The organism is Pseudomonas nitroreducens NBRC 12694, from assembly GCF_002091755.1.
GTDB classification, from domain to species: Bacteria; Pseudomonadota; Gammaproteobacteria; order Pseudomonadales; family Pseudomonadaceae; genus Pseudomonas; species Pseudomonas nitroreducens.
The window spans coordinates 394,326-619,164 of record NZ_BDAI01000002.1; the positions used below are offsets into that span (position 1 = coordinate 394,326).

Sequence of the window (224,839 nt, forward strand, 5' to 3'; positions counted from 1 at the left end):
AGGGCGGGCGCTCCGGCCACAGGCGGACCAGGCCGCCCGCCTCACCCATTGGCAGCGGCAGTTCGCCCACGCCGAGGCCGCAGGCCAGCGCGCGGCGGACCATGAAGCCGGAGGTGCAGGTCATGGCGATGCGCCCGCGGATGATCGGCTCGGAGGCGAGGAGCAGGTCCTTGCCGGCATCCAGATATGGCTGGTAGACCACCAGGTCGTGCCCGGCAAAGGCGGTTCCCGGCTCGGGTATGCCGCGCTCCTCGATGTACTGCGCGGAGGCGAACAGCCCGCTGCCCCAGCGCGCCAGGCGCCGTACGATCAGGTCGGGGTTCTCCGGCTGGTGGGTGCGCACGGCAATGTCGGCCTCGCGCTTGCTCAGGTTGAGCATCTGCGTGGAAGTCTGCAGCTGCACCTCGATCCCCGGCTCCTCGCGGTGCAGGGCGGCCACGGCGGGGATGATGTAGTCCGTGGCGAAGGAGTCGGTGGTGGTGACCCGCACCACGCCACTCATGCGCTCGTCCATGCCGAGGATCTGCCGTTGCAGGTCGGCGGCGGAGGACTCCATGGCCTGCGCCGCGGCCATGGCGATCTCGCCCGCGGCGGTCAGACTGTAGCCGGCCGAGGTACGCAGGAAGAGCGTTGCCTCCAGCGAGCGTTCCAGCGAGGCCAGGCGCCGGCCCACCGTCGCCTGGTCCACCGCGAGCACACGGGCGGCGCCGCGCAGGGTCTGTTCGCGGCACAGGGCGAGGAACACCCGGGCGTCGTCCCAGTTCATCATGGTGATTTTCCTTTGATGCAGAAATGCAAACCTGGAAAGAAAACTCGCTGCATTATTTCATCTTCTGGCGACTTTATGATCTCCCCATTGTCAAGCAACGGCGCCGCCCCGACGGCGCGATAGGGGTTGTCATGAATACCGATGCTTCCCGCCTCGCCAGCCGAGGCTCCCTCTGGTTGCCGATCTGGGCCGGCCTGTGCGCCAGTCTGGTCGGCATCGGCCTGGCGCGTTTCGCCTACACGCCACTGATTCCGGCGCTGATCGAGGCGCACTGGTTCTCGGCCTCGGCCGTGGTCTACCTGGGGGCCGCCAATCTCGCCGGCTACCTGGTCGGCGCCCTGGCCGGGCGCCCGCTGGCGGCGCGCTGGTCGAGCGCCGCGGTGCTGCGCGGCATGATGCTGCTGGTCACGCTGTCGTTCTTCGCCTGCGCCTGGCCGCTGAACCAGGCGTGGTTCTTCTGTTGGCGACTGGTCTCGGGGATTTCCGGCGGGGTGATCATGGTACTGGCCGCCAGCACCATCCTGCCGCAGGTGGTCGCCAGTCGTCGTGGATTGGCCAGCGGAGCGATCTTCCTCGGCATCGGCCTGGGCATCGCCGCTTCCGGCACGCTGGTGCCTTTGTTGCTGGCGCTGGGGCTGGTGCAGGCCTGGCTGGGCCTCGGCGCGCTGGCCCTGGCGCTCAGCCTGAGCAGTTGGTTCGGTTGGCCACGGGAGCACGCCCACGCCCAGGCGCACAATGTCGCGGCGCCGCGAGCCTCGGCAGGCGTCTACGTGCTGTTCGCCCAGTACGCATTGATGGCGTCTGCGCTGGTGGCGCCGATGATGTTCCTGGTGGACTACGTCGCCCGCGGGCTGGGCGCCGGCACTCACAGCGGCGCACTGATCTGGACACTGTATGGTGTCGGTGCCATCGTCGGGCCGGTGGTCTACGGCTTCCTTGCCGATCATCTCGGGGCGCGGGCAGCGATCCGCCTGGTGCTGGTGGCGCAATTCATCGCCCTCGGCCTGTTGCTGGAAACCGGCGACCTGCGCCTGCTGGGCGTCGCCAGTCTGGTGATCGGTTCGTTCCCGCCGGGCATTGTGCCGCTGGCCCTGGCGCGGGTGCATCAACTGGTGCCTGGCCACGCTGCGCAGAATGCCACCTGGAGCCGTGCGACCGTCTCCTTCGCCAGCTTCCAGGCCATTGCCGGCTACGCCTACTCGGCGCTCTTCACTGCGAGCCACGGGCACTACGCGTTGCTGTTCGCGGTGGCCGCCGGAGCCATCGTCCTGGCGCTGCTGATGGAATTGGCGCTGCTGTTCAAGGCATCGTCCGCAGTGGCTGAAACCGCCCATGGCTGAGTCAGAACGCGCCCTTGAGCGGATACTCGATGATCACGTAGAGGCGGTCGATATCCGCTCCGCCCTGGGCGTCGTTGGCGCGGTGCGAGACTTGCGCGAAGCTCAGGGCCAGGTCTTTGGCCGGACCGGACTGGACCACGTAGCGGAGGTCCAGGTCGCGTTCCCAGTGACGCCCACCGTCGCCGTAGGTCGGCTGGCAGGTGGCGCCCTCCAGGGGGTTGTAGGCACCCCCGCACGGGGCATGGGTGCCGTCGATGCCTCTGCCGCGTACGTAGCGCGCGGACAGAGTCAGGCCGGCAAGCCCGGCGCTGGCGCCGTCCCACTGGTAACGCGCTTGCCAGGAGTGCTCACCGGGGCCGTTGAAGTCGGCGTACTTGATGGAGTTGGCGAGGTAGATGGAGTCGCCGCCGACGAAGTCGAAGGGTGTGTCGCCGTTGACTTTCTGGTAGGCAAGGCTCAGTGCGTGGCTGCCCAGGGCGACCTTGCCTAGCAGGCTCCACGCCAGGGTGTCGATGTTGCCGGCGCGTGCGCTGCCGGTGTCGCCGGTCTTGTACAGGTTGGCGTCCACCGACCAGCGACCGACTCGGCCATTGAGGTTGGCGTAGCCCTGGCGCCAGACGTCGTCCAGTTGGCTGGCATAGAGTGCACCTCCCCAGTTCGCATCGGGTGCGCTCCAGGTGGCGCCGGCCAGGCTCAGGCCGCCGAAGCGGGTACTGGCGCCGTAGCCTTCGAACTCGCCGTGGCTGGAGCTGGAATTCTGGTTCTTGAAGGCGGTGAAGCGCCCGGCTTGCAGGCGCAGGCCCGGCAGGCTCCTGTCGTCGATAAACCAGCCGGTGGCGTACTCGGGTTGCAGGCGCTTGTCGCCGGTGTCGAATACCGGCGTCTCCACTTCCATTTCGCCCCAGGCCAGGCCGGTTTTTTCGTGCACCAGACGCAGCGCGGCACCCGCATCGGAGTAATCGCTCTCGCTGCGGCCGTCGCTGTCCAGCGGTAGCAGGCCGGTGCCGGCGTGACCGCGCCCGCCATCGAGCTTCAGGCCGAGGAAGGCATGGGCATCGACGCCCAGGCCGATGGTGCCGGGCGTGACGTCGCTGCTGAACTTGCCGATGAAACCCTGCGCCCATTCGCGGCGCAGGCTCTGGCCGTTGGGGCCGGGGCTGCGGTAGTCGTTGTCGAGGAAGTAATTGCGCGACAGCAGCGACCAGTCGGCGGCGTGGACCGGAACGCAGGCGAACGCCAGGGCGCAGGGAAGCAGGGCGTTTCTCACGGTCCGGGCTCCGTGTGGAGGGCGCCAGGGCGGGGCAGGACGAGGCGATAGCTTCCCGGCCCGGCAATCGCCAGACCGGCGAAAAGAATCAGCATCCACCAGGCGAACTGGCCTTCCTCCAGCGACCACTGCGGGTGCACGAACACCAGTGCCACCAGCAGCACGGCGATCACCGGCAGGCAGGCGAGGCGGGCGAACACGCCGAGGATCAGCAGGATCGGACAGAGCACTTCGGCGAACACCGCCAGCACCAGGGTTGGCGCAGGGCCGAGGCCGAAGGGGTCTTCGATGTGCTGCAGCTCGCTTTGCCAGTGCAGCAGCTTGGGCAGCCCGTGCACCTGGAGCAGCAGCAGTGCGGCGGCAACGCGCATGAACAGCAGCGCTAGCGCGCCGGAGCGGTCGGGGGTCGGCATGGTGTCGTCAATCCTGCAAATGAAAAAGGGGCGGCAATGCCGCCCCTATCCGGTGCCTGGGCTCAGTGGCCTTCGCTGGCGTTGAACATGGTCTTGGCGTAGATCAGGCCCAGGCCGTAGGCGCCGCCATGCTCGATGGAGGTCTTCACGGTGGCATCGTAGGTCTCGCCGCGGGCCCAGTCGCGTTGCAGCTCCAGCAGGTACTGCAGGGAGGTCATCGGGCGGGCACCCAGCTGGATCATTCGTTGCAGGGCCATTTCGTGGGCCTCGGTGGAGACGTCGCCACAGGCGTCGGCGATGACGTAGACCTCGAAGCCCTGGTCAATGGCCGACAGGGCCGGGCCGACGATGCACACGGAGGTCCAGAGGCCGGCCAGGACGATCTTCTGCTTGCCGAACTTGTTCACTTCCACGGCGATGCGCGGGTCTTCCCAGGTGTTCATGCTGGTGCGGTCGATGACGTTGTGCTCGGGGAAGACCGACTTGATCTCGTCGAAGATCGGGCCGGAGAAGCTCTTCTCGGCGACGGTGGTGAGGATGGTGGAAACGTCGAACTCCTTGGCCGCCTTGGCCACCAGGGCGGCGTTGTTGCGCAGGGTCACGGCGTCGATGGACTTGGTCGCGAAGGACATCTGCGACTGGTGGTCGATCATGATCAGGGTGTGGTCGGTGGGGTTGAGCAGGGTCTTGCCGGGAACGGCTTTGGCGATGGCGGTCATGGCGATGGTCCTTGTGGATGGCGTGGGTGGATGAGGTTCGAGTGGTCGATGGGCCCGGACTGCCGTAGCCGGTGCCGAACCGTGGACGCATCTTTGCCGATCGGCGAAAGGCGCGGAACAGACAGCCTTGCACGGCCACTTTGCAGTTCTGCAAGGCCCGCCCGAGGGCGTTGATGGGCAGACTATGGTTCCGCCGCCCCGCCATTTATTGGACCTGTGTGCTCGGCCCACCTGGCGGAGAATGATGCAAACGTGCGATTCGCCGTCGTGGCGAATGGGTACAGTGGTTTTTTCCATACCGGGGCACGCGAGACCGCCAAGCCCCGCTTGCGTGCGAGTAGAAGAATGAAAACAGTGGCCATGGTGCTGTACGACGATGTGCTGGCGCTGGATGTAACGGGGCCGATGGAGGTGTTCTCCATGGCGAACCGCTACCTGCCGCCGGAGCAGCACTACCGGTTGCTGACGGTGGCGGCGAAGCCCGAGGCCGTGCGCGCCTCCAGCGGCCTGAAGATGAGCGCGGACCTGCCGCTGGAAGCACTGCTGGCGGGCGTCGACCTGCTGCTGGTGCCCGGCGGGCCGGGCGCCTACAACGGCCGCAACGAGGCGCTCACTGCCGGGCTGCCGGCAGCGGCGCGCGCGGCGAAACGCTATGGCGCGGTGTGCACCGGAGCCTTCCTGCTCGGCGCGGCCGGGTTGCTTGACGGCTACCGTTGCACCACCCACTGGAATTACCTGGAGCGCCTGGCACAGCTGTACCCGCGCACCCAGGTGCAGGCCGAGCGTATCTACGTCATCGACCGCAACCTGATCACTTCCGGCGGGGTCACCGCCGGCATCGACATGGCGCTGGCCGTCGTCGCCGAGGACCACGGCAAGGACATCGCGCTGGAAGTCGCCAAGGTGCTGCTGGTGGTGCTCAAGCGCCAGGGCGGGCAGACGCCGTTCGGCCCGCTGCTGGTGTCGGTGGTGCGCGACGGCTCGGTGATCGCCCGCGCACAGGCCTTCGTGGTGGACCACATCGACGAGCCGCTGACGGTGAATCGCCTGGCCGAACAGGTGGCCATGAGCCCGCGCAACTTCGCCCGTGCCTTCCAGCGCGAGACCAGCATGACGCCCATGCAGTACGTACAGAGCGCGCGCATCGACCACGCGCGCAAGCTGCTGGAAAGCAGCGACCTGCCACTCAAGCAGGTGGCTTGTCGCAGCGGCTTCGGCAGCCCCCGGCACATGCGCACGGTATTCGGCGAACGCATCGGCATGACGCCGAGCCAGTACCGCGAGCAGTTCGGCTTCGCCTGATGGTAGTGCGCCGCGTTTCATGCCGGTTGACCGTCCGGCGCACCCTAGTTGGCCGAATCCTTCCCCCTGCGGGAATTGCGCTGTCACACGAGGACGGGAAAATACCCTGACCACCAATCAGGGGCGCGTCACCTCGGTTCTGACCAGATCGCCTGGAGGCCTTGTTGTAGAGCGATCCGTCGGACTAAAGACGTGAGCAGGAAATGAGCGAAAGCACGGAAAACCGCACCGAGACCATCCTGCAGTTCGGTCGCTTCCAGTTTCATCCCTACAAGCGCCAGCTGCTGCAGGGGGACCGCCCGGTGCGCATCGGCAGCCGGGCACTGGACATTCTCCAGGTGCTGATCCGCCAGCCCGGCGAGATCATCGGCAAGGATACGATCATCGCCCAGGTGTGGGGCAACACCGTGGTCGAAGAGATCAACCTGCGCGTACACATCGCCGCCCTGCGTCGCGCCCTCGGCGAAGGCCGCACCGGCGAACGCTACATCGCCAACGTGCCGCTGCGTGGTTATGGCTTCGTCGGTGTGGTGGAAACCGTCACCGCCCCGGTACAGGCTGTCGCACTGCCTTGCGAGGTGCGCGCCAGCAACCTGCCGGTGCTGCTGATGGGCCTGGTCGGCCGCCAGGCGCTGCTGGAACGGGTGGTGAGGCAGCTGCCCGCGACGCGCCTGCTGACCCTGGTCGGCCCTGGGGGCATGGGCAAGACTTCCCTGGCGATCCACTGCGCCGAGTCGCTGCACAAGCATTTCAGCCAGGTGCGCTTCCTCGATCTGTCCATCGACCCGGATGGCATCTCCCTCAGCCAGAACCTCGCCGTCCTCCTGCGCGAGCCGGTGCAGGAGCCGACCCTGCTGTTGCTGGATAACTGCGAGCACCTTGCCGAGCGCTGCGCCGAGGCGGTGGAGTACCTGTTGCGCCTGCATCCGGCGCTGAGCATTCTTGCCACCAGCCGCGAGCCGTTGCGCGCGGAAGGCGAACATGTGCTGCGCCTGCCGCCGCTGGAGGTGCCCGCGCAGGACGACGCGCCCCTGGCACTGGCCATGTGCAGTTCGGCGGTTCAGCTGTTCGTGATGCGTGCGCGGGAAGTCTGCGACCGCTTCGAACTCAAGCCGGGCCAGGTGCGCGCGATCATCGATATCTGCCGGCGCCTGGACGGCATTCCCCTGGCCATCGAGATGGCGGCGCGGCAGGTGGGCATCCTCGGTCTCACCGGGCTGCCGGCCCTGCTGGATACGCCCATGCAACTGCTGATGCCCGGCCGCCGTACCGCGCCGGCGCGGCAGCAGAGCCTGCGGGCGACCTATGACTGGAGCTACGGGTTGCTGGATGTTGCCGAGCAACGCTGCCTTCGCCTGCTCGCGCAACTGGACGAGGACTTCACGCTCGACGCGGCCGTGGCCTCGCTCGATGGCAATTCCCTGTGCCGCGAATGTGCATTCGCGGCGGTGCGCCAACTGGCGGACAAGTCGCTGCTGTGGGTGGAGCAGGGCGAGTGCGAGGTACGCTACCGGTTGCCCCACACGGCGCGGGCGTATATGCGGCAGGTCGATGTAGCCGAATTGGCTATCAGCGCCGCTTAATCGCACCTTCGATTACCCAAGCGCTGGGGCGGACTCGAAAACTCTGTCACCGCAAGGTAACCCGCCCTGTCGGCGATAGCCCGTTCCGGGTTCGTCACCCTGGAAAAGCAAAAGCCCAACCCAGCACATGCGTCCAATAGGCCAGCCGCGACCGCAGCCATAGTGACCGGACCTCAACCCCGAGCCCGGAACACCCATGAGCGCCGAAGCCATCGATCTGAACAGCGTGGTGACGCTGGTGGTCCACCACAAGGTGCGCTGCGAAGCCCTGCCCAGCTATGAAGCCTGGCTGCGCCGCACCGTTGCCGCTGCGCGCCAGCAGCCCGGCCACCTGGGCGTGAACGTGATCCGCCCCGACGGCGAAGGCGCGATGTTCACCACCGTGGTGCGTTTCGCCCGGGCCGGCCAGCTGCAAGCCTGGATCGATTCCCGCGAGCGTGCCGAGCTGGTCGCCGAGGTCCTGCCGCTGCTGGAGGAGGGTGACCACCCGCTGATCCACAACGACGCCGAATTCTGGTTCACCCCCGAGCACGGCAACGTTCGCCAGCCACCGAAATGGAAGCAGGCGCTGCTCACCTACCTGGTGATCAGCCCGCTGACCATGGTCATTCCGCCGCTCTGGGGGCCCGCGTTCGAGCGCTTCCCTGTGCTGGCCGGCGTGGTGCCGAGCAACCTGCTGGTAACCCTGTGCATCGTCCTCCCGGTGGTCTACCTGATCATGCCCTGGGTGACCCGGCATTGCGCCGGCTGGCTCAACGCCGACTGATCTTTCCCCTGACTTTCCCCTCACGGGGCGCCCTGGCGCCCGTCCCCACATCGTCCTGCATGGCAGGCAGAGGAGTTTCCATGAGCACTTTCGTCACCCGCGACGGCACCGAGATCTATTACAAGGATTGGGGCAGCGGCAAACCCGTGCTGTTCAGCCACGGCTGGCCACTGGACGGCGACATGTGGGAATACCAGATGCAGTACCTGAGCAGCCGCGGCTACCGCACCATCGCCTTCGACCGCCGCGGTTTCGGTCGCTCCAGCCAGCCGTGGGACGGCTACGACTACGACACCTTCGCCGACGACATCGCCGGCCTGATCGAGCACCTTGACCTGCGCGAGGTCACGCTGGTGGGCTTCTCCATGGGCGGCGGCGACGTCAGCCGCTACATCGGCCGCCACGGCACCTCGCGCGTCGCCGGCCTGGTGCTGCTGGGCGCGGTTACCCCGATCTTCGGCAAGGCCGCCGACTTCCCACAGGGGGTCGACGGGGCTGTATTCGACGGTATCAAGGCCGGCCTGCTGCAGGATCGCGCGCAGTTCATCGCCGACTTCGCCGCGCCGTTCTACGGCACCAACCATGGCCAGAAAGTCTCCGACGGCGTGCTCGCCCAGACGCTGAACATCGCGCTGCTGGCCTCGCTCAAGGGCACCATCGATTGCGTCGGCGCCTTCTCCGAGACCGACTTCCGTGCCGACCTGGCCAAGGTCGACGTGCCGACCCTGGTGATCCATGGCGATGATGACCAGATCGTGCCGTTCGAGACTACCGGAAAGCTGGCTGCCGAACAGATCCAGGGTGCTGAACTGAAAGTCTACGCCGGTGCTCCCCATGGATTCGCCGTCACTCACACGCAACAACTCAACGAAGACCTGCTGGCCTTCCTGCAACGCTGAGGGTCACGAACATGAGTAACGCAGAGCGCAATGCAGACCTGATCCTGTTCAACGGCAAGCTGCACACCGTCGACCCCGAGCGCCCGCACGCCACCGCCGTGGCCATCGCTGACGGCAAGTTTCTCGTCGTGGGCACCGACGCCCAGGCGATGGCCTATCGCGACGCCTCGACGAAACTGGTCGACCTCAATCGCCGTACCGTCATCCCCGGCCTCAACGACTCGCACCTGCACCTGATCCGCGGCGGCCTGAACTACAACCTGGAGCTGCGCTGGGAAGGCGTGCCGTCGCTGCACGACGCCCTGGAAATGCTGCGCCTGCAGGCACAGCGCACGCCGTCGCCGCAATGGGTGAGGGTGGTCGGCGGCTGGAACGAGTTCCAGTTCGCCGAGAAGCGCATGCCGACTATCGAAGAGCTGAACCAGGCGGCGCCGGACACCCCGGTGTTCGTCCTGCACCTCTATGACCGCGCGCTGCTCAACCGCGCCGCGCTGCGTGTCGTCGGCTATACGAAGGACACGCCGAACCCGCCCGGTGGCGAGATCGTCCGCGACAGCAACGGCGAGCCCACCGGCATGCTGATTGCCCGCCCCAACGCGATGATTCTCTACGCGACCCTGGCCAAGGGGCCGAAGCTGCCGCTGGAGTACCAGGTCAACTCGACCCGCCAGTTCATGCGCGAGCTGAACCGCCTGGGCCTGACCAGCGTGATCGATGCCGGCGGCGGCTTCCAGAACTACCCGGACGACTACCAGGTGATCCAGCAGCTGGCCGACGCCGACCAGCTCACCGTACGCATCGCCTACAACCTGTTCACCCAGAAGCCCAAGGAAGAGCTGGCGGACTTCCGGAACTGGACCTCCAGCGTGACCTACGGCCAGGGCACCGACTTCCTGCGCCATAACGGTGCGGGCGAGATGCTGGTGTTCTCGGCGGCCGACTTCGAGGACTTCCTCGAACCGCGTCCGGACCTGCCCGGCACCATGGAAGCCGAGCTGGAACCGGTGGTGCGCCACCTGGTGGAGCAACGCTGGCCGTTCCGCCTGCATGCCACCTACGACGAGTCCATTTCGCGCATGCTCGACGTGTTCGAGAAGGTCGATCGCGATATCCCGTTCAATGGCCTGCCGTGGTTCTTCGACCATGCCGAGACCATCACGCCGAAGAACATCGAGCGGGTGAGGGTGCTGGGTGGCGGCATCGCCATCCAGGACCGCATGGCCTTCCAGGGCGAGTATTTCGTCGACCGTTATGGCAGGCAGGCCGCCGAGGCCACGCCGCCGATCAAGCGCATGCTCGCCGAAGGCGTTCCCGTCGGCGCCGGCACCGACGCTACCCGTGTCTCCAGCTACAACCCCTGGACCTCGCTGTACTGGATGGTCAGCGGCAAGACCGTGGGCGGTCTGAGCCTGTACCCGGAAGGGCTGTCGCGCGAAGTGGCGATCCAGCTGTTCACCCACGGCAGCGCCTGGTTCTCCAGCGAGCAGGGCAAGAAGGGCATGCTCAAGGCTGGCCAGCTGGCTGACCTGGCGGTGCTGTCGGAGGACTTCTTCAGCGTCGAGGAAGAGGCGATCAAGACCATCGAGTCCGTGCTCACCGTCGTCGGCGGCAAGATCGTCCATGGCGACCGCGAGTTCGACAAGCTGGCTCCGCCGAGCATCCCGGTGGTGCCGGAGTGGTCCCCGGTGGCCATGGTCCCTGGCCACTGGCGCCCGCAGGCCCCGTTGCAGCAGGCCGTGCACCAGTGCGTCGGTTCCTGCGGCGTGCATGGGCACAGCCATGAGCGTGCGCGCACGAAAGACGTGCCGGTGAGCGACTTCGCCGGCTTCTGGGGCGCGTTCGGCTGTTCCTGCTTCGCATTCTGACGGTGTGAGAGTCCGGCCCGCGAGGGCCGGATTGTAATCGTTCATCCAATGGGCGAGGTTCTTTGTAGGAGCGAGCTTGCTCGCGAATCGCCCTGGAGCGTCACGCCTACGTGAAGCGGGTTCGCGAGCAAGCTCGCTCCTGCACCATCGATGACAACTGCGTCCGTTAACGTCTCCCGCGATGAGGCCTTTGGCCACCCTTCATCGATAGCCTTTTACCGCTTCAGCCAATCGAAAACTGCAATAGCAGCCCGCCCCGTTTGATCTATCTTCTGATGGGTTGTGCGAATACAAGGCGCCAACGATAGGCGCCCCCAAGGAGCCTGCAATGAGTGAAGAAAAGAAAGGTAGCTGCCCGTTCCACCAGACCGCTGGTGGTGGTACTTCCAACCGTGACTGGTGGCCCAACCAGCTGAGGCTGGACCTGCTGCACCAGCATTCTTCCAAGTCCAACCCCATGGGCGAGGACTTCAACTATGCCGAGGCCTTCAAGACCCTCGACCTGGAAGCGGTGAAGGCCGACCTGCGCGCCGTGATGACCGACTCCCAGGACTGGTGGCCCGCCGACTTCGGCCACTACGGCCCACTGTTCATCCGCATGGCCTGGCATGCCGCCGGCACCTACCGCATCGGCGATGGCCGTGGCGGCGCCGGTCGTGGCCAGCAACGCTTCGCTCCGCTCAACAGCTGGCCGGACAACGTCAGCCTGGACAAGGCCCGTCGGCTGATCTGGCCGATCAAGCAGAAGTACGGCGCCAAGCTGTCCTGGGCCGACCTGATCGTCCTCACCGGCAACGTCGCCCTGGAGTCCATGGGCTTCAAGACCTTCGGCTTCGCCGGCGGCCGTGAGGACGTCTGGGAACCGGACCAGGACGTGTACTGGGGCGAAGAGACCACCTGGCTGGGTGGCGACAAGCGCTACACCGGCGACCGCGACCTTGAGAACCCGCTGGCCGCGGTGCAGATGGGCCTGATCTACGTAAACCCGGAAGGCCCCAACGGCAACCCCGACCCGGTGGCTGCCGCCCGAGACATCCGCGAGACCTTCGCCCGCATGGCCATGGACGACGAGGAAACCGTCGCCCTGATCGCCGGCGGCCACACTTTCGGCAAGACCCACGGCGCGGGCCCGGCGGATAACGTCGGGGTCGACCCGGAAGCCGGCGGCCTGGAGAACCAGGGTCTGGGCTGGGTCAGCACATTCGGCACCGGCTCCGGCGGCGACGCCATCACCAGCGGCCTGGAAGTCACCTGGACGTCGACGCCGACGCGCTGGAGCAACAACTTCTTCTGGAACCTGTTCGGCTATGAGTGGGAACTGACCAAGAGCCCGGCCGGCGCGCACCAGTGGCAGCCGAAGAACGGCGCCGGTGCCGGCAGCATTCCCGATGCGCACGACAAGTCCAAGCGTCGTGCGCCGTCGATGCTCACCACCGACATCTCCCTGCGCGTGGACCCGGTCTACGAGAAGATTGCCCGGCGCTTCTACGAAGATCCCGAGGCGTTCGCCGACGCTTTCGCCCGCGCCTGGTTCAAGCTGACCCATCGCGACATGGGCCCGCTGGCCCGCTACCTGGGGCCGGAAGTACCGAAAGAGGAACTGATCTGGCAGGATCCGATCCCGCCGGTCGACCATCCGCTGGTAGACGAGAAGGACATCACTGCGCTCAAGGCCAAGGTACTGGCCTCGGGCCTGTCGATTTCCGAGCTGGTCTCCACGGCCTGGGCCTCGGCCTCCACCTTCCGTGGTTCGGACAAGCGCGGCGGCGCCAACGGCGCGCGCATTCGCCTGGCGCCGCAGAAGGACTGGCCGGTGAACCAGCCGGAGCAGCTGGCCAAGGTGCTCGGCGTGCTGGGCGAAATCCAGGCGGAATTCAACGCCTCCGCTACTGGCGGCAAGAAGATCTCCCTGGCCGACCTGATCGTGCTGGCCGGTGATGCCGCCGTGGAAGAGGCCGCGCGCAAAGGGGGGCACTCCGTCAGCGTACCCTTTGCGCCGGGCCGCATGGACGCCAGCCAAGAGCAGACCGACGTGCACTCGGTGGGCATGCTGGAACCGGTGGCCGACGGCTTCCGCAACTTCCTCAAGTCGAAGTTCGCGGTGCCGGCAGAGGCGTTGCTGATCGACAAGGCGCAACTGCTGACCCTGACCGCACCGGAAGTCACCGTACTGATCGGCGGCCTGCGGGTGCTCGGCGCCAACACCGGCGGCTCGCAGAACGGCGTGTTCACCACGCGTCCCGGCACCCTGAGCAATGACTTCTTCGTCAACCTGCTGGACATGGCCACGGTCTGGAAACCGACCTCGGACGCCAATGAGCAGTTCGAAGGCCGTGATCGCAAGACCGGCGAAGCGAAGTGGACCGGCAGCCGCATCGACCTGCTATTGGGATCAAACTCCCAGCTGCGGGCGCTGTCGGAGGTCTATGGTTGCTCGGACGGCGAACGCAAGTTCGTCCATGACTTCGTCAAGGCCTGGACCAAGGTGATGAACCTCGACCGCTTCGACCTGCCGCGCTGATCGGGCAGCAACGAGCACAAGGCCCGCGGACGAGCGATCGTTCGCGGGCCTTGTCGTTGTTGCGGGTGCCGGCCGTCGCAAGAGTTTCACAGGCCGGCGGCAGACTGGGCCGCTAATCCGTTACCCAGCCAATGGGGGTTCGCACATGCGCCGTCGCATCATCGCTGTACTGGGCACCTTCGCGCTGGCTACCGCCAGCTTCACCGCCAGCGCCGCGGAGTCGCCCGGCCGCGCCCTGAGCGAGGCCGCCGGCATTCCGTGGCCGACGGTGATCGCCCACCGCGGCGCCTCCCACGATGCTCCGGAGGAAACCGCACCGGCCTATCTCGCCGCCCGTGATCTGGGCGCGGACTACCTGGAAGCGGACCTGCAGCGCACCAAGGACGGGGTGCTGGTGGCGGTGCACGACGACACCCTGGAACGCACCACCAACATTGCCAAGGTATTCCCTGGCCGCGAGAAGGATCCGGTGAGCCGATTCACCCTGGCCGAACTCAAGCGCCTGGACGCCGGTAGTTGGTTCAACATGGCCTATCCCGAGCGTGCCCGCTCCAAGTACGCGGGTGCGCGCATCCTCACGCTCGATGAATTGATCGATATCGCCGAAGGCGGCGGCGAGACCCCGGGCCTTTACCTGGAAACCAAGGCACCAGGCCAGTTCCCCGGCATCGAGGAGGATCTGCGCAAGGTCCTGGAGAACCGTGGCTGGCTCAATGCTGATGGCGAGCCCCAGGGCAGAATCGTGCTGCAGACCTTCGAGAAGAGCAGCCTGGAACTGCTGCAAAAGAGCATGCCGAAGGTGCCGAAAGTGTTGTTGTTGTGGGTCGGCGACGGCTACATGGCGGCAAAGCAGTCGACCACCTTTGCCCAGTCCGGCGAGAAGATCAAAGCGGACTTCTATGCCAGGCAGGAAGTGAAGTCCAAGGAAGAGCTCTTCGCCTGGCTCGACTGGGCCAAGACCAACGGCGCCCTGGGCAGCGGCCCGTCGGCGACCCTTACCGCTCGCGGCGACCAGAGCTACATGGACCTGGTGCAACCCTGGATGAACCAGGCCGCCCATGAGCGAGGCCTGTTTGTGCATGCCTACGCCGTCGACGACGCAGTGGACTTCGACAAGCTGAGCAAGGCTGGCGTGGATGGCTTCTTCACCAACCGCACCGACCAGTTGCTGATGTTCCTCGGCCGGCCACCGAGCCAGGGCGTGGACGAGGTGCTGAAGTCGGTGGGCTATTGAAAGAGGTATTGCGGGAGGGGGACTACACTCGCAGTGGTCTTTCACTTCGTGTCCTTCGTCAGGAGATTCCCATGACTACCCGCAAACTGATTCCCGCGGTCCTCGCTGTCGCACTGCTGCCCTGGTCGCTGGCCCAGGCCGCGTCCCTGGGCGATGTCGCCGGCAGCCTTGGCGGCCTGGGCAACCTTTCCTCGGTCTCTTCCAGCAGCAGTAGCAACGTCGCCGGGGTCCTGGAATTCTGTGCGAAGAACAATTACCTCAATGCCGATGCAGCGACCCAGGTGAAGGACAAACTGCTCGGCAAGCTGCCCGGCAACACCACCACCAGCGACAGCGGCTACAAGGACGGCGCCAAGGGCATACTCACCGGCAAGGACGGCAAGAGCCTCGACCTGTCCGGCAGCGGTATCAAGGAAAAGGTGACCAGGCAGGTGTGCGACAAGGTGCTCAGCCAGGGCAAGTCGCTGCTTTGAGCCGAGCGCCGAATCAGTGAGTCCGCTTCCTTAGAGGGCGACCCTTTCTAGGAGCGGACGTCGTCCGCGATCGGATCACCGGTCACGCCGCACCTTTGCGCCGAGCGCGTTTTTTCATAACGCACATCGCGCTCATCCAGGCGCGCGGCCAACTGCCAGCCGTGCTTGCGGTAGAAGGCATTGGCGCGAATACCGTCGCCGCCATCGGTCACCAGCCAGATGTTCTCGTGTTCACGGAACAGCTGGTACTCGGCCATGCCCAGCAGTTGGCGGCCTGCGCCGTGGCCCTCGTATTCCGGGCGCACGAACAGCGCGAAGAGTTCTCCTGACGCGATATCCACCATGGCGAAGCCGACGGCCATGCCGTCGATTTCCGCGATCCAAGCACAGGCTGCTGACTGGATGGCCTCGGCCAGCACCGCCGGCGTGATACCCAGCACCGCCATCTGCTCGCGGCTCAAGTGGTTTTCCCGCACGCTGGTGCGAATGTCGAAGAGGCTGTCGATGTCGGCAACGCTGGCGAGGCGGATCGATAGGGGCATGAGGCGCAGTTCCGGATTCAGGAGGCAGAAAAACCGCTGTGGTAGGCGACCTCGCCATTGGCTTTGGAACCGTCCAGCGACAGGGCCATGAAGTACTCCGGCGGCACGCCTTGATAGTGGATCGCCGGGTCCTGACGAAAGCCGAATCGCCGGTAGTAGGCTGGGTCGCCCAGCACCACGCAGCCTTTCGCACCGAGCTTTTCAAGACGCTCCAGTCCGGCGCTGATCAGCGCCGCTCCAAGTCCCAGGCCGTGCAGGTCAGGCCGCACGGAAACCGGCCCGAGCCCGTACCAGCCGATGTCCGCGCCATCCAGGGTGACGGGAGAGAAAGCCACATGGCCTACCACTTGGTCTTCCTCCGTCGCAACCAGGGAAATCCTCAGCGCCCCCGCCGCGCGCAGGGCGTCGACGATGGCGCCTTCGGTGCCGCTGCTGTGCTCGGCCATGGCGAAGGCGGCGGTGGTCACCTCGCGAATGATCGCGACGTCTTCGGGGCGTTCAGGGCGAATGGCGTAATCCATGGGACGTGTTCTCGAGTGTTCGTCGGTGGACACTGTAGCGCGTCTCGCACCACGGGATACGGTAAGCTGCGCAGCTTTCCCCAGCGTTCCATGCGGAGAACGATCCATGGAAGACCTCAACACCCTCTATTACTTCACCCAGGTGGTGGAGCAGGGTGGTTTCGCCGCCGCCGGCCGCGCGCTGGACATTCCCAAGTCCAAGCTCAGCCGGCGCATCGCCCAACTGGAGGAGCGTCTGGGCGTGCGCCTGCTGCACCGCACCAGCCGGCTCTGCTCGCTGACCGAGATCGGCCAGGAGTATTACCAGCGCTGCGTGGCCATGCGCATCGAGGCGGAAGGCGCTTCGGAGGTGATCGAGCGCAACCGTGCGGAGCCGCGCGGGCTCGTTCGGCTGGCCTGTCCGACGACGCTGCTCAACTCCTGGGTTGGCCCGATGCTCACCCGCTATATGCTCAAGTACCCGTTGGTGGAACTGTTCATCGAGAGCACCAACCGCCGCGTCGATCTGCTCCACGAGGGCTTCGACATCGCGTTGCGCGTGCGTTTCCCGCCGCTGGAGAACACCGACATGGTGATGAAGGTACTGGGCAACAGTACCCAGTGCCTGGTGGGGCGTCCGGACTTCCTCGAACGCATGGCCGGTGACAGCTCGCCCCTGGGCTTTGGGCAATTGCCCAGCCTGCACTGGGGCGGCATGCAGCGCGAGTACCAGTGGGAACTGTTCAACGACGAGGGCGAGCGCCTGCTCATCTCGCACAGGCCGCGCATGGTTACCGACGACCTGCCGGCCCTGCGCAACGCCGTCCTCGCGGGTGTCGGCATCGCCCACGTGCCGCGGGTAGCGGTGCGCGAGGACCTGGCTGCCGGCAGGCTGGTTGAACTGCTGCCGGGCTGGTCGCCCAAGTGCGGCATCGTCCATGCGATCTTCCCTTCGCGCCGTGGCCTGTTGCCCTCGGTGCGCACGCTGATCGACTTCCTGGCCGAGGAATTCAGCAACAGCGATATGGCCTGAAGCGCCGCGTCGGTGGACAGCGTTGCGTATTGCGCACCGCTGTGTTGCCGGCCCGACCGATTCTGCCCGGAAGGTTGCCGGCATAGTCTGGGGGCACTGTTTCCCGTTCAAGGATTGCTCATGAACTCCGCTTCGACTTCCCACCCGGCTGACCATGCACAGCCGACCCTCTCCTCGGCGATGGTCGCGCTGCTCGCGTTCTGCTGTGGCGCCGTGGTCGCCAACCTCTACTACGCGCAACCCATCGTCGAGCTGATCGCCCCGGCCATCGGCCTCTCCACCCAGCACGCCAGCCTGATCGTCTCGCTGACCCAGTTCGGCTACGCCATCGGCCTGCTGTTCCTGGTGCCGCTGGCGGACCTGTTGGAGAACCGCAAGCTGGTGATCGGTTTCACCCTGGCGGTGGCGCTGTGCCTGGCCGGCGCCGGGTTGGCAAGTGCGCCGTCGGTGCTGCTGGCCTGCGCCCTGCTGATCGGCCTGACCTCCGTGGCGGTGCAGATTCTCGTACCGTTGGCCGCGCATCTGGCGCCGGAGGAGGCCCGTGGCCGGGTGGTGGGCAACATCATGGGCGGCCTGCTGCTGGGTATCCTGCTGTCGCGGCCGGTGTCGAGCCTGGTGGCGGAGGTCTTCGGCTGGCGCGGGGTATTCCTTGCCGCGTCGCTGCTGATGCTGCTGATCGCCCTGGTGATGGCGATAGCGCTGCCGCGCCGCTTGCCGGCGCACAGCGCCACCTATCCGCAACTGATCGGCTCGGTGTTCTCGCTGGCCCGGCGCTACGCCGTGCTGCGCGAACGCGCGCTCTATCAGGGGCTGCTGTTCGCTGCATTCAGCGCGTTCTGGACCATCGCGCCCATCGAACTGATCCGCCACCACGGATTCAGCCAGACCCAGGTCGCGCTGTTTGCCCTGGTCGGTGCCGTGGGCGCCGTGGCTGCGCCCATCGCCGGGCGGCTGGCGGATGCCGGCCACACGTTCAAGGGCACCCTGGTGGCCTTGCTGCTGGCGCCATTGGCCTTGTTGCTCGGGGCGCTGCCCGGTGCCGGATGCCTCTGGCTGGTGGTCTGTGCTGTGCTGCTGGATTTCGCCGTGCAGTTGAACATGGTGCTCGGCCAGCGCGAGGTGTACGCACTCGACCCGCATAGCCGCGCACGCCTGAATGCGGTGTACATGACCAGCATCTTCGTCGGTGGCGCGCTCGGTTCGCTGGTCGCCAGCCCGCTGTACGAAACCATCAGCTGGACGCCGTTCGCCATTGGCGTGGCAGTCGTTCCGGCCGTCGCCACCTTGCTCTTCCTGCTCCGCGGCGAGCGCCACGCCTGAGAGCACAGGCGTGCAAGGCGAAGGCGGGGGCGATTGGGTAAACTCCGGGATTTCCCGTTTCCGGAGTCCCGCCATGGACAAACTGCAGGCCCTGTCGATGTTCGTCGAGACCGTCCGTTGCGGCGGCTACTCGGCGGCGGCCCGCAAGCTGGGCGTGGCAACATCCTCAGTGACTCGCCAGGTGGCGGCGCTGGAAGCGGAACTGGGTGCCGCGCTGCTCAATCGCACCACCCGTCACAGCAGCCCGACCCTTGCCGGGCAGGCCTATTACGACAAGGCCGTGGCGATCATCGAGGCGCTGGTGGAGGCCGACGGCCTGGTCAGTGACCGCGGCCGCGAGGCGAAAGGGCGACTGCGGGTCAGCGTACCGGTGGAGTTCGGCCGGCGTGTCATTGCACCACACCTGGGGCGCCTGCTGGCGCAGTACCCGGAACTGGAGATCAGCCTGTCGCTGAACGACCAGCTCGTCGATCTCCCCAAACAGCAGATCGACCTGTCCGTGCGCCTGGGGGCGACGCTGATCAGCGACGACATCATCAGCCGGCCCATCGGCCGGTTCGATCGCTGGCTGGTGGCGAGCCCCGACTACCTGCGCGGCGCGGGCATGCCCCGGCATCCGCTGGAACTCATGGAGCATTCGTGCCTGCGCTTCGACTACGGCGGCCCGCACGCGACCTGGTCCTGCAGTGACGGCCGGGAAACCTGGGCACTGAATGTGCAGGGGCGGTTGCAGAGCAACAATGCTGACGTTCTCCGGGAAGCCGCCCTGGCCGGCGGCGGTATCGCATTGCTATCCGACTGGCTGGTCGCCGAGGACGTGCGCAGTGGCCGGCTGACGCGGCTGCTGACGGACTACAAGACCTACCCCGGCAGCACGGTGAGCAGCATCAACGCGCTCTACCCGCCGAGCCTGCGCGACTCCAGCCGCATCCGCGTGTTCGTTGCGTTCCTCGAGGAGATCCTCGCGGCTCAGTGAGCGTCCGCACTGGGCTGCGTGGGCGGGGCGATCTTGCGCATCAGCGGCACCAGCAGCAGCGTCACCGCAAAACAAGCGCCCACCAGCAGGAAGGCATCGGCGAAGGTCAGTGTCTGCGCCTCGCGCCAAGTCAGGTCCCACAGGTGTTTCAGCGCCTGTTGCGAGGGTTCGCCATTGAGGTCCATGGACGGTGCCAGCCACTGGTTGAGCGCCTCGTTGCTGCTGTTCAGGTGCTCCGCCAGGCGCAGGAAGTGCAGGTTGGCGCGGTCGTTGAGCACCGTGGCGCAGGCAGCGATGCCGATGGCGCCACCGAGGTTGCGCATCAGGTTGAACAGCCCGGAAGCGAGCTTCAAGCGTTCCGGGGGCAGCGAACCGAGCGCCAGTGTCACCGTGGGCGCCACGCAGAACTGCTGGGCCATACCGCGCAGGGCCTGCGGGAACATCAGCTGCGCCGCGCCCCAGTCGTGGGTCAGCGGGGCGAATTCGTACATCGATAGCGTGAACATCACCATCCCCAGCAGCAGGATCCAGCGCAGGTCGACGCGCCGCGCAAGGGCGGCGTAGAGCGGGATGCTCATGATCTGGAAGATCCCGGTGGAGAAGATCGCCAGGCCGATGTCCAGCGCGCCGTAGCCGCGCACACGGCCGAGGAACAGCGGCGTGAGGTAGATGGTGGCGAAGATGCCGATGCCAGTGACGAAGCTGAACAGGCAGCCGAGGGCGAAGTTGCGTTCCTTCAGGGCGCGCAGGTCGACGATGGGGTGCGCTGCGGTCAGGCTGCGGTAGATGAAGGCGATGCCGCACAGTGCGGAGATCCAGGCGGTGGCGCGGATGGTGTCGTCGCTGAACCAGTTCCAGCGCGGACCTTCCTCCATGGTGTATTCCAGGCAGCCGAGGAACAGCGCCATCAGCAGGATCGCCGGGTAGTCGGCGCCCTTGAGCAGCGACAGGTCGGGCTTGTCGATGCGCACCATGATCGGCACCATGATGGCGACGAACAACCCTGGCACCAGATTGATGTAGAACAGCCAGGGCCAGGAGGAAATATCAGTGATCCAGCCGCCGACCACCGGGCCGAGGGTCGGCGCGAGGGAGGCGATGGCGCCGATGGTGGCAGCGACAATCACCCGCTGCTTGCCGTCGAAGTAAAGGAAACCGGTGGTGAACACCATGGGGATCATCGAGCCACCGAGGAAGCCCTGCAGTGCGCGGAAGGCGATCATGCTCTGGATATTCCAGGCCATGGCGCAGAGCAGGCTGGTGAGGGTGAAGCCCAGCGCCGACGCGGCGAACAGCCAGCGTGTGGACAGCACCTTGGACAGCCAGCCGGAGAGCGGGATGACGATGATCTCGGCGATCAGGTAGCTGGTCTGCACCCAGGCCAGTTCATCGGCGCCGGCCGATAGTCCGCCACCGATGTCGCGCAGCGAGGCGGAGACGATCTGGATGTCCAGCAGGGCGATGAACATGCCCAGGCACATGCAGGCGAAGGAGATCACCTTGCGCCCGGTGGAAAGACTTTCCACCGGCACCACCTCGTTGCTCCAGAGGCTCACGGCCGGTTGCTCTGGGCGACGCGCTGGTCGGCATCGCCATGGTCATGGGCACGGGTATCCACTTCCACCAGCACGGAAAGGCCGGGGCGCAGGTTGCCGAGGCGACCGTCGGCGTCGTCCAGGTGCACGCGTACCGGCACGCGCTGGACGATCTTGGTGAAGTTGCCGGTGGCGTTCTCCGGCGGCAGGATGCTGAACTGCGCGCCAGTGGCCGGGGCGAGACTGTCCAGGTGGCCATGGAAGACCTTGCCGGGAAGGATGTCGGCCTCGATGGCCACCGCCTGGCCAGGCTGCATGCGGGCCAGTTGGTCCTCCTTGAAATTGGCATCCACCCACAGGCCCTGCGCGGGGACGACGGCCAGCAGTTGCGTACCGGCGGCGACATAGCTGCCGACCCGTGCGCGGCGGTTGCCGATGTAGCCGTCCACCGGGGCGCGCAGCTCGGTGTAGCTCAGGTTCAGGCGTGCCAGGTCGCGGGCGGCGATGGCTTGCTCCAGGGCGGCCTGGGCCTGCTGCCGCTGACTCTGGATCACGTCGAGCTGACGGCGTGCGGCGAGCAGGCTGGCGCGAGCCTTGTCGCTGTTGGCGCGGGCGGATTTGAAGCTGGCGTCGGCGCGCTGCGCGGCTTCCACCGACACGGCATTGGTGCGCACCAGGGTGGCGTAACGGCGCTGGTCGTCGCGGGTGCGCACTTCCTCGGCAGCGGCCGCGTCGATCTCCGCCTGGCTCTGGCGGATCAGCGCGTCCTGCAGCGAGGCCTGGGCATCGACATTGGTCAGCGCCGCTTCCTCGGCATGCACGGCGCCGTCCGCCTTGGCCAGCGCGGCGCGGTAATCGCGATCATCGATGCGCGCCAGCAGATCGCCGGCATGCACCAACTGGTTGTCGCTCACCTTCAGCTCGGCGATGTAGCCGGCGACGCGTGGGCTGATCACCGTTACGTCGCCGCCGACATAGGCATCGTCGGTTTTTTCCAGGAAGCGACCGTCGAGCCACCAGTGCCCGGCGTACGCGCCCGCGCCGAGGATGGCAGCCGCTGCGACAGCGAGCTTGAGGGCCTTGCGCGACTTCGGTCTTGCCGTGTCGACGGCCGGCGTGGTGGGAATTGTGACGGGCTGGTTCATGGCGGCCTCGCTCAGGCGTGATCGGCTTGTGGGACGTGGGCAGGGACGAGTTGGTCGCCCTCGCGGCGATGGATCTGGTGCTGCGGGCCGATGGCTTCGCCGCTGTCGGCGTCCACCAGGGCGATACGCACTGGCCGGCCCGTGCGGGTGTCCACCAGTTCGGCGGCGCTGGCCTTGCCGGCGTGGCGCTTGCCCCACTGCAACAGGGTGAGCAGCACCGGGCGCAGGTCACGGCCGCGATCGGTGAGCAGGTATTCGAAGCGCGGCGGATGGTCGTTGTACTGGCGGCGCTGCAGCAGGCCGCTGTCCACCAGTGCGCGCAGCCGACGGGTGAGGACGTTGCTGGCGATGCCCAATCGTGCGAGGAACTGGTCGAAGCGCGTGGAGCCGTAGAAGGCTTCGCGAAGGATCAGCACGTTCCAACTGTCACCGATCAGGTCCAGCGCCTGGGCCACGGGGCAGGGGAGGTTTTCGAAGCTGGATCTGCGCATGTCGGTCTCTCTTTACATGAATATCGTCATCTAATCGGGCCGCCTTGCTACGGGCCTGGCAGGGCGTCAGGCCAAAGGCGGCTAGAAAGATTATGGTTGTAATCTAATGGGGTCGCTTGCTTTGCGCAAGTGACTCATCGACGGGGAAAGGGGCGCGGGGATGAGCGGTACGCCGAGGAGATATCACCGTTGCGGAAAGAGTTGCCCAATTCTGCGGAAGTTGCCCGGAGAAATCTTGGGAAGTTGCCCTGAAACCATCTTTGGAAGAGTTTGAAATTGGCCAGGAGAATTATCCGGGAATGGCCTGGAACACTTGTTCCATAACTTTCCTGCAGGCAAAAAAAGGCCGCCTGGGGAGGCGGCCAAACCAAAGGATGATGAAGTGGAGCAATCCTCCGGACGCTCTGGAGCGGGCATCCGGGACTCATGTTCTTCATCGGGGCGCAAGCTTAATGGCGATAGCGACAAATGCTTAATCATTCGTCTCGATATCAACTATCGACAAGGCTGGTTGGAGGGCGAGGCGGCGGATTGTTATCTCTTCGCTCGCTCTGCCTATGGCGGGGAAACATAAGAAAGTTATTCAGGATTCAATCGATACGCCTGCCAAGACAAGTCCAACAAAGGGGTAGAAGATGTCTGCTTTCCGTCTTTCCATGCTGGGGGCGATCGTCGCCGGCATTCCGTTCCAGCTGGCGCATGCCGCCGCCGTTGCCGATCAGTCCGAAGCCACCGGCTTCATCGAAGGCAGCGCCGCCTCGCTGCTGATGCGCAACTACTACTACAACAGCGACCGCAAGTCCGGAGACCGGGACCGCAAGGACTGGACCCAGGGCTTCACGCTGAACTACAGCTCGGGATTCACCCAGGGTACCGTCGGTTTCGGCGTGGAAGCCTTCGGCAACTGGGGTATCCGCCTGGATGGCGGCGCCGGCACCTCCGGCACCGGCAACCTGCCAGTGCGTGACGATGATTCGCCGGAAGGCGAATACGGCCGTGCCGGGGGCGCCGTGAAGCTGCGCGTGTCCAAGACCGAGTTGCGCTGGGGCGACTTGCAGCCCACCGCGCCGGTATTCGCCGCCGGCGGCACGCGCCTGTTTCCGCAGACCGCTACCGGTTTCAACGTGCTCAGCAGCGAGATCGAGGGGCTGGACCTGGACGGCGGCCACTTCACCGGCGGCAATGGCCCGGTGACCACCAACGGCGACCATGGCATCTGGGCCTCCTATGCCAACGTCGAGGCCAGCAGCATCGACTACGTGGGCGGCAAGTACGCGGTCAACGACGCGCTGAATTTCTTGCTCTACGCCTCCAAGCTGGAGGATGTGTGGCGTCAGTACTACGGCAACGCCAACTACACGCTGCCGCTGGCGGACGACCAGTCGATGAACTTCGATTTCAACATCTACCGCACCAACGACGACGGTAGCGCCAAGGCCGGCGAGATCAGCAACACCACCTGGTCAGCCGCCGCCGCATATACATTCCTTACCGCACACACCCTGACGCTGGCTTACCAGAAGGTCCACGGCGACACGCCGTTCGACTACGTGGCCTTTGGGGTCAACGGCCCGGGCGACACCGGTGACTCGATCTTCCTCGCCAACTCCATCCAGTACTCGGACTTCAACGGTCCGGAGGAGAAGTCCTGGCAGCTGCGCTATGACCTGGCGATGGCCACCTACGGCATTCCCGGCCTGAGCTTCATGGCCCGTTACGTCAACGGCCACGGTATCGACGGCACGAAAATGGCTGCCGATAGCCAGTACCGCGGTTATGGCTACGGCGAGGATGGCAAGCACCACGAGACCAACCTGGAAGCCAGGTACGTGGTGCAGTCCGGGCCGGCGAAGGACCTGTCCCTGCGCCTGCGCGAGGCGATCCACCGTGGTAATGCCGACCAGGTGGAAGGCGACGTCAATGAGTTCCGCCTGATCGTCGACTACCCGCTGTCGATCCTGTAACGCCAGTGCGCACCTTGGAGGACACCGCGGAACATCCGTAGGGCCGCATAACGCGCCAGCGTTATCCGCCGTTAGCTGGCTGGCGGCGGATAACCTGTTCCAGGTTATGTGCCCTACGGGTGCGGCCCACTGCAAGGCTGTGGTGCTGAAGTGAGCGGGCGGGGCGCTACAATCGGCGCTCCGTTCCCGTCCCGCGAGAAGAGTCGATGTCCGAAGAAGAGCGCCGCACGCAACTGATCGATGGCCCGGTGGGCAAGCTGCAATTGCTGATCGACCGGCCGGGTGTGCCGCCGCAGGGCATCGCGCTGATCAGCCATCCGCAGCCTTTGCTCGGTGGCAGCCCGAGGCACCGCGTGCCGCTGACCCTTTCGCGCAAGCTCTGCGGCGCCGGCTGGCTGACCGTGCGGCCGAGCTTCCGTGGGGTGGATGGCAGTGAAGGCGAGTACGCCGAAGGCATCGGCGAGGCGCAGGACATGCTGGCGGTGATCGCGCACCTGCGTGGCGAATACCCCGGCCTGCCGTTGGCGCTGGTGGGCTTTTCCTTCGGTGCCTATGTGTTCGCCCGCGTTGCCAGCGAACTGTCACCGCCTGCGCAGGCCATCGCGCTGATGGGCTTGCCGGTGGGAACGGTCCCCGGCGGCCGCGACTACGAAGCACAGGCGCTGCCGGCCGACTGCCTGCTGCTGCACGGCGAGGCGGACGAAATGGCGCCGCTGGCCAACCTGCTGGACTGGGCGCGGCCGCAGCAGCGCGAAGTGGTTCTCTATACCGGCGCCGACCATTTCTTCAAGGGCTGCCTGGAGCGCGCTGTGGAGCGGGTACTGGAGCACCTGACCCGAGCCATCAGCTGAGTGCGGACCGCCCCAGTTCACGCAGATACGACCACGGGTAGATCCCGCGGTCATGGCCGTCGTCGAACACCAATTGCACGCCGTAGCCCTGCAGGTTCAGCTGTTGCAGGACAACGCCGGCCTTCACCAGCTCGATGCGACCTTGCAGCCGCGCGGCCCGGCATTGCGAACAGGGGCAGGCGCCGCGCAGGCGGGTGAAGGCAATGCACTGCTCGACGCCGTCGTCCCAGCGGATGCGCAGTTCGCCGTCTGCGCTGGAGCGATGCAGCGCGACCGGCGTGTTCATGTGTTCTGTCCCAGTTGAGCGAGGGCGATGCGCACGGCCTTGCGGACTTCCGGATCGCCGTCCTGCTCGGCGTTGCGCAGTGCCTCGATGGCATCGCCGCTGCCCAGTTCGCCCAGGGCCAGCGCGGCTTCCTTGCGCAGGTTGCTGATGCCGTGGCCGAGCACGACCTTCAACCCTTCCAGCGCCGGCAAGTAGCGCAGCTTGCCCAGCGAACGGGCAGCGCGCAGGCGAACCTGCCAGAAGTCGTCTTCGAGTGCCTGCACCAGCGCTTCGCCGGCTTCGGGCTGGGCGAGTTTGCCGAGGGTGCCGGCGGCTTCCTCGCGCACTTGCCACGCCGGATCGGCCAGGGCGGCCTGCAAGGCCGGCAGCACGCTGGCGTCGATGGCCAGGCCAAGGGCGCCGGCGGCGGCGCGGCGGACCTCGGCGTCCGGGTCGTCGCGGGTCAGCCGGGCCAGGTGCGGCAGGGCGTCGGTGCGTTTGAGCCAGCCGAGGATGCCCACGGCTTCGCGGCGCACGCCGGCATCGCTGTCCTGCAGCGCGGCGCGTGCCGGTTCTGCAGCCGCTTCCAGGCGCAGCTCGCGCAAGGCGCGCAGGGCGCTGCGGCGGACGAAGATTTCGCTGTGCGCTGCCCAGGGCAGCAGGCGTACGCCGGCCTCGGCGGTCTTCAGCTCGCTGAGGCTCTGGGCGGCGGCTTCGCGCACGTCCTCGGCGCGGTCGGCAAGGGCCTGGCAGAGCGCGTCCACCACGTCGGGCTCTTCCCAGGCTTCCAGCAGGCGCGCGGCTTCGGCACGCACGTTGGCGGCGGCGTCATGGGTCAGCGCATGGGCGAGCCAGGGGAGGCCGTCAGGGTCTTCAAGGTCGGCCAGTTCGATCAGGGCAATGCGGCGCACGCCGGCGTCGGCATCCTGGAGACGCGGTTGCAGGTCGAGGATGTCGGGATTATCGGTAGTCAGGCTGAAGTCGGTCATATGGCGAATCGCGGTATCCGTTGTGGAGTGGGCAGCCCCAGCGGCGTCAGGCGCGGCAGCTGGCGGCCGTCTTCGTGGCGCAGCAGTTCCAGGCAGTGACGCTTGAGGCGGGAGAATTCCGGGCTGGTGAGCAGGTCGGCGTGGCGTGGGCGCGGGAAGTCGAGGCGGATGTCTTCGAGGATGCGCCCGGGGCGCGGGCTCATCACCAGGATGCGGTCGGCGAGGAACAGCGCCTCGTCGATGTCGTGGGTGATGAACAGCACGCTGGTGCGCAGGCGCGTCCAGATGTCCAGCAGCAGTTCCTGCATCATCATCCGCGTCTGTGCGTCGAGGGCGCCGAAGGGTTCGTCCATCAGCAGCAGGCGTGGCTGGTTGATCAGCACGCGGGCGATTTCCACACGTTGCTGCATGCCGCCGGAGAGCTGCGACGGCCAGCGATTGGCGAAGCCGTTCAGACCGACCAGCTGGAGCATCTCGTCGGCCTGGCGATGGCGTTCCGCACGGGGCACGCCGCGCATCTTCAGGCCGAAGGCGACGTTGTCGCGCACGCGCCGCCAGGGCAGCAGGGTGTGGTGCTGGAACACCATGCCGCGCTCGGGCGAGGGGCCGGCGACAGGACCACCGTCCACTTCCAGTTTGCCGGCGCTGGGCGCCAGGTGGCCGGCAAGGGCACCGAGCAGGGTGGACTTGCCGCAGCCGGACGGGCCGAGCACGCAGACGAATTCGCCGGGTTCGATGGAGAAGCTCAGGGACTGCACGGCCTCGAAGGCGTCGCGGCCGCTGCCGAGGTGGATCGACAGGCCGTCGACGCGCACGCGCCCCGGTGCGCTGGCGGGCAGGCTCATGGCTTGCCTCCGGCCTGGCGCTGCCAGGGTGTGACGAGGCTGCCGAGCTGGCGCACCAGCAGGCTGCTGGCCATGCCGAGCACGCCGATCAGCAGCATGCCGACGACGATGTCGGGGTAGTTCTGCAAGGTGTAGGACTCCCAGGTGTAGTAGCCGATGCCCCATTGGCCGGAGATCATTTCGGCGGTCACCAGGCAGAACCACGAGGTGCCCATGCCGATGGCAAGACCGGTGACGATGCTCGGCGCGGCACCCGGCAGCACCACCTCGCGCAGCAGCGCCAGGCGTCCGGCACCGAGGCTGCGGGCGGAGGCGAGCAGGCGCGGGTCCACCGCTTCCACGCCGTGGATGGTGTTGAGCAGGACGGGGAACAGTGCGCCGGTGAAGGTGATGAAGATCATCGACAGCTCGGAGCTGGGGAACATCAGGATCGCCAGCGGAATCCACGCCACCGCGGGGATCGGCCGCAGCACTTCCAGCGGCGGCAGCAGGCTGTCGCGCGCCCAGCGGCCACGGCCGATGAGCAACCCCAGGGCGATGCCGGCGAAAGCCGCCAGCAGGTAGCCGGCGAGTACCCGCAGCAGGCTGCTGCCCAGGTGGCGGCCGAGCTTGCTCGATTGCGCCAGGTTCCAGGCCGCTTCCAGCACATCACGCGGGCCGGGCACGTTGGCGAAGGTGACCACGCCGAGGTTCACGTGGCGCGCGCTGAGCACCTGCCACAGCGCCAGGCAGACCAGCAGCGAGGCCAGGCGCAGGCTCCAGCGGGTGAGGGTGGTGGTGTTCATCATCGTTCTCCGTCGAGCCCCGGTGCGCGCGGCACCGGGGCTGCACCTCAGCGGCTGGCGACCGCCTGCTGGCTGGCAGCGGCGAAGTCGGCGACCTCCCCGCCGTGTTGGCGGGCGAAGGCGTCGGCCTGTTCGCGCAGCAGGAAGGCGTCCAGCGCGCCGTCCTTGCCACGCACGAACCAGGCCTGGCTGGCCAGCAGCTTGATGCCGCTGTCGCTGGCCTGGGCGTAGACGGCGCGGATGTCCTTGCCTTGCTGCTTCAGCTCGGCGAGTTGCCCCAGCGCTTCACTGGCGGTCGCGTAGCTGCGCACCTTCGGTTCGCCGCGCACCCAGATCTGCGCGACCTTGCGCGTATCGCTGATCGGCTTGTCGGTCAGAACGTCGTTACCCAGCAACGGCTGCTGCGCGTAGTTCTTCAGCGCGGCGTCGTAGTCGGCGCCGGAGGCCTTGAAGGCGGCGCGGATGTAGCGGTCGTCGACGAACTGCTCGACGTTCAGGCCGCGGTCGGCCTTCTTCAGCAGCTTCAGGGTGTCGATGGCGGTGGTGACGGCCTGGCGGTATTCGGGCTTCCAGGTCAGGTCGCGGGTCTGCAGGCCGAGCGGGCCGTGGAACAGGTAGTTCACTTCGGCGGGAATGCCGGCGACCTTCTCGATCAGTTCGCTGTATTTCTCCGGGTCTTTCGCCAGCAGTTGGTTGGCTTCATAGGTGGCGCGCAGGTAGGCCTCGACGATTTCCGGGTACTGCTGCGCGTAGTCGGCTTCCACCAGCGCACCGTGGAAGGTCGGCGCCTTGGCCTGGGAGCCGTCGTAGATCTTGCGGGCGATGCCCCGGCTCTCGAACAGCTCGGCGAAGGGCACGAAGTCAGCATGGGCGGCGATCTTGTTGGCCTGTAGCGCGGAGCCGGCGACTTCCGGCGGTTGCGCGATGATGGTGACGTCCTTCTCCGGGTCCCAGCCCTGCGCGGCGATGGCGCGCAGCAGCAGGCCGTGGGCGGTGGAGGCGAAGGGCACGGAGATGGTCTGGCCCTTGAGTTCGGCCAGCGACTGCACCTTGGACGAGGCGGGCACGACGATGCCGTTGCCGCTGCCCTCGATGCTCCCCGAGAGCACGCTGATGAACAGGCTGCGCTTGCCGGCCGCCTCGTGGGCGACGCCGTTGAGCGAGCCGGGGAAGTCGGCCATGGCGCCGAAGTCGAGCTTGCCGGCGAGCATCTCGTTGGTCAGCGGCGCGCCGCTGGTGAAGTTCTTCCACTGCACGTCGTACTGCGCGTCCTTGTGCTTGCCGTCGTGCGGCAGGTACTTGTCGAGCAGGCCGAGTTCGCGGATCAACAGGCCGCCGGCGGCGCAGTTGATGGTGGTGTCCTGGGTGCCGATGGCGACGCGGATGGTCTCGCCGTGGGCGGTGATACTGGCAATGGCGAGCGCGAGGCCGGCCAGGGTAGTGCGCAAGGTCATGGGTGTTCCCCTCGAATCATGAGTGTTGGAATCGTCTCCGCCGCAGGCCTTGCGGTGGGAAACGAGGGGCGGTGCATCAGGCGTCCGGCGGTGGGGCCGGATGGCGTTTCTTATGGCTTTTGTGTAGGAGCGAGCTTGCTCGCGAACAGCCCTGCTGCAGGAGTTGGTTCGCGAGCAAGCTCGCTCCTACAGGGGAACTTCGTTGCGGGAGCTCAACGCAGGAGGTACGGGATCTCCACGCGCACCGCACCGGTCGGGCAGTCCTTCTCGCAGGGCATGCAGTACCAGCATTCGTCGAAGGCCATGTAGGCCTTCTGGGTGGCGGGGTTGATCGCCAGCAGGTCCATCGGGCAGACCTCGACGCAGACGGTGCAGCCCTTGTCGGCGATGCACTTGTCCTCGTCCACCGTCACCGGGGCGCTGGAACGGAAGAAGATTTCCTGGGGCTGGTAGGCCATGGCACGCGGTCCTCATCGTGTTGCTTGCCGGCCGTCGTGGCGGCGGGCTGGTTATTCGGTCGAAGGTTCGGCGCGGGGCTCGGGACCCGCTCCCCAGCCCTCCCCCTGAAGGGAGAGGGGGCTTGATCGTGCCGGCGGTTAGCGCTGAGCCCGCCGGGCTGCTCTTTTTCCGTTTGGTGTGGCGCAGGCTCCTGTGCGCGCAGGCTGAATCCCCAGTTGCCGCTCGCGCCGGACAGCTTCCTCTACCGCTTGCGGGAGAGGGCGGGGGGAGAGGGGCTCTGCGAGCAGCCGAAACCCCTCAAGCCGCCTCGCTCTTCACCCGTAGTTTCTCGTAAGCCTGCTGCTCGTCCTCATCGAGCGCGATCACATAGGGCTCGATGGGCTTCTTGAAGCTGGTCATCTCGCCGTCGTCGCCCTTCTTCAGGTGCGCATGGCAGAACCAGTCGGCGTCGTTGCGCAGCGGGTAGTCGACGCGATGGTGGTACAGGCCCCAGCGGCTCTCGGTACGGAACAGCGACGCGCGGGCGGCCATCTCGGCGCAGTCGCGGATCACGCTGACTTCCATGGCGCGCATCAGCTCGTGGGGGGTGTTGGCCTTGAGCTGGTCGAGGTCGCGGGCGATCTCGGCGAAGCGCTGCAGGCCGATCTCCATCTTCCTGGTCACCTTGGGCGGCTGCAGGTAGTCGTTGACCATGCGCCGCAGCTTGTACTCCACCTGTGCTGGCGGCAGGCCGTGCTCGCGCTTCAAAGGGGCGAAGACGCGTTCACGCTCGCGCTCCACCTGGGCGCTATCGACTTCGCTGAACTCGCGGTCGGCCACGTATTGCGCGGCATTGGCCCCGGCGAACCAGCCGTAGGTGAAGGCGCCGAGCATGTAGTTGTGCGGCACGGCAGCCATGTCGCCGGCCGAGTACAGGCCCTTGACGCTGGTCTCGGCCTTCTCGTTGACCCACACGCCCGAGGCCGAATGGCCGGAGCAGAAACCGATCTCGGAGATATGCATCTCCACCATCTGCTGGCGGTAGTCGGTGCCACGGTTGGCGTGGAACTGGCCACGGCTGGGGCGTTCGTTGCTGTGGAGGATTTCCTCGATGGTCTGGATGGTTTCCTCGGCCAGGTGGTCGAGCTTGAGGAATACCGGACCGTTGCCGCCTTCGAGCTCCTGGTGGAACTCCCACATCATCTGGCCGCTCCAGTAGTCGCACTCGATGAAGCGCTCGCCCTTGCTGTTGGCCGTATAGCCACCCAGCGGGCCGGTGACGTAGGCGCAGGCCGGGCCGTTGTAGTCCTTGATCAGCGGGTTGATCTGGAAGCACTCCAGGTTCGAGAGCTCCGCGCCCGCGTGGTAGGCCATGGCGTAGCCGTCGCCGGCATTGGTGGGGTTCTCGTAGGTGCCCATCAGGTAGCCGGACGAGGGCAGGCCCAGGCGGCCGGCGGCGCCGCAGGCGAGGACCACGGCCTTGGCGCGGATCACCTGGAACTGCGCGGTACGGCAGTCGAAGCCGAGCAGGCCGTTGACCGCGCCTTCTTCGTCGGTGAGCAGGCGGGTCACCACCAGGCGGTTGGTGATCTCGATGCGGGCGCGCTTGAGCTGGCGGTACAGCACCTTCTTGATGTCGTGGCCTTCGGGCATGGGCAGCACGTAGGCGCCCATGTGGTGGACCTTCTTCACCGCGTAGTCGCCGACCTCGTCCTTCTCGAACTTCACGCCCCAGCGGTCCAGTTGCTGCAGGGTCTCGAAGCTGTGGGTGGCATAGGCGTAGACCGCCGCCTGGTTGACGATGCCATCGTTGGCGACGGTGATTTCCTTGGTGTACTGCTCAGGCGTGGCGTGGCCGGGAATGATGGCGTTGTTCAGCCCGTCCATGCCCATGCTGATGGCGCCGCTGCGCTTGACGTTGGCCTTGTCCACCAGCAGCACGCGCAGCTCGCGGTTGGCTTCCTTGGCCTTGATCGCCGCCATGGGGCCGGCGGTGCCGCCGCCGATCACCACGATGTCGTAGGCGAGTTCCTTGTCCTCGGGGATCTGGGAGAGATCGAACTGGGTCATTGGTGCGGTCCCTTGTGGCGGTCGATGCGCAGGCGGTACTGGAAGGCGTCGCCGCGGTAGTAAAGGTGTTCGTAGTCCAGCGGTGCGCCGTCGGCGGTGTGGGTCAGGCGTTCGATGCGCATCACCGGCGAGCCTTCTTCCACCTCCAGCGCGCGGGCCAGTTCGGCATCGGCGAGGATGGCGTCGATGGCGAGGTCGGCGTGGCCCAGGGGCAGGGCGCAGTCGTTCTCCAGGATCAGGAAGATGTCGCGGCTGACCAGGTCGGCCTTTTCCAGCCGCTTGCCAACGGCCTCCGGCATCCAGGTGATTTCCAGCGACACCAGCTCGCGGTTGACCAGGCGGGCACGCTTGATCTGCACCACGTTCTCGCCCTCGGCGACTTGCAGACGGGCGGCAACCTGGGCGTTGGCGGGCACGGTCTTGAAGCTGCGCAGGCGGTTGATCACCTCGTAGCCGCGCTGGGTCATGGATTCGCCCAGGCCTTGCAGGGTGCTGACGTTCTGGAAGGCCTTGGGCTTGGCGACGAAGGTGCCCTTGCCGTGAATCTTGAAGATCAGCCCTTCCTTCTGCAGGTCGCCCAGCGCCTGGCGCACGGTAATCCGGCTGACCTCGAAGGCCTTGCCCAACTCGGCCTCGGACGGCATGCGGCTGAGCGGCGGATAGGTGCCGTCGAGGATGCGCGTGCGGAGGATTTCCTTCAGCTGGCTGTACAGGGGAACGGGGGAGAGGGGGAGTAGTTCGGCCATAGTTCATAACTTGTTATGACGAGTTGCCGAAACTATAAAAGGAATAGCTGATTCAGGACAAGAAACGATTTCGCATAAGCATAGAAAGCGCCGTCAGCAGGGGTATCTCAGGTTTTTTTGTAGGAGCGAGCTTGCTCGCGAACTGCCTGAGGCCAGAGCGCCCGGGTAATCCGTTCGCGAGCAAGCTCGCTCCTACAGGGTCAAAAGCCCTTGCGCGGAGATTTCCGCCCCATAGGGCGGACATAACCTCAGAACGGCCGGCTGCCAGACAGGCTGATGCGCTTCAAACGGCGCTTCTCGCTGGCCGGGAAGGCGTTGCGACCATGCAGCACGGCCTGGTTGTCCCACCAGACGATGTCGCCCACCGACCATTTGTGGCTGTAGATCAACTCGGGCTTCTGCAGGTGTTCGCGCAGCCGCTCGACCAGTGCGGCCCCTTGCACGGGATCGGCACCGGGGATTTCAACCTCGGTGTGCACGGAGAGGAACAGCACGCGCTTGCCGTTTTCCGGATGGGTGCGCACCAGTGGATGCTCGGTGCCCTGGATGGGCTCGATGTCCGGGGTGCGGTAGCGCACGAAGGTGCCGTTGTAGCCGCCGCTCTTCAGGCGGATGAACGGGTTGTAGTTGATCAGGCGCAATGGGTCGATCTCGGCGCGGGTCGCCTCATCCAGTGTCTCGTAGGCGCGGGCGAGGTTGGTGAACTGGGTTTCTCCGCCGGTCCTGGGTACCTCCAGGGCGTAGAGGAAGGAGCCGGAGGAGGGCACCGGCGTCCATTGGTGGTCGACGTGGGCCGGCAGGGCGAAGTTGCCCAGTTCACCGTCCTCGGTGTTGGCCACCTTGACGATGTCCGGGGCCTTGCCGTCTGCACCGGAGGACAGCACGGGCACATCTGCCGGCGGCTGGAACACCGCGCCGAACAGCGTGGCGAAGCGCAGGTATTGCTTATCGTCCAGGTCCTGGTTCTTGAAGATCAGGATGTGGTGCTCGCGGTGGGCCTGCTTGATCGCCAGGATCTGTTCCGGGGGCAGCGGCTCGCGGGCGTCTAGACCACGCACTTCGGCGCCCAGCGGGGCGTCGAGGGGGACGATGGCGAAGGGTTCGGGGGTGGGTTGTTGTACGGCGTTGGATTGGGTCATCTCGAGAATCCTGAGTTTGGGGCTTCCCTCACCCCAACCCTCTCCCGGAGGGAGAGGGGGCAGTCCGATGCAGCGGGTCATCCCGTTGCGCCGATCTACTCCCTCTCCCCCTGGGAGAGGGCGGGGGTGAGGGGCTTTGGGGAAAGGCTCAAACCTTCTTGATTGTCCGGCTGCGTTGCCCATCGATACCCACCGGCACTTCGCCGCTGAGCGTCACGCGGCGCACGATGCGCGGCTGGGTGCCGTAGTCGTCGACGGCATAGTGCTGGGTCGCGCGGTTGTCCCAGATGGCCACGTCGCCCGGCTGCCAGCGCCAGCGCACGGTGTTTTCCAGGCGGGTGACGTGGCTCTGCAGCACGGCGAACAGGTGCGCCGAGTCGTGCTGCGACAGGCCCTTCAGGCGCTTGACGAAGTGCCCGAGCAGCAGCGTCTTCTCGCCGCTGATGGGATGCACGCGCACTACCGGGTGCTCGGTCTCGTAGACGGTGGAGGTGAACACCTTGCGGTATTCCTCCAGGCGCGCCGGGTCGACGTTCGGGCGCACGCTGGCATAGTCGTATTCGTTGCTGTGCACGGCCCAGAGCGAGTCGGCCAGCGCCTTCAGCTCCGGCGTCAGGTCGTCGTAGGCGGTGGCGGTATTGGCCCAGACGGTATCGCCGCCAGACTCCGGTGCCACCACGTTGCGCAGGATCGACGCCTTGGGATAAGCGTCGACGAAGGTCACGTCGGTGTGCCAGGAGTTGGCGCGGCGGCCCTGGGCGCCGTCCAGCTCCAGCAGGTAATGGGTGCCTTCCTGTACCGGCACGGTGGGGTGCGCCACCGGCTCGCCGAGCAGCTTGGCGAAGGCTTCCTGGCCCTGGTCGTCGAGCTGGGTCTGGCCACGGAAGAAGATCACCTTGTGCTGCACCAGCGCAGCCTGGATGGCCTCGATGGTGGCGGCGTCGAGATCGCCGGAAAGCGTGACGCCGCGAATTTCCGCGCCGATGCGGCCGGCTACCGGGTGGATGTCCAGGTGTACCAGGTCTTGCTGAATGGCTTGTGCTGCAGTGCTCATCTCATCGTCCTCTTGCTGTGGCAATAGCGCCGCGCCCGGGAGCGCGGCGGATGGGGGTCAGAAGTCGTAACGGACCGACGCGCCCAGGGTCCGCGGCTGCCCCACCGAGGCGGTGTAGGAGCCGTTGATGCTGGCGAAGGCGGCCAGGTAGTAGTCCTTGTCGAAGGCGTTCTTCAGCCAGACCGAGGCGTCCAGCTGGCCGTCGCCGAGGTCCTTGCGCAGGCCGACGGAGAAGTTCGCCAGGCCGTAGCCGTCGATCTTCGAGAGGTCGGAGTTGTCCAGCGTGCCCTCGGCCTCGGAGCGGTAGGAGTAGCTGCCGGTCACGTACGGGCGGATGCCGTCGTCGAGGTTCCAGGCGTATTCGCCATTGAGGTTGGCGATCCATTTCGAGGCGCCGACCACGCGTTGCCCGGTGAGGTCGCAAGTGGCGGGCGCGCCGGGCTGGGTGGAGATTTCCGCCGGGCACGGGGCGTCCTTGAACGACAGGTAGGTGACGTCGTTGTAGGAACCGTTGAAGTTCAGCGTCAGGCCGCGAATGGGCAGTGCGGTGGCCTCGAATTCCAGGCCGCGCGAACGCACGCTGCCGGCGTTGGAGAGCACCGAGACCAGCTGGGTCGAACCCGGCGGCTGGTACAGCGTGGTCGCCTGGTAGCCATGGATGCCGGTCCAGAAGAGGTTGGTGTTGAGTTGCAGGCGGTTGTCGAACAGGGTGGTCTTGATCCCCAGTTCGGCGTCGTTGGCGCGCTCCGGGCCGACCAGCAGGGAGTCGGCGCCGGCCGTTGGCGCACTGGCCACGGCCAGGTTCACGCCCCCGGACTTCTCGCCGTGGGACAGCGAGGCATAACCGAGCAGGTCATCGGTGAACTGGTAGCTCAGGCTCAGCAGGGCCGAGGGCGCGAAGCTGTAGAGGCTGAGGTCGCCCGAGTCGTAGGCGCCCAACTGGTTGCGCCGAACCACTGCGCCGACGCCGGTTACCGGCGCGCCACCGACCGGGTCGAAGCGCTCGACCTTGGCGTCCTTCTCCTCGTAGGTGCCGCGCAGGCCGGCGGTGAAGTCCAGCTTGTCGGTGAGGTGCCAGGTGCCCTGGGCGAACAGCGCAAAGCTGTCGGTCTCGATCTTGCCGTTGGCCTTGGAGTAGGTGTTGTTCAGGGCGTTGAGGTTCGCCCCCAGCAGGTACGGGTCGGCCAGCGGGCCGTAGTCGGTGAAGGTCTTGTTGCCCAGGTTCTGGTTGAAGGCATAGGCGCCCAGCACGTAGTCGAAGAAGCCGCCGGTGGGCGAGGCCAGGCGGATTTCCTGGGAGAACTGGCGGTCGTGGACTTCCACGCCGGTGTTGTTGATCGCCGAGACGTTGAGCTGCTCGTCGTTGGCCGGGGTGAAGTGCCAGTAGCGATAGGCGCTGATGGAGGTCAGCTTGTAGCCGCCGTTGAGGTTCCAGTTGGCCTCCACCGAGCTGCCGCCCTGGTGCACGCTGACGTGCTGGCGGCTGTTGATGTTGACCTTGTGCCGGTCCGGATCGCGGATCGGCGAAGCGCCTACCGCGGCAGCACGCTGCCAGAAGCGGTCGGCGGCGCCATAGACCACCATGCTGCCGTTGCTCGAATCCTCCTCGTTGTAGTCGTTGATCCAGCGCAGGTCGAAGTCCTCGCTGGGCTTGAACAGCAGTTGCCCGCGGATGCCCTGGCGCTCGCCGCCGTTCAGGTAGTTGTCGTCATGGACGTTCTTGATGTAGCCGTCGTCGCGGGTGCGGTAGGCGGACACGCGCCCGGCCAGGGTGTCGGTCAGCGCGCCGGAGACGGTGCCCTTGCCCTGGAAGTAGCCGTCCTGGCCACCGGAGACCTCGACGCTGCGCTCGGGGCTGAAGGTCGGGGCGCGGGTGCTGATGTTCAGCACGCCGGCCGTGGTGTTCTTGCCGAACAGGGTGCCTTGCGGGCCGCGCAGCAGTTCCAGCTGCTCGATGTCCAGCAGGTCGAACACCGCCATGCCTGGGCGGCCCAGGTAGACGTTGTCCAGGTAGACCCCCGCGCTGCCTTCCAGGCCGTCGCTGGCCGGGTTGTTGCCGATGCCGCGCACGGCGATGCTCGACTGCCGCGCGTGGATGAAGGCGACGTTCACACTGGGCAGGATCTGCTGCAGGTCCTGCACCTTGTAGACGCGCTGGGTTTCCAGGGTTTCGCCGCCGACCACGGTGATCGGCGTGGGCACCTTCTGCGAATCCTCCTCGCGGCGGCGGGCGGTGACTGTCACCTTGCCCAGGGTGGCATCGGCCTTGGCCGGCGCGGCGCTGACGGGCTTGCTGGTTTCGCCGGTGGTGCTGCCGTCCTCGGCTTCCTCGGCGAATGCCGGTAGCGCGCCGCCCAGGGCCAGCAGGACGATGGCGTAGCGCAGCCGGTGGAGTTTGAAGGGGAAGGGCAAATGTCTCGAAATCATGCTGTGTCCTTATCTGCCGGCGCCAATCGCGGGCAAAACGGGGCCGCGCCACGCAGCAGTGGCGAACGACGTTTTCGGTGGGGTTGAAGCGGCTTCTGCTGTCAGCGACAGCGGGACAGGCACATTCGCGAAGAAAGGAGGGGCAAGGCTGACATCGGGCGACTCCTGGTCTGAGCTATATTCTTAGTTCATAAAAGAATAGATGTTTGCTTTATTCTTCGTTGACGGAATAAGAGCTTGCATTTAAAACCAGCGCATAACGAGCGGCAAATGCCTTTGCCCACTATTTTCAATGCCGGAAATGCATCATGGATCTGCGCCAACTCCGCTACTTCATCGCCCTCAACGAACACCGCAGCTTCGTTCGCGCGGCCGACGCCATGGGCATTACCCAGCCGGCGTTCAGCCGCAGTATCCAGGGCCTGGAGCAGGAGCTGGGCTGCCGCCTGGTGGACCGAGGCAGCAAGGACCTGCGGCCGACTCCCGAAGGCCAGGTGGTGCTGCAGCACGCGCTGAGCCTGGTGCAGGGCGCGAACAACCTGAGCCATGCGGTCGCGAGGCTGAACAAGCTGGATTCGGGCGAGTTGCGCTTCGGCAGCGGGCCGGCGCCTGCACAGAAGCTGGTGTCCGACGCGGTGTCGCGCTTCGTCCAGCGCTACCCGCGCATCCACATCCAGTTCGGCGTGGACAACTGGGAGCGCCTGGCGCGCAGCCTGAGCCGCGAGGAGATCGAATTCTTCGTCGCCGACATCCGCCATTTCGAAGCCGACCCGCACTTCCAGACCCGCGCACTGAAGCCGCGCAGCGGCCTGTTCTTCTGCCGCCAGGGGCATCCGCTGCTGGCCAAGGAAAGTCTCTCCACCAACGACATGTTTGCCTACCCGCTGGCTGCCACGCTGATCCCCCCCAGCGCGCGGAAGATGCTCGCCAACCTCAGCGGGAAGATCGACATCACCACCAATGTGCAGTGCGAGGACATGGCCTCGCTGGTGCGCATCGTCAGCCAGACCGACGCCATCGGCATCGCCGTGGAGGAGGCGCTGAGCGAGCCCATGGCGCGCGGCGAACTGGTGCGCCTGCACTTCCGCAACCTGCCCAACAATGTCGATATTCTCCAGGCCCGTTGCGGCATCGTCACCCGCAGCGGCGACCGCCTCTCGGCAGCGGCGCGGGCAATGATCGAATTGCTGGTGGACCTCGACGCAGGAGTGGAGAGCGCGGTGGCGTGAGGCGGGCTCCGCCTTAAGCCTGGCTCTCCTGGCGCCGGTTCAGTCCGTTTGGCTTTCGAGACCGGTTTGACTCCCAACGTACAGGCCTGGCGAGGATTTACCGAACCTTTACAGAGCGCTGGAAAACTTGCGGCAACAGTGCATGTCAATCTGATGGCAATCCCAAGGGTCCTGTTCTCAGGCATACCAATGGAGTGGTCAGGAGCATTGCGTCATGCGCTTCCCATTCGTCGTGGTCCTGCTGGCCGCGCTGGGTTTCAACACCGCGCAGGCCGAGATTTACAAGTGCACCGTGGAAGGTCGGCCGGTCTTTGCCCAGACCCCTTGTGGCACCGATGATATTCAGGTCATCCCCAATGCCTGGCAGCCGAGCGAGGAAGACGTCGCCCAGCAGAAACAGGCCAACCGCTCTGTCGTAAACTCGACGCTGCAGATGCAGTACGTCAGTCAGGTGACCCGGATGAGAAATCTCATACGGGAGGTCGATCAGACCATCGAGGATTTGCGCGAGAAGTGCGATGAGCGGCTCAGATGGTTGCGCTACGAGCGTAGTCGCGCCAACAACAACCTGGCCGGGGCGATCTGGGAAAACACCATCGTCACGGAGATGATTAATGTGAAGGCGGATTACGACAGGCGTATTGGGGAACTGCTGGATGCCCGAGCGGAAGCGGTGCGCAAGTTGGAAAATTTCGAGACCCAGGCACGTGAGCAACTGGATGCATCGCTGCCTTCGTCGACGAAGTGAGTCCTCGGCATTGGCCTCGGGTAGCCGTTAGCTTCAATCTTGGCAGCTCACCGGACAAGGACGCCCGCAATGACCCTTACGCTCCGCCCCGCCCGCCTGACAGATGTCCCCTACGTCCAGCGCGGCGAAGAGGCCTATATCCGTCAGTGGGAGCCCGCCCATGAGGCACGCTGGAGGGAAGGCTTCGACCGGCATCTGGCGCGCTGGCTCGAGCACTTCGAGCATCTGACCATTGCCGAGCACGCCGGCGAAAGCGTGGGCTATAGCTTTTGGATGCCGGAAGATGGCAGCGCGGAACTTTGCACCCTGGGCGTCAGCACGGCGTGGCGGGGCAGGGGCGTCGGTGCAGCGTTGTTGCAGCGCTACATCGAGGATGCCCGGCAGGAAGGCTACACGCGACTCAAGCTCAGTGTGCGCCCCGACAACCCGGCGCGGCGCCTGTATGAGTGCGCCGGGTTCCAGCCACGGGGCAGCGACGCCCTGGGCTATCGGCAGTACGAATTGCTGATCGACTGAGGCGTCAGACCCACTCGGTGCTGCGCTTGCGCCGCACGCGCAGCATGGTCGGCAGGATCAGCCCGGCGAGCAGGCCGGCGCCGGCGATGCTGCCGCCGTAGGCCATGTAGCGCATCAGCACCTGCTTGTTCTCGTCGCCCAGTTGCGCCTGGGCATCGCGCAGTTGCGAGCGGGCTTCGTTCAGCTCGCTATCCAGCGCGGTGCGTGCGGCCTGAAGTTCGTCGATGAGCTTCTTGCGCGCATCCAGGGTTTCCTGCATGCCCTGGACACGGTTCTTCCAGCTGTCGTCGATGGTCTGCAATTGCGTGGTCAGCTCGGTGACCTTCTGCTCCAGCGCCGGCAGGCGTTCGGCCTGGCCGGGCTTTTCCTGTAGGTCCTTGCTGGCGATCCACACGCTGTTGCCGCTGTCGCTGCGCACCTGGCTGTAGTCGCCGGAGGTGCTGAGCAATTGGACCTTCTGCCCGGAGGTGAGGGTGCCAACGATGCGATAACCATCGGTGGGGCCGCTGCGCACATAGGTGCTCAGGCTGTCGTTCACCCAGCGCGCGTTGCTGGCGGGCTCCTCGGCCTGGGCCGGAGCACCGGCTGCCAGCAGGCCGGCAAACAGGCAGGCACCGAGGGCGCGGGTCTGGAGGGGAGAAACTCGTGCGGGGAAGCGACGCGATAGGGACATGGGCAATCTTCACATGACTTGGAACGAAACCCGCCTTGCGGGAGCGAAAACGCCGGCCGGGCAATTTATTCAGAACTGGCCGGGTGGCTAATGGCCAGGAAACCCACCCGGGGGGCCGACAGCACACAGACAGTCGTCGGATGCCGAGAGTTCACCGCTGGGAAAATGCACGGATGAGTGGTGGGAAAATGCCTGCACTGCCGGGGCAGTCCGTGCGCCGGATAACCGAATCGTCATCCTTGCCTCAGCTTCCCGTTAGCGGCGGCTTCGTAAGGTGGAGTCACTTTCAACCACCCATGAGGTGACTGCCATGCAACTCTCCCGCTTCTTCCTGACCGCCGCCCTGCTGGGCACTTCCTCCCTGGCGCTGGCCGACGGTGGCGGTGACATCACCTTCGCCCGCATGGAGCAGGCTCGCCAGCAGGCCATGCAGGCTCGCGAGGGCGCCCCGTCGCCGATGCAGATCGCCGAGGCAAAGCAGTACACCTACGGGATGAACCTGGACATCGCCGAAGTCGTGGCGGTGACGCCGATGAGCACCGACTGCGGCGTGGTCCCGGTGCAACTGCGCTACAAGGATTCCTCCGGCGAGGAGCAGGCCATCGAGTACCGCACCGAGCGCGTCGCCTGCCGCGCTACCCGCTGATTCAGTCCGGCGAGGCGGGGAATTTCAGGAGGAAGCGCGTCGGCCCTTCCTCCGAACTCTGCGCGCTGGCCGCGCCCAGGTGCAGCTCCATGATCGAGCGCACGATGGCCAGCCCCAGGCCCGTGCCGCCCTGCGCTCGCGAGCGGCCCTTGTCTACCCGGTAGAAGCGCTCGAACAGGTGCGGCAGGTGCTCGGCGGCAATGCCCGTTCCGGGGTTCTGCACCACCAGTGTCACGGTTGCGCCATCGTCCCGCACTTGCACGCTGATGCATTCGCCCTCGGGCGTGTGGCGGATCGCGTTGGAGAGCAGGTTGGAAATGGCGCGCTGGATCATCAGGCGATCGCCCACGACCTGCCCATGCCCCTCGATGGCGATGCGCAACGACCTTTCCTCCGCGCTGAAATCGAACAGCTCGGCGACCTTCGCCGCTTCCTCCTCCAGCTGCACCGCCTCCTGCGGCAGCAGCGCGCGCGGGTGGCTGACCTGGGCGAGGAACAGCATGTCGCTGACGATCCGGCCGACCCGTTCCAGCTCTTCGGTACTGGCGGCCAGCACCGCTTCGTACTCGTCCTTTTCCCGCGGCCGCGACAGCGTCACCTGTGCCTTGCCCAGCAGGTTGCCGATGGGCGAGCGCAGCTCGTGGGCGATGTCGTCGGAGAACTGGGTGAGCTGCTGCACGCCGCCATCCAGCCGATGCAGCATCAGGTTCAGCGCCCGCGCAGCCTTGCCCAGCTCCCGTGGCAGGTCCTGCACGGGAATGCGGTGGCTGAGGTCCTGGGTGGTGATCAGCGAGGCAACCTGGCCGAACTGCCGCAAGGGCTGCAGGCCGCGCTTGGCCACCAGGCGCGCACCCAGGGCAATGAGCAGCAGCAGCGGTGGTACCGCCAGCCAGGCCGAGCGCAGGAAGGCGCCGAGCAGGGCATCGTCCTCGCGCCGATCCAGGGTCAGGAACACCCGTAGGGTATTGCCGTCGCGCAAGCGGACCAGGCCCCGCTCGGTCAGCAGGCGGCGACCGTCCGCCGAGGTCCAGCCGAAGGCGCGGCCACTGCCGGCGAACTCATCGAGCGCCGCTGCGTCGCGGGGCGGCCCGCTGCTGAATCGCGGCGGCTGCCCGCGTTGCTCGTCGAGCAGCGCGGCGCTCAGGTTGTCGTGGCCCATCAGCTGGTCCTGCAGGGCATGGCCGCGCAAGGGCAGGGCAGCGAGGCCGGGGTCTGCGTCCAGCGCGTGACGCAACTGCCCGAGCTTGTCTTCCAGCTCACGGTGGGCGCGCTGGTCCAATTGGTGGTCGAGGGCGAGGTAGGCCAGGGTGAGCAGCAGGACCATCAGCACCGAACCCAGTACGCCGACCCACAGGCCGATGCGCAGCGACAGGCTGGCCGGCTTCATGCGCGCGCTTCCAGCACGTAGCCGACCCCGCGCAGGGTGTGGATCAGCTTGTCGGCGAAGGGATCGTCGATCTTCGCCCGCAGGCGGCGGATGGTGACTTCCACCACGTTGGTATCGCAGTCGAAGTTCATGTCCCAGACCAGCGAGATGATCTGCGTGCGCGAGAGCACCTCGCCGCTGCGGCTCATCAGCAGGTGCAGCAGGGCGAACTCCTTGCTGGTCAGGTCTATTCGGCGGCTGTCGCGGTAGGCGCGGTGGCGGCCGGGGTCAAGCTCCAGCCCGCCGATCTCCAGCACCTGGGGCTGGTCGATGCGTTCGCTGCGGCGCATCAGCGAGCGCACGCGGGCGAGCAGTTCGGGGAATTCGAAGGGCTTGAGCAGGTAGTCGTCGGCGCCCAGGTCGAAGCCTTTCACCCGTTCGGTGAGGCGGCCGCGGGCGGTGAGCATCATCACGCGGATATCGCTGTGCTGGCGCAGGCTGGCGAGTACGTCCCAGCCATCCATCTGCGGCAGGTTCACATCGAGGATGACCAGGTCGTAGGCGCACTGCCGCGCCAGGTGCAGGCCATCGACGCCGTTATCGGCGCGGTCGACCACATAGCCGCTTTCGCTCAGCCCCTGTTGCAGATAATCGGCCGTCTTGTGGTCGTCCTCGATGAGCAGGATTTTCATCAATAGTTACTCGGTAATTGCGTGAGAAATAATGCCGGGGACACAGGAAAGTTCGCCGAGCCCTGTAAAGCGCGCGCAGTCTAGAAGCTGTAGCGACTTCAGGGTCAATCGCGGCGATGTTGTATTCGGCGTTGTTCAGAAAACCGGGGAAGTTCTGCAGGTGACTGCTCTTGAGGGGTTTTCTGGGGAATGCAGGGCTGCCGGGAATTTCGCGAATTGTTTCCTGAAGTTACCTGGAAGAGGTGCGAGGCCTTTTTAAATACATACAACGAGAACTCCCCGGCTGACCAATTACATGTTTGTAATTATCCAGTCACCTTGTCGCTAGAGAGGCGCCCCTAGATTCGCCGATGGAAATGACGGCATGCCGTCGAAGTTGACTCCATCGTGCGAGGTTCGCCGTGTTTGCAAGACGTACTGGGTTCGTTCCATGGGCGGGGTTGCTCGCCTTGCTGCTCTGGCAGTCGCCTGCCTGGGCGCAAAGCCGAGAGATCGGCATCGAGGAGGCGCTGCAGGCTGCGGCCAATGGCAATCCCGAACTGTCTGCCAGCGCCCGTGAGATCGGCATCGCCCAGGGCTTGCGCGAGCAGGCCGGCCTGCTGCGCAACCCGACGCTGTCCTGGGAGCAGGAAGGCACCGAATCGCGCAATCGCACCACCACGGTGGGCATCAGCCAGCCGCTGGAGCTGGGCGGCAAGCGGGGCGCGCGGGTGGAACTCGCGGAGCGCGGCCAGGCCGTCGCCGCGCTGAGCCTGGAGGCGCGGCGCAACCAGCTGCGCGGCGAGGTGATCGCAGCGTTCTTCACGGCCTTGCGCGCCCAGGAGCGTGAACGGCTGGCACAGCAGTCCGTCGAGCTGGCGCGGCGTGGCGTGGCCGCGGCTGACGGGCGTGTCCGCGCCGGCAAGGCCCCGCCGCTCGAGGCCGATCGCGCGCAGGTACAGCTGGCCGAAGTGCGCCTGGAGCAGGATCGCGCCCGCCGCGACCGCGCCGACGCCAACCAGGCGCTGGCCAGCCTGATGGGGCTTGCCTCGCCGGACTTCACCGGCGTGCGCAGCGAGACAGCCCGTTCACTGCCCGGCCTGCCCTCCAGCGAAGAGCTGTTGCGCCGTCTGGCCGACAGCGCCGAGATGCGCCTGGCGCAGAGTCGCATCGATGAAGGCGAGGCCGCCGTGCGTCTGGCGAAGACCCAGCGGATTCCCGACCTTGATGTCAGCCTGGGCAGCCAGGAGGCAATCGAGGACGGCAACCGCGACCGCATCGCGGTGATCGGCCTGAGCCTGCCCTTGCCGCTGTTCGACCGCAACCAGGGTAACATCCTCGCCGAGTCGCGCCGGGCCGATCAGGCTCGCGACCAGCGCAACGCCGTCGAGCTGCGTCTGCGCCAGGAGACCCAGCAGGCCTGGCAGCAGTGGAGCACCGCCCAGGGCGAGGTGAACGCCTTCCGCCAGACCATCCTGCCCACCGCCCAGACCGCCGTGGAAAGCGCCACTCGCGGTTTCGAGATGGGCAAGTTCGGCTTCCTCGAAGTACTCGACGCCCAACGCACCCTGATCGCCGCGCGCGACCAGTACCTGCGCGCGCTGGCCCAGGTCAGCGATGCCTGGGGCCGCATCGAACGGGTCTACGGCGATGTCGGCGCGGCCCGCTAAGGCTCGCCGCGCCTGGCTCGCCCTGCTGCTGGTGACCCTGACGCCGTCTGCCGCGGCGCCGACTGCGGGCCTGCCGGTGCATTGGTGCGTCCACGACCTCTTCAGCAACCTCCATCACCTTGCGGTGCCAGCGTCACAGCGCGGTGCCGGCGGATACTTTCTGGAGCTTCCATGATCAACAAACCCCCTCTCGCCGCCGCCGTGCTGCTCGCCTCTGCGCTGGGCGTCAGCGCCTATGCCTGGATGGGCAGCGAACAGGCCGGTGGCAACCACCTCGACGATGCGACCCACGCGGACGGCGAGCACCACAACAGCCTGGCGCCGACCCTTCATGCCGAAGCGGCGAGCCATGCCGACGGTGAGCATCACGCCGCCCAGGAAGCCGAAACCGAAGAGCAAGTCCTGCATCTGACCCCGGCACAGATCGAGGCAGCCGGCATCCAACTGGTCACAGCCGGGCCGCAGGCGCTGGATGAGGCATTCAGCCTGCCCGGCGAGATCGGCTTCGACCAGGACCGCACTGCCCACGTCGTACCGCGCACGCCGGGCGTGGTGGAGTCGGTGGCAGTTGAGCTCGGGCAGAACGTGAAGAAGGGCGAGCTGCTGGCCGTGATCGCCAGCCAGCAGGTGTCCGAGTTGCGCAGCGAGCTGGCCGCCGCCCAGCGCCGGGCGAGCCTGGCGAACAAGACCTTCGAACGCGAACGCGAGCTGTGGCAGGAGAAAATCTCCGCCGAGCAGGATTATCTCCAGGCCCGCCAGGACCTGGAGGAAGCCCGCATCGCCCTGGCCAATGCGCAGCAGAAGACCAACGCCCTGAGCGGCGTGTCGGCCAGCGCCGGCGGCAACCGCTACGAGCTGCGGGCGCCGTTCGACGGCGTGGTGGTGGAGAAGCACCTGGTGCCCGGCGAGGTGGTCAGCGAGACCACGGCGGCGTTCACGCTGTCCGACCTGTCGCGGGTCTGGGCCAGTTTCAGTGTCGCACCGCAGGACCTCGCGCGGGTTCAGGTGGGCAAGCCGGCACGGGTTGAAGCGGCGGACCTGGGCATGCAGGTCGACGGTCGCGTGAGTTACGTCGGCAACCTGCTCGGCGAGCAGACCCGCAGCGCGGTGGCCCGCGTGACCCTGGCCAATCCCGATGGCGCCTGGCGCCCGGGCCTGTTCGTCAATGTGCGGGTCAGCAGTTCGGCACGCCAGGTGCCGGTCGCGGTACCGGAGCAGGCCGTCCAGGAGGTGGAGGGCCAGCCGAGCGTATTCGTGCGCAATGCCGAAGGCTTCGACCCGCGCCCGGTCAACCTTGGGCTGCGCAGCGCCGGCCAGGTGGAAGTGCTGGCGGGACTCTCGGCGGGTGATCAGGTGGCGGCCGAAGGCAGCTTCATTCTCAAGTCGGAGCTGGGCAAGAGCTCGGCGTCCCACGCTCACTGACGGGGCGCCAGCATGTTCGAACGCATCATTCGTTTTGCCATCGAGCAGCGCTACCTGGTGCTGCTCGCCGTCCTCGGCATGGCCGGCCTGGGTATCGCCAGCTACCAGAAACTGCCCATCGACGCGGTGCCCGACATAACCAACGTGCAGGTGCAGGTCAACACGTCGGCGCCGGGCTTCACGCCGCTGGAGACCGAGCAGCGCATCACCTACCCGGTGGAAACCGCCATGGCCGGCTTGCCGGGCCTGCAGCAGACGCGCTCGATTTCGCGCTCGGGGCTGTCGCAGGTGACGGTGATCTTCAAGGACGGTACCGACCTGTTCTTCGCCCGCCAACTGGTCAACGAACGCCTGCAGCAGGCGCGCGAGCAGCTCCCAGAGGGTGTCGAGTCGGCCATGGGGCCGATCTCCACCGGCCTGGGCGAGATCTTCCTGTGGACCATCGAGGCCGAGCCGGGCGCGCGCAAGGAGGACGGCAGCGAGTACACGCCGACCGATCTGCGGGTGATCCAGGACTGGGTGATCCAGCCGCAACTGCGCAACGTGCCGGGTGTGGCCGAGGTGAACACCATCGGCGGCTTCGCCAAGCAGTTCCAGGTTGCCCCGGATACCCGCCGGCTGGCGGCCTACCGGCTGACCCTGGCGGACGTGATCGCTGCACTGGAGCGCAACAACGCCAACGTCGGCGCCGGCTACATCGAGCGCAACGGCGAGCAGTTGCTGGTGCGTGCGCCGGGGCAGGTGGGCAGCCTGGAGGACATCGCCAACATCGTCGTGGCCAATGTCGATGGCACACCGATCCGCCTGCGCAATGTCGCCGAGGTCGGCCTGGGGCGCGAGCTGCGCACTGGCGCCGCTACCGAGGACGGCCGCGAAGTGGTGCTCGGCACGGTGTTCATGCTGATCGGCGAGAACAGCCGCACCGTCGCCAAGGCTGCCGCGGCCAAGCTGGACGAGATCAACCGCACGCTGCCGGCCGGGGTCAAGGCGGTGACCGTCTATGACCGTACACAACTGGTCGACAAGGCCATCGCCACGGTCAAGCGCAACCTCACCGAGGGGGCGATCCTGGTGGTGGCAGTACTCTTCCTGTTCCTGGGCAATATCCGCGCGGCGTTGATCACCGCCATGGTGATCCCGCTGGCGATGCTGTTCACCTTCACCGGCATGTTCAGCAACCGCATCAGCGCCAACCTGATGAGCCTCGGCGCGCTGGACTTCGGCATCATCGTCGATGGCGCCGTGGTGATCGTCGAGAATGCCATCCGCCGACTGGCCCACGCACAGCAGCACCACGGCCGCCTGCTGACCCGCCGCGAGCGGATGCACGAGGTCTTCACCGCGTCGAAGGAAGCGCGCCGCGCGCTGATCTACGGGCAGTTGATCATCATGGTGGTGTACCTGCCGATCTTCGCCCTCACCGGCGTCGAGGGGAAAATGTTCCACCCGATGGCCTTCACCGTGGTGCTGGCGTTGCTGGGCGCAATGATCCTCTCGGTGACCTTCGTGCCGGCGGCCATCGCGCTGTTCATCAGCGGCAAGGTGAAGGAAGAGGAAAACCTGCTCATGCGTGGCGCGCGCCGCGCCTATGAACTGGTGCTGGACTGGGTGATGGCGCGGCGCGCGCTGGTGTTCGCCTGCGCCGCGGTGCTGGTGCTGCTCTCCGGCCTGCTGGCCAGCCGCATGGGCAGCGAGTTCGTGCCCAGCCTGGGCGAGGGCGACTTCGCCCTGCAATCGCTGCGCACGCCGGGCACCAGCTTGTCGCAATCGGTGGCCATGCAGGAGGCCCTGGAGCGCCAGGTGCTGGTCAAGGTGCCGGAGGTGCAACGCATGTTCAGCCGCACCGGCACCGCGGAGATCGCCTCGGACCCGATGCCGCCGAATATCTCCGACGCCTACGTGATGTTGAAACCCAAGGAGCAGTGGCCCGATCCGAAGAAGAGCCGCGCGCAGCTGGAAGCGGAAATCCAGGAAGCAGCCAATGGCGTGCCGGGCAGCGCCTATGAGCTGTCGCAACCGATCCAGCTGCGCTTCAACGAGCTGATTTCCGGGGTGCGCAGCGACGTGGCGGTGAAGGTCTTCGGCGACGACATGGCGGTCCTGAACCAGACCGCCGAGCAGATTGCCGGCGTGCTGCGCCAGGTGCAGGGCTCGTCCGAGGTGAAGGTCGAGCAGACCAGCGGCCTGCCGGTGCTCACCGTGAACATCGACCGCCAGCGTGCCGCGCGTTACGGGCTGAATGTCGGCGACATCCAGGACAACGTCTCCGTGGCCATCGGTGGCCGCGAGGCGGGTACGCTGTTCGAGGGCGACCGCCGCTTCGACCTGATCGTGCGCCTGCCGGAAAGCCTGCGCAGCGACATCGACGCCCTGTCGCGCATGCTCATCCCGGTGCCGGCCCCGGCCAATGCCACGGATTCGCGCATCGGCTTCATCACCCTGGGCGAAGTGGCACGCCTGGAACTGGTGCAGGGGCCGAACCAGGTCAGCCGCGAGAACGGCAAGCGCCTGGTGGTCGTGAGCGCCAACGTGCGCGGGCGGGATATCGGTTCGTTCGTCGCCGAGGCGAGCGGCAACATCGAGCGGCAGGTGAAGCTGCAGGCCGGCTACTGGACGACCTGGGGCGGCCAGTTCGAGCAGTTGCAGTCGGCGGCGCAGCGTTTGCAGATCGTGGTGCCGGTGGCGCTACTGCTGGTGTTCACGTTGCTGCTGATGATGTTCAACAACGTGCGCGACGGGCTGGTGGTTTTCACCGGGATTCCCTTTGCCCTCACCGGTGGCGTGGTCGCGCTGTGGCTGCGGGATATCCCGCTGTCGATCTCGGCAGGCGTCGGTTTCATCGCGCTGTCCGGCGTGGCGGTACTCAATGGCCTGGTGATGATCTCCTTCATCCGCAGCCTGCGGGAGGAGGGGCGTGGCCTCGACGCGGCGATCCGCGAGGGGGCGCTGACCCGCTTGCGCCCCGTGCTGATGACCGCGCTGGTGGCCTCGCTGGGCTTCGTGCCCATGGCCCTGGCCACCGGCACAGGTGCGGAAGTGCAGCGGCCGCTGGCGACCGTGGTGATCGGCGGCATCCTCTCGTCGACCACGCTGACACTGCTGGTGCTGCCGGCGTTGTATCGGTGGATGCATCGGCGGGATGAGGATGCCCGGGTGCAGCGGGAGGGAACTGGCCTCGGCCGCTGGCGAGCCGGGCAGATGTACGGTCGGGAAATGCTCTGAACTATCCCGGCCGGGATGTTTCCATCGATGGAGCGTCCGCCACTCCGACGCTCTGTCCGGCACAGGGGTGGCAGCGGCTCTGGCCGCCTGCCTGTGCCCCGAGCCACCAGCGTACAGGGGCAGTACTGTCCCGGGAGATGCAGCGTGAAAGAGGAAATTGTACCCGAGCCGCGGCCGGGGCCGATCGCCGAGCACGACAAGCCGGGCGAAAGACCGCCGAGGACACCGGTGCGCAAGGACGAGCCTGATCCTGCGCGTCCAGGCCCCGTGATCGAAGAGCCCCATGAGAAAAACGACCGCCCGGAGGGCGATTCGAAAGATCGGCGGTAACCGTCGTGGATGCCTGGTGTGGGGCCCTGGAAATGCCCGCCCCAGGCATCGCACGGATCGATCCCCCTGTGTCGCCCCGCCAGCGCTCGGAGGTCATTTGCAGCGCTGCCGCTCGCTCCTGGCCGTAGCAGTCGGAGACGTGCTCTCTGTCGGTTGTCCGCCCGTGCACCCGGCTGCCGAGGTGACTGACAGTCTTCCCGCCTATTCATCGCTCCAAAGGGAACGACGAACTCAGCGCAGCGATTCCGGCCCATTTCTGGGGGATTGCTTCTATTGACCTCAGGCTAGGTTGAGGTTTTAGAGTCCGGCCCGAACCTTTGCGCAGTGGCGAATTCGCCCCTGCGCATAAGCACACTGGACAGGCAGGCGCCGGGGAGACGTTCGATGAACATCATGATTGTGGGCGCGAGCCGGGGGCTGGGCCGCGCGCTGGCCGAGGGCCTGGGACGGGCGGGCGATACCGTGGTGGGCGTATCGCGCAGGCGGCCGGATGCATTGACGGCCGTTGAAGGCGTCCAGCTCGAGTGGATCGAAGCCGACCTGTCGGTCGCCGGAGAGGCCGCGTCAGCCATCGAAGCGCAGGCGCCTGCCGAGCTGGATGTATTGATCTGCAATGTCGGCCTCTGGGAGGAGGAGGCCTTCAGCGAAGGCTATTGCTTCCTCAGCGATTCCGACGAGTCCATCGGCAGGATGGTCGACGTGAACATCACCGCCACGCTGTTCCTGCTCAGGCGCCTGGTTCCCAGGCTGCTGGACTCGTCACGGCCGCAACTGATCCTGACCGGGTCGACATCCGGCTTGCGCCAGAGCGGACGTCCCGAGGTGACCTTCGGTGCTTCCAAGTTTGCTCTCAATGGCATGGCCGATGCGCTGCGCGAGGGCTTCAGGGACAGCAGGCTGGCGGTGAGCGTGCTCCAGCTGGGTTACCTGAACACCGAGGATCCGCTGACCACGCCCCTGGCGGATGCCGCTCGCCGAGGAGGAGGCCATCAGGTTCCAGTGCATGATGTGGTGCGAATGGTCGATGCGTTGTTGCAGCTTTCGGGAGCTTCGTTCGTCCGCGAGCTGGTCCTGCCGGCGATTCGAGACGAGCGCTTCTGACATCGCACCTTCCAGGCTCCACGAAAAAAAGGCGCCCTTGCGGGCGCCGAGGGTTCCTCTTCCTCCAAAGGGGCACGTGGAGCGCCAGGAAGTGGAGCAGTCTTGCGGGGGAAAACATCACCAGAAGCCTTGGGGGGCGGTGATGCCTTCCGTTATACCCAGGGGCGCCTAACGGCAGGCTGATGCGCAGCTGACAATTCCGTCATCCGCCTGCCAGGCGCCGGCCTTACAGCACGGCCAGCGGGTATTCGATGATCAGCCGCACTTCGTCCAGGTCCGATTCGAAGGCGGTGGCGCGAGTCGTCGCCTGGCGCACGCGCAGCGACAGGTCCTTGAGCTGGCCTTCCTGGAATACGTACTTGGCCTCGATGTCGCGCTCCCAGCGCTTCTGGTCGGTCAGCGGGTCGCCGTTGTCGTCGCGGCGCATGTACACGGCGTTGGCATTGGAGTAGTCGGCGTCGGTACCGCGGGCGTAGCGGGTCATGAAGCTCAGGCCGGGCACGCCGTAGGTGGCCATGTCGAGGTCGTAGCGGACCATCCAGGAGCGCTCCTTCGGCGAGTTGAAGTCGCTGTACTGGATGGAGTTGTCGAGGTAGATCGAGTCGGCCTGGCGCAGGTAGTCGAAGTCGTTGTTGCCGTTGTTGCGCTGGTGGCTGACGGCGATGCGGTGCGCGCCGAAATGCACGCCGGCGCTGGCGCTCCAGATGTTGGTGTTGAACTCGCCGAGCAGCTCGCGCCCCTCGTCCTGCGACTTGTAGTAGTTGAACCCGCCGAACAGCTCCACTGCCTCGCTGAGCGGGAAGTTCAACGCAGTGCCGAAGTAGTACTGGTTCCAGGCGTCCTTCAGGCGGCTGCTGTAGAGGCTGACGCTGGCATTGTCATTGATCGCGTAGTCACCGCCGCCGTAGGCAAGCCAGGACGAATCCACCGGGCCGGCGTAGAAGGTGGCGAAGCCGTCGTCCATCTGCCGTGATTGCGGCTGGCTCATGGAGTGCAGGCGGCCACCCTGCAGGGTCAGGCCTTCCAGGCTGGTGTTCTGCAGGGTGAAGCCGCGGAAGGTCTCGGGCAGCAGGCGCGAGTCGCCGTAGTGCACCACGGGTGTCTCCGGGAACACATCGCCGACCTTCAGCACCGTGTCCCACAGGCGCACCTTGGCCGCGCCGCCGGCCTTGGAGTAGTCGCTTTCGGTGCGGCCGTCGTTGTCGGTGGGCAATACGTCCACCGAACTGCCCGCGCCGTTGCGGCCATCGCCGGTATCGAGCTGGAAGCCGAGCATGGCGAAGGCGTCCACCCCGACGCCGAGCGTGCCCTGGGTGAAGCCGGATTCGAACCTGCCGATGATCCCGTGGGCCCAGACTTCCGAGTAGCCGTTGCCGCGCGGCGGTACGGACTGGCCATGGCGGGCGTCGCGGTTGAAGTAGAGGTTGCGGTTGAGGATTTCCAGGCTGGCGCCTTCGATGAAGCCTTCGGGCTTCTCTTCGGTTGTCGCTTCGGCGAAGACGGTCGGCGATGCGATGCCCAGTGCCAGCAGCGAAGCCGCCAGCGGGAATTTGCGTCGGTATTTTCGAGGCGTGCGATACATGAATGTGCTCCTAAGGGCAGGATGGTCGGTTACCGCCTGCTGTTGTTGTTTTCGCCCAGGCGTGGCGAGGGCCACGGGCATCGTGTAGGAGCGTGGATAACGAGCCGGTGAGCGGCGGATGACAAATCTGTCAGGCAGCGGCGGGGCAGCGCTGGCAGGCAAACCGATGTCGGAACCAGGCAATCGTTCCCGGCGGTCGATGCCTAGGGTGGCGAACCCTCACCGAAACGATCTGGAGCCGACATGTCCGATTTCATTACCGTGCTGCGCGACACCTGCCCGACGCCCGTGCTGGATGCCACCAAGTGGCAGCGCATCGGCGGCGACCCGCACACCGTCAACCTCAATGCCTACCTGTCGGCGGACGGCAGCAAGATCATGGGCACCTGGATCTGCACCCCCGGCAAGTTCCAGGTGAACTACGAGAAGTGGGAGTACTGCCATTTCCTCGACGGCTACTGCGTCATCACCCCCGAGGGCGAGCAGCCGATCCATCTGCGCGCCGGCGATGTATTCGTTATCGAGCCGGGCATGAAGGGCACCTGGGAAGTGGTGGAGACGGTGCGCAAGTACTTCGTCTTCGCCTGACCAGGCGGGTATGAAAAAGGGAGCCGACAGGCTCCCTTTCTGCGTTCCGGGCGGCTCACTGCGGGCCGTCGCTGACCGACCAGCTGGCCGCCGATACATAGGGCGCCAGTGCCAGTTCGCCGGCCAGGGCTTCCAGCAGGCTGTCCTTGTCGCTGGGGGCCAATACCAGCGCGGCCACTTCCACTTCGCCGCCGGTCTTGCGCGCGTGGCTCTCCAGGCTTTGCAGGGCCAGGCCGTTGGCACTCAGGCGGCGCAGCAGGGTGGAGCGCACCAGCGCTTCCTGGTGGGCCTCGGTGACGGCCTCGACCGTGTAGTAGCGCTCGCTGCTCGGTTCTATCGGCGCGTGACGCTGGATCCAGCGCGTCACCGAGGGCAGCGTCAGGTTGCACAGCACGATCAGCAATGTGGCGACCAGCGCTGCCGCGAGGAAGCCGCTGCCGGCCAGCACGCCTACCGCCCCGGTGCACCAGACCGTCGCCGCGGTGCTCAGGCCGCGCACGCTGAGGCCGTCGCGCATGATCACGCCGGCACCGAGGAAGCCGATGCCGGTGACCACCTGTGCCGACATGCGCACCACCTGGTCCTCCGCGCCCATGAGGAAGGGCAGGGTGGCGAAGGTAGCGGCGCCGAGGGAGACCAGCCCGTGGGTGGCGACCCCGGTGAAACGCTGGCGCCACTGGCGCTCCATGCCGATCAGCGCGCCGAAGCAGAGCGCTGCGAAGAGGTCGAGGATGATGTCGAAGTACATGCCGTGGTGCTCCGCGCCGGCCTTGCGCCGGCGCCCGTGGGAGGGCGCGTGCCCCGCTATGGTTGAAGATGCGGCCAGTCTAGCGGGCCGCGCAGTGTTGCAGGCGGATGTTGCACAGGGGAGCGCAGCCTGCAGGAGCGAGCAGGCTGCGCTCCCACAAGTTCTGCCTGGCGTGGGGCAAGGCAGGTTTGGGTGTTCCTGCGAGGAATAGGTACAGTGGCGTCCCTTTCACCGGACGAGAGTTGGCAAGATGGTCACCTGTTACCTGCGCTACGTGCTGGACCCCTATAAGCTCAAGGAATTCGAACACTACGGCCGACTGTGGATCCCGCTGGTGGAACGCTTCGGCGGCCAGCACCACGGCTACTTCCTGCCCTCCGAGGGGGCGAACGACATTGCCCTGGCGATGTTCACCTTCCCCAGCCTGGCCGACTACGAGCGCTACCGGCAGCGGTCCATGGACGACCCCGAGTGCCAGGCCGCGTTCCGCTACGCCGAGGAAACCCGCTGCATCCTCAGCTATGAGCGGAGTTTCTTCCGACCGGTGTTCGGCGACTGATCAGCGCTGCGCCGTCGCTTCCCCATTCCAGCCACCGCCGAGGGCTCGGAACAGGTCCACCAGCGCAATCTGCCGCTGGGTGCTGGTCTCGATGTAGGCCGACTCGTTGACGAAGTTGCTGCGCTGCGCGTCGAGGTAGCGCAGGTGGCTGTCCACGCCGCCTTCGTAGCGCGCCTTGGCCAGCTTCAGCGTCTCGTTGGTGGTGTTAGCCAGCGCGCGGCGCGCCGCTTCCTCGCGGCGCAGGGTGTCGGTCGCCGCGAGCGCATCGGCGACTTCGCGGAACGCCGTCTGGATGGTGCCTTCGTAGGCGGCCACGGCGGAGTCCTTGCGCACCTTGGCCAGGTCGAGGTTGGCGCTGTTGCGGCCGGCATCGAAGATCGGCAGCGACAGCGTCGGCACGAAGCTCCACGACCGCGAGCCGCCGTCGAACAACCCGGACATTTCCGCACTGGACGTGCCGAAGCTGCCGGTCAGGCTGATGCGCGGGAAGAACGCCGCGCGGGCCGCGCCGATGTCGGCGTTGCGCGCCTTGAGCACGTGCTCCGCGGCGAGGATGTCCGGGCGCCGCTCGATCAGTTCCGAGGGGGTGCCGGGGGCGATGTCCTGGATCAGCATGGGCTTGTCCTGGGGCAGCTGCGGGATGCGCTTGGCCGCATCGGCGGTACCGAGCAGCAGCACCAGGGCATTGAGCGCCTGCTGCTTCTGCCGGGCATTGCTTTCCAGCTCGGCGCGGGACTGCTCGACCAGCCCCAGCGCTTCCTGGTAGTCCAGCGCGGTGGCCGCACCCGCCGAGCGCCGCTGGCTGATCAGGCCGAGGGAATCCTCGCGGCTGGCCAGGGTCTGCTCGGTGAGCTGCAGGCGGCGCTGTGCGCCGTCATAGGTGAGATAGGCCTGGCTGACCTCGGCGATCAGTGCGATGCGCGCGCTGCGGGCGGCCGCCTCGGTGGAGAGGTATTGCTCCAGCGCGGCGTCGGTCAGGCTCTTCACCCGGCCGAACAGGTCCAGCTCGTACTCGGGCAGCGCGAGGCCGACCTGATAGCTGCTGCTCACCGCCGAGCTGCCGGTGTTGGACAGATCACCCGGCAGCCGCTGGCGATTGCCGTTGGCCGCGGCGTTCAGCCCCGGCACGCGGTCGGCGCGCTGGATGCGGTATTGCGCACGGGCCTGTTCGATGTCCAGCAGGGTCTGGCGCAGCGAGCGGTTGTTGTCCAGGGCGACGCCCACCAGATTGCGCAGCTCGCTGTCGACGATGAAGGTCTGCCAGTCGAGGTTGCTGGCGGCCTGGCCGGTCTTCGCGGCGGGGCTGTTCCAGCTCGACGCCACCGGTGCTTCGGGGCGTTCATAGGTGGGCGCCATCGAGCAGCCGGCCAGGCTCAGCGCCAGCAGCAAGGTGCAGGCGGGTTTATGCAGGGCGGTCATTGCGCGACCTCCGACGGTTGTTGCGCAGGTTTGGGTTGGCGACGCAGCAGCGACAGCAGCCAGACGAAGCAGATGGGCACGAAGATCACCCCCAGCAGCGTGGCGCTGAGCATTCCGCCGATCACCCCGGTGCCGATGGCGCGCTGGCTGGCGGCGCCGGCTCCGCTGGCGAGCACCAGCGGCACCACGCCGAGGATGAAGGCCATGGAGGTCATGATGATCGGGCGGAAGCGCAGGCGCGCGGCCTGGATGGCGGCGTCGCGCAGGCTGTGGCCCTGTTCCCAGAGCTCCTTGGCGAACTCGACGATGAGGATCGCGTTCTTCGCCGCGAGGCCGATAACAGTGATCAGGCCGACCTTGAAGTACACGTCGTTGGGCAACCCGGTGACCGTCACCGCCAATACCGCGCCGAGGGCGCCGATGGGCACGATGAGCATCACCGACAGCGGGATCGCCCAGCTCTCGTAGAGCGCCACCAGCAGCAGGAACACGACGAGGATGGCGAGGGCGAACAGCTGGCTGGCCTGGCCGCTGGCGACCTTCTCCTGATAGGACAGGCCGGTCCACTCGTAGCCGATGCCGGCCGGCAGCTCGGAGGCCAGGCGTTGCATCTCGGCCATGGCTTCGCCGGTACTCACCCCCGGTGCGGCGTCGCCGGCGATACGGATCGACGGGTAACCGTTGTAGCGCGCCAGCTGCACCGGGCCTTCTTCCCAGCGGGTGCTGACGAAGGCGGACAGCGGCACCAGCTCGCCGCTGGTATTGGGCACATAGAGTTTGAGCACGGCTTCCGGGGTCATCCGGTCACCCTGTTCGGCCTGCACCACCACGCGTTGCTGGCGGCCGGCGTTGGCGAAGTCGTTGATCACCGAGGAGCCGAAGGCGGTGGACAGCGCACTGCTGATGGACTCGAAGCTGACGCCCAGGGTGCGTGCCTTCTCGCGGTCGATTTCGACGCGCAGCTGGGGTGCCTCGGCGAGGCCTTCCATCATCGCGTAGAGGATCTTCGGGTTGCCGTTGGCCTGTCCGAGCAACTGGTCGCGGGCCGCCAGCAGTGCCTCGCGGCCGAGGCCGGCGCGGTCCTGCAGGCGCAGCGAGAAGCCACCGGAGTTGCCCAGGCCGTCGATCGGCGGCGGCGTCACGGCCATGATCGCGCCGTCGCTGATACCGGCGAAGCGCTCGTTCACCGCGGCGGTTTCCGCTTCGGCGGACTGCGACTTGTCGCGCACGGACCAGTCCTTCAGAGTCGGGAAGGCCAGCGCGGCGTTCTCGCCCATGCCGGAGAAGCTGAAGCCCATCACCAGGAAGGACGAGGCCACGGCCTCACGCGAAGCGAGGAACTTCTCCAGCTCCTGGCCGGTGACGTCGGCCCGCGCGCGGGTGGCGCCCGGCGGCAGCTGGATGTCGACGATCATGTAGCCCTGGTCTTCCACCGGCACGAAGGATTCCGGCAGGCGCAGGTAGCTGTAGCCGAGCAGGGCGAGGATGCCGGCGTAGATCAGCATGTAGCGCCCGGCGCGTTTCACCAGCGCACTGTTGAGCCGCGTGTAGCGCTCGGTCAGGCGCGTGAAGCCACGGTTGAAGGCGCCGAAGAAGCCGCGCTTCTCATGATGGCCCGCCGGGATCGGCTTGAGCAGCGTGGCGCACAGCGCCGGGGTGAAGGTCAGGGCGAGGAAGCCGGAGAACAGGATCGACACCGCCAGCGACAGGGAGAACTGCTGGTAGATGACGCCCACCGAGCCGCCCATGAAGGCCAGTGGCAGGAACACCGCCGAGAGCACCAGGGTGATGCCGATGATCGCACCGGAGACCTGGCTCATCGCCTTGACCGTGGCCTTCGCCGGGGACAGGCCTTCCTCGGCCATGATCCGCTCGACGTTCTCCACCACGACGATGGCGTCGTCCACCAGGATGCCGATGGCCAGCACCATGCCGAACATGGTCATCATGTTCACCGAGAAGCCCAGCAGGTACATCATCGTCAGCGTGCCCAGCAGGCACACCGGCACGACGATGGCCGGGATCAGCGTATAGCGCACGTTCTGCAGGAACAGGAACATCACCAGGAACACCAGCACCATGGCTTCGAGCAGGGTGTGGATGACCTTCTCGATGGCCACGTCGACGAAGCGCGAGGTGTCGTAGGGCACCGAGTACTCGACGTCGTCGGGGAAGTTCACCGACAGCTCGGCCAGGCGCTCCTTCACCAGGGCGGCGGTCTGCAGGGCGTTGGCGCCGGGGGAGAGCTGGATGGCGCCGGCCACGGTGGGCTTGCCGTCCAGGCGAGCGGTGAAGTTGTAGCTTTCGCTGCCGACTTCCAGGCGCGCCACGTCGGCCAGCTTTACGCTGGAGCCGTCCGGATTGGCGCGCAGGACGATGCGGCCGAACTCCGCCGGGTCGTCCAGGGTGCCTTTCACGGCGAGGGTGGCGGTCAGCTCCTGCTCGGTGCTGCCGGGGGAAGCGCCGAAGCTGCCGGCCGGTACCTGCACGTTCTGCCCGCGAATGGCGTTGCCCACGTCATCGATGGACAGGCCGTAGCCGACCAGCTTCTGCGGGTCGATCCACACGCGCATTGCGGCTTCGGAGGAGAAGAACTGCAGCTTGCCGACGCCTTGTACGCGACGCAGCTCGTTGTTGATGTTGCGCGCGGCGTAGTCGCCCAGGGCGGTGGTATCGGTGCGCTGCGAGCCTTCCTTGTAATTCAGCGCGTAGATCAGCAGGAAGCCGGCGCTGGTCTGCTCGACCTCCAGCCCCTGTGTGAGCACGGCCTGGGGCATGCGTGCCTCGGCCTTCTTCAGGCGGTTCTGCACGTCCACCTGGGCCAGCTCGGGATTAGTGCCGGGCTGGAAGGTGACCACCACTTCGGCCATGCCGTTGGAGTTGCTGGTGGATTCGAAGTAGAGCAGGCCCTTGGCGCCGTTGAGCTCCTCCTCGATCACGCTGGTGACCGAGTCCACCAGCACCTGCGCCGAGGCGCCGGGGTAGGTGGCGGTGACGGTGATTTGCGGCGGCGCCACGCTGGGGTATTGCGCTACCGGCAGCAGCGGAATCGCCAGCAGGCCGGCCAGGGAAATGAACAGCGCCACCACCCACGCGAAGTTGGGGCGCTTGATGAAGAACAGTGACATGGGGAGTTCCTCGGCGCTGCCTTACTGGCGCGACGCCTGCTGTTGCTCAGGGGCGTGACGGGCCTCGACCTTGGCGCCGGGCTGCAGGCCGGTCAGGCCGCCGACTATCACCTGGTCGCCGCTGGCCAGGCCCTGGCTGATCTGCCAGCGCGCGCCCTGCATGGCGCCGGTCTGTACCTGGCGCGTCTCGACACGGTTCTCGGCGCCGATCACCAGCACGTGGGCGGTACCATCGGTGGCGCGCTGCACGGCGCGCTGCGGCACGAGAATGGCCTTGGCGTCGGTACCCTGCGGGGCGGTGACGCGCACGTACATGCCGGGCAGCAGCAGGCCGTCGGCGTTGTCGAACTTGCCGCGCAGCGAAACCTGGCCGGTGCCGCGATCCACCGAGATATCGGTGAACAGCAGTTCGCCCTGGCGCTCGTACGGGGTGCCTTCCACGCGCAGGCTCAGCGCCTGGCTCTGGCCGGCGGGGAGGTTGCCGCTCTTCAGCGCTTCACGCAGGCGCAGGGCGTCGGCCACCGGCTGGGTGAAGTCGGCATAGATCGGGTCGAGTTGCTGGATACGCGCCATCAGCGTGGCGTCACCCTGGCCGACCAGCGCCCCTTCGGTCACCAGCGCGCGGCCGATACGCCCGGAGATCGGCGCCTTGACCGAGGCATAGCCCAGGTTCAAGCGCGCGGTTTCCAGGTCGGCCTGGGCCGAGCGCACGGACGCCTGGGCACTGAGCAGGTCGGCGGTGGCGGTGTCGAAGTCCTGCTGGCTGACCGCTTCGATCTTCACCAGCGGCTCGTAGCGCTTCACCCGTGCCTGGGCTTCCTGCTGCGCGGCCTGGGCTCGCGCCAGTTCGCCTTCGGCGCGGGACGCAGCGGCCTTGAGTGGCGCCGGGTCGATCTGGAACAGCAGGTCACCGGCCTTGACGTCGGCGCCTTCCTCGAAGCGCTTCTGCACCACGATGCCCGCCACCCGCGCCCGCACTTCAGCAACGCGCATCGGCTCGATGCGCCCGGGCAATTCCGCCGTCAGGGTGAGGGCTTCGGGCGCGACTGCCACCACATCCACTGGCCTTGCCGTCTCGGCGGCCGCCTGAGGTTCGCCGGATTGTCCGCAACCCGCCAGCGCTGCCACCAACGCACTGATTGTCCCTACTGCACGCAACCTGCCCATGATTCACCCGGGTCTGTCTATCTGGAAGGGGCGTATGATCCTTTTAAACTCAAAATGAGTCAATAATGTCTCATTTGCTTCTGTGGTGTATAAAATGTGTCATGACCTTTCAAAAGAGAGGCCTTTTTCTGCACAATGAGACGATCCGCCACCTGACACGAGGCCCCGAATGACTCTCTCCGCCCACGATGAACGTCTGCTCAAGGCGCTGGCTGTTGCCATCGTCGACCGCCCCAGGGCGACGCTGAAGGAGCTGGCGGAGTCGGCGGGGGTGAGCAAGGCGACGCTGCATCGCTTCTGCGGCACCCGCGACGGGCTGATGGAAATGCTCGAGGACTATGGGCACGTGGTGATCCGGCAGATTCTCGAGGCTTCGCAGCTGCAACAGGCAGAACCCCTGGAGGCGCTGCGGCAGTTGATCGCCGAGCACCTAAAACATCGCGATATGCTCAACTTCCTGCTGTTCCAGTACCGCGCGGAAAACCTCGACATGCAGGCGACGACCGAACGCTGGAGCTACTACACGGAGGCGGTGGACGCCTTCTTCCTGCGCGGTCAGCAGAGTGGCAGGTTCCGTATCGACATCACTGCGGCGGTGTTCACCGAACTCTTCCTCTCCATGCTCTACGGCATGGTCGACGCCGAGCGCTACGGCCGCGCGGCCAGCTCGAGTTCCGCCCAGGTACTGGAGCAACTGTTCCTCAATGGCGCCTTGGTGAAGCCATGAACTGAGGCCGCACCGCGGCCGGAAGAGCGCTGGAGCGGTGGCCGGGCAGGGCGGTTTTCCGTACCATTGCCGGCCCTTCGAAGTCCCCGTTCCGAGTAGATAAATGAAACCCGCCCGCCTACGTGCCGATGTCCTGGCCGGACTCACCACGTCCTTCGCGCTGGTGCCCGAGTGCATCGCCTTTGCCCTGGTCGCCCACCTCAACCCGCTGATGGGGCTGTACGGCGCCTTCATCCTCTGCACCCTGACCGCGCTGTTCGGCGGCCGTCCCGGCATGGTCTCCGGCGCTGCGGGCTCGATGGCGGTGGTAATCGTTGCGCTGGTAGTGCAGCACGGCGTGCAGTACCTGCTGGCCACGGTGCTGCTGGGCGGGGTGATCATGATCCTGTTCGGAGCGCTGCGCCTGGGCAAGCTGGTGCGCATGGTGCCGCACCCGGTCATGCTCGGCTTCGTCAACGGCCTGGCCATCGTCATCGCCCTGGCGCAGCTGGAACACTTCAAGGACGGCGAGCATTGGCTGAGCGGTAATCCGCTCTACGTGATGCTGGGCCTGGTAGTGCTGACCATGGCGGTGGTCTATCTGCTGCCGAAGCTGACCCGCGCGGTGCCGCCGGCGCTGGTGGCGATCCTCGGCGTGGGCCTGCTGGTCTACCTGCTTGGCCTGCCGACGCGCACCCTGGGCGACATGGCGCACATCGCCGGCGGCCTGCCGACGTTCGCGCTGCCGGACATCCCCTGGAACCTGGAAACCCTCCGGATCATCGCGCCCTATGCCTTCCTGATGGCCATGGTCGGCATCCTGGAAACGCTGCTGACCCTCAACCTCACCGACGAGATCACCGAGAGCCGCGGCTTCCCGGACCGCGAGTGTGTGGCGCTCGGCGGCGCCAATATCGTTTCCGGGCTGTTCGGCGGCATGGGCGGCTGCGCCATGATCGGCCAGACGGTGATCAACCTCAGCTCCGGTGGCCGTGGCCGGCTCTCCGGCGTGGTTGCCGGGGGGATGATCCTGCTCTTCGTGCTGTTCCTCTCGCCGCTGATCGAGCGGATTCCGCTGGCGGCGCTGGTGGGCGTGATGTTCGTGGTGTCCCAGCAGACCTTCGCCTGGGCCTCGCTGCGGGTACTGAACAAGGTGCCGCTGAGCGATGTGCTGGTGATCATCGCGGTGACCGCGATCACCGTGGCAACGGACCTCGCCATGGCGGTGTTCTGCGGCATCATCCTGGCGGCGCTGGACTTCGCCTGGAAGCATGCCCGCGAGCTGTACGCGGATATCCATGACGAATCGGATGGCAGCAAGCTGTACCGCGTCCACGGCACGCTGTTCTTTGCCTCCACCACGCCCTTCCTCAACCAGTTCGACCCGGCGGGCGACCCGCAGCAGGTCACCCTGGACTGCGCGCACCTGAGCTTCGTCGACTACTCGGCCATCGCGGCGCTGATGACCCTGCGCGAGCGCTACGCCAAAGCCGGCAAGCAATTGCGCGTGGTGCACCTGTCCGAGCGCTGCAAGCAACTGCTCAAGCGGGCGGGTCTGCAGGCCGCCTGAGTGCAGGGGGAACAGGCCCTTCGCTGTGCATGTGCTGTGGGGGGATTGCCGTGGAAGGCAGCTTCGCGCTGAATCGGTGATCCAGGAGGTGTAGGACCGCGCTCGCTGCGGCAAGGAGCGTCAGGCGGATCCGCCGCTGAGCTTTTCCCAGACGTATTCGAGCGTGTCGGCATCCAGCATGAGCTGGCGGGCGGCGCACCGGATGCGTCTTGCCTGCTCGTCGCTGACGCTGCAGCTGCTCAATTCGCGGAGCAACTCGGCGGCGACCTCATTGTTGAAGGCGGTGGTGCGTACGGCGCGCAGCACGTCGCAGTTCAGGTTTCGCATGGGGGCTCCGATAGGTGGTGGGTCAGTGTCGGGGAGCGCTTCACCCGCAGGGGGCTCGGTTCAGCGTTTCACCTCGATGACGAGGATGCCTTCGGAGCTGCGGACTTCGCCATCGAAGGATTTCGGACCTGTGACGACTGCTGCGGGGGCTGATCAGCTGCTGCACATGAATGTGGCAAGCAGGCGAGCCGCCAGGTACAGGCCGAGCCCGAAGATCAGGTGAGTCAGCAAACTGTGCAGGCGGGCTTTGACAGGATTGGAACTGTTAGCCGCGGCGATACCCAGGCCGAGTGCTGGCTGCATCAGCAGGAATGGCATGAGCACCGTCACCAGACCGAACAGCAGGGCGGGCATCAATACAGGTTCACAAATCCAGGGGGTGTCGAGGATGACGAGGGCCAGTGCGAAAAGGATGCCGGTCAGGTAGTGGGTGATCCATCCCAGCGCCCGCTCGCCGCGCACGCGGGCCGCCCTGCCGATGGCGGCGTGGCGGAACTGCCCGCGCGGCATATGGCCGACCCAGCGGCCGACCAGCGCATAGTCCAGCGACGGTATGCCCAGCAGGCGCTTGCGCAGGATGCTCCAGCCGTCCATCAGCAGGGTGGCGCCGATGCCGATGGCGGCGATGTGCAGCAGGGTAAAGAGGGAGTAAGGCATGCGGGGCTCCTTGAGCGAGTCGATGGAGCCCAGCATCCCGGTTCAAGTGGACTTGAGGTCAAGGGCCGGCGGTGGGGCGATTGCCCAGCGAAGATCCGATCACGTAGAACACCCCGCCGCCAATGATGAAGGCGCCGAGCATGACGAACACCCAGTGCGGGGCGAACAGTGCCAGGAACCAGCCCACCAGGATCGGCCCTAAGGCGCCGCCGAGGTTGGCCAGGTTCTGCGTACCGTAGTAGATGCCGCGCAGGTGCGGCGGGGCGATGCGGTCGATGAACATGTACTCGGCGGGGATCACGATGATTTCGCCCAGGGTGAACACCACCATCGCCAGCCCCCAGTGCCAGAGGCTGTGGGAAAGACCAAAGCCGATGATGCCGAGCACGAACAATCCCAGGCCGACGATCAGCCAGCGCTGCAGGTGCTCGTTGCCGATGCGCTTGCCCAGCAGGTACTGCAGGGCGATCACCGTCACCGCGTTCACCCCGAGCAGGGTCTGGATCACCTGGTAGGCGTATTCCGCCGTTCCGGTGGCCACCAGGTACTGGGACAGGTAGGCGGAGAACTGGCCGAACACCACGGCGGTGAGCACGCCGCCGATGGTGAAGGACATCAGCCGCTGGTCCTTCGCCAGCACCCCCATCACGGCAATGAAGGACGGCGGCGCCGTCCCTTGCGCCGGGCGCATGCTGCGGTCGCCGTAGCGCAGGAAGGCCAGCAGGAAAAGGCCGCCCAGGGCTGCGGAGACGACGAAGGGAACATGCGTGTGCCACTGCGCCAGTGCCGCGCCGATGAAGGGGCCTATGGCATAGGCGAGGTTGATCAGCGTGTAGCGGACGGAGAAGGCGCGGCCTTGTTCTCCGGCTGGCAGCAGGCGGCCGAAGAGGGTCTTCACCACCACGTCGGTGACCGAGTAGGCGAAGTTGAAGCCCAGCAGGAACAGGAAGAACAGCCACAGCTGGCTGGTCAGCAGCATGCCGGCGAAGGCGGCGACGAAACAGCTGCCGAAGCCGAGGATCAGGCGAAAGCCGGGCATCCGGTCGATCAGGAAGCCGCCATAGAGGCTGAGCAGCGAGCCGCCGAACAATGCGCCACCCATGATCAGGCCGATGCGGCTGACCGGCAGGCCGAACTGGGTGGAGAGATAGATGACCAGGTAGGGCAGGGTGATGGCCCGGCCCATGGTCAGCAGGAAGGTGCCGCCGAGCAGCAGGTTGACCTGTAGCGGGTAACGCTTGAGGGCGACGAGCATTCCATGCCTCGGCTGTCGATAGGGGCGGGTGGGCTCCCGATCCTATCAGCACCAGCTTGGTGCATGGCAAGCGCCGGCGGCTCTGGCGAGCCCCCGGCGTGCCCGCTGGGTCAGCTGCTGCCCTTCTGCCTGGCGCGCAGTGCCTTGACTGTCTCGCCACCCACGCCCCAGCTGTCGGTGGGGATTTCCTGGATCACCACGAAGGTGCTCGCGGCCGGCTTGCGCAGCACGCGTTCCAGCAGTTCGGTGACGCCTTCGATGAGCTGGCGGCGTTCGTCGGCGGTGACGCCTTCGTCGGTTACCTGGATATTCACATAGGGCATGTCGGTTCTCCGTTGTTGTTCGCGACGGGGCTGCTTACCAGACCCCAGTGGTGGAGCCGCCATCGACGTTGAGCACGGCGCCGCTGACGAAGGTCGAGTCGGTGAGGTAGAGCACCGCTTCGACGATATCCTGCGGATTGCCGATCTGGCCACTGGGCGACAGGCTGCGCAGGAAGGCGTGGGTGCCTTCATCGCTGGCGTGCAGCGGCGTCTCGATGATCCCCGGCGCCACGGCGTTGACCTGCACCCGGGACGCCGCCAGCTCAAGAGCCAGGCCGCGCACCGCGCTGTTCAGGCCACCCTTGATCAATACCGGCAGCAAGGCCGGGACCTTCACGTTGGGCTGCATGGCGATGGACGCGGTGATGGTGACGATGTGCCCGGAACCATTGGCCGACATATGCCGGGCGGCCGCCTGGGAAGGGTAGAAGAAGCCCATCAGGTTGGTGCCGACGATGGCGTTGACCTCTTCCTCAGTGTAATCAATGACGGGTTTGGGGATGAAGATGCCGGCGTTGTTGATCAGGATGTCCACCCGGCCGAAGGCTTCGATAGCCTGGGCGAACAGGCGGCTGGCGGTTTCCGGCCGGGCGATGTCGCCGGCCACAGCGAGGAAGTTGTGCGGGTTGCCCAGCTTCGCCGCGGCTTCCTCCAGGCGCGCCTGGGTGCGGGCGTTGCCGACCACGTTGTAGCCGCGTTCCAGGTAGGCGCGGGCGATAGCGAAGCCGAGGCCGCTGGAGGCGCCGGTGACGATGACGGTCTTGCTCATGGGGGAATCTCCGAGAGTGGGGCGGGGCGGAGTGCCCGCGTCTTGGAGGCCAATCTAGGCGGCATTCGCTACTTGAAAAATGAGGCCCATGGCATTTGAATTGATACTTCATGTAATCAATTGGGCAGGCCATGACTCGCCACTTCGACGATCTGCAACTGGGCAGCATCGAGCTGTTCTGCCTCGCCGCGGAAACCGGCAGCTTCACTGCCGCCGCCAACGAGGCGGGAATCACCCCGGCGGCGGTCAGCCGCTCGGTGGCGCGACTGGAGGAACGCCTGGGCGCGCGGCTGTTCGTGCGTACCACGCGGCAGATGCGCCTGACCGATGACGGCCGCAACTACTTCGAGCAATGCCGCCAGGCGCTGACCCAACTGGTGGACGCCGAGCGCGCTGTCAGCGGTGGCCAGAGCGTCGTGTCCGGGCGTCTGCGCATCAGCGTGCCCACGCCCTATGCGCACTACCGGCTGTTTCCGTTGCTGCCCGAGTTCCGCCGACGCTTCCCACAGGTGCAGGTGGATGTGCATGTCAGCAACCGCAACATCGACTTCGCCAACGAGGGCTATGACCTGGCCATCCGTGGTCGCGACCCGGCGGATTCCACCCTGGTGGCGCGGCGCCTGGAGGACGCGGAGAACGTGATCGTCGCTACGCCCGAGTACCTGGCGCACGCCGGTACGCCGCAGACACCGGAGGAACTGGTTCATCACGAGTGCATCCAGTTCGAGTTGCCCAGTACCGGGCGGCGCGTGCCCTGGTCGTTCCGGGTCGACGGCAAGCCGGTCGAGATCGAGACGTCCGGCAGTCTCACGGTGCTGGAGGATTACCTGGCTACCGCCAGCCTGGCCAAGTGCGGGGGAGGGCTGATGCAGGCCTACCGCTTCACCGTGGAGGAGGAGTTGAAGCGGGGCGAGCTGGTGGAAGTGCTGAAGGACTACGGCCGGACCACACGGCCATTCCTGCTGATCTATCCCCACGCGCGCCATGTCCCGTCGCGGGTGCGTGCATTCATCGAGTTCATGCTGGAAACGCGCCGCCGGTGAGCGCTGGAGAAACGGACGATGTGGCCGCGCCAGCGGTTGTAATAGTCGTTTGTGCGACGCATTCGCATTTACAAGTAATTTACATCTGCATACACTTTGGCTCCCCGCTGGCGCTCCACCACGCTGGCATTTGCCAACCCGAGTCATTGCGCCTTCAGAGCGCAAACCTCGCACCGAAGGATCCTTTAGCAGATGAAAGACGTAGCGTCGGGAGCGCTCCTGCTCGGTCTCTCCACCTTTGCTCTCTCCGCGGTCGCCGCCCCCGTGGTCATCGACCTGCCCAAGCAGCCCCTGGCCGCTGCCCTGGAGCAACTGCAGTCCGCAAGCGGAATGCGGATTTCCTATGATCGTGCCCAGGTCGCCAAGGTGGGCGCGCCGGCACTCAAGGGCAACATGGAGGCGGGCGAGGCGCTCGACCGTCTGCTCGCGGACAGCGGCCTGCAAGGCACGGTCGACGGCAACAGCGCCCAGGTCAGCGGCACCGTGCGCAGCAAGGCAGCGGGCAACGACAGCGTTGACCTGGGCGCGACCGAAATCGTCGGCGCCGCCAGTGTGGCGCCCGGCACCACCGAAGGTACCGGCTCCTACACCACCGGTGTGATGCAGACTTCCACCAAGCTGAACATGACCGTCCGCGAGACGCCGCAGTCGGTCAGCGTGGTCACCCGCCAGCAGATGGAAGACCAGAACATGCAGGACCTCGACGACGCGATCCGCGGCGTCACCGGGATGACCGTGCAGCAGTACGGCCCGGCGCGGGTGAGCTACGCCGCACGCGGTTTCGACGTCGACAACATCATGTACGACGGCCTGGCAACCAGCATTTCCACCTACACACAGGACGTGATTTCCGCGGCGGACCTTGCGATGTTCGACCGTGTCGAAGTGGTGCGCGGCGCCACCGGCCTGATGCAGGGCGCCGGCAACCCGGCCGCTGCCGTCAACATGGTGCGCAAGCGCCCGACCCGGGACTTCCACATGAGCCTGGAAGGCAGCGCCGGAACCTGGGACCGCTACCGCAGCCAGGTCGACGTCTCCGGCCCGCTGAACAGCGAAGGCACCCTGCGCGGCCGCGCGGTGGCCGCCTACGAGACCCGCGACAGCTTCCAGGACGTGGTCAGCGGCGAGCGCGGCGTGCTCTACGGCATCACCGAAGCCGACCTGAACCCGGACACCACCCTCACCCTGGGCGCTTCCTACCAGAACGACAACAAGAACGACAACTGGGTGGGCCTGCCGGCGCCGCTCGGCGGCCGCCACCTGGATCTCAAGCGCTCCGATTACTACGGCGCCGACTGGTCCTACTGGGATACCACTACGACCCACCTGTTCGGCGACGTGGTGCACCGCTTCGACAACGGCTGGCAGATGAAGGTCGCCGCCGACAAGTTGTGGGCGCGCATCGACATGCTCGGCCTGTACAACAGCTGCTACTACACCGAAGGCTGCCCGACCATGACCATGGGGCCGGGAAAATACGCCTACACCGACGACCACCAGAGCTACGACGCCTTCGCCAACGGCCCGTTCCAGGCTTTTGGCCGCGAGCACGAACTGGTGTTCGGCGGCAGCTACCGCGAAGAACGCTTCGACGGCCACGGCGGCTGGGGTGACCTGACCTACAACGATGGCTCGCCAGTGACCCCGTTCGACCCGACGAAGTGGGACCCGGGCTCGGTGCAGAAGCCGAACATCGACATGAGCCTCTGGAACATGAAGCTCGACCAGGAGCAGAAGGGCGCCTATGTCACCACCCGCCTGAACGTCGCCGACCCACTGAAGGTCATCCTCGGCGGGCGCCTGGACTGGTACGAGGCGGACCCGCACAACGACACCGGCACCCAGAAGGTCACCCGCAACGTCACCCGCTACGCCGGCGTGGTCTACGACCTGAACGACGTGTACTCGGTCTATGCCAGCTACACCGACATCTTCAAGCCGCAGAGCAACTTCGACGCCAGCGGCAGCCTGCTCGACCCGATCACCGGCAAGAACTACGAGATCGGCCTGAAGGGCGAGCACTTCGGCGGTGCGCTGAATACCCAGCTCGCGATCTTCCAGATCGACCAGGAAAACCGCGCCACCGACGACACCAGCGGCCCCTCGCCGTGCCCCAGTTCGCCAACCTCGATCTACTGCTCGCGCGCCTCCGGCAAGGTGCGCAGCCAGGGCGTGGACATGGAAGTGAGCGGTGCCATCACCGAGAACTGGCAGGCCATGGCCGGCTACACCTACGTCGACGCCAAGTACAAGCACGACAGCAACGAGGACAACGTCGGCAAACAGTTCGACCCGAGCAAGCCGCGCCACCTGTTCAAGCTCGCCACCAGCTACACCCTGCCGGGTGAACTGCACCAATGGCGCGTCGGCGGCAACCTGGTGACCCAGAGCCAGACCGAGGACACCACCACCGGCTTCCAGCAGGGCGGCTACACGGTAACCAACGCCATGCTTGGCTACAAGGTCAACGAGAACATCGACACCCGGGTCAACTTCAACAACATCTTCGACAAGTACTATTACAGCGGGATCAGCTTCGGCAACCTGAACTACGGCGAGCCGCGCAACCTGATGTTCACGGTGAAGTACTCCATGTGATCCGCCTGGCCTGAACGGAAAAGCCCCGCATTGCGGGGCTTTTTCTTGCTTTCGGCTTACAGGCCTTCGGTGCCTTTGCAGGATGGCGTGGAGCGAAGCGATACCCATCGATTGGCCGGCAACTCCGTTGATGGGTATCGCTTCGCTCCACCCATCCTACGATTGCCTTTCCGGCAGCTCCGTAGGGCGCATAACGCGCCAGCGTTATCCGCCGCAAAGTGCCGGCGGATGACCTGTTCCAGGTTATGCGCCCTACCTATCTGCAAGCAGGGGGTCAGGCGCGGCCTTCGGCTTTTTCGAACAGATCGAGCAGGTCGCGCAGCGTGCTCTCCAGATACTCGCCCGCGCGGTAGGCCGGCTTGAGTGCATCGCCACCGGCCACCACTTCCAGCGGCCGTTCGATGAAGCGCCCCACTGGCTGGAAACTGCTATCCAGCACCAGAACGACGGGAATCAGGATACGGTCCAGCGCCATGCGCTCACGCAGATCGTCCTCGGCGCGGCCCTTGGTGATCACGGCCAGTTCCACGCGCGGTTGCAGGCGCTGCAGATGGTCCATCACGGTGACATTGATCTGGCAGTCCGGGCACCACATCTCGCCGGCGATCAGCAGGCGGTAGTGGCCCTCCATGGCCTGGATGCGGCGCAGGGTTTCGGCGCTGATCGAACCGGGCTCGGCCAGTTGCTGCTGGACCTTGCGGACGCCAGCGATCTCGGCGGGCAGGCCGTGGGCGACGAAGGCGTCGAAGCCTTCGCCGATGGCGAACAGTTCCTCATAGGAGGCCATGGGGATTTCCTTGAAACGGGTGATGGGCTCATCCCAGCAGAAATCCCCGTGGCCGGCAATCCGGCCGTCAGGCTTTCGCGGCCTGCGCCTTGGCTGCCGCCAGGTAGGGCGCCAGGCGCCGGCCCATTTCCTCGCCCAGGGCCTGCAGGCCGCTGAGCGGGCGGACCATTACCTCGAACTCGACGATCTTGCCGGCTTCGTCGAAGCGGATCATGTCGATGCCCTTGAGCTCCTTGCCGCTGACGGTAGCGCTGAACTCCAGCACGACGTTCAGGCCGTCGCCGGTGGCGAGTTCGCGGTGGTAGGTGAAGTCCTCGAACACCTGCAGCACGGTGTTGAGGATGGTCGAGACCACCGGGGCGCCGGGGTAGGGCGTGTGCGCCATGGGCGAGCGGAACACCGTGTTGGGCGCCAGCAGTTGCGGCAGGTTGGACAGGTTCTTGGCAGCCACCATCTGGTGCCAGCTGGCCAGGGAAGCGGCGGCCTGGGGATGCAGGTTCAGTGCGGTCACGGGAATACCTCCTGAGGGTTCTTGTTGTTCACTCAGGACGATACGGCCGGGTTGGCGAGTCGCTCAATGATCGGAAATGACAGAAGACTGATCCTGGCGTACAGCCCATCAGTGCGTGGCCGGGTTGATCAGGTAGCTCATCAACTGCGGATCGTCTCCTGGCTCGACGTTCTGCACCGGGCGCGGCAGGTCGGCGAATACGGCCTTCCAGAAAGCTGCCGCGACCTCGTCCTGTGCGTAGAAACGCACCAGCCAGGGCCCCGGATTGCCCAGCAGCACCTGGTTGGCCAGCGCGCGGCCGATACCGAGGCGGCGGTACTTCTTCAGGACGAACAGGTCCGACAGCTCCAGCGCATCGATGCCCGGCAGCTCGCTGCCTTCCACCAGCAGGAAGCCGGCGATGAAGCCGTCGGCGAGGATCAGGTTGGCGCTCCAATCCGGCTCGCTCCAGTAGCGCGCCAGGTGCTCTTCGTGGATGTAGAAGCGGCCGTCGACCTCCACGTCCTCGTCTTCCCAGTCCGATGACTCGTAGGCGTAGTACTGGTAGAGATTGCGGATCAGGTCCTGGTGCTCGGGGCCGGCCTGCACCAGCTGGATGGAAAGATCGTTCATGGTCGGGAGGCTCGCAGCGAGTCGGAGGAGGGCGCGTGGCCGCCATTGTCGCCCATTCCCATCGCAATGCCAGTGGCCGAGGGGTTTGAAGCTTGCAGTGGCGCGATGCGATGATGCTGTCGCATTTCCCTTCGAGATTCCGCAGTGAGAACCGACAGCCGCCTCTCGCGCATGCTCCACGTGCTGCTGCACATGGCCCGTGACGACCAGCCCGTGACCTCCGAGCACATCGCCCGGATGCTCGGCACCAACCCGGCCGTGGTCCGGCGGACCATGGGCGGCCTGCGCGAGGCCGGCTACGTGCGCTCGGAGAAGGGCCACGGCGGCGGCTGGACGCTGGACTGCGACCTGGCCCGGGTCACGCTGCTGGACGTCTACCGCGCGGTGGGCAGCGAGCGCCTGTTCGCCATGGGCTTCGACAACGTCCACCCGGACTGCCTGGTGGAAAAGGTGGTCAACGCCGCGCTGCAGGACGCCATGGAGCAGGCCACGGCGATCCTCCTGGAACGCCTGGGCGCCGTGTCGCTGGCCGATCTCGCCGAGCGTTTCAGCACGCTTTACCCGCAGGACCGCTGACCCTCCCTCGATGAACATCGCTCGATACCGAGCGTTGACCCTGTGTGTTCAATCACGATACTTTAAAAGTAACGAAAGAATCCGAACCCACCAGGAATCCCTTCATGATCGACCTCCTGAACTCGCCGCTGGCCGGTGCGCTGTGGACCTGCCTGGCGCTGGCCATCGCCGCATCCGCCCTGTCCATGACCGTCACCCAGACCGAACTCTTCGCACCCCTGCGCGCGCTGGCCTGGAAGATTCACCCGCAGGTCGGCCACCTGTTCCAGTGCTTCTACTGCTTCAGCCATTGGGTGGTGATCGCCGGCACCCTGGTCTACCGTCCGGTAGTGATCGCCAGCGGCTGGGCGGCGGTCGACTGGCTGGTGGCGACTTTCTTTACCGTCGCCTTGACCGCTCTGTTCTGCGGCCTGCTGTTCAAGGTGTTCCTCACCGCCATGGCCAAGGCCGTCCGCGAGCGGGAACTGAAAAAGCTGTTCGCCTCCGAATGACGTCGAAAGGACTCGCCGTGAACCACTCCGAACTGATGGCCCCGTTCCACGATCCTGATGCCGCCGCGCGCTATGCGGAAAATCCGCCACGTTTCGTCCCCGGCCTGTTTGACCTGCACCGCATGGCCGCCATCCTGCTGGCCGAGAATGCGCCGCCCGACGGCCACCTGCTGGTGCTCGGCGCGGGCGGCGGCATGGAGCTGCGGGCCTTCGCCGAGGCCCAGCCGTCCTGGCGCTTCACTGGCGTCGACCCTTCTGCCGAGATGCTCGCGGTGGCCGCACAGATGCTGGGGCCGCACGCTCGTCGGGCCGACCTGCTGCAGGGCTATATCGATGACGCACCGCCGGGCCCGTTCCAAGGCGGCGCCTGTCTGCTGACGCTGCACTTTCTGCCCGAGGCGGAGCGCCTGCGCACGCTGCGCGAGATCCACTCCCGGCTCAAGCTCGGCTCTGCCTTCGTCATGGCGCATCTGTGCGTACCGCAAGGCGCTGGCGAGCGGGCGCGCTGGCTGTCGCGCTATGCCGATTTCGCCGTCAGCTCGGGGATGGAACCGGCCAACGCCCAGCAGGCTCGCAGCGCCGTGGATGCGCACCTGAACATCCTCACTCCCGAGCAGGACGAAGCGCTGCTCTGGGAAGCCGGCTTCAGCCGCATCGAGGCCTTCTACGTCGGTTTCGCCTTCCGCGGCTGGGTCGCGCTCGCCTGAGCGCCCTTGCAAGAGCTGTGTCTGCTAGATTGGCGTCCCGTTTCGCCGGACGCCAGTCGATGCAGATTCCTTCCTCCCACGTCATCCACCAGACCGGGCACTGGCTGCTCAACCACCATCTGGCGTCCGCCCTGCCGGGTTACCTGATGCTTGGTTCGAAGCAGCCGGTGGGCTCCCTGGCCGACCTGCCGGAAGCCGCGCTGGCTGAAATGGGCGGACTGATGGCGAAGGTCCAGCGCATCCTCGAACAGACGCTGCAACCCAAATGGCTGTACATCGGCCGCTTCGGTCACTCGCCAGGCTTCCCGATCCACTTCCATTTCATCCCGGTGTACGCCTGGGTGGAGGAACTGTTCTGGGCCGATGAGCGCTATCGCACGCTGAGCCGGTTCGCCCATATCGAGGATGCCGCCACCCAGACCGACGGCGCCGAGCTGACCCTTTTCGTCTGGCGCGAGTTCGGCGAGGCGCCCGTCCCCCCAGCGCTGCAGGGGCCGTCGATCGGGCAGGTGATCGAGTTGCTACGCGGTCGCTTCACCCAGGCCCAGTGATGCGAGCAGCCAGTCATGGAACAGCTGCGCGGCCGGCGACAGTTCTCGAGGGCGTAGCGACACCAGGTATTCGCCGCGCTCGGTGACCATGGCCAGGTCGGTCACCCGTTGCATCTCGCCGCTGGCCACCGCTTCGTCGGCCATGAAGCCCCAGGCCAGGCCGATGCCCATGCCCTGCTGCACGGCGCGGTAGGCGAGGGTGAGCTGGTTGAACACCGGGTCGCTTTCCGCCGGCTGGTAATCCTTGCCGAAGTGGCCGAACCAGTCGTGCCAGTCCAGGCAGCTCCAGGCCGAGGTATCCAGTTGCACCAGCGGCGCGGCGGCAAGCTGGTCGAGGTTGATGATGCGCGAAGCGTCGAAGTCCGGGCGGGCGACGGGATAGACCATTTCCGGCAGCACGAAGCGGCTGTCCAGCGTGGTCCAGTCGCCTGCGCCGTAGAGGATGCCGAGGTCGAAATCCACCAGGCTGGCCTCGTCCATCTCGTTGATCGCGTGCACATGCACGGCAATGCCGGGATGCGCCTTGTTGAACTCGATCAGCCTGGGGAACAGCCAGAACTGCGCCATCGCGTGGGTCGCCAGTACCGACACGGCGTTGCTCTGGTGCACGTTGCGGATGCGTCGCACGCTGTGCTGCAGGCGCTCCAGCAGCATGTCCACGGTGCTCAGCAGCTCCGCGCCGGCAGCGGTGAGGGTGACGCCACGCGGTTTGCGCTCGAACAGCGGCACCTTGAGGCTGCTTTCCAGCGCCCGCATCTGCTTGCTCACTGCGCTCTGCGTGAGGAACAGCTCGGTGGCGGCCTGGGTGAAGCTGCCGCAGCGGCCAACGGCCTCGAAGTTGATGAGGGTTTCCAGGGGCGGCAGGGTGCGCAGATATCGGCTGATGACGGGGCTCCAGTAAAAACGTCAGGCATTCCTCAGGGGAATGTCTCGGTGCGGATTTATCCTTGGTCAGAAGCTAGCACAGCCGCTACCGTGGCGGCACTTTCTAGGCATTCATTGCAGTATCGAGGTCGTTGGAGATGAAACGCGGGGTGGTCTACGCAGGCATGGCAGGCGCAATCTGGGGCGGCGTGATCCTGGCGCCGTCGCTGGTGCCGGAATTCAACCCGCTGCTGATCAGCTCCGTGCGTTTCGCGCTGTATGGCGCCCTCTCGTTGCTGATCGCCTTGCCGGTGGCCCTCGGCCTGTTGCGCCGGGTCAGCCGCGAAGACCTTTCGATGCTGGTACGCCTGTCCCTGGCCGGCAACCTGCTGTACTTCGCGTTGCTCTCGGCGGCGGTGCAGTTCGCCGGAGTGGCGGCGGCCTCGCTGATCAACGGCATCATGCCGCTGGCGATCGCCTACCAGAGCCGTTCGGAACATGATTCGCTGCCGCTGTCGCGGATGAAGCTGCCGCTGGCGCTGGTGGCGCTGGGCATCCTCTGCATCAACCTCGACCCCTCGGTCCTGATGGCGTCCGGCAGTACCTCGGGCGAGCGCATTCTCGGCATTGTCTGCGGCTTCTGCGGCGTAGCCTGCTGGTCCTGGTATGCCAGCGCCAACGCGCGTTACCTGAAGGCCAGCCACTTCAACAGTCATGAATGGTCGACGCTGATCGGCGTGGTGACGGGCGTGATGGCCGTGATACTGGCGGGCGTTGGCGTGCTGATTGCGCCGCAGGCAGTGCCGAGTGGCATTTCCACGGAGCGCTGGATGGCGTTCCTCTGGGTGTCGCTGTTCCTCGCCGTGTTTGGTTCCTGGGTCGCCAATGGCCTGTGGAACGCGGCGACGCGCCGCTTGCCGATGAGCCTGGGCGGGCAGTTGATCGTCTTCGAGACGTTGTTCGCCTGCGCCTATGCCTACATCAACGAGCAGCGCTTGCCCAGTCCGGTGGAAGCGCTGGCAATTGTTCTGCTCACCGTTGGCGTGCTCTGGGCCATCGGCCTGCACCGCGCGCCGGCGCAGGTTCCGGCTCGCGCCGTGGAGTCCTGAGTCAGGCTCTCGGCGCGCCTTCCAGGCGCGGGCTCCAGTCTTCCACCGCGCCGTTCTCCAGGCGCCGCGACAGGGTGCGGCGCCAGTTCGGCGGCAGCGGCAGTTCCAGGCATTCGCGCAGGATATCGGCATCCACGCGCTTGTCGAACAGCACGGCGGAGAGCCGTTGCAGCGACCAGTCGGGATACGGACGCTCGACCACTTCCAGCGTCGCACCGGCGGCCACGGTGCCTTCCTCCAGCACCCGGTAGTACCAGCCGGTACGTCCCGACTCCTGCACCCGCAGGGCCATTTGCATCACGTCGAAGCGGTCGTTGAGCTTCCAGCAGGGCATGCGCCCCTGCGACACCTCCAGTAACGCCGTGCCGGCGCGTATGCGGTCGCCCAGGCAGAGATCGCGTTCGGTCCAGCCGGTGCTGCTGAAGTTCTCGCCGAATGCGCCGGGCTGGCTCAGCAGCGGGTGTTCGCCCAGTTCGGCGGACCAGTCGGCGTAGTGCTCGCGGGGGTAGTGGTGAATGGCCTTTTCCACCCCGCCGTGCACACGCAGATCACCTTGCTCGTCGCTTTCCAGGCCCAGCCTGGTCACCCTCAGTGCCGCCTGGCGCGGCAGCTTGGCAATGGCGCTGCGCGAGCCTGGCCGGGTGAAAGGCACGGCGCGGCCAGTGAGCAGGGCATCGAGGCGGGTGGAGGGCAGGTTCATCGCGGAACTCTCCTGGCGAAGCGAGTGGATATGGTATCGATCAAAAACTACATGGACAAAATCGGCCAGATCGGTAAGCTCTGTCAAGGTTTCGATTCGATACCAGGATTCATTCCAGTCCGATTCTTCGTCGAGAGATTTCCATGCAGAAGTACCGTCTGATCATTCAGCGCCATGGCCGGTTGCTCGGCCATTTCGATTCCGACCTGCCGTGGGCGAACGAGGCCGTGAGCAGCATTGCCTGTTGTCTGGGCGAGCTGGGTTATGGCCTGGAACTGCTGGTGGCCGACAGCGAGCGTCGCCTGTTGGAGAGTCTCCCGAGGGCATCAAGGTGCTGAGCAGCGTGCCGCTGTATCGACCCCTGGCGTTGGACAAGCTGTAGGCCAAGAGCCCGGCAGAGCTGGCCCGTCAGCCCAGCTTCTGCGCCAGTTCGCCGATGAACTGCCGCAGCCACTGGTGGTGCGGCTTGTTGTGCCGGGCAATGTCCCAGACCATGAAGCAGCGGAAGGACGGCACCGGGAAGGGCACCGGGCTCACACTCAGGTCGGCCATCGCCGCGTAGCTTTCGGCAGCGAAGCTGGGGATGGTGGCGATCACGTCGCTGCTCATCAGCGTCGTCAGCGCGCCACTGAAGTGCGTGAAGGAGGCGGTGACGCGCCGTGCGTAGCCTGCCGCTTCGAACATGTCGTCGATGAAGCCGCGCCGGCCGTCGTAGGAGACCCGCACGTGATTCGCGGCGAAGTACTCCTCCAGGGCAATCGGCTCGACCGCCGCACGGTCACGGGAGCGGAACAGGCACGAGTAGGACGACGAAAACAACACCTGCGACGAGTAACTGGTGTTGAAGTCCTTGGGCTCGCTGCAGATCACCAGGTCCATGTCCGGGTCCTGCAGGGACTGCTTCCACAGCGAGCTGTTGCTCTGGTGGAAGGCGAAGCTCACACCCAGGCCTTCCGCGGCTGCGGCATTGACGATGCGCGGGGCGAGGTAGGCCTCGATGTCGTCGGACAGGCCGATATTGAACACGTAGCTGGAATCGCGCGGCGAGAAATCCGGCTCGGCGCCCAGCACCCCGGAAATAGACGTCAACGCCTCGGCGATCTTCGGTGCCAGCTCCATCGCCTTGCGCGTGGGCTGCATGCCGGAAGCCGTGCGGATGAACAGCTCATCGCCGAAATGCTCGCGCAGCCGGCGCAGGGCCGAGCTCACCGCGCCCTGGGTTACGTGCAGCATGGCCGAGGCGCGGGTGGCGCTGCGCTCGGTCATCAGGCAGTGGAAAGTGAGCAGCAGGTTCAGGTCGATCCGCGCGATATTACGTACGTTAATCCGGCTCATATTTCCTAATCGTTTGCCCTGCGGTCGTGGGGCTTCCTAGTCTGGCGTCCACACAAACATAACAAGGGATGGAGAGTCCTGTGGACGCGATTTCGCAAAGCGTGGGTGCTAGCAGTATCCATACCAGCAAAGGGCAGTCGGATATCCGCAAGCGGGCCATGGCGGTCGGCATCGGCAACTTCATGGAGTGGTTCGACTTCGCCATCTACGGCTACTTCGCCGCCGTGATCGGTATGCTGTTCTTCCCCTCTAGCGCGCCGGGCGTGTCGCTGCTGTCATCGCTGGCAGTGTTCGCCGTCGGCTTTCTCTCACGGCCCTTCGGCGCGCTGATCCTCGGCCCTGTCGGCGACCGCTTCGGCCGCCGCGCGGTGCTGATCATCACGGTGTTCGGCATGGGCGTGTGCACCACCATCATCGGCCTGTTGCCCTCCTATGAGGCAATCGGCATCGCCGCGCCGATCCTGCTGATCGTCATGCGCTTCATCCAGGGCATGATGGTCGGCGGCGAGTGGTCCAGCGCCGGCATCTACATCGTCGAGAGCGCGCCGTCGAACCGCCGCGCCACCGCCGCCAGCGTGATCACCGGCACGGCGGGGCTGGCCTTCCTGTTCGGCACCTTCACCGCGGCGAGCATTTCCTCGGCGCTGGACGATGCGCAACTGGCGGCCTGGGGTTGGCGCCTGCCGTTCGTGGCGTCCATCGTGATGACCGGCATCGCCGTGTTCATCCGCCGCAAGCTGGGCGATACGCCGGTCTACGAGGAGATGGTACGCCAGCGTGATTCGCACCAGGTCCACGCGCCGAGCAAGGCCGTGCGCCGCCGCGCCTTCATCACCACCTTCGCCTTCTCCGCGCTGTTTGGCGTCTCGCTGTACTACTTCATCACCTACGCCAACAACCACCTGGTCAGCACCGTTGGCCTGCCGCGCAGCAGCGCGCTGTGGCTGTGCAGCATCGCGCTGGTGGTCTACGTCATCGTCAACCCGCTGATCGGCCGCCTCAGCGACAGCATCGGCCGGCGCAAGCTGCTGCTCGGCGCGGCTGCCGCGCTGACGGTTCTCGCCTATCCGATCTTCCTGCTGCTCAACACCGGCAACCCACTGGCGATCCTGGTCGGGCTGACGGTGATGGGCGTGCTGGTGGCGATCACCGCGGTAATGGACGTGGTGTTGCTGGTGGAAGTCTTCCCGGCCTCGATCCGCTCCACCGGGGCTGCGCTGGGCCACAACCTGGCACTGGCGATTCTCGCCGGCCCCGGTCCCTTCATCGCCGCGGCGCTGATCCGCCAGACCGGCGACGCGAATCTGCCTGCGGCTTATCTCGCCGTGGTGTCCCTGGTGTGCCTGCTGGTGCTGTGGAAGACCCTGCCGGAAACCCGCGACAACGACATCAACCGCTTCTAGTTCCTTATCACCCGCAGTCAGGAGTCCCCATGACCCGTGTAGCAATCATCCAGGCCGCCGCCGTTCCCTACGAGCCGATGGCCAGCGTCGAGAAGGCCGGCGGCATCCTGCGCCGCGTGGCGGAGCAGGGCGCCAGGCTGGCGGTCTTTCCCGAGGCATACATCGGCGGCTATCCCAAGGGCGCCAGCTTCGGCAGCGTGATCGGCAACCGCAGCGGCGCCGGGCGCGAGTTGTACCAGCGCTACGTCGAAGGCGCCGTGGCGCTGGACGGCCCCGAGCTGGCCGCGCTGGCCGAGTTCGTCGAACAGACCGGCGTGATCACCGTGGTCGGCATCATCGAGCGCTTCGGCCGCACCCTGTATTGCACCGCCGTTACTTTGGTGCCGGGGCGTGGGATCGCCGGCTACCACCGCAAGCTCATGCCGACGGGTCAGGAGCGGCTGGTGTGGGGCTTCGGCGACGGTTCGACGATCGAACCGGTGAACAGCGAGATCGGCGTGCTGGGCAGCGTCATCTGCTGGGAGAACTACATGCCGGCGCTGCGCCAGGCCATGTTCGCCCAGGGCGTTGAGCTGTATTGCGCGCCGACCGCCGATGATCGGCCGTCCTGGGCCAGTTCCATGCAGCACATTGCCCTTGAGGGGCGGGTGTTCGTGCTCTCCGCGTGCCAGGCCATCCGCCTGGGCGAGTATCCGCAGCAGCACCGCGAGGCGTTCGGCCTGGACTTCAAGGAAGACGATTACGTGATGCGCGGCGGCAGCATGATCGTCAGCCCGCTGGGCGAGGTGCTGGCCGGGCCGGTGTTCGACTGCGAGACGGAGCTCTATGCCGACCTCGACATGGGCCAGCTCAACCAGGGCAACCTCGATTTCGACGTGTGCGGCCACTACGCGCGGCCGGACGTGTTCGAGCTGAAGGTGAATACCGCGCCTTTGCGCCCGGTCACTTTCGAGGGTTGATCGCCAATGCCCGGTGCCATCCGGCACCGGGCTTTCCCTGCCTCAGCGACCCACCCGTTGCTGCAGATGTGCCGGATGGTGCTCGCCGACGCTCTCGATCTGCCGCAGCGCGGCTTCGATGGCAGCCAGGTCGGTGGAGTCCAGTTCCAGCGTTGCCGCGCCGAGGTTTCCTCCAGGCGATGCCTTGGTGGTGCCGGGAACCGGCACGATCCAGAGATGCCGCGCGAACCGCCAGGCGATGGCGATCTACGCGCGCATCACGAGCAGGAAGGACAGAATTGCCCTGCGAAACGTCTGGAATGGGCTTTACTCAAGGACTTTCAACATGATTGGACGGCGGCACGCCGGGCCATTCATGAGAGTCCTTCATGATTCCAAACGCGTTTCCCCCCTTAATCGATGGCGCGCGTCAACCTACTGCATATCCACCTGGCCAAGGCGCTGGACAATGGCCTGGCCCGCGAGGAGCTGATCCATCACTCACCTGGCTTCCTATTCCGGCGGGCTTTCGACCTCTACCGCAGAGGGCTTCGCCCGCCCAGTGTTTGCCGAGCGCGATGCCGCCTGAGGAGTACTGCATGGAATACCGTTACCTGGGCCGCAGCGCCCTGAAAGTCTCGCCCCTGTGCCTGGGCGCCATGATGTTCGGCGGCGAGACCGACGAGCCGACCTCGCGGCGCATCATCGACAAGGCCCGGGAGCAGGGCGTCAACTTCATCGATACCGCCGACGTCTACCACAAGGGCCGTTCCGAAGAGGTGGTCGGCCGCGCGGTCGCCGCCCGCCGGGATGACTGGGTGATCGCCAGCAAGTTCGGCAATGCCCTGGGCGATGGCCCGAACCAGCGCGGCCAGTCGCGCAAGTGGATCTACCAGTCGGTGGAGGACAGCCTGCGCCGCCTGGGCACCGACTACCTGGACATCCTCTACTTCCATCGCACCGACGTCGCCGCGCCGCTGGAAGAGGGCCTGCGCGCGGTGGGCGAGCTGATCCGCCAGGGCAAGGTGCGCTACTACGGCCTGTCCAACTTCCGCGGCTGGCGCATCGCCGAGGTGGTGCGCCTGGCCGACCAGCTGGGGATGGATCGGCCGATCTGCAGCGAGCCGCTGTACAACCTGGTGGACCGCACCGCCGAGGTCGAGCAGCTGCCGGTCGCCGGCCACTTCGGCATCGGCGTGGTGCCCTACAGCCCATTGGCCCGCGGCATACTGACCGGCAAGTACCGGCCCGGCGCCGAACCGCCAGTGGACTCCCGCGTTGGCCGTGGCGATAAACGCATTCACCAGACCGAATGGCGTCCCGAATCCCTGCAGATCGCCCAGCGCATCGCCGAGCACGCGGTGGCCCGCGGTACCACGCCGGCCGCGTTCGCCCTGGCCTGGGTGCTGAACAACCCGTTGGTCAGCTCGATCATCGCCGGCCCGCGTACCGAGGCGCACTGGGACGGCTACCTGCCGGCACTGGACCTGCAACTGACCGCCGAAGACGAGGCCCTGGTGGACAGCCTGGTGCCGCCCGGCCACGCCTCCACTCCCGGCTACAGCGATCCTGCCTATCCCGTGGAAGGCCGCCCGGCCCGTTGAATCACCTTGAGGAGCAATGCCGATGAAGACCCTTGGATATGCTGCGCAGAACCCGCAGGACCCGCTCGCTCCCTTCACTTTCGAACGCCGCTCGCTGCGCGACAATGACGTGGCGATGGACGTCCTCTACTGCGGCGTCTGCCACTCCGACCTGCACCAGGCGCGCAACGACTGGGGCTTCAGCCGCTACCCGATGGTGCCGGGCCACGAGATCGTCGGCCGGGTCAGCGCCGTCGGCTCGAAGGTCACCCGCTACCGGGTCGGCGACGCCGTGGCGGTGGGCTGCATGGTGGATTCCTGTCAGGTGTGCGATCAGTGCCGCAAGGGCGAGGAACAGCTGTGCCGCGAAGGTAACACCCAAACCTACAACGACCGTGACCGCGTGACCCGCGAGGCGACCCAGGGCGGCTACTCCAAGCAGCTTGTGGTGCGCGAGGAATTTGTCCTGCGCGTGCCGGACGGCCTGGACCTCAGCAGGGCCGCGCCGTTGCTGTGTGCCGGTATCACCACCTATTCGCCGCTGCGCACCTGGCGCGTCGGGCCGGGCAGTCGTGTCGGCGTGGTCGGTCTCGGCGGGCTGGGACACATGGCGGTGAAGCTGGCGGTCGGCCTGGGCGCCAGCGTCACCGTGGTCAGCCGCACCGCGAACAAGCGCCAGGATGCCCTGGAGCTGGGCGCGGATGCGCTGCTGGCGTCCTCCGACGCCGCTGCGATGAAGGCCGCCGCCAACGGCTTCGACCTGATCATCGATACCGTGCCGGTAAAGCATGACCTCAAGCCCTACCTGCCGCTGCTGGACGTGGATGGCACCCTGGTGCTGGTCGGCCAGGTCGGCCCGCTGGACGAGATCAGCACCGTACCGCTGCTGCTCGGCCGGCGGCGCATCGCCGGCTCGCCCATCGGCGGCATTGCCGAAACCCAGGAGATGCTCGATTTATGCGCCAGGAAGAACATCCTGCCGGAGTGCGAGATGATCCGCATGGACGAGATCAATCAGGCCTACCAGCGCATGGAGCGCTCCGACGTGCGCTACCGCTTCGTCATCGATCTCGCGACGTTGGCCTGAGGCGCCGCGCCGGGCGTTTTCGGTGAGCATGTCGACGGGGAGATAGGCAGGCCGAAACCTCCAGGGCGGCGCGTAGAATGTGCGGGCCGCTGTTGAGGGGCAGTTGCCCCTCGACGCGGGCCTTGCCCGTGACCGTCGTTGCTGAATCCCAGGCCGTCAGCCCGCCGTAGGCCGGTAGCCGCAGGTTCAGTCAATCATGCCCGGCGAGCGACGGCACATCGGCTGGCCGCCTGCTGCGCCTACAGCGTGACCACCACCTTGCCGAACTGCTGGTTGGATTCCAGGTAGCGGTAGGCCTCGACGATCTCGTCGAAGGCGAAGGTGCGGGCGATCACCGGGCGCAGCGAGCCATCGGCCAGGCCGGCGAGAATGTAATCCTCGGCCTCCTGCAGGCGCAGCGGATCTTCGAGTACCTCGTAGACCCGGTAGCCGCGCAGGACCAGCGAGCGACTGAGTACCTCGAAGAGGGGGAAGGGCGTGGGCTCGGGGCTCAGGCCGCCGTACTCGATGAGGATACCGCCTTCGGCCATGGCCGCGGTCAGCGGTTCGAAGATGGGGCCGCCCACCGGGTCGAACACCACCCGTACGCCGGCCTTGCCGGAAATATCGAGCAGGCGTGAGCGCAGGTTCTCCTCCTCGCTGGCGATGACCTCGGCGGCGCCGGCCTGCAGCAGGGCTTCGCGTTTGGCCGACGTGCGGGTCACCGCAATGGGCACCGCGCCTGCGCGACGGGCGATCTGGATGGCGGCCAGGCCGACGCTGCTCGACGCGGCGGTGATGACGACGAAATCTCCCTCGCGCAGCCCGGCTACCTGGATCAGCGCGCCATAGGCGGTGAGGTACTGCATCCAGGTGGCCGCGGCGTCGCTCCAGGCCTGCCCCGGCGGGTTCTTCACCAGGCGGGCTTGCGGGACCACCAGGCGCTCGGCGTGGGTCGGGTCCTGCTGCATCGAGGTCGGCGGCAGAACACTCACCGCGTCGCCCGGCGCGAACCCGCGCACCGCGCTGCCCACCGCCTCGACCACGCCCGTGGCTTCCAGCCCTAGCCCGGAGGGGAACTGCGGGCTCTCGATGTAGCGATCAGTGCGCAGCAGCGCTTCGGCGCGGTTCAGTCCCAGGGCTTTGACCCGGATGCTGACTTCGTTCACGCCGGGTTGGCGACCCTCCACCGGCTCGATGCGCAGGACCTCCGGGCCGCCGAACTGGTGGAAACGCACGGCGCGGGTCTTGATGCTTTCCATGTGATGCTCCCATACGAAATTGATTTGACGTAAAGCGACTATCAGCCATGGGTTTCGCCCGATAAATGGCGTATAGAAACACTCAGCCGAAATCAGGAGTTTCGAATGGATCGACTGACTAGCATGGAAGTCTTCGTTCGCGCGGTGGACCTCGGGTCCTTCGCTGCGGCGGCGGATGCCCTGGAAATGTCCGCGCCCATGGTGGGCAAGCATGTGCGCTTTCTCGAAGAGCGCCTGGGTGCCCAGTTGCTGCTGCGCAGCACGCGCCGGCAGAGCCTGACCGAGGCCGGGCGGATCTACTACGAACGCTGTCGCGCGCTGCTGGCCGATGCCGAGGCGGCGGACATCCTTGCCTCCGGTGAGGTGGCCGAGCCGCGCGGCAGGCTGCGGGTGGCCATGCCGGTGCATTTCGGCCGGCGCTGCGTGGCGCCGGTCCTGCTGGAGCTGGCGCAGCGCTACCCGCAACTGGAGCTGGACCTGCGTTTCAGCGACCGTCTGACGGACCTGGCGGAAGAGCAGATCGACCTGGCGATCCGCACCGGCGAGCCGCAGCCCAGGGATGGCATCATCGCACGCCGCATCGGCCGGCAGCGCATGGTGGTCTGCGCGGCGCCAGCGTATCTGGCGGTCCATGGACGGCCGGAAGGCATCGCCGAGCTGGCGGCTCACCGCCTGCTGGTCTACCACCGCTCCGGGCGGATCAACCCCTGGCTGTTTCCTCGCGAGGGGCAGGCGCCGGAAGAGTTCGCGCCGAGCTCCCGGTTGCGCTTCGACGACCTGGCCGCCATAGCCGATGCGGCCGCACGCGGCATGGGGCTGGCGTGGCTGCCTTACTGGCTAGTGCGGGAAGTCATCGCGCAGGGCGCGCTGGAGGAGTTGCTGCCAGGGCAGCCGGGTTTTCTCTACGACGTGCACGCGACGTGGCTGCAGACTACTCAGCTGCCGCGCAAGGTGCGCCTGGCGATCGATGCGCTGGTCGACGTGATACCCGGCCTGGTCATGCCGGCGGGGCAGGAATAGGGCGGCCCTGGAGACCGCCCGGCGGCGTCATCTGCCCGGCGTGAGTTGCAGGACGCGGTCGCGGCCGCCTTCGGCGAGCAGGTAGCCGCCCTTGCCGTCCGGCACGATGGATTGCGGGGCCTTGAGGAACGACAGGATGGTGCGCGGTTCCCCCTTGCCGTCCCATAGCAGCAGGCGGGCACGGTGGGTGGAGTCTTCGCTGATCCACAGGCCGCGGGCATCGCACATCAGAAAGGTCGGTTGGTTCAGGCCCGAGAGCAGGATGGGGTCCTTGCCGTCATCGCTGAACTGGTGCACCACACCTTTCTTCTTCTCGGTGTAGAGCAGTTTGCCGTCGGTGCAGCGGGTGACGGATTCGGTCTCCTGCAGCTTGTCGCGCAGCACGGTCAGCTCGCCGTCGCTCCAGCGGTAGCGCAGCAGACGGCCATCCTCGCGGCGGTCCTCGATGGCGTAGAGATTCTCGCCGTCGTCCCACAGGCCCTGTACCGACTGGCCCATGAACAGGTCGGTGATCTTGCCATCCTTGAGTAGTTGCACCGGCCTGCCGTTGGACTCCTGGCTGAACACCCAGCCGCCCTGCGCGGCGATCATGCCGTCAGGCTTGGATAGCCCGTCGACCATGATCCGGCGCTGGCCATCGGCGGCGATGCGCAGGATGTTGCCCTTGTCCTTCTTCAGCTCCTGGCTGACCAGCAGGCCGCCATCGGCAAGCGGCACCAGGGATGCGGCCTTCTGCACGTTCTGGTGCAGAACCGCGACGGACCAGCCATTGGCTGCCTGCACAGGGTAGAAGTCCTGCCAGGCGAAGAACGCCAGGGCGGCGGCGATGACGAAACTGGTACCGGTCAGCGCCAGGCGGAATAGCGGTCGACGGGACGGGCGCGCGGAGGTCTGGGACATGTATCGGCTGCCAATACAGAGGTGGGCGACACTGGGGCGTTCCTTGTGGTTTTGTGCCTTCCTGGCGTCCAGTGTGCGGGCCGGCATGGTAACCAGACAGTTCATCGGCGGGCTAGGGCGAAAGGCAGTGATGCTCGTCACGCCGTTGAAGATGCGGACACAGAAGCAATTGTGGTCCGGCCGGCCCTATTGGGACGAATGTGCCGCGAATGGGTGGCTATCGCTGGGGTAATTGCGGCTGTTTGCCGCGTTTGTGGCTATTTGCCGGCCATGCGGGAGAACTGGGAAGACGGCTTGATGGCCAATGGCCTACAATTCCTCCGTCCTTTGCTGAGGACAATCCAGACGGCTGTTGCGGACAGGAAGTCCGCAACAGCCGTTTTCTTTTCTGCGCTTCACTGCGCCGGACGCATCGCCGGCACCGCTTCCAGCTTCTGCAGCCGCAGCGGCGCGCCGCGCAGGAAGGTGCTGATCTGGCTGGCATCCATCGGCTTGCCGAACAGATGGCCCTGCGCACAATCGCATTCCAGCTGCTGCAACTGGCGAAGCTGGACGGCGTTCTCGACGCCCTCGGCGATTACCTTCAGCCCCAGTTCGCGGCCCAGCGCCAGCGCATTGCGCAGTACGATCAGGCGGCGCGGGTCGCCATTGTTCACATCGGCCACCAGGTGGCGGTCGAGTTTCATCTCGGTGAAGGGCAGCTCCATCAGGCGCTGCAGGGTGGAGTGTCCGCAACCGAAGTCATCGATGGCCAGGCCGCAACCCAGCAGGCGCAGGCGCAGCACGTTCTCCAGGCTCAGCGGCGGAGCATGCAGTGGCGAGGATTCGGTCAGCTCGAAGGTGATCCGCTGGGGCTCGATGTCCAGCCCGCGCAGATTCCTCTCGACGGTGGCGGCAAAGTCGATCTGGGCGATCTGCTCGGCTTCCAGGTTGAAGGACAGCTTCAGCTCGTTGCTGCCCTGTGCGCGCAGCGCTTCGACGGCCTGGGTCATCAGCTCGAAGAGCATGCCATCGAGCTTGCCAGCGCGGCGCAGGGAGGGCAGGAATTCAGCGGGCAGCAGGACGGCGCCGTCTTCCAGCTGCCAGCGCGCGAGCACTTCGAATCCATAGACCTGGGCAGTAGCGACATTGACCTTGGGTTGCAGGTAGGCGCGCAATTTTCCCCGCGCCGGCAGGCCTGATGGTTCGCCATCGTCCGTCGTGCCGTTCTCCGCCAGCGGCAGGCCGAGCTGGCCACTGCCTGGCTGGAAGTCGCTGAGCAACGCCCGCAGGCGCTCCAGAGTGGCGGCGTCGTTGCCCAGCCAGAAGACCTTCATGCCCTGCAATTGCAGGAGGTGCGAGAGGGCGCTCCAGGTGCCAGGGGCCATTTCCCCGCTGACCACCACGCCATGGGCCAGTCGCTCGCGGGCAACCGTCTGAAGGAATTCCAGACGGGCCACCGGATCGATGCGCACATCGCAGATCAGCAGGTGGACGCCCCCTTGGCTGCGCAGCCGATCCAGTGCGAATGCGTTGCTGGAAACTTCGGACAGGAAGCTGTAGCCCAGATGATGCAGAGCGGTAACGGCGGTCGAACGGTGCAGGCCGGAAGCCTGGAGTACCAGCGCAGAGAGCGGAGGCATGGATTTTTCTCATGGAAGATTGGCCCTGTGCATTCTCACGAACGTCGCCATCGATGTGAGGCGGAGGATTCCAGTTCTTCTGTCAGGGAAATCTCATCGGAACTGCTACCGGTTTGTCAGCTCCTTCCATGGTCCTCGCGGAAGAGGTTCGCTGCCACGTTCGCCGGGCGTGGTCATGCAGCACCGACTTCGAGGGGGCGAATGCCCGCTGGCACATCCTCGTCTCCCGATCATCGAGGCCAGCCCCTGACCGAGCCCGCCCAGCAGCTTCGGCAAGGCCGGCCGCGATTGGATGTGGCGCAGGTGCCGCCAGTTCTGGCCTGAGCCTTCCCGACAGGGACTCCAGGGGAAAATCCGAGGTCGACCCTCGTGGCCTCCCATGTTAGGGTCCCTGTGCTCCCTTTCACGTCCGCACCGGCCGCCCACGGCTGCGCGGCACGCCCTGAACAAGGAGAAATGGCTCATGTCACGTCCCGCATCGAGGGGACCTGTCGACACGGCCATGGCCCCGCAGAGCGAGGCCTCAGCCACTGCGCTGCTGAACCTGTGGCTCAGCCGACCTCAGCAGACCGCAGTGTTCCTGGATGTCGACGGAACCCTTCTGGACATCGCCGAATCACCCGGCGCGGTCGTCGTACCGCCCGGGCTGCTCGATGCGCTCACGCACCTGCAGCGCCGACTCGATGGTGCCCTGGCCCTGATCAGCGGCCGCCCGGTCGAAGAACTCGACCGGCTCTTCCAACCCCTGCGCCTCGCCGCCAGCGGCGGTCATGGCGCCCACTGGCGCGAGAGCGGCGACAGCCCGTTGCGTCGTACCACCAGGGACCTGCCCGCCAGCGTGCGAGTGCAATTGAACGCCCTGGCGAACCGGCATGTCGGAATCCATGTCGAGGACAAGGGCAGCAGCTTTGCACTGCACTACCGCTCCGTACCCTCGCTGGCCACCGATCTGCGCGTCGAGTTGCAGTCGTTGTTGCGCTTGCCGGCAGGTAGCGGATTGCGGCTGCTCAATGGCAAGCAGGTTTACGAAGTCGTCAGCGAGGGCGTCGACAAGGCCCGTGCCGTCCAGCGGCTGCTGGAAGTGCCGGGCTTCGCCGGCCGCCTGCCGCTGTATATCGGCGACGACGTCACCGACGAGCCCGCCATCGCGCTGATGCCGACGCTGGGCGGCCTCGGGCTGTCCGTCGGGCGCGCGTTGCCCGGCGCCAGCGCCGTATTCAGCGATGCGCAGCAAGTCCGTCACGCACTGATGCAAGCAGGAGGAAACCACCGATGACGAACCGGCACGAAGGCGCTCTGGAACTGGGCCTGATCGGCAACTGCCGGGTGGCCGCCCTGGTCAACCCGCAGGCGCGGCTGGTCTGGTGGTGCTACCCGAATTTCGACAGCGACCCGGTCTTTTCCCGGCTGCTGGCCGGGGACGACGAAAAGGGTTTCGCCGATGTGGTGCTGGATAATCAGATCAGCAGCACGTCCGATTACCAGCGCAACACGGCGATCATCACCACCGTGCTGCGCGATGACAGCGGTGGTGCGGTACGCATTACCGATTTCGCCCCACGCTTCCTCGAGCACGGCCACGTCTATCGCCCGGCACAGCTGTGCCGGCTGATCGAACCCATCGAAGGCGTGCCGAAAGTCACCCTGCGCGTGCGTCCGACCCACGGCTACGGCAAGCCCAGCCAGGGCGTCACAGGCTCCAGCCATATCCGCTACCTGGACGGCGAAGAGCCGCTGCGCCTGACCACCGATGCACCGCTGGCCTACATCCAGCACGAAACACCGTTCGCCCTGCGTCACCCGGTGAGCCTGGTGATCGGCCTCGACGAGCCGCTGGACAATGCTCCCGGCGAAGTCGTCCGCGACTACCTCAAGCGCACCCAGAACCACTGGCATGACTGGGTACGTGGCCTGGCGATCTGCTTCGAGTGGCAGGCCGTGGTGATCCGCTCGGCGATCACCCTGAAACTGTGCAACTTCGAGGACACCGGCGCGATCATCGCGGCCGCCACCACCTCCATCCCGGAGGCACCGGACTCCCAGCGCAACTGGGACTACCGCTACTGCTGGCTGCGCGACGCCTACTTCGTGATCCTCGCCCTCAACCGCCTGGGCGCGACGCGGACCATGGAGGGCTACATCGACTTCATCACCACTGTGGCCAGCGGCAACGCCGAACTCAAGCCGCTGTACGGGATCATTCCCAACCAGGACACCACCGAACGCGTCGAGCCGGACCTTGCCGGTTTCCTCAATCACGCGCCAGTGCGTGTCGGCAACCAGGCGGTGGAACAGAACCAGCATGACGTGTTCGGCTCGGTTGCCCTGGCGGTCCTGCAGAGCTTCGTCGACGAGCGCCTGCCCAATCCGAGCAGCGAGGGCATGCTGCAACTGCTGGAAAACCTCGCCGCCAAGGCAGTGCACGCCGCCTTCGAGCCGGATGCCGGCATCTGGGAGTACCGCGGCCGCCAGCGCGTCCATACGCATTCCGCGCTGCTCTGCTGGGTCGCCTGCGACCGCGTCGGGCGCATCGCCAGGCGCCTGGGCCGCAGCGAGGAAGCCGGTGGCTGGATGGACAAGGCGGCCAACCTGCGCGAACAGGTCCTCGCCAAGGCCTGGAGCGAGACGAAACAGTGCTTCACCGGCGCCTTCGGCCACGACGACCTCGACGCCAGCGTGCTGCTGATGAACGAGCTGGGGATCATCGAAGCCGACGATCCGCGCTTTGTCGCGACCGTCGAGTGCATCGGCCGCGAGCTCAACGTCAACGGCCAGATGCTGCGCTACGCCGCGGCGGACGATTTCGGCGTGCCGGAAACCGCCTTCCTCGTGGTGAAGTTCTGGTACCTCGACGCGCTGGCCGCCATCGGCCGTACCGAGGAGGCGCGCCAGCTGTTCGAACAGCTCATCGCCGCGCGCAACCGCTACGGGCTGCTCTCCGAAGACCTGCACCCGCATACCGGCGAACTCTGGGGGAACATTCCGCAGACCTATTCCATGGCGGGGCTGATCAACTCGGCCATGCGTCTTTCCATGGGCTGGGAGGAAGGCCTATGCCGCGCCTCGTGGTGATATCCAACCGGGTCGCGATCCCCGATGAGAACGGCCCGGCGCCGGGCGGGCTGGCCGTGGCGGTGGAGGCCGCCATGCGCAACCGCGAGGGCATCTGGTTCGGTTGGAGCGGCGAGAAGGCCGAGGAGCCGGGCCCGGCGACCGTGGTCCAGCGCGACAACCTGCAGTACATCCTCACCGACCTGCATCCGCAGGATTTCGACGAGTACTACAACGGCTTCGCCAATCGCGTGCTCTGGCCGATCCTGCATTACCGGGTGGACCTCGCCGAGTTCAACGAGGCCGAATTCGGCGGTTATCAGCGCGTCAACGAATTCTTCGCCGAACGGCTGAGCCCGCTGCTGGAGGAGGACGACGTCCTCTGGGTCCACGACTACCACCTGATCCCCCTGGCCTCGGCCCTGAGGCAGCGCGGGCACGGCAACCGCATCGGCTTCTTCCTGCACATCCCGATGCCGCCGGCCGACCTCATCACCGCGTTGCCGCACCACGACGAACTGCTCCGCGCGCTCACCGAATACAACCTGATCGGCTTCCAGACCGAGAACGACGCCAGCAACTTCGCCCGTTACCTCACGCGCGTGGTCGGCGCGGCGACCCCCGATGGCCGGCGCTACCACCTGGAGGACCAGCATTTTCGCGTCGGCGTGTTCCCGGTGGGCGTGGATGCCGCCGGTTTCCGCCGCATCGCCGAGGAAGCATCGCAGAGCCAGGCCGCCGAAGACCTGCGCGAGAGCCTGGGCGGTCGTGCGCTGATGGTGGGGGTGGACCGGCTCGACTATTCCAAGGGCATCGTCAACCGGCTGGATGGCTACGAGCGCTTCCTCGAACTCAATCCGGACTGGCACAACCGCGTGACCTGCCTGCAGATATCACCCGGCAGCCGCCAGGACATTCCCGAGTACGCCGATATCGACGCCGCCGTCAGCGCGCGGGTAGGGCATATCAACGGGCGATTCGGCGCGGTGTCCTGGGTGCCGCTTCGCTATGTGGCGCGCAACCACCAGCGAGCGGACATCGCCATGGTCATGCGCCACGCGCGGATCGGCCTGGTGACGCCGCTGCGCGATGGAATGAACCTGGTGGCCAAGGAATTTGTCGCCGCCCAGGACCCGGACGATCCTGGCGTGCTGATTCTTTCCCAGTTCGCCGGCGCAGCCGCCGAACTGGGAGGCGCGCTGATCATCAATCCCCATGATCGCGGCGCCCTGGCCGATGCCATGGCGCAGGCACTGCGCATGCCGTTGAAGGAGCGCCAGGCGCGCCACCGCGACATGTACGCGGTGCTGGAAGCCAACGACATCCGCTTCTGGGGGCCCAGCTTCATCGATGCGCTGACCCGGCCGGGAAGGGCGCTGAACTGGCTGTCCAATCACTACCTGAGTCACTGACGCAAACAACAAGCCCCGCTTCGGCGGGGCTTTCTTCGAGCGGGCGCTTGCGCTCAGGCGGCTGGTTTCTTGCTGTCGGACTTCGCCCACTGCGACTTCTTCTCGACCTTCACCGCCAGTTGGCCAACGGGGATTTCCTGGATTTCACCGCCCTGGGAGAGGAAGGCAGCAATCTTTTCATCAAGCTCCGAACGTTCGCGAATCAGCTGTGAATCAGTCATGAAGTCACCTATGCGTTGGGGCGCCAAACCGGCACCGGCAGACTACACCTGTTTTGTCGAAAGCGCCGTGTTAGCTCGACCATTTGTCAAAATCACCACTGGTCGTGAAAAAAAGCTATGAATTAGCGCCAAACCTTGTATTCTGCATGGGCTGCCTGCCCAGTAACGAGTTCCGCGACTTGATGTTCTTCTACAAGATGCTCCATCTCCTCGGCACCTCTTCACTACGCATTCAGCTCATCGCCGGTCGGCTTTCGGCCGGCCTTTAGCATTTTTTTAGGAGACAACATCATGTCCGATCGTCAAAATGGCATCGTCAAGTGGTTCAACGCTGAGAAGGGCTTCGGCTTCATCACCCCGGAAAGCGGCCCGGACGTATTCGTTCACTTCCGTCAGATCGAAGGCAACGGCTACAAGTCCCTCGACGAAGGCCAGAAGGTCAGCTTCGTTGTGACTGCCGGCCAGAAAGGCCCGCAAGCTGAACAAGTTCGCGCTGTCTAATCGACATCGCTGACGAAGAAAGCCCCGCTTAGGCGGGGCTTTTTTTTGCCTGTTCGATTTGCTCCGCGCCATTCGACAGCGCAATAAAAAACGCCCGGTGCAGTGCACCGGGCGTTTTTGTTTTGAAGGGGGGGTGAGCCGGCCGAAGCGGGCTCACTGGTTCCCGATCATTCCTGTTGCGGGTCGAACTGCTTGTCGCGGATCAGCAGGGCGGGGATCACCCCGCAGATGAAGTAGGCCGCGCCCATCACCAGGAAGCCCACGCCGATGGACATCTGCGTGGCGAGGAAGCCGATCACCGCCGGCGCAATGGCCGCGCCGATGCGACCGATGTTGTAGGCGCCGCCCACGGCCGTACCGCGGAACGCCGCAGCGAAGCTTTCGGTCATGTAGGTCGCGTTCACGCCATACGGAATACCGTAGAGGAAGCCGAACACCACCAGCATCCACAGAATGTTCTCGGGGCTGTGGAACAGCACGATCACCGGCAGGAACACCGCAGTGCCCAGGGCGCCGAAGGAGAACACGGTGCGGCGGCCGAACCAGTCGGCGGCGACGCCGGCCAGTACCTTGCCGAGGATCATCGCGGCATAGGTGCCGACCAGGTAGGCGGTCATGGCCTTGAAGTTCATGCCCATCTCGGTTTCCAGGTACGACGGCATCCAGTTGTTCACGCCGTAGTAGCCGAACTGCAGGAAGCCGGCGGTCAGCGCCCAGAACAGGAACATGCGGCTGGCCTTCGGGTCGGCGAAGATCTGGCGGAAGGCGTTCTGCCGTGGAGCGGCAACCGTTCCGGCAGGAGCGTTGGCCTTGCGCTGCTGGCGTTCGGCCTGCGCCTGGACCCAGGCGGCGGGCTCGGGGATCAGCTTGCGCATGGCGATGGCCAGTACCACCGGGATGATGGCGATATAGAACAGGTAGCGCCAACCGTGGTCCGGCAGGATCCAACCGGCCAGCAGGGTGGCGACGATGTAGCCGACCGACCAGCCTGCCTGCAGGGTGCCCAGCACGGTGGTGCGGTATTTGGTGGGCACGTACTCGGCCATCAGCGTATTGCAGGCCACGTAAAGGGCGCCGAGGCCGAGCGACGCGACGAAGCGTGCCGCGGCGAACTGCCAGTAGTTGTGGGTCAGACCAAGGACAGCGGTGCCGACGGAGAACAGCACAATGGTCCAGACCACCGTCTTGACCCGGCCGAAGCGATCGCACGCCCAGCCGCCGTAGATTCCACCGAAGGCCATGCCGGCCAGGGTGACGCTGCCCAGGCTGCCGGCCTGGAGGTTGCTCAGGCCGAACTCGGCCTTGAGGCTGGTGAGGCTGTAGGAGAGCAGCATCAGGTCCGCGCCATCGATCAGCAGGCCGATGAAGCAGAAGGCGAAGACGAGCACCCAGGTCTTGTCCTGGGTGGCGGCGGTTGCCGCCGGAGCGGAAGCAGTGTTTTCCATGAACGAATTACCTGTTGTAGTTGTTGGCGGACCGGCGTGCCGGTCCTCGGTAAGCGTGTGGCAGGTGCTTTGGGGTTGGCAGGCGCGGGGGCGTGGCCCCGCGCCGCCTGAGGGGTCAGGCCTGGGCTTCGCGGATCATGTTGCGGGCGATGATCACCTGCTGGATCTGCGTGGTGCCCTCGTAGAGCCGGAACAGGCGGACGTCGCGGTAGAAACGCTCGATGGCGTACTCGCTGACGTAGCCGGCGCCGCCGTGGATCTGCACGCAGCGATCGGCAACGCGGCCGCACATCTCGGTGGCGAACATCTTGGCGCAGGAGGCCTCGGTGCTGACGTTGCGGCCCTCGTCGCGCTTGCGCGCGGCGTCCAGCACCATGCAGCGGGCGGCGTAGATCTCGGCCTTGCTGTCGGCGAGCATCGCCTGGATCAGCTGGAACTCGGCAATCGGCTGGCCGAACTGCTTGCGCTCCAGGGCGTACTGCAACGCATCGGCGAGCATGCGCTCGGCGGCGCCGATGCTCAGCGCGGCGATGTGCAGGCGGCCCTTGTCGAGCACCTTCATGGCGGTCTTGAAGCCGACGCCCTCGACGCCGCCGATCAGCTGGCCGGCCGGGATGCGCACGTTGTCGAAGATCACGTCGCTGGTGTGCGCGCCTTTCTGGCCCATCTTGTGGTCCGGCTTGCCGAGGGAAATGCCCGGCGTGCCGCGCTCGACGATGAACGCGCTGATGCCGCCGGAACCCTTGATCGCCGGGTTGGTGCGGGCCATCACGGTATAGATGCCGGCGTGCGGGGCGTTGGTGATGAAGCGCTTGGTGCCGTTGAGCACGTAGAAGTCGCCATCGCGCACGGCGGTGGTCTTCAGCGAGGCAGCGTCGGAGCCCGAGTCCGGCTCGGTCAGGCAGAAGGCACTGAGCAGTTCACCACTGGCGAGCCTGGGCAGGTAGTGGGCTTTCTGCTCCGGCGTGCCGTCGATCAGAATGCCGATGGAGCCGATGCCGTTGTTGGTGCCGATGTAGGAGCGGAAGGCGGGGGAGGTGCGGCCGAGTTCGAAGGTGATGTTCACCTCTTCTTCCATGGTCACGCCCAGGCCGCCGAACTCTTCGGGGATGGTCAGGCCGAACAGGCCCATCTCGCGCATCTGCTGGATGATGTCCTGCGGGATCGCGTCGGTTTCGGCAACCTCGTTTTCCCGCGGGATCAGCACTTCGCCGACGAACTGGTGGATGGAGTCCAGAAGTATCTGCAGCGTTTCTGGGTCTCGGATCATGTGCACTCCTCACAAGGCCCGCGAGCGGGCCAGTCTGGCGAGGCACCGTCACCCGAGATTCAGCGAGCGGCGGCACCTATGTTGTTGACCATGTTGATCAGGCGGGGCCCGATGTCGTCCTCGAGCTTCTCGCGGGTCAGCTGGAAGCTCGGTCCGCCGCAGTTGAAGGCCAGCAGGCCGTACTGCGGGTGTACCAAGGGCACGGCGACGGAGTTGACGTCGCGGTGCCATTCACCGATCGACAGGCAGTAGCCGTAGTCGGTGTAGTCCCTGAAGGCGCGGTCCAGACCCTTGCGGATGGCCGGCCAGTTGTCCGGTTCGCGTTCGCGAACGTGGTCGAGCAGGAATTCCCGTTCGTTTTCCGGCATCGCCGCGAGGCACGCGCGGCCTACCGAACTCACCGCCAGCGGCAGGTAACTGCCGATCTGCCGGCGCATCGTCATGTTTCCCTGTCCCTGGACCACATCCAGGTAGACCATCTGCAGGCGGTCGCGGGCGGCCATGGCCACCGCCGCCTGGGCGTGGTTGGCCAGTTCCTCCATCAGCGGATGGGCCACCGCGCGGATCGACAGGTTCGACAGCATCGCGTAGCCGAAACCCAGCACGCCGACATCCAGCTGGTACTTGCCCGAATGCACCTCGCGCTTGAGGCAACCCAGGCGCATCAGGGTGTTGGTCAGGCGCGTCACCGTCGGCTTGGGCAGGTCGGTCTTGCGGGCCAGGTCCTGGTTGCTCAGCACGTTTTCCCGTGGCGTGAAGCAACGCAGGATCTCCAGGCCGCGCGCCAGCGCCGTGACGAACTGGCCGCTGTTTTCCTCTTCGCTCAGTGCCGTGGCCGGGTCGTACAGGCCGCGTTCCAGCAGGCCGATTTCACCTTCGTTTTTCGTCGGCGTAGCCGAGTCCATCTCCGTCTTGTTGCGGCGCATGGTAGAACCCCTATTCACGGAAAATCAATAAAATAAAATTCAGTTTCGTCAGACGAAATTGTAATGGGTCTGAATTGGTTAGTACAGGCGTGCCGCTAAAAATATATCGGGCTCAGGTTTTAAAGGGCTTCCAAGGCTATTTGGCTCAGCACCGTTTACAGCGCCGATCCAGGATCACTATGATGAAATCGAAATACGGAATTTAGTTTCGGCAGACGAAACAAAGTGAGGTCACAGCTTTCATGAGTACCAGCGTGGTTCATCTCGATATCCAGGCCAACGGCGTGGCGGTTGTCCGCATCGACCGCCCGGAAGCCAAAAACGCCCTCAATGCTGCGGTGCGCCAGCAACTGGCCGAGCACTTCCGCGCCCTGAGCGATAACCCTGAGGTTCGCGCGGTGGTGCTGACCGGGGGAGAGGAGTGCTTCGTCGCCGGCGCTGACATCCGTGAATTCGCCCAGGCCAGCCCCATCGAGATGTACCGTCGCCACACCGAACTGCTGTGGGAAGCGATTTCCCGTTGCCCCAAGCCGGTGATCGCTGCGGTGAACGGTTTTGCCCTGGGCGGCGGCTGCGAGCTGGCAATGCACTGCGACATCATCGTCGCCGGCGAGTCGGCACGCTTTGGTCAGCCGGAAGTGAAACTCGGCCTGATGCCCGGTGCCGGCGGCACCCAGCGGTTGATCCGCGCCGTGGGCAAGTTCCAGGCAATGCGCATCGCCCTGACCGGCTGCCTGGTCAAGGCGCCCGAGGCCCTGGCCATCGGCATGCTCAGTGAAGTGGTGGAAGACTCGCGCACGCTGCCCCGCGCGCTGGAACTGGCCGCTGAGATCGCCGCGCTGCCGCCGCTGGCCGTGGCACAGATCAAGGAAGTGATGCTCGCCGGTGCCGATCTGCCGCTGGACAGTGCGTTGACGCTTGAGCGCAAGGCCTTCCAGTTGCTGTTCGACTCGAAAGACCAGAAAGAGGGCGCCGCCGCCTTCCTCGAAAAACGCAAAGCCAATTTCCTGGGGGAATGAGCATGACCCTTTCTTTCGGTATTGAGCGCATGGCCATCGTCGGTACGGGAGTCATGGGCAGCGGTATCGCCCAGATCGCCGCCCAGGCCGGCATCCAGGTGAAACTCTTCGATGCCCGTGACGGTGCGGCCCAAACCGCGCGTGAAAACCTCGGTCGCACCCTCGCCAAGCTGGCGGAGAAGGGCAAGATCACTTCTGCCGAAGCCGACGCCACCCTGGCTCGTTTGCTGGTTGCCGGTTCCCTGGGCGAGCTGGCCGATTCTGATCTGGTGGTCGAGGCGATCATCGAGCGTCTCGATGCCAAGCAGGCGCTGCTGGCCGATCTGGAAGCCGTGGTCAGCGCCGACTGCATCCTCGCCACCAACACCTCGTCGCTGTCGGTCACCAGCATCGCCCGTGGTTGCCAGCATCCGGAGCGGGTGGCAGGCTTCCACTTCTTCAACCCGGTGCCGCTGATGAAGGTGGTCGAGGTGATCGACGGCCTGGCCAGCGACCCGCTGGTCGGCGACAGACTGGTGGCGCTGGCCGCGCGCATGGGCCATCGCGGCATCCGCGCCAAGGACACTCCTGGCTTCATCATCAACCACGCCGGCCGGGCCTATAGCACCGAAGCCCTGCAGATGCTCAAGGAAGCCATCGCCGAACCGGCCGATATCGACCGCATCCTGCGCGAAGGCCTGGGCTTCCGCATGGGGCCGCTGGAGCTGTTCGACCTCACCGCGCTGGACGTTTCCCACCCGGTGATCGAGTCCATCTACAACCAGTTCTACCAGGAGCCGCGCTATCGCCCGGCGGCGCTGACCCGGCAGATGCTCGAGGCCGGCTTCGTCGGTCGCAAGGTCGGCCGCGGCTTCTATCGCTATGCAGACGGCAAGATGATCGACCCGCCGGCACCGCAACCGGTGCCGAGCGTGGCCGCGCTGCCGCCGGTGTGGATCGGTGCGGAGAACGACCAGGACCGCGAGTTGCTCGGCGAACTGCTGAAGAAACTCGGTGCGACCCTGGAGCAGGGCGGCCACCCCAGTAGCGAGGCGCTGTGCCTGCTCGCCCCTTATGGTGTGGACGCAACCACGGCCTGCCAGAACTTCGGCACCGACCCGGCACGCACCGTCTGCATCGACCTGCTGCTGGACCTGCAGCGCCACCGCTGCCTGATGCAGAACCCGGCGACTGCCCCGGCCATGCGCGATGCCGCCCATGCGCTGCTGGCGGCGGACGGTGCAGGTGTCACGCTCATCAATGACAGCGTCGGCTTCGTCGCCCAGCGCGTACTGGCGCTGATCGTCAACCTGGCCGGCGATATCGTCCAGCAGCGCATCGCCAGCCTCGACGACCTCGACGAAGGCGTGCGCCGTGGCCTGGGCTACCCGCAAGGTCCGCTGGCCTGGGGCGACAGCGTCGGCCCGGCGCGCCTGCTGACCATTCTCGAACGCATGACCGACCTGACCGGCGATGCCCGCTACCGCCCCGGTCCGTGGCTGCGCCGCCGCGCTGCGCTGGGACTGTCGCTGCGCCACGCTGAGCCTGCGCTGGGCTGAAGCCCGGCGCCTACCGATTCAAGGAGATACCGATGCTCAATGCTTATATCTACGCCGGCCTGCGCACGCCCTTCGGTCGCCATGGCGGCGCCCTGGCGCCGGTGCGCCCGGACGATCTGATCGCCCAGGTGATCCGCGAGCTGCTGGCCAGCACCAAGGTGCCGGGCGAAGCCATCGAGGACGTGATCCTCGGCAACACCAACCAGGCCGGTGAAGACAGCCGCAACATCGCCCGCCATGCCGCACTGCTCGCCGGCCTGCCGGTGACCGTGCCGGGCCAGACGGTGAACCGCCTGTGCGCCAGTGGTCTGGCGGCGGTAATCGATGCAGCGCGCGCCGTGACCTGTGGTGAAGGCGCGCTGTTCGTCGCTGGCGGTGTGGAAAGCATGTCCCGCGCGCCCTTCGTCATGGCCAAGGCCGAGGCGGCGTACAGCCGTGACCTGACAGTATTCGACAGCACCATCGGTGCGCGCTTCCCCAACCCGAAGATCGTTGCCGGGTTCGGCAACGACAGCATGCCGGAGACTGGCGACAACGTAGCCCGTGAATTCGGCATCAGCCGCGAGCAGGCCGACCGCTTCGCTGCCCGTTCCCAGGCCAACTTTGAAGCCGCCCGCCAGGCCGGTTTCTTTGCCGGGGAAATCCTTCCGGTCAGCGTGCCGACCGGGCGCAAGACGCCGCCGAATGTGGTCGAGCAGGACGAGCATCCGCGTCCATCTTCCGATGAATCCGCGTTGGCGCGCCTCAAGCCGCTGTCCGAGGGCGGGGTGGTCACCGCGGGCAACGCTTCCGGCGTCAACGACGGCGCCGCCGCATTGCTGATCGGCTCGGCAGAGGCGGGCGAACGCCACGGCCTCAAGCCGCTGGCGCGGATTCTTTCGGCGGCGGCGGTCGGCGTCGAGCCGCGCATCATGGGTGTCGGCCCGGTCGAGGCGATCAACAAGGCGCTGGCCCGCGCCAACCTGACCCTGGCCGACATGGACATCATCGAGATCAACGAGGCTTTCGCTTCCCAGGTGCTCGGTTGCCTGCACGGTCTGGGTGTCGACTTCGACGATGCGCGGGTCAACCCCAATGGCGGCGCCATCGCCGTCGGCCACCCGCTGGGCGCCTCCGGCGCGCGGCTGGCGCTGAGCGTGGCGCGCCAACTGCAGCGCAGCGGTCAACGCTATGCGGTGATCAGCCTGTGCATCGGCGTGGGCCAGGGGCTCGCCATGGTTATCGAGCGCGCCTGAGCGCCAGAGAGGAGTTGAAGATGGGTGCTTTGAGCGGATACCGCGTACTCGACCTCAGCCGCGTGCTGGCCGGGCCCTGGTGCGGCCAGGTGCTGGCCGACCTGGGCGCGGAAGTGATCAAGATCGAACGGCCCGGCGTGGGGGACGACACCCGCGGCTGGGGCCCGCCCTACATGAAAGCCGCCGACGGCTCGGACAGCTCCGAGGCGGCGTACTACCAGTCCACCAACCGCAACAAGCTGTCGGTGGCGCTGAACCTGGCCACCGAAGAAGGGCAGGCGCTGGTGCGCGCCCTGGCCTGCGAGTGCGACGTGCTGATCGAGAACTACAAGGCCGGTTCGCTGGCCAAGTACGGGCTTGACTACGAGAGCCTGTCGAAAGTGAATCCGCGCCTGGTCTACTGCTCCATCACCGGTTTCGGCCAGACCGGCCCGCGCGCCGAGGAGCCCGGCTACGACTTCATCATCCAGGGCATGGGCGGCTTGATGAGCATCACCGGCGAGAAGGACGGCGTGCCCGGCGCGGGCCCGCAGAAAGTCGGTGTCGCCGTATCCGACGTGATGACCGGCCTGTACTCGGTGGTCGCCATCCAGGCCGCGCTGCTGGCCCGCGAGAAGACCGGCCGCGGCCAGCACTGCGACATGGCGCTGCTGGACGTGCAGGTCGCCATGCTCGGCAACCAGAGCCAGAACTACCTCGCCACCGGGCGCTCGCCGGGCCGCCAGGGCAATGCCCACGTCAACATCGTGCCGTACCAGGTGTTCAGCGCGAAGGACATGGACTTCATCATCGCCTGCGGCAACGACAGCCAGTTCGTCTCTCTGTGCGACGCCATCGGCCTGCCGGAATTGCCGAAAGACCCGCGCTTCACCCGCAATGCCGACCGCGTGCGCAACCGCGACATCATCGTCGGCAAGCTCGCCGAGCACTTCCAGGGCGACACCGCCGATAACTGGGTGAAACGCATCCACGCGATGAAGGTGCCGGTCGGCGTGATCAACGACATCGGCCGCGCGCTGGACGAGCCGCAGGTGGTCGCCCGCGACATGCTGGTGGAGATTCCCCACGCGCAGAACCCGGCGTTCCGCATGGTCGGCAGCCCGCTGAAATTGTCCGAGACGCCGGTGGAATACCAGCGCCCGGCGCCCATGCTCGGCGAGCACACCGACGAGGTGCTCAAGCGCCGCCTGGGGATCGATGACGCACGCCTGGCGCAGTTGAAGGCCGAGGGTGTGATCGAGCAGTTGGGATAATCCTGAGGCCTTCACCCGAACCACCCCCAACCGCAGCGCCGATACAAACCGGCGTCAGCCAAGGAAACAACTGATGAAAGTACTGGTCGCGGTAAAACGCGTGGTTGATTACAACGTCAAGGTCCGCGTCAAGGCGGACAACTCCGGCGTCGATCTCGCCAACGTCAAGATGTCCATGAACCCCTTCTGCGAAATCGCCGTGGAAGAGGCCGTACGCCTGAAAGAGAAGGGCGTCGCCAGCGAGATCGTGGTGGTCTCGGTCGGCCCGAGTGGCGCGCAGGAACAATTGCGCACTGCTCTGGCGCTGGGTGCCGACCGTGCGGTGCTGGTCGAGAGCAACGAAGAACTGAACTCCCTGGCTGTCGCCAAGGCCCTTAAAGCTCTGGTCGACAAAGAGCAGCCGCAGCTGGTCATCCTCGGCAAGCAGGCCATCGACAGCGACAACAACCAGACCGGCCAGATGCTGGCCGCGCTGACCGGCTACGCGCAAGGCACCTTCGCCTCCAAGGTCGAAGTCGCTGGCGACAAGGTCAACGTCACCCGTGAAATCGACGGCGGCCTGCAGACCGTTGCCCTGAACCTGCCGGCCATCGTCACCACCGACCTGCGCCTGAACGAGCCGCGCTACGCGTCGCTGCCGAATATCATGAAGGCGAAGAAGAAGCCGCTGGAATTCCTCCCCCCTGACGCGCTGGGTGTCTCCACGGCCTCGACCGTGAAGACTCTCAAGGTCGAAGCGCCTGCCGCGCGCAGCGCCGGCATCAAGGTGAAATCGGTGGCCGAACTGGTCGAGAAACTGAAGAACGAAGCGAAGGTGATCTGATGACTGTGCTGGTTGTTGCAGAACATTCGAATGGCGCGCTGGGCGCCGCGACGCTGAATACCGTTGCCGCCGCGCAGAAGATCGGGGGCGATATCGCCGTCCTGGTCGCAGGCCATAACGTCGGTGGCGTGGCTGAAGCCGCTGCCAGGATCGCTGGTGTTGCCAAGGTGCTGGTCGCCGACAACGCAGCCTACGCTCACCAACTGCCGGAGAATGTGGCTCCGCTGATCGCCGCTCTTGTGAACGGAGAGGGGGGCAAGGGCTACAGCCACGTGCTGGCCGCCGCCACCACCAACGGCAAGAACTTCCTGCCGCGCGTTGCCGCCCTGCTGGACGTCGACCAGATCTCCGAGATCATCGAAGTCGTCAGCGCCGATACCTTCAAGCGCCCGATCTACGCCGGTAACGCCATCGCTACCGTGCAGTCCTCGGCTGCCGTCAAGGTCATCACCGTGCGTGGCACCGGCTTCGACGCCGTTGCTGCCGAAGGTGGCTCCGCCGCTGTTGAAGCCGTTTCCGGCCCGGCCGATGCCGGCAAGTCCGCCTTCGTTGGCGAAGAACTGGCCAAGTCCGACCGTCCGGAACTGACCGCTGCCAGGATCGTCGTATCCGGCGGCCGTGGCATGGGCAATGGCGACAACTTCAAGATCCTCTACTCCCTGGCTGACAAGCTGGGCGCTGCCGTCGGCGCTTCCCGCGCCGCGGTCGACGCCGGCTTCGTGCCGAACGACATGCAGGTCGGCCAGACCGGCAAGATCGTCGCTCCGCAGCTGTACGTGGCCGTCGGCATTTCCGGCGCCATCCAGCACCTGGCGGGCATGAAGGATTCGAAAGTGATCGTGGCGATCAACAAGGACGAAGAGGCACCGATCTTCCAGGTCGCCGACTACGGCCTGGTTGCCGACCTGTTCGAAGCCGTACCGGAGCTGGAAAAGACCCTCTGATCCTGCTCATTCCCCTGGCCGGGCCAGCTGTCATCGGCCCGGCGTTTTGCCAACTCCCCAGTAGAAAGAAACAAGAACAATGAAAAATCGTCGTACCCCTGTGCTGGTCTCCGGACTGGCGCTGCTGCCCTCGTTCGCCCATGCGGATTTCCTCGCCGACAGCAAGGCCAGCATCGAAGCACGCAACTTCTACTTCAACCGCGACTACCGCCAGAGCGGTGCCGCGCAGTCCAAATCCGAAGAGTGGGCCCAGGGCTTCCTGCTGCGCTACGAGTCGGGCTACACCGAGGGCAACGTCGGCGTGGGCGTCGATGCCCTCGGCCTGCTGGGCCTGAAACTGGATTCCAGCCCGGACCGTTCCGGCTCCGGCCTGCTGCCGTACTCGGCCAGCGACAAGCGCGCCGCCGACGACTACAGCGACCTCGGCCTGACCGCCAAGCTGCGCGTGTCCAAGAGCACGCTGAAGGTCGGCACGCTGCTGCCCAAACTGCCGGTGGTGCAGTACAACGACACCCGCCTGCTGCCGCAGACCTTCCAGGGCGCGCTGGTGGAGTCGAAGGAACTCGACGACCTCGACCTGCAACTCGGCCAGCTGCGCGAGGTGAAGCAGCGCGATTCGTCCAACAACGAAGACCTGTCGATGACCCGCGGCAACAAGCGCAACATCGTCGCCGGCAGCCACCTGACCAGCGACCGCTTCAACATCGCCGGCGGCACCTATCGCTGGAGCAGCCAGCTGAGCACCAGCTACCACTATGCCAACCTAGAAGACCTCTATCGTCAGCACTACGTGAGCCTTGTGCACACGCTGCCGATTGCCGAGGGCCAATCGCTGAAGTCCGACATCCGCTGGGCACGTTCCACCGACGATGGCGGCAGCAACGTCGACAATCGCGCGCTCAACGCCATGTTCACCTACAAGCTGGGCAACCAGGCGTTCGGCCTGGGCCTGCAGCGCATGTCCGGCGACACCGGCTTCGCCTACCTGTCGGGCACCGATCCGTACCTGGTCAACTACGTGCAGATCGGCGACTTCGCCAACAAGGACGAACGCTCCTGGCAGCTGCGCTACGACTTCAACTTCGCCTCCTACGGGCTGCCCGGCCTGAGCCTGATGACCCGCTACCTGCGCGGCGACAACATCGACCTGCTGAACGGCCAGGGCAACGGCAAGGAATGGGAGCGCGACACCGACGTCGGCTACCTCGTGCAGAGCGGCCCGCTGAAGAACGTCGGCTTCAAGCTGCGCAACAGCACCTTCCGCAGCAGTTTCGGCAATGACATGGACGAGACCCGCTTCATCGTCAGCTATACCTTGCCGATCTGGTAACGCGCCAGGCAGCACCGAAAAGCCCCGCTCAGGCGGGGCTTTTTTATGCGTTCGAGCTGGGCCTTACCACGTGCTGACGTCGACGACGGCCTTGGCGAATGCCGCCGGTGCTTCCTGCGGCAGGTTGTGGCCGATGCCTCCGGTCAGCGTGCGATGCTCGTAGTGGCCGGTGAATTTGGCCGCGTAGGCCTTGGGTGGCGGATGGAACGCGCCGTTGGCGTCGCCTTCCAGGGTGATGGTCGGCACGCTGATCGGCGGGGCCTTGGCGAGCTTCTGTTCCAGCTCGTCATACTGCGCTTCGCCTGCCGCCAGGTTCTGCCGCCAGCGGTAATTGTGGAGGGTGATGGCGACGTGGTCGGGGTTTTCGAACGCCTTGGCGCTGCGCTCGAAGGTAGCTTCATCGAAGTCCCACTTGGGGGAGGCCTGCTTCCAGATCAGCCGGGTGAAGTCGCGGGTGTTCTTCGCGTAGCCGGCGGCGCCGCGCTCGGTGGCGAAGTAGAACTGGTACCACCAGAGAAACTCGGCTTCCGGCGGTAGCGGTTGCTGGCCGGCCGCCTGGTTGCCGATCAGGTAGCCGCTGACTGCTACCAGCGCCTTGCAGCGTTCGGGCCAGAGGGCGGCGATGATATCGGCGGTGCGCGCGCCCCAGTCGAAGCCGGCGAGCACGGCCTTGTCGATCTTCAGCGCATCCATCAGCGCGATGATGTCGCTGGCTACCGCGGCGGGTTGGCCGTTGCGCATCGTCTGCTCCGAGAGGAAATGCGTGCTGCCATAGCCGCGCAGCCACGGAACGATCACCCGCAAGCCTTGTGCGGCCAGCGCCGGCGCTACGTCGACGAAGCTGTAGATGTCGTACGGCCAGCCATGCAGCAGGATCACCGCCGGGCCATCCGCCGGGCCATCTTCGGCATAGCCGACATTGAGCAGGCCTGCATCGATCTGCTTGAGCGCCTTGAAGGTGGTGTGTGTGCCGGCCTTCAGCGACGCGGTGGTCTTGCTCTTCTCGCTGGCAGCCAGGGCGACGGCTGGCAATTGGGTGGCGGCGAGTGCCACCGCTGCCAGGCGCATCAGGTCGCGGCGGCTGCTATCGAAATACTCCGACATGTCTTTTCCTTGTTGGGGTGGGCCGAACAAAGCGTAGGCGAGGATGAATCGACTGCTGGGAAAACTCCGGGACGAATGGTGCGAAAGTGCGTGCTTGAGCGTGTTATTGGCGATTCTTCCCGTGTCGAACCTCTCACCGAGCAAGGAAAAGTCTGGTCAGGGTGCGGGCCCTCGGCTTATAAAACCCCTTCGCCGCTGTAGACCCGCAGGGATGGCGGCCCCACGAGATCAAGGAACGATGATGCGACGAATCACGATGATTCTGCTCGCCGCCACCCTGTTGCAGGGCTGCGCGCACCAGAAGACCGGCAAGCAGTGCGAAGACAACTTCAACACCGAGGGCGGCTTCATCGCCGGCAAGACCTTCACGTCCAACGTCCAGCTCGACATGCCCTACGCCAAGGTGTTCGACCGGGCGCAGAAGACCCTGGTGAAGGAGGGCTTCACCATCCAGACCGCCGACGAGAAGAGCGGCACCATCTCCGCCTACCAGGGCGTCATCCTGAGCAGCCGGAACGCACCGTTGAACATCGTGGTGGAAAAGGCGGGCTCCGGCTCCAAGGTAAGCTACGTCTTCGTCACCCTGGGGGGGATGTACACCACCGAAGGCGCGGTGCGTGACGGCTTCTGCCGGTTCACTGACGGGATTCGGCAGTAAGCCGGCAGGGATTCCTGGCTGGACTTCTGCGGGCGGATGTCGAGCACAGACGGAGTCCGCCCCTAAGCGCGAACCAGCTTCTCCACGAGGCGGCGCGTCAGCGGGGCGATGACCAACACCAGCGGGAAGGCAATGCTCCAACTGGTGAGCCAGGCGCCGAGCCAGAGATGGGCGAAGCCTGGTGCGAGGCCGACGGCGCGCCCGGTGGCAAGGCCGGAGACCAGCAGGCTCATCACCCCGGACAGAATCAGCGCGAACAGCAGCGGAGCGTATCGGCGCGCGATCATGCTTGAGCCTCCTGTTCGAGCTGGGGCTGGTGAAGACGGCTGAGGGTTTCGGCAAAGTGTTGGCCGAACAAGCGCGCGGTCTTCAGATCGCCGGGGCAGAAGTCCGGCGCGGTCTTGTCGGCCTGGACCATCAGGCCGGACCAGGAACCCAGGCGGTTGGCCGCCTCTTCCGGAGGCACGCCCAGATGCTGTTCGGGGAGGATCGGGTTGCCGGCCCAGAGCATCCCGTGCTGCATGCAGAAGGTGAACAGCGAGATCAGCGTGGACTGCTTGTCGCCCGCCGGCAGCGCGGAAACGGTGAAGCCGGCGGCGAGGCGGCCGCGCAGCTTCTGTTGGCGCCACAACGGTCCGGTGGCGTCCATCAGAGCTTTCAGCGCTGCCGAGACGCCGCCCAGATAGGTGGGGGAGCCAAAGATCAGGCCGTGGTAGGCGAGGAGGGCGTCCGGGCGTCCGATCAGCTCCTGGGCCCTGAGCAGCTGCACGTCGCAGCGGGAGACAAGGCGCGCTCCGCTGGCGATGGTCTGGGCGATGCGCTCGGTACGGCCGCTGGCGCTGTGGTAGACGATGGCAATGGTTTTCATGGCTTCTCCGTGGGTGCACGCAAGGTGAAAGCCCAATCCTGGGTTGACCGGGATGGGCTTTGGCGTGACCCTACAAGTTCAAGTGAACTTGAAGTCAAGAGGTGATCCATGGACATCGCCGATGTGGCGAAACGCTCCGGCGTGCCGGCATCTACCCTGCGTTTCTACGAGGAGAAGGGGTTGATCGTCTCCCTGGCGAAGCCCGGCGCGCGCCGCCAGTTCGCCTCGCAGATTCTCGACCAGCTGGCGCTGATCACCCTGGGGCAGACAGCGGGTTTCAGCCTGGACGATATCCGCTCGATGTTTTCCGGCGGCGGCGGAACGAACATCGACCGGACTATGCTGGCGGCCAAGGCGGACGAGCTGGATGCCACGATCAGGCGCCTGCAAGCGATGAGCCGGGGATTGCGCCACGCCGCGGCCTGTCCGGCGCCCAGCCACGCCGAGTGCCCGACCTTCCAGCGCCTGGTGAAGGCGGCGGCGAAGAGTGCGCTGGAGGGGAAGAAGGCGCGGGGGCGGTTGAGGAAGGGGAAGGGTGCTGTCTGATGGGGCTGGAGAGAGGGTGGTATCGGTTGGCACAGAGCTAGGGGGCGTCTGATTCTTGCTTGAGTCCCGTCCGGCGCCGGCCCTGCCAGCGGATCGCGGACATGGCCCGCCCCTACAAGGAAACGCCAAGTGCGGCCGACAGCCACTCGCAGAACCCCTGCGCCTGCGCATTCCGCTCGCTCTGCTGATGCACCAGCAGCGACCAGTTCGGCCCGCGCACAGTCTGCTCGCTGAGTGGGGCCAGCAAGCCATTCTGCCGTGCATCCCCCGCCAGCAACTGGCTCACCAGCGCGATGCCCAGGCCCTGGCTCGCCGCATCCAGCAGCAATCCGGGATCGGAGAAGTTCAGCCCCTCGCTGCGCTGGCCGACATCCGCGCCGCCCTGCACCTGCCAGTGCGCCCAGTCCATCTCCCGTTCACCGTGCAGGGTGGTGCGCGACGGCTCCGCCTGTGCCAGTACGGATGGATGGCAGGCCGGGTAGAGACGATCCTCCAGCAGCACGCGGAAGCGGCATTCGGCCTGGGCGGTGAGGTCGTCGCGCACCGCGATGTCGATGGTCTGGGAGGCCATGTCCGGGGTTTCGTCGGTGGTCAGCAGCCACAGGTCGATCTGCGGATGGCGCGCGTGGAAGTCGCCCAGGCGCGGCACCAGCCAGTGGCGGGCGAAGGCCGGGGTGGTGTTGACCACCAGCTGGTTGGGCTTGCGGTACTGGTCCAGGCGGCGGATGCCCACGGCCAGTTGCTGCAGCATGGATTGCGTGGTGCTGAGCAGGTCGGCGCCGGCGTCGGTCAGCGCCACCTTGCGCCCGGAGCGGTAGAACAGCGGCTGCTCGACGAAGCTTTCCAGGCTGCGGATCTGCTGGCTGATGGCCGACTGGGTGAGGTGCAGCTCCTCGGCGGCCTTGTGGAAGCTGCCCAGGCGCGCGGCGGCTTCAAAGCCGCGCAGGGCATTCAGGGGTGGCCAGTGCTTGAGCATGATCGATAAGTTCGCCTAATCAGATTTGCGCAAAATCTATCGTTTGTTGTCGCGTTTTTACAGGCCTAGCATGGTCATCAGGCGCCGCTTAATCCTTTTCTTCCGATAAAAATTCCTTACCAAAGGTTTGAATATGCATCGCAATGACGATAGGCAGAACGGCTGGCGCATGCCTGCCGAATGGGTCAACCACGCGGCGACCTGGATGGCTTTCCCGCACAATCGTCCGCTCTGGGAGGGCGGCTGGCGCGTCACCCTGGAACAGGTGCAGGAAGACTTCGCCCGAGTGGCCAATGCCATTGCCCGCTTCGAGCCGGTGAAGCTGGTGGTGGACCCGTCCGCCGTCGCCCGCGCCGCCGAACTCTGCGGGCCGAACGTCGAGCTGGTGCCGCTGCCCATCGACGACAGCTGGTGCCGCGACTCCGGGCCGACCTTCGTCTGCCATCCGCAGCATGGCGTGGCCGGTGTGAGCTGGCGCTTCAACGCCTGGGGCGGCAAGTCCGAGCATACCCTGGACGAAGGCCTGGGCCGGCGCATCCTCAACCACCTCGGCCTGGACTGCTTCGGCACGCCACTGGCCAACGAGGGCGGGGCGATTCATGTGGACGGCGAGGGCACGCTGATCACCACCGAGTCGGTGCTGCTCAACCCCAACCGCAACGCCGGCGTGAGCAAGCGCGAGATGGAGGAAATCTTCTCCCGCCTGCTGGGCGTGACCAAGACCATCTGGCTGCCGGGCGACCCGCAGTACGTTACCGGGGACATGACCGACGGCCACGTCGACGGTGTGTGCGCCTTCGCCCGCCCCGGCGTGCTGCTGGTGGATGCTACCCACGACGCTTTCGGCACCTACGCCGAAGTCGCCCGCGAGAACCGCCGCGCGCTGGAACTGGCCAGCGACGCCAAGGGTCGTTCCTTCGAGCTGATCGAGCTGTTCGAGGCCAGCGCGGCGGTGGACCCGGAGGCCGAGGTGTTCTGCGCGTCCTACACCAACTTCTACCTGGCCAACGGCGCGGTGATCATGCCGGCCTATGGCATCGCTGCCGACGACGAAGCCGCTGCCGTGCTGGCCCGCGCCTTCCCCGGTCGCGAAGTGGTGCCGGTGCGCATCAATAACCTGGCCCACGGTGGCGGCGGCGTGCACTGCATTACCCAGCAGCAGCCGGCCTGGCCGCTGGGAGGCCTGTGATGAGCAAGCTGACCGTCGCCGTGCTGCAGTTCTCCTGCAGTTGGGACCTGCCGCGTAACCTTGCCGAAGCTGAGCGCCACGTGCGCGCGGCGGCGGCGGCCGGGGCAAGGTTGATCCTCCTGCCCGAGCTGTTCGCCACCCCGTACTTCTGCATCGAGCAGGACCACGCCCACCTCGCGCTGGCCCAGCCCTACGACGACAGCCCGCTGCTGCAACGCTTCGCCAGCCTGGCGGCGGAGTTGAACGTGGTGCTGCCGATCAGCTGGTTCGAGCGCGCCGGCAACGCCTACTTCAACTCGCTGACCGTGGCCGATGCCGACGGCAGCCTGCTCGGCGTGTACCGCAAGACGCACATCCCCAACGCCATCGGCTACCAGGAGAAGGAGTACTTCAGCCCCGGCGATACCGGTTTCCGCGTCTGGGGCACCGCCGTTGGGCGCATCGGCGTGGGCATCTGCTGGGACCAGTGGTTCCCCGAGACCGCCCGCTGCCTGGCACTGCAGGGCGCGGAGCTGCTGCTGTTCCCCACCGCCATCGGCTCCGAGCCGGGCGCGGAACAACTGGATTCTCGCGATCACTGGCAGACCGCCCAGCGCGGCCACGCCGCCGCCAACCTGCTGCCGGTGCTGGCCGCCAATCGTATCGGCGAGGAAGTGGCGCCCAGCGATGACGCGCTGCGCATGCGCTTCTACGGTTCGTCCTTCATCACTGACCACAAAGGCGCGCTGCTGGCCGAGGCCGGGCTCAACGAGGCCGCCGTTCTGGTGCAGGAGCTGGACCTGGACCTGGCCCGCGAAGAGCGCCTGACCTGGGGCGTGTACCGCGACCGCCGCCCGGAAATGTACGGCCCTCTGCTCGGCCTCGATGGCCGCCACCTGCACCCACGCTGGCAAGGAGTCTGACCATGAACAAGCACCTGCTGATCGGCGCGTTGGGGTTGTCCCTGGCGTGCGTCCTGCAACCGGCCGTGGCGGAGGAGGAGAAGGTCCTGCGCCTGTTCAACTGGGCGGACTACTTCGCCCCTGACACGCTGGCGAATTTCACCAGGGAAACCGGCATCCGCGTCATCTACGACGTGATGGACAGCAGCGAGACGCTGGAAGCCAAGATGATGGCCGGGCACAGCGGCTACGACCTGGTCTTCCCCGGCGACACCGTGGCCGAGCGGCTGATGCGTGCCGGCGCCCTGCAGAAGCTCGACGACAGCAAGCTGACGCAGCTGGCCGATATCGAGCCGGGCCTGCAGACGCTGCAGACCCAGTACCCGTACTCGCGCCACGCGGTGGTGCCCTATACCTGGGGCAGCATCGGCCTGACCTACAACCAGGCGAAGATCGAACAGCGCATGCCCGGCGCGCCGGTGAACAGCCTGGACATGCTGTTCAAGCCGGAAGTGGCCAAGCGCTTCGCCGATTGCGGCATCTCCATGATCGACTCGCCGGACGAAGTGCTGGCCGTGGTGCTCAACTACCTCGGCCGCGACCCGCGCAGCTGCAAGCCGCAGGACCTGGCGGACGCCCTGGCGCTGCTCAACGGCATCCGCCCGTACATCCGCAAGTTCCAGTCGCAGCCGGTCACCCAGCTGGTCAATGGCGACCTGTGCCTGTCGCTGGGCTACAGCGGCGACGTCACCCAGTCGCAACGGGCGGCCATTGATGCGAAGAAGCCCGAGCGCTTCGAGTACCGCGTCCCGCGCGAAGGCACCTCGGTGTGGATGGACACCATGGCCATTCCCGTCGACGCGCCGCACCCGGAATACGCCTATGCGCTGATCAACTACCTGATGCGCCCGGAGGTGATGGCCGCGATCAGCAACGCCACCGGTTATCCGACCTCCAACGCCAAGGCGCGGCCGATGGTCGAGGCGAGCATGCGCGACAACCCGGACATCTATCTTGATGAGAAGGCCTACGCGCGGCTGTTCCCCGGCAAGGACATCCCCCAGCGCGACATGCGCGCGCGGATGCGTACCTGGACCAGTTTCAAGACCGGCACCGGCGGTTGAGGAGGCGAGGATGATGACACGCAGAAACCTGCTCGGCACCGGCATCACGCTGGCCGCCGGGCTCGGCCTGGGGTTGGGGCGCGTCGCCCTGGCCGCGGGCAAATGGACCATGCCCGACGAACACCGCAAGCAGGAGCGGGTGTACGTCGCTTACGCGGCGAGCGCCGACGTCTGGGAAGACATCGCCGCGGACGTCAACGCCACCGTGGCGCGGCTGGCCCGCGCCATTGCCGAGTTCCAGCCGGTGACGGTGCTCTGCCGGCCGGAGCAGCAGGCCGAGGCCAAGCGTGCCTGCGGTGGGCAGAATGTCGACTTCCTGCCGGTGCCGGTGGATGACATCTGGGTGCGCGACTACGGCGGTTGCTTCCTTGTCGACGGCACCTCGGGCGGCCTGGCGCTGGCCGACTTCAACTTCAACGGCTGGGGCGGCAAGCAGCACGCCGAGCGCGACCGTGAAGTGTCGGCGGCACTGGCCGAAGACCTGGAGGCCAAGGCCATCGTCAGCGAGCTGTGCGGGGAGGGCGGCGGCATCGAGGTGGATGGCCACGGCACGGCGATCTTCACCGAAAGCTGCTGGGTCAACGACAACCGCAATCCTGGCTGGTCGCGCCCTCGAATCGAGGCGGAACTCAAGCGCATGCTGGGGCTGCGCAAGGTGATCTGGCTGCCGGGCATCCGTGGCAAGGACATCACCGATGCGCACGTGGACTTCTACGCGCGCTTCGTCGAGCCGGGCGTGGTGGTGGTCAACCTGGACAACGATCCGCAGTCCTATGACCACGCTGTCACCCGCCGCCACCTGGACATCCTCAAGACCGCTACGGATGCCGATGGCCGTCCGCTGAAGCTGCACACGCTGCCGCCGCCGATGAAGCCCAAGCCCAGCGCCTACAGCCGCGACAACCCGGATTTCGCAGCCGGTTACATCAACTACCTGCCGGTGAATGGCGGGGTGATTGCGCCGAAGTTTGGCGATGCGGCGGCGGACGAGCATTGCCATGCCTTGCTCAGCGAGCTGTACCCGGACCGGGAGATCGTGCAGCTGAACATCGACCCGATCGCCGCCGGTGGCGGCGGCATCCATTGCGTGACGTTGCAGATGCCGGCGGTGTAAGCCGCGTCGTGCTGCCGGGCTCTTCGTCGCGCGATCAGCGCTCGGCGAAAGCCTCGTTGAGCAAAGCTGGCAGGGCCGTGCCCGCCGCGCTGGCGAGGGCGAAGTCGCGTTCGCCATGCAGCGGGCCCGGTGCGGGGTTGATGTGCAGGACGGTGGCCCCGGCGCGCCAGGCGATCTGCGGGACTTCGGCCGCCGGGTAGACCACGCCGGAGGTGCCCACGGAGATCAGCAGGTCGCAGTCTTCGGCGGCCTGGAAGGCGTGGTTGAGGGCATTCATCGGCAGGCCTTCGCCGAACCACACCACGCCGGGGCGCAGCGGGCCGCCGCAATGGGCGCAGGCCGGCGGCGGTACGCGGCGCCCTGCCTCAGGCTCATCCGGAACCGGCAGCGCTGCGTCGGGTTCGCGCTGGCAGTCGAAACAGCGAGGGCGTTCCAATTGGCCGTGCAGGTGGGTGACGTCGTGGCTGCCGGCGCGCTCGTGGAGATCGTCGACGTTCTGGGTGATCAGCGTGAACTTCGGCACCTTGCCCGCCAGCGCTGCGATGGCCAGGTGAGCGGGATTGGGCTGCGCGCGATGGACGACGCTGCGTCGCCATTCATACCAGCCCCAGACCAGCGGCGGGTCGGCACGGAACGCCTGGGCGGTGGCCAGGGATGCGGCGTCGAAACGCTGCCACAGCCCGCTGAGGCGGTCGCGGAAGGTGGGGACACCACTCTCGGCGGAAACACCGGCACCGGTGAATACCACCACGTGATGGGCGTTGCGCAGGGCGTCGAGCAGGGCGGGTTCGAATATCACGGTGCGGCTCCCGGCAGCGTGGGGGCATTTTCCAGGCGATTGCGGCCAGCGGCCTTGGCACGGTACAACGCGCGGTCGGCGGCTTCGATTAGCGCCTGCGGGCTACTGTCGCTGCCGCCGGGCAGGGTGGCGATGCCGATGCTGGCGGTGATTCGGCCCAGCGGGCTGCCGGCGTGGGTGAGGTTGGCCGTCTGCAGGCGCTGCATGAACTGCTCGGCCACGGCCTGGGCGCCATCGGGGCCGGTATGGGGCAGGATCACGGCGAGTTCCTCGCCGCCATAGCGCGCCGCAAGATCAGCGGGGCGGCGGACGCTGTCGGCGAGGACGCGACCGATGCGACGCAAACAGTCGTCGCCGGCGGGGTGACCGTAGGTGTCGTTGAAGCGCTTGAAGTGGTCGACGTCGATCAGCAGCAGTCCCAGCGGCGTGCGCTCCCGGTGGGCGCGGCGCAGTTCGGCGATCAGGTGGTCGTCGAAGCTGCGGCGGTTCTCCAGGCCGGTCAGGGGGTCGCGGGAGGCGAGGACTTCCAGCTGGCGGTTGGCCTTGATCAGGTCTTCGCGGGCGTCGCGCAGCAGGCGTTCGGTGCCGATGCGGCGCTGGATGGCGAGGATCAGCAGGCTGCCGATCACCACGATGACCATCAGCAGGCCGAAGGCGATGGCGACCGTGCGCCAGGCGTCGGCGCGCCAGGCGGCCAGGGCTTCGTCCTTGCCCAGGGCGACGGAAGTCACCAGTGGGTAGCGCTCGTTCTTGCGGAAGGCATAGATGCGCTCGACGCCATCGAGGGAGGACGCGAAGGTGGCGCTGCCGACCGTGGTTTCATCCAGGTACTGGGTGAAGATCGGCGAGCGCGAGAGCACGCGGCCCATGTCGCTCTCGCGGAAGGGATAGCGCACCAGCACCTGGCCGCTGCTGGTGGCAACACCGATGGCGCCGGTCCTGCCGATATCGATCTTGCCGAACAGGCGCAGGAAGTCCTGCACGCCGAGCGCCGCCACTATCACCCCGGCAAAGTTGCCCTGGGCGTCGTTGTAGCGGCGGCTGACGGTGATTACCCAGACGCCGGTGGAGCGGCTGTGGATCGGTCCGTCGATGTAGGCCTCCAGCGAAGGGTTGTCGCGATGGTGGATGAAGTACGCACGGTCGGCGCTGTTGGAGCCGCGCGGGAAGGGGCCGGTGGAGGTCATCAGCCAGTTGCCCTGGGCGTCGTAGATGCCGACGCCATTGAGCTGCACGAGCAGGTGCTGCTGGCGCTGCACCAGTTCGTTGAGGCGTTGCAGCTGCGGAGCGTCGAGGCCTTCGTGTTCCAGGCGTTCGGCAATGCCGAGCAGCAGCATGGAGCTCTGCGTGACAATACCCTCGACGTAGGTGTCCAGCGCCTGGGTGAGGTTGAGGTTGTGCGTGGTGGTTTCCGCCAGCGTGCGCTCGCGGGCCGACCACAGCTCCCAGGCCGTGGCGATGGCGACGGCCAGGCTGATGATCGACAGCAGGAGGATGGCAAGGCGGATGTCGCGTTTCACACTGGCCTCGTAGGGACGTTCCCTGTGGTGGTCGTCACGCAGGGCGGACATCGCCCGGCGCAGTCCTGGGAGACGCCGGCAGCACGTGCCGGGTTGGCTATGGTGGTCAGACGCCTGGCATGCCGCTGAGTTGCACACGGTTGCGACCTTTCTGCTTGGCGATATACAGATGCCGGTCGCAGCGGGCGAGCAGCTCGCGCGGTTCGTGCAGTCCGCCCTCGTTGGCCATTGCCGCACCGAGGCTGATCGTCAACTGACGCAGGCTGTCGGGCCGGTGCAGGTGCTCGATGCCCAGGCTCGCCACCTGTTCGCGCAATCGTTCGGCGATGCAGCGCAGGTCTTCGGCACTGGTCGCTTCCAGCACGATGGCGAATTCCTCACCGCCATAACGATAGACGTTGGCCTGCCCGCCGCGCAGAGTGCCGGCGAGATTCTCGGCCACCTGGCACAAGCAGCGGTCACCGGCCTGGTGCCCGTAATGGTCGTTGTACGGCTTGAAGTAGTCGATGTCGGCCATCAGCAGGGCGAAGGGGCGTCCGTGGGCGCGCATGCCGTGCCAGCTTTCATTGAGTTGCAGGTCCAGCGCACGGCGGTTGCCCACGCCGGTGAGACCGTCGGTGGTGGCCAGCTCCTGCAGGCGCAGGTTGAGGGCGGCGAGCTCCGTGCGCTGGCGGCGCTCCTCCAGATCGGCGAGGAATGCCTGGCGCACGCCCTTGATGTTGGTCCAGCTGATGAACAGGCTGAACAGCGCGATGGGCAGGTACACCAGGGTGAAGATCAGCAGCGGCTTGGTCGCCCCGTCATGGATCAGCCAGACGTTGTAGAGAATGATCGCCGAAATGATCGCCGACACCACGGCGATGCCCTTGAACGAATAACGCACGCCGAGGTTGCCCAACAAGATGAACACCACCGAGGCATAGAGGAAGAACGGCACGTCCGGCGAGGCACTGCGCTTGAGCAGCTCGAACCAGGCGACGGTGGAGATGATGTCGTGCACCGGCATCAGCATGTCCATCACCAGCACGCTGCGGCTGAAGCGGAACACCAGGAAGATATTGAGCAGGCCGATCAGGCTCAGGCCACTGCGCAGAAGCAGGGACTCCTTGGCCATGTCCGGGATCAGCAGCGCGTCGGCCAGCACGTAGGAGTCGTAGGCGGCCATGGCGATGAAGTTGATCGCCAGCAGGAAACGCCGGTAATGCTGGACCACGTACGCCTTGTAGGCATCGTGCAGGCGCGGCGGAATTCTCCCCTGGGATTGCCGGGGAGGAGCGGCGGGAAACTCGGGTGCGGTCATGGAGAGTGGGAGCCTGTGTCTGCCGTCCGGGGCGAATGCTGGCCAAGGGCTAGAGTAGGGGGCGGCACCATTGCCGTCCAGCGGGGTGATGCATAGGGTGTACCAAATCTTCGGCCGCCGGGGATTGGCTCTGTCGCCAGGGTCGGCAATGGATCTTTATAAGGTGCCAATACCGCGGCATGATGATCGCTGTCACCTGCTGTCGAGGCCTTTCATGTACGTACCCGCGCATTTCGAGGAAACCCGGACGGACGAGTTGCACCGGCTGATCCGCGAGTATCCCCTGGGCATCCTGGTCACCGGTCATGGCGGCCTGCTGGACGCCAATCATCTGCCCTTCGAACTGGAACTCTCCACCGAGCGGCCGCTGCTGCGCGCCCACGTCGCCCGCAACAACCCCGTGTGGCAGGAATCCGACGGTGAGGAAGTGCTGGTGATTTTCCGTGGCGAGCACGCCTATGTGTCGCCCAACTGGTACCCGAGCAAGCACGAAGCACACCGCCAGGTGCCGACCTGGAACTACCAGGTGGTGCACGTGCGCGGTCGCCTCAAGGTCATGGACGAGGAGCGCTTCGTGCGCGGCGTGGTCGGCCGCCTGACCCGCACCCACGAGGCCAGTGAAGCGAAGCCCTGGAAGATGAGCGATTCCACCCCGGAGTTCATCAGTGGCATGCTGGCCAACATCGTCGGCATCGAGGTGGAAATCAGCGAGATCGTCGGCAAGTCCAAACTCAGCCAGAACAAGGAAGAACGTGATCGCCTGGGCGCCGCCGAGCGGTTGGAACAGCTTGGCAGCAGCGAACTTTCCGCCGCGATGCAGCGCGCCATGGAATGAGGCCCGCGGGTGCGGATGGCCGTCGTAGACATGTCTGCATGTTTTAAGGGGTTGGCAGGTCGGCTGCCTGAAATGTAATAATATTACAATTCAATCGCAGTCGATTCCCTCAATGACCTCCGCCATCACGCCTCCCTCAGCTGTCATCACCAAAGCCACTACCCGACTCCACTCCATCGATGCCCTGCGCGGGCTGGTGATTCTCTTCATGCTGCTGGACCACGTCCGTGAGACGTTTTACCTGCACCTGCAGGTGAGTGATCCGATGGACGTGACCCAGACCGACCCCGTGCTGTTCTTCAGTCGCACCCTGGCGCACCTCTGCGCGCCGGTTTTCGTCTTCCTCACCGGGCTTTCCGCCTTCCTCTATGGCGAGAGGCACGAGGGCCGCGTGGCGGTTTCGGCCTTCCTGCTCAAGCGCGGGCTGTTCCTGGTGCTGCTGGAAGTGACCCTGGTGAACTTCGCCTGGACTTTCCAGTTGCCGCCCAAGGTGATCTACCTGCAGGTAATCTGGGCCATCGGCCTGAGCATGCTGGCGCTCTCCGCGCTGGTCTGGCTGCCGCGTGCTGCCCTGGTGGGGCTTGGGCTGGTGCTGGTGGCGGGACACAACCTGCTGGATGGGGTGCACTTTGCACCCGAGCACTGGGCCCATGTGCCCTGGGCGGTGTTGCACGATCGCGGCTGGATCGGACTGGGCGATGCGCTGCGCCTGCGTACGTCCTATCCGCTGCTGCCGTGGATCGGCGTGATTGCCTTGGGTTATGCAGCCGGGCCCTGGTTCGGACGTTCGGCCAATGCCGCCCGGCGCACGCGCAACCTGCTGCTGACGGCGGCCATCGCACTGGGCGGTTTCATCGTCCTGCGCCTGAACAACGGCTACGGCGAGAAGCCTTGGGGCGACGGCGACAACGGCCTGCAACTGCTGATGAGCTTCTTCAACATCACCAAGTACCCGCCGTCGCTGCTGTTCCTTGTCCTGACCCTGGGGATCGGCCTGCTCCTGCTGGTGTTCTTCGAGCGCCGCGGGCAGGGCGCTCTGGCCCGCCGGCTGGCGGTGTTCGGCGCGGCGCCGATGTTCTTCTACCTGCTGCACCTCTATGTGCTGAAGCTGCTTTATCTGGTCGCGGTGGCAATCTGGGGGCTGAACCACGGGCAGTACTTCGGCTTCGATTCGGTGTGGGCGGTCTGGGGTGGCGCGCTGTTGCTGATCGTCGTGCTTTATCCGCCGGTGCACTGGTTCGCCCGCCTCAAGGCCCGCCGCCGCGATATCGCCTGGCTGAAGTACCTGTGAGGCTGCGCAGCTCCGCCGTGTTGCTGGCGTTGTCCGTACCGGCATTTGGTGCGGGGCAGGAGGAATCCAATGGTTTTGTTGAGGACAGCCGCTGGAGCCTGCTAAACCGCACGCTGTTCGACCAGCGCGAATACCGCCACGGTGATCGCAACAGCGCCGCGCGCAACGCCTACAAGCCCCGCAATGAACGCAATGGCTATGCGCAGGAATGGGCCTACGGGCTGATGGGCAGCCTGCAGTCCGGATTTACTCGAGGCAGCGTCGGGCTGGGGCTGGACGCGCATCTGTATCAGGGCGTGCTGCTGGACAGTGGCGGCGGTCGCGCCGGTAAGGCACGGTTGGTCGGCCTGGACAATGACGGTCATCCCAAGGATAGCTTTGCCCGTGGCGGTGCGGCGCTGAAGGCGCGGGTGTCTTCGACGACACTGTGGTGGGGCGAACAGCGGGTGAAAACCCCGGTATTCAGCTCCTCCGACAGTCGCCTGCTGCCGGAAACGGCCAGCGGTTTCTTTCTCTCCAGCGAGGAGCTTTCCGCGCTGCGGCTGGTGGCTGGGCACTTCACCGAAAGCACCGACCGCAACGCTTCCAGCCATGATCGCGGCTTCGTGGTGAATTATTCCAATGGTCGCCAGGGCACTGCTTTCGACCTGGCGGGCTTCACCTATTCGCCCACAAAGGGCACAAATCTCAGCCTGTTCACCTCGCGCTACGAGGATACCTGGCGCCAGGATTACCTGGGCGGCACCTTCAGCCAGCCGTTGGGCGAGGGACAGGACCTGTCGCTGAACCTCAATCTCTATCGCAGTCGAGATACCGGGCGAGCGTTCTCCGGGCGGATCGACAACACCACCTGGAGCCTGCTTGGCGTCTACGGCTTCGGCGCGCACCGACTGAGCGTCGGTTACCAGCAGGTCGACGGTGATACGCCGTTCGACTACGTGACACGCGGTGCGATCTTCCTCACCAACGCAGTGCAACTGTCGGACTTCAATGCGCCCAACGAGCGTTCCTGGCAACTGCGCTATGACCTGGACCTGGCGGCGCTCGGAGTGCCGGGGCTGTCGATGGCGGCGGCCTACGTGCGCGGCACCGGCATCGATGGCAGCCACGTCGACCCGCGTGGCGGTTACGCGTACCTGGGTTATGGCGAGGGTGGCCAGCACTGGGAGCGCGACCTGATGCTGCAATACCGTGTGCCGGAAGGCCCGGTCAAGGGGCTGCGGCTGGTACTGATGCACAACAGCCATCGCGCCAACGCCGCGCAGACGGAACTCAATACCGACCAGTTGCGGGTTGCCGTGGAATACCCGCTGGAAGGCGGCTTCTGATCAGAGCCCGCCGAGCAGGTCGTGGGCGTCCAGCAGCCGCCAGGCGATTTCCGGGTTCTTCTCCAGGCCCCGGCGGATCGCGGCGGGAATGGCCTGGCGGGTCTTGCGGCAGAGGCCAGGCTGCTCCTCGAAGGCAAACTCGATGCCGCGCATGGTGCGCACTTCGTTGAAGCCGGGGGCGATGTGCAGGCGAATGCCGAGTTGATCGAAGAGCCTGTGCAGCAGGTGCTCCAGGTCCGCCAGGTCCTTGAGATTTTCCAGGCGCTCGAGCAGGCGCTGCTCCTCGTGCCGGGTCAGCAGCAGGATTCGCAGGTCGGCGTTGGGTGTCTCCAATAGCCGTTCCCGGTCGCAGTTGCAGGCGCCGGGTGGGCATTGCTGGCGGAGCGGGGGCGTGGTGGGCATGCCCCGATCATAGCGGGGGATCGGGGAGTTGCGCAGGGGGGAGATCTGCAGGAGCGAGCGAATGCGCCCCTGCAGGTTCAGGTCTGCCTCAGTGCGCCGGCTTGCGAATGGTCTTGAGCAGGTCTTCCGGGCTGATCTGCCCGACGATGGTGTTCACGCCTTCGCTGCCCGGCTGCGGCAGGCCGAGGATGTGGCCCTTGATCTTGCCGATCACGTGCATCTCGCACGGCTTGCAGTCGAACTTCAGGGTCAGCACCTCGTCGCCGTGGATCAGTTGCATCGGCTGCACCTTGGTGCGCACGCCGGTGACGCCCTTGGCCTGTTTCGGGCACAGGTTGAAGGAGAAGCGCAGGCAGTGCTTGGTGATCATCACCGGCACTTCGCCGGTTTCCTCGTGGGCTTCGTACGCGGCATCGATCAGTTGCACGCCGTGGCGATGGTAAAACGCGCGGGCCTTCTCGTTGTACACGTTGTACAGGAACGACAGATGCGACTCCGGGTACACCGGCGGCGGGTTGGTCTCGGCCTTGCGGCCGCCACGCGGGTGGGCCTGCACGCGGGCTTCGGTGAGCGCCTCGATGGCCTCGCGGCGCAGCGACTTGAGCTGGGAGTTGGGGATGAAGAACGCCTGCGGGGCGTCCAGTTCGATGGCGTCGGCGTGATACTGGGTGGTGCCCAGCTGGCCGAGCAGGTCGTGCAACTGGTCCAGCGCCTGTTCGGGCTTGTTGGCGATACCGAACGGGCCGTCCAGGGCGACGCTGGCGCTGACGCCTTCTTCGCTGGTGGCGGTCAGTTCCAGGCGCTCGTCACGCAGCTTGGCGACCCACGACAGGCCGACGCGGCGCTCGGCGGACGTCTTCTGCAGCGCCTGCTGCCAGTTGTGGTCGAGGTTGCGCGACAACGGGTGGTTCGGCCGCAGGCGGTAGAGGCCTTCGGGCATCTCGTTGGGCTCGACGCGGTAGCGGTAGCGCTTCTCGCCGTCTTCCTCGAACTCGCCCTTCGGCTCGGCAATGTTGGCGCGGAAACCGACCACTTCGCGCTTGACCAGCACGTTGAGGCCGTCGCCGTTGGACAGCGGGTCCTTGGTCACCACCAGCAGGTCGCGCTTGCCGACCTTTTCCACGGTGCCCACCGGCAGGCCGGTGAAGGTCGGCGAGTCGAAGGCGCCGATGTCGATCTTGCGGTCGCTGACGAAGTAATCGGTGCTGCCGCGGTGGAAGGTCTTGTCCGGGTCCGGCACGAAGAAGTGGTCGGTGCGGCCGCTGGAGGCGCGGGCCAGGTCCGGGCGCTCGGCGAGGATGCCGTCCAGGCGCTGGCGGTAGTAGGCAGTGATGTTCTTCACGTAGCCCATGTCCTTGTAGCGCCCTTCGATCTTGAAGGAGCGCACGCCGGCGTCCACCAGGGCGCTGAGGTTGGCGCTCTGGTTGTTGTCCTTCATCGACAGCAGGTGCTTCTCGAAGGCCACCACGCGGCCCTGGTCATCCTTCAGGGTGTAGGGCAGGCGGCAGGCCTGGGAGCAGTCGCCGCGGTTGGCGCTGCGGCCGGTCTGGGCGTGGGAGATGTTGCACTGGCCGGAGAAGGCAACGCAGAGCGCGCCGTGGATGAAGAACTCGATGGCCGCGTCGGTCTCGTCGGCGATGGCGCGGATTTCCTGCAGGTTCAGCTCGCGGGCCAGTACCAGCTGGGAGAAGCCGGCCTGGTCGAGGAACTTCGCCCGGCCCAGGGTGCGGATGTCGGTCTGGGTGCTGGCGTGCAGCTCGATCGGCGGGATGTCCAGTTCCATGATGCCCAGGTCCTGCACGATCAGCGCGTCGACACCGGCGTCGTAGAGCTGGTGGATCAGCGCGCGCGCCGGCTCCAGCTCGTTGTCGTGGAGGATGGTGTTGATCGTGGTGAACACCCGCGCGTGGTAGCGATGGGCGAACTCCACCAGCTGGGCGATATCGCTCACCTCGTTGCAGGCATTGTGCCGCGCGCCGAAGCTCGGGCCGCCGATGTAGACGGCGTCGGCGCCATGCAGGATGGCCTCGCGGGCGATGTGGACATCGCGGGCAGGGCTGAGCAGTTCCAGATGGTGTTTGGGCAAGGACATGGTTTCTTCTTTATCAGGCGTGCTTATCAGGTATGGAACGGGCAATCGCGCATTGTACCGGTCAAACGCCGCGCCGGCATCCGTGGCGTGCCGGACGGTGCGCAGGGGTCGCCTGTAAAGAACGGGGCGGCCGTTACCAGCCGCCCCGGGTGGCTCAGTATTCGAACCGGTAGCCGACGTTGGCGTGGTTCTGGTCGAAGTTGTCGCCGTCGCGGTAACCCACTTCCATGAACAGGCTATGGCCGTCGGTCAGGCGCGTGGAGACGCCCACGGCCGCCTCGCGCCAGCCGCCACTGAAGTCCGAACTCTGCTTGGGCGTGCCGTTGATCCGGTAGCCGATGTCGTCGGCCATCAGCTCGCGAACGTAACCGCCCTTCAGGTACACCTCGGACTTGTGTTTAGCGTTGCTCAGCTCGTAGCCGACGATGCCGCCGGCGCGAGCCAGCAGTGAGTCGTAGTCGTCGTAGTGGATCTTCAGGCCGTTGCTGGCGCGCGAAGAGAAGCCGCCCTGGTCGGTGTAGACCAGTTGCGCCTGGGGCTCGACGAACCACTGGCTGTCCTTCTCGCGGTGCAGGGTGAAGCGTTTGCCGGTTTCCACCGAGGCGGAGTAGCCGTTGCTGCTGCCGGAGCTCTTCACGCGATTGCCCTGGGTGTCGTTGACGCTGAAGTTGTTCTTCAGGTGCGCAGCCTTGAGCACGGTGTCGATGTAGAAGCCGTTCTCGTGCAGCCAGGTGCCGTAGATGCCGACGTGGGTGTTGCGCGCGCCGCCGCTGCCTTCGTCGAAGCTCTGGTCGGCCTCGGTATGGCCGATCATGGCGCCGACGAACAGGTCGCCGCTGGACACCGGCACGCGGCGGTCCACGCCCAGCTGGATGCCTTGGTAGCTCAGGCGGTAGCCGTCGAAGTTGCTGCCGGCGAAGGAGTGCAGGCGGCCGCCGTTGGTGCGCAACCAGACGTTGCCGTCGGTATCGCGCTCGGTGTAGCGCAGCTCACCCATGCGTTGCAGCAGGGTCTGCATGTCCAGGTAGGACAGCAGGTAGTTGGTGTGCACCTGGGCGTGGAAGGCACGGGTAGTCGAGGTGCCAGGGCCCGGGGCCGGGCCGGGCGGCGTCGGCGCTACAGGGTCGCCGGGTTCGACCGGGCCAGGCGGTGTGGGGTCGACAGGCGGTGTCGGGTCTACTGGCGGTATAGGGTCAACCGGAGGCTGTGGATCGACCGGGTCGGTCGGGCCCGGGTCAACCGGCGGCGCGGTATAGCCATATAGTTCCCAGTTATCGTCCTCGTTCTTGCGCAGGGCATAGGTGTTGCCGCCCAGCTCCACCAGCGCGCCCTCGTAGAGGCCGAACTGGCCGCTGCCGCCGTTGGTTTCGATAATCTCGATGCGCTCGTCACCCAGGGTGCTCTGCGAGCCGTCGTTGGCCACCAGGACTGAATGGTTGCCGGTGCTGCCGTCGGTACCCGTGATGGTCAGCTTGTCGGTCAGCTGGTTGACGATGTCGGTGTAGAAGTGGAACGCCCCGGCGCCGCTCAGCGAGCCCAGTTGCAGGCTGCCGTAGTGCTCCGGCTGGTGGGCGGCAAAGCCGTTCTGCCAGGACTCGCGGCTGTTGATGTAGACCTGCGAGTCGTCCTGCAGGTCCAGCGCCGTGAGGCTAGAGGTGGCGTAGTGGCTGGCCTCGCTGCTGTTCTTGTCCAGCAGGAACCAGCGCGAGCCCTTGAGGTTGAGCGTGGCGCTACTGACGCTGCCATCGCCGGCAACGGTGCTGTCGGTCATCGAGCGGCCCACCAGTTCGCTGCTCTCGGCGTTGAGCGTGAAGCTGCTGGCGAACACGCCGTCGGCGCTGTTCTGGCTGGCGTTGACATTGAGCAGGCTGCGCCCGTCCTGGGCGGTGGCGCTGCTGTTGGCGAGGTTCAGGGTGGCGTCCTTCACCGCATCGGCGACATTCATGATGCCGCTGTTCTGCCCGTCACTGGTGCGCCCGGCGAGGCCGCCGACTTCGATCAGTCCGGCGGTGCCGGTGGCGCCATCGAGGTGCGCCATGTCGGTGTCGGTGAGGTCGATCACCTGGCCGCCTTCGAGGCGGTCGCCGTTGCTGGCGAGGCTGTAGCCGTTGGCGAAGGAGTAGCGGATCGCGCTGGCGGCGGAGGTGATGCTGTTGCGCACGCCAGCCACCAGCGGTGTGAGCGTGATCTTCGCGCCGTCACCCATCACCCGCAGGCCGGCGGAGTCCTTGCCTTCGGTAGTGATATCGGTCTTGCCGTACACCGTGACTTCGGAGTTGCCGTACTGCGCGCCGGCGTGGCCGCTGTCGACGGGGGCGCTGGCACTGCCGCCGCCCAGCGAGCCTGCGGCCAGACCATGGGATTGCCCGGTGCCGGTGGTATGGATCACCGTCTGGAAGTCCTGATGCTTCTCGCTGTTGATGGTCACCTGAGAGTTGCCGGTGGCCCAGGCGCCGATTTCGTTGAGGCCGCCGGTCTTGATCCGCAGGTGGCCGCCGTCATAGCCGGTGGCGGTGACGCTCGAATGGTTGAGGGCAAACAGCGCGTTGGCGCCCGGGCGGCTGGTGGTCTGGTTGAAGTCGCCACCCATGAAGCTGATGGAAGAGTTCTTGGTGGCGTACAGGCCCACGCCGTTGCTCAGGTAGGAGGTACCGTTCATGTCCACCAGGTCGAGGGTCACGGTGCCGCCATTGTTGGCCTCCACCGAACGCTGGCTGGACTTGTTGGTGACCGTCAGCACATAGGGCGTGCCGTCTTTCGAGGTCATGTCGATGGTCCCGCCATTGGCGGCGAACAGACCCTTGCCGCCGGCGATGGTCAGGTTGGCGTTGCCGTTGATTTCCGCGCTGGATGTCGTGCCATCCACATACATCGCGCTTTTCGGGCTGCTGTAGCCGGAGTTGGTCGAGGTGGCAGTGAGGTTGCCGTTGATCACGAAGCGGCCGCCGCCGGTGACGGCGATGCCGTTGTAGACGTACTTGCCGGCGGGGTTGGTGTTGCTGCCGTAGTTATAAGTCAGGTCGCCGTTGACGGTGACCAGGCTGCCAGCGCCCTTGATGTCGAGGGTGTTGCCGGCGTCGATTCTGACGGTCTGCCCGGTGAGCACCAGGGGCGAGCCGCTCGGCCCGGTCATGGTGATGATGGCGCCGCCGCTGACGTTGAACGTCTTGATGGTGCCAACCTGAGTGAAATCCTCGTAAAGGCCGCTCTGGTTGGCGGTGTAGCTCTGGTTGCTTTCGGTGACGCTATTGGCCGCCATCGCGGTGGCCATGGCCAGCGGGCTGGCCAGGAAGAGCATCAATGGGGTGTTCTTCATCACGGTTTCCTACCGCCTCTCGGCGGGATGGGTGAAGAGAACCCGGTTGCGCAGTTTCCGTGTGCCGCACCAGGGGTTGCCTGGCGTGAAGGGGTGGGGCGGTGGGTTTCAGTGGTGGTGTCCTGGCACTGTGAGTCACTCACGGGAGTTGGTAGCGGCGGTGATTGTCGGCTACACGGCCTGGGCACGCCCTTGAGTTATGTCAGAAGGTTTTCGAATCCGGCATGGGTATTGAGAAACGTCATGGCCAGGCGGATTTGCGCCTGACCTGAATCAATACGCACCCGCACTGGAGCTGAGCAATGCGGCGTCCATGCGGCATTGCAGAGGGCAGGGCGGTGCCCTTGCAAAACTGCAAAGCGACCCTGCAAGCCTGTCTATTCCGCGCTTTGCGGGCATGGATCAAGATTCGTTCGTCCTCTCGGAACACCTCCCCCACTTTCAAGGAACCGAATCATGAACTTCAAGCAATCCCTGCTCGCCGCCTCTCTCGCCCTGGCCATCGGCAACGTCTTCGCCGCCGGCAACCCGACTGTCGAACACAACACCCAGGCCTTCCTCGAAGCCCTGGAAGCCGGCAAGGGCCAGCCGCTGGAAACCCTGTCGCCCAAGGATGCCCGCGCCGTGCTGACCGGAGCCCAGGCCTCGGTGAAGGTCGACCTCTCCGGCACCCAGGTCAGCGAGAAGACCGTGCAGACCGAGGTCGGTCCGGTGAAGCTGACCATCGTCCGCCCGGCCGGCGTGAAAGGAACGCTGCCGGCGTTCATGTACTTCCATGGCGGCGGCTGGGTGCTGGGCGACTACCCGACCCACGCCCGCCTGATCCGCGACCTGGTGGTGAACTCCGGCGCGGTGGCGGTCTACGTCGACTACACCCCGTCCCCCGAGGCGCATTACCCGGTGGCGATCAATCAGGCCTACGCCGCGACGAAGTGGGTCGCCGAACACGGCACGGAGATCAACGTCGACGGCAAGCGCCTGGCCGTGGCCGGTAACAGCGTTGGCGGCAACATGGCGGCGGTGGTCGCTCTGATGGCCAAGGACAAGGGCGCACCCAAGCTGCGCTTCCAGGCGCTGCTGTGGCCGGTGACCGATGCCAGCTTCGAGACCGGCTCGTACAACCAGTTCGCCCAGGGGCACTTCCTCACCAAGCCGATGATGCAGTGGTTCTGGGACAGCTACACCACCGACCCGAAACAGCGCGCCGAGATCTACGCTTCTCCGTTACGCGCGACCACCGACCAGCTCAAGGGCCTGCCGCCCACGCTGATCCAGACCGCCGAATCCGACGTACTGCGTGACGAGGGCGAAGCCTACGGTCGCAAACTCGACGCCGCCGGTGTGGCGGTCACTTCGGTGCGCTACAACGGAATGATCCACGACTACGGTCTGCTCAACGTGATCAGCCAGGTCCCGGCGGTACAGTCCGCCATGCGCCAGGCCGGTGAAGAGCTGAAAGTTCATCTGCAGTAAGCCGTCTGTCGAACGAGCCGCTTGCCTCCCCCCCCAAGGAGGAGGCCACTTTTCCGGAGGGAACCTGCATGAACCAGCCGACCCAGCAAGAGTCCGTCACTCTGATCATCCGCCACCGCGCCCGCCCCGACAGCGTCGCCGCCTATGAAACCATCCTGCGCGAGCTGACCCGCGCTGCCAGCGAGTTCCCCGGCCATCTGGGCGTGGACGTGATGCGCCAGGGCGACCACTTCACCTCGGTCCTGCGCTTCGCCAGCGCCGATGAACTGCAGGCCTGGCTCGACTCGCCGCAGCGCCGCGAGCTGATCGAACGTGCCGACCCGCACCTGATCGACGGCGAGCAGAAGGAACTGCACCGCGCCCACGAGTTCTGGTTCACCGCCCCGGACAACCCGCAGAAGCAGCCGCCGCGCTGGAAACAGGCGGCCGTCTCCTATCTGGTGATCCTGCCGCTGGTGATGCTGGTGCCGCAGCTCTGGCGTCCGCTGTTTACGCAAATCCCGCTGCTGGGTGGCTTCGTGCCGGCCAACATGCTCATCGTCGCGACCATCGTCCTGCTTGTGGTCTACGTTTTCATGCCACGGGCCACGCGCCTGTTCTCCGCCTGGCTCAACGCCCGCTGATTGAAAGAGGAACATAGCCATGTACGCCGATCTGATCCTGACCAACGGCCGCTTCCACACCGTCGACCGCGAGAAACCCGAGGCCACCGCCGTGGCCATCGCCGACGGCAAATTCATCGCCGTGGGTACCGAGGCGGAGGCCATGGCCTTGCGCGCCGGCGCGACCCGCGTCATCGACCTCAAGGGACGCACCGCGATTCCCGGCCTCAACGACTCGCACCTGCACCTGATCCGCGGCGGGCTGAACTACAACCTCGAACTGCGCTGGGAAGGCGTGCCGTCCCTGGCCGACGCCCTGCGCATGCTCAAGGAGCAGGCCCTGCGCACGCCGTCGCCGCAGTGGGTGCGCGTCGTCGGCGGCTGGAACGAATTTCAGTTCGCCGAGAAGCGCATGCCGACTATCGAAGAGCTGAACCAGGCGGCGCCGGACACCCCGGTGTTCGTCCTGCACCTGTACGACCGCGCGTTGCTCAACCGCGCCGCGCTGCGCGTCGTCGGCTACACCAAGGACACCCCGAACCCGCCCGGCGGCGAGATCGTCCGCGACAGCAAGGGCGAGCCCACCGGCATGCTGGTGGCCCGGCCGAACGCGATGATCCTCTACGCAACCCTGGCGAAGGGGCCGAAGCTGCCCTTCGAGTACCAGGTCAACTCCACCCGCCAGTTCATGCGCGAGCTGAACCGCCTGGGCGTGACCAGCGCCATCGATGCCGGCGGCGGCTTCCAGAATTACCCGGACGACTACCAGGTGATCGAGCAACTGGAAAAAGAAAACCAGCTCACCGTGCGCATCGCCTACAACCTGTTCACCCAGAAACCCAAGGAAGAGCTGGCCGATTTCAAGAACTGGACCAGCAGCGTGAAATACGGGCAGGGCAGCGACTTCCTGCGGCACAACGGTGCCGGTGAGATGCTGGTGTTCTCCGCCGCCGACTTCGAGGACTTCCTTGAACCGCGTCCGGACCTGCCCGGCAGCATGGAAGCCGAGCTGGAACCGGTGGTGCGCCATCTCGTCGAACAGCGCTGGCCGTTCCGTCTGCACGCCACCTACGATGAATCCATCTCGCGCATGCTCGACGTGTTCGAGAAGGTCAACCTGGACATTCCGTTCAACGGCCTGCACTGGTTCTTCGACCATTGCGAGACCATCTCGCCGAAGAACATCGAGCGGGTGAGGGCGCTGGGCGGCGGCATCGCCATTCAGGACCGCATGGCCTTCCAGGGCGAATACTTCGTCGACCGCTACGGCAAGCAGGCCGCAGAGGCGACCCCGCCGATCAAGCGCATGCTGGCCGAAGGCGTCCCCGTCGGCGCCGGTACCGACGCCACCCGTGTGTCCAGCTACAACCCCTGGACCTCGCTGTACTGGATGGTCAGCGGCAAGACCGTCGGCGGCATGGAGCTGTACCCCGAGGGCCTGTCCCGTGCCACCGCGCTGCAGCTGTACACCCACGGCAGCGCCTGGTTCTCCAACGAGCAGGGCAAGAAAGGGATGATCAAGGTCGGACAGATGGCCGATGTGGCCGTGCTTTCGGCGGACTACTTCAACGTGCCGGAGGAGGAAATCAAGACCATCGAATCGGTGCTGACCGTGGTGGACGGCCGCGTGGTGTTCGGCAGCGGCGACTTCGAGCGCCAGGCGCCGACGGCCATTCCGGTACTGCCGGACTGGTCTCCCGTGGCCAAGGTCCCCGGCCACTGGCGTCCGCAGGGCCCACTGCAGCAGGCCGTGCACCAGTGCGCCGGCTCCTGCGGCGTGCATGGCCACAGCCACGAGCGCGCCCGCCAGTCGAGCGTGCCGGTGAGTGACTTCCAGGGCTTCTGGGGCGCTTTCGGTTGTTCGTGCTTCGCGTTCTGACGCTGGCGCTGCGGCCTCCGACCTCAATGGCCGGAGGCCGCTCTTAAGCCCTTCTGTAGGTGCCTCGGTGCGCTCCTTGCTCGTGAATCACGGAGCGCGCCTTAACCTTGTCTCTTCCGCTAGAACCCCACCAACTGCCCCACGGCCTGCGCCTGCGGATCATCGCTGCGGCTGACCAGCGCGTAGTTGTAGCCACCCTGGCTCCAGTAACGTGCCAGCAGGTCTCCATCCGTACGCTGCCCCTGCGGCAACATCTCATGGCGCGGGCCCGGCGGACGGATGAAGAAGGTCAGCCGGCGGCCCTGGCCATCTTCGTAGATCACCAACGCTGCCGCCCCCTGTTCCGTCGCCAGCAGACGCGCCCCGACGGTCTTCAAGCCAACCTGCTCCAGCGCCGGCGGCGGCACCGCGTTCTTCAGGTAACGCGCCAGCCAGCCGTTCAGGTCGCCGCCATCGCGCAGGTCGAGCCCGCTCTGGCCGGCATCGGCGAACAACCGGTAAGCCTGCACGGCGTCCTGCATCGGCACCATGCCGCGCATCATCGCGTCGCCGCGCATCTGCCAGCCGCCCATGCCGCCCACGCCCAGCGCCACCAGCAGCGCCGCCGCCGTGGCCAACCGGGTTCGCCGGCGTTGCTGGAGCTGACGGCGAATCCGCGCCGGGTCCAGTTGTTCGGAAATTGCACTACGCGCCTGCCCGGCAAAGGCCGCGCGCAGTTGCTGCGCATCCTGTCGCCAGCCTTCGACGCGACGGGCGTCGTCCGGGTGCGTGGCGAGCCAGGCTTCCACCCACTGGCGGCGCGCCGGGTCGAGCTGGTCGTCGATGTAGGCGTGCAGATCGTGCTCATCGGGAATGCGTTCGTTCATTTCAGTACCCGCAGAGAAGGTGTCGCCGCCTGTCCTTCGCTCAGCGCGCGCAGCGCCGTGCGGGCGCGCGACAGGCGGGACATGACGGTGCCCATGGGAATGTCCAGTGCCTCGGCTACTTCGCGGTAGCTCAGGCCTTCCACGCTGACCAGCGTCAGCAGCGCGCGCTGCTCGGCGGGTAGGCGCTCAAAGGCCTCCAGGGTCGAGCGTGCGCTGACGATGTCCTCGGGTGATGCGCTGACCGCGCTGTCCGCGCCGAACAGGCTGAGCAGGCGCGCGTAGCGCTTCGCGCGGCGCTGCCCGTCGATGAAGTGCCGGTAAAGGATCGAGAACAGCCAGGCGCGCAGGTCGCCGTCGTCGCGGCGGCCGGTCCAGGCCGACAGCGCCTTCTCCAGGGTGGCCTGCACCAGGTCGTCGGCGCTGCTCGCGCTGCGGGTCAGCGACAGGGCGAAGCGCCGCAGCCGGGGCAGCAGTTCGCGCAGTGAATGGTCGTCCAGTGAATGCATCGGGGCGCCGGGAGTGGGTGGGTTCGAGCGAGAAAGACGAACGCGGCGGCGATCTATTCCCGGCCTGCAAAAAAATAATTCTTTGGCAGTGGTCGGGAATAACCCGGCGCACGGTGCGTCGTACCGGCTCAACGCATTCAGCCTAAGCCTGAGGAGCTGGAAATGACAGAAACACCCACACCCAACGTGCCCCTGCGCCTGGCCGCCATCGGCGCCGTGGTGCTCGGCGTGGCCGCCGTCTTCGCCTATGTCGCCGGCTGGCTCGACCCGCAGCGCCTCACCCCGGACAAGGTCATCAACACCCTGGAGCACAACGGCGGCGTCTATCCCGGCTATCGGCGCAACCACGCCAAGGGCCTGTGCGTGATCGGCCACTTCGACAGCAACGGCGGGCTCGCCGATCTGTCCCGCGCCAGCCTGTTCTCGGTCGGCCGCGTGCCGGTGGTGGGGCGCCTGGCCATTCCCGGCGGCAACCCCAAGGCCAGCGACGGTGCGGCGCCGATCCGCAGCCTGGCGCTGCGCTTCCTGCCCAAGGATGGCCAGGAATGGCGGACCGGCATGAACGCCATGCCGGTCTTCGTCGTCCGCGACGTCGCCAGCTTCTTTGCCCTGCAACAGGCCACTGCGCCGCAACCGGGCACCGGCAAGCCCGACCCGGAAAAAGCCGGTGCCTTCTTCAAGGCGCACCCCGAGACCGGCCCCTTCCTGCAATGGGTGAAATCCTCCACGCCATCCTCCAGCTACGCCAACAGCGCCTACTACGGCCTCAACGCCTTCTACCTGGTGAACAAGGACGGCCAGGAGCAGCCCGTGCGCTGGTCCGTGCAGCCTGAAGCGCCGGTCGAGCCGCTGGCCGCCGACAAGCGCGGCGACGCCGACTTCCTCGCCGACGAACTGGCCCAGCGTATTTCCGCCGGCCCGTTGCGCTGGCGCCTGCAGTTCACCCTTGGCGAGCCCGGCGACAGCACCAGCGACGCCACCCAGGCCTGGCCTGCCAGCCGTCGCACGGTGGATGCCGGCGAACTGGTGATCGAGCGCCTGCAGCCGGAGATCGGCGGCGACTGCCGCGACGTCAACTACGACCCGCTGATCCTCCCCGACGGCATCCGCGCGTCCGACGACCCGCTGCTCAGCGCGCGCTCGGCCGCCTACTCGGAATCCTTCAACCGCCGCACCCGTGAGCAGGCCCAGGAGACCCACTGATGAAACCGACCTACTTCCCGCTCTCCCTGCGCGTGCTGCACTGGCTCATGGCGGTGCTGGTACTCGCCATGCTGCTGATCGGCCTGGGTATGGTCGCCAGCGTCTCCCCGCGCCACGCCGCGCTGGTCGCCATCCACAAACCCCTGGGCGCCGCGCTGCTGGTACTGGTGCTGCTGCGTATTCTGGTGCGCCTGACCCATCGCATCCCCGCGCTGCCCAGCGACATGCCCGGCTGGCAACGCAGCGCCGCACACCTCTCGCACCTCGCGCTCTATGGCCTGCTGTTGGCCCAGCCGCTGGTGGGCTGGACCATGCAATCGGCCGGTGGTTACCCAGTGCTGCTGTGGGGTGGCTTCGAACTGCCCGCGCTGGTCTCGCCTTCGGTGCAGCTCCACGCCATCCTGCGCAGCGCGCACACCGTCATCGCCTACGCCTTGCTGGCGACCATCCTCCTGCACCTGGCCGCCGCGCTGTTCCACGGGCTCATTCGTCGCGATGAAGTGCTCCCGAGCATGACTGGCGCCCCCATGCCGCGTACCACTTCCTCGGGAGAACGGCCATGAAGCGATTGCTCGCCGTGGCTTGCCTCTTCACCTCCTGCGCGGCTCTCGCCGCGCAGGACGCACCACCCGCCGAGGACTATCACTTCGGCCAGAAGCTCGACATCAAGCGCGTGGTGCAGGCACCGGAGCTGGATTTCTGCGGGATTCGCGAGGTGGAGATGATCTACGAGGACAGCACCGGGCAACGGCATACGCTGCGGTATCCGGTGTGGGGGCAGGGGTGTGGGAATGAAAATTGAGGCGTAGTGGCTCGGTTACACGGGGCATGTGGCGCAACAGGCAGCCATTGCTTTCTGGAGTGACAATGTCGCTCCCTCTCGGCTAACGTCCCTGAACAGTCATCTTGCAGGCTGTTTGAAGTGTCCAGTATTGTTTCAGGCTTCATTCAATGTTTTCGCGGCGAATATGAGGCAGAGCTGCTCAATCGACAGGTAATTGAAGAACTGCACGACAGAGGAACGCTGATAGTTCGGCCTATGTTCAATGTGATTCCGAATGCGAGTGGGCATTGTTATTACGGCCCGCTGATCAGCTTTGCTGCGTATTACGACGAGCTCCAGTGCTTCGACGAAGACGGGCGCCTACAGTACGAAAACCTGCTCAAGCGTTTCGTCCGGGATAGTTCCGAAGTAATCCACGGCTATTCCGGGGAGCGCTGCGTGTGGACTTGCCGCAGGTCACCCGTGGAGACAGAGTGCCGCGCATCGGTAGTTGCGGCTCGGCGCGTATTCTCCAGCCATCATGGCCTCCCAGCGATACAGGAATAGATCCAAGTGCCTGCAACCTTGCTGGTGTTCGATTTGTATCGAGAGCCTACGGACCGGCTCGACATGTCACCATTGGCTTCTGCGTAACTAGTGATGGCGTCGCTCAAATCAAACTCATGCTGCGCAGTACATTGGATCGGGCCTGCTGCCAGGTTCTTTAGTAGGAGGGAAATACTTTGCGGGACTTCCAGTAAATGCTTGTGCCAAGCAATTATCCGGAGAATATCGGTAGTGGAGTGTTCTTCCATCCGCTACGGTTAAGCGGACGAATCCACTGGCTGCTTTATTGAATTTAGCCTTGACCAATTCCTGCCGAGTGATTGGAAGCCTTGGCCCCCTGGCCTCTCGCCATCCGTACTTTGCGCACCGTCTCGACGAACGGCGTCACGATCAGGCTCCACAGCGAAGAATACTTGGCATCGTCCTGCTCTCCCGCGCCGAACTGGATCGGCTCCGGCGCGCGCTGGGTGACGTAGAGCGTGCCGAACATCCAGTCCCACAGCGAGAGGTTGATGCCGAAGTTCCGGTTGAAGTGGCGGGGCGCGTCGCTGTGGTGGATCTGGTGCTGGGCGGGGCTGTTCACCACATGTTCGATCACCGGCCCGAACGATAGCCACACATGGCTGTGGCGCAGGTTGGTTGCCAGCACGTTGAACAGCAGGATCATCCAGGTCACGCCGAACAGCGTATAGGCGCTGACCTGTCCACCACAGACGTACCAGAAGATGCCGGCGTAGGCGCCCAGCAGCACGGTCCCAGCCAGGTTCGCCGCCAGCTTCTCGACGAAGTGCACGCGGCTCGCCGTGATCGGCGTCAGCACCGCCGCCGAGTGATGAACCTTGTGGAATGCCCACAGCCAGCGCGAGTGGAAGGCGCGGTGCACCCAGTAGTTCTTGAAGTCGCTGACCAGGAACACGCCCAGCCCATAGAGCAGCGACAGACCAAGATTCTGGCCCACCTGCGGTCGCGCGCCCCAGAGCTTGGTAAAGAAGGCGATGTAATCGCCCGAGCGCAGGATGTAAGGATCGACCAGCCCAATGATGGGTACCAACACCACCACATTGAGGATGCCGCGTACCAGGTAGTAGCGGTAATCCAGCAACGCCGAACGATGGAAATTCACCCGCGCCCCACCGATGAACTGCCAGAACGAGGCTGCCTGCGTCAGTCCGCGCTGCTGGCGGAAACGAAACAGGGCGTAAGCGACCGCATAGGACAGCAGCAGGAACAACACACCCACACGCCCACTCAGGTCGAAGAGGCCGGAGACCTGGTGAGCCACCGGCTCGATGAGGAGGGTGGTCAGGTGCTGGTGGAGATGCGAGAGATCAGGCATGGAGAGTTACGCATCGTTAGCTCGGCAACCAGCATAATTCGTGCTGTGGCAGTTGCAAAAGGGGCAGGGCAGCTTGATTGGACAGGAAGGCTGCGGGCGCTCGCCGAAAATCCCTGTTGAGGCTCATGCAATCGGCCACTGGCAGCCCCTGGGCCAGGAGCGTTTGATGACGCTTGGCTGAATCCGGTCGCCTCGATTCGGTAGCCTTTCAGAAGGATAAAGCGGTGCAATGGAAGACCTTTGCCCTCTGGATATTCGCTGGCATGCTTGTTCCAACGGTGGTTTGCATTCAGGCGAGATACCCCGTAACCCCATCCCACAACAGCTTCCCGGCTGTCACCACCAGCAGCCCATAACAAGCGCGGTACATCTGGCGCTGATCCAGCCGCTCATGCAGCCGCCATCCCAGCCAGACCCCGCTGGGCACCGCCATCAGACAAATCCCCATCAGGCCGAGCACGCTCCCCGTCGGTTTGGCCAGCAGCAACCAGGGTACGGCCTTTATCAAATTTCCCACCGTGAAGAACATGCTGGTGGTACCGGCATAGAGTTGTTTGCTCAAGCCCAGCGGCAGCAGGTAAATCGCCAGGGGCGGTCCACCCGAGTGCGCAACCATTGTCGTGATACCCGAGGTAAAGCCCGCCGCCACTGCCTTGGGCGATGAGCGCGGTCTAACCTTGACTTCCCCGCCAGCCTTGAACCAAAGGCCGACAAACACCAGGGTGATCGCTGCCATGACGATGGCGACCATGCGATGGTCCACCACGCGGAAGAACAGGTAGCCGATGCCGATGCCGACCAGCAGTCCGGGAATCAGCAACTTCAGATCCGCTGTCGACCAGGTGGAGGGCTTCCAGTAGCGCAGGCCGAACAGGTCCATGGCGATGAACAGGGGCGCGAGCAGGCCGCCGGCAGTGATCGGGTCCATCACCAGCGACAGCAGCGGAATGCCGACGATGGCGAAACCGCCGCCGAACGCACCTTTCATGAAGCAGATCAGAAAGACTCCGGCGAAGGTCACGAGGATCGTGGTGGGGGTCAGGTCCAAAACGCAGTTTCCTGTGACGAGGGATTTCATTCCCCATGGCTGGGTACCCATAATGTCGGTCACAACCTGCACCACAAAAAGTGCCAGTTTCGAGGTTTTTTCATGGGCCAGTTTTCCAGCCAGTCCGAACCATCCGGGCGCGGGGCCGAACGCCGGATCTACGCTAGGCTGCGGGCGCAGATAGAACAGGGCACGTTGGCTGCCGGCACGAAATTGGTGTCGACGCGGGTCCTGGCGGCCGAGCTGGGCGTATCGCGAACCACCGTGACTGCGGCCTACGAACAACTGGCTGCCGAAGGTTTTGTAGTCACCACCAAGGGCAAGGTCGCCACCGTAGCCAGCGTCATCAATGGCCCAGCGGAACGTGCCAGGGAGAACCCGGCACTGCTGCCGCCGGTGCTTTCCGACTATGGCCAGCGCGTTGCGGCGATGAAGCCCTACAGCATGGCCACGCCCCATGCGCGTATCGACTTCCGCTACGGTTCGGTGGCTACCAAGGATTTCCCGGCCCTGGGCTGGCAGCGCGCTTATCGTGCTGAACTGGTCAGGCGCCAGCCCACACTTTCCTACGGCCAGCCCGAAGGAGAGTCGCGCCTGCGCACGGCGCTGCAGGGCTATCTGCGCCGGGCGCGCGGCCTGACCTGCGACGCCGAGCAGATTCTCGTGGTGCATGGTTCGCAGCAGGGGCTGGACCTGTGCGCTCGGCTTCTTCTGAACCCGAACGATGGGTTCGTCTTCGAAGACCCCGGCTATCGCATGGCCCGATACAGCTTCGAAGCTACGGGTGCGACAGCGCTGCCGATCAATGTCGACAGTTCGGGATTGGATACTGGCGCGTTGCCCGAAGATGGTCGTGCGCGCCTGGCCTACGTGACGCCTTCGCACCAGTTCCCCATGGGGGCGGTGCTTCCCGTCGCGCGTCGCCTGGAACTGCTGGAATGGGCGCGTCGTCATCGTGCCTGGGTCATCGAAGACGATTACGGCGGCGAGTTTCGTTACGGCCAACGCCCCATCGATGCGCTGCAATCGATGGATACCCAGGCGCGGGTCATTTATGTGGGGACGTTTTCCAAGGCACTTTCACCGCAGCTCAGGCTGGGTTATCTAGTGCTCCCGAAGGAACTGGTCCACGTGTTCCGCGAAGCCAAGCGCCTGACGGATCGCCACTCGCCGCGCTGGGAGCAGAACGTCCTCGCATCGTTGATCGAAAGTGGCACATACGAGCGGCACGTTCGCCGCCTGCGCCGGGATAATGAGCAACGGCGAAAGGCGATGCTGGAGGCTTTCGAGCAGCATCTGGCGGGGTACGGGGAACTGGTCGGAATGGCGGCGGGGCTGCACGGCGTACTGCTATTGCCAAGGCTTCGCGCCGAAGAGGAAACAAGAGTGCAGGCAATGGCACTTGAGCGCGGCATAGGGGTATATCCCTTGTCCCCGCTGTATGCAGGTCTTACATCGGCGAAAATGGAAAGATCCGCAGCCCTGATCCTGGGCTATGCGGGCCTGTCGGCTAAAGAAATTCATGAGGGCATAGCCGTTCTTGGAGGAATCATTCGTTTCCTGACGCCTGCCCTCCCTCGATAGTTTCGGGACACCTTGCGAGTAATCCTGACCTAGTGGCGTTGACGTCAGCCATGTGCTGCACCAGTTTCGCGACCCGGAGCATCGGGAGTTGCGCCGGTGGATCACCGGCATCTGTTGCCGGTATTGAGGGACCAGGAGCTTGGCAGGGCGGGATACCCCTAGCGCATGCAGGCAAAAGGGGACGGCCGGGCACTGGCTGTGCTGGATTGGCAGGGAACGTTGTGAGTGCCGATGGGGGAGGTGCTGCGGGTGATGCGGGAGGACCGGCGTGGGAAGTGCTGCAGTCGGAAGCGATTGTCGGCGCGGTGCGGGAGCCTTTCGCGAGCGAGCCTGCTTCGGCAGGATCAAGAGCCCCCTATCCCTCTCCCGCCAGCGGGAGAGGGGATCGTTTGCTGTGAGTCATGCCTCGGCGTTAGCCGGACAGGGCATGACTCGTTGTACGCCAATCAAGCAGCCGGCGGCGTACCTTCTGCGTTGGCGACCACGGCGTCGATCTGGATCGAGGCGCCTTTGGGCAGGGCCGAGACACCCACGGTGCGGCGTGCCGGCGTGCCGCCAGGGAAGTAGCTGGCGTACACCTCATCCACTGCGGCGATATCGTCGATGTTGGTCAGGAAGAGGTTGACCTTCACCACATCCGCCAGGGCGTGATCGATGCTTTCGACGATGGCCTTGAGGTGCTTGAAGCACTGGGCGGCCTGTTCCTTCACGCCGCCTGCCACCAGTTCGCCGGTCCGGACGTCCAGCGGCAGCTGGGCGGAGATGTGGTTGTAGTGGGAGAAGGCGACAGTCTGGGTGGAGTAGGGGCAACGCGGCGCGGCGTCGGTGTTGTGGGCCTTGATGACGATGCCGTGGCGGTCTTCCACCGCTTGCGGCGGGGTGCCGTCACCGTGGGAGACCACGGCTTCGATCTGCACCAGGGCGTCCAGCGGCAGGGCTTTTGCCGCTACCACGGTGCGCGCGGGGAAGTAGCCGACGGCACGGGCGATGGCTGAATCGGGGAAGAAGGTGGTGTAGACCTGGTTCACTGCTTCGGCATCGGCGAGGTTCTTGACGAAGACGGTGATCCGCACGATGTCGTCGAAGGGCACGTCGATGCCTTCGAGGATGTTCTTGATGTTGCGCAGGCACTGCGCGGTCTGTTCCTTGATGCCGCCGGAGACCAGCTTGCCGGTGCGCGGGTCGATGGGCAGCTGCGCGGACAGGTTGTTGTAGTGGGAGAAGGCAACCGACTGGGTCGAGAGCGGGTTCAGCGGCGCATTTTCGGTGCTGCCTTCGACCTTGATCAGGTCGCCGGCCTGCGGGGCGTTGGGGATGGTGCCTTCACCGCAGGTGATGAGGGCTTCGACCTGCACCTGGGCGCCCAGCGGCAGCGCTGCCACGCCAACGGTGGTCAGGGTCGGGACGTAGTCCGGGAAGAAGCTGGCGTGGACTTTGCCGACGGCTTCGGCGTCCGCGATGTTGGTCAGGAAGATCGAGATGCGGACGCTGTCGTCCAGTTTGTGGCCGATGCTTTCCACCACGGCCTTGAGGTTCCTGTAGCACTGCTCGGCCTGCTCTTTCACGCCGCCGGCGACCAGCTTGCCGCTGGCTGGGTCGATGGGCAGTTGCGCCGACAGGTTGTTGTAGTGGGAGAAGGCGACGGTTTGCGAGTAAGGGCCGGTGCCCTGGGGTGCCTTGTCGGTATTTCTCGCCAGTACTGCGTTGTAGCCACTCATAGGGTGCTCCCTGGTTTGCTGGGAATCCGTGGGTTTCGTGGCAAAGGCTCAGTCCGGTTCGTTATCGGTCGTTGCCACTGTTCATTCAGACGACGGATATCGAACTCGTCGAGAGGCGCGCAGACTATCGAGTCTCCAGGGGGGACCCCTTTGACTTAAGGCAAGCGTAGTGGGGTCTTCTTACCGGGTTGTTTCAATTGGCGATGAGCGTTAGTCGGGATGGTTTGCAGGGGGCTGGGAGGGCTTGAAGCGGAGTCAATGCATTTCATGGGAATGCCGTGCCGGGGCGCTTCCCTCTCCCCAACCAGGGTCAGGGAGAGGGGCTCTGCGCAACCGAGTGTCAGAAGATGTAATCCGTTGTCAGGAAGCTGGAATCGCGGTCACGGATGATCTGGCTGATCAGTTCCTTGTTGGCGTCGGTGAACCGCGTGGCCACCAGGGTGCGGATGGAGAAGGTGCGCAGGGCGTCATGGACGGAAAGGGTGCCTTCGGCGGAGTTCTTGCGGCCGTTGAAGGGATAACTGTCCGGGCCGCGCTGGCACTGGGCGTTGATGTTGATACGGCCCACCTGGTTGACGAAGGCATCCACCAGCGGGCCGATCTGCGCCGGGTCGTTGCCGAACAGGCTGAGCTGCTGGCCATAGTCGGATTGCAGGACGTAGTCGATCACTTCGTCCAACTCGCGGTAGGGGACCACGGGCACCAGCGGACCGAACTGTTCCTCGTTGTACAGGCGCATGTCGGCGCGCACCGGGCTGAGCAGCGCGGGGTAGAAGAAGCTTTCACGGCTCTCGCCACCGCCGGCGTTGATGATCTTGGCGCCCTTGGCCTGCGCGTCCTGCAGCAGGCCGTTGAGGTAATCGACCTTGCCCGGCTCGGGCAGCGGCGTCAGCGCCACGCTGGGCTCCCAGGGCATGCCGGGCTTGAGTTCGGCGAGCTTGGCGCTGAACTTGTCGAGGAAAGTCTCCAGCACGTCTTCGTGGACGAAGAGGATCTTCAGCGCGGTGCAGCGCTGGCCGTTGAAGGAGAGGGCGCCGGTGATGGCTTCGCTGACGGCGTTGTCGAGGTCGACGCTGGGCAGGACGATGCCGGGGTTCTTGGCGTCCAGCCCGAGGGCGGCGCGCAGGCGGTGCGGGCGCGGGTGGAGCTTCTTCAGGTCGGCGGCGCCGGAGTGAGTGCCGATGAAGGCGAAGACGTCGACCTTGCCGCTGGCCATGAGCGCGCTGACGGTCTCGCGGCCGCGCCCGTAGATGACGTTGATGACGCCTGGCGGGAAGCTGTCGCGGAAGGCTTCGAGCAGCGGGCGGATCAGCAGCACACCGAACTTGGCGGGCTTGAAGACCACGGTGTTGCCCATGATCAGCGCCGGGATCAGGGTGGTGAAGGTTTCATTCAGCGGATAGTTGTACGGGCCCATGCACAGCGCCACGCCTAGCGGTACACGGCGGATCTGCCCGAGGGTGCCCTGTTCCAGCTCGAAGCGGCTGGAGCGGCGATCCAGCGCCTTGAGCGCCTCGATGGTGTCGACGATGTAGTCGCAGGTGCGGTCGAACTCCTTCTCCGAGTCCTTGAGGTTCTTGCCGATCTCCCACATCAGCAGCTTGACCACGGCGGTGCGCTGCTCGCGCATGCGGGCAAGGAAGCGTTCGACGTGGGCAATCCGTTCGGCCACGCGCAGGTTGGGCCATTCGCCCTGTCCGTTGTCATAGGCGGCCACGGCGGCGTCCAGCGCGGCGAGGGCGGCGTCGGCATCCAGCAGCGGGGTGCTGCCGAGGATGACCTGTTCATCGCCCTGCTCGGTGGCGAGGAAGATCGGGCTGCGCACCGGCGCGAGCGGGCCGTTCCAGCGGCGCAGTTCGCCGTTGACCAGGTACTCGCGCTGCTCGACGGGCAAGTCGGGGCGCCAGGCGTCGGGGATGTCGGTGAGGCGGGGGAACAGATGGTCGAGCTTGTTGTTGTCGGGCATGACTCATCCCTCGGGGAAGGTGGGCGACTGGTCTGTTTTAGATCGTAGCTGTATTTAGCTAAAACGATTCAGCCAATGATCCAATACTCGGTGCGCAGGCGCGCCATGCGAGCGATAGCCAGCATCGCGCGCTCCTGTGGGTGGATCAGACAAACAGTGACAGCAGCAGGATGAAGCCCAGGCCGACCACCGAGAGGATGGTTTCCATCGCCGTCCAGGTCTTGAAGGTCTCCATCACGCTCATGTTGAAGTACTGCTTCACCAGCCAGAAACCTGCGTCGTTGACGTGGGAGAGGATCAGCGATCCGGCGCCGGTGGCCAGCACCAGCAGTTCGCGATTCACGCCGGGGATCAGGTCGATCACCGGCACCACGATGCCTGCGCCGGTGATGGTGGCGACGGTGGCGGAGCCGGTGGCGATGCGGATCACCGCGGCGACCAGCCAGGCGAGGAGGATCGGCGAGATCTGCGCGTGCACCGCCATGTGGCCGATCACGTCGCCTACGCCGCTGGCCACCAGCATCTGTTTGAAGCCGCCGCCGGCGCCGATGATCATCACGATGGCGGCGGTGGGCGCGAGGCTCTGGTCGAGCAGCTTGAGGATCTTCTTCGAGTCGAAGCCGCGGGCGTGGCCGAAGGTGTAGAGCGACAGCAGCAGGGCCAGGAGCAGGGCGGTGATCGGGTGGCCGATCATGTCCAGCCAGGCGCGGACGACGTGGCCGTCGGCGAGCATGACGTCGGCGAAGGTCTTCAGCAGCATCAGGAACACCGGCAGCAGCACGGTAAACAGGGTGACGCCGAAGCTGGGCAGGTTGCTGGTGTCCGGCTCGTGGGCAATCTGCGCCACCAGCTCTTCATTGGGCTGGCCGGGGATCATTTTCGAGATCCAGGCACCGAAGATCGGCCCGGCAATGGCGGCGGTGGGCAGGGCGACCAGCAGGCCATAGAAAATGGTCTTGCCGATATCCGCGCCGAACACGCCGATGGCCAGCAGCGGACCCGGGTGCGGCGGCACCAGGCCGTGCACGGCGGAGAGGCCGGCGAGTAGCGGGATGCCGATCTTGATCAGCGAGACACCGCTGCGCCGGGCGACGATGAACACCAGCGGCACCAGCAGGATGAAGCCGATCTCGAAGAACAGCGGGATGCCGACCAGGAAGGCGGCGAACATCATCGCCCAGTGCACGCGCTGCTTGCCGAAGGCCTGGATCAGCGTGCGGGCGATCTGATCGGCACCGCCGGACTCGGCCATCATCTTGCCGAGCATGGTGCCCAGCGCAAGGATGATGCCGACGAAGCCGAGCACGCCGCCAAAACCGTCCTGGAAGGATTTGACGATGGTCGCCACGGGCATGCCGGAGGTCAGGCCGAGGAAGCCGGCGGCGATGATCAGGGCGACGAAGGGATGGATCTTGAAGCGGGTGATCAGCAGGATCAGGCCGATGATGGTGACCACCGCGTCCAGCAGCAGATAGGTCTCGTGGGACATGCCGAGCATGGGGCTCTCCTGTTGTTGTCGTTGTGTGCCGGAGCGGCTCTTCTCTGGGTGCAGAGAGTTTGGTGAGTTGAGATAGCGCTATCTTTAGCGGGCAGGCGCTATCAAGGTCAGTCGCTGGAATGCTGTCGCCACCACAGGTGCGCGGCTTCGGCCAGGTCGTCGACCGGGCGGGTGGCATCCAGGTGCAGGGTCAGCGGTTCGCTCAGCGGCGGTTCGAGGGCGGCGAACTGGCTGTCGATCAGGCTGGCCGGCATGAAGTGACCGGGCCGGGTGGCGACGCGTTCGGCGGCGGCGTCACGGGTCAGTTCCAGGAACACCACGCCCAGGCCGGGCACCGCGCGACGCAGGCGTTCGCGGTAGATCAGCTTGAGTGCGGAGCAGGTGAGCACCGGGCGCTGGCCGGCGGCGATGGCCTTCTGCAGTTCGGCGGCGAGGGTATCGAGCCAGCCGGCGCGGTCTTCGTCAGTGAGCGGGATGCCGGCGCTCATCTTCTCGATGTTGGCGGCGGGGTGGAAGGAATCGCCTTCGATGGCGAACGCGCCGTTGCGCAGGCAAAGCGCCTCACCGACGCTGGATTTGCCGCATCCGGAGACGCCCATGATGAGGACGGCATCGATGGAAGGGGTCATGGAAAGCCTCATTGCTGAGACAGCGCTGTCTTTATTGGGCGTAACGAAAAGCATCGGCTGCCTCCGTATTCTTGTCATTCTAGTCGGTCTGTCCTGGCGACTTCGACAGCGGTGCTCTGATGACGAGCAAGGGGCCGGCGGGCGAGGGGCCAGCGGGAGCTGGTCTCAGGCAATTGCCCTGGTCGCAAGACAGCGCTACCTTAGTGCCTCGATTTTTGTTTGGCAATACGCCCGATGACCGCCAAGAAGAATGACAAGAAGAACGACAAAAGCTCCCGAACCACCGGCCGACCGACACTGGATGAAGTAGCGCGCCGCGCCGGAGTGAGCCCGATCACCGCTTCGCGGGCCTTGCGAGGGGTGAGCACGGTGGCCGAGGAGCTAGCGGAAAAAGTCCGACAGGCGGCCAGCGAACTGGGCTACGTCGCCAACCCGGCCGCCCGCGCGCTGGCCTCCAAGCAGAGCCACAACATCGTGGTGCTGGTGCCGTCGCTGGCGAACCAGCTGTTCATCGAAACCCTCGAAGCCATCCATGCGGTGATGCACCCGCGCGGCCTCGAAGTGCTGATCGGCAACTACCACTATTCCCGTGACGAAGAAGAGAACCTGCTGCGCAACTACCTCTCCTATCAGCCGCGCGGCCTCCTGCTGACCGGCTTCGATCGCACGGAAAGCGCACGACGGATGATCGAGGCGAGCGGCGTGCCGAGCGTCTACATGATGGACCTCGACCCTGGCGCCGGCCTGCACTGCGTGGGCTTCTCGCAGATTCGTGCGGGGGAGGCGGCGGCCAAACATCTGCTCAAGAGCGGCCGCAAGCGCCTGGCCTACATCGGCGCGCAGCTGGACCAGCGTACGCTGCTGCGCGGCGAGGGCTATCGCCGCGCGCTGCAGCAGGCTGGCTGCTACGACCCCGCGCTGGAATTCCTTACGCCGCGCCCATCTTCGGTGGGCCTTGGCGGTGAGCTGTTCCGGCAGTTGCTGGCCAGCCAGCCGCAGGTGGAAGGCATCTTCTTCGGCAACGACGACCTGGCCCACGGCGCCTTGCTGGAAGCCATGCGCCACGGCATCCGCATTCCCGAGCAGGTGGCGGTGCTGGGCTTCAACGACCTGCCCAGCTCGGAGTTCATGGTGCCGCGCCTCTCCAGCATCCGCACCCCGCGCAAGGCCATAGGCACCCATGCGGCGGAACGGTTGCTCGACTTGATCAACGACAAGCCGGTGAGTGAGCCCGTGATGGACCTGGGGTTCGAGTTGATGGTGCGCGAGAGCAGTTGACTCCAGCGCTTTCGTAGGGCGCATAACGCGCCAGCGTTATCCGCCGTGAGGCATCCGGCGGATAACCTGTTCCAGGTTATTCGCCCTACGGAAAATGGCGGCGCGCGGGTGCTTTGTAGGAGCAAGCTCGCTCCTGCAAAAAGCGGGTCTCTGCGTGAACATGCCGGGCATAAAAAAGCCCGCTGGAGCGGCGGGCTGAATGCGGAGGCAAAACAATCCGGCGGGCAAGCCGCCGGAGCAATCACTCAATACGCATCGCTCATCCCATCGGTGATGGTGATGCCCTGCTTGCGCATTTCCTGGATCAGCCCGGCACGGGTGCCGGGCAGGTTCATCAGGGCCTGGTAGCGCGTGGCTTTGACTTCTTCGGCGGTGTAGGGCTTGAACTCGGCGGGCATGCTGTCGCCCGCCATGCCGTCCTTGCGCAGCAGCCAGTTGAGCAGGTCGGCCAGTTGCGCGTCGTTGAGCGCGGACTGCGACATGCCCGGCACGCGCACGAGGAATTGCCGGCCACCGTCCACCTTCAGGAAGTTGCCGACGAAGCCGTGCAGGCGCGGCGTGTCGTTGGCCTTGCTGCCGCTGCCTTCGGTGAGATGGCAGCCGGCGCATTGCAACTGGTAGTTGGTGGCTGGGGTATAGCTGAGCTGGGAGATCGGCTTCTGCACCGCCTCGTTGCCGGGCGCCGGGCGCTGGTGCGGATCGGGGATCGCACGGGCCTGGGCGAGGGGAGCGACCAGGCTGCAGAGCAGGGCGCCGACAACGAGACTACGCATGGGACTTCTCCGGACTCAGACCGCGACGCCGCGGATGATGGTGACGGTGCAGTTGTAGATGCGCGATTCCGCGCCCAGGCACCAGTTGACGTCGTTGTTGTTGAACGGACGGTACAGCGGTTCTTCGCTCTCGTTGCGGGTACAGGCGCACTGGGAGCAGCTGTGCTTACCGCAGCAGTCGTTGTAGGAAATGATGTAGTCCTTGCCGTCCGCCGGGTTGCGGCAGGTGCCGATCCAGGTCACCTGGGAAGCATCGGTGCCGGGCGGGCAGGAGGTGGTGGTACCGCCGCAGCAGGAGCAGAGGAAGCCGTCGATGGAGCAGTAGCGCCAGTAGTCGCAGCTGTTCGGATCACCCGGGTCGCCGGCCTTCGGCGCCTCGGCGGCCAGGGCCTTGGAGGTGCGGTCGATCGGCAGGATGATCGGCAGCGCCGCGCCGGCCACCAGCAGCGAGCCGAAGCGGCCCAGCAGCTTGCGCCGCGAAGTGACGTTGGCCACCTGGCGGGAGGAGCGCTCGAACAGGTTGTCGAGGAATTTCATTCTTGTTCTCTCCGTGATCAGTGGCTGTGGCCGTGGCTGGCGTCGTGGGTGTGCACGCCGTTGTGGCTGTGGCCATTCATGTACTGCTGCAGGGTGGCGCTGCCCAGGTGCTCGACCTCGAACAGGCTGTCCAGGTGCTCGCGGGAGTTCACCAGGCCCTTGGCGCGCAGCACGCCCTTGCGGTCGATCAGCGCGGCGTAGGGCAGCTTGCCGATCTGGTAGGTCATGCCGACTTCCGGGCCGACCACGTAGGCGGCTTTCTCCAGGCCGTGCTCGGCGATCAGCGCCTGCTGGGCGGCCATGTCGCCGTCGCTGACGTAGATCACTTCCAGCTCGCCGGCCTTGTCCTTGGCGATGGATTTGATCGCCGGCAGCAGCGATTTGCAGATCGGGCAGGTCGGCGAGAGGAAGAACAGCAGCTGGCCGCGCTCGCCTTCATAGCCGAAGTTGACCGGGCGACCGTGGCGGTCGGCGGCGGTGACTTTCGGCGCGGGCTCGTTGACGGCCACGCCCTTGTCGACCATCAGCGCGCCGGCCGGGGCGATACGGCCGTGGAGGACGCCGATCTGGCGCACCAGCGCCATCACGGTAAAGGCGAGGGCGATGAGCAGCACCCAGAGAAGAATGTTGGAAACGATCAGGCCTTCCATTTGTTCACCTTCCGATGAGTTTGAGCAGACGGGGATGGTTCGCCAGCAGGCTGTCGGCCGCGGCGTACAAGAGCAGGGTGACGGCGCTGGCCGCGAGGATCACGAAGGCGTCGAACACGCCCAGCTCGCGAGCCTGCGGAGCGCTGGCGGCGAGCAGGGCGAGCGCCGCGATGATCGCGTTGCGCAGCAGCAGCACCGGGCGCAGCGGTTGCATCTGGCCGGGGCCGGAGCAGCCGCAGTCGATGTCACGACGACCGCGCCAGAGGTTGATGCCGATGGCGCCGGCATAGAACAGGATCAGCGCCGTGGCGGCCAGGGCCGCCACATGACGGCTCGCCGGCACCAGCAGGGCGAAGGCAATGACGCCCTCGACCAGCGGCAGCACGCGGGCCACCGGGCCGACCAGCGAGGCCGGCAGCAGGCCGTAGTCTTCGACCTGGCGGGCGAAGCGCATCGGCGCGCGCAGCTTGTGGCTGGCGGCGCTGGCGAGCAGCACCGCAACGGCCACCGCACTGGCGATGATCAGGATCGGATCGGAAAACATATCCGCACCTCTCAGGGATGACTTGCTAAAAAGGCTTAGTGGCTCAGGACCAGGATCGGGGTCTTGGCGATCTTGTCCATGGCGCCGTTGTACTTGCCGGTCTTCAGGTCGAAGATCTGCAGGCCGCCTTCGATGTCGGTGCCCAGCAGCAGCGGCTTGTCGTCGGTGGTGGCGTGCAGGCTCCACACCGGCTTGGGCGCTTCCAGGGTGCCGATCTTCTTCTGCGTCTTCAGGTCGTAGACCCAGATGAACGGGCTTGGGTCTTCCCATTTGCCGGCGCTGTGCTCTTCATGCATCAGCACGTACATGCGATTCAGCTTGGGCGCTACGGCCATCAACTGCCAGCCGCCGGTACCCCAGCCTTTCTTGCGCTCTTCGTCGGTGGTCAGCGACCAGCTTGGCAGCATCTTCGGCTTGTCGCCGGAGACGTCCACCGGCTTGACCATGCCGTCGGTGGTCACGAAGAAGTAGGTTTCGCCCACGGCCAGGCCGCGTTCGTTGAGCTTCTCCTTGTTCGGGTCGAAGAACGGCGTCTGGCTGCGGCCGACTTCCTTGCCGTCGTCGCCGATCTTGGTGATCTGCAGCTGGCCGTCACCGCACAGCGAGGCGAAGGCGCGCTTGCCCACCGGGTAGTTGAGCACGCAGCCGCTGATGGCGATTTCGCTGGCGACCTTTTTCTCTTGCGTGTCGACCACGGTGACCGAGGTGGACGGGGTGAAGTTGTAGATGTAGACGAAGCGATCGTCGGAGCTGGTGCCCAGGGCGTACTTCTGGGTCAGGATCGAGGCGCGCTTGGCCGGGATTTCCACTTCCCACTTCGGACGCAGGTTCGAGGTGTCCCAGGCGGTCAGCACATCGGTGCGCACGCCGCGGGTGCCGCGGGAGTAGAAGGTGTCGGCGGAGTACAGGGTCTTTTCGTCGTGGCTCAGGGTGGACGGAGCGACGAAGCCGGTGCTGACCATGCCGAGCATCTTCTTCTGCTCGGGGTCGACCACGGTGACGCGGCCGGCGATGAAGTTCTCGAACTCCACGTCGACGATGTACGCACGGTGTGGCGAGGGCGGGAACGGCAAGACGGTCTCACCGATGCTCTCGGTCGGCAGCTCGGCGTGGGCTGCGCTCATCGCGAGGCAAGTTGCCAGCGCGAGGACCGATGGAGCGAGGAACCTGGCGACGCTCATTGGGTTACTCCCTATTCTTGTGTTGGCGGGCTTTTCGTGGCTTGTCCGCCATCTGCGGGGAGCGGATGACGGACGGAGGATTGAGGAGAGTCTGCCTGTGTCGGTGTGCGCCGGACTTGTTGTCCGTGCCATTTCCTTGTCTGGGGGTGACAGGGTGTCGCAGGGAGAAAGTGCAGACTGCCGTGGCGTTTGGAAGGAGAAAATCCGCCGAACGGCACAGACATGGATCAAGGCTTTCGTCAGTTTTGGTGCGAAAAAGCTGCATCGTGCCCCGAAAATCCGCACAATGCACATTTGAGCTATCTTGAAACGCCGTTACACCCACCGGAAGTGTGCATTGTGAACAGTTCACAATGTTCGACATGCTCAAAATTTCCGCGTCGTTCCTGATTGGCTTTTCCGGCCCGCTATTTGCGTTGTGCCGGGAGTCCTCAACCAATCCTCGCGGAGACCCCTCTCGATGAGTTCCCCCAGTGAGTTCCCCCTGAGCGCCACGCCCAGGGAAGGGCGCAAAGGCCTGCTGCCCATCGCCATGGTCCTGTTCAGCTTTACCTTCTTCACCGGCACCATGTTCGCCGGCGGCAAGATCGGCATGGCCTTCGACTTCGTCGACATGCTCTGGGTCGCCTTCATCGGTAACGTGCTGCTCGCCATCTACGCCGCCTCCCTGGGCCTGATCGCCTCGCGCAGCGGCCTGAACACCGTGCTGATGGGGCGCTTCTGCTTCGGCGAGCGTGGCAGCAAGCTGTCCGACTTTCTCCTCGGCTTCGCCGAACTGGGCTGGTACGCCTGGGGCACTGCCACCGTGGCCATCGTGCTGGTGAGGATGCTGGGCCTGCCGCCTGAGCTGCAGACTCCGCTGATGGTGGTGTTCGGCCTGCTGTTCTCGATCACCGCGATCATTGGCTTCAAGGGCCTGGACATCATGTCCCGCGTTTCGGTGCCGCTGATGTTCATCCTGCTGGTGGCGTCCATGGTCATCGCCACCGACAAGGCCGGCGGCTGGAGTGGCCTGCTGAGTGTGGAACCGAGCCAGACCCTGACCTTCTCCGCCGCCGTGACCATGGTCTTCGGCACTTTCGCCAGCGGTGCGACCCAGGCCACCAACTGGACCCGCATGGCCCGCAGCGGGCGCATCGCGGTGATCGCCAGCGTGGTCGCCTTCCTCATCGGCAACGGCCTGATGATCGTCGCCGGCGCCTGGTGCGCCATCGTCTACCAGAACGCCGACATCGTCGAAGTGATGGTGCTGCAGGGCCTGTCCTTCGCCGCGGTGATCATGCTCTGCCTGAACCTGTGGACCATCCAGGGCCCGACCATCTACAACGTTTCCGCCGCCGCCTGCCACCTGGTGCGCAGCGAGCGCCGCCGCAGCATGACCCTGCTGGCCGCCGGTATCGGCATCATCCTCGCCATCGGCGGCATGTACGAATGGCTGATCCCGTTCCTGGTGCTGCTGGGCTCGATCATCCCGCCGCTGGGCGGCGTGATCATGGCGGACTACTGGTACCGCAACCGCGGTGAGTACCCGGCACTGGTGGGCACCCACATCCCGGCGTTCAACGTCTCGGGTCTGGTGTCCTACGCGGCCGGTGCGGGGCTGGCCTACGCCTCGCCGTGGATCGCACCGCTGGTGGGCATCGCCGCTGCGGCCATCTGCTACATCGTCCTCACCGAAGTCACCCGCGCCCGCGCGCCGGTGGCCGAGCCGCGCGCTTGAGCCTGAGCGTCGAGGAAATCCTCCGTCTGCCGGGGCTGGAAAGCCTCGCGCTGCGGGCCGGCGCGCGTAACCTGCATCGCAGCGTGCGCTGGTCCTACGTGGCGGAAAACGTCGGCATTGCCGACTGGGTGATGGGCGGTGAGCTGGTGTTCGTTACCGGCATCAACCACAGCCGTGACGAAGCCAACCTGCTGCAACTGGTGCGCGAAGGCGTCGCCAGCGGCATCGCCGGCATCGTCATTCTTACCGGTGACGAGTTCATCCAGCGCATTCCCGAGTCCGTGGTGCATCTGGCCGAGGTGGAAGGGTTGCCGCTGATCGAGCAGCCCTACGCGCTGAAGATGGTCATCGTCACCCACCTGATCGGCACGGCGCTGGTGCAGATGACCCAGGTGAAGACTTCGCGCCGGGACATCCTCGGCCAGCTGCTGAGCGGCGACTTCCCCAGCCTGGAGATCGTCCGTCGCCGCGCGCAACACCTGGAGTTGCCGCTGGAAGCCCCGCGGCGCCTGGTGGCGCTCCGGCTGTCCGGCGTCGACAGACTATTCCAGCAGCACGAACCGGAAGAGGCCGAGCGCGCATTGCAGCTCACCCGCCAGCGCCTGCTCGACCATCTGGAAAGCTGGCAGCAGGAGCGCCCCGAGCGCCTGCCGGTGGTGATCCAGGGCGACCTGTTCGTCCTGCTGCTGGCCGACATTGAGCGCGCCGAACTGCACGCGCTGGCCGCCGAGCTGCAGCAGGAGCTGGCTCCGCTGCGTGCCTACCTCGGGCTTTCTGCCTGCGCCGATTCCTGCGCGGAATATCCCCGCGCGCTGCTCGAAGCGCGCCAGGCGCTGGATGTCGCCGAAGGCATGCAGGCGCCGGGCGGCGTCTGCGACTACCGTGAGCTGGGCGTGCTGCGCCTGCTGCGGGCGATCCCCGATCGTGCGGTGATCGAGCAGTTCATGAAGGACACTCTCGGCCCGCTCAACGAGGCGGGCCGCAAACAGCCGCACCTGCTGATCGAGACGCTCGACGCGCTGGTCCAGGAAGGCGGCAACGCGCTCAAGGCGGCACAGCGCCTGGGCATCCATCGCAACACCCTGAACCAGCGGATCGCGCGCATCGAGGCCCTCAGCGGCCAGTCCCTGGACGACGCGCAATTCCGCCTGAATACCTCCGTGGCGCTGCTCATCTGGCGCATGTCCAGCGCGCCGCGCCACGAATAGCCTGAAGAGGACCTTTGATCCCATGAAAATCATCAACGCCTCCCTGCGCAAGCAGACCGGCCTGTTCACCATCCGCTGCGACGGCGACGTCATCGCCGATGTCGTCCAGCAAGCCGGCACCCTGGCCGCCAGCGGCGACGACATCGACGCCCGTGGCAACCTGGCTATCGCCCCGCTGGTGGAGCCGCACATCCACCTCGACGCCACCCTGACCGCCGGCGAGCCGGAGTGGAACATGAGCGGCACGCTGTTCGAGGGCATCGAGCGCTGGGCCCAGCGCAAGGAAACCATTACGCACGAGGACACCAAGTCCCGCGCCCACACCACCCTCCGCATGCTGGCCGCCCATGGCATCCAGCACGTGCGCACCCACGTCGACGTGACCGATCCGACCCTGGCCGCGCTCAAGGCCATGGTGGAGGTCCGCGAAGAGGCGCGGCACCTGGTGGACCTGCAGATCGTCGCTTTCCCGCAGGAAGGCATCGAGTCCTACGAGGGCGGCCGCGAGCTGATGGAAGAGGCGATCCGCCTCGGCGCCGACGTGGTCGGTGGCATCCCGCACTTCGAAAACACCCGCGAGCAGGGCGTCAGCTCGATCAAGTTCCTCATGGACCTGGCCGAGCGCACCGGTTGCCTGGTGGACGTGCATTGCGACGAGACCGATGACCCGAACTCGCGCTTCCTCGAAGTGCTTGCCGAAGAAGCCCGCGTGCGCGGCATCGGCGGCCGCGTCACCGCCAGCCACACCACGGCCATGGGTTCCTACGACAACGCCTACTGCTCCAAGCTGTTCCGCCTGCTCAAGCGCTCGGGCATCAACTTCGTCTCCTGCCCGACCGAGAGCATCCACCTGCAGGGCCGCTTCGACACCTTCCCGAAACGTCGCGGCGTGACGCGCGTGGCCGAGATCGACCGCGCCGGCATGAATGTCTGCTTCGGCCAGGATTCGATCAAGGACCCGTGGTACCCGCTGGGCAACGGCAACATCCTGCGCGTTCTGGATGCCGGCCTGCACATCTGCCACATGATGGGCTTCGATGACCTGCAGCGCGCGCTCGACCTGGTCACCGACAACAGCGCCCGCGCGCTGAACCTGGGGGCGCGCTACGGCATTGCCGCCGGCCGTCCGGCCAACCTGCTGGTGCTGGGCGTGGACAGTGATTACGAGGCGGTGCGCCAGCAGACCAAGGCGCTGTACTCGATCCGCAATGGCCGCGTGCTGATGAAGCGCGAGCCGGAGCAGGTTGAGCTGATCGAAGGCTGAAACCGGCGTAGGGCGCATAACGCCGGAGGCGTTATGCGCCATTTGGCGGATAACCCGTGCCGGGTTATGCGCCCTACGGGAGTCACAGATGCAATTCGCAGGATGGCGTGGAGCAGATCGCTCTGCTCAGGGCACCATCGCCATACCCACGCCGAAGCGGTTCCAGGCGTTGATGGTGGCGATGGCCAGGGTCAGGTTGGCGATCTCGGCGTCGCTGAAGTGCTCGCGCAGGGCGTCGAACTGGTGCTGCGGGGCGTGCTTCTCCGGCAGGCGGGTGAGGCTTTCCACCCAGGCCAGCGCGGCGCGTTCGCGCTCGCTGAAGAAGCGGGTTTCCTCCCACACGCTCAGGGTCTGCAGCCGCGCCTCGGTCTCGCCGGCCTTGCGGGCGTCGTTGGCGTGCATGTTCACGCAGTAGGCGCAGCCGTTGATCTGCGAGGCGCGCAGGCGGATCAGTTCCAGCAGCGAGGTTTCCAGGCCGGATTTGGCCAGTGCCTGTTCCAGGCCGAGCATGGCCTTGTAGGCGTCGGGGGCGGCCTTGGCCCATTCGAGTCGTGCGCTCATGGTGATCTCCAGTGGGGCCCGCGGTAGCGCGGGAATGGAGCTAAGGTAACGCCGGTGCCCCGGCGTTCGAATAGCCAATTCCCGGCAATACCGGCAGACCAATGGGACCAATTCGAGGCTCCATGCCGGGAGTCAGTCCCAACCCCCCGGGCACCCCTTGCAGCCCACCATGTTGCTGCCCTGGAAGTTGCCGAAGCGCTGGCGGCTGCCACGCAGGTCGGCATCTTCCAGATTCGCTTCGGCCAGCTTCACTTCCTGCAGGTTGGCGTCGCGCAGGTCGGCGCCCTTGAGGTCGGCGCGGGACAGCCAGGTCATTTCCAGGTCGGCAGCACGCAAATTGGCCTGGTGCAGCTTGCCGCCGCTCAGGCGGGCGAATTCCAGGTAGGCGGCGGTGAGGTCGGCGCCTTGCCACTGCGCGCCCTGGGCGAACAGGCCCCAGGCCTGGATGGCGACCAGCTTGGCGCCACTCAGGTCGGCGCCGCGCAGGTTGGCCTGCTGCAGGCTGGCGCGGGTGAGATCTGCACCGTTCAGCTGCGCCTGTTGCAGGTTCGCCAGGTCCAGCTTGGCGTGGCGCAGGTCGGCTCCGGCAAGGTTGGCGCCGGAGAGGTTCATCCGCGTCAGGTCCTGGTTACGGAGGTCGGCACCGCGCAGGTCGGCGTTGGGACATTGGCTGTCCGGCTCGATGCGGCAGCCGGCGATGACGGTGGCCGCATCGTCGTCCACTTCCGGCGCAGGCTGGCTGGTGGCGAAGGCGAGGGCGGAGAGGGGGAAGAGCAGGCAGGCGAGCAGGCGCATGGTGATCTCCTGGCAAAAAGAAAAAGGCCCGCACCGGGTTCGGCGCGGGCCTGTGCATCAACGGCTGGCGGTCTTGTTGTCCCAGCTGGGCAGCTTGAACACCCAGAAGGAGCCGCCCTGGGCCACCGGCTTGGTCAGCTCGGCCATGTCGCCGCCCCACAGCGGCACCGCGCCGCCATAGCCGACGGTCACACCGATGTACTGCTCGCCGTCCTGTTCCCAGGTGATGGGCGGGGAGACGATGCCGCTGCCGGTCTGGAACTGCCACAGCTCCTTGCCGGTCTTGGCGTCGAAGGCCTTGAGGAAGCCCTCGCCGGTGCCGGTGAACACCAGGTTGCCGGCGGTGGCCAGCACGCCGGCCCAGAGCGGCAGGTGGTCCTTGTATTCCCATTCCACCTTGCCGGTGGTGGGGTTCATCGCGCGCAGCGTGCCGACGTGGTCGTCATACATGCGCTTGATGCGGAAGCCCATGCCCAGGTAGGCGCTGCCCTTGGCGTAGTTCACTTCCTCGGTCCAGTAGTCCTCCTTCCAGTGGTTGGCCGGGACGTAGAACAGCCCGGTGTCCTGGCTGTAGGCCATGGGGTTCCAGTTCTTGCCGCCGAGGAACGGTGGCGAGACTTCCACAGCCTTGCCGTGCTTCTGCCCAGGCTCCGGCAGCGGCGGGCGCTGGCCTTCATTCTCCACCGGGCGGCCGGTCTTCAGGTCGATGTGGCTGGCCCAGGTGATGTTGTCGACGAAGGGGAAGGCGTTCTGCAGCTTGCCGTTGGTCCGGTCGACCACATAGAAGAAGCCGTTGCGGTCGGCGTGGGCGGTGGCCTTGACGATCTTGCCGTCCTGGGCCTTGTAGTCGAACAGCACCAGTTCGTTGTTGCCGGAGAAGTCCCAGGCGTCGTTGGGCGTGTGCTGGTAGAACCACTTAACCTCGCCGGTGCTCGGGTCGACGCCGACCTGGCCGGAGGTGTAGAGGCTGTCGTAATCGTGCGGGTTGCCGCCCTTGGCGGTGCGCGCCCAGGTATTCCACGGGCCGGGGTTGCCGGCGCCGACGATGATGGTGTTGGTCTCGGCATCGAAGCTCGCGCTCTGCCACGGGGCGCCGCCGCCGTGGCTCCAGGCCTCGACCTTGCCGGTGGGGGAGTTCTTGTCCTCCGGCCAGGAGGGTGCCTTCACGTCGCCCGTGGGAGTGCTGTCCTTGCCATTGAGGCGGCCCATGTGGCCCTCGACGAAGGGCCGCATCCACACCTCTTCGCCGGTGTCCGGGTCGCGGGCGAACAGGCGGCCGACCACGCCGAACTCGTCGCCCGAGCTGCCGTGGATCAGCAGCACCTTGCCGGTCTTGCCGTCCTTCACGATGGTCGGCGCGCCGGTCATGGTGTAGCCGGCGCCGTGGTCGCCGAACTTCTTCTTCCAGACCACCTTGCCGGTCTTCTTGTTCAGCGCTACGACCGAGGCGTCGAGGGTGCCGAAGTAGATCTTGTCGCCATAGATGGCAGCGCCGCGGTTGACCACGTCGCAGCACGGGCGGATGTCGTCGGGCAGGCGGTGGTTGTAGGTCCACAGGCGCTTGCCGGTCTTCGCGTCGAGGGCGAACAGCCGCGAGTAGGAGGCGGTCACGTAGACCACGCCGTCGCTGACGATGGCCTGGGATTCCTGGCCGCGCTGCTTCTCGTCGCCGAAGGAGTAGGACCAGGCCGGGGTCAGCTTGAACACGTTGTCGGCATTGACCTGCTTGAGCGGGCTCCAGCGCTGGGCATTGGTGCCCATGCCGTACTGCAGCACGTCGCCTGTGGTCTTGTGGTCGTTGGCGATGTCGTCCCAGGTCACATCCTTGGCCAGGGCGGAGCCGCCGGCGGTGAGGGCGATGGCGCAGGCAAGGCTGCTGAGGACGAGGTGCAGGGGGGCTGTTGTTGTTCTCATGGTGGGTTTCCCGTGATGGATGGCGGCAGGCCGCTGCACGTGCCGCGGCGAATCCATGGTGGGAGGAGGGCGTGGCGGCGGGGAACGGAAAAGCTCCCGGCGATGCCGGGACTATTTCCCGGTCCGGGCATGACTTGGGCTTGCTGCCAAAGCGCCGGCAGTGGCCGACCGGCGTTCTAGTACGAAGGGAGTAGACGGGAGCATCCAAAGCAGGATTCGGCCGTCGGTCGCGCGTTCTTACCATCGTCGTCACTGGCGTCTTTCCGGGCGCCGTGCCTTGCCAAGCATCTCGATGAGAGGATGAAGTGATGAACAACAAGAACGTGCTGTGCGGCCTGCTGTTGCTGGCCGGCCTGGGTGTCTCGGGCCTGGCCCTGTCCCACGGCAATGTGACGCCCCAGGCAGTGGATACCACGGGGCTGGAACCATTGGGCAAGGAATGGCGCGACACCAACCCCTACCGCGAGCCCTACGCCAACCACGCCAAGGCGGTGGAGATCGGTGCTTCGGCCTACAACCAGAACTGCGCGCGCTGCCATGGCCTGGAGGCCAAGTCCGGCGGCATCGCCCCCGACCTGCGCATGCTCGACGTGGGCGCCGAGGGTGACGAGTGGTTCAAGGAGCGGGTGATCAACGGCGCGGTACGCGACGGTGCGGTGTACATGCCGAAGATGGCGGACTTCATCAGCCAGGAAGGCCTCTGGGCAATCCGCACCTACCTGGACAGCGTGCACGTGGACGAGTGATCGCCATGCGCCTGTTCGCCTGGTTGTTCGGCCTCTGCCTGCTATTTGGGCAAGCGCAGGCTGGGGTACGCCCCTATGAGGACATGGTCGCCAGCGGCGTGCTGCGGGTGGCGGTGTACGAGAACTTCCCGCCCTACAGCTTCATGCAGGACGGGCAGCCGCGCGGGGTCGATATCGATCTCGCGCAGCACCTGGCCAGCGGCCTGGGCATGCGCGCGGAGTTCCTCTGGGTAACCCCCGGCGAACGTCTGGACGACGACCTGCGCAACTTCATCTGGAAAGGCCACTACCTGCGCCCCGGCGTGGTTGCCGACGTGATGCTGCGCGTGCCCTACGACCGCCAGTACGCCAACCGGCGCAACGATGTCGGCGAGTTCGCCAACGAGCAGGTGGTGATGTTCGGCCCCTACCAGCGCGAGCGCTGGCAGGTGGTCAGCGATGACCGTCGGCTGGCGGAAGTGGACACCATCGCGGCGTTCCGCGAACACCCCATCGGCGTCGAGCTGGACAGCGTGCCGTCGTTCTACCTGACCTCGGTGCTGGGCGGCCAGCTCAGCCGCATGACCATCCACTTCCCCAGCACCCAGGCGGCCTTCGACGGCATGCGCGCGGGCAAGGTGGACGCGGTGATGGCCCTGCGTGGCGAGTTGGACTGGATGCGCGGGCAAGCCGCCGACGAGCACCTGAAGAACGCCGAGAACACCTATCCCAACCTCGGCCAGCCCGAGTGGGACATCGGCATGGCGGTGCATGAAAGCAATCGCCAGCTCTCCAATGCCCTGGACGGCGAACTGGAGGAACTGGTGCGCAGCGGCGAGATGGAGAAGCTCTATGCGGCCTACGGCGTGCGTTACGAGCTGCCGGGGCTCTACCAGGACGTGCAATGAGGGAGACATGATGCGCAGGCGCCAGATGTTGCTCGGGCTGTGCGGCTTGCCGCTGCTGGCCGCGGCGGTGGAGGGCGATCCGATGCCCTCGGTGATGTGGGAGTACCACCACAAGCGCCTGCTCAATGGCGAGCCCTACGTCTTCGACGAGCGGGTCAGGCTGGGTGTGCCGCCGTTCGCCGAGGACTCCCGCCAGGTCCCGGTGGAGGTGGACGCCCGCGCCTTGCCGGGGCGCTTCGACCGACTGCTGCTATGGGCCGAGCTGAACCCGATTCCCCATGTGCTGACGCTTTACCCCGGCGTGCACCTGGAGCCGCTGCTGGCGGTGCGCATCCGTATCGAACAGGCCACACCGATCCGTGCTGCGCTGCGGGACGAGCAGGGAGTCTGGCATGTCGGCTCGGCGTGGATCGATGCGGCCGGTGGCGGCTGCACAGCGCCCAGCGTGGTACGTGCGCAACCGGGCTGGGAGGACCGGCTCGGCCAGGTCCATGGCGAGTCCTACCCCAAAGGAGAGTACAGCCGCGTGCGCCTGTCGGTCTCGCACCCGATGGACAACGGCCTGGTCGGCGGCATCCCCGAGTTCTACCTCGACCACGCCGAATTGCGTGGGCCGGAAGGCGAGGTCTTCGCCCGACTGGACCTGTTCCCCGCGGTCAGCGAGAACCCGACCTTCACCTTCGAAGTGCGCGGCCACCCGCATACCGAGCTCTGGCTGCACGACAACAACGGCAACGAATTCCAGGCCGCTCTGCGCTGACGCCGCACTGCGCCAACGAGGTGCCCATGCGTTTCCTCCTGATCGCCCTCGCGTGCCTGTGCCTGCCGGCACTGGCCGACCTGCAGTACCACCTTCAGCCCCGGCAGATCGCCGAGGGCACCTGGGTGGTGGAAGGCAGCACTGACAACTTTGCCAAGGACAACGGTGGCGCCATCGTCAACGTCGCCTTCATCGACACCGGCGACGGCGTGCTGGTGATCGACAGCGGTCCTTCAAGGCGCTATGGCGAAGCCCTGCGTGCGCTGATCCAGCAGACCACCGGCAAGCCGGTGAAACGCGTCCTGCTGACCCACCATCACCCTGACCACGTGCTGGGCAACCAGGCCTTCACCGACCTGCCCATCGGCGCGCTGGCCGGCACCAGCAAATTGCTGAAAGAGCAGGGCAACGCCATGGCGGAGAACATGTACCGCCTGATCGGCGACTGGATGCGTGGCACCGAGGTCGTGCTGCCCACCGAGGCGGTGGAGCCCGGTGAATGGCAGATGGGCAGCCACCGCTTCCGCCTGCTGGGCTTGCGCGGGCACACTGGCGCGGACCTGGCGATTCTCGACGAAACCACCGGCGTGCTGTTCGCCGGGGATATCGTCTTCTACCAGCGCGCACTGACCACGCCGAACAGTCCCGGCCTGGATGTGTGGCTGGGTGACCTCGATACCCTGCAGCAGCTGCCGTGGAAACAGATCGTCCCCGGCCATGGCCCCATCGCCGCGGATGCCGCGCCGTTTGCGCAGATGCGCGACTACCTCGGCTGGCTCGACACTGTGATGCGTGACGGCATCGCCCAGGGCGCGGACATGAACGACCTGCTGCGCACGCCGATTCCGGACCGTTTCGCCGGCATCAGCCTGACGCGCTATGAGCTGATCCGCAGCGTCAGCCACCTGTATCCGCGCTATGAGCAGAAGGCTCTGCCGCGCGTCGATGAGCAATAGCCATTTCTGCGGAGGTTTCGGTGCGCGGACAGGCCCTCACCCCAGCCCTCTCCCGGAGGGAGAGGGGGCTGTCTGGAGCGGCTTTGCTGCTCGCCGCTCCGATCTGCTCTTCCTGTAGGAGCGAGCTTGCTCGCGAACCTTCCAGCAGGATGCATTCCTGTTTTCGCCCCTCGCGCCGAACGGCTCCCTCTCCCCCTGGGAGAGGGCTGGGGTGAGGGGCTCGGAACCCCGTTCAGACAACGCAGTGGCCGGGGAATCCGCTTCGCGAGCAAGCTCGCTCCTACAGGGGCAAGGCTCTCCCATCCAGCCCGTAAATGCCTCGAATTTCGCGGCTCGGCAGCCCGGTATTGCTACCAAGGAACTAGGAAATTCGGCACTGCGTTCAATTGTTGGCCTGCCGTGCCAAACCAAGAATCTGCGACAGACCGGGAAATTTTCCCGGGTACAACAACAATCGCAGAGGCGCACCGCCATGAGACAGCTTCAACCTTTCGCCCGCACCGTGCTGTTCACCGCCATCGGCCTGGCCAGCCTGGGCGCCCACGCCGGCGTCACCGACCAGGACATCAGTGATGCCGCCAAGCGCACCGACCAGGTCGTGGTCAACGGCATCAACCAGCAGGGCCAGCGCTTCAGTCCGTTGAACACGCTGAACAGCGATAACGTGAAGGAGCTGCGGCCGGTGTGGGCGCTGTCCTTCGGCGGCGAGAAGCAGCGCGGCCAGCAGGCGCAACCGCTGATCAAGGACGGCGTGATGTACGTCACCGCCTCCTACTCGCGGGTGTTCGCCGCCGATGCGCGCACCGGTCGCAAGCTCTGGCAGTACGACGCGCGCCTGCCTGACGGCATCATGCCCTGCTGCGACGTGATCAACCGTGGCGTGGCGCTGTATGGCGACCTGGTGATCTTCGGCACCCTCGACGCCAAGCTGGTCGCCCTGAACAAGGACACTGGCAAGGTGGTGTGGAAGAAGACCGTGGCCGACTACAAGGCCGGCTACTCCATCTCCGCCGCACCGCTGATCGCCAAGGGCAAGCTGATTACCGGCGTGGCCGGCGGCGAGTTCGGCGTGGTCGGCAAGATCGAGGCCTACAACCCCACCAACGGCGAGCTGCTGTGGAGCCGCCCGACCGTGGAAGGCCACATGGGCTACGTCTACAAGGACGGCAAGGCCGTGGAGAACGGCATCTCCGGCGGCGAGGCGGGCAAGACCTGGCCGGGTGACCTGTGGAAGACCGGCGGCGCGGCGCCGTGGCTGGGCGGCTACTACGACCCGAGCACCGACTCGCTGTTCATCGGCACCGGCAACCCGTCGCCGTGGAACTCGCACCTGCGCCCTGGTGACAACCTGTACTCCTCCTCGCGCCTGGCGCTGAACCCCGAAGACGGCTCGATCAAGTGGCACTTCCAGACCACCCCGCACGACGGCTGGGACTTCGACGGTGTGAACGAGCTGGTGTCCTTCGACTACAAGGACGGCAGCAAGACCGTGCAGGCGGCTGCCACCGCCGACCGTAACGGCTTCTTCTACGTGCTCGATCGCACCAACGGCAAGTTCATCCGTGGCTTCCCCTTCGTCGACAAGGTGACCTGGGCCAAGGGCCTGGATAAGGACGGCCGGCCGATCTACGACGACGCCCACCGTCCGGGTGCGCCGGGTGAGGGCGGCGAGAAGGGCAGCTCGGTGTTCGTTGCGCCGTCCTTCCTCGGCGGCAAGAACTGGATGCCCATGGCCTACAGCCAGGACACCGGGCTGTTCTACGTGCCGTCCAACGAATGGGGCATGGACATGTGGAACGAGAACATCGCCTACAAGAAGGGCGCGGCTTACCTCGGCGCGGGCTTCACCATCAAGCCGTTGAACGAGAAGTACATCGGCGTGCTGCGTGCCATCGATCCGAAGACCGGCAAGCAGGTCTGGCGCTACGAGAACTACGCGCCGCTGTGGGGCGGCGTGCTGGCGACCCACGGCAACCTGGTGTTCACCGGCAACCCCGAGGGCTATCTGATGGCCTTCGACGCCAAGACCGGCAAGAAACTTTACGAGTTCAACACCGGCTCGGGCGTGATCGCCTCGCCGATCACCTGGGAAATGGACGGCGAGCAGTACGTCACCGTGCTCTCCGGCTGGGGCGGCGCGGTGCCGCTGTGGGGCGGCGAGGTGGCCAAGCGCATCAAGGACCTGGACCAGGGCGGGATGATCTGGACCTTCAAGCTGCCCAAGGATCTCGTCGCCAAGAAGTGATGGTGCTGTGAGGTGATCAGAGGGCCGGCCGTTGAGTCGGCCCTTTGTTTTTGTGGTGTCTAACGACGCCGTTCGCGAGCATGGTCCGCTCCTGCATTCGATCGCCGAAGTCAGCTCTAGCTCTGGCTCTTCAACATTTCCAGAGAAACATCCGCACGCTCCGGAGTGCCCCTTTCAGGAGGCCGAAGGTGATCGGAGTTTCAGGGGTTGAGCGACATGGATGTCGCGAGAGCTGCGATGGGCCAGGGATGGCCCTTCGCAGCGGGCCCCTGGAACTCCGAAGAACCGGGGGTACTTTTCGCGAAGCGAAAAGCCGGATGGAGGGGCGAGACTTTTTGGTCCCTTTTGTGAGGGCGGCTATCCGACGTTTGACAAAAGGGACTCGCCCGAGGGAGCGAAACAAGAGATCCGTGCGCACGCTGAGGCGGTGCCGAACCCCCAAAGCCAAAGCGGCATAGAGCATTCAGCTCCTTGCCTAACGGTTCGCGAGCAAGCTCGCTCCTACAGTTCTGCGTATGCCGAAGCGACGCTGAAGCAATCAAGCACCAACAAAAGCATCGCGTAGAAGCCCCACTCCTGCGAGAGCCAAGCGTCCGAGTAAACCTGTAGGCACGCCCCATGGGTCCGCTACTACGAACTTCCATGCCCCGGCATCTACTACCAAATGAGGAACCCATCCCTCCCATGGGTGCATTCCGGGCCGGGAAGGGCGCTGCCTAAGATCGCTCCATGACCTGGCCGATGGAGGCCGGGACCCGACAGGAGAGCATCCCCATGATCTACGCCGCACCCGGAACCCCCGGCGCCGTCGTCACCCTCAAACCGCGCTACGGCAACTACATCGGCGGCGAGTTCGTTGCGCCGGTGCTGGGCCAGTACTTCAGCAACACCTCGCCGGTGAACGGCGAAATCATCGCCGAATTCCCGCGCTCCACCGCCGAGGACATCGAACTCGCCCTGGATGCCGCCCATGCCGTCGCCGATAGCTGGGGTCGCACATCGGTGCAGGACCGCGCGCTGATCCTGCTGAAGATCGCCGACCGTATCGAACAGAACCTCGAGCAACTGGCCGTCGCCGAAACCTGGGACAACGGCAAGGCCGTGCGCGAGACCCTGAACGCCGACGTGCCGCTGGCCGCCGACCACTTCCGTTACTACGCCGGCTGCATCCGGGCGCAGGAAGGTGGTGCCGCCGAGATCAACGAGAACACCGTCGCCTACCACATCCACGAGCCGCTGGGCGTGGTCGGGCAGATCATCCCGTGGAACTTCCCGTTGCTGATGGCTGCCTGGAAACTCGCGCCGGCCCTGGCCGCCGGCAACTGCGTGGTGATCAAGCCGGCCGAGCAGACGCCGCTGTCGATCATGCTGCTGGCCGAGATCATCGGCGACCTGCTGCCGCCGGGCGTGCTGAACATCGTCCAGGGCTTCGGCAAGGAAGCCGGCCAGGCGCTGGCCACCAGCAAGCGCATCGCCAAGATCGCCTTCACCGGCTCGACCCCGGTCGGCTCGCACATCCTCCACTGCGCGGCGGAGAACATCATCCCGTCCACCGTGGAACTGGGCGGCAAGAGCCCGAACATCTTCTTCGAGGACATCATGAACGCCGAGCCGGCGTTCATCGAGAAGGCCGCCGAGGGCCTGGTGCTGGCGTTCTTCAACCAGGGCGAGGTCTGCACCTGCCCGTCACGGGCGCTGGTGCAGGAGTCGATCTTCGAGCCGTTCATGGCCGAGGTGCTGAAGAAGATCAAGGTAATCAAGCGCGGCAACCCGCTGGACACCGACACCATGGTCGGCGCCCAGGCTTCGCAGCAACAGTACGAGAAGATCCTCTCTTACCTCGACATCGCCCAAAGCGAAGGCGCCGAGCTGCTCACCGGCGGCTCCAGCGAGCGGCTGGAGGGCGACCTGGCCAGCGGTTACTACATCCAGCCGACCCTGCTCAAGGGGCACAACGGCATGCGCGTGTTCCAGGAGGAAATCTTCGGCCCGGTGGTGGGCGTGACTACCTTCAAGGACGAGGCGGAAGCCCTGGCGATCGCCAACGATACCGAGTTCGGCCTTGGCGCCGGCGTCTGGACCCGCGACATCAACCGCGCCTGGCGCATGGGGCGTGGCATCCAGTCCGGCCGCGTGTGGACCAACTGCTACCACCTGTACCCGGCCCACGCCGCGTTCGGCGGCTACAAGAAGTCCGGCGTCGGCCGCGAAACCCACAAGATGATGCTCGACCACTACCAGCAGACCAAGAACCTGCTGGTGAGCTACGACATCAATCCGCTGGGCTTCTTCTAACCCTTGCAATAACCCGGCGGACCTTCCCCCATCAGGTCCGCCGGCCCTTTGCGCTGTACCCCGCCTGGCACTCCACCGGGCATCCCTTGTGTCGACGCGCCCGATCGGGCGGCCGTCCGCTTCCGTACCCATTCCACGGGTGACGGCCTTCGTCGAACGCGGCTCCGGCCGCGTTTTCTTTTTTTCTCTGGCCGCGGCCCGCTACCAAATCAGGGGGGAATCTCCTTCGAAAGTATCATTCGGGGAGCCTGACCCTGGTGTTTAACTCGACCTTGCCGGTTCTTCCGGTGCCTTCCAACAAGAAAGAGGACAGACCCATGTGGACCAAGCCTAGCTTCACCGACCTGCGCCTTGGCTTCGAAGTGACCCTGTACTTCGCCAACCGCTGATCCACTGCGCCCCGGTCCGCCGGGGCCCCTGCCCACGGGGCACTGTCATGCACATCCGAATTCTCGGGTCGGCCGCCGGTGGCGGCTTTCCCCAGTGGAACTGCAATTGCCGCAACTGTCGCGGTGTACGCGACGGCAGCGTGATCGCGCAGCCACGCACGCAATCCTCCATCGCGCTATCCGACGACGGCGAGAGCTGGATTCTCTGCAACGCATCCCCCGATATCCGCGCCCAGCTGGCGTCCTTCCCGGCCCTGCAGCCGGCGCGGCGCCTGCGCGATTCGGCGATTGCCGCCATCGTCCTGCTGGACAGCCAGATCGACCACACCACCGGCCTGCTCAGCCTGCGCGAAGGCTGCCCGCACGAGGTGTGGTGTACGGAGATGGTCCACCAGGACCTGTCCACCGGCTTCCCGCTGTTCCCCATGCTGTCGCACTGGAACGGCGGGCTGAAGCACAACCTCATCGAGCTGGATGCCGAGCCCTTCGTCATCCCGGCCTGCCCGGGCCTGCGCATCACCGCCATCGCCCTGCGCAGCAGCGCACCGCCGTACTCGCCGCACCGGGGCAACCCGCATCCGGGCGACAACATCGGCCTGTTCGTCGAAGACACCGCTACCGGCGGCAAGCTGTTCTACGCGCCCGGTCTGGGCCAGGTGGACGACGGCTTGCTGGCCTGGATGCGCCGTGCCGACTGCCTGCTGGTGGACGGCACGCTCTGGCGCGACGACGAAATGCGCGTCTGCGAGGTGGGCGACAAGCTCGGCAGCGAGATGGGCCACCTGGCCCAGAGCGGCCCTGGCGGCATGATCGAGGTGCTGGATAGCATCGACGGCCCGCGCAAGGTGCTCATCCATATCAACAACACCAATCCCATCCTCGACATCGCCTCGCCCGAACGCGCCGAACTGGACGCGCGCGGCATCGAGGTGGCATTCGACGGGATGGGGATTTTCCTTTGATGGCTCTTTTTCCAGAAGGAACCTCGCGATGACCCGCGAAGCCATGAGCCCCGCCGAATTCGAGCAGGCACTGCGCGCCAGGGGCGCCTGCTACCACATCTTCCACCCGTACCACGTGGCCATGTACGAAGGCCGCGCGACCCGTGAGCAGATCCAGGGCTGGGTGGCGAACCGCTTCTACTACCAGGTGAACATCCCGCTCAAGGATGCGGCGATCCTCGCCAACTGCCCGGACCGCGACGTACGCCGCGAATGGCTGCAGCGCATCCTCGACCACGACGGCGCGCCCGGCGAAGAGGGTGGCATCGAGGCCTGGCTGCGCCTGGCCGAATCCGTGGGGCTGGACCGCCAGCAGGTGCTGTCCCAGGAACTGGTGCTGCCCGGCGTGCGCTTCGCCGTGGACGCCTACGTCAACTTCGCCCGCCGCGCCAGCTGGCAGGAAGCGGCCAGCAGTTCGCTGACCGAACTGTTCGCCCCGCAGATCCACCAGTCGCGCCTGGACAGCTGGCCGCAGCACTACCCGTGGATCGATGCCTGCGGCTACGACTACTTCCGCAAGCGCCTGTCGCAGGCGCGCCGCGACGTCGAGCACGGCCTGCGCATCACCCTGGAGCACTACCGCACCCGCGAGGCCCAGGAGCGCATGCTGGAAATCCTGCAATTCAAGCTCGATGTGCTCTGGAGCATGCTCGACGCCATGAGCATGGCCTATGAACTGCAGCGCCCGCCGTACCACACGGTAACGGCCGAGCGCGTATGGCACAGGGGGTTGCTGTGATGAGTCTGCCTTCGCTGGACAGCATCCCGGCGCTGCGCCGGGGTTTCCGCCTGCAGTTCGAGCCGGCCCAGGGTTGCCACGTGCTGCTCTATCCTGAAGGGATGGTGAAGCTCAACGACAGCGCCGGGGCGATTCTCGGTCGGGTCGACGGGCAGGCCGACGTCGCCGGCATCATCGATGGTCTGCGTGCCGATTTCCCCGGCGTGCCGGGCATCGACGAAGACATCCTGGCATTCCTCGAGGTGGCCCATGCGCAATTCTGGATCGAACTGCGCTGAGGCGCCGGTAGGGCCACCGCTCTGGCTGCTGGCCGAGCTGACCTACCGTTGCCCGCTGCAGTGCCCGTACTGTTCCAACCCGCTGGACTTCGCCAGGGGCGGCGAAGAGCTGAGCACCGCGCAGTGGATCGAGGTGTTCCGCCAGGCCCGCGAGATGGGCGCGGCGCAGCTGGGCTTTTCCGGCGGCGAGCCGCTGGTGCGCCAGGACCTCGCCGAGCTGATCGCCGCTGCGCGTGGGCTGGGTTTCTACACCAACCTGATCACCTCCGGCATCGGCCTCAACGAGAAGCGCCTGAAGGAGTTCGCCGACGCCGGGCTCGACCATATCCAGATCAGCTTCCAGGCCGCCGACGAGGAGGTGAACAACCTGCTCGCCGGCTCGCGCAAGGCGTTCGCCCAGAAGCTCGCCATGGCCCGCGCGGTAAAGGCCCACGGCTACCCGATGGTGCTGAACTTCGTCACCCACCGGCACAACATCGACAGCATCGACCGCATCATCGAGCTGTGCATCGAGCTGGAGGCGGACTTCGTCGAGCTCGCCACCTGCCAGTTCTACGGCTGGGCCGAGCTGAACCGCGCCGGCCTGCTGCCGACCCGCGAACAGCTGCAGCGGGCCGAACGCGTCACCGCCGAATACCGCGAGCGCCTGGCCGCCGCCGGCAACCCGTGCAAGCTGATCTTCGTGGTGCCGGACTACTACGAGGAGCGCCCCAAGGCCTGCATGGGCGGCTGGGGCAGCGTGTTCCTCGACGTCACTCCGGACGGCACCGCGCTGCCGTGCCACAGCGCGCGACAACTGCCGGTCAAGTTCCCCAACGTGCGCGAGCACAGCCTGCAGCACATCTGGTACGAGTCATTCGGCTTCAACCGCTTCCGCGGTGATGCGTGGATGCCCGAGCCGTGCCGGTCCTGCGACGAGAAGGAACGCGACTTCGGTGGCTGCCGCTGCCAGGCCTTCCTGCTTACCGGCGATGCCGAAGCCACCGATCCGGTGTGCGCCAAGTCTGCCCGCCACGGGATCATCCTCGATGCCCGCCGCGAGGCGGAAACCGCCGCCATGCCACTCAGCGCGCTGACCCTGCGCAACGAGCGGGCCTCGCAGCTGATCTGCAAGGCCTGAGGATGCACGACAGCGACTGGAGCGCCGAGCGCGCGGTAGCCGCCGCGGGGGACTTTGCCGAGCTGCACGTGGCCCACGGCGGATTGCTGTGGGCCGCGTTCGACCCTGTCAGTGCGCGTTGCCGCCTGTTCCTGCGCCGCGAAGGACAGAGCCGCGAACTGACGCCACCGGGCGCTTCGGTACGCAGTCGCGTCTACGAGTACGGCGGCGGCTCCTGCTGCCCAACTGCCGACGGCGTAGCCTGGGTGGAGGAGGGCGACCAGCAGGTGTACTGGTTGCGCCTGGGCGGCACGCCAAGGCCGATTACCCACCGCGAAGATTGCCGCTACGGCGACCTCCACTTCGTTCCGGCATGGAATGCACTCCTGGCGGTGGAAGAGGAGAACGGTAGCGCCGGGGTGAGCCATCGTATTGTTCGTCTCGACGCCGATGGCCGGCGCCGGGTGATGGCCTTCGGCGCGGACTTCTACGCATCGCCGGTGGCGGAGCGCAATGGCGAGCGTATCGCCTGGGTGGAGTGGGATCGCCCGCACCAGCCCTGGACGCGCACCCGCCTGTGCGAGTCCTTCGCCGGCGAAGAGCGCTGCCTGGCCGGGCAGGCCCGCCACGAGTCCATCCAGCAGCCGCGCTTTGCCGAGGATGGGCGCCTGCACTGGCTGAGCGACTGTGCCGGCTACTGGCAGCCGTACCACGAGGTACTGGGTGCCTTGCCGTGCGCCGCCGCCGATCACGCCGGCGCGCCCTGGCAACTGGGCGGGCACACCTTCCTGCCGTTGTCGCGTGGGCAACTGCTGGCGACGCGCTACGAAGAAGGACGCGGCGTGCTGGTGCTTTACGACGCACGCGGTGGCGAGCGCCGGCTCGCGCCGGAGTACAGCCGTTTTCGCGCGCTGGCGGCGGATGAGCTCCACTTCTATTGCATCGCCGCCGCACCGGATCGCTTGCCGACGCTGCTGGCCATCCGCCGGGTGGATGGCTCCACCCAGGTGTTATCCGGTGGTGAGAAGCCGCTACCCGAGGCAGAGCTGTCCCGTGGCGAGGCCTTCCATTACCCGGTGGGCGAAGACGAATGTGGTCACGGTTTCTTCTATCCAGCCCACGGCAACCCGGAAACGCCTCCGCTGGTGGTCTTCTTGCATGGCGGGCCGACCTCGGCCAGCTACCCGGTGTTCGACGGGCGCATCCAGTTCTGGACACGCCGCGGCTTTGCCGTCGCGGATATCAACTATCGCGGCAGCAGCGGCTACGGCCGTGCCTATCGCGAACGCCTGCACCTGGGCTGGGGCCGGGTGGAAGTGGAAGACATTGGCGCAGCATTGGATTACCTCGGCAACGCCGGGCGCATCGATCGCCAGCGTGTCTTCGTGCGTGGCGCCAGTGCCGGCGGCTATAGCGCACTGATGGCGCTGGCGCGGCTGGAGGGACTGCGCGGGGGCGCCAGCCTGTATGGCGTCAGCGATCCGCAGGCACTGGCGCGGGTGACCCACAAGTTCGAGGCGGACTACCTGGACTGGCTGATCGGCGATCCGCAGCAGGACGCCGGGCGTTACCGCGAGCGCACCCCGGTGCTGCTGGCCGGGCAGATCAAGGCACCGGTGATCTTCTTCCAGGGTGAACTGGACGCGGTGGTGGTGCCGGCGCAGACCGATGCCATGGTCGAGTCGCTGCGTCGGCGCGGCCTGCCGGTGGCGGTGCACCGCTATGCCGGAGAACGTCATGGGTTCCGCCAGGCCGCCAACCTCGCCCACGCGCTGGAGGCCGAGTGGCGCTTTTACCAGGCGCTACTGGACGTCTGAATCGTCTGCCAAGGTCGCATTGCAATACCTGACGGATACAGTAGGCTGCCGGAAATATCCCATAACAATAACGACAGAGCCCCCGATGTCCCACGAGCTCAGCCAGCTGCGCAAATTCGTCTCGCCAGAGATCATTTTCGGTGCCGGATGCCGGCACAATGTCGCCAATTACGTGAAAACCTTCGGCGCCCGCAAGGTGCTGGTGGTGTCAGACCCGGGCGTGGTTGCCGCCGGCTGGGTCGCCGATATCGAAGCCAGCCTGGCCGCCCAGGACATTCCCTTCTGCCGCTACACCGAGGTCTCGCCCAATCCGCGTGTCGAAGAAGTGATGCGCGGCGCCGAGGTCTACCGCAGCGAAGGCTGCAACGTGATAGTCGCGGTCGGCGGCGGCAGCCCGATGGACTGCGCCAAGGGCATTGGCATCGTCGCCGCCCACGGCCGCAATATCCTCGAGTTCGAGGGCGTGGACACCCTGCGTGTGCCCAGCCCGCCGCTGATCCTGATTCCCACTACCGCCGGCACCTCGGCGGACGTCTCGCAGTTCGTGATCATCTCCAACCAGGACGAGCGGATGAAGTTCTCCATCGTCAGCAAGGCAGTGGTGCCCGACGTGTCGCTGATCGACCCGGAAACCACCCTGACCATGGACCCGTTCCTCTCTGCCTGTACCGGCATCGACGCCCTGGTGCATGCCATCGAGGCCTTCGTCTCCACCGGCCATGGCCCCCTCACCGACCCCCACGCGCTGGAGGCGATGCGGCTGATCAACGGTAATCTGGTGCAGATGATCGCCAATCCGGCGGACATCGTCCTGCGCGAGAAGATCATGCTGGGCAGCATGCAGGCCGGGCTGGCGTTCTCCAACGCGATCCTCGGCGCGGTGCACGCCATGTCCCATAGCCTGGGCGGCTACCTCGACCTGCCGCACGGGCTGTGCAATGCCGTGCTGGTGGAACACGTGGTGGCCTTCAACTACAGCGCCGCTCCCGAGCGCTTCAAGGTGATTGCCGAGACCTTCGGCATCGACTGCCGCGGCATGAACCACGCACAGATCCGCCAGCGCCTGGTGGAACACCTGATCGCCCTGAAGAACGCCGTGGGCTTCCACGAAAGCCTCGGCCTGCATGGCGTTGGCAGTTCGGATATTCCGTTCCTCTCGCGCCATGCCATGCAGGACCCGTGCATCCTCACCAATCCTCGCGAATCCAGCCTGCGCGATGTCGAGGTGGTATATGGCGAGGCCCTCTGACGAGCAGCAACAACAAGCCCTGGCCGGGTTGCTCGGGCTGGGCAGCCATTCCGCACGCAAGAGCCATTACCCGGAACTGGTGGCGCGCCTGGACGAGCTGGAAACCGAGCGCAACCGCTACAAATGGCTGTTCGAGCACGCCGTCCACGGCATCTTCCAGGCCAGCCTGAGCCAGGGCCTGCGCGCCGCCAACCCGGCGCTGGCGCGGATGCTCGGCTACGACGATCCGCAGCAGGTGTTGTGGAGCCTCCCGGACATGGCCAGCCAGCTGTTCGTCGAGGGCGAAGCGGAGATGCGCCGCATCCTGACGCTGTTGCGCGAGCGCGATGGCCTGTTCGGTTATGAGACGCGCCTGCGTCGCCGCGATGGTAGCCACGTCATCGTGCTGATGAACCTGCTGATCAAGCCCGATGAAGAAGGACTGGTGGAAGGCTTCGTCGCCGACATCACCGAACGCGTCCAGGCCCAGCAGCGCCTGCAGAGCCTCAACGAGGAACTGGAGCAGCGCGTCGCCGCACGCACCCGCGAGCTGGAAGGCCTGAACCAGCAGTTGCGCGAGGCGCGCGACGCCGCCGAGGCGGCCAACAACAGCAAGGACAAGTACCTGGCCGCCGCCAGCCACGATCTGCTGCAACCGCTCAATGCCGCGCGTCTGCTGGTCTCCACTCTGCGCGAACGCAAGCTGCCAAACGCCGAGCAGGTGCTGGTGGAGCGCACGCACCAGGCGCTGGAAGGTGCCGAGGATCTGCTCACTGATCTGCTGGAGATTGCCCGGCTGGACCAGAGCGCGATCCGCCCGGACCTGGACGTTTACCCGCTGGGCGAGCTGCTCGGCCCATTGGTTTCCGAATTCGACGAGGTGGCGCGAGCCGCCGGCCTGCGCCTGCGCTCACGGATTCCCGTGGTGGCCGTGCGCACTGATCACCGCCTGCTGTCACGTATCCTGCGCAACCTTCTCAGCAACGCCTGCCGCTACACCGAGCGGGGCAGCGTGATGCTGGCGGCGCGTCGACGCGGCGATAACCTGCGTCTGGAAGTCTGGGACACCGGGCGCGGGATTCCGGCGGACCAGCTGCAAGCGATCTTCCTCGAATTCAACCAGCTCGATGCCGGCCGCGCGGCGAACCGCAGGGGGGTCGGGCTGGGGCTGGCCATTGTCGATCGCATCGCCGGCATCCTTGGTTGTCGCGTGCAGGTACGCTCGGTGCCTGGGCGTGGTTCGGTGTTTGCCATCGAAGTGCCGCTCGCGCGCGACCTGCAGCACCCGGGCCGGGTCGAGAGCGGCCCGCGTCCGGTCACCGGCGACCCGCTGCCGGGACGGCGCCTGCTGGTCATCGACAACGAAGAGGCAATCCTCGCCAGCATGGCCGCGTTGCTTGGGCAGTGGGGGTGCCAGGTGCTGTCGGCGACGAACTACGAGGAAGCGCTGAAGGCGCTGGATGGCAAGGCGCCGGAGGTGATCCTGGCCGACTACCACCTCGACCATGGAGGCACCGGCTGCGAGGCGGTACGCGGGTTGCGCGAGTATTTCCAGCGTGAACTGCCGGCGGTGATGATCACCGCCGACCGCAGCGACGACTGCCGCCGCGCCCTGCAAAGGCTGGGCATGCCGCTGCTGAACAAACCGGTGAAGCCGGGCAAGCTCCGCGCGGCGCTGAGCCTTTTGCTCAGCAACTGAACTCAACCGTCCTTGCGCCCCAGCATGCCGTTGACCTTGTCGCGCAGCGCGTCGATGGAGAAGGGTTTGGCGATCATCGACATGCGCGTGGCCAGCTCGCTGCCGTCGATGTGGACGATCTCGGCGAAGCCGGTGGCGAACAGGATCGGTAGCTCCGGTCGGGCCTCCCGCGCGGCGGCGGCCAGCTCTTCGCCATTCATGCCCGGCAGGCCGACATCGGTGAGCAGCAGGTCGATGGCAGTGTCGCCCTGCAGGACCGGCAGCGCCTCTTCGGCATCCTCGGCCTGCAGCACCTGATAGCCGATTTCCTCCAGTACCTCCACGGTGAGCATGCGTACCAGGTCGTTGTCTTCGACGACCAGGACACAGAGTTGCTGGTTGGCGGTTGCGGCGGGAGTTGCAGGAATCTGGGGGATGTCGACCACGGTGGAGCCTCTCGGGAAATAGAGTGTGACGCAGGTGCCCTGGCCGGGCTCGCTGCGCAGGCGGATATGCCCGCCGGACTGTTTGATGAAGCCGTAGACCATCGACAGGCCCAGGCCACTGTTGGGGCCGATGCCCTTGGTGGTGAAGAAGGGGTCGAAAACGTGGGTGCGGGTCGCTTCGCTCATGCCCAGGCCATTGTCCTGCAGGGCGAGGGCGAGGTAGTCGCCGGCCGGCAGGTCATGGTCGCCACTGCTGAACGTGTGCCGCTGCAGGACGATGTCCAGGCGTCCGCCGCCCGGCATGGCGTCGCGGGCATTGTCCACGAGGTGGAGCATGGCCTTGTGCAACTGGTCGCGGTCGGTCAGCACGCTGTGCGTCTCTTTCAGGCTCAGCTCCACTGCGACATCCGGGCCGGCGCGCTCGCTCAGTTCGTCCTGCCACTGGCGCAACTGCTGGCCGAGGTCCACCGGGTGCATGGCCAGCGCCTGGCGGCGCGCGAAGGCGAGCAGGTTGTGGGTCAGCTCGGCGGCGCGCTCGGTGGCCTGGGTGGCGGCATGCAGGATGTGGTCAAGCTCGGGTTGAGCGCTGGCCGGCGCGCGGCGGGTGATCAGGTCGAGGCTGAAGCGGATGCTCGCCAGCAGGTTGTTGAAGTCGTGGGCGATGCCGCCGGTGAGCTGGCCGACCGCCTCCATGCGCTGGGCATTGGCCAGGGCGGACTGCGCCTGTTCGAGCAGTTCAGCGGCGCGACGTTGTTCGGTGACGTCGCGGCCGCAGCCGTAGATCAGACCGTTGTCTTCGCTGGCATGCCAGGAAATCCAGCGGTAGCTGCCATCGGCGTGGCGCATGCGGTTCTCGAAGTGCTGCAGGCGCTCGCCGCGGGCGAGGGTGGCGCGGGTGCCGATGCTGGACGCCAGGTCGTCGGGATGCACGAGCTCCTCGCTGTTGCGGCCGCTGAGCTGCTCTTCACTCCAGCCCAGCAGGCTGCTCCACGCCGGGTTGACACTGCGCAGCACGCCCCGGTGATCGAGCACGCAGAGCAGGTCCTGGCTCATGGCCCACACGCGGTCGCGCTCCTGGGTGCGTTGGCGCGCTTCCTCCTGCACCGCTTCCTTGATCCGCCGCTCCTCGGCGCGCTGGCGGGCAGCGGCCAGGGCATGGCCGAGCAGGGCGGCCAGATCGTTGAAGAAGCTGGCGTAGCTTTCGTCCAGCCGCCGGCGCGGGCTGATGCCGAACACCGCAAGGCTGTCGGCATGGCCGTCCAAGGGGGTGGCGTAGGTGCTGTCGAGCACTTCCGGCCAGGGCGCGAACGCGCGCGCGTACTGACTGCCCAGCGGCGACTGGTGCGGCTGCTGCAGGCCGTTGAACAGGTGCAGCGGGTCATCGTCGGCCGTCAGCCGCGCCGGGACGAAGCGGTCGCTGGCATCGGTGCCGCAGGCGCCGAGCAGAGTGCCGGCGTGGTAGAGCAGGCAGAACGGCACGTCATGGGCGGCTTCGGCGAGCAGGGCAAGGGCCTGGGCGCAGACCTGGGTGATCTCATCGGCCTGGCCAAGACGCTCGGCGAGGCGGGTCAACAGGCGCTGACGGCGTTGCTGGATGACGTTGCCGGTGGTCTCCACGGCGGTATTGAACAGGCCGACGGGCTTGCCGTCCGGCCCGAAGATAGGGCTGACGTTGTAGGTGAAGTAGGCTTCTTCGACATAGCCGAAACGCACCATGGGCAGCAGGCGGTCTTCCTCATGGGCGGCGACACCGGTCTGCAGGATGCCGTTGTACATGGGGTCGAGGATCGACCAGATGTCCGACCAGGCGACCCGCGCCGGCTGCCCCAGGCAGGCGGGGTGCTTGTCGCCGGGTATGACGCTCCAGGCGTCGTTGTACAGCAGGACGAATTCCGGGCCCCAGTAGATGCACACCGGCAGGCGCGAGTTGAGGCCTACCTCGAGGATGCCCTTGAGCGTGGCCGGCCACTGGTCCATCGGGCCGAGCGGCGTTGCCGCCCAGTCGTGCTGGCGGATCAGCGGCGCCATGGCGCTGCTGTTGAGGAGGTCACCGGTGAACGGCGCGGGTGACCTTGAGGTTTCCCCGGGAGAGCTTGGCATCGAGCAGACCCTGCGTCTGATCCTTCGTACAGTGTTGATCAACAATTCCCTATCAGGGGTTGGAAACGCCCGGCGGAAGAAAATTCCACTTTTTTGCGCTCCGGCGGCGAGCCCTGTCGAAAATAGATCGAACGTCCCACAAGAACGCGTGTCAATTCGCCAGCTGGGTAGGTAGCCTACAACTCTTCGCGTTATTATTTCTGCTGTTTTACGAATGTTCTTACAATAACTTCAAGTACTTACCTGGCCTCTGTCGCAGGCGCCACCCCGGTGGCGGACCGCATCCAGGAAGGGCAGCCAACAGGGAATTCGTCTGTATGAACCAGAAACCCGTCGCCGACGAAAGCGCCTTCCGCCGCATCCTTGCGCGCAACATGGCCCTGCCGTTGGGCATCTGCCTGTTGGGCGCGGTGCTGTTCATCGGGCTGATCCTGTACATGCTGAATGTGCTCGGTTGGGTCGAGCACACCGACCGGGTGATCTCCAGCGCCAACGAGATGCAGCGGCTGAGCGTCGACCAGGAGAGCGGCCTGCGCGGCTTCCTGATCACGGGCGATCCGCGCTTCCTCGAACCGCTGGAACAGGCACGGCCACGGATCAACGCCGGGCTGAAGAGCCTCTCGGAGCTGGTCGCCGACAACCCGCCACAGGTCGAGCGGGTCTCGCGCCTGACCTCGATGCAGGGCGAGTGGATGACCTTCGCCCAGCAGATGATCGAGCAGCGCCGCCAGGGCGAGGATACCTCCGACGCGATCAAGGCCGGGCGCGGCAAGAGCATGATGGACGCGATCCGCGCCCAGTACGCCTCGTTGATCAACACCGAGCAGCAACTGCGCCACGACCGCAACCAGTTCGCCACCAGCCTGTCGACCGGGGTGGTTGTACTGTACCTGGTGTTCAGCATCGTGGTCGGCACGCTGCTGGCGTACTTCGGGCGCCGGCAGTTGGTCAGCCTGTCCGATTCCTACGCCGAATCCCTGCGTCGCCAGGTGCTGCACAACGAACAACTGCAGCGTCAAGCCTGGCTGCGCGACGGTCAGAGTCGTCTGGGCGAGCAACTGATCGGTCAGCAGTCGCTGCCGAATCTGGGACGCAGTCTGATGGACTTCCTGGGTGAATTCGTCGCGTCCCCGGTGGGGGCGCTGTACGTGCGTGATGATCACGGCGGGCTGCGCTTGACCGGCACCTTCGGGTTCGCCGCCCATGCGCTGGGCGAGGACTATTTCGCCCCGGGCGAAAGCCTGATCGCCCAAACCGCTCGTCAGCGCAAGCTGCGTATGGTAGACGGCCTGCCGCCGGATTACCTGAAGGTCAATTCGGCATTGGGCAATGGCCAGCCGGTGAGCGTGGCGATGCTGCCGCTGCTTAACGATGGCGGCGTTGTCGGTGTATTGGAGCTGGGTTTTCTGCGCCAGTTGGAGGAGCGCGACCAGGCCTTCCTGCAGAACGTCGCCGAGCCCCTGGGGAGCGCCATCGCCTCGGCTCAGTACCGCCAGCGCCAGCAGGATCTACTGGCGGAGACCCAGCAGCTCAATGAAGAGCTGCAAGTCCAGCAGGAAGAGCTGAAGACGGCTAACGAGGAGCTGGAAGAACAGTCGCGGGTGCTCAAGGAGTCCCAGGCGCACCTCGAGGCGCAACAGGCCGAGCTGGAGCAGACCAACGAGCGCCTCGCCGAGCAGGCCCAGGAGCTGGCCGCGCAGCGCGATGACCTCGATGGCAAGAACACCGAGCTGAACCAGGCACGCCTGGACCTGCAGCGGCGTGCCGACGAATTGCAGCGCGCCAGCCGCTACAAGTCAGAGTTCCTCGCCAACATGTCCCACGAGCTGCGCACCCCGCTCAACAGCTCGCTGATCCTGGCGCGCCTGCTGGCGGACAATGAGGACGGCAATCTCAACGACGAGCAGGTGAAGTTCGCCGAGTCGATCTATGGCGCCGGCAATGACCTGCTCAACCTGATCAATGACATCCTCGACATCTCCAAGGTCGAGGCCGGCAAGCTGGAGGTGCGCCCGGAGAATGCCAGCGTGCGACGCCTGGTCGAAGCGGTGGAGGGGCTGTTCCGCCCGCAGGCCGACGACAAGGGCCTGCGCTTCGTCGCCGAAGTCGCCGAAGATACTCCGGCACTGCTGTTCAGCGACCGTCAGCGGGTCGAGCAGATCCTCAAGAACCTGCTGTCCAACGCCTTCAAGTTCACCGATGCCGGCGAAGTCTCGCTGCGTGTCAGCGCCGCGCCCGAGGGGCTGCGCTTCGACGTGCGCGATAGCGGCATTGGCATCGCCGAAGACCAGCTGCAGCGCATCTTCGAGGCCTTCCAGCAGGCGGACGGCGCCACCACCCGCCGTTACGGCGGCACCGGCCTGGGCCTGTCGATTTCCCGCGACCTGGCGCACCTGCTGGGCGGCAGCATCATCGTCAGCAGCCAACCGGGCGAAGGCAGCGTGTTCAGCCTGTTGCTGCCGTTGAACTACGAGGCGCCGGTCGAAACCGATGTGGCCAGCACACCCGCGCCGGTCGTCCCCGCAGCGCCAGTCCCGATGACCCCGCCGGTGGTCCATGCGCCCGTCGCCGCTGCCTTTGCCGATGACCGCGAGCAGCTCAATATCGGTCAGCGCTGCGTGCTGGTGGTGGAGGACGAACCGAAATTCGCCCGCATCCTCTACGACCTGGCCCACGAGCTGGGCTATCGCTGCCTGGTGGCGATGGGCGCCGAGGAGGGCCTGCGCCTGGCCGACGAGCACGGTCCCGACGCCATCCTGCTGGACATGCACCTGCCCGACGAATCCGGCCTCGCCGTGCTGCAACGCCTGAAGGCCAACCCGCGTACCCGCCATGTGCCGGTGCACGTGGTGTCCGTGGAGGATCGCAGCGAAGCGGCCCTGCACCTGGGCGCCATCGGCTATGCCCTCAAACCCACCACCCGCGAGCAACTGCGCGAGGTGTTCGGCAAGCTGGAGGCGAAGCTGACCCAGGAGGTCAAGCGCATCCTGCTGGTGGAGGACGACCCGCTGCAGCGCGACAGCGTCTCGCGACTGATCGGCGACGACGACATCGAGATCACCGCGGTGGAGCAGGGCGAGCAGGCCCTGGAGCTGCTGCGCAGGAACATCTACGACTGCATGATCATCGACCTGAAGCTGCCGGACATGCAGGGCAACGAGTTGCTGCGGCGCATGGGCGAGGAGGACATCTGCTCCTTCCCGCCGGTGATCGTCTACACCGGGCGCAACCTGACCCGCGACGAGGAGGCCGAGCTGCTCAAGTACTCGCGCTCGATCATCATCAAGGGCGCGCGCTCGCCAGAGCGCCTGCTGGACGAGGTGACGCTGTTCCTGCACAAGGTCGAGTCGCAACTCTCCAGCGAGCGCCAGCGCATGCTGCGCACCTCGCGCAATCGCGACCGGGCCTTCGAGGAGCGGCGCATCCTGTTGGTGGACGACGACGTGCGCAATATCTTCGCCCTCACCAGTGCCCTGGAGCACAAGGGCGCCCGCGTGGAAGTGGCGCGCAACGGCCGCGAGGCCATCGAGAAACTCGCTGAGGTCGGCGACATCGACCTGGTGCTGATGGACGTGATGATGCCGGAGATGGACGGCTACGAAGCGACGCGCCTGATCCGCCAGGACGCGCGCTGGAAGAAGCTGCCGATCCTCGCCGTGACCGCCAAGGCGATGAAGGACGACCACGAGCTGTGCCTGCGCGCCGGCGCCAACGACTACCTGGCCAAGCCCATCGACCTCGACCGTCTGTTCTCCCTGATCCGTGTCTGGTTACCGAAGCTGGAGCGCATCTGACATGCCTGATCGCAGCCAGGACATCGAGCTGCGCCTCCTCATCGAGGCGATCTACCTGAAGTACAGCTACGACTTCCGGGACTACTCCGGCACCTCGCTCAAGCGCCGGGTGCTGCATGCCACCCAACTGTTCGAGTGCCGCAGTATCTCGGCGTTGCAGGAGCGCATCCTGCACGACCCGCATGCATTCCACGAGCTGCTGCAGTACCTCACCATCTCGGTGAGCGAGATGTTCCGCGACCCCAGCTACTTCCTCGCGCTGCGCCAGGAGGTGGTGCCGGTGCTGCGCACCTATCCGTCGCTGCGCCTGTGGGTGGCCGGTTGCAGCACGGGTGAGGAGGTCCATTCGCTGGCCATCCTCCTGCATGAAGAGGGGCTGCTGGAGCGCACGCTGATCTACGCCACCGACATCAATCCGCGCTCGCTGGAGCAGGCGCGGCGGGGTATCTACTCAGTGGACGACCTGGCGCAGGCCAGCGCGAACTATCGCGCCGCCGGCGGCAAGGGCTCGCTCTCGGACTACTACACGGCGGCCTACGACGGCGCGCTGTTCGACAAGATGCTGCGGGCCAACGTGACCTTCGCCGACCACAGCCTGGCGACCGACAGCGTGTTCTCCGAGACGCACCTGATTTCCTGCCGCAACGTGCTGATCTATTTCAACCGGCAGTTGCAGAACCGCGCCATCGGCCTGTTCCACGAATCGCTGTGCCACCGCGGCTTCCTCGGCCTGGGCAGCAAGGAAAGCCTGGACTTCACCGACTTCGCCTCGGAGTTCGAGGTGGTGAACCGCCGCGAACGGGTGTTCCGCAAGCGATGAACACGCAACGAGCTGTGCGGGCCGTGGTCATCGGTGCCTCCGCGGGCGGCGTGGATGCCTTGTTCCAGTTGTTTGACGGGTTGCCGGCGGACTTTGCCCTACCCATGGTGGTGGTTCTGCACTTGCCCGAGAGCCACGAGAGCCAATTGGTCGAGCTGTTCGCCCGGCGCCTGGAGATTCCGGTGCGCGAGGCACACGACAAGGCACCGATTGAGGCGGGCACGCTGTACTTCGCCGCGGCGGGTTACCACCTGTCCATCGAGCGGGATTTCACCTTTGCCCTGAGCCGCGAGGCGCCGCGGAACTTCTCCCGGCCCTCGATCGACATCCTCTTCGACTCGGCGGCGGATGCCTACCGCGGCGCGCTGGCCGGCATCCTGCTGACCGGCGCCAACCAGGATGGCGCCGAAGGCCTTGCGCACATCCACCGCGAGGGCGGTCTCAGCATCGTCCAGGACCCGGCCGAAGCCGCCGTGTCCACCATGCCGGAAGCGGCCATTGCACTGCACGCCCCGGACTACATTCTCCCTTTGCGCGAGATTCACGCGCTCCTGCTCCGAATGGGCCCCCGACATGCTGCGTAACCAGGGAAGCAAACTGCTGATCGTCGACGACCTGCCGGAGAATCTGCTGGCACTGGAAGCGTTGATCAAGGGCGAGGGCCGTGAGGTGTTCAAGGCCTCCTCGGCGGACGAGGCGCTGTCGCTGCTGCTGGAACATGAGTTCGCCCTGGCGCTGCTGGACGTGCAGATGCCCGGCATGGACGGCTTCGCCCTGGCCGAGCTGATGCGGGGCACCGAGCGCACCAAGAACATTCCCATCGTCTTCGTCACTGCCGCCGGGCGCGAGCTGAATTACGCGTTCAAGGGCTATGAAAGCGGCGCGGTGGACTTCCTCTACAAGCCGCTGGACAACCACGCGGTGCGCAGCAAGGTGAACGTCTTCGTCGACCTCTACCGCCAGCGCAAAGTACTGGAGCAGGCACGTGCCGAACAGGACGCGCTGCTTGCGGAGCTGCGCGAGACCCAGGTGGAGCTGCAGCGCGCGGTGAAGATGCGCGATGACTTCATGTCCATCGTCTCCCACGAGCTGCGCACGCCGCTCAATGGTCTGATGCTGGATACCCAGCTGCGCCGGTTGCAGCTGGCCAAGGGCAAGCTGGAGCACTTCGCCCAGGATCGCCTGGGTGTGCTCTTCGAGCGCGACGAGCGACAACTGGTCGGCCTGACCCGGCTGATCGAGGACATGCTCGACGTCTCGCGCATTCGCACCGGCAAGCTGTCGATCCGCCCGGAAGCGGCTGATCTCGCCGACATTGCCCGCCGCGTGCTGGGCAATTTTGCCATCCAGGCCCAGGCTGTCGGCTGCGATTTGAGCCTGAGCGCGCTGGAGCGGGTAGAGGGTGTGTGGGACACGTACCGTATCGAGCAGGTGATCAGCAATCTGGTCAGCAATGCCCTGCGTTATGGCCCCGGCCAGCCGGTCGAGGTGACGGTTGCGGTATACGAGGGCCAGGCACAGCTTTGCGTACGCGACCACGGCGATGGCATCAGCGCCGAGGAGCAGCGTCGCATCTTCCAGCAGTTCGAGCGCGGCGCCGGCGCAACCCGCGTCGCCGGATTGGGGCTTGGGCTCTTCATTTCCGAACAGATCGTCCAGGCCCACGGCGGCCGCATCGAGGTGCGCAGCGAGCCGGGGCAGGGGGCGGAGTTCTGCGTCTACCTGCCGTTGGATTGAGCGCCGTCCGGCGGCATTCGAAGTGACGTGCCTGAGCCTATGCTTTGCTCCAATGAGCCAAGAGAGCAGATTTCATGCCCGAAAAGACTGCCAGCACCGCCCAACTCGTCGAAGACGCACGCTACCGCCTACTGGTCGAGGCGGTAACCGACTATGCCATCTATATGCTCGACCCCGATGGTCGGGTCAGTAGCTGGAGCTCCGGTGCTCAGCGGCTGAAGGGCTACGCCGCCGATGAAATCCTCGGCGAGCATTTCTCGCGGTTCTATACGCCCACTGATCGCGAGGCCGGCCTGCCCGAGCGGGCACTGGGCGAAGCGGCGCGGGTCGGCCGTTACGAGAGCGAAGGTTGGCGCCTGCACCGCGATGGCAGTTCGTTCTGGGCCCACGTCGTGATCGACGCCATCCGCAGCAGCGAAGGCGAGTTGCTGGGCTTTGCCAAGATCACCCGTGACCGCACCGAACAGCATGAGACGGAGCTGGCCCTGCGGCGCAGCGAGCAGCAGTTCCGCCTGCTGGTCAATGGCGTGACCGACTATGCCCTGTACATGCTCGATGCCGAGGGCAATGTCACCAGCTGGAACTCCGGAGCCGAACGAATCAAGGGCTACCATCCGGAGGAAATCATCGGCCGCCGCTTCGATTGTTTCTACTGCGACGAGGACCGCCAGGCCGGCGTCCCGCGGGCCAGCCTGGATACTGCACTGGCCGAGGGGCGCTACGAGGAAGAGCGCTTGCAGATGCGCAAGGACGGCTCGCGCTTCTGGGCCAATATCGTCATTGATCCGGTGTTCGACGACACCGGCAAGCTGCTGGGGTATGCCAAGATCACCCGCGACATCACCGACAAGCGCCGCGCCCAGGAAGAGCTGGAGCGCGCTCGCGATGAGCTGATCCAGTCGCAGAAGATGGAGTCCCTGGGCCAGCTTACCGGTGGCGTCGCCCACGACTTTAATAACCTGCTGACGGTGATCCTCGGCGGTCTTCAACTGCTCGAACGGCAGTTACCGAAGGATAATGAGAAGATCCAGACCATCTGGCGCAATGCCCTGGAGGCGACTCGCCGTGGCGCCCAGCTGACGCAGCGGATGCTGGCGTTCGCCCGCAAGCAGCGGCTGTTCCCGCAGCCGATCGAACTGCCGGCGCTGCTGCAGGACATGAGCGAACTGCTGGTCAGCTCCCTGGGCCCGACCATCAGCCTGGAGACCCGCTTTCCGCTTCAGCTGGACTGCGTGATGAGCGACCAGAACCAGCTGGAGCTGGCGATCATCAACCTGGCCACCAACGCTCGGGACGCCATGCCAGGCGGTGGCCGCATCACCTTTTCGGCACGCAACGCCCTCGTCGGGCCGCAGCAGAGCGGCAAGCTGGCGCCGGGGGAGTACGTGTGCCTGGCTGTGACCGACTCGGGACAGGGCATGGACGAGGATACCCTGCGTCGCGCCGCCGAGCCTTTCTTCACCACCAAGCCCACCGGCAAGGGCACCGGGCTGGGGTTGTCCATCGTCCACGGCCTGGCGCAGCAGCAGGGTGGAGCGCTGCTGCTGCGCAGTACGCCGGGGCAGGGCACTACGGCGGAAATCTGGTTGCCGGCGGTGAAGCCGAAGGCGGGGCTGGAGGTGGCGGAGGACCCGCAAACGGTCGTGCGGGCCGAACCGAACGAACCATTGGCGCTGCGAGTGCTGGTGGTGGATGACGATGCGCTGGTCCTGGCCGGCACCAGCGCGTTATTGGCCGACCTCGGCTGCATGGCGGCGCGAACCGACTCGGCGCGAGCGGCCCTGCAGTTGCTGGAGCAATCGGCGTTCGATTTGATGATCACCGACTTCGCCATGCCGGACATGGACGGCATGCTGCTGATACAGCAGGCGCGCCAGTCCTATCCAGAGCTGACCTGCGTGCTTACCACTGGCTACGCCGGACGGGTGGATACCCTGGCCGACTCGTTGCTGAGCCTGCCCAAGCCGTTCGATCGCGATCAGTTGCTGGCACTGCTGTTGCGAGTGAAAAGCGGCGGGTAGAAAAAGCGAACCTCCCAGTCCCGGGCGCAGCCCAATAGGGACTGCCAATGCTCAGGAGGTTCTGTCATGCACGCCCACTCGTATGCCCAGCGACCGGAGCCACAGGAAGCTCCGCCCGACCGTGAGAGCCAGATTCCCGAGGACTTTCCCGAGGAGGTGCCGATGCAGCAGCCTCCGGAGGAGCCGGTACCCCGGCCGGAGCAATAGCCGCCTGCTGCGCCCCTACGGGAGCGCGCCATACCTGTGCGCATGGCGCGCCTCTTCTGCTCAGGTGCTCAGGACGATAGCTGTGTGCGTAATCGAGGTCAGTGCCGTGTCGGCCGGCGTTTCGGACGCAGGCCTTCGGCGACCTCCACCTCGATCAGCGAGCCGGGGTCTTCATTGCCCGGGTCATTGATGCCGGGCTCGGCCATGGCAGAGTCCAGGCTGCCCTGGGGCATCAGGCCTTCGCTGCGGTCGCGGAGGTCGAGCAGCGGCAGCAGATCGTCGTGGAATTCCTGCTGCTGCGTCTCGGAAAGCGCGGCGAAACCGTGGTTGAGGATATAGCGGGCGAGGACTTCCTGACGGCTGTCAGCCACCAGCGCGCCTTCGTCGAGCAGGCGACGAAGGCCCTCTGTGCGCTCAAGATCGCGGTGTTCGTTGCAGCCCATCGTTCGCACCTCCCAGATCGGTTCCAGCGCGAGTGGTTAAGCGTGTGCGGCTCGGTATGAGCACTGGCAGTCGGCGATATCTTTGTGGCTGCCTGATCGGAAGACCGGCGCCGGGCGCGGCCGTTCGCGGCGAGGGACGAACGGTCCCGGTCCTGCACGCCAGGCTGCCATCGCATTCCGGCATGGCCGGCATCGACCTATGGTATTGGCCGGACGCGGCGCGCGGCTCTTAGCATCTCGGATGTCTTCCCCGACAACGAGAACAACAAGTGGATCTGGGTAAAATCCTGCGCCGTAGCGCGCTTTACTGGCCTGACCGCGAAGCCGTGGTCGATTCCCGCCAACGCATCACCTTCGCCGACCTCGAACGCCGCACCAACCGACTGGCCTCGGGCCTGCTGGCGCTGGGGCTGGAGTCGGGCGCCCATGTGGCGATCCTGGCGCTCAACCGTGTCGAACTGGTGGAGGCGGAGATCGCCTTCTACAAGACCGCCATGGTCAAGGTGCCGATCAATGCGCGCCTGGCTGCCGATGAAGTCCTCAGCGTGCTGAAGGATTCGCGCAGCCAGGCGGTGATCGCCGATGCGACCTTCGCCCGGCTGATCGACCAGCGACGCGCCGAGCTGCCGGACCTGCAGCTGATAGTTCCGCTGGCGGACGAGGGGGGCGACGTGCCCTACGAGCAGGTCCTCGAGCGAGGCTCGGAGGCTCCCATCAGCTGCGACCCCGCCGACGACGCCCTGGCCGTGCTGCACTACACCTCCGGCAGCTCCGGCGTGCTCAAGGCCGCCATGCTCAGCGTCGGCAACCGCAAGGCGCTGGTGCGCAAGAGCATCGCCAGCCCCACCGGTCGCTCCGGCCCTGGTGACGTGATGGCCCACGTCGGCCCGATCACCCACGCCAGCGGCATGCAGATCCTGCCGCTGCTGGCCGCCGGTGCCTGCAACCTGCTGGTGGAGCGTTACGACGACCGCCTGCTGCTGGAGACCATTGAGCGCGAACGGGTTACCCGTCTGTTCCTGGTGCCGGCAATGATCAACCGCCTGGTGAACTTCCCTGCTGTGGAAACCTACGACCTGAGCAGCCTGCGCCTGGTGATGTACGGCGCTGCTCCTATGGCACCGGCGTTGGTGCGACGTGCCATGCAGGTGTTCGGACCGATCCTCGCCCAGGGCTACGGCGCTGGCGAGACCTGCTCACTGGTTACCGTGCTCACCGAACAGGACCACATCGCCGCGCTGGATGACCCCAAACGTCTGGCTTCCTGCGGACGCTGTTACTTCGACACCGACCTGCGGGTGGTCAACGAGGACTTCGAGGACGTGAAGGCCGGCGAGATCGGCGAGATCGTCGTGCGCGGGCCGGACATCATGCAGGGCTACTGGCAGGCGCCGGAGCTGACCGCCGAGGTCATGCGCGACGGCTACTACCTCACCGGCGATCTCGCCACGGTGGATGAGCACGGCTACGTGTTCATCGTCGACCGCAAGAAGGAAATGATCATCTCCGGCGGCTTCAACATCTACCCGACCGAAGTGGAGCAGGTGCTCTACAGCCTGCCGGAAATCTTCGAGGCGGCGGTGGTTGGCGTACCTGATGAGCAATGGGGCGAGGCGATCAAGGCGGTGGTGGTGCTCAAGCCTGGCATGCAGCTGGACGAGGCACGGATCATCGAGCTGTGCGCCGCGCAGCTGGCCGGCTTCAAGAAGCCGCGCAGCGTGGACTTCGTCGGCGAACTGCCGAAGAACCCCAACGGCAAGATCGTGCGCCGCCTGGTGCGCGAGCCCTACTGGCAGAACCAGGATCGGCGGATCTGAGGAAAATGACCATGCAAGCTGACTCTCTGCAAACGAGCTCCGTGCACGCGAGCTATCCGGGTATTCAGCCCAGCGCCAAAGCGCAGGCGATCATCGACGATCTGCGCGGCTTCCTGCGCGAAGAGCTGCAGCCGCTGGAGCAGCGCGAAGGCATCCGCTTTGGCGAAAAGCACTCCCGCGAGCTGCTGCGCAATCTGTGGAAGCGCTCCTGCGAGCGCGGCTTTTACAACATCATGCTGCCCGAAGAGCTTGGCGGCGCCGGCCTGGGTATCGCCGACCTGTGCGCAGTGAAGGAAGCCGCTGCCAGCAGCGGCGCGGTGCTGGCCGCCCATGTGCTGGGCGAGCTGAGCGGCCCGCCGCGAGTCGGCCACCTGTTCCGCGTGGCCAGCGAGGAGCAGATCGAGCACTTCCTGCGCCCGGTGTGCCGTGCCGAGAAGGCCGTGTGTTTCGCCCTGACCGAGGCTGAGGCTGGCTCCGACGCCACGGCGATCAGGACCAGCGCGCGTCTGGAGGGTGATCACTACGTACTGGACGGCGCCAAGCGCTACATCTCCGGCGCGCCCTACGCGGACTTCGCCGTGCTGCTGGCGGTGACCGGGCCGGGCAAAGGCGCGGAAGGCATCTCGGCATTCTTTGTCGATCTGTCGGCGCCGGGGGCGAAGGTGGTTTCCGACTATCAGGCGATGTCCGGCCCCGGTACCCACGGTGACATCCTCCTCGAAGGGGTGAAGGTGCCGGTGGCGCACCGCATCGGCGCGGAAGGCAAGGGATTCAAGCTGGCCATGGGGCGCATCACCCTGAACCGCCTGCTGCATTGCGCGACCATGCTCGGCATGGCCGAGCTGGCGCTGAACCTGTCGGTGGATTACGCGCGCTCGCGGGTGCAGTTCGGCCGACCGATCGGCATGTTCCAGGCGGTCAGCCACATGATCGCTGACATGGCCACAGAGCTGTATGCCGCGCGCAGCATGATGTACGCCACGGCGGCCAGCTACGACGGGGGCGGTGACATCCGCACCCAGTCGTCGATGTGCAAGGTGTTCAGCTCGGAAACCGCCTTCCGCATTGCCGACCGCGCAGTGCAGGTGCATGGCGGAGCCGGGTTGATCAATGGCCATCCGGTGGAGTGGCTGTTCCGCGCGACCCGTATGATGCGCATCCTCACCGGCACCAGTGAAATCCAGCGCAACACCATCGCCAAGGGCATCCTGATGCCCGACTGATCGGCGGGACACTCAGGCACTGCACCCGACAAGAACAAGAGAGATAAGCGACATGCAAGATTCTTCTGCTAAAGAGCATGCCTACCAGCCCCGCCGGGCCTGGACGGTCGCCTTCCTGCTGGCGGCAATGATGCTGGTGAACTTTCTCGACAAGGTGGTCACCGGCCTGGTGGCGGTGCCGATGATGAAGGAGCTGGACCTGACGCCAGCGGAGTTCGGCCTGGTCGGCGGCAGCCTGCACTGGCTGTTCTCCCTCTCCGCGGTGGTCGGTGGCTTCCTCGCCAACCGCCGCTCCACCCGCTGGCTGTTGCTGGGCATGGGCGCCTTCTGGGCGCTGGTGCAGTTGCCGATGCTCTATGCCACTTCGCTATGGACGCTGGTGGCCTGCCGGGTGCTGCTCGGTGTGGGCGAGGGGCCGGCTTCGCCGGTCGCCACCCATGCGCTGTACAAGTGGTTCCCGGACGAGCGCCGCAGCCTGCCGGTCGCGCTGCTGCACTCGGGCAGCGCAATGGGCCTGCTGATCGCCGGGCTGATGATCCCGTGGGTCAGCACCCATTACGGCTGGCGCAGCAACTTCGCCGTGCTGGCGGTGCTCGGGCTGGCGTGGTGCGTGGCCTGGCTCCTGCTCGGTAGCGAAGGCCAATTGGCCGATGGGAAACGCAGCGGGCAGGGCGCCGAACGCTTGCCTTACCGCCGTCTGCTGGGCGACAGCACGGTGCTGGCCAACTATTTCTGCCACTTCGCCGCCAACTGGTCGCTGGCGCTGACACTGACCTGGGTGCCGGCCTACCTGGAGAGCGGCCTGGGCCTGAGCGCGATGAACGCCGGGCGGCTGTTTGGCCTGTTCGTGCTGGTGACCATGCCGCTGAGCCTGTTCATGGCGTGGCTGTCGCAGCGCCTGTTGCGCGCCGGGTTGTCGTCGCGGGTGGCCAGGGGCGTATTCGTCTCGGCTTGCCTGATGGCCAGCGGCGTGCTGTCCATCAGCCTGCTGGCGGACCTGCCGGTGGCGCTGCGCATGACCTACATGACCCTCAGCGGCGGCCTGGCGCTGGTAATGTACTCCGTGGGCCCGGCGATGCTTGCCGAAGTCACGCCCACCGCGCAGCGCGGCAGCATCCTGGCTATCGGCAATGCCTTCGCCTCGCTGGCGGGGCTGAGCGCGCCCATCGTCACCGGCTTCCTGGTACAACGCTCCGGTGGCCTGGATGGAGCAGGTTACGCCCACGGTTTTGCGGTCAGCGGAGTGCTGCTGGTGGTGGCGGGACTGGTCGGCCTGGCCTGGCTGCGCCCGCAGCGTTCGCGGGCGCAGTTGTCGATGGCGTTGCTCAGCCCCAGCTGAGCTTCCCCGCGTATCGCGGTCAATCGAGGAGATTGACCGCCGGCAGAGGCGAGCGCGCGATCAGCTCGCCTTTCCACGCTCCGCTGGCCACCGCTTCCACCAGCAGCTCGCGCACCAGGTCATGCACGCAGGACGCCGCGAAGCTCAGCGGCTTGTGCGCCGAGTGGGCGATGGAAACGGTGCGCTCGATCTGCGGCTCGACGATGCGCCGAGCCAGCGGCTGCGAAGCCACCTCGATGGGCGGCCAGTTGCTGATGGTCGCCGCCAGCCCGCTGACCACCAGGCCGGTGATTCCCACGGCGGACTGCTGCTCGTACTTCACATTCAGCTCGACCCCGGCTGACATCGCCGCCTGCTCGATACGCCGGCGCAGGTGCATGCTGCGCGGCGGCATCACCAGCGGCTGGCTGAGCGCCTCGGCCAGGGTCACGGTGTCGCCTTCGCTGGCCAGCGGCAGGCGTCCGACCCAGTAGAGCTGCTCGACGAAGATCGGCTCGGCAATGACGCCCTCCAGCTCCTCGGCGTTGGGCACGATGCCGAAATCCACCTTGCCCAGCTCGATGGCTTCACCACCTTCCTTGCTCAGGCCGTCGCGCACCACAAGGTCGATGCCGGCGAACTTCTCCTGCACACGGCGGATGATCGTCGGCAGCAGCAGGGCAGAGGTGGTCACTGGAATCGCCACCGACACCCTCCCGCGCGGATCGCCGCGGCTGGACATCAGCTCGTCCTTCACCGAATCGATCTTCTGCACCACCGAGCGGGCCACCTCATAGAGGCGCCGGCCGGCATCGGTGAGATCAACGCCGTCGTGCTGGCGCAGCAGCAACTGCACTTCCAGCTCACTCTCCAGCATGCCGATCTGCCGGCTCAGCGCCGGCTGGGCGATATACGCCTTGCGGGCGGCGGCGGAGAAGCTGCCGGCTTCGGCGATGGCGATCAGGTAACGCAACTGCTTGAGGGTCATCGTCGTGCCTTTCCGGCCATGCCGGTTTGTTATGGGGCCCATCTGAAGACGATATTTGTTCGTCGTCCGGCGGCTATTTAGTATCGACTCATCCGCGCAGATCAAGGGACGGTAACGATAAGAAAACAATTTCGGAAGTATCCTGAAAGTTCATTCGAAGAATAATTCTTCTCTTCAAAATATCCAGATAATTCAATCATCTGAGATCGATAGTTCATGTTGCCTCATGTGCTTTCGAGGATGAATTTGTATTGCCTGCAGATCGCTCGAACAAGAATAAAGAGGATAAGAGTGATGACGCCGAAAGTTCGCATCATGGTGCGAGGTTCATGGCTATTGGTCGCAACTTGCGCCTGCCATCCCGCCTGGGGTTTCACCTTCGACATCGGGGAAATCCAGGGCCAGCTCGACTCCGCGCTGTCGCTGGGCGCGAGCCTGTCCACCCACAACCCGGAACAGCGCCTGATGCGCAGCGCCTCGGGCGATGACGGCCGTCGCAACTATCGCGCAGGCGACGTGTTCTCGAAGATCTTCAAGGGCCGCCATGACCTGGAGCTGAAATACGGCGACAGCGGTGTGTTCCTGCGCGGCAGCTACTGGTACGACTACGCCTTGCGTGACGAGAGCCAGCGCTTCAAGGACGTCGAGGACAACGGACGCAAGAACGCCAACAAATCCGCCGGCTTCGAGTTGCTCGATGCCTTCGTCTACCACAACTTCCAGATCGCCGATGAGCCGGGTTCGGTGCGCCTGGGCAAGCAGGTGGTGAACTGGGGTGAAAGCACTTTCATCCAGGGCGGCCTGAACGTGGTCAACCCGACCAACCTGTCGGCTATCCGCCGGCCAGGCTCGGAGGTGAAGGACGCACTGGTGCCGGTGAACCTGTTCTACGTGACGCAGAACCTCAGCGAGAACCTCTCCGCCGACTTTTTCTACCAGTTGGACTGGGAACAGACCAACCTGGACAACTGCGGCACCTTCTTCTCCAACAATGACTACATCCCCGACGGCTGCTCCGGTCTGGACGTGGGCAGGAATCTCAGCGGCAACGCCGCCGCGGTGCGTGCGCTGACGCCGTTCGGCGTGGACCTGACCAGCGAAGGCATCCGCCTGCAGCGTGCCGCCGACCAGGATGCGCGCAACAGCGGGCAGTGGGGCCTGTCGCTGCACTGGTTCGTACCGGCGCTGGACACCGAATTCGGCGTCTACGCCGCCAACTACCATAGCCGCCTGCCATACACCGGCTCGATCAGCAGCCCGTACCTGACCAACACCGACTTCGTGCCGCAGCTCTGCGGCAACCTCGGTCTGTCCGGAGCGGCCTGCAACGGCCTGATGAACAGCAGCGCCGGCAAGACGCTGACCGATGCACTGCGCATGGGCACTTCCAGCTACTTCGTCGAGTACCCCGAAGACATCCGCCTGTACGGCCTGACCTTCGCCACCACGTTGTCCAGTGGGACTGCACTGCAGGGCGAGTTGAGCTACCGGCCGAACCTGCCCCTGCAGTTCAACGGCCCTGACCTGATCCAGTCCGGCCTCGGCGATCCGTCGCGCACGCCGTTGTACAACAGCGGTGTCGTGGCTTACGCCGACAGCAACGCCACCGACGGCTACCGCCGCAAGGAAGTGACCCAGGCGCAGATGACCGCCACCCAGAGCGTCAGCCAGGTCATGGGCGCCGATCAGCTGGTGCTGGTGGGCGAGGTGGGCGCCACCTTCGTCGGCGGCCTGGAAGGCAACGGCGGCCCGCGCTATGGGCGCAACAGCACCTTCGGCTCCGGCGAACTGGCCAACAACGCGGTGTGCATCGCCAACTCGGCTACACCAGAGAACTGCAACAACGACGGCTTCGTCACGTCCTTCTCCTGGGGCTACCGCGCCCGCGCGATCTGGAACTACGCCAATGCCATCGCCGGCATCGACCTCAAGCCGGGGATTTCCTGGTCCCACGATGTGAAGGGCTACGCGCCGGCGGAAGTCTCGGGCTTCAACGAGGGCGCCAAAGCCATCGGCCTGTCGCTGGATGCGGACTTCAACAGCACCTACAACGCCGGCATTTCCTACACCAACTACATCGATGGCGACTACGGCATTCGCGGTGACCGCGACTTCGTCTCGCTGTCGGTCGGCATCAACTTCTAAGCGGAGCCTGCCTCTTGAAACGCTTCCATTGTGTGTTATCCGCCATCCTCCTGGCCCAGGGCTCGGCCCTCGTGCTCCAGGAGGCCTGTGCCGCCGTCTCGGCCGGAGACGCCGCCAAGCTGCAAGTCTCCCTGACCCCCATCGGCGCCGAGCGTGCCGCCAGTACCGACGGCAGGATTCCGGCCTGGCAGGGCGGGCTATCCGGCGACGGCCTGAAGATCCAGGGCAACGGTACGCCGGCCGACCCTTATGCCGCGGACAGGCCGCTGTTCACCATCGATGCGAGCAACTACGAGCAGTACCAGGCCAACCTCAGCGCCGGGCAGATTGCACTGCTCAAGCGCTATCCCGGCCAGTACAAGCTGCCGGTGTACCCCAGCCGCCGCAGCGCGGGCGTCTCCGGGCAGGTGAAAGGCTGGGCTGCGCACAACGCCACTGGCGCCAGACTGGTGAACGACGGCAATGGCATCGAAGGTTTCCACGGTGCGGTGGCCTTTCCGATCCCGCAGAACGGCCTGGAAGCGATCTGGAACCACATCACCCGCTATCGCGGCGGAAGCCTGTTGTCCGTCAACGACAGCGCAGCGCCCCAGGCGAGCGGCGACTATGTAATCACCACCACCGAGCAGCGCTTCACCATGGCCGATCAGGTCAGCAACTACGAGCCGGGCAAGGTGGACAACATGTTGTTCTACTACAGCCACCGCATCACCGCGCCCTCGCGCCAGGTGGGCGAGGTGGTGCTGGTCCACGAGACTCTGGACCAAGTGAAGCAGCCGCGCCTGTCCTGGGTCTACAGCTCCGGCCAGCGCCGCGTGCGCCGCGCACCGGACAACGCCTACGACGCCGCCGGACCGACCACCGCCGGCCTGCGCACCGCCGACAGCCGCGACATGTACAACGGCGCGCCGGATCGCTACGACTGGAAGCTGATCGGCAAGAAGGAGCTTTTCATTCCCTACAACAGCTACCGCCTGGCCTCGCCGAGCCTGAAGTATGCAGACTTTCTCAAGCCCGGCGTGATCGACTCCGCGCCGACCCGCTACGAGCTGCACCGTGTCTGGGAAGTGGAGGCGACGCTGAAACCGGGCGCGCGGCACATCTACTCCAAGCGCCGCTTCTACCTCGACGAGGACAGCTGGACCGTGGTGGAGAACGATCAGTATGACAGCCGTGGCGAGCTCTGGCGGATCGGCGAGAACCACACCTTCTACCGCCCGGACGCGCAGGTGCTGTTGTCCGCCGCGCAGGTGTTCTACGACCTGCAGGCCGGGCGCTACATCGCTTCGAACATGAGCAACGAGCAGCCGCGGGGCTATGACTTCGGTTTCCGCGCCACCACCTCGGATTACTCGCCCGGCGCCTTGCGCGGACTGGGTATCCGCTGATGGGCGAACACCAATGAGCCTTCATCCATGAAGGGCGACCGCAGCCGCCTGGCCGACCGCCTGCTGGGCGGCGGCCAGGAACCGGACCCGCGTTTCAGCCTGGCCAACGAGCGCACCTTCCTGGCCTGGATTCGCACCTCCCTGGCGCTGCTGGCGGGCGCCGTCGCGGTGGACGCATTCATCGGCCCCGCTCTGACGGGATCCTCGCGAACCTTCCTGGCGCTGCTGCTGGCTTGTCTCGGCCTACTGACCGCCGGGGCCGCCGGATTGCGCTGGTTGGGCGTTGAGCGCGCACTGCGCCATGGACGGCCCTTGCCGGTGCCGCTGCTGGTGCCGCTGCTGGCACTGACCTGTGTCGTACTGGCTGCCGGGCTGATCGGCTTCCGGCAATGAGCCGCGATAACGGATTGCAGGCCGAGCGCACCACGCTGGCCTGGATGCGAACCTTGTTGCTTATGCTGGTGCTGGCGGCGATGGTGCTGCGGCGCATCGCCGAGCTGTCCGTGCTGGCGCTGATACCCGCGGCGTTGCTGGTGGGCTGCGTGCTGGTCTGCCTGGTCGGGCAGGGCGGCCACTACCGGCGCAGTTGTCGAATGCTCGCCGGAGATCACCAGGGCGGCACCGGCTACGCCGTGGCCTGCCTGTGTCTGGCGCTAATACTCATCGCCGGCTTGCTGCTCGGCCTGATCCTGCTGCACGACGAAACCTGACCATGCACGACCTGTACGATCTTGACCTGAACCTGCTGTCGGTCTTCGACGCAATCTACCAGCAGCGCAGCATCACCCGTGCGGCTCGACTCATGGGCCTGAGCCAGCCTGCGGTGAGCAACGCCCTGAGTCGCCTGCGCAAGCATTGCGGCGACCCGCTGTTCCTCAAGAGCCATCTGGGTGTGACGCCCACCGTGGCGGCGCACCGGCTGGCCGATCACGTGCGCCTGGCCTTCGAGAGCCTGCGCGAAGGCTGGCGTCAGGTGCCGGGGCGCGAGCCTTCCACGCCCGAACTGCGGGTCAGCTGCATCGACTGCCTGCAGCCGCTGTTCCTCGACACGGCACTGGCGCGGCTTGGCGAGAGCTGGCGGGTAACCTTCTACCAGCCGCAACGCCGCGCAGCCTTCGACGAACTGCGTGGTGGCCAGCTGGACATTCTGCTGGACATCGATCAGGTGGTGCCCTTCGGCTACGGCATCGAGCGCATCACGGTGCTGACGGACTACTACGTCTTCGCCCACGGCGCGGCGCTGGAGCAACCGCCGCAATCCCTGGTCGACTACCTGCGCCTGCCGCAGGTTCAGGTATCCGCCCGGCGCTCGGGCTTGTGTCCGGTGGACCTGCAGCTAGGCTTGCGCGGGCTGCGCCGGAACATTGCCTGCCGGGTGCAGAGCGTGCTGGCCGCGCGCGTGATGCTCGACCGGCATCCGCTGGGAGTGACTTTACCGGCGCGCATGGCCGGCATATTGGGCCTGAGCAGCCAGCCACTGCCCCTGGACGGAGCCGTGGCATTCCCCGTGGCCATCTACATCGCCCCCGGCCTGGACGATGGCGGGCGAATCGCCGGCCTGGCGCGGGCACTGGCGTCACGCCTGGCAGCGCTGGTCGTGGCAGCTTAGGTATCGTCGTTGCTGACGACGCGGTTGCGGCCGGTCTGCTTGGCGCTATACAGGCGCTGGTCGGCCTGCTTGAGCACGGCATCGGAGGAAAGCGACGTGCGGCCGCCCACGGCCACGCCGATGGACACCGTGACCTTGCCGACCTGGGGAATCAGTGTGCCGGCGACCGTTTCGCGGATACGCTCGGCGATGCTGCGGGCCGCTTCCAGGTTGGTTCCCGGCAACAGCAGGACGAATTCCTCGCCTCCGGAGCGACACGCCAGGTCTTCGCTGCGGGAGGAGTCGCGCAGTACGCCGGCGACCCGCCGCAGAGCCTCGTCGCCAGCGTCATGGCCCCAACTGTCGTTGACTCGCTTGAAGTGGTCGATATCCAGCAGCAGCACCGCGTAGGACAGCCCGGACTGCTCCAGTGCTGCCAGGGCTGCGCCGAGGGCGCGGCGATTGGCCAGACCGGTGAGCGCGTCGCTCTGGGCTTCCTGGCTGAGCCGGCCGAGCTTCTGCTGCATGAGCCCTACGCCCGTCAACAGCGCCTGGCGAATGGCCGCGGCCTCGCGGTACCAGGTCCTGATGGCGCGCAGCTCGCCCGGTGTTTCCGGTGCCGACAGGCGCTCGGCGCTGTAGGCCAGTTGCCGCAGCGGTCGGGTGATCAACAGCGCGCCGCCCCAGATCAGCAGCACGCCGAGCAGGCTGGCGGGGATCAGTCCGAAGAACATGTCCTTCATCAGCAGGCCCAGCGGCGCAAGGCTCAGGTCGCGGGGCTGCTGCGCCACCACGGCCCAGTTGGCCTCAGGCACCTGGGCGTAGCCGGCGAGCATTTCCACGCCTTGGGTGTTGGGCACCTCCATTGCGCCGGTTTCCCCGCGCAACGCGGCTTCCACCGTCGGGCTTCCCTTGAGCAGCTCGCCGACGCGCTGGGCCTCGGGATGGTGCAGCAGGCGGCGGTTGGCGTCGGCGACGAAGGCATAGGTGCCCTCGTGGTGGAAGTGGCTGCCGATGATGGTGTGCAGTACGCTTTGCTTGAGGATGTAGACCGAGCCGCCGACCAGCCCGAGGTATTCGCCGGAAGGGCTGACGATGGGCTGGGAGATGAACACCACCAGGTTGCCGGCGATGGACACATACGCCTGGCTGACCACTGGCTGCTTGAGTTGCAGGGCCTGCTGCACACCCACCGAGCGCAGCGTGGTGCCGACTATCTGCAGCGAGTCAGGGTAGGCCTCCAGGACCTTGCCGTGAGCATCGACGATGGCGATGGAGTTGAAGTAAGTGTCCTGGGATTGCAGGCGCATCGCTTCGGCGCGCAACACCCCGCGATCCCCCTGATGCGTTGCGAGGATATTGGCGCTGAAGGCCAGGTTGCGCTGCGCCGAATCGATAAACTCGCTGATGCTGGAGGCGACCTTGGCGGCATAGGCGCGGTTGGCCTCCAGGGTGGTATGGATCAGCGCCGAACGTTGCACGGTATAGGCCACGACCAGGCTGTTGCCGAGGGTCGCCAGGGCGGCGAGCAGGACGAAGAGCAGGATCAGCAGCCGCAGGGTCAGCGGCTTGCGGCTCCAGCGCTTCATGCGGCCACCGCAGGTGGGCGAGGCGCACCGGGAGCTTCGACGAGGGGGCAGTTCTCTGCGCCGGGGCGCGATTTCAGGTGGCTGTCCATGGGGCCGGGCTCTGTACTGGGGCGGGCTGCCTGGTTCGTCTGTCTTCGACGGGTCGAAGTTCAGGATAGGCAGGGATGAGCCGCCAGTCACCTGTGCCGGGGCGGTTCAGCCGCCCGGGAGGGCAGCACGCCCGGCAGACAGCGCGTCACGATTGTTGGCGCAGGCGTGCGGCGTGCCTCCAAGCCTGGCTCCCATGCCCTCGACGGCAACTCTGCAGGAAGCCGCAGGGTGAGCTCAACCGGAGGTTGCGTACCGGGGTTTCCTGGCGGCGCGATTGGGGGAGTGCTGACACAGGGGAACACCTCAGCAAATTCGCCGCCCATGAAAAAGCCCCGCACAGGCGGGGCTTCTTCTTCAGCTGCGGCGCGATCAGTTGCCGGCGGCGGCAGCGGCCATGTCCGACACGCTCTCGCCACGGTGCTGGCTGAACTGCGGGGCCAGCGAGCCGACGATCATGCCGACGGCGCTGCAGATCAGACCCACCAGCTGCGGCGGCCAGAAGTCGCCTTCCTGGTGGCCAAGTTCCAGCGAGACCCAGCCGATCAGGCCGCAGGCGATGGCGGTCAGGGCGCCCTGGGTGGTGGCGCGCTTCCAGAACAGGCCGAAGAACAGCGGCACCACGGCGGCGACCAGGGTCACCTTGTAGGCGTTGCCGACCATCTCGTAGATGCTGGCGTTGGACAGCAGGGCGAACAGGCAGGTGGCGACGGTCATCGCCAGTACGCTGCAACGCATGGCCAGCAGGGCCTGGCGGTCATTCATGTTGGGCAGGAAGTGCTTGACGATGTTCTCGGTCAGGGTCACCGACGGAGCCAGCAGGGCGCCGGAAGCGGAGGACATGATGGCCGAGAGCAGGGCGCCGAAGAACATGATCTGGGCGAACAGCGGGGTACGTTCCAGGATCAGGTGCGGCAGGATCTGCTGGGAGTCTTCGGCCAGCCAGTGCTTGACCATCTCCGGTTCGATCATCGAGGCGGCGTAGATCAGGAAGATCGGCAGCATGCAGAAGACCAGGTAGCAGCAGGCACCGGTCATGGTGGCGCGCTGGGCGATCTTCTCGGTCTTGGCCGACATCACGCGGGCATAGACGTCCTGCTGCGGGATCGAGCCGAACATCATGGTCACCGCCGCACCGAGGAAGGCTACGATGTCCTTCGCCGAGGTACCGTGCAGGAAGGTGAACTTGCCTTCGCTGGCGGCGTGGCTGATCACGTTGACCGGGCCGCCGGCCATGTCACCGATCAGCCAGACGAGGTAGAACAGGCCGCAGACGATGATGATCATCTGCAGGAAGTCAGTCAGCGCCACCGACCACATGCCGCCGAACAGGGTGTGCAGCAGGACGATGATGGTGCCGATGATCATGCCCTGGGTGGTGGTCAGGCCGCCGTCGGAGAGCACGCTGAAGACCACGCCCAGCGCGGTGATCTGCGCAGCGACCCAGCCCATGTAGGAAATGATGATCACCAGGCTGGTGAAGATTTCCACGTGTTGGCCGAAGCGCTTGCGGAAGAAGTCACCGATGGTGAGCAGGTTGAGGCGGTACAGCGGGCGGGCGAAGACCACGCCGACCAGCATCAGGCAACCGAAGGAGCCGAAGGGGTCTTCGATGATCCCGGCGAAGCCTTCTTCGAGGAAGGTGGCCGGAATGCCCAGCACGGCTTCGGAGCCGAACCAGGTGGCGAACACCATGGTCACGACGAGGGGGAAGGACATGCTACGACCGGCGGCCGCGTAGTCCGAGGAGTTGTGCACGCGGGTGGTGGCGTAGAAACCGACAGCTACGGTGATCACCAGATACACCGCTACAAACCAGATCAGCATTTGTTCGTTCCGTTGGCTCGCCGGGAACCGTACCGCCGAGACGAAACTCGGGCAGGTGGGCCACGACTGACAAAGTTGTTTTTGTTGTGTTGCGCGGCCGAGGTCATCCGGTGCACCAGGCAGGGGAGCCGGAAAAACGTAACCAGTTGCGACAACGGGCCGCAGTCTGCCAAATCCGTTAAATATGTCAAACACTTGAATCGCCAATGAGCGAAAAAAATTACATTGCTGGACGAATGGTTGCGCTAAAGGATTGATTTGATTGGTTGCTAACGATCAAAAGTGACTGTTTAGTCTTTTATTTTTTACAGTCCATGTTCGATAAGCAGAACAGCTTGGGAGCCGCTAGGCTCTTGGCACGGCACGCTTTCAAGGACTTTCATGTTTGAGCATTTCGACCTGGCGCAATTGCTTTCCCAATACGGCTACCTGGCGCTGTTCATCGGTTGCCTGCTGGAGGGCGAGACGATCCTCATCCTGGCCGGCCTGGCGGCCCACCAGGGCCTGCTGGCCTACGTGCCGGTGGTGTTCTGGGCGACCCTGGCCGGCACCCTGGGTGACCAGTTGCTCTACTGGACCGGCCGGCGCGCCGGCGACCGCGCGCTGCCCTGGCTGCAGCGGCGTGGGTTGGCCGTGGAGCGGGTCACCGGGCTGATCGAGCGACATCCGCTGCTGGCGATCTTCTCCGTGCGTTTCCTTTACGGCATGCGCCTGGCCGGGCCGTTGCTGATCGGCGCGAGCCGGGTAGGGCCGCTGCGCTTCCTGCTGATCAACCTGCTCGGTGCCTTCTGCTGGGCGCTGCTGTTCGCCAGCGCCGGCTACTGGGCGGGGGAGGTGCTGGAGCGCTGGCTGGGCAACCTGCGGCCGTATCGGCTGCCGATCTTCCTTGCGGTGCTGGTGCTGGTGGGTGGATTGGAGCTGTGGCGGCGCCATCGGCAGCGGCGCAAGGCGCATTCCGGGGCAACCCGGGAAAGTTTGCACAAGCCTTGATACAGAGCGGTTTGGATTCGTGCGCGGCGCGATTAGAATCGCCGCTCTTTCGATCAAGGACGCTGTCATGAGCCTTTACCAGCCCGGCATTCTCGCCACCCCGGTTCCCGCCCACGCCCGCCATCTGTTCTTCGATGTGAAATCGCTGCAGGACCTGCCCGCCGCGCTGGATCGCCTGCTGCAGTTCGCCGATGGCGAGGGCGCGGTGGTCGGTTTCGGTGAGTCGCTGGTGCGCGCGCTGGGGCGCCGCATCGAGGGGCTGCGCGAGTTCCCGGCCATTTCCGGCGTGGGCGTGGACAACCCGTCCACCCCGCATGCGCTGTGGATCTGGCTGCGCGGCGAAGAGCGCGGCGACCTGCTGCTGCGTACGCAGGAAGTCCAGGTGCTGCTGGCCCCGGCGCTGGAACTGACCTGCCTCACCGAAGCGTTTCGCCACGGTACTGGCCACGACCTGACCGGTTACGAGGACGGCACCGAGAACCCGCACGACGACGACGCCATTGCCGCCGCCATCGTCGATGGCGACGCAGCGGGCCTGGTCGGCGGCAGCTTCGCCGCGATCCAGCAGTGGCGTCACCAACTGCAGGACTTCGCCGCGCTGCCGCAGCACGAGCGCGACGACATCATGGGTCGCCGCCTGAGCGACAACGAGGAACTGGACGACGCGCCTGAGTCCGCCCACGTCAAGCGCACCGCCCAGGAGAGCTTCGAGCCCGAAGCCTTCATCGTGCGCCGCTCCATGCCCTGGACCCAGGGCCAGGACGCGGGGCTGATGTTCCTCGCCTTCGGCCGCACCCTGGACGCCTTCGAGGTGCAACTGCGCCGCATGAGCGGCCTGGAAGACGGCATCACTGACGCGTTGTACCGCTTCAGCCGTCCGCTCACCGGCGGCTACTACTGGTGCCCGCCGCGCAAGGACGGGCTGCTGGACCTGAGCGCGCTGCTCGGCTGAGCCGCCGCCGTCCCCGAGAGCCCCGCCAGTGTGCGGGGCTTTTTGTGGGCGCCGCCGCGCGGGGTCCGCGAGCACAGCACTGCACTGAAAGGGCGCCGCAATGGCACCCCGATCTTCGGCGGAATTGGCTGTTGGTCCGATGCACCCCGAGGCGTAGCGTGAACCCCACGTTCCCACTGCCCGAGGTACCCACCATGCACGCATCCGCATCCCTGAAACTGTTGTCCGCCGGCCTCGGCCTGGCGCTGAGCCTGCCGGTATTCGCCCATGGTGATGCGGCCAACCCGGAGAAAATCGACGTCCAGCAGGAGCAGAAGCTCCCCGATGCCGCCGGCAAGAAGGGTCTGATGATCACGGTTGCCTACGAGCCGGGCCAGGCGTCCGGTGCACACGTGCACAGCGGCTCGGTGTTTGCCTACGTACTCGAGGGCGCGGTGATCTCCCAGCTCGAAGGGCAGAAGCCGGTGACCTACCGGGCCGGCCAGTCCTGGTACGAAGCACCGAACACGCCGCACCTGGTCTCGCGCAACGCCAGCGACAAGAAGCCGGCCAAGTTGCTGGTGTGGATGCTGCTGGACGAAGGCGCACCGGTGCTCACGCCGTTGAAGAAGTGAATGCCCGAATGCAGAACCCCGCCAACTGGCGGGGTTCTTCGTCGTGGCTTGCGGATCACTCCGGCGCGCCGGGCACCTGGCGCGGGGCCATGAAGAACATCCAGGCCAGGGCCAGGAAGTACATGGTCGGGATCAGGGTGAATAGGATCGCGTAGTTGTTGTGGGTGACGGTGAGGATGTAGCCGACGATCTGGGTCATGAACATGCCGCCAATCGCCGCGCACATGCCGCCGAAGCCGAACACCGTGCTCATCATGTGCTTGGGCGTGTAGTCCATCACCAGGCTCCAGATGTTCGCCGTCCAGGCCTGGTGCGCACCCACCCCCAGGGCGATGGCGGCCACGGCGATCCACAGGCCGCTGGCCTTGGCGGCGAAGACCACGCCGATGATGCAGCAGGCGCAGATGAACATCGACAGCAGGCGCGCATGGATGGGCTTCATGCCGCGACCGATCAGCCAGGACGACAGGATGCCGCCGCCGATGCTGCCGAAGTCTGCGGTCAACCAGATCAGCATCAGCGGGATACCCATCTGGGTGACGCTGATCCCCAGGCCGTATTGCTGGTTGAGGAAGGGCGGCAGCCAGTAGAGGTAGAACCAGAACACCGGCGCGGTCAGCGAAAGGGCCACGGCGAAGGCCCAGGTGCCGCGCATGCGCAGGATGGCGGAGAAGGGCACGCGCTCGGCCGGCGGCTCGTCGGCTGCCTGGATGTAGTCCAACTCGCTCTGCTTCACCGTCGGGTGTTCGTCGGGATTGAAGTACTTCAGGCCCCACAGGATCACCCAGACGAAGCCCAACGCACTCATGCACAGGAACGCCGCCTGCCAGCCCCAGGCCGCGAGGATCAGCGGCAGCAGGGCGGGCGTGACCATGGCGCCGACGTTGGTGCCGGCATTGAAGATACCGGTGGCCATGGCGCGTTCGCCGGCGGGGAACCAGAGACGCGTGGTCTTCACGCAGGCGGGGTAGTTGGCCGCTTCGGTCAGGCCGAGGATGAAGCGGCAGACCATGAAGCCGGCCGCCGAGCTGGCCAGGCCGTGGGCGCCAGTGGCGAAGCTCCACAGCAGCACGGCGAAGAAGAATGCGCGCTTCACGCCGATGCGGTCGATCAGCCGACCCTGCAGCACGAAACCAATGGCATAGCCGACCTGGAACCAGAAGTTGATGTTGGCGTAGTCCATGGCCGTCCAAGCCATCTTCTCGGCGAGGATCGGCTGCATCACGCCCAGGGCGGCGCGGTCGATGTAGTTCAGGGTAGTGGCAAAGAACACCAGGGCGAGCATGCCCCAGCGCACCTTGCCGACGGCCATGGCGCCACGCACCTTGCCGAAGAGGGAAGAACCGTGCGGAGCGACCGCGGCGAGGGGAGCGGATTGCGTATGGATCATGATCGGGCCATCCGTTATCGGGCTGACGCGCAGCCTCGGGAATTATTGTCGTGCCGCAAGCGTTCCGCGTACTCCACCGCCGATCGGCGAGGGTTGCAGGAATGACGTGCGGTGGCTGGCGAAAATCAGTGCGCGCGGCGGTGGCCGGACGGCGTGCACAAACCCGGCATCGGGCGGGCCAGGATGGTTTGGCGATGCGCAAGGGGGGCAGCGAGGCGGGGGGGAGTGATGTACATGAGCAAGTACCCGTTCTTGAAATTGTTATGGATGACACGCAGTCATCTCGCAGCGGCTGTCGTTGTTCCAGGGATTGAGGCAGGTCCCCGGCAGCCGGTTTGCGTCGACGTGGCCAAATCTTGAGCAGCGGCCGGAACAGCGTCAATTCGATAAACGGCCTTTGGTTCGGTAATCGAACACAAAACTAACCAGTTAGTACACTTTAAATTGCTGCCGGCCCGGACCGCCAGAATAATCGGACTCAGCCGGAGACCGATTCCAACAAGCCCCTCACCCCGCCCGGCAGGAGTTCAGAGATGCAACGTTCGATCGCCACCGTTTCCCTGAGCGGGACCCTGCCGGACAAGCTCGAAGCCATCGCCGCCGCCGGTTTCGACGGCGTGGAAATCTTCGAGAACGATCTTCTCTACCATGGCGGCAGCCCGCGCGACGTGCGCCGCCTGTGTGCCGATCTGGGGCTGGCAATCACCCTGTTCCAGCCGTTCCGCGACTTCGAGGGCTGCCGCCGCGACCGCCTGCCACGTAACCTCGACCGCCTGGAACGCAAGTTCGACCTGATGCAGGAACTGGGCACCGACCTGGTGCTGATGTGCAGCAACGTTGCGGCGGACTGCCTGGGCGAGCGCGAATTCCTCCTCGAGGACCTCGGCCTTGCCGCCGAGCGCGCCGGCGCCCGTGGCCTGCGCGTGGGCTACGAAGCCCTGGCCTGGGGGCGTCATGTGAACACCTGGCAGCAGGTCTGGGACCTGGTGCGCGCGGTGGACCACCCGTCGCTGGGTGTGATCCTCGACAGCTTCCATACCCTTTCGCTGAAGGGTGACCCTGCCGGCATCGCCCAGATTCCGGGGGAGAAGATCTTCTTCGTGCAGATGGCCGATGCGCCGATCCTGGCCATGGATGTGCTCGAGTGGAGCCGGCACTTCCGCAATTTCCCCGGCCAGGGTGAGTTCGATCTGCCGGGCTTCCTTGCGCCGATCCTCCAGAGTGGCTATCGCGGCCCGCTGTCGCTGGAAATCTTCAACGACGGCTTCCGCGCCGCGCCGCCGCGGGCCAACGCCGCCGATGGCCTGCGTTCGCTGCTGTATCTGGAAGAGAAGACCCGCGAGCGCCTGCTCGGCGAAGGCATGCCGCAGGAACAACTGGACTGCCTGTTCGCGCCGCCACCGGCCAGCCAGCTTGATGGTGTGGAGTTCCTCGAATTCGCCGTGGACGAAGCCCTTGGCGCGCGCCTGGGCAACTGGCTGGAGCGCCTGGGCTTCGCCCGCGCCGGCGAACATTGCTCCAAGGCGGTCAGCCTGCTGCGCCAGGGCGACATCAATATCGTGCTCAACGCCGAACCCTATTCCTTCGGCCACAGCTTCTTCGAGGCCCATGGCCCGTCGTTATGCGCCACCGCATTGCGCGTGCGTGGCGCCGCCAGCGCTCTGGAGCGTGCACAGGACTACAAGGGCCAGCCGTATCGCGGGTTGGTCGGCCCCAACGAGCGAGAGATTCCCGCTGTGCGTGCGCCGGACGGCAGCCTTATCTACTTGGTTGAAGAGCGTGCCAGCGGGCAGACCATCTATGACGTGGACTTTCGTCTCGATCCCGAGGCCCGGCCCAGTGGCCGGCTGCAGCGTATCGACCACATGGCCCTGGCCCTGCCGGCGGATGGGTTGGACAGCTGGGTGCTGTTCTACAAGGGGCTGTTCGACTTCGAGGCCGACGACGAAGTGGTGCTGCCCGACCCCTACGGCCTGGTGAAGAGCCGCGCCCTGCGCAGCGCCAACGGCAGCGTGCGGTTGCCGCTGAACATCTCGGAGAACCGCAACACCGCCATCTCCCACGCGTTGTCCAGTTATCGCGGCTCCGGCGTGCACCACATCGCCTTCGCCTGCGAGGACATCTTCGCCGAGGTGGCGCGGGCCAAGGATGCCGGCGTGCCTCTGCTGGAAATTCCGCTCAACTACTATGACGATCTCGCCGCTCGCTTCGACTTCGACGACGAATTCCTCAGCGAGCTGGCCTACTTCAATGTGCTCTACGACCGCGATGCCAACGGCGGCGAGCTGTTCCACGTCTATACCGAACCGTTCGAGGGGCGCTTCTTCTTCGAAGTCATCCAGCGGCGCGGCGGTTACGCCGGTTATGGTGCGGCCAACGTCGCCGTGCGCCTGGCGGCCATGGCCCAGGCACGCAACGGCACCACGCGCCGGCCGAAGGTCTGAGCCCGCTGCGCTTTGCCTGAAGGGCGCTGGGGCGCGCATAATCCGCGGATTCTTTCACCGCACAGCCGGCGCACTGGCGCCGGCGGACCGATGCCCGAGCCCATGACTGCCGACAGCGCCACCCAGCCTATTCCTGCCGAAACCGCCCGCCGGGGCCGCAAGAACAACCCGGAGAAGACCCGCGAGGATATTCTCCAGGCGGCCATCGTCGAGTTCGTCCAGCAGGGTCTTTCCGGGGCGCGGGTGGATGCCATCGCCGAGCGCATGAATACCTCGAAGCGGATGATCTACTACTACTTCGGCAGCAAGGAACAGCTCTACCAGGCCGTACTGGAGAAGCTCTACGGCGACATCCGCGGCACCGAGCAGACGCTGCACCTGGCTGAGCTGGAGCCGCTGGAAGCCATGCGCCGGCTGGTGGATTTCACCTTCGACCACCACGACCGCAACGTGGATTTCGTGCGCATCGTCAGCATCGAGAACATCCACTACGGCCAGTTTGCCTCCGGCTCCGAGGCAATCCGTTCGATGAACAGCAACATCCTGCGTACCATCGAGGACATCCTCCAGCGTGGCGCCGCCAGCGGCGCGTTCCGTGGCGGCCTGCAGGCCATTGACGTGCATATGCTGATCAGCGGGTTCTGCTTCTATCGCGTGTCCAACCGCCACACGGTCGGATCGCTGTTCCAGATCGAGCTGGAGGACCCGGCGATCAAGGCGCGGCACAAGGACATGATCGTCGAGGCGGTGTTGCGCTACGTCCAGCCCTAGGCCGGCAGGATTTGGAGCGTGGAGGGTTCGCGAGCGAGCTCGCTCCTGCCGAAACCGCTCGATCTGGATCCTGGCGCAGGAGCGAGAGCGGAATCACACCGTCGCGAAATGCGCCAGCATCCGCTCAGCGTTCGCCTTCACACCACTGAACAACTCGAACGCCTTCACCGCCTGGAACACCGCCATGTTGCCGCCATCCAGCGTGCGACAGCCCAGGCGGCGGGCGTGGCTGAGCAGTTCGGTCTCCAGCGGGAAGTAGATGATCTCCGCCACCCACAGGCGTGTGTGCAGCAATTCCAGCGGCAGCGGCGCACCGGGTAGCTTGGCCATGCCGACTGGCGTGGTGTTGACCAGCCCGTCGGCTTCGGCGAGCGCGCTGGCCAGGTCGTGACCGATCCGCGCGCGCTGTCCGCCAAAGTGGGCGTTGAGGTTGTCCACCAGCATCTGGGCACGGGCCGAATCCACTTCAAAGATCGTCAGTTGCTCCACGCCTTCGCTGAGCAGGGCATGGGCTACCGCAGCGCCCGCGCCACCGGCCCCCAGTTGCACCACACGTTCGCGCGGCGCATCACTGAGGTTGCGGCGGAATCCCTCGGCAAACCCCAGACAGTCCGTGTTATGCCCGATCCGTCTGCCGTCACGCAGCACCACGGTGTTTACCGCACCGATGCCGCGCGCTTCATCGGAGAGTTCGTGCAACAGCGGAATCACCGCCTGCTTGCACGGAAAGGTGATGTTCAGCCCGGTGTAGCCCATGCGCTCGGCGGCAGCCAGCAGGTCGGGCAGGGCGGCTGAATCGACGCCCAGGGTGTCCAGGTCGATCAAGCGGTAGAGGTAGCGAAAACCCTGGGCGTCGCCTTCCCGCTCGTGCAGCGCCGGGGTGCGCGAAGCCTGGATGCCGGCGCCGATCAGGCCGGCCAGGACGGTACGGTGCTCACTCATCGGGCTCACTCCTGCAGCAGCTTGGCGAAGTGCTGGATGCCGGCGCGGTAACCGTCGCTACCCAGCCCCGCGATCACGCCCACGGCGATAGCGGAGACGAACGACTGGTGCCGGAATTCCTCGCGCTTGTGCACGTTGGACAGGTGCACTTCGATCACCGGCAATTCCACGGCGGCCAGTGCATCGCGGATCGCCACCGAGGTGTGGGTCCAGGCAGCGGGATTGATCAGGATACCGGCGCAGCGGCCGCGCGCCTGGTGAATCCAGTCGATCAGCTCGCCTTCGTGGTTGGTCTGGCGGAATTCGATTTCCAGGCCACTCTCGGCGCCGGTGCGTTGGCAGAGCGCGGCGATGTCGTCGAGGGTTTCGTGGCCGTAGGTGGCGGGCTCCCGGGTACCGAGCAGATTGAGATTCGGCCCGTTGAGCACGAGCAGGATGTGAGGCATGGGGAATGGCTCCGTTGTTCTTGTATGGCCGCAGAGGAAAGGCCTGTAGAAGCAAAATGTACCAAATGGTTAATTTGGTCAATGCGGGGCGGTGAAGCGGAGATGGTGAGGAAAATTCCCTATAAATCGTCAAAACGCCGGAAACGTCGATGATTCACCAGATTAGGTAATCCCCTGTGCACAGGTGTGCAGAATCATATTCCGTGCGGTGATCGACCATCGGTAGGGGCGGGCTCCGCCCGTGACGGGTTCAAGCCCGCCGAGGACGTCCAAGGAGCACTCCCGCAGCAGGGCCACAGATTCGCGAGCAAGGACCAGACGTCCTCCTCGGCCCTGCAAAAAAAGACCCGCCAATCGGCGGGTCAGGAGGGGGAAGCCAGTTGGAGAGTGCAGGCTTCAGACGTGCAAGGCATGTCCCAGCGCGCGCAGCGCAGCTTCCTGCACGGCTTCGCCAAGGGTTGGGTGGGCGTGGATGGTGCCGGCGATGTCTTCCAGGCAGGCGCCCATTTCCAAGGACTGCACGAACGCCGTGGACAGCTCGGAGACCGCCTTGCCTACCGCCTGCCAGCCGAGGATCAGGTGGTTGTCCTTGCGTGCCACCACGCGGACGAAGCCATCGCTGGACTCCAGGGTCATGGCGCGACCGTTGGCGGCGAACGGGAAATTCGCCGTCAGCACCTCGTAGCCTGCGGCCTGGGCCTGCTCGGGCGACAGGCCGACCACCACCAGTTCCGGATCGGTGAAGCACACTGCCGGGATTGCCGTGGGCGTGAAGGCGCGGCGCTTGCCGGCGATGATCTCGGCGACCATCTCGCCCTGGGCCATGGCGCGGTGGGCCAGCATGGGCTCGCCAGCGATATCGCCGATGGCCCAGACGTCGCGCATCGAGGTGCGGCACTGCTCGTCGATGCGCACGGCGCGGCCGTTCATGTCCAGGCGCAGGGTGTCGAGGTTCCAGCCGGCGGTGTTGGGATGGCGGCCAACGGCAACCAAAACCTGGTCGGTCTCGATCACCCGTTGCGAGCCGGCGCCATCCTGCACGCGCAGGCCTTTGCCGTCCGGCTCCAGGCCCATGACGCTGTGGCCCAGGTACAACTCGATGCCGAGCTTGCGCAGGGCGTTGGCCACCGGCTTGGTCAGTTCCTCGTCGTAGGTCGGCAGGATGCGCGGCTGCGCTTCCACCACCGTGACTTCGACGCCCAGCTTGCGGTAGGCGGTGCCCAGTTCCAGGCCGATATAGCCGCCGCCCACCACCGCCAGGCGTTTGGGCAGGGCCTTGGGCGCCAGGGCTTCGGTGGAGGAGATGACGTTGCCACCCACCGGCAGGAAGGGTAGCTCGACGGATTTCGAACCGGCCGCCAGCAGCAGGTGTTCGGTGTGGATGTGCTGGGTGCCACCTTCGCTGAGCTCGACTTCGACGGTCTTGCCGTCGACGATCCTGGCCCAGCCGTTGACCACGGTGACTCCATGCTTCTTCAGCAGCGCGGCGACGCCGGTGGTCAGGCGGTCGACGATGCCGTCCTTCCATTCCACGGTGCGCTGGATGTCGATGCTCGGCGCCTGCACGCTGATGCCCAGCGGCGAGGTGCCGGCGAACTCGCGGGCCTTGAGGTATTCCTCGGCGGCGTGGATCAGGGCTTTCGAGGGGATGCAGCCGATGTTCAGGCAGGTGCCGCCCAGGGCTGCGCCCTCCACCAGCACGGTGCGGATGCCCAGTTGGCCGGCGCGGATCGCCGCGACATAGCCGCCGGGGCCGCCACCGATCACCAGCAGGGTGGTTTCGAGAGTCTGGTTCTGTTTCATGAATCGGCTCTCCGTCAGTCGATGAACAGAGTGGCGGGATGTTCGAGCAGGGCGCGCACGGCCTGGATGAAGGCCGCCGCATCCATGCCGTCGACCACCCGGTGATCGAACGAGGAGGACAGGTTCATCATCTTGCGCACGATGATCTGCCCGTTGATCACCATGGGCCGCTCGACCATGCGGTTGACGCCGACGATGGCCACTTCCGGGTAGTTGATCACCGGTGTGCTGACGATCCCGCCCAGGGCGCCGAGGCTGCTCAGGGTGATGGTCGAGCCGGACAGTTCCTCGCGGCTGGCCTTGCCGTGGCGCGCGGCTTCGGCCAGCCGCGCCACTTCCGCGGCGTTGCCCCACAGGTCGCGGGATTCGGCGTTGCGCAATACCGGCACCATCAGGCCGTTGTCGCTCTGGGTGGCGACGCCCAGGTGCACCGCGCCGTAGCGGGTGATCACGTCGGCTTCGTCGTCATAGCGCGCGTTGAGCTGCGGGAAGTCGCGCAGGGCGACGACCATGGCGCGGGCGATGAAGGGCAGCAGCGTGAGCTTGCCGCGCGCCGCGCTGTGCTTGGCGTTGAGGTGGACGCGCAGGGACTCCAGGTCAGTGACGTCGATTTCCTCGACGTAGCTGAAGTGCGGGATACGTCGCTTGGCCTCGGCCATCTTCTGCGCGATCTTGCGGCGCAGGCCGATCACCGGGATCTGCTGTTCGTCGTGACGCGCGGCGTAGCCGGAGGCGATGGTGGCGCCGCCATGTTCGAGGAAGTGTTCCAGGTCCTCCTGGAGAATGCGCCCGGCCGGGCCGCTGCCCTGGACGAACTGCAGTTCCACGCCCAGGTCGCGAGCCCGCTGGCGTACCGCCGGCGAGGCCAGCGGTTTTTCGCCCGGCGCGCGGCGCGGAGCCGGAGAGGGCGCAGGGCGCACGGCCGGGGCGACGGGTTTGCTTTCGACGCGTGGAGCCGGCTTCGCTGCTTCGGCTACCGGCGCAGGTTTCTCCGCCGGTTGGGTTGGAGCTTCTTCATGAGCCTTCTGCTGCGCGGCTTCGCGGTGATTGCCCTGGCCTTCCACTTCCAGGCGGATCAGTTCGCCGCCCACGGCCATGACCTGGCCGGGCACGCCGCCTAAGGCGAGAATCTTGCCGGCCACCGGCGAAGGAATTTCCACGGTGGCCTTGTCGGTCATGACTTCCGCCAGCAACTGGTCCTCATGGACCTCATCGCCGACCTGGACATGCCACTCCACCAGCTCGACCTCGGCGATGCCTTCGCCGATGTCCGGCATCTTGATGACATGAGTGCCCATTCAGACCTCCATGGCGCGCTTGAAGGCCGCGCCGACGCGGGCGGGGCCGGGGAAGTAGTCCCATTCCTGGGCGTGCGGGTAGGGCGTGTCCCAACCGGTGACGCGGGCAATCGGCGCTTCGAGGTGGTGGAAGCAGTTCTCCTGCACCAGCGACATCAGCTCGGCGCCGTAGCCGCAAGTGCGGGTGGCTTCGTGGACGATGACGCAGCGGCCGGTCTTCTTCACCGACTGGACTATGGTGTCCAGGTCCAGCGGCCAGAGGCTGCGCAGGTCGATGATCTCGGCGTCGATGCCGGTTTCCTCGGCGGCGGTCTGCGCCACGTAGACGGTGGTGCCATAGGTCAGCACGGTCAGTTCCGAGCCGGGGCGGGCGATGGCGGCCTTGTCCAGCGGCACGCTGTAGTAGCCCTCGGGCACCTGGCTGGCCGGGTGCTTGGACCACGGGGTCACCGGGCGGTCGTGGTGGCCGTCGAACGGGCCGTTATACAGGCGCTTGGGTTCGAGGAAGATCACCGGGTCGTCGTTCTCGATGCAGGCGATCAGCAGGCCCTTGGCGTCGTACGGGTTGGACGGCATGACGGTACGCAGGCCGCAGACCTGGGTGAACATCGCCTCCGGGCTCTGGCTGTGCGTCTGCCCGCCGTAGATGCCGCCGCCGCAGGGCATGCGCACCACCATCGGCACGGTGAAGTCGTTCACCGAGCGGTAGCGGATGCGCGCGGCTTCCGATACCAACTGGTCGGTGGCCGGGTAGACGTAGTCGGCGAACTGGATTTCCACCACCGGGCGCAGGCCGTAGGCGCCCATGCCGACGGCGGCGCCGATGATGCCGCTCTCGGAGATCGGCGCATCGAACACCCGCGAGGTGCCGTACTTCTTCTGCAGGCCTTCGGTGCAGCGGAACACGCCGCCGAAGTAGCCGACGTCCTGGCCGAACACCACGACGTTGTCGTCGCGCTCGAGCATCACGTCCATGGCCGAGCGCAGCGCCTGGATCATGGTCATGCTGGTGACGGCCTGGGCGTTCTCGTGTTGCGGGTTCATGGCATTCATACCCCAAGCTCCTGGCGCTGCCGGCGCAGGTGTTCCGGCAGGTCCTTGTAGACGTCGTCGAACAGGTTGGCGGCGCTGAACACATGGCCGTCCACCAGGGAGCCGTGGCGTTCGGCTTCTTTCTGCGCGGCGATCACTTCGGCTTCCAGTTCCTTCTTCAGCGCTTCGTGCTGGTCGTCGGACCAGATGCCGAGGCCGACCAGGTGCTGCTTCAGGCGGGCAATGGGGTCGCCCAGGGGGAAGTTGGTCCAGTCGTCGGCGGGGCGGTACTTGGACGGGTCGTCCGAAGTGGAGTGCGGGCCCGCACGGTAGGTGACCCACTCGATCAGGCTCGGGCCGTGGCCGCGGCGGGCGCGCTCGGCGGCCCATTGCGAGGCGGCGTAGACCGCGAGGAAGTCGTTGCCGTCCACCCGCAGGGAGGCGATGCCGCAACCCACGCCCCGGTTGGCGAAGGTGGTGCCTTCGCCGCCGGCGATGGCCTGGAAGGTGGAGATCGCCCACTGGTTGTTGACCACGTTGAGGATCACCGGCGCGCGGTAGACGTGGGCGAAGGTGAGGGCGGTGTGGAAGTCGGATTCGGCGGTGGCGCCGTCACCGATCCAGGCCGACGAGATCTTGGTGTCGCCCTTGATCGCCGAGGCCATGCCCCAGCCGACAGCCTGGATGAACTGGGTGGCGAGGTTGCCGGAGATGGAGAAGAAACCCTTCTCGCGGCTGGAGTACATGATCGGCAACTGGCGGCCCTTGAGCGGGTCCTGCTCGTTGGAGAGCAGCTGGCAGATCATGTCTTTGAGCGGGTAGTCGCGGGTGATCAGGATGCCCTGCTGACGGTAGGTCGGGAAGGTCATGTCGCCGTCCCGCAGGGCCATGGTGTGGGCGGTGGCGATGGCCTCTTCGCCGAGGCACTGCATGTAGAAGGACATCTTCTTCTGGCGCTGGGCGGTGAGCATGCGCGCGTCGAAGATGCGCGTCTTGAGCATCAGGCGCATGCCGCGCAGCAGTTGCTCGTGGCTCAGTTCCGGGGCCCAGGGGCCGACGGCGTTGCCGTCGTCATCGAGCACGCGTACCAGGCTGGAGGCCAGGTCGGTGGTTTGCGCGGGTTCCACGTCGATGGCGGGCTTGCGCACCTCGCCGGCGGGCGAGAGATGGAGGTAGGAGAAGTCGGTCTTGCAGCCCGGGCGTCCGGTGGGTTCGGGGACGTGCAGGCGGAGTGGGGCGTAGTCGGTCATGGCGGTCTCCAGTTGTGATCGTGGGTGTGGATCAGCGAACGGAAGAAGCCATGCCTGGCGGGCGCACCCGGCCGGGTCGGGCTACGGTGCAGGTGCCGCGCGGGGTCGCGTGGCGGGTGGTGACATCACTCATGGTGAGGTCCTCGGTTGTTGTAGTTGTGGTTTCAGTATAGGTGTGACCGATTGGTTTTTTGCTCCAAATTGACTAGCTCAGAGTTTAAGGATTAGTGTGTTTGCACTATAAAAACAGCACTGAGTAGTACGATCGAAAATGGCTGATCTCGACCGCACCGACCTGAAAATCCTCCGCGCCCTGGCCGACGATGGCCGCCTGTCCTGGCGCGATCTGGCGCAGAACATCGGCCTGTCGCTGACCCCGACGCTGCGCCGGGTCCGCCGCCTGGAAGAGGAGCACTACATCCAGGGCTATTTCGCCCGCCTCGACGAGGAGCGCCTGTCCGGCGGCATGAGCGTGTTCGTCTCGGTGTCCCTGGAAAAACAGACCGGCGACTACCTCGCCCGGTTCGAAGAACGCATCGTCCAGGCGCCGCAGGTGATGAGCTGCTTCCAGATGACCGGCGACGCCGACTACATGCTGCGCGTGGTGGTGAAGGACCTGTCGGCCTACCAGCTGTTCCTGACCAATACCCTGACGCAGATTCCCGGCGTGGCGGGGATCAAGTCGGCCTTCGCCTTGAAGTCGGTGATGCTGCGCTCGGCGCCGCCGATCTGAGCCGGACAGGCTCATCGCAGGAGCGAGCCTGCTGTCTGCCGAGGTTTCCGTGTGGACGGACAGCAATCGCTGACGAAGTCCGCTCCCACGCTCGAGCGGAATAGGTACGGGCTGTTGTGGGAGAGGGTTTATCCGCGGTCGGGTGGGCACCGCAGGCCACAGCTTCGCGAGCAAGCTTTCTCCTACAAAAAGCAGGTCAGCCCTCGCGGCGGAACTGCTCCCGATACTGCGTCGGGGTCACGCCCAGGCGTTGCACGAACACCAGGCGCATGCGCGCCGGGCTGCCGAAGCCGCAGCGCCAGGCGATCACTTTCAGTGCCAGGTCACCGCCTTCGAGCAGCCCGCGTGCGGCGTCGATGCGGGCGCGCTGGACGAATTCCGCAGGGGTTACGCCTGCCTCGCGGACGAACACACGAGCGAAGCTGCGCGGGCTCATCGCCACTTCGGCGGCCAGTTGCGGTACGCCCAGCGGTTGGTCGAGGTTTTCCTGAACGTAGCGCTGGATACGCGCCACGGGCGAGGTTTCGTCGGCCGGCGCCTGAAGGAAGGGGCTGAACTGCGATTGTCCGCCCTGGCGCTGGGCGACCACCAGCAAGCGTTTCGCCACGGACAAGGCCACCGCCGCGCCGTGGTCTTCCGCCACCAGCGCCAACGCGAGGTCGATCCCTGCCGTGACGCCCGCCGAGGTCACCAGCGCGCCATCGCGCACATGAATGCGGTCCGGTTCCACCTGCGCCTGCGGGAACAAGTCGGCCAGGCGCCGTGCATCGCTCCAGTGGGTGGTCACGCGTTTGCCGTCCAGCAGCCCGGCGTGACCAAGCAGAAAGGCGCCGGTGCAGATCGAGCCATAGCGCGGCGCCAGCGCACAGGCTGCACGCAGCCAAGCGCGCAACGCCGGCGCGGGCGCCTCGTCGGGTAATCGCGGCCCGCCCGGCACCAGCAGGATATCGGCCGCGCAATCGCCCTGGTCGAGGCTGAAATCGGCACTGAGCAGTTGACCGTTGGACGCGCGCAAAGGCAGCGGCGGGGCGGCCAGGGTAATTACCTGATAACCCCGGCCGGCAGGAACGAAGGCATTGGCCTCGGCGAACACATCCAGCGGCCCGGAAACGTCCAGCGCCTGCACGCCGGGGAACAGCAGCATGGCCACGCGTTTCATGGCGCCTCCCGATCCGATCGATGGCGATCATTCTTGCGGCGGAACGCCCTGGCTGCAATCGGCGGGCGGGAACGAATGCTGCCATTCTGACAGCGGGAAGCGTCACAATCACAGGCCATGGCACACCCGCAAGGCATTATTGTTGCGCTAACTGAAGAAATGCATTGTCGAAGTCGATCTGTGTAGGAAAGGTCTCATCGGCTAGATTTATGGCAGTGGGCCACGATCGACGCGACCCGCGTGATCCCTGAGGTTCCCGCCATGAAATCCGCTCTACATGCACTCTTTGCCATCCCCGCCTTGCTGTTGTCCTTCAGCGCCTTCGCCGACGATGCTGCCGTTTACCACTACGGCATGCCGCTGGACGTCGCCAAGGTGCTGAGCATCAGCCAACCCAACGAGCGCTGCGAAGTCAGCCAGGCCACCATGGTCTACCTGGATTCCCAGGGCCAGCAGCACACCGTCAAGTATCTGCGCCAGACCCCGCGCTGCAGCGACATCTGAATCAGGCGCGGAACTGCTCCACCAATCCCTGCTGCCGGCTGGCCAGTTCGTTCAATGAGCGGCTGGCGCCGGCGGCCTGTTGTGCGTGTTCGGAAATGGTCTGGGTGACATCGCGGATACCGGCGATATTGCGGTTGATCTCCTCGGCGACGCTGCTCTGTTCCTCCGCCGCGCTGGCGATCTGCAGGTTCATTTCGCTGATCAGGTTCACCGCCTCGCCGATCCGGCGTAGTGCATCGATGGCCTGCCGCGCTTGATCGACGTTGCCCTGGGCCTGGCTGAAACTGCCCTGCATGGCCTGAGTTACCGAGTGACCCCGGGCTTGCAGGTTTTCGATCACCTGGCGAATTTCCTCTACCGATTCCTGAGTGCGCCGGGCCAGCCCGCGCACTTCGTCCGCGACCACGGCAAAACCACGCCCTGCGTCCCCTGCGCGCGCCGCTTCGATGGCGGCGTTGAGGGCCAGCAGGTTGGTCTGCGCGGCGATGCCGCAGATGACTTCGAGGATCGAGCCGATCTGCTCGTTGCTCGCCGCCAGTTGCTGCAGTTCCGCCATGGCCTGGTGCATGCCGGCGGCCAGCAGGTCGATGCCGCTGTTGGTCGCGTCGAGGGTGCGGAAGCCGTCATCGCAGGCCTGCTCCGCGGTGCGCGCAGCTTCGGCGGCGCGAGCGGCGCTGCGTGCCGAATCCTGCGCGGTGGCGGACATCTCGTGCAGCGCGGTGGCGACCTGGTCGATCTCGCGGAACTGCTGCTGCATGCCGTCGCTGGTCTGCCGGGCGATCTGCGCGGAGCGGTCGGCGGTGGCATGGGCTTCGCGGGTGGCTGACTGCACGGCGGCGATGCTCGGTTGCAGCTTGTCGAGGAAGCGGTTGAAGGCGGTGGCGAGGCGGCCCAGTTCGTCGCGGCGCGGGTAGTCGAGGCGGCGGGTGAGGTCGCCTTCGCCATCGGCGATGTCTTCGAGCATGCGCGCCAGGCGCAGGATCGGCCGGCTGATGCCCAGCGCGGTGAGCGCCACCAGCAGCATGCCGAGCAGGCCGGCGGCGACACCGATGCCGATCTCCAGTGCAGTACTGCGCCAGCGCAGGTCGTCCAGCGTGCCCTTGAGACGTTCCGCCGGGGCTAGCATCACCGCGCGCGGCACGCTGAGCAGGATTCCCCACGGGGCAGCATCCGGCACCGGGGCGAGACTGTGCAGCACGTTGATGGAATCGCCGTCGTCGCTGGACTGCGAGCGCCCGGCGGCAATCTCGGCGAGCACGGTCTTGTCGCCGAACTTCTGCCCCAGCTTCGAGGCATCGCCGCTGTCGCTGGCGACCAGCCCGTTTGGGCTGAGGATACGGATGCGGCCCTGGCCGTCGAACAGGCTGCGGCTGCCTTCCACGCTGCTCTGCTGGAGGGTGGCGAGGTCGATGTCGAAGCCGAGGGTGGCAATTGCCTTGCCGTTTTCCAGCACGGGCAGGGTGACGCTGGTGACCAGCCGGCGCTGGCCGGAGGCTTCGTCGAAATACGGGTCGAGCACGCAGGGGCGGGCGTGAGTGGTGGAGCAGGTGAAGAAGGCGTTGTAGGGCTGGCCGCTGGGACCGGGCGTGGCGTCGCCGAGGACTTGCTCGGTGCCGATCACCCGCTGGGTCTCCTTGCCGTTCTGCAGCAGGTAGAGGGCAAAGCGCCCGGTTTCGTTGCTGCCCAGGTCTTCACGGGCGGCGAACTGGGCGTCTGCGGCGTCCAGCGCATCGGGCTGGAATACCAGGAACAGGCCGAGCAGTTCCGGGTGCGCGCCGAGGGTTTCTGCCATCGCCTGGTTAAGTGCGTTGCGCAATGCGGCGGGATCGAGAATGCCCTGACGTTGCTGTGCGCGAAGGGTCTGCACGGTGCGCGACAGGCCTTCGCCGAGCAGCAGGTTGTTTTGCAAACGCGCGCGGATCAGCAGGGCCTGAACCTGGCCCTGGGTTTCCAGGTTGTGCCGCGCGGAGGCGGCGAAGAGTTCGCCGCTGTCGTGCCCGATGGTCTGGCTGTCCTGTCGCGCCTGGTACAGCGACAGGCCGATCAGCACGCTGGAGACCAGCAGCAGGCAGAGGCCCGCCAGCCAGGTGATGCGGCCCTGGATCGAAGTCAGGAGGCTGGGCATGGCGGGCTCGCTTTCGTTGGATCAGAAGGTGGTGGAGAACAGCAGCTGGCTGTAGAGGTTGCTGTCGTCGTTGCCGATCTGCGTGCCGCCTTCGGCCGCGCTCTTCTTCGGCTGGTAGAGGCCCACCAGCGGGATGATCACCAGGTGTTCGTTGATCGCCCACTCGGCGTAGAGGTCCAGCTCGCGGCCGTCGGTGTTGCCCAGGTCGGTGTCGAGGGTGTGGAAGTCGAAGAACTGCGCGCCGATGGACAGGTTTTCCAGCGGGGTGACCTTGGCGCCGATGTTGTGCACGCGGGTGTTGTTGTTGAACGGGCCGGAATAGTTGCCTGCCACTTCGCCCTGGAACCAGGTGCCGAAGCCACGGCTGAAGCCGTAGAAGAGCGTGTCGTAGCCTTCCGAGAAGCGGCTGAAGCGGTAGCTGACGTAGGGCTTCCAGGCGATGTCGGAGAAGGTCCAGCCGGCTTCGAGGTACCAGGCGTTCGCGGTGTCGTCGCTGTACTGGGCGTCGCGCTTGTCCTGCCAGGCGTATTCGCCGGAAAGGAACAGGTTCTCCACGCCGGCGTTACCGGTGCCGCGCAGGCTGTAGGTCTTCATGTCCTTACGGTCGAGTTGGATGGGCGAGGCGTAGCGTTCGTCGATGTCGGTGACATCGATGTAGGTCAGACCGAAAGTCGCTTCCGGGGCGACGTGTTCCAGGGTGGCGACGTATAGCTCGGAGTTGGCCTGGGCGCGGTTGTCGGATTTCAAACGCATCAGGTCGCCACGCCAGCCTTCCTTGCCGCCGATGCGCAACACGGCGGTCTCGTCGAAGTCACGGCGCGCTGCCAGGTAGTAGCCACCGCCACGGTTGTATTCGCCATCGGCCAGGCCCTTGCCCATGTTCAGGGCGTCGCCATCGATCAGGAAGCCATCGCCGACCACGATGTTCTGGCGGCCGAAGGACAGGTCTATGCCGTCCTCGCCCAGCATCGGGAACAGCCCGGCCGAGCGCCAGCCGGCGTAGGCGTCTTCGATCTTGGTGGTGCGCTCGGAGCCGTCGCTGAAGCCGGCGGCGTCGCCGTCGCCCCAGGTGCCGGAGCTGAGCAGGTTGAACGCGCCGTAGGCGGTGCCAGCGCCGCCGAGTTTCTGGTCACCGCTCAGGCCGTACTTGATGAAGCCTTCCTGCCAGGAGGACGAGCCCTCGTCCAGCGTGCCGGTCATGTTGTAGCGTTCCTGGCTGTGGAACAGCCCGAAGGTCGCCGAGAGATCGGCGTTCAGGTGCGTGTCGTCGGTGGCGTACAGCTGGTAGGCGCTGGCGGAGCTGCTGGCGCCGGCGATGAGCAGGGCGAGCAGGGTGGGGCGCAGCACGGCGGCGTGGGTCATGGCGAAGGCATCCGTTTCGTTATTGTCGATTGGGGGATGAGACTTCTGCCGATGCTAAGTAAGGGCTGGCGTTGTGCCGTTGCGTGTGTCTGCCAAGTGATTGGGTGTGGTTGCCAGATCGGCTGGGAGTGTCTTTTGCAGGGCCGAGGGGACGCCCAGTCCTGGCTCGCGAACCCGATTGACTCGGGAACTGCCGGTGAATTTGTTCGCGAGCAAGCTCGTTCCTACAGATAAAGCCGATCAGCGTGTACGGGAGATTACGGAGGGTTGTTCGGCGTACAGGCGCTTATACAAGGCCGAAAAATGGCTGGAGCTGGCAAACCCCAGGTCCAGCGCCAGGTGCGTGATGCTTTGCTGCGGCTCCTGCTTGAGCCGTCGCCGCGCCTCGGCCAGGCGCAGGCTGAGGAAGAACTGCTGCGGCGTGCTCTGGCAGATCTGCCGGAAGCAGTACTGCAGGGTGCGCTGGCTGGTGTTCAGGTTCTGGCTCAGCTCCAGCAGCGACAAGGGGTGCGAGAGATCCGTCTGCATCCGTTCGATGGCGGCCAGCACCAGGCGGCGATGCTGCGGCAGGGAGCGCGGTGTGCCCTCGCGCGCCGTGTTCGGGAGGATTTCCTCCAGCGCCTGCAGGACATGACTGAGCACCAGCGCAACGGCATGGCCGGCCTGTTGTGGGTCGCCGGTGCGCCACGGCTCGTCTTCGAAGGAGGCGATGGCGTCGCACAGACTGGACCGCAGCGCGCCCGCGCCGATGGACGAGAGCTGCAGGCGGCCCTGGGACAATGCGCGCTCGAACAGCTCGCGCTCCTCGGCGCCGAGCAGGCGTTCCAGCTGCGGTTGGCTGAAGGTCAGGCCGAGCATGTGGATCTCGCCGGCGGCGCAGATTTCCAGCTCGCGCCCGCCTTCGAGCACCAGCAGGGTGTCGTCGTGTAGCGCCTGGCCGTTGAAGCGGGAATCGCGACCGGCGCGCAGAGGAAGGCCGATCACCAGATGGTCGTCCGGCGGCGCCATGTTTTCGTGCAGGTGCAGATTGGAGTGTTCGTAGATCAGCGAGGCGTCGGGCAACTGCACGTGCAGCAGTTCCGCCTGCAAGCGGCCGTGGCCGAGCTGGGTGTAGTCCTGGCTCCAGCCCGCGAGGGCGCAGGCCAGTTCATCGGAGTCGGTTGCCTGGTGGCGGGCTATGCCGGTCATGACGGTTCACCTCGGTTGTGCGCCGAGTATCGGTCAGCGCTGGCGTGCAGGATTGTGCCTGCACGCCAGGGGCTTGTGGCGCTCTGCCAGATTCAGCGGCTCGCCAGGTAGGCGCGGGCCAGGGTGCAGGCGCGTTCGATCAGCATCGGTGCCAGTTCCTTGGCCGTCTGGCTGTTGCGTCGGGTGTGCACCCAGCCCAGGTACGTCGTGCCGCGCAGGGCGAGGAACAGCGGCAGGGCGGCGCGGTCCGCGGCGGAGAGCGGCTTGACCGAGTGGTAGCCGGCCAGCAGCGCGGCTTCGATCTGCGCCAGGCGCGGGTCGTCCTGGCAGAAGTACAGCGCCGTGGCCAGTTCGAACATGTGCCAACCGAAGCCGGCGTCGTCGAAGTCGATCAGCTGCAACTCGCCCGCCTCCAGCAGCAGGTTCTCGGGCACCAGGTCGGCGTGGATCATGCCGAAGTTGCCCAGGCTGCGGCCGTAGCGGCGCAAATCCATGCGCGCCTCCTGGCGGGCGCGCTGGAGCAGCTCGCGCTCATCGTCGGCGAGCAGGTCCAGTTCCCAGAAGCGGCCCCAGAACGGATTGGCGCCGACCAACCCCTCTTCGTCCCAGGCGTGGCGGGTGAACTCGTTGGGCTGTCGCCACTGGGCCGAATTCAGGTGGATGCGCGCGGCCACGGCGCCAGCCTTGTGGAACAGCGCCTCGATGTCACCGTCGGCGCTCAGGCCCTGTTCCGCCGAACCCAATGTGCTGCCGGACAGCCAGCCAAGCATGTCGACATAGCGCGGCTCATCGAGCGCGGCGCTGCGCACTTCGGCCAGGTGCTCGCCGTCGCGGGTGCGGATGATGGTCGGCACGCCAATGCCGCCGGCGGCCAGTTGCTCCATCCAGGTCAGCTCGGAGCGCAGCGCCGCTTCGCTGTGGTAGCCGTCGCGGTGCACGCGCAGGGCGCTGCGCGTGCCGTCGCTGCGGGTGGCGCAGAACACGGCGTTCTCGCGGTACTTGAGCAGTTCCAGGCCGACGAAGTCGCCGTCCCAGTGGCGCAGGGCATCCAGCGCCAGGTCGCGCAGGCAGGCGATCTGCTGGTCGTGGTCGAGTGAAGAGAAGTCAGTCATGTCAGATTCCCTCAAAGCTCGCCCAGGACCTGGTCCAGGGTGTCGATGAACAGCTCGCCGTGTTCGGCCTGGAAGGGCAGCGGCGGGCGGATCTTGAGGATGTTGTCGGCGCCACCGATCTTGCTGATCAGCACGCCGCGCTGGCGCATGGCGTTGACGATACGTCGCGCTTCGAGCCCGGCCGGCTCGCGGCTGGTGCGGTCGCGTACCAGTTCCACGGCGAAGAACAGGCCCTTGCCGCGCACGTCGCCGATGATCGAATGGCGCTCGGCCAGGCGATGCAGTTCTGCGCTGAGCTTCGCGCCCTGGCGCAGGGCGTTGCCTTGCAGGTCTTCCTCGGCGATCACGTCGAGTACTGCCTGGCCGACTGCGGCGGCCACTGGCGAGCCGCCGAAGGTGTTGAAGTACAGGTTGGCGCGGCCGAAGGTCTCGACGCGCTCGCGCGAGGTCACCAGCCCGGCCAGGGGGAATCCGTTGCCCATGGGTTTGCCGAGGGTGACGATGTCCGGCACGAACGGGTGTGCCTGATGGCCCCACAGGTGCTCGCCGGTACGGGCGAAGCCCGATTGCACCTCGTCGGCGATCAGCAGGCCGCCTGCATCGCGCACCAGCTTGGCCACGCGCTCCAGGTAGCCGGCCGGCAGGCGCGGGATGCCTTCGTTGGCGAACAGGGTGTCGATCAGCATGGCGGCCAGACCGACGCCGGCGGCCTGCAGCTCGGCGATGGCTTCGGCGACCTTGGCCACGTAGCGATCGGCGACTTGCTCGGGCGTACCGTCTGCCTGATACAGGCAGGGAATCGGCACCGCCCGCGCATGGGCCGAGAACGGTTCGGAGCTGGGCAATGCCGTGGTTACCGCCGCCAGCGAGGTGGTGTTGCCGTGGTAGTTGTAGTCGCTGACGATCACGCCCTGGTTGCCGGTGACGAAGCGCGCCATGCGCAGGGCCAGCTCGTTGGCCTCGCTGCCGGTGCAGGTGAACATCAGGCTGTCCAGTGGCTCGGCGAAGGTCGCGGTGAGGTTCTCGGCGTAGCGCACCACACGCTCGTTGAGGTAGCGGGTATGAATGTTCAATGTCGCCGCCTGTTCGGCCATGGCCGCGACCACTTTCGGGTGGCAATGGCCGACGCAGGGCACGTTGTTGTAGCAGTCCAGGTAACGCTTGCCGTTGGCGTCGATGAGCCAGACGCCTTCGCCTTTCACCAGCTCCAGCGGCTCGTCGTAGAACAGCGGCGAGGCATCGCCCATGACCTGGTGGCGGCGTTGCAGCAGGGTTGGTTCAGACATTCTCGACATTCTCCAGGGGCTTGCCGGCGCGGGTGGCAGCGCGCAGCAGGTAGTTGAGGATCAGTGCGGCGACCACCAGCGCCAGGGCGCTGAGCATGGCCACTTCCAGCTGGAAGCAGGCGGCGATGACCACGAGGGTCAGCAGCATGCCGACGCTGGCGATCACAGGGCCGCCGCGCAGGCGGAACGGGCGCGCCAGGCCGGGCTGGCTGCGGTGCAGGCGCAGGTACGCGGCGAACAGCACCAGGTGGCAACTGCCCAGCAGCAGGACGATGCACAGCAGGAGTTTTTCCGGCGGCACCAGGGTCAGCGGCAGGCCGATCACGGTCAGCACCAGCAGGGCGACGTAGGGCGCGCCTCGGCGGTTGGTGCGGGCCAGCGCTGCAGGGAAGAAACCGTCGCGGGACAGGGCGAACAACTGGCGGGAAGCCGAGAACACCACCGAGAAGAAGGTCGCCAGCAGCCCGCACACGGCGCCGGAGCCGACCAGCAGCGGCAGCCAGTCGCGCTCGCCGTACAGCCCGCCGTGGGTCATGGCGGCGTACAGCGGATCGCCGGCGTTGCCGACCACTTCCACGCCGGCTGCGCCCGGCGCGCTGATCACCACGGTCAGGGCCGTCAGCAGGAGGGTACCGACAGCGGCGATGATCCCACGCGGCATGCTGCGGCCGGGGTCTGCAGCTTCCTCGGCAGCGGAGGCGACCTGCTCCAGGCAGATGAACATCCAGATGGCGAACGGTACGCAGGCGAACACGCCGGCGACGCTTATGCCCGGCAGTGCGCTGCCAGCCGTGGGCAGCAGGTTTTCCCAGTGCACGTGGGGCAGCATGGCGCCGCCGAAGGCCAGCAGGGCGATGGCGGCCACGGCGCCGGCCAGCAGGGTCAGGCCCAGGGCCTCGCCGACGCCGATGATGTGGATACCGATGATCACGGCGAACAGGTCGATGCGCACCGGCCAGCCGCCGAAGCCGAATACCGACTCCATGTAGGCGGCGAGGAAGTTGGCCGCCGCGCCCGTGCCGATGGTCAGCGCCAGCGCGCAGGCGGCGCCGACCAGGTAGCCGACGAAGGGGCCGAAGGCCAGCTGCGCGTAGGCGAACACGCCGCCGGCATGGGGCCGAGCAGTGGAGAGTTCGCACACGCACAGCGCCAGGCCGCCGCAGAGTACGGCCATCAGCAGGGTGGCGACGAGCATGTTGGCCCAGCCGCTACTGGCCAGGCCGTAGTTCCAGCCGGAGAACTGCCCGGCGATGACCAGTGAAATGCCGAGCCCGGCGATCTGGGGCCAGCGGAGTACGCCTTGTTTGAGCATGGTGGTTGTCCCTTGCCTGTAATTGATCGAGAGAGTGGACGGCAGTCAGCCACGAGCGCCGGGGCGCAGCGGGCAAGGGAGGGCATCGGCGTGCGCCGACGGATGAATGCGTGGAGTCATGGGGCGGGCCCTTCTTGTTGTTTTGTGGGTTGCACGCTCCCGGCGTCGGATGCGCCGGGCAGGCAGAAGGTACGAAGGGGGCGGGGTGGGGCGATATCAGAATTCCGCAAAGACGCGGACGCTGGCATTGCCGGTGCGTTAGGGGCCGATTCGGCACCGCGGGGGATGGCTGTTCGGAAAACCAATCACCCACAAAAAAGCCCCGCATTGCGCGGGGCTCTTTCATTCACTCGTCACTCAGGCGTGCGCACGCAGCTCCGAGCTGAGGCCGGCCTGGGCGATCGTTGCGATCGCCTGGTCACGTGCGGCCTCGGAGTCGTACAGCTTGCTGGTCAGCAGTTCTGCACCGGTGTTATCGCGGATCACGAAGAAATTCTTGCCGCCGGGGGACATCTGGCGCTTGTAGCGCTCGACGGCCGCACAGGAGCTGCGGAGGCTGTTGATGGCCTGCTCGGCTGCCTCCTGTGTCGGGTAGGCCGGAGTTTCCAGCAGAGTACCGTGGGCAGTGTTCTTGAGCAGAACGCGACGGTTGCCGCTGCTGAGTTCCTTGATTTCATACCAACCGGGCATGAGTAGCTCCCTATAACCGGTGTCAACGTCCCGCGGGTGTTCCCGCAGGGTGACAGGCCAGTTTAGGAGTACAGGCGTGCTATTTGTATAAGAAAAGTCCTATGAATCATGGGGTTACTGTATCAATTTGTCTCAGGATCGCGTTTCTCAGAAGCTGGCTTTCACCTGCAGGCCGAGCAGCAGGGCGTTGTCGATGTCCTGGCCGGAGAAGGCCCCCGGTTCGATGACGTACTGCAGGTCAGGGCGCAGGGTCAGCCAGGGCGTGGCCTGGTAGCCGTAGCTCAGCTCGATGAGCTGTTCGCCGCTGTCCAGGTTCGGGTAGTCCTGGCCATTGGCGAGGACGTTGTTCTCCTGCACTTCGCGGCTGCGCGGGTTGGGTACGGCGCGGCCGTAACCCAGCGCGAGACTGTCTTTCGGGCGGCCTTCGAAGGGCTTGTAGAGCACTACACCTGCGCCGTACCACTTGGTGAAGGGCGAGGCGGCGCTGCTGGCGGCCGAAGCCTGGCCGAACAGGTGCAGGCTGCGCCCCTTCGAGGCCAGGTCGTTCCACACGGTCTGGTCCACCAGCAGGTAGTGGCCGCTGCGGCCGGAAACCTGCTTGTCGCTGCCGATGCGCTGTACGTCGGAGCTGTCGTAGTACCAGCCCAGTTTGTACTCGCCGGGCAATTCGCCCTGAGGCTTGTAGACCAGTTCGATGGGCACCACGGTGCCGGTGGTGTGCTTGGGCGTGAGGTGCCAGGCGCGGCTGGAGTTGCCGTTGCTTTCCGGGTCGACGTTGAACGCGGCGATGCGCAGTTGCCAGTCCGGAGCGAAGCTGTACTTCACCCGTGCGCCCAGGTGCGCGTTGGGGTAGTTGGTCCAGCCGCTGCCGCCGGACATGTTCAGCGGGTGGCCGCAGAAGCCGGCGTTCATGAAGTTGCAGAGGATGCCGCTGTCGAGCCCGCCGACGTCATTGCCCATGGCCATGTAGCCGAGCTTGAGGTTCACCGCCTGGCCCAGGTCGCGCTCGTAGCTCAGCTCGGTCAGGCGGGTATAGAGGCCGCCGTAGTTTTCCTGGATCGGCAGGCGGTTGCCCACCAGGTCTTCCGAGGCGCTGTTGCCGCGGCGGTCGTTGATGGTCAGCTGGACCTTGCCGCCATTCTCCAGGCCGTAGAGTTTCGACAGGTCGAACTGCACGCCCAGCTTGATGTTCTGCGAATAGCGCGCGGAACGGTGCAGGCCGCCGTGGGCGTTGTAGGCGGTCTCGCCGCTGTAGTCGCCGGTGAACTTGACGCCATCTTCTTCCAACTGGTGGCGCAGGCCGCCCCAGTCGCCGGTCATCGTGGATCGTTCGAGCAGGCCTTCTGCGGCCAGCGCAGGCAGCGAGGCGACGCACAGCAGCAGGCCGGGCGTGAGGCGAAGGGAAGTGCGCATGGAATTTCCTGAGCTTGAAGCGAATAAAAAAGGCGCGGTGGGAGTGCCGCGCCGGAAGGAGGCGCCCGCACAAGACGGGCGCGATGGGAGGGTTACTGGCTGGCTGTCGGGGTGTCGGGCAGCGCGTAGGCCATCACGTAGTCGCCACGGTCGGTGGACTGACGCGCACCGCCGGCGGTAACGACGATGAATTGCTTGCCGGT

Annotated in this window: 198 protein-coding genes and 2 pseudogenes (2 of these 200 only partly in view); 104 read left to right on the top strand and 96 right to left on the bottom strand. The window is 65.9% G+C overall.

The genetic code is table 11. From position 1 onward, the window contains the following. Positions 1 to 766 carry the 5' portion of a LysR family transcriptional regulator gene (locus PNI01S_RS07660; RefSeq protein ID WP_084357954.1) on the bottom strand. It extends 110 nt beyond the left edge of the window, so the window shows 766 of its 876 coding nt (coding positions 1-766); it begins with the start codon at positions 764 to 766; the stop codon falls past the left edge of the window. Positions 767 to 900: 134 nt separating this feature from the next. Between PNI01S_RS07660 and PNI01S_RS07665 the strand changes: the two genes are divergently transcribed. Further along, positions 901 to 2,109, top strand: coding sequence for a YbfB/YjiJ family MFS transporter (locus PNI01S_RS07665; protein ID WP_084357743.1), 1,209 nt, complete (start codon positions 901 to 903; stop codon positions 2,107 to 2,109). 1 nt (position 2,110) lies between these two features. Here the strand turns inward: PNI01S_RS07665 and PNI01S_RS07670 are convergent, their stop codons facing one another. The 3 genes from PNI01S_RS07670 to PNI01S_RS07680 all read right to left on the bottom strand — a co-directional run bounded on the left by PNI01S_RS07670 (position 2,111) and on the right by PNI01S_RS07680 (position 4,508). Continuing rightward, complete coding sequence (locus PNI01S_RS07670; RefSeq protein WP_084357744.1) at positions 2,111 to 3,376, bottom strand: OprD family porin; 1,266 nt, start codon at positions 3,374 to 3,376, stop codon at positions 2,111 to 2,113. Beyond that, entirely contained in the window at positions 3,373 to 3,789 is a 417-nt protein-coding gene (locus PNI01S_RS07675) for a DoxX family protein (protein ID WP_084357745.1), read from the bottom strand. Before PNI01S_RS07675 ends, PNI01S_RS07670 begins: the two co-directional genes overlap by 4 nt. 62 nt (positions 3,790 to 3,851) lie before the next feature. Then, on the bottom strand, positions 3,852 to 4,508 hold the full coding sequence (locus tag PNI01S_RS07680) for a hydrolase (protein WP_024762844.1): 657 nt from the start codon (positions 4,506 to 4,508) through the stop codon (positions 3,852 to 3,854). Positions 4,509 to 4,853: 345 nt separating this feature from the next. Between PNI01S_RS07680 and PNI01S_RS07685 the strand changes: the two genes are divergently transcribed. The 8 genes from PNI01S_RS07685 (at position 4,854) to PNI01S_RS07720 (ending at position 15,151) form a co-directional block, all read left to right on the top strand. After that, positions 4,854 to 5,810 carry a GlxA family transcriptional regulator gene (locus tag PNI01S_RS07685; protein ID WP_164488255.1) on the top strand — a complete coding sequence of 319 codons (957 nt, stop codon included), beginning with the start codon at positions 4,854 to 4,856 and terminating at the stop codon, positions 5,808 to 5,810. Between the two features lie 203 nt (positions 5,811 to 6,013). Beyond that, positions 6,014 to 7,393 (top strand): ATP-binding protein, encoded by a 1,380-nt coding sequence (locus tag PNI01S_RS07690; RefSeq protein ID WP_084357746.1) that lies wholly within the window; start codon positions 6,014 to 6,016, stop codon positions 7,391 to 7,393. Between the two features lie 196 nt (positions 7,394 to 7,589). Continuing rightward, entirely contained in the window at positions 7,590 to 8,159 is a 570-nt protein-coding gene (locus tag PNI01S_RS07695; RefSeq protein WP_024762847.1) for a putative antibiotic biosynthesis monooxygenase, read from the top strand. A gap of 80 nt (positions 8,160 to 8,239) precedes the next feature. After that, entirely contained in the window at positions 8,240 to 9,058 is an 819-nt protein-coding gene (locus PNI01S_RS07700) for an alpha/beta fold hydrolase (RefSeq protein ID WP_037009685.1), read from the top strand. A gap of 11 nt (positions 9,059 to 9,069) precedes the next feature. Next, complete coding sequence (locus PNI01S_RS07705; protein ID WP_084357747.1) at positions 9,070 to 10,923, top strand: amidohydrolase; 1,854 nt, start codon at positions 9,070 to 9,072, stop codon at positions 10,921 to 10,923. Between the two features lie 328 nt (positions 10,924 to 11,251). Further along, on the top strand, positions 11,252 to 13,444 hold the full coding sequence (katG, locus tag PNI01S_RS07710) for a catalase/peroxidase HPI (protein ID WP_065084812.1): 2,193 nt from the start codon (positions 11,252 to 11,254) through the stop codon (positions 13,442 to 13,444). Positions 13,445 to 13,589: 145 nt separating this feature from the next. Continuing rightward, complete coding sequence (locus tag PNI01S_RS07715) at positions 13,590 to 14,678, top strand: glycerophosphodiester phosphodiesterase (RefSeq protein WP_084357748.1); 1,089 nt, start codon at positions 13,590 to 13,592, stop codon at positions 14,676 to 14,678. 71 nt (positions 14,679 to 14,749) lie between these two features. Beyond that, the gene (locus PNI01S_RS07720; RefSeq protein WP_024762852.1) at positions 14,750 to 15,151 is read left to right on the top strand and encodes a YjjA family protein; all 402 of its coding nucleotides are present in this window, start codon (positions 14,750 to 14,752) and stop codon (positions 15,149 to 15,151) included. Between the two features lie 47 nt (positions 15,152 to 15,198). On the opposite strand, the gene PNI01S_RS07725 is transcribed toward PNI01S_RS07720, so the two are convergent. Continuing rightward, positions 15,199 to 15,693: a GNAT family N-acetyltransferase gene (locus PNI01S_RS07725; protein ID WP_065084814.1), complete on the bottom strand. Its 495-nt coding sequence runs from the start codon at positions 15,691 to 15,693 to the stop codon at positions 15,199 to 15,201. Between the two features lie 17 nt (positions 15,694 to 15,710). Next, the gene (locus PNI01S_RS07730) at positions 15,711 to 16,214 is read right to left on the bottom strand and encodes a GNAT family N-acetyltransferase (RefSeq protein ID WP_037010155.1); all 504 of its coding nucleotides are present in this window, start codon (positions 16,212 to 16,214) and stop codon (positions 15,711 to 15,713) included. Positions 16,215 to 16,320: 106 nt separating this feature from the next. On the opposite strand from PNI01S_RS07730, the gene PNI01S_RS07735 reads away from it, so the two are divergent. From PNI01S_RS07735 to PNI01S_RS07745, 3 genes are all read left to right on the top strand, one after another. Next, a complete protein-coding gene (locus tag PNI01S_RS07735; protein ID WP_024762853.1) occupies positions 16,321 to 17,226 on the top strand; it encodes a LysR substrate-binding domain-containing protein in 906 nt (301 codons plus the stop codon). Positions 17,227 to 17,346: 120 nt separating this feature from the next. Continuing rightward, positions 17,347 to 18,546, top strand: a complete 1,200-nt coding sequence (locus PNI01S_RS07740) for an MFS transporter (protein ID WP_084357749.1) — start codon at positions 17,347 to 17,349, stop codon at positions 18,544 to 18,546. Between the two features lie 73 nt (positions 18,547 to 18,619). After that, positions 18,620 to 19,522, top strand: coding sequence for a LysR family transcriptional regulator (locus PNI01S_RS07745; protein ID WP_037010157.1), 903 nt, complete (start codon positions 18,620 to 18,622; stop codon positions 19,520 to 19,522). Here PNI01S_RS07745 and PNI01S_RS07750 read toward each other — a convergent pair. From PNI01S_RS07750 to PNI01S_RS07760, 3 genes are all read right to left on the bottom strand, one after another. Continuing rightward, complete coding sequence (locus PNI01S_RS07750; protein ID WP_223186874.1) at positions 19,516 to 21,003, bottom strand: DHA2 family efflux MFS transporter permease subunit; 1,488 nt, start codon at positions 21,001 to 21,003, stop codon at positions 19,516 to 19,518. The genes PNI01S_RS07745 and PNI01S_RS07750 overlap by 7 nt on opposite strands. 71 nt (positions 21,004 to 21,074) lie before the next feature. Continuing rightward, positions 21,075 to 22,202, bottom strand: a complete 1,128-nt coding sequence (locus tag PNI01S_RS07755; protein ID WP_084357751.1) for an HlyD family secretion protein — start codon at positions 22,200 to 22,202, stop codon at positions 21,075 to 21,077. 11 nt (positions 22,203 to 22,213) lie between these two features. Next, positions 22,214 to 22,693, bottom strand: a complete 480-nt coding sequence (locus PNI01S_RS07760; protein WP_037010161.1) for a winged helix-turn-helix transcriptional regulator — start codon at positions 22,691 to 22,693, stop codon at positions 22,214 to 22,216. A gap of 635 nt (positions 22,694 to 23,328) precedes the next feature. On the opposite strand from PNI01S_RS07760, the gene PNI01S_RS07765 reads away from it, so the two are divergent. Together PNI01S_RS07765 and PNI01S_RS07770 are read left to right on the top strand one after the other, a co-directional pair. Beyond that, positions 23,329 to 24,657, top strand: a complete 1,329-nt coding sequence (locus PNI01S_RS07765) for an OprD family porin (protein ID WP_084357752.1) — start codon at positions 23,329 to 23,331, stop codon at positions 24,655 to 24,657. Between the two features lie 206 nt (positions 24,658 to 24,863). After that, positions 24,864 to 25,508 (top strand): alpha/beta hydrolase, encoded by a 645-nt coding sequence (locus tag PNI01S_RS07770; RefSeq protein ID WP_084357753.1) that lies wholly within the window; start codon positions 24,864 to 24,866, stop codon positions 25,506 to 25,508. Here the strand turns inward: PNI01S_RS07770 and PNI01S_RS07775 are convergent. The 11 genes from PNI01S_RS07775 to PNI01S_RS07825 form a co-directional block, all read right to left on the bottom strand. Next, positions 25,501 to 25,794 (bottom strand): gamma-butyrobetaine hydroxylase-like domain-containing protein, encoded by a 294-nt coding sequence (locus PNI01S_RS07775; RefSeq protein ID WP_037010165.1) that lies wholly within the window; start codon positions 25,792 to 25,794, stop codon positions 25,501 to 25,503. The genes PNI01S_RS07770 and PNI01S_RS07775 overlap by 8 nt on opposite strands. Beyond that, the gene (locus tag PNI01S_RS07780) at positions 25,791 to 26,762 is read right to left on the bottom strand and encodes a HEAT repeat domain-containing protein (RefSeq protein WP_084357754.1); all 972 of its coding nucleotides are present in this window, start codon (positions 26,760 to 26,762) and stop codon (positions 25,791 to 25,793) included. The genes PNI01S_RS07775 and PNI01S_RS07780 overlap by 4 nt, the downstream gene beginning before the upstream one ends. Continuing rightward, positions 26,759 to 27,607, bottom strand: coding sequence for an ABC transporter ATP-binding protein (locus PNI01S_RS07785; RefSeq protein ID WP_054909277.1), 849 nt, complete (start codon positions 27,605 to 27,607; stop codon positions 26,759 to 26,761). The genes PNI01S_RS07780 and PNI01S_RS07785 overlap by 4 nt, the downstream gene beginning before the upstream one ends. Then, positions 27,604 to 28,392: an ABC transporter permease gene (locus tag PNI01S_RS07790; RefSeq protein ID WP_084357755.1), complete on the bottom strand. Its 789-nt coding sequence runs from the start codon at positions 28,390 to 28,392 to the stop codon at positions 27,604 to 27,606. Before PNI01S_RS07790 ends, PNI01S_RS07785 begins: the two co-directional genes overlap by 4 nt. A 47-nt stretch (positions 28,393 to 28,439) precedes the next feature. Continuing rightward, positions 28,440 to 29,846 (bottom strand): ABC transporter substrate-binding protein, encoded by a 1,407-nt coding sequence (locus PNI01S_RS07795; protein WP_084357756.1) that lies wholly within the window; start codon positions 29,844 to 29,846, stop codon positions 28,440 to 28,442. Between the two features lie 212 nt (positions 29,847 to 30,058). Beyond that, a complete protein-coding gene (locus PNI01S_RS07800) occupies positions 30,059 to 30,304 on the bottom strand; it encodes a 4Fe-4S dicluster domain-containing protein (RefSeq protein WP_024767017.1) in 246 nt (81 codons plus the stop codon). 298 nt (positions 30,305 to 30,602) lie between these two features. After that, on the bottom strand, positions 30,603 to 32,354 hold the full coding sequence (locus PNI01S_RS07805) for a fumarate reductase/succinate dehydrogenase flavoprotein subunit (protein ID WP_084357757.1): 1,752 nt from the start codon (positions 32,352 to 32,354) through the stop codon (positions 30,603 to 30,605). Then, positions 32,351 to 33,100: a GntR family transcriptional regulator gene (locus tag PNI01S_RS07810; RefSeq protein ID WP_084357758.1), complete on the bottom strand. Its 750-nt coding sequence runs from the start codon at positions 33,098 to 33,100 to the stop codon at positions 32,351 to 32,353. The genes PNI01S_RS07805 and PNI01S_RS07810 overlap by 4 nt, the downstream gene beginning before the upstream one ends. Positions 33,101 to 33,348: 248 nt before the next feature. Next, a complete protein-coding gene (locus PNI01S_RS07815; RefSeq protein ID WP_084357759.1) occupies positions 33,349 to 34,239 on the bottom strand; it encodes a TauD/TfdA dioxygenase family protein in 891 nt (296 codons plus the stop codon). Positions 34,240 to 34,387: 148 nt separating this feature from the next. After that, positions 34,388 to 35,293 (bottom strand): TauD/TfdA dioxygenase family protein, encoded by a 906-nt coding sequence (locus PNI01S_RS07820; protein ID WP_024767020.1) that lies wholly within the window; start codon positions 35,291 to 35,293, stop codon positions 34,388 to 34,390. A 57-nt stretch (positions 35,294 to 35,350) separates the two neighbouring features. Further along, positions 35,351 to 37,720, bottom strand: coding sequence for a TonB-dependent receptor (locus PNI01S_RS07825; RefSeq protein WP_024767021.1), 2,370 nt, complete (start codon positions 37,718 to 37,720; stop codon positions 35,351 to 35,353). A 308-nt stretch (positions 37,721 to 38,028) separates the two neighbouring features. On the opposite strand from PNI01S_RS07825, the gene PNI01S_RS07830 reads away from it, so the two are divergent. The 3 genes from PNI01S_RS07830 to PNI01S_RS07840 all read left to right on the top strand — a co-directional run bounded on the left by PNI01S_RS07830 (position 38,029) and on the right by PNI01S_RS07840 (position 40,213). Further along, the gene (locus PNI01S_RS07830) at positions 38,029 to 38,949 is read left to right on the top strand and encodes a LysR family transcriptional regulator (RefSeq protein WP_024767022.1); all 921 of its coding nucleotides are present in this window, start codon (positions 38,029 to 38,031) and stop codon (positions 38,947 to 38,949) included. A gap of 214 nt (positions 38,950 to 39,163) precedes the next feature. Then, complete coding sequence (locus tag PNI01S_RS07835; protein WP_024767023.1) at positions 39,164 to 39,697, top strand: DUF4124 domain-containing protein; 534 nt, start codon at positions 39,164 to 39,166, stop codon at positions 39,695 to 39,697. A gap of 69 nt (positions 39,698 to 39,766) precedes the next feature. Continuing rightward, a complete protein-coding gene (locus PNI01S_RS07840) occupies positions 39,767 to 40,213 on the top strand; it encodes a GNAT family N-acetyltransferase (protein WP_084357760.1) in 447 nt (148 codons plus the stop codon). A 4-nt stretch (positions 40,214 to 40,217) separates the two neighbouring features. On the opposite strand, the gene PNI01S_RS07845 is transcribed toward PNI01S_RS07840, so the two are convergent. Further along, positions 40,218 to 40,886 (bottom strand): TIGR04211 family SH3 domain-containing protein, encoded by a 669-nt coding sequence (locus PNI01S_RS07845; protein ID WP_084357761.1) that lies wholly within the window; start codon positions 40,884 to 40,886, stop codon positions 40,218 to 40,220. Between the two features lie 310 nt (positions 40,887 to 41,196). Here PNI01S_RS07845 and PNI01S_RS07850 point away from each other — a divergent pair, with 310 nt between their 5' ends. Next, positions 41,197 to 41,532 (top strand): DUF2790 domain-containing protein, encoded by a 336-nt coding sequence (locus tag PNI01S_RS07850; RefSeq protein WP_024767026.1) that lies wholly within the window; start codon positions 41,197 to 41,199, stop codon positions 41,530 to 41,532. A 1-nt stretch (position 41,533) separates the two neighbouring features. Here the strand turns inward: PNI01S_RS07850 and PNI01S_RS07855 are convergent, their stop codons facing one another. After that, entirely contained in the window at positions 41,534 to 42,919 is a 1,386-nt protein-coding gene (locus PNI01S_RS07855; RefSeq protein WP_084357762.1) for a heavy metal sensor histidine kinase, read from the bottom strand. Beyond that, a complete protein-coding gene (locus PNI01S_RS07860) occupies positions 42,916 to 43,590 on the bottom strand; it encodes a heavy metal response regulator transcription factor (RefSeq protein WP_054909263.1) in 675 nt (224 codons plus the stop codon). Before PNI01S_RS07860 ends, PNI01S_RS07855 begins: the two co-directional genes overlap by 4 nt. Before the next feature lie 440 nt (positions 43,591 to 44,030). Here PNI01S_RS07860 and PNI01S_RS07865 point away from each other — a divergent pair, with 440 nt between their 5' ends. The 4 genes from PNI01S_RS07865 to PNI01S_RS07885 all read left to right on the top strand — a co-directional run bounded on the left by PNI01S_RS07865 (position 44,031) and on the right by PNI01S_RS07885 (position 51,314). Next, positions 44,031 to 45,239, top strand: coding sequence for a TolC family protein (locus PNI01S_RS07865; protein ID WP_038803189.1), 1,209 nt, complete (start codon positions 44,031 to 44,033; stop codon positions 45,237 to 45,239). Between the two features lie 171 nt (positions 45,240 to 45,410). Further along, the gene (locus PNI01S_RS07875) at positions 45,411 to 46,661 is read left to right on the top strand and encodes an efflux RND transporter periplasmic adaptor subunit (RefSeq protein WP_084357764.1); all 1,251 of its coding nucleotides are present in this window, start codon (positions 45,411 to 45,413) and stop codon (positions 46,659 to 46,661) included. A 12-nt stretch (positions 46,662 to 46,673) separates the two neighbouring features. Then, positions 46,674 to 49,883: a CusA/CzcA family heavy metal efflux RND transporter gene (locus tag PNI01S_RS07880; protein ID WP_084357765.1), complete on the top strand. Its 3,210-nt coding sequence runs from the start codon at positions 46,674 to 46,676 to the stop codon at positions 49,881 to 49,883. Between the two features lie 714 nt (positions 49,884 to 50,597). Further along, positions 50,598 to 51,314, top strand: coding sequence for an SDR family NAD(P)-dependent oxidoreductase (locus tag PNI01S_RS07885; protein WP_084357766.1), 717 nt, complete (start codon positions 50,598 to 50,600; stop codon positions 51,312 to 51,314). 226 nt (positions 51,315 to 51,540) lie between these two features. On the opposite strand, the gene PNI01S_RS07890 is transcribed toward PNI01S_RS07885, so the two are convergent. Then, positions 51,541 to 52,896, bottom strand: coding sequence for an OprD family porin (locus PNI01S_RS07890; protein ID WP_084357767.1), 1,356 nt, complete (start codon positions 52,894 to 52,896; stop codon positions 51,541 to 51,543). 243 nt (positions 52,897 to 53,139) lie between these two features. Here PNI01S_RS07890 and PNI01S_RS07895 point away from each other — a divergent pair, with 243 nt between their 5' ends. After that, complete coding sequence (locus PNI01S_RS07895) at positions 53,140 to 53,484, top strand: cupin domain-containing protein (protein ID WP_037014773.1); 345 nt, start codon at positions 53,140 to 53,142, stop codon at positions 53,482 to 53,484. 55 nt (positions 53,485 to 53,539) lie between these two features. On the opposite strand, the gene PNI01S_RS07900 is transcribed toward PNI01S_RS07895, so the two are convergent. Next, positions 53,540 to 54,232, bottom strand: coding sequence for an MgtC/SapB family protein (locus PNI01S_RS07900; protein WP_084357768.1), 693 nt, complete (start codon positions 54,230 to 54,232; stop codon positions 53,540 to 53,542). Positions 54,233 to 54,482: 250 nt separating this feature from the next. Between PNI01S_RS07900 and PNI01S_RS07905 the strand changes: the two genes are divergently transcribed. Then, positions 54,483 to 54,791, top strand: a complete 309-nt coding sequence (locus tag PNI01S_RS07905) for an NIPSNAP family protein (RefSeq protein ID WP_024765778.1) — start codon at positions 54,483 to 54,485, stop codon at positions 54,789 to 54,791. Here the strand turns inward: PNI01S_RS07905 and PNI01S_RS07910 are convergent, their stop codons facing one another. Genes PNI01S_RS07910 through PNI01S_RS07920 form a run of 3 tightly spaced genes read right to left on the bottom strand, consistent with a single transcriptional unit; the run spans position 54,792 to position 60,505 of the window. After that, complete coding sequence (locus tag PNI01S_RS07910) at positions 54,792 to 56,210, bottom strand: efflux transporter outer membrane subunit (protein ID WP_084357769.1); 1,419 nt, start codon at positions 56,208 to 56,210, stop codon at positions 54,792 to 54,794. After that, a complete protein-coding gene (locus PNI01S_RS07915) occupies positions 56,207 to 59,338 on the bottom strand; it encodes a multidrug efflux RND transporter permease subunit (protein WP_084357770.1) in 3,132 nt (1,043 codons plus the stop codon). Before PNI01S_RS07915 ends, PNI01S_RS07910 begins: the two co-directional genes overlap by 4 nt. A 21-nt stretch (positions 59,339 to 59,359) precedes the next feature. Then, positions 59,360 to 60,505 (bottom strand): MexC family multidrug efflux RND transporter periplasmic adaptor subunit, encoded by a 1,146-nt coding sequence (locus tag PNI01S_RS07920; RefSeq protein WP_084357771.1) that lies wholly within the window; start codon positions 60,503 to 60,505, stop codon positions 59,360 to 59,362. A gap of 169 nt (positions 60,506 to 60,674) precedes the next feature. On the opposite strand from PNI01S_RS07920, the gene PNI01S_RS07925 reads away from it, so the two are divergent. Next, a complete protein-coding gene (locus PNI01S_RS07925) occupies positions 60,675 to 61,232 on the top strand; it encodes a TetR/AcrR family transcriptional regulator (RefSeq protein ID WP_084357772.1) in 558 nt (185 codons plus the stop codon). Between the two features lie 103 nt (positions 61,233 to 61,335). Next, complete coding sequence (locus PNI01S_RS07930) at positions 61,336 to 62,781, top strand: SulP family inorganic anion transporter (protein WP_084357773.1); 1,446 nt, start codon at positions 61,336 to 61,338, stop codon at positions 62,779 to 62,781. Between the two features lie 120 nt (positions 62,782 to 62,901). Here PNI01S_RS07930 and PNI01S_RS07935 read toward each other — a convergent pair whose 3' ends face one another. The 5 genes from PNI01S_RS07935 to PNI01S_RS07955 all read right to left on the bottom strand — a co-directional run bounded on the left by PNI01S_RS07935 (position 62,902) and on the right by PNI01S_RS07955 (position 66,112). After that, on the bottom strand, positions 62,902 to 63,108 hold the full coding sequence (locus tag PNI01S_RS07935) for a hypothetical protein (protein ID WP_084357774.1): 207 nt from the start codon (positions 63,106 to 63,108) through the stop codon (positions 62,902 to 62,904). Between the two features lie 153 nt (positions 63,109 to 63,261). After that, positions 63,262 to 63,765: a DUF2938 domain-containing protein gene (locus PNI01S_RS07940; RefSeq protein ID WP_084357956.1), complete on the bottom strand. Its 504-nt coding sequence runs from the start codon at positions 63,763 to 63,765 to the stop codon at positions 63,262 to 63,264. 58 nt (positions 63,766 to 63,823) lie between these two features. Further along, entirely contained in the window at positions 63,824 to 65,020 is a 1,197-nt protein-coding gene (locus PNI01S_RS07945; protein ID WP_084357775.1) for an MFS transporter, read from the bottom strand. Positions 65,021 to 65,130: 110 nt separating this feature from the next. Further along, complete coding sequence (locus PNI01S_RS07950) at positions 65,131 to 65,343, bottom strand: tautomerase family protein (RefSeq protein ID WP_024765787.1); 213 nt, start codon at positions 65,341 to 65,343, stop codon at positions 65,131 to 65,133. Between the two features lie 34 nt (positions 65,344 to 65,377). Next, complete coding sequence (locus tag PNI01S_RS07955) at positions 65,378 to 66,112, bottom strand: SDR family NAD(P)-dependent oxidoreductase (protein ID WP_024765788.1); 735 nt, start codon at positions 66,110 to 66,112, stop codon at positions 65,378 to 65,380. Between the two features lie 131 nt (positions 66,113 to 66,243). Between PNI01S_RS07955 and PNI01S_RS07960 the strand changes: the two genes are divergently transcribed. Together PNI01S_RS07960 and PNI01S_RS07965 are read left to right on the top strand one after the other, a co-directional pair. Further along, a complete protein-coding gene (locus tag PNI01S_RS07960; protein WP_084357776.1) occupies positions 66,244 to 67,155 on the top strand; it encodes a LysR family transcriptional regulator in 912 nt (303 codons plus the stop codon). 192 nt (positions 67,156 to 67,347) lie between these two features. After that, complete coding sequence (locus tag PNI01S_RS07965; protein ID WP_084357777.1) at positions 67,348 to 69,753, top strand: TonB-dependent siderophore receptor; 2,406 nt, start codon at positions 67,348 to 67,350, stop codon at positions 69,751 to 69,753. A gap of 274 nt (positions 69,754 to 70,027) precedes the next feature. Here PNI01S_RS07965 and PNI01S_RS07970 read toward each other — a convergent pair whose 3' ends face one another. The 3 genes from PNI01S_RS07970 to PNI01S_RS07980 form a co-directional block, all read right to left on the bottom strand. Next, positions 70,028 to 70,540, bottom strand: coding sequence for a thioredoxin family protein (locus PNI01S_RS07970; RefSeq protein ID WP_084357778.1), 513 nt, complete (start codon positions 70,538 to 70,540; stop codon positions 70,028 to 70,030). A gap of 67 nt (positions 70,541 to 70,607) precedes the next feature. Further along, positions 70,608 to 71,051 carry a nuclear transport factor 2 family protein gene (locus PNI01S_RS07975; RefSeq protein ID WP_084357779.1) on the bottom strand — a complete coding sequence of 148 codons (444 nt, stop codon included), beginning with the start codon at positions 71,049 to 71,051 and terminating at the stop codon, positions 70,608 to 70,610. A gap of 108 nt (positions 71,052 to 71,159) precedes the next feature. Continuing rightward, positions 71,160 to 71,663, bottom strand: a complete 504-nt coding sequence (locus PNI01S_RS07980) for a GNAT family N-acetyltransferase (protein WP_024765793.1) — start codon at positions 71,661 to 71,663, stop codon at positions 71,160 to 71,162. Between the two features lie 144 nt (positions 71,664 to 71,807). Here PNI01S_RS07980 and PNI01S_RS07985 point away from each other — a divergent pair, with 144 nt between their 5' ends. From PNI01S_RS07985 to PNI01S_RS08000, 4 genes are all read left to right on the top strand, one after another. Further along, positions 71,808 to 72,239 carry an Rrf2 family transcriptional regulator gene (locus PNI01S_RS07985; RefSeq protein WP_065084057.1) on the top strand — a complete coding sequence of 144 codons (432 nt, stop codon included), beginning with the start codon at positions 71,808 to 71,810 and terminating at the stop codon, positions 72,237 to 72,239. A gap of 104 nt (positions 72,240 to 72,343) precedes the next feature. Further along, positions 72,344 to 72,730 carry a hypothetical protein gene (locus PNI01S_RS07990; RefSeq protein ID WP_024765795.1) on the top strand — a complete coding sequence of 129 codons (387 nt, stop codon included), beginning with the start codon at positions 72,344 to 72,346 and terminating at the stop codon, positions 72,728 to 72,730. A 17-nt stretch (positions 72,731 to 72,747) separates the two neighbouring features. Beyond that, positions 72,748 to 73,437, top strand: a complete 690-nt coding sequence (locus PNI01S_RS07995; protein ID WP_084357780.1) for a class I SAM-dependent methyltransferase — start codon at positions 72,748 to 72,750, stop codon at positions 73,435 to 73,437. Positions 73,438 to 73,496: 59 nt separating this feature from the next. Further along, positions 73,497 to 73,988, top strand: a complete 492-nt coding sequence (locus PNI01S_RS08000) for an HIT family protein (RefSeq protein WP_065084056.1) — start codon at positions 73,497 to 73,499, stop codon at positions 73,986 to 73,988. Here the strand turns inward: PNI01S_RS08000 and PNI01S_RS08005 are convergent. Continuing rightward, a complete protein-coding gene (locus PNI01S_RS08005) occupies positions 73,959 to 74,873 on the bottom strand; it encodes a LysR substrate-binding domain-containing protein (RefSeq protein ID WP_084357781.1) in 915 nt (304 codons plus the stop codon). The genes PNI01S_RS08000 and PNI01S_RS08005 overlap by 30 nt on opposite strands. A gap of 137 nt (positions 74,874 to 75,010) precedes the next feature. Here PNI01S_RS08005 and PNI01S_RS08010 point away from each other — a divergent pair, with 137 nt between their 5' ends. Next, positions 75,011 to 75,961, top strand: a complete 951-nt coding sequence (locus PNI01S_RS08010; RefSeq protein WP_084357782.1) for a DMT family transporter — start codon at positions 75,011 to 75,013, stop codon at positions 75,959 to 75,961. Position 75,962: 1 nt separating this feature from the next. Here PNI01S_RS08010 and PNI01S_RS08015 read toward each other — a convergent pair whose 3' ends face one another. Then, positions 75,963 to 76,661, bottom strand: a complete 699-nt coding sequence (locus PNI01S_RS08015) for an MOSC domain-containing protein (RefSeq protein ID WP_084357783.1) — start codon at positions 76,659 to 76,661, stop codon at positions 75,963 to 75,965. A gap of 143 nt (positions 76,662 to 76,804) precedes the next feature. Here PNI01S_RS08015 and PNI01S_RS08020 point away from each other — a divergent pair, with 143 nt between their 5' ends. Then, complete coding sequence (locus tag PNI01S_RS08020; protein WP_256576569.1) at positions 76,805 to 76,999, top strand: cytoplasmic protein; 195 nt, start codon at positions 76,805 to 76,807, stop codon at positions 76,997 to 76,999. Between the two features lie 70 nt (positions 77,000 to 77,069). On the opposite strand, the gene PNI01S_RS08025 is transcribed toward PNI01S_RS08020, so the two are convergent. Further along, entirely contained in the window at positions 77,070 to 77,996 is a 927-nt protein-coding gene (locus tag PNI01S_RS08025) for a LysR family transcriptional regulator (protein ID WP_024765801.1), read from the bottom strand. A gap of 80 nt (positions 77,997 to 78,076) precedes the next feature. On the opposite strand from PNI01S_RS08025, the gene PNI01S_RS08030 reads away from it, so the two are divergent. Both PNI01S_RS08030 and PNI01S_RS08035 read left to right on the top strand, forming a co-directional pair. After that, entirely contained in the window at positions 78,077 to 79,399 is a 1,323-nt protein-coding gene (locus PNI01S_RS08030; RefSeq protein WP_024765802.1) for an MFS transporter, read from the top strand. Between the two features lie 29 nt (positions 79,400 to 79,428). Then, complete coding sequence (locus tag PNI01S_RS08035; protein ID WP_084357784.1) at positions 79,429 to 80,358, top strand: carbon-nitrogen hydrolase family protein; 930 nt, start codon at positions 79,429 to 79,431, stop codon at positions 80,356 to 80,358. Positions 80,359 to 80,400: 42 nt separating this feature from the next. Here the strand turns inward: PNI01S_RS08035 and PNI01S_RS28300 are convergent, their stop codons facing one another. After that, the gene (locus PNI01S_RS28300) at positions 80,401 to 80,565 is read right to left on the bottom strand and encodes an aldo-keto reductase family protein (RefSeq protein ID WP_159457343.1); all 165 of its coding nucleotides are present in this window, start codon (positions 80,563 to 80,565) and stop codon (positions 80,401 to 80,403) included. 371 nt (positions 80,566 to 80,936) lie between these two features. Between PNI01S_RS28300 and PNI01S_RS08040 the strand changes: the two genes are divergently transcribed. Together PNI01S_RS08040 and PNI01S_RS08045 are read left to right on the top strand one after the other, a co-directional pair. Next, positions 80,937 to 81,941 (top strand): aldo/keto reductase, encoded by a 1,005-nt coding sequence (locus PNI01S_RS08040; RefSeq protein WP_037017645.1) that lies wholly within the window; start codon positions 80,937 to 80,939, stop codon positions 81,939 to 81,941. A 22-nt stretch (positions 81,942 to 81,963) separates the two neighbouring features. Beyond that, positions 81,964 to 83,007: an NAD(P)-dependent alcohol dehydrogenase gene (locus tag PNI01S_RS08045; protein ID WP_084357785.1), complete on the top strand. Its 1,044-nt coding sequence runs from the start codon at positions 81,964 to 81,966 to the stop codon at positions 83,005 to 83,007. Positions 83,008 to 83,246: 239 nt separating this feature from the next. On the opposite strand, the gene PNI01S_RS08055 is transcribed toward PNI01S_RS08045, so the two are convergent. Beyond that, positions 83,247 to 84,248 (bottom strand): zinc-dependent alcohol dehydrogenase family protein, encoded by a 1,002-nt coding sequence (locus PNI01S_RS08055; protein WP_084357786.1) that lies wholly within the window; start codon positions 84,246 to 84,248, stop codon positions 83,247 to 83,249. 105 nt (positions 84,249 to 84,353) lie between these two features. Between PNI01S_RS08055 and PNI01S_RS08060 the strand changes: the two genes are divergently transcribed. After that, positions 84,354 to 85,268 (top strand): LysR family transcriptional regulator, encoded by a 915-nt coding sequence (locus PNI01S_RS08060; protein ID WP_084357787.1) that lies wholly within the window; start codon positions 84,354 to 84,356, stop codon positions 85,266 to 85,268. A 27-nt stretch (positions 85,269 to 85,295) separates the two neighbouring features. Here the strand turns inward: PNI01S_RS08060 and PNI01S_RS08065 are convergent, their stop codons facing one another. Both PNI01S_RS08065 and PNI01S_RS08075 read right to left on the bottom strand, forming a co-directional pair. Next, entirely contained in the window at positions 85,296 to 86,168 is an 873-nt protein-coding gene (locus PNI01S_RS08065; RefSeq protein ID WP_084357788.1) for an SMP-30/gluconolactonase/LRE family protein, read from the bottom strand. A 395-nt stretch (positions 86,169 to 86,563) separates the two neighbouring features. Then, entirely contained in the window at positions 86,564 to 87,790 is a 1,227-nt protein-coding gene (locus PNI01S_RS08075; RefSeq protein ID WP_037016558.1) for an EAL domain-containing response regulator, read from the bottom strand. Between the two features lie 463 nt (positions 87,791 to 88,253). On the opposite strand from PNI01S_RS08075, the gene otsB reads away from it, so the two are divergent. Genes otsB through otsA form a run of 3 tightly spaced genes read left to right on the top strand, consistent with a single transcriptional unit; the run spans position 88,254 to position 92,253 of the window. Continuing rightward, a complete protein-coding gene (otsB, locus tag PNI01S_RS08080) occupies positions 88,254 to 89,066 on the top strand; it encodes a trehalose-phosphatase (RefSeq protein WP_255302813.1) in 813 nt (270 codons plus the stop codon). After that, a complete protein-coding gene (locus PNI01S_RS08085; protein ID WP_065084045.1) occupies positions 89,063 to 90,862 on the top strand; it encodes a glycoside hydrolase family 15 protein in 1,800 nt (599 codons plus the stop codon). Before otsB ends, PNI01S_RS08085 begins: the two co-directional genes overlap by 4 nt. Then, entirely contained in the window at positions 90,844 to 92,253 is a 1,410-nt protein-coding gene (otsA, locus tag PNI01S_RS08090; protein ID WP_065084044.1) for an alpha,alpha-trehalose-phosphate synthase (UDP-forming), read from the top strand. Before PNI01S_RS08085 ends, otsA begins: the two co-directional genes overlap by 19 nt. 53 nt (positions 92,254 to 92,306) lie before the next feature. Here otsA and PNI01S_RS28500 read toward each other — a convergent pair whose 3' ends face one another. Beyond that, on the bottom strand, positions 92,307 to 92,474 hold the full coding sequence (locus PNI01S_RS28500; protein WP_164488257.1) for a hypothetical protein: 168 nt from the start codon (positions 92,472 to 92,474) through the stop codon (positions 92,307 to 92,309). Positions 92,475 to 92,765: 291 nt separating this feature from the next. On the opposite strand from PNI01S_RS28500, the gene PNI01S_RS08095 reads away from it, so the two are divergent. Continuing rightward, positions 92,766 to 92,975, top strand: coding sequence for a cold-shock protein (locus tag PNI01S_RS08095; RefSeq protein ID WP_017518411.1), 210 nt, complete (start codon positions 92,766 to 92,768; stop codon positions 92,973 to 92,975). Between the two features lie 167 nt (positions 92,976 to 93,142). On the opposite strand, the gene PNI01S_RS08100 is transcribed toward PNI01S_RS08095, so the two are convergent. The 3 genes from PNI01S_RS08100 to PNI01S_RS08110 form a co-directional block, all read right to left on the bottom strand. Then, a complete protein-coding gene (locus tag PNI01S_RS08100; protein WP_023102387.1) occupies positions 93,143 to 94,420 on the bottom strand; it encodes an MFS transporter in 1,278 nt (425 codons plus the stop codon). 115 nt (positions 94,421 to 94,535) lie between these two features. Then, positions 94,536 to 95,690 (bottom strand): acyl-CoA dehydrogenase family protein, encoded by a 1,155-nt coding sequence (locus tag PNI01S_RS08105; RefSeq protein WP_023102388.1) that lies wholly within the window; start codon positions 95,688 to 95,690, stop codon positions 94,536 to 94,538. Positions 95,691 to 95,749: 59 nt separating this feature from the next. Continuing rightward, positions 95,750 to 96,616 carry an IclR family transcriptional regulator gene (locus PNI01S_RS08110; RefSeq protein WP_084357789.1) on the bottom strand — a complete coding sequence of 289 codons (867 nt, stop codon included), beginning with the start codon at positions 96,614 to 96,616 and terminating at the stop codon, positions 95,750 to 95,752. A gap of 242 nt (positions 96,617 to 96,858) precedes the next feature. On the opposite strand from PNI01S_RS08110, the gene PNI01S_RS08115 reads away from it, so the two are divergent. The 7 genes from PNI01S_RS08115 to PNI01S_RS08145 all read left to right on the top strand — a co-directional run bounded on the left by PNI01S_RS08115 (position 96,859) and on the right by PNI01S_RS08145 (position 104,758). After that, positions 96,859 to 97,635, top strand: coding sequence for an enoyl-CoA hydratase (locus tag PNI01S_RS08115; protein ID WP_084357790.1), 777 nt, complete (start codon positions 96,859 to 96,861; stop codon positions 97,633 to 97,635). Beyond that, positions 97,632 to 99,173, top strand: a complete 1,542-nt coding sequence (locus PNI01S_RS08120) for a 3-hydroxyacyl-CoA dehydrogenase (protein ID WP_084357791.1) — start codon at positions 97,632 to 97,634, stop codon at positions 99,171 to 99,173. The genes PNI01S_RS08115 and PNI01S_RS08120 overlap by 4 nt, the downstream gene beginning before the upstream one ends. Positions 99,174 to 99,205: 32 nt before the next feature. Continuing rightward, positions 99,206 to 100,408, top strand: a complete 1,203-nt coding sequence (locus PNI01S_RS08125; protein WP_084357792.1) for a 3-oxoadipyl-CoA thiolase — start codon at positions 99,206 to 99,208, stop codon at positions 100,406 to 100,408. 20 nt (positions 100,409 to 100,428) lie between these two features. Continuing rightward, positions 100,429 to 101,661: a CaiB/BaiF CoA transferase family protein gene (locus PNI01S_RS08130; RefSeq protein WP_023102393.1), complete on the top strand. Its 1,233-nt coding sequence runs from the start codon at positions 100,429 to 100,431 to the stop codon at positions 101,659 to 101,661. 73 nt (positions 101,662 to 101,734) lie between these two features. Continuing rightward, on the top strand, positions 101,735 to 102,484 hold the full coding sequence (locus PNI01S_RS08135) for an electron transfer flavoprotein subunit beta/FixA family protein (protein WP_023102394.1): 750 nt from the start codon (positions 101,735 to 101,737) through the stop codon (positions 102,482 to 102,484). Continuing rightward, complete coding sequence (locus PNI01S_RS08140; RefSeq protein WP_084357793.1) at positions 102,484 to 103,428, top strand: electron transfer flavoprotein subunit alpha/FixB family protein; 945 nt, start codon at positions 102,484 to 102,486, stop codon at positions 103,426 to 103,428. Before PNI01S_RS08135 ends, PNI01S_RS08140 begins: the two co-directional genes overlap by 1 nt. 79 nt (positions 103,429 to 103,507) lie before the next feature. Next, the gene (locus tag PNI01S_RS08145) at positions 103,508 to 104,758 is read left to right on the top strand and encodes an OprD family porin (RefSeq protein ID WP_023102396.1); all 1,251 of its coding nucleotides are present in this window, start codon (positions 103,508 to 103,510) and stop codon (positions 104,756 to 104,758) included. 63 nt (positions 104,759 to 104,821) lie between these two features. Here PNI01S_RS08145 and PNI01S_RS08150 read toward each other — a convergent pair whose 3' ends face one another. Then, on the bottom strand, positions 104,822 to 105,862 hold the full coding sequence (locus PNI01S_RS08150; protein WP_023102397.1) for an alpha/beta fold hydrolase: 1,041 nt from the start codon (positions 105,860 to 105,862) through the stop codon (positions 104,822 to 104,824). Between the two features lie 241 nt (positions 105,863 to 106,103). Here PNI01S_RS08150 and PNI01S_RS08155 point away from each other — a divergent pair, with 241 nt between their 5' ends. Beyond that, complete coding sequence (locus PNI01S_RS08155) at positions 106,104 to 106,520, top strand: hypothetical protein (RefSeq protein WP_023102398.1); 417 nt, start codon at positions 106,104 to 106,106, stop codon at positions 106,518 to 106,520. Between the two features lie 62 nt (positions 106,521 to 106,582). Here the strand turns inward: PNI01S_RS08155 and PNI01S_RS08160 are convergent, their stop codons facing one another. Next, positions 106,583 to 106,807 carry a DUF2798 domain-containing protein gene (locus PNI01S_RS08160; protein ID WP_023102399.1) on the bottom strand — a complete coding sequence of 75 codons (225 nt, stop codon included), beginning with the start codon at positions 106,805 to 106,807 and terminating at the stop codon, positions 106,583 to 106,585. Further along, on the bottom strand, positions 106,804 to 107,388 hold the full coding sequence (locus PNI01S_RS08165; RefSeq protein WP_084357794.1) for a flavodoxin family protein: 585 nt from the start codon (positions 107,386 to 107,388) through the stop codon (positions 106,804 to 106,806). The genes PNI01S_RS08160 and PNI01S_RS08165 overlap by 4 nt, the downstream gene beginning before the upstream one ends. Before the next feature lie 108 nt (positions 107,389 to 107,496). Here PNI01S_RS08165 and PNI01S_RS08170 point away from each other — a divergent pair, with 108 nt between their 5' ends. After that, positions 107,497 to 107,934, top strand: a complete 438-nt coding sequence (locus PNI01S_RS08170; RefSeq protein WP_084357795.1) for a helix-turn-helix domain-containing protein — start codon at positions 107,497 to 107,499, stop codon at positions 107,932 to 107,934. 112 nt (positions 107,935 to 108,046) lie between these two features. On the opposite strand, the gene PNI01S_RS08175 is transcribed toward PNI01S_RS08170, so the two are convergent. After that, positions 108,047 to 108,910: a LysR substrate-binding domain-containing protein gene (locus PNI01S_RS08175; RefSeq protein WP_024762450.1), complete on the bottom strand. Its 864-nt coding sequence runs from the start codon at positions 108,908 to 108,910 to the stop codon at positions 108,047 to 108,049. Between the two features lie 133 nt (positions 108,911 to 109,043). Between PNI01S_RS08175 and PNI01S_RS08180 the strand changes: the two genes are divergently transcribed. From PNI01S_RS08180 to PNI01S_RS08195, 4 genes are read left to right on the top strand one after another with little or no spacing between them, the layout of a single operon-like run. Continuing rightward, positions 109,044 to 110,099, top strand: a complete 1,056-nt coding sequence (locus PNI01S_RS08180) for an agmatine deiminase family protein (RefSeq protein WP_084357796.1) — start codon at positions 109,044 to 109,046, stop codon at positions 110,097 to 110,099. After that, positions 110,099 to 111,001, top strand: coding sequence for an N-carbamoylputrescine amidase (aguB, locus tag PNI01S_RS08185; RefSeq protein WP_084357797.1), 903 nt, complete (start codon positions 110,099 to 110,101; stop codon positions 110,999 to 111,001). Before PNI01S_RS08180 ends, aguB begins: the two co-directional genes overlap by 1 nt. Positions 111,002 to 111,003: 2 nt before the next feature. Beyond that, a complete protein-coding gene (locus tag PNI01S_RS08190) occupies positions 111,004 to 112,104 on the top strand; it encodes an extracellular solute-binding protein (RefSeq protein ID WP_089285756.1) in 1,101 nt (366 codons plus the stop codon). 10 nt (positions 112,105 to 112,114) lie between these two features. Continuing rightward, positions 112,115 to 113,218: an agmatine deiminase family protein gene (locus tag PNI01S_RS08195; protein ID WP_084357799.1), complete on the top strand. Its 1,104-nt coding sequence runs from the start codon at positions 112,115 to 112,117 to the stop codon at positions 113,216 to 113,218. A gap of 34 nt (positions 113,219 to 113,252) precedes the next feature. On the opposite strand, the gene PNI01S_RS08200 is transcribed toward PNI01S_RS08195, so the two are convergent. The 3 genes from PNI01S_RS08200 to PNI01S_RS08210 form a co-directional block, all read right to left on the bottom strand. Then, a complete protein-coding gene (locus PNI01S_RS08200) occupies positions 113,253 to 114,014 on the bottom strand; it encodes an SIR2 family NAD-dependent protein deacylase (RefSeq protein ID WP_089285780.1) in 762 nt (253 codons plus the stop codon). After that, complete coding sequence (locus tag PNI01S_RS08205) at positions 114,014 to 115,537, bottom strand: sensor domain-containing diguanylate cyclase (RefSeq protein WP_024762456.1); 1,524 nt, start codon at positions 115,535 to 115,537, stop codon at positions 114,014 to 114,016. The genes PNI01S_RS08200 and PNI01S_RS08205 overlap by 1 nt, the downstream gene beginning before the upstream one ends. Before the next feature lie 106 nt (positions 115,538 to 115,643). Next, a complete protein-coding gene (locus PNI01S_RS08210) occupies positions 115,644 to 116,837 on the bottom strand; it encodes a GGDEF domain-containing protein (RefSeq protein WP_065084028.1) in 1,194 nt (397 codons plus the stop codon). 214 nt (positions 116,838 to 117,051) lie between these two features. Here PNI01S_RS08210 and PNI01S_RS08215 point away from each other — a divergent pair, with 214 nt between their 5' ends. The 3 genes from PNI01S_RS08215 to PNI01S_RS08225 all read left to right on the top strand — a co-directional run bounded on the left by PNI01S_RS08215 (position 117,052) and on the right by PNI01S_RS08225 (position 120,291). Then, the gene (locus tag PNI01S_RS08215) at positions 117,052 to 117,672 is read left to right on the top strand and encodes an FMN-binding negative transcriptional regulator (protein WP_084357801.1); all 621 of its coding nucleotides are present in this window, start codon (positions 117,052 to 117,054) and stop codon (positions 117,670 to 117,672) included. Between the two features lie 112 nt (positions 117,673 to 117,784). Continuing rightward, positions 117,785 to 118,963 (top strand): acetyltransferase domain-containing protein, encoded by a 1,179-nt coding sequence (locus PNI01S_RS08220; protein WP_084357802.1) that lies wholly within the window; start codon positions 117,785 to 117,787, stop codon positions 118,961 to 118,963. Then, positions 118,960 to 120,291, top strand: a complete 1,332-nt coding sequence (locus PNI01S_RS08225; protein ID WP_376784789.1) for an OprD family porin — start codon at positions 118,960 to 118,962, stop codon at positions 120,289 to 120,291. Before PNI01S_RS08220 ends, PNI01S_RS08225 begins: the two co-directional genes overlap by 4 nt. Here the strand turns inward: PNI01S_RS08225 and PNI01S_RS08230 are convergent, their stop codons facing one another. The 3 genes from PNI01S_RS08230 to PNI01S_RS08240 form a co-directional block, all read right to left on the bottom strand. After that, entirely contained in the window at positions 120,292 to 120,693 is a 402-nt protein-coding gene (locus PNI01S_RS08230) for a hypothetical protein (RefSeq protein ID WP_065084025.1), read from the bottom strand. 88 nt (positions 120,694 to 120,781) lie between these two features. Then, positions 120,782 to 122,785 carry a peptidase U32 family protein gene (locus PNI01S_RS08235; protein WP_084357803.1) on the bottom strand — a complete coding sequence of 668 codons (2,004 nt, stop codon included), beginning with the start codon at positions 122,783 to 122,785 and terminating at the stop codon, positions 120,782 to 120,784. Between the two features lie 154 nt (positions 122,786 to 122,939). Further along, a complete protein-coding gene (locus PNI01S_RS08240; RefSeq protein ID WP_084357804.1) occupies positions 122,940 to 126,101 on the bottom strand; it encodes an autotransporter outer membrane beta-barrel domain-containing protein in 3,162 nt (1,053 codons plus the stop codon). A gap of 456 nt (positions 126,102 to 126,557) precedes the next feature. On the opposite strand from PNI01S_RS08240, the gene PNI01S_RS08245 reads away from it, so the two are divergent. From PNI01S_RS08245 to PNI01S_RS08255, 3 genes are all read left to right on the top strand, one after another. Next, positions 126,558 to 127,574 (top strand): alpha/beta hydrolase, encoded by a 1,017-nt coding sequence (locus PNI01S_RS08245; RefSeq protein ID WP_084357805.1) that lies wholly within the window; start codon positions 126,558 to 126,560, stop codon positions 127,572 to 127,574. 68 nt (positions 127,575 to 127,642) lie between these two features. Beyond that, positions 127,643 to 128,197, top strand: coding sequence for an antibiotic biosynthesis monooxygenase (locus PNI01S_RS08250; protein ID WP_024762463.1), 555 nt, complete (start codon positions 127,643 to 127,645; stop codon positions 128,195 to 128,197). A gap of 19 nt (positions 128,198 to 128,216) precedes the next feature. Then, positions 128,217 to 130,055, top strand: coding sequence for an amidohydrolase (locus tag PNI01S_RS08255; protein ID WP_084357806.1), 1,839 nt, complete (start codon positions 128,217 to 128,219; stop codon positions 130,053 to 130,055). A 119-nt stretch (positions 130,056 to 130,174) separates the two neighbouring features. Here PNI01S_RS08255 and PNI01S_RS08260 read toward each other — a convergent pair whose 3' ends face one another. Together PNI01S_RS08260 and PNI01S_RS08265 are read right to left on the bottom strand one after the other, a co-directional pair. After that, positions 130,175 to 130,921 carry an anti-sigma factor family protein gene (locus tag PNI01S_RS08260; RefSeq protein ID WP_065084020.1) on the bottom strand — a complete coding sequence of 249 codons (747 nt, stop codon included), beginning with the start codon at positions 130,919 to 130,921 and terminating at the stop codon, positions 130,175 to 130,177. After that, positions 130,918 to 131,427, bottom strand: a complete 510-nt coding sequence (locus tag PNI01S_RS08265; RefSeq protein WP_017520898.1) for a sigma-70 family RNA polymerase sigma factor — start codon at positions 131,425 to 131,427, stop codon at positions 130,918 to 130,920. The genes PNI01S_RS08260 and PNI01S_RS08265 overlap by 4 nt, the downstream gene beginning before the upstream one ends. A 162-nt stretch (positions 131,428 to 131,589) precedes the next feature. On the opposite strand from PNI01S_RS08265, the gene PNI01S_RS08270 reads away from it, so the two are divergent. Genes PNI01S_RS08270 through PNI01S_RS08280 form a run of 3 tightly spaced genes read left to right on the top strand, consistent with a single transcriptional unit; the run spans position 131,590 to position 133,432 of the window. Beyond that, on the top strand, positions 131,590 to 132,630 hold the full coding sequence (locus PNI01S_RS08270) for a catalase family peroxidase (protein WP_065084019.1): 1,041 nt from the start codon (positions 131,590 to 131,592) through the stop codon (positions 132,628 to 132,630). Next, a complete protein-coding gene (locus PNI01S_RS08275; RefSeq protein ID WP_037006524.1) occupies positions 132,630 to 133,193 on the top strand; it encodes a cytochrome b in 564 nt (187 codons plus the stop codon). The genes PNI01S_RS08270 and PNI01S_RS08275 overlap by 1 nt, the downstream gene beginning before the upstream one ends. After that, positions 133,190 to 133,432, top strand: coding sequence for a DUF2790 domain-containing protein (locus PNI01S_RS08280; protein WP_024762468.1), 243 nt, complete (start codon positions 133,190 to 133,192; stop codon positions 133,430 to 133,432). The genes PNI01S_RS08275 and PNI01S_RS08280 overlap by 4 nt, the downstream gene beginning before the upstream one ends. Positions 133,433 to 134,252: 820 nt before the next feature. Here PNI01S_RS08280 and PNI01S_RS08285 read toward each other — a convergent pair. Further along, entirely contained in the window at positions 134,253 to 135,296 is a 1,044-nt protein-coding gene (locus tag PNI01S_RS08285; protein ID WP_084357807.1) for a sterol desaturase family protein, read from the bottom strand. Positions 135,297 to 135,585: 289 nt separating this feature from the next. Then, complete coding sequence (locus PNI01S_RS08290) at positions 135,586 to 136,344, bottom strand: sulfite exporter TauE/SafE family protein (protein ID WP_226046542.1); 759 nt, start codon at positions 136,342 to 136,344, stop codon at positions 135,586 to 135,588. 102 nt (positions 136,345 to 136,446) lie between these two features. Here PNI01S_RS08290 and pdxR point away from each other — a divergent pair, with 102 nt between their 5' ends. Beyond that, positions 136,447 to 137,928, top strand: a complete 1,482-nt coding sequence (gene pdxR, locus PNI01S_RS08295; RefSeq protein WP_084357808.1) for a MocR-like pyridoxine biosynthesis transcription factor PdxR — start codon at positions 136,447 to 136,449, stop codon at positions 137,926 to 137,928. 446 nt (positions 137,929 to 138,374) lie between these two features. Here the strand turns inward: pdxR and PNI01S_RS08300 are convergent, their stop codons facing one another. The 4 genes from PNI01S_RS08300 to PNI01S_RS08315 all read right to left on the bottom strand — a co-directional run bounded on the left by PNI01S_RS08300 (position 138,375) and on the right by PNI01S_RS08315 (position 143,739). Then, positions 138,375 to 139,646 (bottom strand): RidA family protein, encoded by a 1,272-nt coding sequence (locus PNI01S_RS08300; RefSeq protein WP_038803198.1) that lies wholly within the window; start codon positions 139,644 to 139,646, stop codon positions 138,375 to 138,377. 340 nt (positions 139,647 to 139,986) lie between these two features. Beyond that, positions 139,987 to 141,612, bottom strand: a complete 1,626-nt coding sequence (locus PNI01S_RS08305) for an NADP-dependent glyceraldehyde-3-phosphate dehydrogenase (RefSeq protein WP_024762472.1) — start codon at positions 141,610 to 141,612, stop codon at positions 139,987 to 139,989. Positions 141,613 to 141,757: 145 nt separating this feature from the next. Then, the gene (locus PNI01S_RS08310) at positions 141,758 to 143,110 is read right to left on the bottom strand and encodes a GntP family permease (RefSeq protein ID WP_024762473.1); all 1,353 of its coding nucleotides are present in this window, start codon (positions 143,108 to 143,110) and stop codon (positions 141,758 to 141,760) included. Positions 143,111 to 143,217: 107 nt separating this feature from the next. Further along, positions 143,218 to 143,739: a gluconokinase gene (locus tag PNI01S_RS08315; protein WP_024762474.1), complete on the bottom strand. Its 522-nt coding sequence runs from the start codon at positions 143,737 to 143,739 to the stop codon at positions 143,218 to 143,220. Positions 143,740 to 143,973: 234 nt separating this feature from the next. Here PNI01S_RS08315 and gntR point away from each other — a divergent pair, with 234 nt between their 5' ends. Further along, positions 143,974 to 145,017, top strand: coding sequence for an HTH-type transcriptional regulator GntR (gntR, locus tag PNI01S_RS08320; RefSeq protein WP_024762475.1), 1,044 nt, complete (start codon positions 143,974 to 143,976; stop codon positions 145,015 to 145,017). A gap of 245 nt (positions 145,018 to 145,262) precedes the next feature. Here gntR and PNI01S_RS08325 read toward each other — a convergent pair whose 3' ends face one another. Genes PNI01S_RS08325 through PNI01S_RS08345 form a run of 5 tightly spaced genes read right to left on the bottom strand, consistent with a single transcriptional unit; the run spans position 145,263 to position 148,702 of the window. Next, on the bottom strand, positions 145,263 to 145,790 hold the full coding sequence (locus PNI01S_RS08325; protein ID WP_024762476.1) for a c-type cytochrome: 528 nt from the start codon (positions 145,788 to 145,790) through the stop codon (positions 145,263 to 145,265). Between the two features lie 15 nt (positions 145,791 to 145,805). Continuing rightward, entirely contained in the window at positions 145,806 to 146,327 is a 522-nt protein-coding gene (locus PNI01S_RS08330; RefSeq protein WP_017518360.1) for a methylamine dehydrogenase light chain, read from the bottom strand. A gap of 17 nt (positions 146,328 to 146,344) precedes the next feature. After that, on the bottom strand, positions 146,345 to 146,977 hold the full coding sequence (gene mauD / locus PNI01S_RS08335) for a methylamine dehydrogenase accessory protein MauD (RefSeq protein WP_024762477.1): 633 nt from the start codon (positions 146,975 to 146,977) through the stop codon (positions 146,345 to 146,347). Positions 146,978 to 146,981: 4 nt separating this feature from the next. Further along, complete coding sequence (locus PNI01S_RS08340) at positions 146,982 to 147,521, bottom strand: MauE/DoxX family redox-associated membrane protein (protein ID WP_024762478.1); 540 nt, start codon at positions 147,519 to 147,521, stop codon at positions 146,982 to 146,984. A gap of 35 nt (positions 147,522 to 147,556) precedes the next feature. Next, positions 147,557 to 148,702: an amine dehydrogenase large subunit gene (locus PNI01S_RS08345; protein ID WP_084357809.1), complete on the bottom strand. Its 1,146-nt coding sequence runs from the start codon at positions 148,700 to 148,702 to the stop codon at positions 147,557 to 147,559. A gap of 460 nt (positions 148,703 to 149,162) precedes the next feature. Here PNI01S_RS08345 and codB point away from each other — a divergent pair, with 460 nt between their 5' ends. Genes codB through codA form a run of 3 tightly spaced genes read left to right on the top strand, consistent with a single transcriptional unit; the run spans position 149,163 to position 152,894 of the window. Continuing rightward, positions 149,163 to 150,422: a cytosine permease gene (codB, locus tag PNI01S_RS08350; RefSeq protein WP_024762479.1), complete on the top strand. Its 1,260-nt coding sequence runs from the start codon at positions 149,163 to 149,165 to the stop codon at positions 150,420 to 150,422. After that, entirely contained in the window at positions 150,419 to 151,630 is a 1,212-nt protein-coding gene (locus PNI01S_RS08355; RefSeq protein ID WP_024762480.1) for a PucR family transcriptional regulator, read from the top strand. The genes codB and PNI01S_RS08355 overlap by 4 nt, the downstream gene beginning before the upstream one ends. 22 nt (positions 151,631 to 151,652) lie before the next feature. Next, positions 151,653 to 152,894, top strand: coding sequence for a cytosine deaminase (gene codA, locus PNI01S_RS08360; protein ID WP_084357810.1), 1,242 nt, complete (start codon positions 151,653 to 151,655; stop codon positions 152,892 to 152,894). 126 nt (positions 152,895 to 153,020) lie between these two features. Here codA and PNI01S_RS08365 read toward each other — a convergent pair whose 3' ends face one another. From PNI01S_RS08365 to exaA, 3 genes are all read right to left on the bottom strand, one after another. Next, positions 153,021 to 153,455: a carboxymuconolactone decarboxylase family protein gene (locus tag PNI01S_RS08365; protein WP_038803200.1), complete on the bottom strand. Its 435-nt coding sequence runs from the start codon at positions 153,453 to 153,455 to the stop codon at positions 153,021 to 153,023. Between the two features lie 132 nt (positions 153,456 to 153,587). Further along, complete coding sequence (locus PNI01S_RS08370; protein ID WP_024762482.1) at positions 153,588 to 154,250, bottom strand: pentapeptide repeat-containing protein; 663 nt, start codon at positions 154,248 to 154,250, stop codon at positions 153,588 to 153,590. Between the two features lie 57 nt (positions 154,251 to 154,307). Further along, entirely contained in the window at positions 154,308 to 156,164 is a 1,857-nt protein-coding gene (gene exaA, locus PNI01S_RS08375) for a quinoprotein ethanol dehydrogenase (RefSeq protein WP_024762483.1), read from the bottom strand. A gap of 308 nt (positions 156,165 to 156,472) precedes the next feature. On the opposite strand from exaA, the gene pedF reads away from it, so the two are divergent. The 14 genes from pedF to PNI01S_RS08445 all read left to right on the top strand — a co-directional run bounded on the left by pedF (position 156,473) and on the right by PNI01S_RS08445 (position 172,303). Then, complete coding sequence (gene pedF / locus PNI01S_RS08380) at positions 156,473 to 156,910, top strand: cytochrome c-550 PedF (RefSeq protein WP_037013308.1); 438 nt, start codon at positions 156,473 to 156,475, stop codon at positions 156,908 to 156,910. Positions 156,911 to 156,915: 5 nt separating this feature from the next. Further along, complete coding sequence (locus PNI01S_RS08385; RefSeq protein ID WP_084357811.1) at positions 156,916 to 157,797, top strand: substrate-binding periplasmic protein; 882 nt, start codon at positions 156,916 to 156,918, stop codon at positions 157,795 to 157,797. 10 nt (positions 157,798 to 157,807) lie between these two features. Then, positions 157,808 to 158,557, top strand: a complete 750-nt coding sequence (locus PNI01S_RS08390) for a quinoprotein dehydrogenase-associated SoxYZ-like carrier (RefSeq protein ID WP_037013317.1) — start codon at positions 157,808 to 157,810, stop codon at positions 158,555 to 158,557. Between the two features lie 26 nt (positions 158,558 to 158,583). Beyond that, positions 158,584 to 159,513, top strand: coding sequence for a quinoprotein relay system zinc metallohydrolase 1 (locus PNI01S_RS08395; RefSeq protein ID WP_084357812.1), 930 nt, complete (start codon positions 158,584 to 158,586; stop codon positions 159,511 to 159,513). Between the two features lie 472 nt (positions 159,514 to 159,985). Then, complete coding sequence (locus PNI01S_RS08400) at positions 159,986 to 161,758, top strand: methanol/ethanol family PQQ-dependent dehydrogenase (RefSeq protein ID WP_084357813.1); 1,773 nt, start codon at positions 159,986 to 159,988, stop codon at positions 161,756 to 161,758. A 774-nt stretch (positions 161,759 to 162,532) separates the two neighbouring features. After that, positions 162,533 to 164,053: an acetaldehyde dehydrogenase ExaC gene (gene exaC / locus PNI01S_RS08405; protein ID WP_084357814.1), complete on the top strand. Its 1,521-nt coding sequence runs from the start codon at positions 162,533 to 162,535 to the stop codon at positions 164,051 to 164,053. A gap of 317 nt (positions 164,054 to 164,370) precedes the next feature. After that, a complete protein-coding gene (gene pqqA / locus PNI01S_RS08410) occupies positions 164,371 to 164,442 on the top strand; it encodes a pyrroloquinoline quinone precursor peptide PqqA (RefSeq protein ID WP_003106462.1) in 72 nt (23 codons plus the stop codon). Between the two features lie 47 nt (positions 164,443 to 164,489). After that, the gene (gene pqqB, locus PNI01S_RS08415; protein ID WP_084357815.1) at positions 164,490 to 165,404 is read left to right on the top strand and encodes a pyrroloquinoline quinone biosynthesis protein PqqB; all 915 of its coding nucleotides are present in this window, start codon (positions 164,490 to 164,492) and stop codon (positions 165,402 to 165,404) included. A gap of 28 nt (positions 165,405 to 165,432) precedes the next feature. Further along, positions 165,433 to 166,182, top strand: a complete 750-nt coding sequence (gene pqqC, locus PNI01S_RS08420; protein ID WP_024762489.1) for a pyrroloquinoline-quinone synthase PqqC — start codon at positions 165,433 to 165,435, stop codon at positions 166,180 to 166,182. Beyond that, positions 166,182 to 166,460 (top strand): pyrroloquinoline quinone biosynthesis peptide chaperone PqqD, encoded by a 279-nt coding sequence (pqqD, locus tag PNI01S_RS08425; RefSeq protein WP_024762490.1) that lies wholly within the window; start codon positions 166,182 to 166,184, stop codon positions 166,458 to 166,460. The genes pqqC and pqqD overlap by 1 nt, the downstream gene beginning before the upstream one ends. Continuing rightward, on the top strand, positions 166,432 to 167,580 hold the full coding sequence (pqqE, locus tag PNI01S_RS08430; RefSeq protein ID WP_065083828.1) for a pyrroloquinoline quinone biosynthesis protein PqqE: 1,149 nt from the start codon (positions 166,432 to 166,434) through the stop codon (positions 167,578 to 167,580). The genes pqqD and pqqE overlap by 29 nt, the downstream gene beginning before the upstream one ends. 2 nt (positions 167,581 to 167,582) lie before the next feature. Then, positions 167,583 to 169,376, top strand: coding sequence for a S9 family peptidase (locus tag PNI01S_RS08435; RefSeq protein WP_084357817.1), 1,794 nt, complete (start codon positions 167,583 to 167,585; stop codon positions 169,374 to 169,376). Positions 169,377 to 169,461: 85 nt separating this feature from the next. After that, a complete protein-coding gene (ercA, locus tag PNI01S_RS08440; RefSeq protein WP_024762493.1) occupies positions 169,462 to 170,625 on the top strand; it encodes an alcohol dehydrogenase-like regulatory protein ErcA in 1,164 nt (387 codons plus the stop codon). Next, positions 170,609 to 172,303: a PAS domain-containing hybrid sensor histidine kinase/response regulator gene (locus tag PNI01S_RS08445; RefSeq protein ID WP_084357819.1), complete on the top strand. Its 1,695-nt coding sequence runs from the start codon at positions 170,609 to 170,611 to the stop codon at positions 172,301 to 172,303. The genes ercA and PNI01S_RS08445 overlap by 17 nt, the downstream gene beginning before the upstream one ends. Positions 172,304 to 172,305: 2 nt before the next feature. On the opposite strand, the gene PNI01S_RS08450 is transcribed toward PNI01S_RS08445, so the two are convergent. Beyond that, positions 172,306 to 174,828, bottom strand: a complete 2,523-nt coding sequence (locus tag PNI01S_RS08450) for an ATP-binding protein (protein ID WP_084357821.1) — start codon at positions 174,826 to 174,828, stop codon at positions 172,306 to 172,308. 317 nt (positions 174,829 to 175,145) lie between these two features. Between PNI01S_RS08450 and PNI01S_RS08455 the strand changes: the two genes are divergently transcribed. The 5 genes from PNI01S_RS08455 to PNI01S_RS08475 all read left to right on the top strand — a co-directional run bounded on the left by PNI01S_RS08455 (position 175,146) and on the right by PNI01S_RS08475 (position 183,200). After that, positions 175,146 to 178,622 carry a response regulator gene (locus tag PNI01S_RS08455; protein ID WP_024762496.1) on the top strand — a complete coding sequence of 1,159 codons (3,477 nt, stop codon included), beginning with the start codon at positions 175,146 to 175,148 and terminating at the stop codon, positions 178,620 to 178,622. 1 nt (position 178,623) lies between these two features. Next, entirely contained in the window at positions 178,624 to 179,442 is an 819-nt protein-coding gene (locus tag PNI01S_RS08460) for a CheR family methyltransferase (RefSeq protein WP_024762497.1), read from the top strand. Further along, the gene (locus tag PNI01S_RS08465; RefSeq protein ID WP_024762498.1) at positions 179,439 to 180,026 is read left to right on the top strand and encodes a chemotaxis protein CheB; all 588 of its coding nucleotides are present in this window, start codon (positions 179,439 to 179,441) and stop codon (positions 180,024 to 180,026) included. Before PNI01S_RS08460 ends, PNI01S_RS08465 begins: the two co-directional genes overlap by 4 nt. Continuing rightward, a complete protein-coding gene (locus PNI01S_RS08470; protein WP_024762499.1) occupies positions 180,016 to 181,179 on the top strand; it encodes a hybrid sensor histidine kinase/response regulator in 1,164 nt (387 codons plus the stop codon). The genes PNI01S_RS08465 and PNI01S_RS08470 overlap by 11 nt, the downstream gene beginning before the upstream one ends. Positions 181,180 to 181,253: 74 nt before the next feature. Beyond that, complete coding sequence (locus PNI01S_RS08475; RefSeq protein WP_084357822.1) at positions 181,254 to 183,200, top strand: hybrid sensor histidine kinase/response regulator; 1,947 nt, start codon at positions 181,254 to 181,256, stop codon at positions 183,198 to 183,200. 305 nt (positions 183,201 to 183,505) lie between these two features. Here the strand turns inward: PNI01S_RS08475 and PNI01S_RS08480 are convergent, their stop codons facing one another. Further along, on the bottom strand, positions 183,506 to 183,850 hold the full coding sequence (locus tag PNI01S_RS08480) for a hypothetical protein (protein ID WP_065083820.1): 345 nt from the start codon (positions 183,848 to 183,850) through the stop codon (positions 183,506 to 183,508). 269 nt (positions 183,851 to 184,119) lie between these two features. Between PNI01S_RS08480 and PNI01S_RS08485 the strand changes: the two genes are divergently transcribed. From PNI01S_RS08485 to PNI01S_RS08495, 3 genes are read left to right on the top strand one after another with little or no spacing between them, the layout of a single operon-like run. After that, positions 184,120 to 185,667, top strand: a complete 1,548-nt coding sequence (locus PNI01S_RS08485; RefSeq protein ID WP_037013556.1) for an AMP-binding protein — start codon at positions 184,120 to 184,122, stop codon at positions 185,665 to 185,667. A gap of 5 nt (positions 185,668 to 185,672) precedes the next feature. Continuing rightward, complete coding sequence (locus PNI01S_RS08490) at positions 185,673 to 186,890, top strand: acyl-CoA dehydrogenase family protein (protein ID WP_200890618.1); 1,218 nt, start codon at positions 185,673 to 185,675, stop codon at positions 186,888 to 186,890. Positions 186,891 to 186,942: 52 nt separating this feature from the next. Further along, positions 186,943 to 188,229 carry an MFS transporter gene (locus PNI01S_RS08495; RefSeq protein ID WP_024762503.1) on the top strand — a complete coding sequence of 429 codons (1,287 nt, stop codon included), beginning with the start codon at positions 186,943 to 186,945 and terminating at the stop codon, positions 188,227 to 188,229. A gap of 19 nt (positions 188,230 to 188,248) precedes the next feature. Here PNI01S_RS08495 and PNI01S_RS08500 read toward each other — a convergent pair whose 3' ends face one another. After that, positions 188,249 to 189,196, bottom strand: a complete 948-nt coding sequence (locus PNI01S_RS08500; RefSeq protein ID WP_037013558.1) for a LysR family transcriptional regulator — start codon at positions 189,194 to 189,196, stop codon at positions 188,249 to 188,251. 294 nt (positions 189,197 to 189,490) lie between these two features. Between PNI01S_RS08500 and PNI01S_RS08505 the strand changes: the two genes are divergently transcribed. Genes PNI01S_RS08505 through PNI01S_RS08525 form a run of 5 tightly spaced genes read left to right on the top strand, consistent with a single transcriptional unit; the run spans position 189,491 to position 194,338 of the window. After that, a complete protein-coding gene (locus PNI01S_RS08505; protein ID WP_084357824.1) occupies positions 189,491 to 191,341 on the top strand; it encodes a DUF1302 domain-containing protein in 1,851 nt (616 codons plus the stop codon). A 14-nt stretch (positions 191,342 to 191,355) separates the two neighbouring features. Further along, a complete protein-coding gene (locus tag PNI01S_RS08510) occupies positions 191,356 to 192,729 on the top strand; it encodes a DUF1329 domain-containing protein (RefSeq protein ID WP_084357826.1) in 1,374 nt (457 codons plus the stop codon). A gap of 27 nt (positions 192,730 to 192,756) precedes the next feature. Next, positions 192,757 to 193,122, top strand: a complete 366-nt coding sequence (locus PNI01S_RS08515; RefSeq protein ID WP_024762507.1) for a YidH family protein — start codon at positions 192,757 to 192,759, stop codon at positions 193,120 to 193,122. Then, positions 193,119 to 193,439: a DUF202 domain-containing protein gene (locus PNI01S_RS08520; RefSeq protein ID WP_084357828.1), complete on the top strand. Its 321-nt coding sequence runs from the start codon at positions 193,119 to 193,121 to the stop codon at positions 193,437 to 193,439. The genes PNI01S_RS08515 and PNI01S_RS08520 overlap by 4 nt, the downstream gene beginning before the upstream one ends. 2 nt (positions 193,440 to 193,441) lie before the next feature. Beyond that, the gene (locus tag PNI01S_RS08525; protein WP_052239074.1) at positions 193,442 to 194,338 is read left to right on the top strand and encodes a LysR family transcriptional regulator; all 897 of its coding nucleotides are present in this window, start codon (positions 193,442 to 193,444) and stop codon (positions 194,336 to 194,338) included. Here PNI01S_RS08525 and PNI01S_RS08530 read toward each other — a convergent pair. Both PNI01S_RS08530 and PNI01S_RS08535 read right to left on the bottom strand, forming a co-directional pair. Then, positions 194,335 to 195,906 (bottom strand): sensor domain-containing diguanylate cyclase, encoded by a 1,572-nt coding sequence (locus PNI01S_RS08530; RefSeq protein WP_037013564.1) that lies wholly within the window; start codon positions 195,904 to 195,906, stop codon positions 194,335 to 194,337. The genes PNI01S_RS08525 and PNI01S_RS08530 overlap by 4 nt on opposite strands. 459 nt (positions 195,907 to 196,365) lie before the next feature. Then, on the bottom strand, positions 196,366 to 197,820 hold the full coding sequence (locus PNI01S_RS08535) for a high affinity choline transporter 1 (protein ID WP_024762509.1): 1,455 nt from the start codon (positions 197,818 to 197,820) through the stop codon (positions 196,366 to 196,368). A 381-nt stretch (positions 197,821 to 198,201) separates the two neighbouring features. Between PNI01S_RS08535 and PNI01S_RS08540 the strand changes: the two genes are divergently transcribed. The 3 genes from PNI01S_RS08540 (at position 198,202) to PNI01S_RS08550 (ending at position 200,376) form a co-directional block, all read left to right on the top strand. Further along, positions 198,202 to 198,810 (top strand): DedA family protein, encoded by a 609-nt coding sequence (locus PNI01S_RS08540; RefSeq protein ID WP_024762510.1) that lies wholly within the window; start codon positions 198,202 to 198,204, stop codon positions 198,808 to 198,810. A gap of 67 nt (positions 198,811 to 198,877) precedes the next feature. After that, positions 198,878 to 199,762: a Dyp-type peroxidase gene (locus tag PNI01S_RS08545; protein ID WP_065083817.1), complete on the top strand. Its 885-nt coding sequence runs from the start codon at positions 198,878 to 198,880 to the stop codon at positions 199,760 to 199,762. Between the two features lie 194 nt (positions 199,763 to 199,956). Continuing rightward, the gene (locus PNI01S_RS08550) at positions 199,957 to 200,376 is read left to right on the top strand and encodes a cupin domain-containing protein (protein ID WP_024762512.1); all 420 of its coding nucleotides are present in this window, start codon (positions 199,957 to 199,959) and stop codon (positions 200,374 to 200,376) included. A gap of 55 nt (positions 200,377 to 200,431) precedes the next feature. Here PNI01S_RS08550 and PNI01S_RS08555 read toward each other — a convergent pair whose 3' ends face one another. Further along, entirely contained in the window at positions 200,432 to 201,766 is a 1,335-nt protein-coding gene (locus PNI01S_RS08555) for an MFS transporter (protein WP_037013566.1), read from the bottom strand. A 533-nt stretch (positions 201,767 to 202,299) separates the two neighbouring features. On the opposite strand from PNI01S_RS08555, the gene quiC reads away from it, so the two are divergent. Together quiC and PNI01S_RS08565 are read left to right on the top strand one after the other, a co-directional pair. Further along, a complete protein-coding gene (quiC, locus tag PNI01S_RS08560; protein WP_084357830.1) occupies positions 202,300 to 204,210 on the top strand; it encodes a 3-dehydroshikimate dehydratase QuiC in 1,911 nt (636 codons plus the stop codon). A 102-nt stretch (positions 204,211 to 204,312) separates the two neighbouring features. Beyond that, positions 204,313 to 204,981: a TetR/AcrR family transcriptional regulator gene (locus tag PNI01S_RS08565; protein WP_037013584.1), complete on the top strand. Its 669-nt coding sequence runs from the start codon at positions 204,313 to 204,315 to the stop codon at positions 204,979 to 204,981. A gap of 93 nt (positions 204,982 to 205,074) precedes the next feature. Here PNI01S_RS08565 and PNI01S_RS08570 read toward each other — a convergent pair whose 3' ends face one another. The 6 genes from PNI01S_RS08570 to PNI01S_RS08595 all read right to left on the bottom strand — a co-directional run bounded on the left by PNI01S_RS08570 (position 205,075) and on the right by PNI01S_RS08595 (position 211,752). Further along, complete coding sequence (locus PNI01S_RS08570) at positions 205,075 to 205,923, bottom strand: shikimate dehydrogenase (RefSeq protein ID WP_065083813.1); 849 nt, start codon at positions 205,921 to 205,923, stop codon at positions 205,075 to 205,077. 5 nt (positions 205,924 to 205,928) lie between these two features. Continuing rightward, positions 205,929 to 206,369 (bottom strand): type II 3-dehydroquinate dehydratase, encoded by a 441-nt coding sequence (aroQ, locus tag PNI01S_RS08575; RefSeq protein ID WP_065083812.1) that lies wholly within the window; start codon positions 206,367 to 206,369, stop codon positions 205,929 to 205,931. 396 nt (positions 206,370 to 206,765) lie between these two features. After that, positions 206,766 to 208,172 carry a dihydrolipoyl dehydrogenase gene (gene lpdA / locus PNI01S_RS08580; protein WP_084357832.1) on the bottom strand — a complete coding sequence of 469 codons (1,407 nt, stop codon included), beginning with the start codon at positions 208,170 to 208,172 and terminating at the stop codon, positions 206,766 to 206,768. A gap of 14 nt (positions 208,173 to 208,186) precedes the next feature. Next, positions 208,187 to 209,470 (bottom strand): dihydrolipoamide acetyltransferase family protein, encoded by a 1,284-nt coding sequence (locus PNI01S_RS08585; RefSeq protein ID WP_024762517.1) that lies wholly within the window; start codon positions 209,468 to 209,470, stop codon positions 208,187 to 208,189. Continuing rightward, positions 209,471 to 210,523: an alpha-ketoacid dehydrogenase subunit beta gene (locus tag PNI01S_RS08590; protein ID WP_024762518.1), complete on the bottom strand. Its 1,053-nt coding sequence runs from the start codon at positions 210,521 to 210,523 to the stop codon at positions 209,471 to 209,473. It lies immediately after the preceding gene. Then, complete coding sequence (locus PNI01S_RS08595; protein WP_084357835.1) at positions 210,520 to 211,752, bottom strand: 3-methyl-2-oxobutanoate dehydrogenase (2-methylpropanoyl-transferring) subunit alpha; 1,233 nt, start codon at positions 211,750 to 211,752, stop codon at positions 210,520 to 210,522. Before PNI01S_RS08595 ends, PNI01S_RS08590 begins: the two co-directional genes overlap by 4 nt. 271 nt (positions 211,753 to 212,023) lie before the next feature. On the opposite strand from PNI01S_RS08595, the gene PNI01S_RS08600 reads away from it, so the two are divergent. Next, positions 212,024 to 212,485, top strand: a complete 462-nt coding sequence (locus tag PNI01S_RS08600; protein ID WP_024762520.1) for an Lrp/AsnC family transcriptional regulator — start codon at positions 212,024 to 212,026, stop codon at positions 212,483 to 212,485. A gap of 196 nt (positions 212,486 to 212,681) precedes the next feature. On the opposite strand, the gene PNI01S_RS08605 is transcribed toward PNI01S_RS08600, so the two are convergent. Then, the gene (locus PNI01S_RS08605; protein ID WP_024762521.1) at positions 212,682 to 213,644 is read right to left on the bottom strand and encodes a GlxA family transcriptional regulator; all 963 of its coding nucleotides are present in this window, start codon (positions 213,642 to 213,644) and stop codon (positions 212,682 to 212,684) included. A gap of 261 nt (positions 213,645 to 213,905) precedes the next feature. Here PNI01S_RS08605 and PNI01S_RS08610 point away from each other — a divergent pair, with 261 nt between their 5' ends. Next, positions 213,906 to 214,148: a DUF2790 domain-containing protein gene (locus PNI01S_RS08610; protein ID WP_024762522.1), complete on the top strand. Its 243-nt coding sequence runs from the start codon at positions 213,906 to 213,908 to the stop codon at positions 214,146 to 214,148. 1 nt (position 214,149) lies between these two features. On the opposite strand, the pseudogene PNI01S_RS28800 reads toward PNI01S_RS08610, so the two are convergent. From PNI01S_RS28800 to PNI01S_RS08655, 10 genes and pseudogenes are all read right to left on the bottom strand, one after another. Further along, a pseudogene (locus tag PNI01S_RS28800) lies at positions 214,150 to 214,668 on the bottom strand (methyl-accepting chemotaxis protein); the annotation flags it as partial. A 339-nt stretch (positions 214,669 to 215,007) separates the two neighbouring features. Continuing rightward, positions 215,008 to 216,273: pseudogene (locus tag PNI01S_RS28805) on the bottom strand (HAMP domain-containing protein); the annotation flags it as partial. Between the two features lie 21 nt (positions 216,274 to 216,294). Continuing rightward, positions 216,295 to 217,635, bottom strand: a complete 1,341-nt coding sequence (locus tag PNI01S_RS08620; protein ID WP_024762524.1) for an alginate export family protein — start codon at positions 217,633 to 217,635, stop codon at positions 216,295 to 216,297. A gap of 240 nt (positions 217,636 to 217,875) precedes the next feature. Next, positions 217,876 to 218,823 (bottom strand): helix-turn-helix domain-containing protein, encoded by a 948-nt coding sequence (locus tag PNI01S_RS08625; protein ID WP_024762525.1) that lies wholly within the window; start codon positions 218,821 to 218,823, stop codon positions 217,876 to 217,878. 92 nt (positions 218,824 to 218,915) lie between these two features. Then, positions 218,916 to 219,935, bottom strand: coding sequence for a phosphotransferase enzyme family protein (locus PNI01S_RS08630; protein ID WP_084357839.1), 1,020 nt, complete (start codon positions 219,933 to 219,935; stop codon positions 218,916 to 218,918). Positions 219,936 to 219,946: 11 nt separating this feature from the next. Next, positions 219,947 to 221,221, bottom strand: coding sequence for an aspartate aminotransferase family protein (locus tag PNI01S_RS08635; protein WP_084357841.1), 1,275 nt, complete (start codon positions 221,219 to 221,221; stop codon positions 219,947 to 219,949). After that, entirely contained in the window at positions 221,214 to 222,533 is a 1,320-nt protein-coding gene (locus PNI01S_RS08640) for an amino acid permease (protein WP_084357842.1), read from the bottom strand. The genes PNI01S_RS08635 and PNI01S_RS08640 overlap by 8 nt, the downstream gene beginning before the upstream one ends. A 357-nt stretch (positions 222,534 to 222,890) precedes the next feature. After that, positions 222,891 to 223,223, bottom strand: coding sequence for a DUF1508 domain-containing protein (locus tag PNI01S_RS08645; protein ID WP_037013576.1), 333 nt, complete (start codon positions 223,221 to 223,223; stop codon positions 222,891 to 222,893). A 147-nt stretch (positions 223,224 to 223,370) separates the two neighbouring features. Then, positions 223,371 to 224,636 (bottom strand): carbohydrate porin, encoded by a 1,266-nt coding sequence (locus PNI01S_RS08650; RefSeq protein ID WP_084357844.1) that lies wholly within the window; start codon positions 224,634 to 224,636, stop codon positions 223,371 to 223,373. A gap of 92 nt (positions 224,637 to 224,728) precedes the next feature. Next, positions 224,729 to 224,839: the 3' end of a glucose/quinate/shikimate family membrane-bound PQQ-dependent dehydrogenase gene (locus PNI01S_RS08655; protein ID WP_084357846.1), read on the bottom strand. The gene runs 2,328 nt beyond the window's last position; 111 of the gene's 2,439 nt are visible here — the last part of the coding sequence; the start codon falls outside the window, past its right edge; its stop codon occupies positions 224,729 to 224,731.

What these genes read in the sequence shown, in the direction of transcription:
- PNI01S_RS07665 (WP_084357743.1), top strand. Translation starts at nt 901, where the DNA reads ATGAATACCGATGCTTCCCGCCTCGCCAGCCGAGGCTCCCTCTGGTTG.
- PNI01S_RS07675 (WP_084357745.1), bottom strand. Translation starts at nt 3,789, where the DNA reads ATGCCGACCCCCGACCGCTCCGGCGCGCTAGCGCTGCTGTTCATGCGC.
- PNI01S_RS07680 (WP_024762844.1), bottom strand. Translation starts at nt 4,508, where the DNA reads ATGACCGCCATCGCCAAAGCCGTTCCCGGCAAGACCCTGCTCAACCCC.
- PNI01S_RS07685 (WP_164488255.1), top strand. Translation starts at nt 4,854, where the DNA reads ATGAAAACAGTGGCCATGGTGCTGTACGACGATGTGCTGGCGCTGGAT.
- PNI01S_RS07690 (WP_084357746.1), top strand. Translation starts at nt 6,014, where the DNA reads ATGAGCGAAAGCACGGAAAACCGCACCGAGACCATCCTGCAGTTCGGT.
- PNI01S_RS07695 (WP_024762847.1), top strand. Translation starts at nt 7,590, where the DNA reads ATGAGCGCCGAAGCCATCGATCTGAACAGCGTGGTGACGCTGGTGGTC.
- PNI01S_RS07700 (WP_037009685.1), top strand. Translation starts at nt 8,240, where the DNA reads ATGAGCACTTTCGTCACCCGCGACGGCACCGAGATCTATTACAAGGAT.
- PNI01S_RS07705 (WP_084357747.1), top strand. Translation starts at nt 9,070, where the DNA reads ATGAGTAACGCAGAGCGCAATGCAGACCTGATCCTGTTCAACGGCAAG.
- katG (WP_065084812.1), top strand. Translation starts at nt 11,252, where the DNA reads ATGAGTGAAGAAAAGAAAGGTAGCTGCCCGTTCCACCAGACCGCTGGT.
- PNI01S_RS07715 (WP_084357748.1), top strand. Translation starts at nt 13,590, where the DNA reads ATGCGCCGTCGCATCATCGCTGTACTGGGCACCTTCGCGCTGGCTACC.
- PNI01S_RS07720 (WP_024762852.1), top strand. Translation starts at nt 14,750, where the DNA reads ATGACTACCCGCAAACTGATTCCCGCGGTCCTCGCTGTCGCACTGCTG.
- PNI01S_RS07725 (WP_065084814.1), bottom strand. Translation starts at nt 15,693, where the DNA reads ATGCCCCTATCGATCCGCCTCGCCAGCGTTGCCGACATCGACAGCCTC.
- PNI01S_RS07730 (WP_037010155.1), bottom strand. Translation starts at nt 16,214, where the DNA reads ATGGATTACGCCATTCGCCCTGAACGCCCCGAAGACGTCGCGATCATT.
- PNI01S_RS07735 (WP_024762853.1), top strand. Translation starts at nt 16,321, where the DNA reads ATGGAAGACCTCAACACCCTCTATTACTTCACCCAGGTGGTGGAGCAG.
- PNI01S_RS07740 (WP_084357749.1), top strand. Translation starts at nt 17,347, where the DNA reads ATGAACTCCGCTTCGACTTCCCACCCGGCTGACCATGCACAGCCGACC.
- PNI01S_RS07745 (WP_037010157.1), top strand. Translation starts at nt 18,620, where the DNA reads ATGGACAAACTGCAGGCCCTGTCGATGTTCGTCGAGACCGTCCGTTGC.
- PNI01S_RS07750 (WP_223186874.1), bottom strand. Translation starts at nt 21,003, where the DNA reads ATGTGCCTGGGCATGTTCATCGCCCTGCTGGACATCCAGATCGTCTCC.
- PNI01S_RS07755 (WP_084357751.1), bottom strand. Translation starts at nt 22,202, where the DNA reads ATGAACCAGCCCGTCACAATTCCCACCACGCCGGCCGTCGACACGGCA.
- PNI01S_RS07760 (WP_037010161.1), bottom strand. Translation starts at nt 22,693, where the DNA reads ATGCGCAGATCCAGCTTCGAAAACCTCCCCTGCCCCGTGGCCCAGGCG.
- PNI01S_RS07765 (WP_084357752.1), top strand. Translation starts at nt 23,329, where the DNA reads ATGTCTGCTTTCCGTCTTTCCATGCTGGGGGCGATCGTCGCCGGCATT.
- PNI01S_RS07770 (WP_084357753.1), top strand. Translation starts at nt 24,864, where the DNA reads ATGTCCGAAGAAGAGCGCCGCACGCAACTGATCGATGGCCCGGTGGGC.
- PNI01S_RS07775 (WP_037010165.1), bottom strand. Translation starts at nt 25,794, where the DNA reads ATGAACACGCCGGTCGCGCTGCATCGCTCCAGCGCAGACGGCGAACTG.
- PNI01S_RS07780 (WP_084357754.1), bottom strand. Translation starts at nt 26,762, where the DNA reads ATGACCGACTTCAGCCTGACTACCGATAATCCCGACATCCTCGACCTG.
- PNI01S_RS07785 (WP_054909277.1), bottom strand. Translation starts at nt 27,607, where the DNA reads ATGAGCCTGCCCGCCAGCGCACCGGGGCGCGTGCGCGTCGACGGCCTG.
- PNI01S_RS07790 (WP_084357755.1), bottom strand. Translation starts at nt 28,392, where the DNA reads ATGAACACCACCACCCTCACCCGCTGGAGCCTGCGCCTGGCCTCGCTG.
- PNI01S_RS07795 (WP_084357756.1), bottom strand. Translation starts at nt 29,846, where the DNA reads ATGACCTTGCGCACTACCCTGGCCGGCCTCGCGCTCGCCATTGCCAGT.
- PNI01S_RS07800 (WP_024767017.1), bottom strand. Translation starts at nt 30,304, where the DNA reads ATGGCCTACCAGCCCCAGGAAATCTTCTTCCGTTCCAGCGCCCCGGTG.
- PNI01S_RS07805 (WP_084357757.1), bottom strand. Translation starts at nt 32,354, where the DNA reads ATGACCCAGTTCGATCTCTCCCAGATCCCCGAGGACAAGGAACTCGCC.
- PNI01S_RS07810 (WP_084357758.1), bottom strand. Translation starts at nt 33,100, where the DNA reads ATGGCCGAACTACTCCCCCTCTCCCCCGTTCCCCTGTACAGCCAGCTG.
- PNI01S_RS07815 (WP_084357759.1), bottom strand. Translation starts at nt 34,239, where the DNA reads ATGACCCAATCCAACGCCGTACAACAACCCACCCCCGAACCCTTCGCC.
- PNI01S_RS07820 (WP_024767020.1), bottom strand. Translation starts at nt 35,293, where the DNA reads ATGAGCACTGCAGCACAAGCCATTCAGCAAGACCTGGTACACCTGGAC.
- PNI01S_RS07825 (WP_024767021.1), bottom strand. Translation starts at nt 37,720, where the DNA reads ATGATTTCGAGACATTTGCCCTTCCCCTTCAAACTCCACCGGCTGCGC.
- PNI01S_RS07830 (WP_024767022.1), top strand. Translation starts at nt 38,029, where the DNA reads ATGGATCTGCGCCAACTCCGCTACTTCATCGCCCTCAACGAACACCGC.
- PNI01S_RS07835 (WP_024767023.1), top strand. Translation starts at nt 39,164, where the DNA reads ATGCGCTTCCCATTCGTCGTGGTCCTGCTGGCCGCGCTGGGTTTCAAC.
- PNI01S_RS07840 (WP_084357760.1), top strand. Translation starts at nt 39,767, where the DNA reads ATGACCCTTACGCTCCGCCCCGCCCGCCTGACAGATGTCCCCTACGTC.
- PNI01S_RS07845 (WP_084357761.1), bottom strand. Translation starts at nt 40,886, where the DNA reads ATGTCCCTATCGCGTCGCTTCCCCGCACGAGTTTCTCCCCTCCAGACC.
- PNI01S_RS07850 (WP_024767026.1), top strand. Translation starts at nt 41,197, where the DNA reads ATGCAACTCTCCCGCTTCTTCCTGACCGCCGCCCTGCTGGGCACTTCC.
- PNI01S_RS07855 (WP_084357762.1), bottom strand. Translation starts at nt 42,919, where the DNA reads ATGAAGCCGGCCAGCCTGTCGCTGCGCATCGGCCTGTGGGTCGGCGTA.
- PNI01S_RS07860 (WP_054909263.1), bottom strand. Translation starts at nt 43,590, where the DNA reads ATGAAAATCCTGCTCATCGAGGACGACCACAAGACGGCCGATTATCTG.
- PNI01S_RS07875 (WP_084357764.1), top strand. Translation starts at nt 45,411, where the DNA reads ATGATCAACAAACCCCCTCTCGCCGCCGCCGTGCTGCTCGCCTCTGCG.
- PNI01S_RS07880 (WP_084357765.1), top strand. Translation starts at nt 46,674, where the DNA reads ATGTTCGAACGCATCATTCGTTTTGCCATCGAGCAGCGCTACCTGGTG.
- PNI01S_RS07885 (WP_084357766.1), top strand. Translation starts at nt 50,598, where the DNA reads ATGAACATCATGATTGTGGGCGCGAGCCGGGGGCTGGGCCGCGCGCTG.
- PNI01S_RS07890 (WP_084357767.1), bottom strand. Translation starts at nt 52,896, where the DNA reads ATGTATCGCACGCCTCGAAAATACCGACGCAAATTCCCGCTGGCGGCT.
- PNI01S_RS07895 (WP_037014773.1), top strand. Translation starts at nt 53,140, where the DNA reads ATGTCCGATTTCATTACCGTGCTGCGCGACACCTGCCCGACGCCCGTG.
- PNI01S_RS07900 (WP_084357768.1), bottom strand. Translation starts at nt 54,232, where the DNA reads ATGTACTTCGACATCATCCTCGACCTCTTCGCAGCGCTCTGCTTCGGC.
- PNI01S_RS07905 (WP_024765778.1), top strand. Translation starts at nt 54,483, where the DNA reads ATGGTCACCTGTTACCTGCGCTACGTGCTGGACCCCTATAAGCTCAAG.
- PNI01S_RS07910 (WP_084357769.1), bottom strand. Translation starts at nt 56,210, where the DNA reads ATGACCGCCCTGCATAAACCCGCCTGCACCTTGCTGCTGGCGCTGAGC.
- PNI01S_RS07915 (WP_084357770.1), bottom strand. Translation starts at nt 59,338, where the DNA reads ATGTCACTGTTCTTCATCAAGCGCCCCAACTTCGCGTGGGTGGTGGCG.
- PNI01S_RS07920 (WP_084357771.1), bottom strand. Translation starts at nt 60,505, where the DNA reads ATGGGCAGGTTGCGTGCAGTAGGGACAATCAGTGCGTTGGTGGCAGCG.
- PNI01S_RS07925 (WP_084357772.1), top strand. Translation starts at nt 60,675, where the DNA reads ATGACTCTCTCCGCCCACGATGAACGTCTGCTCAAGGCGCTGGCTGTT.
- PNI01S_RS07930 (WP_084357773.1), top strand. Translation starts at nt 61,336, where the DNA reads ATGAAACCCGCCCGCCTACGTGCCGATGTCCTGGCCGGACTCACCACG.
- PNI01S_RS07935 (WP_084357774.1), bottom strand. Translation starts at nt 63,108, where the DNA reads ATGCGAAACCTGAACTGCGACGTGCTGCGCGCCGTACGCACCACCGCC.
- PNI01S_RS07940 (WP_084357956.1), bottom strand. Translation starts at nt 63,765, where the DNA reads ATGCCTTACTCCCTCTTTACCCTGCTGCACATCGCCGCCATCGGCATC.
- PNI01S_RS07945 (WP_084357775.1), bottom strand. Translation starts at nt 65,020, where the DNA reads ATGCTCGTCGCCCTCAAGCGTTACCCGCTACAGGTCAACCTGCTGCTC.
- PNI01S_RS07950 (WP_024765787.1), bottom strand. Translation starts at nt 65,343, where the DNA reads ATGCCCTATGTGAATATCCAGGTAACCGACGAAGGCGTCACCGCCGAC.
- PNI01S_RS07955 (WP_024765788.1), bottom strand. Translation starts at nt 66,112, where the DNA reads ATGAGCAAGACCGTCATCGTCACCGGCGCCTCCAGCGGCCTCGGCTTC.
- PNI01S_RS07960 (WP_084357776.1), top strand. Translation starts at nt 66,244, where the DNA reads ATGACTCGCCACTTCGACGATCTGCAACTGGGCAGCATCGAGCTGTTC.
- PNI01S_RS07965 (WP_084357777.1), top strand. Translation starts at nt 67,348, where the DNA reads ATGAAAGACGTAGCGTCGGGAGCGCTCCTGCTCGGTCTCTCCACCTTT.
- PNI01S_RS07970 (WP_084357778.1), bottom strand. Translation starts at nt 70,540, where the DNA reads ATGGCCTCCTATGAGGAACTGTTCGCCATCGGCGAAGGCTTCGACGCC.
- PNI01S_RS07980 (WP_024765793.1), bottom strand. Translation starts at nt 71,663, where the DNA reads ATGAACGATCTTTCCATCCAGCTGGTGCAGGCCGGCCCCGAGCACCAG.
- PNI01S_RS07990 (WP_024765795.1), top strand. Translation starts at nt 72,344, where the DNA reads ATGATCGACCTCCTGAACTCGCCGCTGGCCGGTGCGCTGTGGACCTGC.
- PNI01S_RS08000 (WP_065084056.1), top strand. Translation starts at nt 73,497, where the DNA reads ATGCAGATTCCTTCCTCCCACGTCATCCACCAGACCGGGCACTGGCTG.
- PNI01S_RS08010 (WP_084357782.1), top strand. Translation starts at nt 75,011, where the DNA reads ATGAAACGCGGGGTGGTCTACGCAGGCATGGCAGGCGCAATCTGGGGC.
- PNI01S_RS08015 (WP_084357783.1), bottom strand. Translation starts at nt 76,661, where the DNA reads ATGAACCTGCCCTCCACCCGCCTCGATGCCCTGCTCACTGGCCGCGCC.
- PNI01S_RS08020 (WP_256576569.1), top strand. Translation starts at nt 76,805, where the DNA reads ATGCAGAAGTACCGTCTGATCATTCAGCGCCATGGCCGGTTGCTCGGC.
- PNI01S_RS08025 (WP_024765801.1), bottom strand. Translation starts at nt 77,996, where the DNA reads ATGAGCCGGATTAACGTACGTAATATCGCGCGGATCGACCTGAACCTG.
- PNI01S_RS08035 (WP_084357784.1), top strand. Translation starts at nt 79,429, where the DNA reads ATGACCCGTGTAGCAATCATCCAGGCCGCCGCCGTTCCCTACGAGCCG.
- PNI01S_RS08040 (WP_037017645.1), top strand. Translation starts at nt 80,937, where the DNA reads ATGGAATACCGTTACCTGGGCCGCAGCGCCCTGAAAGTCTCGCCCCTG.
- PNI01S_RS08045 (WP_084357785.1), top strand. Translation starts at nt 81,964, where the DNA reads ATGAAGACCCTTGGATATGCTGCGCAGAACCCGCAGGACCCGCTCGCT.
- PNI01S_RS08055 (WP_084357786.1), bottom strand. Translation starts at nt 84,248, where the DNA reads ATGGAAAGCATCAAGACCCGCGCCGTGCGTTTCCACCAGTTCGGCGGC.
- PNI01S_RS08060 (WP_084357787.1), top strand. Translation starts at nt 84,354, where the DNA reads ATGGATCGACTGACTAGCATGGAAGTCTTCGTTCGCGCGGTGGACCTC.
- PNI01S_RS08065 (WP_084357788.1), bottom strand. Translation starts at nt 86,168, where the DNA reads ATGTCCCAGACCTCCGCGCGCCCGTCCCGTCGACCGCTATTCCGCCTG.
- PNI01S_RS08075 (WP_037016558.1), bottom strand. Translation starts at nt 87,790, where the DNA reads ATGCCTCCGCTCTCTGCGCTGGTACTCCAGGCTTCCGGCCTGCACCGT.
- otsB (WP_255302813.1), top strand. Translation starts at nt 88,254, where the DNA reads ATGTCACGTCCCGCATCGAGGGGACCTGTCGACACGGCCATGGCCCCG.
- PNI01S_RS08085 (WP_065084045.1), top strand. Translation starts at nt 89,063, where the DNA reads ATGACGAACCGGCACGAAGGCGCTCTGGAACTGGGCCTGATCGGCAAC.
- otsA (WP_065084044.1), top strand. Translation starts at nt 90,844, where the DNA reads ATGCCGCGCCTCGTGGTGATATCCAACCGGGTCGCGATCCCCGATGAG.
- PNI01S_RS28500 (WP_164488257.1), bottom strand. Translation starts at nt 92,474, where the DNA reads ATGACTGATTCACAGCTGATTCGCGAACGTTCGGAGCTTGATGAAAAG.
- PNI01S_RS08095 (WP_017518411.1), top strand. Translation starts at nt 92,766, where the DNA reads ATGTCCGATCGTCAAAATGGCATCGTCAAGTGGTTCAACGCTGAGAAG.
- PNI01S_RS08100 (WP_023102387.1), bottom strand. Translation starts at nt 94,420, where the DNA reads ATGGAAAACACTGCTTCCGCTCCGGCGGCAACCGCCGCCACCCAGGAC.
- PNI01S_RS08105 (WP_023102388.1), bottom strand. Translation starts at nt 95,690, where the DNA reads ATGATCCGAGACCCAGAAACGCTGCAGATACTTCTGGACTCCATCCAC.
- PNI01S_RS08110 (WP_084357789.1), bottom strand. Translation starts at nt 96,616, where the DNA reads ATGCGCCGCAACAAGACGGAGATGGACTCGGCTACGCCGACGAAAAAC.
- PNI01S_RS08115 (WP_084357790.1), top strand. Translation starts at nt 96,859, where the DNA reads ATGAGTACCAGCGTGGTTCATCTCGATATCCAGGCCAACGGCGTGGCG.
- PNI01S_RS08120 (WP_084357791.1), top strand. Translation starts at nt 97,632, where the DNA reads ATGAGCATGACCCTTTCTTTCGGTATTGAGCGCATGGCCATCGTCGGT.
- PNI01S_RS08125 (WP_084357792.1), top strand. Translation starts at nt 99,206, where the DNA reads ATGCTCAATGCTTATATCTACGCCGGCCTGCGCACGCCCTTCGGTCGC.
- PNI01S_RS08130 (WP_023102393.1), top strand. Translation starts at nt 100,429, where the DNA reads ATGGGTGCTTTGAGCGGATACCGCGTACTCGACCTCAGCCGCGTGCTG.
- PNI01S_RS08135 (WP_023102394.1), top strand. Translation starts at nt 101,735, where the DNA reads ATGAAAGTACTGGTCGCGGTAAAACGCGTGGTTGATTACAACGTCAAG.
- PNI01S_RS08140 (WP_084357793.1), top strand. Translation starts at nt 102,484, where the DNA reads ATGACTGTGCTGGTTGTTGCAGAACATTCGAATGGCGCGCTGGGCGCC.
- PNI01S_RS08145 (WP_023102396.1), top strand. Translation starts at nt 103,508, where the DNA reads ATGAAAAATCGTCGTACCCCTGTGCTGGTCTCCGGACTGGCGCTGCTG.
- PNI01S_RS08150 (WP_023102397.1), bottom strand. Translation starts at nt 105,862, where the DNA reads ATGTCGGAGTATTTCGATAGCAGCCGCCGCGACCTGATGCGCCTGGCA.
- PNI01S_RS08155 (WP_023102398.1), top strand. Translation starts at nt 106,104, where the DNA reads ATGCGACGAATCACGATGATTCTGCTCGCCGCCACCCTGTTGCAGGGC.
- PNI01S_RS08160 (WP_023102399.1), bottom strand. Translation starts at nt 106,807, where the DNA reads ATGATCGCGCGCCGATACGCTCCGCTGCTGTTCGCGCTGATTCTGTCC.
- PNI01S_RS08165 (WP_084357794.1), bottom strand. Translation starts at nt 107,388, where the DNA reads ATGAAAACCATTGCCATCGTCTACCACAGCGCCAGCGGCCGTACCGAG.
- PNI01S_RS08170 (WP_084357795.1), top strand. Translation starts at nt 107,497, where the DNA reads ATGGACATCGCCGATGTGGCGAAACGCTCCGGCGTGCCGGCATCTACC.
- PNI01S_RS08175 (WP_024762450.1), bottom strand. Translation starts at nt 108,910, where the DNA reads ATGCTCAAGCACTGGCCACCCCTGAATGCCCTGCGCGGCTTTGAAGCC.
- PNI01S_RS08180 (WP_084357796.1), top strand. Translation starts at nt 109,044, where the DNA reads ATGCATCGCAATGACGATAGGCAGAACGGCTGGCGCATGCCTGCCGAA.
- aguB (WP_084357797.1), top strand. Translation starts at nt 110,099, where the DNA reads ATGAGCAAGCTGACCGTCGCCGTGCTGCAGTTCTCCTGCAGTTGGGAC.
- PNI01S_RS08190 (WP_089285756.1), top strand. Translation starts at nt 111,004, where the DNA reads ATGAACAAGCACCTGCTGATCGGCGCGTTGGGGTTGTCCCTGGCGTGC.
- PNI01S_RS08195 (WP_084357799.1), top strand. Translation starts at nt 112,115, where the DNA reads ATGATGACACGCAGAAACCTGCTCGGCACCGGCATCACGCTGGCCGCC.
- PNI01S_RS08210 (WP_065084028.1), bottom strand. Translation starts at nt 116,837, where the DNA reads ATGACCGCACCCGAGTTTCCCGCCGCTCCTCCCCGGCAATCCCAGGGG.
- PNI01S_RS08215 (WP_084357801.1), top strand. Translation starts at nt 117,052, where the DNA reads ATGTACGTACCCGCGCATTTCGAGGAAACCCGGACGGACGAGTTGCAC.
- PNI01S_RS08220 (WP_084357802.1), top strand. Translation starts at nt 117,785, where the DNA reads ATGACCTCCGCCATCACGCCTCCCTCAGCTGTCATCACCAAAGCCACT.
- PNI01S_RS08230 (WP_065084025.1), bottom strand. Translation starts at nt 120,693, where the DNA reads ATGCCCACCACGCCCCCGCTCCGCCAGCAATGCCCACCCGGCGCCTGC.
- PNI01S_RS08235 (WP_084357803.1), bottom strand. Translation starts at nt 122,785, where the DNA reads ATGTCCTTGCCCAAACACCATCTGGAACTGCTCAGCCCTGCCCGCGAT.
- PNI01S_RS08240 (WP_084357804.1), bottom strand. Translation starts at nt 126,101, where the DNA reads ATGAAGAACACCCCATTGATGCTCTTCCTGGCCAGCCCGCTGGCCATG.
- PNI01S_RS08245 (WP_084357805.1), top strand. Translation starts at nt 126,558, where the DNA reads ATGAACTTCAAGCAATCCCTGCTCGCCGCCTCTCTCGCCCTGGCCATC.
- PNI01S_RS08250 (WP_024762463.1), top strand. Translation starts at nt 127,643, where the DNA reads ATGAACCAGCCGACCCAGCAAGAGTCCGTCACTCTGATCATCCGCCAC.
- PNI01S_RS08255 (WP_084357806.1), top strand. Translation starts at nt 128,217, where the DNA reads ATGTACGCCGATCTGATCCTGACCAACGGCCGCTTCCACACCGTCGAC.
- PNI01S_RS08260 (WP_065084020.1), bottom strand. Translation starts at nt 130,921, where the DNA reads ATGAACGAACGCATTCCCGATGAGCACGATCTGCACGCCTACATCGAC.
- PNI01S_RS08265 (WP_017520898.1), bottom strand. Translation starts at nt 131,427, where the DNA reads ATGCATTCACTGGACGACCATTCACTGCGCGAACTGCTGCCCCGGCTG.
- PNI01S_RS08270 (WP_065084019.1), top strand. Translation starts at nt 131,590, where the DNA reads ATGACAGAAACACCCACACCCAACGTGCCCCTGCGCCTGGCCGCCATC.
- PNI01S_RS08275 (WP_037006524.1), top strand. Translation starts at nt 132,630, where the DNA reads ATGAAACCGACCTACTTCCCGCTCTCCCTGCGCGTGCTGCACTGGCTC.
- PNI01S_RS08280 (WP_024762468.1), top strand. Translation starts at nt 133,190, where the DNA reads ATGAAGCGATTGCTCGCCGTGGCTTGCCTCTTCACCTCCTGCGCGGCT.
- PNI01S_RS08285 (WP_084357807.1), bottom strand. Translation starts at nt 135,296, where the DNA reads ATGCCTGATCTCTCGCATCTCCACCAGCACCTGACCACCCTCCTCATC.
- pdxR (WP_084357808.1), top strand. Translation starts at nt 136,447, where the DNA reads ATGGGCCAGTTTTCCAGCCAGTCCGAACCATCCGGGCGCGGGGCCGAA.
- PNI01S_RS08300 (WP_038803198.1), bottom strand. Translation starts at nt 139,646, where the DNA reads ATGAGTGGCTACAACGCAGTACTGGCGAGAAATACCGACAAGGCACCC.
- PNI01S_RS08305 (WP_024762472.1), bottom strand. Translation starts at nt 141,612, where the DNA reads ATGCCCGACAACAACAAGCTCGACCATCTGTTCCCCCGCCTCACCGAC.
- PNI01S_RS08310 (WP_024762473.1), bottom strand. Translation starts at nt 143,110, where the DNA reads ATGCTCGGCATGTCCCACGAGACCTATCTGCTGCTGGACGCGGTGGTC.
- PNI01S_RS08315 (WP_024762474.1), bottom strand. Translation starts at nt 143,739, where the DNA reads ATGACCCCTTCCATCGATGCCGTCCTCATCATGGGCGTCTCCGGATGC.
- gntR (WP_024762475.1), top strand. Translation starts at nt 143,974, where the DNA reads ATGACCGCCAAGAAGAATGACAAGAAGAACGACAAAAGCTCCCGAACC.
- PNI01S_RS08325 (WP_024762476.1), bottom strand. Translation starts at nt 145,790, where the DNA reads ATGCGTAGTCTCGTTGTCGGCGCCCTGCTCTGCAGCCTGGTCGCTCCC.
- PNI01S_RS08330 (WP_017518360.1), bottom strand. Translation starts at nt 146,327, where the DNA reads ATGAAATTCCTCGACAACCTGTTCGAGCGCTCCTCCCGCCAGGTGGCC.
- mauD (WP_024762477.1), bottom strand. Translation starts at nt 146,977, where the DNA reads ATGGAAGGCCTGATCGTTTCCAACATTCTTCTCTGGGTGCTGCTCATC.
- PNI01S_RS08340 (WP_024762478.1), bottom strand. Translation starts at nt 147,521, where the DNA reads ATGTTTTCCGATCCGATCCTGATCATCGCCAGTGCGGTGGCCGTTGCG.
- PNI01S_RS08345 (WP_084357809.1), bottom strand. Translation starts at nt 148,702, where the DNA reads ATGAGCGTCGCCAGGTTCCTCGCTCCATCGGTCCTCGCGCTGGCAACT.
- codB (WP_024762479.1), top strand. Translation starts at nt 149,163, where the DNA reads ATGAGTTCCCCCAGTGAGTTCCCCCTGAGCGCCACGCCCAGGGAAGGG.
- codA (WP_084357810.1), top strand. Translation starts at nt 151,653, where the DNA reads ATGAAAATCATCAACGCCTCCCTGCGCAAGCAGACCGGCCTGTTCACC.
- PNI01S_RS08365 (WP_038803200.1), bottom strand. Translation starts at nt 153,455, where the DNA reads ATGAGCGCACGACTCGAATGGGCCAAGGCCGCCCCCGACGCCTACAAG.
- PNI01S_RS08370 (WP_024762482.1), bottom strand. Translation starts at nt 154,250, where the DNA reads ATGCGCCTGCTCGCCTGCCTGCTCTTCCCCCTCTCCGCCCTCGCCTTC.
- exaA (WP_024762483.1), bottom strand. Translation starts at nt 156,164, where the DNA reads ATGAGAACAACAACAGCCCCCCTGCACCTCGTCCTCAGCAGCCTTGCC.
- pedF (WP_037013308.1), top strand. Translation starts at nt 156,473, where the DNA reads ATGAACAACAAGAACGTGCTGTGCGGCCTGCTGTTGCTGGCCGGCCTG.
- PNI01S_RS08385 (WP_084357811.1), top strand. Translation starts at nt 156,916, where the DNA reads ATGCGCCTGTTCGCCTGGTTGTTCGGCCTCTGCCTGCTATTTGGGCAA.
- PNI01S_RS08390 (WP_037013317.1), top strand. Translation starts at nt 157,808, where the DNA reads ATGCGCAGGCGCCAGATGTTGCTCGGGCTGTGCGGCTTGCCGCTGCTG.
- PNI01S_RS08395 (WP_084357812.1), top strand. Translation starts at nt 158,584, where the DNA reads ATGCGTTTCCTCCTGATCGCCCTCGCGTGCCTGTGCCTGCCGGCACTG.
- PNI01S_RS08400 (WP_084357813.1), top strand. Translation starts at nt 159,986, where the DNA reads ATGAGACAGCTTCAACCTTTCGCCCGCACCGTGCTGTTCACCGCCATC.
- exaC (WP_084357814.1), top strand. Translation starts at nt 162,533, where the DNA reads ATGATCTACGCCGCACCCGGAACCCCCGGCGCCGTCGTCACCCTCAAA.
- pqqB (WP_084357815.1), top strand. Translation starts at nt 164,490, where the DNA reads ATGCACATCCGAATTCTCGGGTCGGCCGCCGGTGGCGGCTTTCCCCAG.
- pqqC (WP_024762489.1), top strand. Translation starts at nt 165,433, where the DNA reads ATGACCCGCGAAGCCATGAGCCCCGCCGAATTCGAGCAGGCACTGCGC.
- pqqD (WP_024762490.1), top strand. Translation starts at nt 166,182, where the DNA reads ATGAGTCTGCCTTCGCTGGACAGCATCCCGGCGCTGCGCCGGGGTTTC.
- pqqE (WP_065083828.1), top strand. Translation starts at nt 166,432, where the DNA reads ATGCGCAATTCTGGATCGAACTGCGCTGAGGCGCCGGTAGGGCCACCG.
- PNI01S_RS08435 (WP_084357817.1), top strand. Translation starts at nt 167,583, where the DNA reads ATGCACGACAGCGACTGGAGCGCCGAGCGCGCGGTAGCCGCCGCGGGG.
- ercA (WP_024762493.1), top strand. Translation starts at nt 169,462, where the DNA reads ATGTCCCACGAGCTCAGCCAGCTGCGCAAATTCGTCTCGCCAGAGATC.
- PNI01S_RS08445 (WP_084357819.1), top strand. Translation starts at nt 170,609, where the DNA reads ATGGCGAGGCCCTCTGACGAGCAGCAACAACAAGCCCTGGCCGGGTTG.
- PNI01S_RS08450 (WP_084357821.1), bottom strand. Translation starts at nt 174,828, where the DNA reads ATGCCAAGCTCTCCCGGGGAAACCTCAAGGTCACCCGCGCCGTTCACC.
- PNI01S_RS08455 (WP_024762496.1), top strand. Translation starts at nt 175,146, where the DNA reads ATGAACCAGAAACCCGTCGCCGACGAAAGCGCCTTCCGCCGCATCCTT.
- PNI01S_RS08460 (WP_024762497.1), top strand. Translation starts at nt 178,624, where the DNA reads ATGCCTGATCGCAGCCAGGACATCGAGCTGCGCCTCCTCATCGAGGCG.
- PNI01S_RS08465 (WP_024762498.1), top strand. Translation starts at nt 179,439, where the DNA reads ATGAACACGCAACGAGCTGTGCGGGCCGTGGTCATCGGTGCCTCCGCG.
- PNI01S_RS08470 (WP_024762499.1), top strand. Translation starts at nt 180,016, where the DNA reads ATGCTGCGTAACCAGGGAAGCAAACTGCTGATCGTCGACGACCTGCCG.
- PNI01S_RS08475 (WP_084357822.1), top strand. Translation starts at nt 181,254, where the DNA reads ATGCCCGAAAAGACTGCCAGCACCGCCCAACTCGTCGAAGACGCACGC.
- PNI01S_RS08480 (WP_065083820.1), bottom strand. Translation starts at nt 183,850, where the DNA reads ATGGGCTGCAACGAACACCGCGATCTTGAGCGCACAGAGGGCCTTCGT.
- PNI01S_RS08490 (WP_200890618.1), top strand. Translation starts at nt 185,673, where the DNA reads ATGACCATGCAAGCTGACTCTCTGCAAACGAGCTCCGTGCACGCGAGC.
- PNI01S_RS08495 (WP_024762503.1), top strand. Translation starts at nt 186,943, where the DNA reads ATGCAAGATTCTTCTGCTAAAGAGCATGCCTACCAGCCCCGCCGGGCC.
- PNI01S_RS08500 (WP_037013558.1), bottom strand. Translation starts at nt 189,196, where the DNA reads ATGACCCTCAAGCAGTTGCGTTACCTGATCGCCATCGCCGAAGCCGGC.
- PNI01S_RS08505 (WP_084357824.1), top strand. Translation starts at nt 189,491, where the DNA reads ATGACGCCGAAAGTTCGCATCATGGTGCGAGGTTCATGGCTATTGGTC.
- PNI01S_RS08515 (WP_024762507.1), top strand. Translation starts at nt 192,757, where the DNA reads ATGAAGGGCGACCGCAGCCGCCTGGCCGACCGCCTGCTGGGCGGCGGC.
- PNI01S_RS08520 (WP_084357828.1), top strand. Translation starts at nt 193,119, where the DNA reads ATGAGCCGCGATAACGGATTGCAGGCCGAGCGCACCACGCTGGCCTGG.
- PNI01S_RS08525 (WP_052239074.1), top strand. Translation starts at nt 193,442, where the DNA reads ATGCACGACCTGTACGATCTTGACCTGAACCTGCTGTCGGTCTTCGAC.
- PNI01S_RS08530 (WP_037013564.1), bottom strand. Translation starts at nt 195,906, where the DNA reads ATGAAGCGCTGGAGCCGCAAGCCGCTGACCCTGCGGCTGCTGATCCTG.
- PNI01S_RS08535 (WP_024762509.1), bottom strand. Translation starts at nt 197,820, where the DNA reads ATGCTGATCTGGTTTGTAGCGGTGTATCTGGTGATCACCGTAGCTGTC.
- PNI01S_RS08540 (WP_024762510.1), top strand. Translation starts at nt 198,202, where the DNA reads ATGTTTGAGCATTTCGACCTGGCGCAATTGCTTTCCCAATACGGCTAC.
- PNI01S_RS08545 (WP_065083817.1), top strand. Translation starts at nt 198,878, where the DNA reads ATGAGCCTTTACCAGCCCGGCATTCTCGCCACCCCGGTTCCCGCCCAC.
- PNI01S_RS08550 (WP_024762512.1), top strand. Translation starts at nt 199,957, where the DNA reads ATGCACGCATCCGCATCCCTGAAACTGTTGTCCGCCGGCCTCGGCCTG.
- PNI01S_RS08555 (WP_037013566.1), bottom strand. Translation starts at nt 201,766, where the DNA reads ATGATCCATACGCAATCCGCTCCCCTCGCCGCGGTCGCTCCGCACGGT.
- quiC (WP_084357830.1), top strand. Translation starts at nt 202,300, where the DNA reads ATGCAACGTTCGATCGCCACCGTTTCCCTGAGCGGGACCCTGCCGGAC.
- PNI01S_RS08565 (WP_037013584.1), top strand. Translation starts at nt 204,313, where the DNA reads ATGACTGCCGACAGCGCCACCCAGCCTATTCCTGCCGAAACCGCCCGC.
- PNI01S_RS08570 (WP_065083813.1), bottom strand. Translation starts at nt 205,923, where the DNA reads ATGAGTGAGCACCGTACCGTCCTGGCCGGCCTGATCGGCGCCGGCATC.
- aroQ (WP_065083812.1), bottom strand. Translation starts at nt 206,369, where the DNA reads ATGCCTCACATCCTGCTCGTGCTCAACGGGCCGAATCTCAATCTGCTC.
- lpdA (WP_084357832.1), bottom strand. Translation starts at nt 208,172, where the DNA reads ATGAAACAGAACCAGACTCTCGAAACCACCCTGCTGGTGATCGGTGGC.
- PNI01S_RS08585 (WP_024762517.1), bottom strand. Translation starts at nt 209,470, where the DNA reads ATGGGCACTCATGTCATCAAGATGCCGGACATCGGCGAAGGCATCGCC.
- PNI01S_RS08590 (WP_024762518.1), bottom strand. Translation starts at nt 210,523, where the DNA reads ATGAATGCCATGAACCCGCAACACGAGAACGCCCAGGCCGTCACCAGC.
- PNI01S_RS08595 (WP_084357835.1), bottom strand. Translation starts at nt 211,752, where the DNA reads ATGACCGACTACGCCCCACTCCGCCTGCACGTCCCCGAACCCACCGGA.
- PNI01S_RS08600 (WP_024762520.1), top strand. Translation starts at nt 212,024, where the DNA reads ATGGCTGATCTCGACCGCACCGACCTGAAAATCCTCCGCGCCCTGGCC.
- PNI01S_RS08605 (WP_024762521.1), bottom strand. Translation starts at nt 213,644, where the DNA reads ATGAAACGCGTGGCCATGCTGCTGTTCCCCGGCGTGCAGGCGCTGGAC.
- PNI01S_RS08610 (WP_024762522.1), top strand. Translation starts at nt 213,906, where the DNA reads ATGAAATCCGCTCTACATGCACTCTTTGCCATCCCCGCCTTGCTGTTG.
- PNI01S_RS08620 (WP_024762524.1), bottom strand. Translation starts at nt 217,635, where the DNA reads ATGACCCACGCCGCCGTGCTGCGCCCCACCCTGCTCGCCCTGCTCATC.
- PNI01S_RS08625 (WP_024762525.1), bottom strand. Translation starts at nt 218,823, where the DNA reads ATGACCGGCATAGCCCGCCACCAGGCAACCGACTCCGATGAACTGGCC.
- PNI01S_RS08630 (WP_084357839.1), bottom strand. Translation starts at nt 219,935, where the DNA reads ATGACTGACTTCTCTTCACTCGACCACGACCAGCAGATCGCCTGCCTG.
- PNI01S_RS08635 (WP_084357841.1), bottom strand. Translation starts at nt 221,221, where the DNA reads ATGTCTGAACCAACCCTGCTGCAACGCCGCCACCAGGTCATGGGCGAT.
- PNI01S_RS08640 (WP_084357842.1), bottom strand. Translation starts at nt 222,533, where the DNA reads ATGCTCAAACAAGGCGTACTCCGCTGGCCCCAGATCGCCGGGCTCGGC.
- PNI01S_RS08645 (WP_037013576.1), bottom strand. Translation starts at nt 223,223, where the DNA reads ATGCCCGGTTGGTATGAAATCAAGGAACTCAGCAGCGGCAACCGTCGC.
- PNI01S_RS08650 (WP_084357844.1), bottom strand. Translation starts at nt 224,636, where the DNA reads ATGCGCACTTCCCTTCGCCTCACGCCCGGCCTGCTGCTGTGCGTCGCC.